This is a genomic window from Candidatus Palauibacter sp., from assembly GCF_965213655.1.
In the GTDB taxonomy this organism is placed as follows: domain Bacteria; phylum Gemmatimonadota; class Gemmatimonadetes; order Palauibacterales; family Palauibacteraceae; genus Palauibacter.
The window spans coordinates 2,163,635-2,394,320 of the sequence record NZ_CBDBZT010000003.1; the positions used below are offsets into that span (position 1 = coordinate 2,163,635).

The window sequence follows — 230,686 nt, forward strand, 5'->3', positions numbered from 1 at the left end:
GGGCCGCCGATCCGGATCCTCGGGGTCGTCCGGGAACCGCAGCACCCAGAGCCAACCCTCAGGCGACACGTCCAGATTCGCCACCAGGGGCTCGAACTCCGACTCGTCGGAATCGTCCGGCGGAGGCGGAGGCGGATCGCCAAGTTCGATCGTACGGATGGTGTCGCCCGCAAACGCCACCTCATGGAAGCGGTATGCCGCCCTGTTCGCCACCCAGACCGTTTCCCCGCGGCTAAACCCCCAGACCCGCCTCGGAATCGAGACCTTGACGATGCCGCCTACCGAGATCGTACCTCCGCTCTCTCGTCTGCTCTGCATCGTGCGGGTACTGCTGCGGCTGTCAAGCAGCACTGAATCCCGGGGCAGGACAGGGTTCGGGTGCTCGGGGTATACGGGAAGTCGCACGCCGTAGGTGAAACCACGGGAAATGGTCTCTTCGCCGGACTGCTCGACGTCCATGACGCGTACTTGCTGATAGACGAATCCCTGGTCGTCGGCGGCAACGATCCTGCTCCATGGCCTCCCTCCTCTGAGGGGAAAACCTCCAATGCGGCTGAGCTCGTTCCCAAGAGAATCGAAGCTCAACTGTTGAAGACCATCGCCGATCCAGACCCGGTTCGGCGGCTGGAAGACGAGCGCCTGGCCTAGGGACTCCCAATAACGCACTTCGCCGGGCCCCTCGCCTCCGCGGGCGATTCTTCGCAGAAAGCGGCCGCCCCGGTCGAAAACCCGTACCTCCTTCGAACCAACATCCAGGACGTAGATGTTGCCCCTCTCATCCACGGCGACATCGTGCACATCCCCGAAGACTTCAGGCCCGGTCCCGTCCACCTGACCGAGCCGGAGTTCCTCGACGAGGCGCCATTCGTCGGGTCCTCCACCCCGCCGGGGGAGCGGGTTCCTCACGATGATGCGGCCACTCTCCAGCGTGTCGACCGATGCTTCCTGGGGGAGAGGTGACGCGCCGGCGCCGTATGCAGGCACGGCGCCGGCGCCGAGGGCGAGGCCGACGACCCAAGAGCCGACCACCGCCCGGAAGATCCGCATGAGGCTCAGGTTCGACACCGCCCTGATGCCTATCCGGAGCCGCTACCGCCGGAGACGCCGCCCTGTTCGGAGACCGGCTTGCCGATGAGTTCGAGGCCGAGATCGCGTCCCTTCACGACGGCCGGGACACCTTCCTCCATCCAGCGCGGGGCCGGGGCGTCGATCAGGTAGTAGTCGAAGAACTGCTGCATGCGGATCGCCCAGTCCTCCTGGTTCGCCTGCCGCCCGAGGCCGTGGCCCTCGCCGTTGTAGTTCAGCATGAAGACCGGCAGTTCCAGGCGGCGCATGGCGACGAACATCTCGATCCCCTGGTACCACGGCACGGCGCCGTCCTCGTCGTTGTGCAGCATGAGGAGCGGCGTCCGGATCTTGTCCGCGAAGAAGACGGGCGAGTTGTGGATGTAGCGGTCGCGCTCATCCCACAGCGTGCCGCCGATGCGGCTCTGCGTGCGCTCGTACTGGAACATGCGGCTCATCCCACTCTGCCAGCGGATGCCCCCGTAGGCGCTCGTCATGTTCGACACCGGGGCGCCGGCCTCCGCGGCCGCGAAGATGTTCGTCTTCGTGATCATGTAGGCGATCTGGTAGCCGCCCCACGAGTGGCCCTGCACGCCGACCCGGTCCGGGTCGATGAAGCCCTGCGCGATGAGCGCCTGCACGCCGGGCACCACCGCGTCGAGCGCGCTCTCTCCCGGATAGCCGATCTCGTACGGGATGTCGGGCACGAACACGACATAGCCGCGGCTCGCGTAGAAGGAGAAGCGGACCGAAGCCCGGTTCGGCAGCGGCGGCTGGTAGCTGTGCAGCCCGTCGGACATGCGCTCGTAGAAATAGACCATGAGCGGATACTGCTGTGACGGGTCGAAGCCGTCCGGCTTGATCAGGATGCCGTCGAGCGGGGTGCGGTCGTTCGACATCCAGTGGACGAGTTCGGCGCTCCCCCAGCGATACTCCGCCTGCTGCGGGTTGGCGTCGCTCACCTTGCGCGCGCTCTCGAAGTCCGAATCCCCCACCCACAGGTCGGGGAATTCGACAAACGTCTGGCGCGTCCACACGTAGCGATCGGCGTCCTCGGCCTTGGCCGGCGAGCCATACCGCACGTCACCCATGATCAGTGCCTCGAGATCTCCGGCCTCGTCCGTCCGCCCGCGCGAGAAGCCCGACGCCTTCGTCTCCATGTCGAACACGGAGAAGAGGACCTCGCCCTCCTCCAGGCCCTCGCCCGCGCCGCCGCCCCCGCCGAACCCGAAGCCGAAGAAGTTGCCGCCTCCGCCCTCGGAGACGCGCTGCACCCGATACCTGAGATCGGCTTCCCTCCCCTCGGTGAGCCGGAGCGCGGGCTCCTCGCCGCTCGGGTCGAGGCGCCACACGTCGTTCCGGTCGTACACGAGCATGGCGGCGTCGCCCTCGACCCACGTCGCGCCTCCGTAGGGGGGCGGACCCTGCGGGTGATCGTCGAGTTCGTTGTAAAAGGCGACCGGCAGGTGGCCCGTGAGGCTGCGCGCGGCTGCGGAACCGTCCATCGGCGCCGCCTTCCAGTTGCGGTTCGTCTCGTCCCACCAGTAGGCGTACGCACCCTCCGGCGAGAGGCTCGCGCCGCCGAAGCCGCGCACGGCCTCCACGATGATGCGCCGCTCCCCGGTCAGGGCATCCACCGCGTAGGCATCCTCGTAGCGGCCGTCCCACGAGACCTTCTGGCGGTGCGGCATGTCGCTCGTTGCGAGGACGTAGTCGCTCATGCCGGTCTCGGCCCGTGACACGTCGGGGACGCTCGCCGTGCCCAGCTGCACGACGGCGTCCCGGCCCTCGTGCGCGACGGCCAGGTACGACCGGTTGCGTTCGCGGTTCGCCTGCACGAGCTGCATCGGCTGCAGGTAGGGGTCGCGCCAGTTCCAGACATCGAGCGTCACGCGGTCGGCGTCGAGGATCTCCTCGTCGGGCTCGGGCTCGGGACGCGGCGCGGTGCCGAAGTAGAGGCGATCCCCGTCTTCGCTGAACGAGACCGACCCGTTCTCACTGATCCACCAGCCGGCGGGCACGCCGGCCGTCTCGTGGTCCGCCACCTTCTCGGCGGCGCCGCCGTCGGAGCGGTAGAGGGCGAAGGACGGCTGGTCCACCTCCCACTCGTCCACGTTGCTGAGGAAGGCGAGGCGCTCGCCCGACTCGTCGAAGGCTACCTGCTCGTAGTGGCCCTCGCCCGCGAGCACCTCCACGCTCTCGTCGCTGGCCGGGTCCACGAGGTAGATCCCGTCCCCGCCTTCGTCGTCCGTCGAGGTCACGTACGCGAGCCCGTTCCCGGCGTCGGCGACCGTGTAGGAAACAACATCGGCGTACGTGTGCTCCGCGCCGCTGTCGAGATTCAGGAGCACGAGCGGCGTGCCGTCGTCCTTCTCATGCCGCTTCTCGTACTCCGCCGATCGCTCCTCTTCTTCCTCCTCTTCGCCTTCCTCTTCTTCCCCGGCGGCCTCCTCGGTCTCCTCCTCAGTCTCCTCTTCGCTTTCCTCTTCGTCTTCCTCGGGATTGTCGGAGAGGAGATACGCGACGAAAGCGCCCCCGTCCGGCGGGACCCGGAAGGAATCGATGGGGCCGACGCGCCGGACTCCGCCGTCATCTCCGGCGACGTCCGCGAAGGCCTCGGCCAGATTCACGACGGCGAGCGAGTCGCCGGGAAGGGCGTCGCCCCGCTCCCCCTCCAGCCGAAGCGAGTCGACCACCGCCTTCACCGGCGGCACGCGGAAGGCGAGGTGTCGCGAGTCCCGGGTGAAGGAGGGCGAGCGACCTCGGAACCGGCGCTCCGCGGAGCCGTCGCTGCGCGTGATCACGAGCGTGGGGTCGCCATCCCATGGCGTAAGGACGTAGGCGAGCCAAGCGCCGTCCGCCGAGATCGTGCGGCCGCCGAGGGAGTTCCAGCGGTACGTGTCCTCGTGATCGAGCGCGGGTTTGACTTCCTGCGCGGCCAGTTGCGGGGCCAGCGCGACGGGCGCGAGGAGGAGGGCAACCGCGGCCGTAAACCAGCGCCGGCGGACGGACGGACGGGGCGAAGCAGAGACCGGAGACATCCGACTCTCCTGTTTCGGGAGGTTCATGAGCATCAACGCTTGAAGTAGACGGGTTCGGTCGGCAGCGCGTCGACATCGACGATCCTGCCGGCGGCCATGACGACCGACTGTTTCCGGATGTTCGTGATGTCGGCGAGCGGGTCGGCGTCGAGCACGAGGAGGTCGGCGAGCTTGCCGACTTCGATCGTGCCGAATTCGTCGAGCGCGCCGGCCGCGATGGCGCCGTTGCGGGTGCCGGCGACGATCGCCTCGCCCGGCGTCATCCCCAGTTCGACGAGACCCTCGATGGCGAGGATCGTCCCGATGCCGGGTTCCTGCCAGATGGGCTTGGGCGCGCGTCCGTATTCCGGCGCCACGCCCGCATAGTTGTCCGTGCCGAGGGAGGTAATGCACCCGCCGTCGACGAGCTTCTGCGCGTTCAGGCGGCGCATCTCCATCCCGTATCCCAACGCCCGCTGCTCGCGGCGAATCTGATAGCTCGTCTTCTCGCGCTCGACGGGACGCCGCAGCCGGCCCCACTCGCGCGCCTGCGCGCCCTCCGCTTCGCGGGCCAGTCGTTCCTCGGCCGCCGCCCGGTTCGCCAGGTGGTTCTCCCATGCGGGGCCGGTGAACGTGTTCACCAGCATCGAGCACACGATGCCGCGGTCCACGATCTGCTGCACGAGAGCGTCCGACATCTCGCGGTTCGCGAGCACTTCCGGGTGCTGGATGAGGTCGATTCCCGCCTCCACCGAGAGCCGCAGTCCTTCGGGATTCGTGGAATGGGTCTCCGCGATCAGGCCGCGCGCGTGCGTCTCCTCGACGATCACCCGCTGGGCCTCCGGCGAGAAGCCGATCAGGGTGGGGAACGACCAGTGACTCGTCCCTCCGTACTTCAGGAAGTCCACACCCTTGTCGAGGTACTCGCGGATCCTCGTCCGCAGTTCCTCGGGATACAGGTCCATCAGATCCTCGCCCGCGCCCTGGGCGATGTGGTCGGAGAACTGTTCCTCGTAGAGCGAGAGATCGTCCTCCGGAATGAGGGCGAAGGTGATCGAATAGGGTCCGCCCCAGCCCACGATGTTGCCGGCGACCTGGAGCCGTGGCCCGATCGCCTTGCCCGAGGCGATGGCGTCGCGCACCTGCTGGAGTTCCGGGAGCGCGCCGTAGCTGTCGCGGAGGTGGGTGACGCCGAACTTGAGGTGCATCTGCGCGGCTTCGAGCGTGAGTTCGGGCCCCATCAACCGGTAGAAGACGGAACTCTCCTTCCGGTCCTTGTTCCCTCCGCCGTAGAGGGAGATGTGGACGTTCGTGTCCACGAAGCCGGGGGTCACGAACTTGCCGGCGCCATCGATCACGTTCGCGCCCGCTGGAACCTCGACCTCCGAGCGCAACCCGGCGGCGGTGATGCGGTCGCCCTCCACGACGACTGTGGCATCGGCGAGAGGGGGGCCGCCGTTCCCGTCGATAAGGGTCGCGCCGACGATGGCGGTCGTCTGGCCCAGCAGCGTCCCGCCGCTCGGGACGAGGATGACGAGGGTGGCCAGCGCGGCGGAGACGGAGAGAGCGCGGCGGGCTGCGCGGAACATGCGGGACCTCCTCGTTTCAGCGGGGCGTGCGTCGGTTGAGACTAACAGCTTGCTCGGCTCGCGAGTAGCCGCCCGCCGCAACGGAGACGCCGTCGGTTGGCAGGGCGGGACAGTCCGCGTTAGGCTGTCGCATCCTGCCCCATCCTGAACTCCGATAGGGGAATGACACGGAATCGGCGGGCAAGACGACGAAGGGTGACTACAGGCGAGAGATAATGGCGACGATCACAACCAGGTTCCCCGTCCGACACGTCGAGCGTTCGCGGCTCGACTCCGTCGACTTCGACAACCTTCCGTTCGGCTCGATCTGGTCGGACCACATGTTCGTGGCCGACAACATCGACGGCGAGTGGAGCGGCCCGGAGATCCGGCCCTACGGCCCGATCCCGATGTATCCGAGTTCCAAGGGGCTCCAGTACGCCGTCTCGATGTTCGAGGGGTTCAAGGCGCATATGACCCCCGAGGGCGACCTCGTGGTCTTTCGGCCGGACATGAACCAGAAGCGGTTCAACCGCACGGCGACCCGGTTCGTGATGCCGGAACTCCCGAAGGATCTGTTCTTCGACGCGATGCGGGAATTGCTCGAAGTCGACCGCGGCTGGCTTCCGACCGCCGAACAGGGCGCGCTCTACATCCGCCCCAGCTACTTCAGCACGGACCCGACGCTCAGCGTCGTGTCGGGGCGCTCGTTCCGCTATGTCCTCATGACGACGCCCGTCGGTCTTTATTTCACGGGGGCGCAGACGGTGAGTCTCGTGACGACGCGGAAGTTCGTACGGGCGTTCCCCGGAGGGACCGGCGGTCACAAGCCGGCCGCGAACTACGGACCCACCATGCTGGCCGCCCAGGAAGCGCAGAGGCAAGGATACGACAACGTGATCTGGCTCGACGGGCACGAAGGCCGGTACGTCGAGGAATGCGGCGTGATGAACATGTGGTTCGTCATCGATGGCACCGCGATCACGCCGCCGCTGGAAGGCACGATCCTTCCCGGAGTCACGCGCGCCTCGCTGATTCGGTTGTGCGCGGATTTCGGGATCCCGTGCGAGGAACGTCGCATCTCCGTCGATGAACTCCTGGAGGCGCACGCCGCCGGGACGTTCGAGGAGGCCTTCGGCTCCGGGACGGCCGCCACGGTCCAGCCTATCGACCGCCTCGGCCTCGAGGGGACGGATGTCGTGCTGCCGCAGCGCCCCGACTCTCTTGCGTCACGGCTCAAGGCGGAACTCCACGGGATACAGACGGGACGGGTAGAAGATCGCCACGGGTGGCTGTGGCGGCCCTAGCGGAGGGGACGTAGGCGTGTCGTCAGATCCCCCGTTCAAGACCACGCTGTCGATCAAACCGGCTGCGCGCACGGACTTCATCGACGTGCAGGCGAAGCTGGCCGAGGAGTTCGGATCCGAATTCGGCCGGTATCCGAAGGCCCTCTACATCTCCCATCACACGACGGCGGGATACCTGGATCAGCGGCTCGCTCAGCGCCTCGAACACGACGCGGAGAAGGTGCGGGAGTACATCAAGGTCTTCCACGAAGTGTTTCCGCCCAACGCCGGCTACGAGCACGATGAACTCGAGCTGCGAACGGAGCTGTCGGACGAACAGAAGGCCACGGAGCCGGAGAACGCGGACTCGCACCTGACGTTCATCAGCGCCGGACTCCAGAGCGCAACCTCGTACGACAACGACGCAGGGCGGCCGGTCTGGTTCGTCGATCTCGACGGCGTGCACAGGGGCGGCACCCGCGATCGGCGGACGACGGTCGTGGGCTACGGGTCGGAGGAAGTCGTGGCCCACGCCCGTCTGAGCGCCGAAGCATCTCCGCGGTCGATCGATGCCCTCGACCTCCGGGAGCCCGGCTCCGGCTTCGTCGACCGCCTGGAGAACCTGGTCGAGGAACACGGGGTTTCGTACGGACGGCTCGATGTTTCCCTGGCACCCGAGGAGACGGACGCCAGCCTGACGGTAAACGAGTACGAGCCGCTGCTGATGAAGAACGATCTGCGCGGGGCGCTTCTGAGCCCCCTGCGGTTCATGGCCGATCAGAGCAGGCAGGTCTTGAGAACGCCGCTGTCGCTACCGGGGAAGGCGCTCCGGCTACCCGGGAAGGCGCTGCGCCTGTCGGGGAAGGCGATTCACGTCGCCAGGATGGGAACGACCGTGCTGCGAACCTCTCCCGGACCGGTGCTCGACACGGCCACGGTTGAGGCGGTCCACATCCTCAATTGGGCGCTCGAGCGGATGGGAGTGGACGAATCCGTCATCGCGCGGGTGCTGAACCGGGCGCTGGCGCTTCCGGTCGGCCGTTTCCAGGGCCTCCGGCGGGAGGTCAGCCTCCCCGTAATCCACCGCGACGGCGAGGGTAAAGGCGAGATCCCCTGGGGGACGTACCAGAGCCCGATCCTGATCCAGTGGCGGGCACCGAAGGGAGCGACGCGCGAACTGGACGTGAAGCTGGTCCGCTTCGCCTAGATGAGGGAGCGGCCCTGGGAACCATCCACCGCGATGCAGGCGCCCGTAATCAGGCTTGCCCGCTCCGACGCCAGGAACGTAACGACGTCCGCCACCTCGTCGGCGCGCCCGAAGCGCCCCAGCGGCAGGTTGGCCTCCACGAATTCCCGCATCCCCTCGGGATCGGCCTTCACCCGCTTGTCCCAGCTCCCGCCGGGGAACTGGATGGAGCCGGGCGCAACGCAGTTCACGCGAATGGCGTCCTTGGCCAGTTCCAGCGCCATGATCCCGGCAGCCGAGATCAGCGCCGTCTTCGTCGTGTTGTAGATCGAGAGCCCCGGGCCGCCCTTTTCGCGCCCGAAGACGGAAGACACGAACACGATCGACCCGCCGCCCGCCGCCCGCATGTGGGGGATCGCGAGCCGGCTGGCCCTGAACCCCGACAGGACGTTGAGTTGGAGGATGTCCAGCCAGTCTTCGTCGCTCGTCTCCTCGAACTTCCCCCGCCGGTTGCCGCCGACGTTGTTCACGAGCACGTCCAGCGCGCCGTAGCGGCCGACTGCCGCCTCCACGAGCTGAGTGGCTCCGTCCTCCTCGGCGATATCGCAGGCCACCGTGAGGACATCCGCGACACCGTCCGCCCGCAGCGACTCGGCCGCCGCCTCGAGCGGATCACGATTGCGTGCACACAGCGCCAGCCGTGCGCCCTCCGCCCCCAGCGCCCGCGCGACATAGAGGCCGATCCCCCGGCTCCCGCCGGTGACGACCGCGACCTTGCCCTTCAGTTTCAGATCCATGCGCCGGACGCTATCCGCCGTCTCGTCCCCCCGCCAGCCGGTCGATGGGTCCACGGCCTCTTCTCACGGCATCGCCAGGGCGACCATCCGGCGGCTATTGGCGGGAGCCTAAGGCTCGGCCCTTCGCTCCCACGGGTCGAGCGTGACGAGTTCAGGGAATAACGCAAAATCGCGATCTCGCGTGAGAAGAGCTTCCACGCCGTGGGCCAGGCATAGCGCGGCAATTCGGGCATCGTGGACGAGTGGGCCGCGGATGCGCTCGCGTGTGATCAAACGCTCAAGCAGGTCGAGGAAACCGTCCGTCTCTCCCAGCAAGTGGTTGGAGGGGGACTCGGTCCAGGCGCGAATCTGGACCCAGGCTTCGTCGGGCCGTGACGCCGCGTCGTGCCAGATGCGCCGGTTCGTCACGACGCTGAAGAATTCGTAGCAGCAAGGCCAAGGGATGCCCCAATCTCGATCGCCCTCGGTCAAACCCCTGAGCATTTCGCGCGCCGACTCGTGGAGGGACGATTCTCGACGATGCGCGTACACCAGGATGTTGGTGTCTACGGCAATCACCGCGTTCCCGGATGTTTGTAGATCCGTCGCGGCTCGTAGATCATCTCGGATAGGTCCTGCCACGTGTAGGCTACCAGGGGATCTTCGTCGCCGGGGTCTCCCTGACTGCAGTCCGGCATCCGATACCTGGAAGTGGTCCGACGCGCCGAGAGTACCCGCCTCAGACCCTCTTCGACGACGGACCGAAGTGAACGCTGGTTATCCCTGGCGTACCGTTTGGCCCGAACGAGAAGCTCGCCGTGAATGTCGATGGTCGTCTTCATGACCCATACTACCCATACTGTATCGTATGGGCAAGCAATACGCCTATCGAAACGGTTCGGCGTGCGTCCCTGTTGTCTGATCAGCGGACGAACATCACTGGCCGGGTGGGGAGGGCGTCGACATCGATGACCTTCCCCTCCTTCATCACCATCGATTGCCTGCGGATGTTGTGGATGTCCTCGAGCGGGTTCGCATCGAGGAGGACGAGGTCCGCGAACTTGCCGACCTCGATCGTTCCGAAATCGTCGAGGCCGCGGGCGGCGAGGGCGCCATTGCGGGTTCCGGCCACGATGGCCTCCGACGGAGTCATCCCGAGTTCGACGAGGCCTTCGATCGCCATCAGCGTGCCGATGCCCGGTTCCTGCCAGATCGGCTTCGGTTCGCGCAGGAACTGGATGTCGGCGGCGGGGAAGTTATCCGTGCCAAGCGTGACGATGCAGCCCGCGTCGATGAGGCTCTTCGCATTCTCGCGGCGCATGGCGTCCCCATGGCCCAGAGCATTGCGCTCCCGGCGCAGCTCGAACGACGTCTTCTCCCGCTCAACGGGCCGGCGCAGCCGCCCCCACTCGGCTGAGTTCCCGGGGTCGGCCAGACGCGCCTCGGCGGCTGCGACGTCCGCGAGGTGCTGCTCCCACGCGTCGCCCGTGATCGTGTTCACAAGCATCGAGCAGATCACGCCGCGCTCGCGGATCTGCGTCAGCAACTCCTCGGAATACGGACGGCCGGCCAGGAGTTCCGGGTGCTGGATGAGGTCGATGCCCGCTTCGACGGCGAGTCGGAGGCTCTCCGGGTTGGTGGCGTGCGTTTCGGCGACGAGCCCGCGTCTGTGGGTCTCCTCCACGATCACGCGTTGAGCCTCGGGAGAGAAGCCGATCATCGTGGGGTAGGACCAGTGGCTGCTGCCCCCGTACTTCACGAAGTCGACGCCCTTGTCGAGGTAGTCGTTGATCGCGACGCGGAGCTCCTCCGGGTACATGTCCATGAGGTCCTCGCCGGCGCCCTGCGCGAGGTGGTCGGAGAACTGCTCCTCCCACAGCGACAGATCCGAGTCGGCGATCAGGGAGAAGGTGACGGAGAAAGCGCCGCCCCAGCCGACGATGTTGCCGGCGACCTGCATCCGGGGACCCACTTCTCGCCCGTCGGCGATCGCATCGCGCACCTCGATGAGTTGCGGGAGCTGGCCGTAGCTGTCGCGCAGGTGCGTCACGCCGTGCTTCAGGTGCATCTGCGCGGCCTCGAGGGCGATCTCCGCCCCGCGCTCCCAGTAGAAGACGGCATTCTCCTTCCGGTGCTTCCCGAAGCCGGCGCCGTAGAGGCTCGTGTGGACGTTCGTATCCACGAAGCCGGGGGTGAGGAACTTCCCCGCCCCGTCGATGACCCGCGCCCCATCGGGCACGGCCGTGCCGTCCCGAAGCCCCAGGGCCACGATCCGGGAGCCATCGACAACCACGGTGGCGTCCGTCATCGGATCGCCTCCGTTCCCATCGATGACCGTGGCGCCGACGATGGCGATCGTCTCCTGGCCGGCCGCGGGAGCGGCGAGCGGCGAGGCAAGGGCGAAACCAACGACCAGTGTAACGGCGAATCGACGAGTCATTCCGGCACCTCCGCATCTCGGTTTCGGCACAATCGGTGCTCCTGCCGCGACCCGTCAATCGCCGCCCGAGCACGTTCAAGGGATCTCCGGAATGCAGCACCCGTATAAATCCCGTATAAAAAGATGCTCGTGCCGAACTTGTCCCGAAATAGAGATCCCGGGGCGTGCGCGGAGCGTGTTCCCGGTTGCAGGTTCATGGAGGATCGCAATCAAGCACGAGGTGCCCTATGAAATATGCCCTGCCCCTGCTGCTCGTCCCATCGCTCACGCTCGGGTTCGCCGCGGGCGGACCGGAATCCCCGCCGCCCGCGCCGGCGGCGATGGACACCTATCCCAAGAATCGCGCGATCGATGCTCTCAACTACGCGTTCGACCTGACGCTCAGCGACAACACGGACGCCATCGTGGGCGAGGCGACGATCGATCTCCGCTTCCTCGAGGCGGGAATCGAAGGAGTCCGCTTCGACCTCATCGCGGAGCAGGCTGACGGCACGGGCATGCGCGTACATGGCGTGGCGGGCGCCGAGGGGCCGTTGGACTTCACACATGCGGACGACGCGCTGATCGTCTCCCTGGCCCGTCCCACGGAGGCGGGCGAGCGCCGGCAGGTCGTGGTCCGTTACGAGGGGGTGCCGGCCACCGGTCTCATCATCGGACCCAATAAGCATGGCGACCGGACCTTCTTCAGCGACAACTGGCCCAACAAGGCCAGGAACTGGCTGCCGACGGTCGATCACCCGTACGACAAGGCCACGAACGAACTCATCGTCACGGCGCCGGCCCACTACCAGGTCATCTCCAACGGGTTGCTCATCGAGGAGACCGACCTCCTGGACGGCACGCGCCGCTCGCACTGGAAGCAGTCGGTCCCGATCGCGACCTGGCTGTACGCGCTCGGGGCGGCCCGCTTCGCCGTGCAAACGGTGGACTACTACAACGGGGTGCCGATCCAGACCTGGGTCTACGCGCAGGATCGCGACGCCGGCTTCCATGACTTCGCGGTGCCGACGAAGCAGGCGATGGAGTTCTACGGCGACATGGTCGGTCCCTACTCCTACGAGAAGCTGGCGAACGTGCAGTCGAACAGCGTCGGGGGCGGAATGGAGGCCGCGACCGCGATCTTCTACGGCGACGAGTCGGTCACGGGCGAACGGGATGTGCGCTGGCGAAACGTGATCATCCACGAGGTGGCGCATCAGTGGTTCGGGAACGCCGTCACCGAATACGACTGGGATGACGTCTGGTTGAGTGAAGGCTTCGCGACCTACTTCACGCTCCTCTTCATCGAACATCAATACGGGCGCGACGAGTTCATCGAGCGATTGAAGGTGAGCCGCGACCGGATCCGCGACTTCATGGCTGAGAACCCGGACTACCGGATCGTGCACGACAATATCTCCGACATGAGTCGGGTGACGAGCGGTCCGGGCACGTACCAGAAGGGCTCCTGGGTGCTGCACATGCTGCGCGGGGTCGTCGGCGAGGACGCATTCTGGGCCGGGATCCAGGCGTACTACCGGGAGTTCCAGGACCGGAACGCGACCACGGCGGATTTCCGGCGGGCGATGGAGGAGGCGTCAGGCCTCGACCTGCGGGCGTTCTTCGACCAGTGGCTTTACGGCGGCGGATGGCTGGAGTACGAGGGCGGCTGGAGCTACGATGCGGCGGCCGGTGCGGTCCACATCGACATCCGGCAGACGCAGGACGAACGCTACACGTTCCGCATGCCGGTGGAGGTCGCGATCCACCTTCCCCCGGATGGCCCGCTCGAGGGCGGAGTGCACGGGGCGACCCGGCCACCCCGAATCGAAGTCATCGAGGTCGACGGGCGACAGGGCCGGTTCACGATCCCCGTTCCGGCGGAGCCGCTCGATGTCGTCTTTGACCCGAACACGCGACTCCTGATGGATGTGGCCTTCGATCGTCGGTAGGTGCGGGGCTTTCGCCACAGCCGCTGGACGCGGGGCGTGGACTAGCCGGCCGCGGGCGCGCCGCCGGACGCTTGCACGGAGTCCGGCGCATGGGCCAGCTTTGACGCCGCATTGACTCGCTCCTGGAGGGGACGCTCCACTTGGGCATAGATCGACGGGAGTTCCTGAAGAGCGCGACGGCCGGAGCGGCTGCCGCCGGGCTGTCGCTCGGCGGCTCATCCCCGCTCATCGGCGCACCGCCGCCTCCACGCTCGACTCCGGTGCGACGGCCCGACGGCCAGCCCCCCGACATCGTCGTGATCGGGGCCGGGAGCTTCGGTATCTGGACCGCGCTCAACCTCGTTCGGCTCGGAGCCACCGTGACCGTGCTCGACGCCTACGGTCCAGGCAACTCGCGCTCCACCTCCGGCGGGGAAACGCGCGGCGTTCGGTCCTCCTACGGCGGACGCCCCGAGGGCTTCGTCTGGAATCGCTGGGCGAACGAGGCCATCCGTCGCTGGATTCAGTGGGATGAAGAGGGACAGGAACTTCTTCTGCCGCGCGTCTTCTACCAGACCGGCGATCTCATCCTGCGCGAGGAGATGGTCCCCTATGTCGAAGACACGATGGACCAGTGGGACCGGCTCGGCGTCGACTACGAGTTGCTCGACGTGGACGAGATCAACTACCGCTGGCCCTGGATCCGGACGGAGGAGGGGGTCTCCCTCGGGCTCCACGAACCCAACGCGGGCGTCGTGCGGGCGCGGCGGGCGATCGAGTCCGTGGCCAAGCGCTTCGAGATGGAGGGCGGCGAGATCCGGATCGCGCGCGCGGCGCTCGGAGGGGCGGACGGTCGCCGGCTGAACGACGTGACCCTCGGCGGCGACGAGTCGCTGGCGGCCTCGACGTTCGTGTTCGCCGTCGGGCCCTGGATCGGGAAGACGTTCCCGGAACTGTTCGGGGACCGCGTCCGCATCCCGGTCGGCAACGTGTTCTACTTCGCGGTGCCGGATCAGCGCTTCATGTTCCCCAACATGCCGAGCTACGGCGTGCCGGGGTGTACGGGGTGGCCCGCGCTCGGGCCGGACCACCGCGGCTTCCGGGTGCGGGTGGGCGGCCAGGCCGGCGACGACCCGGACACGAGCGACCGCTGGGTGCCTCCCGAGGCGCACGAGCGGCCGCGCCAGATCCTCGAGCGCTACTTCCCGGACATGGTCGGCGCGGCGATCAACGAGACGCGCGCCTGCCACTACTGCTTCGGTCCCAGCCGCAACTTCCTCGTCGACCGGCACCCGGACTTCGACAACGTGTGGCTCGCGGGACTGGGTACGGCCGAATCCTTCAAGCAGGGACCCGTGCTCGGCGAGTACATCGCGAAGCGCGTCCTGGAAATCGAGAACGACCCGGAACTGGCCGAACAGTTCAAGCTTTCGCTCGAAACGCCGGAAGGCGGGGAGCGCGTGCGGGAGCTCGACCCGGATTCGGAGGACCTCGGCGGTTGAAGATGCGACCACCCCTCGTGACGGCCGCGCTGTTGACGGTCGCCGTCGCGGGCGGCGGGTGCTACGGCCCCCTCCGGCTCACCCCCTCCGACCACGCCACGGTCCTCGCCGAACAGCAACTCGAGGCCGAGCATCCGGCAGCCCCGGGGCCGTACGAGGTACGGCGGCTCTACTACGGGAGCGGGACGGACAGGCGCCGGCCCGAGTACCGGGACTCCGTGTCGCTCGTGACGGAGACCGTGGATGCCTCGAAGCTCGTGTCGCTCGGCGCGACGGCGAAGGAACGGAACGGCTACTGGGGCTTCACGCCGAAGGAGTTCCCGATCAACGGCCGCGCCTGGTATCCCGAGGGCGAGCCCAGGGATGGTCGCCCGTTCCCGCTGGTCCTCATCGTCCACGGGAACCACGACATGAAGGACTTCTCCGACCCCGGGTACGGCTATCTCGGCGAGTTGCTCGCCAGCCGGGGCTACGTGTTCGCCTCCGTCGACATGAACTTCATCAACGGCGGCATCCGCAACGAGAACGACGGGCGGGGGTGGTTCCTCCTCAAACACATCGACGCCTTCAAGGAATTCGCGGCGGACGAAGACACCCCCTTCTTCGGGAAGATCGACTTCGACCGCATCGCCCTCATCGGGCACTCGCGCGGCGGTGAAGCGGTGGGACACGCGGCGGCCTTCAACCGGCTGTCGCGATACCCGGACGACGCCTCGCTCGAGTTCGACTTCAACCACGGGATCCGCGGCATCATCGCGATCGCCCCGGTCGACGGCCAGTACTTGCCCACGGGTCGGCTCGCGCCGGTCGAGAACGTGAATTACATGGTGTTCCACGGCTCGCACGACGGGGACGTCACGAGCTTTCACGGACTCCGACTGTACAACCGGCTCGAGTTCAGCGACGGCGGGGACTACTTCAAGACCGCCATCTACATGTACCGGGCGAATCACGGGCAGTGGAACACGGTGTGGGGGAACAAGGACAACGGCCCGCGCAGCGCCCGGAGGCTCGACCTGCGAGGACTCATCGACGGCGAAGCGCAACGGGAGTTCGCGGAGATCTACATCTCGGCCTTCCTCGAGACGGTGCTGCGCGACGATCCGAACTACATGCCGATGTTCCGGGATCACCGCGCGATCGGCGGCTGGCTGCCCGAGACGATGTACATCACGCAGTTCGAATCGAGCAGCTTCCGGCCGCTGGCCACGTTCGAGGAGGATATCGACGTCACGACCGGGACGGCGCACCGCGTGACGCTCCGGGGCGATTCTCTGGGCGTGTGGCGCGAGGAACTGCTCGATCTCCGGTCGCGGAACCGTCCCACGACATCCAGTTCACAGGAGAACAACGCGCTCCGCCTGGGATGGAACAACCGCGTCGCCGGCGACGAAGGGACCGTCGGGGCGCCCGCGAGTTACACCCTGTCGCTTCCCGTCGGGCTTGGGTCCGAGTGGGGGCTCGGGGGGACTTCTCGGCTGGATCTCCAGCTCGGGGCCGTGGAGGGCCGGCCGGCGCCGCGACGCCCCGAGGGCGAGGACGAGAACCAGGAGCCTTCCCGCGCCGGAGGAGATGACGACGAGACCGCGCGAGGAGGGACCGCGCGTGGCGAGGGCGACCGGGATGATGAGGAAGAACCAGTGGATCTGTCGGTCGTACTCACCGATGTGGACGGCGAGTCGGCGAGCGTGCGGCTGTCGGACTACGGGCCCATCCGCCGACCCCTCGAGACCGCGGTGCGGCGCCGCAACGACGCCGAGTCCTTCGACAACCAGTGGGAGTTGGTGCTCCAGTCGTTTTCGATCCCGCTCGCGGATCTGGTCGAGGCCAACCCCGACTTCGATCCGGCCCGGCCCCGGGAGATCCGTCTCCTCTTCGACCGGGCGGAGGCCGGGACCGTCGTTGTAGACGACATCGGCTTTTCCGTAGGGCGGTCCGACCGTTGAACGGAGCCGACGCCCGATCGGCCGGCTCCGTCACCCGCGAACTCGGCCAGCGCGAGCATGAGGGCAAACCCGTGCATGCGCTGGTGGCGGCGCGGGTGATTGGCGCGGGTCGGGAGGAGCTGTGGGACGCCCTCACGAACGCGGCCCGGATCCCGAAGTGGTTCCTGCCGATTTCCGGCGACCTGCGCGCCGGGGGCAGCTACCAACTGGAGGGAAATGCGGGCGGCGAGATCATCGCGTGTGAAGCGCCGGGGCGCTTCGCCCTGACGTGGCGCATGCACGGAGACGTCAGCTGGGTGACGGTGACGCTTCTGGAACTGCGGGAGGGCTACACGGAGGTGCGCCTCGAACACCTCGCGCAGTTCCCGGCGGATTTCTGGGAGGAGTTCGGGCCGGGCGCGGTCGGTATCGGCTGGGACATGGCACTGTTCGGCCTCGACGAGCATTTCTCCCCGGCCCCGGCGGTCGTCCCGGAGACGGCGGAGGCGTGGATCACCTCGGAGAAAGGGAAGGACTTCACTCGCCGGAGCAGCGCTGCGTGGTGTGAAGCCTCCATCGCCCTCGGCACCGACGCCGCAGCGGCGCGCGCTGCTGCAGATCGGGTGACCGCCTTCTACACGGGCGAAGACGCGACCTGATCGGAGCCGACTGTCAGCCCGTGAACTCCAGGCGCTGGAGACGGGGGGCGATTCGGCGAACCACGAGCCAGGGCGTCATGGCGTTCGCGATAACCAGCACCGCGATGGTCGCGGCGGTGCTGGCGTACGCGGCGCGCAGGGGGAGGGGGAGCAGCGCGATCAGGATCCCGGAGATCACCATCGCCGCGAACACGCCGGCGCTGAAGCCGCCCTTGGCGGGTGGCTCGGAGAAGGGGAGGCGCGGCGCCAGCAGCAGTCTCAGCTGAATCATCAGGTTGGAGACCAGCCCCAGAACTCCGGCGTGCGCGACCGCGTGCAGCACATCCCCGAAGGACCACACGAAGATCCCGCCGAGGATCGCCAGGTACGGGATAAGTACGAACAGCGCGATACAGTGACCCGCACCGGTGACGAGTCTCGCGCGGTCCACCGGGAAAGCGAAGAAGATCCAGCCGGCACGAAAGGAATCGCTGCGGAAGAGGCTCTCCAGCAACATTTGCGGCCCGCCGATCGCCACGAAGTGGATCATCCAGAGGCCACCGGCTCCGAACCCCAACTCGACGAACGGGTCGGGCAGCGACCCTTCGCGCAGTGACAGATAGACATAGAGCAGCGTCATCGGAACGATGCTCAACACGGTCAGCCGGAAGTTCCTGTCGTGTCTGAAGTTGCCCTTCATCAACGTAGTCACTGCCCGCAACTCCACGGGGAATCGGCGCCTCGCGGAGCGCCTTGATGAGACCTTGCTGCGGTCGGGCTCGGAGGCGGTGAGCAGGGCACCCATCCGCTCGGCGTAGGAGAGCGACAGCCGCTGGCCCACAATGTAGAAGAGACCGACGGTACTCCCGGCCGCGGTCAGGACGGCGAGCACTCCCGTCACGCTCCACTCCCCGTGGACCAGCGGCAGGACGCTGGCAAACCAGGCGGCGGGAAGAGCATACAGGGCGGGAGAGGTGCCGACCTCCACCGCTACCAGCCAATCCTCCAATTCGCCCAGCAGCAGCGGCGCGGCGACGACGCTCGTCACGAGCAACACCTGCATGTACGAGAGGATGCGGTCGAATCGGGCCGGCCGAACGGCGCGGAGGAGTCCTGCGTAGACGGACACGATGGCGAGGGTTGTCCAGGCAACGGTGGCGGCCACGATCACGGGGAACAGCACGCCGGCCAAGAGGCCGTACCTGACCATGAAGAATATCCACGTGGGTCCCGCGACGAGGGCGCCGATGATTCCCGAGTAGAGGAGGACGTTCGTGAGCTTGACGAGAAAATACGTGCGCGATGAGATGGGTTGATGGGCGAGAACATCGTAGTCGGTCGGTGAAATGACGACGGATCGAAACTCGATGAGAATGACCATCGCCACTACGAGTCCTACCATGCTCAACGACCACACGGCGGACAGAAAGAGATCCGGGAGCACCAGGGCCACGCCAAGCGCGTAGAGGCCGAAAAAGCCATACAAGAGTGCCCCCAGCCACGGCCTGGAGGCCGCCGCGGACGACCCCATCTGCATGGCCGAGGCGGATCGGAAGTCCGTCTTCAGCGTCACGCGCGTGAGCACCCGCCACTGGGCGTAATCCGCCCCGAGCCCCTCGACGAGGCGTGCCGCAAGCTTCACGCCGGACCCTTGGCGGAGTCCCGGGTGCCGGCAGCCGGGACGGAGCCCTCGAGTGCTCGAAGGAGGTCTCGGGTGACGTCTCCGGCATCCCTCACACCTGTGAGCCGGGCGAACGCCTCCTCGAGGCTCTTTGCGCCTGCCTCGGCGGCGATGCGGCCCGGATCGCCCTCGATGATCTTTCGGCCATCGTTGACGATCACGATGCGCGTGCAGACTCGCTCCACGACTTCAAGGATGTGCGAGCAGAAGAGGATCGTCCGTCCCTTTGCGGCAAGTTCGCGCAGGAGTTGCTTGACGACGAGCGCGGCGTTCGCGTCGATCCCGCTCAGGGGCTCATCGAGGAACAGCACCTCCGGGTTGCCCAGCAACGCGGCGCTGATCAGGACCTTCTGCCGCATCCCCTTCGAGTGTCCGACCAGACGCCGGTCCCGCGCATCGAGAACGTCGAAGAGATCCAGAAACTCGTTGATCTTCCGATCCGCGCGCTCTCCATCGATACCCCTCAGGTTCGCCACCATTGTCAGGTATTCGCCGGCGGTCAGCGTCTCGTACAACGCACCGGCCTCCGGGACGTAGCCGAGCCGGCGCTTGACCTCCAACGGGTCCTGCTCGACATCGAAGCCGGCCACCGACGCGGAACCGCTCGTCGGCTTGATCATGCACGTGAGGATCTTCACGGTCGTCGTCTTGCCGGCTCCGTTGGGCCCCAGCAAGCCCAGGATCTCCCCGGGTTCGACGCGAAGATCGAGATCCTCGACCGCCTTCGTCTTCCCGAAGTGTCGCGTCAGACCGCGGGTCTCGATCAACGTCAGCGGAAGCTGAGGCCGAAACGGTGCGCGTTTCCGTCCACGTCGAAGGCCTGGAAGGCGTACTCGATGGTTAGCGCGTCGCCCGTGAACGCGAGACCGAATGTAAACGGGCTTCTCCGGTCCTCCACCACGCGCTGAAGTCCGGCGCGGAGGCGGAACGTGTAGCCCTGGACGGGCCAGTAGGAGATCTCGACACCGCCGGCCGGGATGATCTCGCCGTCCCGACGCCGGGCGACCTGGCTGGTGAGGAACATGTCCAGTTCCCCGACCTCGAAGCCTTCCGTCGAAATGCCCATGACGAACTGCGTCGGGATCCTGAGCCCTCGCCCCCTGAGTTCCAGGTCCGATCCCAGGTTGCGAGCGGCGACGCTGACCATGGTGGGGCCGAACTCTCGCGCCACGCCCACGTCCACCAGGGTCGTACGCTCCGTCCGGCCGACGAACTGATATTCCAGGTATTTCGCGACAACGCCCACCTCCACGGAGGCGAAGAGTTCCCGCGCATGGCCGAGCGAAGCCACGAACTCCGTAATGGGCGGACCCTCCGCCGTGACGGCCGGCCACTGAATGTCCGGCATCCGGGGGAGTCCTTCGGTGGTGTAGCGGAGGTACTGGAGGCCGACGGCGAAGTCCCCGAGTCCCACCGACCCCGTGCCGGCGAGCGTCGCGAGAGTCCCCTCGGACCCGTAGCGCTGGAGGCCCGCCGCCATACCATTCGCACGACCAATCAGGGCGGGCGCGTAGAAGATCAACTCCGCCCCGCCGCCAAGGAGGTAGGGCGCGTTCCCGAAAGCCGCCGCCTCGAGGCCGGCGGGAGCTTCGAGTACGAGACCGGCGTATCCTGCACGGCGGGACTGGGCTTCCGCCGCACTCGCGCCGACGGTCAGCCACAGGGCCGCGACCGCGGCCCCTGGCAGAGGGCGACTCAGTCCCACAGGCGCTCCGTCTCGATGAACTCCCGGAATCCGTCCGGATCGTCGGCGGCCCGTTCGATGCGGGTGACGCCGCGCTCGATGTCTTCCAGACTGTTCGCGATCGAAATCCGCAGAAAGTGCTGGCCTTCGGAGCCGATGCGGCAGAAGGAGGCCCGGTCCATCGTGGCCACGCCGTACCGATAGAGCAGGAACATCTGGAGCATCCCCGACGGCGTCGTCCGGGCACGGGATTCCGCGGGCATGGCGTCGTGCGCCTCGAACACCCCCAGAAGCTCGCACATGCCGGACACGTTCGGGAAGACGTAGAACGCCCCCTTCGGCAACTCGCAACTCAGACCCTCGATCGCGTTGAGCGCAGGCACGATGAAATCCCGCCTCCGTTCGAACTCGCCCACCATGTGCGCCACGACGCCGGCCGTGGCCGGATCCTCGTACGCTGCCCGTCCCCCTTCCTGCAGGAACGGCGGCACACATGACATGATGTTGATGTTCAGCTGCTTGAAGACATCGGCCTCTTCTTCCGTCGGCAGGACCGCCCAGCCCAGGCGCCACCCCGTCATGGCGAATCCTTTCGAATGGCCGCTCGCGATCACCGTCCTCTCCACCATTCCCTCGTGCGACGCGATGCTGCGGTGTTCAAGACCGTCGAAGAGAATGTGCTCGTAGATCTCGTCGGAGTAGATCCGGACGTCCGGGTGGCAGCGTTCGCGGATGACCGCCGCGATGCCCGCGAGATCTTCCGCCGAGAGCACGCCGCCGGTCGGATTCGACGGCGAGCAGAGGATGATAAGCCGGGTGCGCTCGGTGAGGAGTGCTCCGAGATCGTCCGCCGTGAACGCGAAGCCCTTCTCTTCGGATAGGTGCAAAGGCACGGGACGCGCCCCGACGAAGGTGGCCCACGACTCGTAGATGGGGAACCCGGGACTCGGGTAAACGACCTCGTCACCGCGGTCCACGTACGTCTGGAAGGTGTAGCCGATCGGCGGCTTGGCCCCGGGCGTGACGACGACCTGATCCGCCCCCACGGAAATCACGCGCGTGGCCGAAACATGGCGCGCGATCGCCTCCCGGAAGGACGGGAGTCCCGCCGCGTCGCAATACCCCGAGTTCCCGGCCTCGAGTTCGGATACGGCGACCCGGTTGAGGTGGGGCGCGCTGCGGAAGTCCGGCGCCCCGATGTTGAAACGGATGACGTCCATCCCACGGTCGAGACACACCTGGATGTCGTCGTTGACCTTGAAGGCGTTCTCGGTCCCCAGATCGGCGAGGCGCTGCGCCAGGACGGTCATACGACCGCCGCTCGGGGCGCCCTGAATCGCCGCGCCGCCCCGCTGTTCAAGGTAGGAATCCCCACGGTGGACCGTCCCGAAAGTGGGTTGCCGAGTAGCTGTCAACCATATACCATATATCCATGGATAGAGTCAAGACGACGGTGTATTTGAGAGCGACCGACTACGGCAAGCTGAAGTCGATCGCGGCCGCCGAGAACCGCTCCGCAGCCGAACTGATCCGGGAAGCGGTGGGCGAATACACCACCCGTAAGGTACAGGCCCGGTTGCCCCGCAGCATTGGCATGGGCGACAGCGGCATGCCGGATCTGGCCGAGCGCTACGAGGAGTACATGCACGGGTTCGGGGAGGATGAACCTGCCGGTAGCGCCCCGGAAGCCGAGAAGGAACCGGACGAACGGAAGGGAAACCCACCGTGATCGTCGCGGACACCAGCGCAATTCTGGCATTGCTCGACCGTGGGGCACAGGATCACGCCGCGATCCGCGATGCCTACGAGAAGAGACCGGGCGAGTGGGTCCTTCCGTGGGCCATCCTCCCGGAACTTGATTATCTGGTAGCCGCCAGACTGGGCACGGCCGTAGCGACGGCGCTGCGAGAGGACCTCGCCGGCGGCAGATTCATGATCGAGTGGGGGAGCCTCGCAGATCTGCGGCGGGCCGAGGAGTTGAACGCGATCTACCGTTCTCTGCGGTTGGGGTTGGTGGATGGCGTCGTCATGGCCGTGGCCGAGCGGCTCCACGCACGAGCGATTGCGACCGTCGATCTGCGCGATTTTGGAGTCGTATCCCTGGACGGGCAGCCGAAACTCTGGCCGAGGGATCTCTAGCAGTCCGTGGGAAAACCCGGGAGGGAGGATCCATGAATCGAGTCATCCTGAAGGGCCGGATCGCGAGCGCCGGGCTCTGGGCGCTGTTGTTGCTTCCTCTGCTTCCCGTTCCCGCTGAAGGGCAGGAGGCGCGACGGCGCTGGGAGCGGATGAACCAGATGCGGCGCGAGAAGTTCGATGTCGTGTTGCCCGAGGTCATGCGCGAGAACGGGATCGACATGTGGATTACGATGCGGAGGGAGGGGCTCGACGATCCGCTCACCCCCGACTTCGGCCCCGGGTACGTGAATCCCATCGGCTACTACATCTTCACCGACCGCGGCGGCGACCGGATCGAGCGCGCCGCCCTGGGAATCAGCGGCTACCTGCTGGCCGGGAACGGCGCCTACGACATCGTCACCGGCAACTTCGATCTTCGGGAGTTCGTCGCCGAGCGGGATCCGGAACGGATCGGCCTCAACATGGGGTCGAACATCGGCGCGGCCGACGGACTGTCCCATACCGGCTACCAGCACCTCGCCGAGACACTGGGCGAACCGTGGGCGTCGCGTTTCGTCTCCGCGGAGAAGCTCGTGTCCGACTTCAGGGCGCGCCGCGTCGCATCGGAGATCGCGGGCTTCGCCGAGGCTGGCGAGATCTCGAGGACACTCGCGGAGCGGGCGCTCTCGAACGAAGTCATCACCCCCAGCGTCACCACCCTCAAGGACGTGGCCTGGTGGCTCATGGACCGGCTGCTCGAGCGCGGGCTCGGTTCCTCCTTCGGCTTCCCGTCCATCTACATCACGGGGCCCGACGGCATCGAGGCGAGTTCCAGCGACCGGATCATCCAGGGCGGCGACGTCATGATGATCGACTGGGGGGTCTGCCACCTGAACTTCTGCACGGACATGAAGCGCGTCGCCTACGTGATGCGGCCGGGGGAAACGGAGGCGATGCCCGGGGTGCAGAACGCGTTCAACCGGGCGATCGAAGCGCGGGAAGTGTCGCGCCGCGCGATCCGGCCCGGCATCACGGCGCGCGAGAACATGGACCGGATCGGCGCTGCGCTCACGGCGGCGGGCTTCAATCCCATCCCCTTCAACCAGCCCACGGATGGGCCGCAGACGGACGTCACGTGGGAGGGACACCACTCGGTCGGAAACCTCGGACACGGCATCGGCCCCTCGATCGCGACGTGGAACCCGCGCCGCCTCACCTTCGAGGTCGTGCCGACGAATCTCCTTGCGATCGAACTGTTCGCGTACACCGCGATTCCCGAGTGGGGGGGTGCGAAGTTGCGCGTACCGCTGGAGGATGATGCGGTGGTGACCGAGCGGGGGGCGGAGTGGCTCTATCCCGCCAACAGCCGCCTGCTGCTGATCAAGTCCGATCCCGCCGCAAGCCGGACGGTCTCCTGAGAGAGGGCGCAGCCCCGTAACCCGGCCCATGGTCACCCTGCGCGAGCTCCTCGCAACGGCCAGCCGCACCTTCGCGGTCGGTATCGAGATCCTGCCGCGGCCGCTGCGGCAGGAGATCACCGTCGCGTACCTGCTGCTCCGCGTTTCCGACTATCTGGAGGACAGCCGCGAACTCGCGCCTGAGGCGAAGATCGCCCTGCTCGAAGAGTGGCGGCGGGTACTCGGCGGCGAGGCCGCGAGCGAGGGACTGATCCGTCGGCTGGGAGAGGCGGAGGAAGACACCCCCGACGCAGCCGTGGCTCGGCATTGCGAGACCGTCCTCGAGGGGCTGGGTCGGCTCGACCCGGCGGCTCGCGCGATCATCGTCCGGCGGGTGCGGGAATCGACGGCCGGGATGGCCCGCTGGACAAGACGCGGATCCGTGTTCGAGACCGAGGGGGACCTGGACGACTACATGCACGAGGTGGCCGGGCGCGTCGGCCTCCTTCTCACGGAGCTTTTTTCGCTGCGGCTGTCCGGGGTCGGGGAGGATCGAGACCGCATGATGGCGCTGGGGCGGGAGTTCGGCCTCGCGCTACAGACCGTGAACGTGATACGCGGACTGCACGAAGACCGGGACCGCGGTTGGGTGTACGTACCGGCGGCGTTCCTCCCCGACCCCGGCATGCGTGCGCGCGATCTGTTCGAGCCGGCGAACCGTGACGCGGCCATGGCGGTGCTCGACAGGCTCGTGGAAAAGGCCGACCGGCACCTGGGCGCGGCGCGCGACTACTTGCGCATGGTCCCGCGGCGGCACCACCGGGTACGCCTCTTCTGCCTGCTCCCGCTCCTGTTCGCCGTGCGCACGCTGGCGATCAGTCGGACCAACCCCGAAGTACTGGACCGCGAAACGAAGATGACCCGCCGCGAGGTCCTCGCGATCACGCGCCGGGCGAAGCTGTTCGGTTTCTCCAACGGCTGGATCGCGCGCTACTGCCGTCGTCTCGCCGAGCGGGGCACCTAGCGGCCTGGTCAGGCCCGCGCCAACCGGCGGCGCTCCCTCCATCCATCGAGGTTGTACTGCGTCATCACGAGCGCCGGCACCACGAGCATGAGCAGGACAGTGGCGATGAGGACGCCGAAGCCGACGGAAGTCGCGAGCGGCACGAGATGCTGGGCGTATGTGCTCGTCTCGAAGACCAGCGGGGCCACGCCCAGGAATGTCGTAATCGACGTAAGCATGATCGCCCGGAATCTCTCCTTGGCCCCGCTGATGATCGCATCCGCGGGCCCGAGGCCGGAGTCCCTGAGGTCGTTGATGAACCGGATCATCATGAGCGAGTCGTTCACGACCACGCCGAATACACCGACCAGTCCATACAGCGACCACAGTCCCCAACTGAGACCGAGCAGCGTATGGCCGGCCAGCGCGCCGATCGCGCCCAGCGGGACGGCGGCCATGATGATGAGGGGCTGCGTGTACGAGCCGAACGGGATCGCCATCAGGCTGTACATGATGAGGAGAGCGAGAATGAGTGAACGGCCCAGTACGGCGATCGCGTGATCCTGCTCCTTTCTCTGACCGCCGTAGGCGTAGCCGAGATCCGGGTTCTCGCCCGTCAGTCGTGCGAGAACCTCGTTCTCCAGCTGGGCGTTCACCTGCTGGCCCGTGGCGACGCGCGGGTCCACGTCCGCGGTGATCGTGACGGCGCGACGTCCGTCGACCCGGTGAATGGCGGCTGACGAGCGGGAGAATCCGGCGGACGCGATCTGGCCCAGGGGCACTTCCCCGCCCGGCGTGCGAACGGTGTAGTTCTCGACGTCGGTCGCGGAGTTGCGCTCTTCCTCGGGCAGCCGAACCCACACGCGCATGTCTTCGCGACCCCGAGGTACTCTGAGCGCTTCCGCCCCGAAAAAGGCCGACCGCACCTGCGTCGCAAAACCGTCGAGTGTCAGGTTCAGGGAACGGCCCTCCGGCTTCAACTCCAATTGAAGTTCCCGGAACCCCTCATCGAGGTTGCTCCGGACGTCGAGGGTCCCCTCCATGGCAGTCAGTTCAGCCGCGAATTCGCCCGCAATGGCCTCCAGGCGATCCGGGTCCGGGTGTGACAGTTCATAGTGCACGGGCAGCCCGAGACCCAGAAGGCTCGATGAGATGGAGAGGGATTTCGCTTCGGCGGGGATCCCGGCCTCTTCCCGCCACACACGCTCGAATGTGGAAGCGGCGAGACCCCGGCTGTTCCAGTCGTGAAGCTTGAACTGCACCGTGCCGAGGTGGCCGCGCGCCGCCTCCACCGCATCTCCGCCGAGAGGATCGTACAGCGCCGCGAACTCTCCCACGGTGACGGCCACATCGAACTCCAGCGGACCCTCGCTTTCGTCGCCGTCCTCCGAAATACGGGCCACTGCCCGGTGTCCCGCAGCTTCGATTTCCGCGACGATGCGGGCCGTGCGTTCGGCGGGGGTACCCGTCTGCATCTCCAGGTTCGCCGACACGACGTCGCCCTCGATCGGGGTGATGAACTGGTTGGGCACGATGCCCGACGCGACCACGCCGAGCGAGAGCACGAGCAGTCCGACCGCCGAGACGAGGATGATGGAGGGCCGGTCCGTCGCAAGGCGGAGTCCGCGGTCGAGGGGCCCGTCCGCGAGGCGCTTCATGATCCGGTCCACCGCCCGCTGAGCCCGGTGCAGCATCCGCTGGACGGCGCCGGGTCTCCGCTCGCCGGGAGCCGCCAGATGGGACAGGTGGTTCGGGAGAACGAGCAGCGATTCCAGCAGCGAGACCACGAGCACCGCGATCACCACAAGTGGGATCCCGCGGCCGAGTTCTCCTTGCGGGCCGGGCGCATTCAGCAGCACGGCGAAGGCCGTGATCGTCGTGAGAACCGAGAATATGACGGGGGTGCTGACGCGGCGCGTGCCGCGAATGGCTGCCGCGAGCCCCCTGTGTCCCCGCTCTCTCTCGGCGAAGATGCTCTCTCCCACGACGATCGCATCGTCCACGACGATGCCCAGCGCCAGCACGAGCGCCATCAGCGAGAACATGTTGATCGAGATGCCCAGGAATCCCATCACGAGGAACGTGCCCATGAACGAGACCGCCAGACCCACGGCCACCCACATGGCCAGCCGGATTTCCAGGAAGAGCGCCAGCGCCAGGAAGACGAGCGCGAATCCGATCAGGGCATTCTTCGTCATGAGGCCGAGTCGCCCGCCGACATCCTCCGAATCATCCTTCCACAGCGCGACCGAGACGCCTGCGGGCAGGGTCGGCGCTACTTCGGCATCGAGATACCGCTTTAGGGCCTCGGCAATGTCCAGCACTTGCTCGTCGGAGGTCCTGAACACGTCGACCCGGATCGCGGTCTGACCGTTGTAGCGCAGGCTCAGATCGGTGTCCGCGAATCCGTCCCGTACCGTCGCGATCTCGCCTAGCCGAACCGACGTTCCGTCCGGGCGGCTGAGGAGGATGATCTCCTCGAAATCCGCCTGCTCGTAGTTCTGCCCCAGCGTGCGAACGAGGATGTCCTCGCCACTGGTGGATACCCTGCCGGCGGACAGTTCGAGTGAACTCTGCCGCACCGCGAAGGCGATGTCGTCCAGCGTCAGGCCGAGGGCGCGAAGCCGTCTCAGCGGCACCTCGATCGAGATCTCGTACGGACGGGCGCCGCTGACCTCGGCCAGCGACACGTCGGGAAGAGCGGAGATCCCTTCCTCGATGCCGTATGCCAGTTCCTTGAGCGTGCGCTCCGGCGCATCGCCGTACACGAGGAGACGAATGACGCTCTGCCGGCTCGTGATTTCCCGTATCTCGGGCCGCTCGGCGGCGGCCGGAAAGGTCGAAATGCGGTCGACCTCGGCCTTCAGTTCGTTGAGGGCGCGGTTGACGTCCGTGCCCGAAGTGAACTCCGCAATCACCGAGGCGAGCCCCTCGGAGGCGGTGGCTTCCACCCGGCTCAGACCGTCGACCGCCCGGATCTGCTCCTCGATCCGGCGGACGATGGACTCCTCGACCTCCTCCGGAGCCGCGCCCGGATAGGGGACGACAATCTGGACGCGGTCCAGGGAGAAATCGGGCAGGACTTCCTGGACGAGGTTCCGGGCCGAGGCCAGCCCGGCGAGGACGAGAAACAGCATGACCACGTTCGCGGCGATACCGTTCTTCGCCATGAAGCCGATGGGGCCCCGGATGCTCCGTCGGTCGAAGTGACCGTCGTCACTCACACGGTGCTCGTCCGTGATGTGTTCCACCTCCCTCGTGCGGCTTTACCTGAGCCTATCGCACCGGACGCTGCACGAGGGGTCGGCCGATGGAAGTCACCACTTGCTGGACCGTTCGTCGTGAGCGTGGTCGGGCAGCCGGTAACTCAAACCTGCGGCATCATAGGCAGACGCCTCAAGCAGTGTTCCAAAATTCTGGGCCCCTTCCCGCCCGAGCGCCGCCCTCAGCCTCTGAATGCGCTGGTCGATCCTGTACGCGAGCAAGGGAAACGGGCTGTGACGATTCCTGGGGAAGTTGAGCTGGTCGGAGAGAGAGTTGCCCACCAGGGCACGTGAGATCGGGTAGATGACTTTGTTCACCAGATTCCGGCGCTCCGTGGGGTCAGTGATGTTCGCGACGAGGGGGGCGGAGTTGATCAATGCGTTCGTCATGACGATCGCGTCTTCCGTAGGAGGGGGCTCACATATGGAGCCGATCCGGTACATGTGAAGCGCGTGCGCCTCGTCGGTGAAAAGGATGGTCTCGGGGATGCCCATGAGATAGCCGGCGTAGCGCCAGACGTCGTGGAAACTGGCCCGCTCCTCGGTGCTGTACCTGGCTCCCAGCGATTCCGAGTGTTTGACGGTGCGCGCCGCGAAGCACGCGACCGCATAGCCCAGGTGCGCGGCGCTGAGCGGCACGCCCCACGCGTCGTGCTCCCATTCTTCGGTCTGTCCGAGCAGCCGCCGAATCTGCGCGTGCACGAACCGGATCCGAACCGACAGCTTCCAGCCCTCGCCATACCGCTCGAGCCCGCCGGGAAGGAAAATTTCCATCTGATGGCGGTTGTTCTGCTTCAGGCGCCAGACGCCGTTGTCGAATATGCGCCCGGTCTGCACGAAGGACTTGCTTATCAGCGTCGAGAAGCCGTCGATCAGCACGCCTGTGACGAAAGCCGAAAGGACGAGGACGGAGTTTCTTTGGAAGGCGCGGATGCCCGGCCGAAAAGCACCGCGATCGAGCCAGTCCGGGTCGGGCTGCGGCGCGTCAATGAAGAAGTCGCGTAGCGATTGGGGCGCCTTCCGCAGACAGTCGTGATCCTCTTCCATCCCCGCGTGAATGAACTTGTGGACCTGACCCTGAGACAGGTGCGCCAGGTCCTCCACCACGGCGTCCATGACAGGATCGCCGATGCGGGTATGCGCGACGTAGTTGTCCGCAACGTGCCGGTCAATCGCACGCGCTTTGGCATACCCGTCGACATATGCGGAAAGGGGGCGCTCGAGGCTGTGCAGACCTCTGCGGCCCACCTCCTTCCGAGGCTCGAGGCTAGGGATGATGCGCCTCCTGGTCATCTGATCTGAACTCGGCTGGCTTCGCGGCGCGCGGTACGCGACCTGAGATACGCGCCGGTATGCTAGCATTTTGTGGAATCCAATGGAACAAGAAGTTCCCGGGCCAGAGTACTCGACGACGAATCGTCACAGCCCTGTTGGACGCTGCGGCTACCGGAAGCTGAGGTTGGTTTGGTCGCGGCCCCCGACCATGATGAAGGCGACATTGCCGATGTCGTCGATGTCCTCGTCGGGCCGGCCGTCGATCGCGATGATATCGGCGAACAGACCCGGCGCGATCGTGCCCACCTCATCCTCGATCCCTACGATTTCCGCGTTCAGACCGGTGGCTGCGGTGAGCACCTCGAGCGGCGAGAACCCGGCCGCCACCAGGTTCTCCATCTCGAGCGGCATGTACCCGTGCATGCTGTCGGTGCCGATCCCGACCTTGACCCCCTTCTCCTTGGACTGGCTGAGCTGCCCCAGGCGGGCGACCCGCCGCTGCGCCCGACCTTCGTTTCGTGACAGTTCCTGCTCGTGCACCTCCCGCCCGCGCGCCAGCCAGTCGCGGATGTTCGCGGCCTTGTTGTCGAGGAAGCCCCACTCGTTGAAGACGCTCTGGAAACCGATGGTGTAAGTGTTCACGAACCCCACATCGCGACTCACCATGAGGTCCATGAGGTCCTCGTTGAGGTTCCCCCCGTGCTGGATCGAGTTGACGCCGGCCTCCACCGCCAGGCGGATCGACTCACCGTTCGCGTGCGCGGTGGCCTCGATCCCCAGCCGGTGAAGCTCGTTCACGGCCGCGTCGATTTCTTCCTTCGTGTAGTTGCTCTCACCCGGCGCGTACGGCGTGCCGTTGTTGGGGTCCACGCGCGCGCGGTCGGTGATCGTGAGCTTCATGTGGTGCGCACCCATCTCGTAGTTCTGGCGGACAAACGTGCGCATCTCCCACGGTCCGTTCGTCGTGCGGTATTCCGCCGGGCCATGACCCGCCGTGGTCGAGATGAAGTTGCCGCTCGGATAGATGCGGGGCCCGGGAATGATCCCTTCGTCGACGGCCTGCGCCGCCTGGATATCGTTGTAGTGGACCTCGCCGACGACATAGACGCTTGTGACGCCCGACATGAGCTGGACCCGGATGTTTCGGACGATACGCGCCATCTGCATTGCGTCGTGCTGCTCCATCCCCTCGAGTTGGCCGCGAAGCGTGCGGATGTCGGGACGGATCGAGAGGTGCGCGTGCGCGTCGACGATGCCCGGCATCACCGTGCGGCCGCTAAGATCGACAACCCGGGCGCCGTCCGGAATCGCCACGGTCGCCGCGTCACCCACGGCTTCGATGCGCTCGCCGCGGACGATGACCACCTGGTTTTCTCGGGCCGGCGCCCCCGTGCCGTCGATGAGGCGACCGGCCCGGATCGCCGTCACTTCCTGAGCCGCGACGGGCAGAGAGGCAGGGACGGCAGGGGCGAGAATTGCGGCCAGCAGTGCAGTCCGGAGGGGTATGGCTGTCGCTCGCATCGGACGCTCCTCGAATCGGCGGGTGGACGGAACCTGCGCAACTTGGCGCCGCTTTCCGGGCGCGGCCAGACAGCCGTACGTTGCCGCCGACCGATGACACCCAACCCCACTCACCGCCGCCGGAGCCCCCTTGAGGCCTGATAGTCGCGCTCGCCGTTGCGGGCTGCTCCTCCTCTTCTTCCTGTCGGGGGTCAGCGGGCTGATCTATCAGATCGCGTGGGTGCGGCAGTCCGTCTTCACGTTCGGCGTCAGCGTCTACGCCTACAGCACGGTCATCGGGGCCTACATGATCGGGCTCGCGCTGGGGAGCTACGTGATGGGCAAGCGGATCGACGCCCACGCGCAGCCCCTGCGCACCTACGCCTGGCTGGAAGTGGGCATTGCCGCGCTGGCCGCGCTGTCGCCTTTCCTGCTGGGCGCGCTTCACGGCGTGTACCCGGGGTTCAGCAACGCCCTCCCGGCCGGCGGGTTCTGGCTCACGCTGAGCCGGCTCGTCTTCTCGCTGGCCGTGCTCACGCCGGCGACGTTCCTGATCGGAGCCACGCTGCCGGTCATGAGCCGAGTGTACGCGACGCACAGCGGGCGCGTCGGAAGCGACGTGGGGCGGCTCTACCTCGTGAACACGGCCGGCGCGGCGGTGGGCTGCGTCCTCACGGGACTCGTGTTCCTTCGCTACCTGGGCGCGCGGGAGACGATCTTCCTCGGCGCGGCCATCAATCTGCTCGTCGCGGCGGGGGCTCTCGCGATCATCCGGCTCGCGCACGCCCCGAGGACAGCCGGTGCGGCGGGCGAGGCCGGGAACGTCGCGGCGGACTCAGCCGCTGCGGCCGACGCCGCGATCCCCGAAGCAGCCACCGGACCCGCGTCGGGCGCGCTTCCGATCTCGGCCGGGGCGCTGCGCTACGTCGCGATCGCATACGGCATTTCCGGCTTCATCGCGCTCGGCTACGAGGTGGTGTGGGCGCGGATTTTCTACATCCACTCCTCGCACGCCTCCTACTCGTTCTCGCTCATGCTGACGATTTTCCTCGCCGGGCTCGCGCTCGGAGGCGCCGGGGCGAGCTGGGTCCTGCGGCGGAGACGAGCGACGTTGAGGCACTTCGGGGCGATCCAACTCGCGATCGGACTGCTGGCCGTCCTCATCCTGCACATGTTCGCGCGACTTCCCGCGCTCCATCTCCAGGACTGGTTCGGAGGCTATACAGTCTCCTACGAGTTCCTCATCGCCTTCGTCACGCTCTTTCCTCCCACCGTCCTCCTCGGGGCGCTGTTCCCCGTCGTCGGGAGCCTGTACACGCGCGAGCGGGCACAGGTCGTGGGACTTCGCATCGGCCGCGTGAATGCTCTCAACACGCTGGGAGCCATCGTGGGCTCCCTCGGCGCGGGGTTCGTGCTCGTACCTCTCCTCGGACTGCGCAACACGGGGGTGGCGCTGGCGGTGCTGAACCTCGCGCTCGGAGCCGTGGCGCTGCGCTTCGATCGCGGGGGACGGCGGGCGCTGCGATTCGCGCCGGCGGGCGCCGTCGCGGCCACGATTCTGGCCATCGCGATCCTTCCCACCGGCTTCTACCTCGGCTCGTACTACACGGAAACCGACCGGCTCATCTTCTACAAGGAGGGCGTGGAGACCACCGTCGCCGTGCTCGAGATCCCGGAGGACAACTACAAGATCTCCTTCGTCAACGGCCGGGACGAGGTGCCGACAGACCGCGCGAGCATGTCGGCCTTCCGGCTGCTCGGACATCTCCCTCCACTGATGCGGCCCGGCGCCCGCAACGCGCTCGTCCTGAGCTTCGGAAACGGGATCGCCACCGGGACCATGAACACGCACGGCATCCCCGTGATCGACGCCGTGGATCTGTCCCCCGAGATGATCGAGGCGGCGGCGGTCTATCACGAGGAGAACTACGAGGTTCTCGAGAGTGACCGGCTTCGGCTGCATGTGGAGGACGGGCGGAACTTCCTCCTCCGGGCGGAAGAGCCGTACGACATCATCTCGGTGGACGCGACGCACCCCGCGAACGCGAGTTCCTGGGCGCTGTTCACGAGCGAGTTCTATCAGTTGATCGAGAGCCGGCTGGCCGAGGACGGCGTCTTCATGCAGTGGATCCCGATCCACGGCGTCCGCGAAGATGACTATCGCGACATCCTGAGGACCGTCTGGGACGTGTTCCCCAACATGGTGCTGTGGACGACCGGATCGACCCACAGTTACGTCGTCGCCACGCGGGAACCGATGTCCTCCGCCGTGATGCAGTCCGTGTTCACGCGGGCGGCCGCCAACCCGATCGTCACCCGGGACCTCGGACCGCCGGAGACCATCGCCGGCTACATGGCGATGGCCGAAACGGACCTGACGGACTACATCGGACGCGGCCCCGTCATCACGGACAACGACGCGTTCTTCATGCCGGCTCGTTAGTTCGAGATGCGACGATGGTTGTTCGCCGATAGACTGAGACCATGCGCCGGCTCGCCAACTCCCTGCTCCTGATCGCGCTCGTCCTGCCGTACGCGCGCGCCCCGCTTTGCGAGGCGGGATCGCACGAGCACCCCGAGCACCAACACGCAGGGATGGTCGCTGCTTTCGCCGACGCACCGGGCGACGGATCGGACGCTCCTGGCGACTGCCACTCGCTGATGGGCTGCACCGTCGTGCTGCAGACTTCGCTCGCCGCGGCCGGACCGGGCTTCCGCGCCTTCTCGCAAGCGTGGCATCCCGCGCTTCAGGGCAGCGCGGCCCTGATTCTGTCGCGCGCCTCTCCGGATCCGCCCCCTCCGAGAACCGTCTGAGCGGACCGTAGCCGCACAGTCACACCGACCGCGTCACCATGCCGTGCCGCGGCCGGGTGCCACCGTTCAGACGAGGGGCATCACATGCCATCCGTACGTTTCATCCGGCGTCCCCCGGGGATCCTGGGGCTCGTCGCGTTCGCCGTAGCCTTCGCAGCCGCCTGCGGGTCGGCGCAGCGCAACGGCGTCTACCGCCTGGCCGCACCCTACAACTTCGCGTTCTACGACACGCACGAAGAGGCGGCGCGATCGTTCTACGCCGCGCATTTCACACATTTCGCCGCCTACGAGATCCTGATGAGCCCCGGGGAGAACACGCCGCGACGGATGTCCGAGTTCGAGGCGCAGGTGCGGGCGTACATCGCCGATCCGCCGAAGTTCGAGCCGCCGGCGGAGATCATCGCGCCGCACTGGACGCGGCTCGCGTTCGAGACCGCCCAGTCGATGGACTGGACGCACATGCTGCACTCGCAGCTCTACGACATCCTCACGGACGACCGAATCACCGATAGGCGAGCGGCCGGAGAGCGGGCCATCGCCTACTACCTGTCCGAGGCGGAGGCGGCGTTCTCCACACGCGGCTACGGACACCGTTTCATGGAAGGCGGGGGGGAGTGGGCCGGCAACTTCCACACTGCGTATCCCGACATCAACGGGATCCTGTGGGCCTACCACTGGCACCACGCGGCGGTGTACGAGGCGTTGATGGAGACCGATCCGGAGCGTCGGCGCGTGGAGCTCGACCGAGTCATTGACGTCTTCACCGACTCCGTGCTCGTGGAGCTTCCGCACGTCATGCCGCTGACGGGGGAGGTCGCGCCACGGTTTTCGCGCATGTTCCCGGCCGCCGCGCACATCTTCGACAACCTCCACATGATGCACGACGTGGTGAACGACATCATGGCCGAGCCCTCGTATTCCCCGTCGGCGAAGGCGGCGGAGATCGAGCGATTGCGCGGGCAGATGACCTACGCGGGCCAGGACACGGTCGAAGCGCCGGGGATGCCGATGGGGGGGGACCACCGCATGAGCGACCGCGGGATGCGAGTGCCTACGCAACTGCCGACGGGCGAGTGGCTGCCGCAGGGGCATCCCGAAGCCCGGATGGCGCCCATGGGCGAGTTCATGCGCCCACTGCCCCCGCCCGAATCGAAGCGGCCGGCAGACGTCCCTGAGGGAGGTGTCCGGTGAGGGCCGTCGCGAGGGGTGTCGTGCAGGCCCTCGTACGGGGCGTACCGGGGATGATCGTGCTGGGACTGGGAGCCGCCGCCGCTCCCGCACCGGTCGTCGCGCAGGAGGACTTTCGCGCCGCCGAACTCGACCGTCCGACGCGTGTCGAGGATGCGTACCCGATCAAGTTCCGGGAATGGGAGTTTCAGAGTGGTCTCCGCGGGTCTCTCGGCGAGGGCGACCGCGGCCTGCTCGGCCTGCTCGAGTTCAAGACCGGGTTATTTCGCAACGGACAGATGGGGGTCGAGATCGAGGGCGGCGTCGAACGCCCGTCCGGGGACGGGACCGGCGGCGGGGTCGAGTCCGCCTCCGCTCACCTCCTGTACGGCTTGGCGCGCGAGACGGTCTCGCTTCCGGGCCTGGCCGTTCGCCTCGACGCGAGCACGCCGGGCGCGGGCGCCATCGGCCACGACGACTGGCAGTTCGGCGCGACGGGGATCGCGACGCGCTCTCTGGGCCGACTCCGCGTGCACGGAAACGGCGGCTACCGGCTCGCCGGCGAGGCCGACGGCGGTGACTACTTCCGCTTCGGACTCGGCGCGGACTACCCCCTGGGATTGTTCAGCCGCGCGATCCTGGCCGACCTCTACTTGGAGGCTCCGGTTTCCGCGGGTCGAGCGAGAGTCTGGGCCGAGATCGGCACCCGCCTCCAGGTCAGCAACTGGAGCGTCCTCGACCTCGGCCTCGCCACGAGGATCGACGAATGGGACGAGGGGAACGCCAACATCGAGATCGTGGTCGGCGTGTCGCGCGCGTTCGGGATCCCGGGGCTCACGCGAGTCCCACCCTACCCGAACCCCACAATCCCGTGAGGAAGGTGGTCCAGATCAGACGCTACGGTCCGGCTGTTTGGCCAGGGCCCTCAGTAGGACACGCCGGTCGCTCGGCACAGCCAGCGCTGGAAGGGCGCGGCCGTGCGGCACAGGGCGGTGAACCTGTCGAGGAAGTCATCCGTCATCAGGTCGTCTTCGCTCAGTTGCACGACCGCGATGAAGTCCTTGCGCCGCAGGTCCTCGATCAGCGGATGGTCCACGCTGAAGCCCTGCGGGGCCCGGACGAGGGAATCGCCCGAGAGTTCGAAGGCCCTGCGAAAAGCCGCGCCGCGCGACGCCCGCTTCCAGGCCCGCGGGTCCTCGTCGATGGACTCGCGGATCTGCCGGAGGGCCGGCCCGCCGGGGCGCCATGAGCCGCAACCCATGAAGCAACGTCCCGGCTGGATGTGCAGGTAGAAGCCGGGAGCATGCGCGTCCCTGCCCGCCTCGTGCCGGAACTGGATGCCGGTGGCGGTCTTGTACGGGGACTTGTCCCTGGAGAAGCGGGTGTCGCGGTAGATTCGGAAGAGCGAGCCGCCATTCGCCCTCGGGTCGGCGACGAAGTGGGGGCTGATGCCCTCGAGGGGCGCGGAGAAATCGGTGATGAAACGGAGCGCCGGCTCTTTGACGTCCGCCTCGTATCGTGACTTGTTGGCGAGAAACCACTCGCGGTTGTTGTTGTCGGCCAGGTCGCTCAGGAAGCTGAAGGTGCCGGGCGTGAAGTAGGCTGCGGTCATGGCAGGGTGGCTTGTCGGCTGGGGCTATGGGTTATGGTGAGCGGGGCCGATAGCTATGGTGTCGGTTCGAAGGAATCAAGCCCGAAACCTGCCATTGACGAGACAGCGACCCGCCATGACGCACACCGAACTCAGCCTTACCGTCGACGCTCCGATCGGAGTCGTTTTTTCGACCGTCGCCGATGTCTCCAACTTTTCCGAGGCAGTGCCTCACATCGAGCACGTGGAGTTCCTGTCGGAGACAAGAACGGGTGTGGGCGCCCGCTTCCGGGAGACCCGGCTCATGGGGAGCAGGAGGGCGACCTCGGAGTTGGAGGTGACCGAATACGTGCAGGATGAGCGTGTTCGCTTCCTGGCCGACCAGGGCGGCACCATCTGGGATACGATATTCACCGTCGGGCCCGGCCCGGATGGAAGGGGGACGCAGCTGGTCATGGTGATGGAGGCGAGGCCCTACAAGCTTGGCGCGAAGCTCGTCACGCCGCTCATGAAGCGAGTGGTGGCCAAAGCGATCGCAGCGGATCTCGACGCCGTGAAGGCGTACGCCGAGGCGGCCGGATAGCCGACCTTCACCGTCACGATTCTCACCCCGAAGGCGTTCGCAGGGCAGCTATGCTTGCCGATTTGACCCCCTTCGCGCGACGGATCCAACCAGGAACGGTCCAAATCGCTGCCGTGCTGCTGGCGACCATCGCGGTCTCGGCAACGCCGGGGGTCGCGGGGACCCAGGAAGTGATCGAACTCCCGGGCGAGGACCGCTGGCTGGAGGCCGACTTCGAGGAGGTCTACCGGGTGGGGTCCGCGCTTGGCGATGCTTGGGAAGAGTTCGGTGCGATCGGCCGGGTGGGGTTCGACGACGCCGGGAACCTCCACGTGCTCGATCGCCTGGCTGCGCGGGTCGTCGTCGTGAACCCGAACGGAGACTTCGTTCGCGAATTCGGTCGCAGAGGCGAAGGGCCGGGTGAATTCCAATCGCCCATGGACATGGTGGTCATGTCCGATGGCAGGGTCGTAATCGCGGACAGGGGACATCGCGCGTACCACCTCTTCACTGCCACTGGGGACTTCGAACGCATGGTACGCATGGGCCGCATGGCGCAAGTTCGGGAAATGTACTCCGAGGCCGGTGGAGAATCCGTCGTCAGGGGTGCGAAGATGCTGGGCTTTTCGTTTCAAATCGCGGGCGAGTCGACAATCGGCCCCTCCGCCGACCCACGTTCGATCGAACGAGTCTTCCTCACCGGGGACGAGGCGACGGTGGAAACCGCGGTCGACGTATGGGGCCCCGCCTGGACCAGGCCGACCGAACGCCTGATTGCCGGGGGGCCGCAGAAAATGATGATCCGGGGCCCCCGGAGAGGGTTTGAACCGGAGCTGATCGCGGGTGTGCTCCCCGGCGGACGCATCGCATTCTCTGACTCTTCCGCATACGCGATCAAGCTCGCGGAACGGGATGGCCGGATCAATGCGACACTTACGCGGCCCTTCTTACCTGAGCCCGTTACGGAACGCGTGATGCAGGCGGAGAAGAACCGCAGGTTGAGGGACCTGGAAGATCGTCCGGAAAGTCCGGTCTCCCGGCCCGGAGGCGCAATGACGATATCCGGGACCGGTGACGGGGCCCGAGCGCGCGAGCGAATCGAGACGCTGGAGTTCGCCGAAGAGGTTCCCATCGTGCGAGACCTGCGCACGAGTTGGGGCGGCCGGATCTGGGTCCTGCGCCGCGGCGACGAACCGGTCAGCGACGGCCCCATCGACATCCTTGCCGCGGATGGCCGCTACCTCGACGGGCTCATCGAGCGCGTCGTCCCCGACGCCCGCAAGGCCGTCCGGTGGAACTCGCCCTTCTACGGCATCGAGGACCGGGGCTGGTTCCTCTCGTTCCATTGTTTCACCAGGTACATCAAGGTGACCTTCCTGAACGGCGGGTCGCTGCATCCCCTGCCGCCGGTTGACTCCCGGCACGAGCACGTGCGTTACTTCCACATCCACGAGGACGACGAAGTGGACGAAGATCTCCTGGCGGGCTGGCTGAAACAGGCATCGGCTATGCCCGGAGAGGACCTTTTCTGATGATTGAATGGCTTGGCATCGGGCACCTCTTCGAGCTTTCGGGAACGGAAGCGATCGCGGGTTTCCTCACCCCGCTGGCGATCTGCGCTGCTTTCTTCGTGGTCCAGCTCATCCTGCCGGGGAAGCGGGTCCCCGGGTACGTCATCGATGCGGAGACCGGCGAGCCCCGCAGTTACCGGCTGAACGGGCTCCTGGTATTCGTGCTCGCGGAGATCGTGTGGGCGCTCGAGCTGACCGGGATGCCGCGGGACTGGTTCTACCGGTCCACCGTCTACCAGGTCGCCGGCGGAACCGTCCTCTGCCTCGTCTTCGCCCTCCTCGCCGTCTTCGCCGCGGCGCGCGGCAAGGTGGAACGTCCGCTCGCCGCCCTCTGGGAAGGACGGGTCCTTGAGCTGTCGTTCTTCAGGGACCGCTTCGACGTGAAGATGTTTCTGTACGTCGTCGGCGGGACGATGCTGTCACTGAACGCCCTCTCCGGAGCCGCGTACCACCACGGGCTGTTCGGCGCGGACTCGAACCCCGGCGTCTTCCTGTATGCCGGATTCCTCACCTTCTACGTCTTCGACTACTTCGTCTTCGAGCGCGTCCAGCTCTACACCTACGACGTGATCCACGAACGTCTCGGCTTCAAGATGATCTGGGGCGGCATCATGGTGTATGGGTGGCTCTACATCCTGCCGCTGTGGGGCATGGCCGTGTACCCGGATCCCGGCTTCCCGACGCCGTGGAGGGACGTCTGGCTGATCGGCGCACCCGCGCTGTTCCTGGTCGGGTGGGGCATCACGCGCGGCGCCAACATGCAGAAGTACACCTTCAAGCGCTGGCCCGAGCGCAAGTTCCTCGGCCTCATCGAACCCGAGTTCATCGAGGCCGGCGACCGCAAGATCCTGTGCAGCGGCCTGTGGGGCGTCGCCCGCCACTTCAACTACCTGGGCGAGGGATTCTTCTCCCTCTCGATCGCCCTCGTGTTCGGCTACTTGGAGCTGTCCCGCTTTCACGGACGGTTAGTTTCTGTGGTTGATCGTCTCGGGCTCTTCTCCTTTCGGCCTCTCTCAGGCGCTCGGGAGAGGACGTCCGTGCGCGCCGCCGGTGCGCCTCAGGCCGCATGGTTCCTCTCGTAGTCTGCCGGCGACTCGTAGCCGAGTGCGGAGTGCAGCCGCCGGGTGTTGTAGAAGCCCTCGATGAAGCCGAAGACCTCCCGTCGCGCCTCGTCCGCCGTGCGGAAGGAGCGCTTCCAGATCAGCTCGCACTCGAGCGTCGCGAAGAACGACTCGCACATGGCGTTGTCGTACGCATCGCCCGCCGAGCCCATGGACTGGGCGATGCCCGACTCGCGACAGCGCTCCCCGAAGGCGAGCGAGGTGTACTGCGAGCCCCTGTCGGAGTGATGGACGATGCGCCCCCGGGGACGACGGCGCGCGAGGGCCATCGACAGCGCGGCCTCGACGAGTTCGGTCCGCATGTGCGTCGCCATGGCCCAGCCGACGACGCGACGGCTCCAGACGTCGAGCACAACGGCCAGGTACAGCCAGCCCGCCCAAGTGGGCACATACGTGATGTCGGCCACCCACAGCTCGTCGGGCCCGGAGGCCGAGAAGTCCCGCCTCACCAGGTCCGGCGCGGGCCGGGCCTCGGTGTCCCTCTTCGTCGTCGCCGTCTTGAAGCGCCGCCTGGTCGCGCCCTCGATCCCCAAGCCCCTCATCAGCCGCCCCACGCGCTTCTGGCCCACCCGCTCGCCCTCGGCCCTGAGCGTCGCGTGGATCCGCGGACGGCCGTACGTCTCGCCGCTCCCGGTCCAGATCGCCCCGATCCGCGCCTCGAGTTGCGCGTCCCGCCGCGCGCGGTCCGAGGCAGGACGCTTGAGCCAGTCGTAGTAGCCGCTGGGGGAGAGACCCAGCACCCGGCACATGGCCCGAAGCGGAAACTCGGCCCGGTGCGCCTTCATGAACGCGTACCCCCGCCGGGGATCGATCCGCTCTCCTGCGCGGGGCACCGCCGCGCAGCGGTGGTCAGGCCGCGGCTTTTTTTAGGATGTCCCGCTCCATCCTGAGCCGCTTGTTCTCACGCTCCAGGCGCCGCAGTTCGTTGCGCGCCTCCGTCGTCAGCCCGTCGCTACGGAACCCCTCGTCCACGTCCGCCCGCCGGACCCAGTTCCGGATCGTCTGCTCCGACGGATCGAACTCCCGGGCGAGTGACGCGGCGCTACGCCCGCTCCTCGCCAGTTCCACCAGCCGCTCCCTGTACTCGGACGGATACCGCCCCTGCCGGCCCGCCATAGGACACCTCCTTGCTTGACCCCAATGGATAGGTGTCCGTCAAAGCGGGGCAACTCCAACTTCACCAACCTGTGGGCCTGGACCTACTTCATCTTCATCGTCGGCCTGTTCATCTCACGCCAACGCCTGGATGACCAGTTCTGCGCCGAGAAATACGGCCCCGAGAAGTGGGCCGAGTATCAGACACGCGTGAAGTACCGGATCATTCCCGGCATCTATTGATGCCTGGGCGAACGGCGAGTCACCTGCGAGGAGGCAGTGAAAGGGATGACATCAACACCCGACTGGTCGCGGAGACGGTTTCTGGAGAGCGGATCGGCGGCCGCCGCGGTCGCCGCCGTTTGGGGATGCGCGCCGGACGAAGGGACGCGGGTGGACGAGGATAGGACGTCGGCACCGCTCACCGGGCCTCGCCGTTCGCTCTTGGAGCCGGGGCCGATGCTCCCGCCCGTCCCGGCGATCCTGCTCACCGTCAACGGCCGACCCGGCGACCCCGACGAGATCTCGGTGCTGTGGACGTTCGTCGTGAGCGGCGACCCGCCCCAGATCGGGGTGAGCGCGGCCTTCGAGCATCAGGCGAGGGAACTCCTGGAGATGCACGACGAGTTCGTGCTGAACGTCCCGCTCGCGTCGATGGTCGAGGCATTCGACACCGTCGACATGAACTCCGGGCGTGTCGCCGACAAGTTCGAACTGTCGGGTCTGACGCGCGGTACGGCGACCGTCGTCGATTCGCCCACGGTGGAGGAGTCTCCCATCCACTTGCGAGTGTCGGATGATCGACTCGATCGAGATGCCGCCCGAGCGGAAGCTCTTCTTCGCGGAGGTCGTGGCGACGACCGTCATCGAGGGCGCGGTCGACGCCGCCGGTCGCCTGATCGTGCCCGATGTGGACTTCTTCGGGATGACCGCCGGGAGCGGCGAGCACTACACGATGGGTCGCCGGGTCGGCAACATCGGAATGACGGTCGGCCGGACCGACATCAAGTACTAACGTCGGCAACCGCCCACAGACCGCCCCGGTAATCGGCGTTCCTCAGTTACCGTCCCTCTCCCACTCTTCGCTCAGAAGTCCGTAGTACACGTCATCGACCCGCTCATCCCGCAACGTCCGGTGACTGCGCAGCACCCCCTCGCGGGTCATGCCCAGCTTCTCCATCACCCTCAGAGACTGCGTGTTCCGCCCATCGGCGTATGCGTACACCTTCGCGAGCCCGCGCTCGCGGAACGCCCAGTCGACGACGGCACGGGCCGCTTCCAGGACCAGGCCTCTGCCCCAGTGCTTCCTCGCGAGCGAGTAGCCCAAGGCTCCGGTCGCATATTCGGCATCGATCTCGATTCCGATGCCGCCGACGACCCTCCCGTTCAGGACCATCGCCCACATCGGCCACATGTCTCGTGACGTGAGGATCCGGTCCTCCACGAACTCCACCGCGTGTTCCTTCACGTAGGGCATCGGCGCCGTCAGGTATCTGCCCCACTCAGGATCGCGGGCGAACTCGAAGATGTCGTCCACGTCTTCCCGGAGGTGCGGCCGGAGCAGCATCCGCTCCGTTCTGATCTCGAACTCTCGTGTCTCCATCTTGCGGCCCCAAGGTCATCTCATTCACGAAACGATGGGTGGCTAAGACCCTTCAGTACCCGAGCAGTTCCGGCAGGAACAGCACCAAGCCCGGCAGGAACGCGATGGCGGCCGTTAGCACAAGCATCAGCGTCAGATAGGGCCACAGCGGGCGGGCGACCTCCGCCGGCTCAACCCCTCCCACGGAGCAGGCCACCAGCAGGCTCACGCCGACGGGCGGCAGGAACACGGAAATCCCCTGGGTCGCGACGATGACGGCACCGTAGTGGATGGGATCGATCCCGAGTTGCGTCGCCAACGGCAGAAGGATCGGCGTCAGCAGCACGACCGCGGGCACTCCTTCGAGGATGGCGCCGAGCAGGAGGAAGATGAGAATCGTGAGGGCCATGAATCCGGCCTGGCCGCCTCCGATCCCCACCACCGATGATGCCAGCGCCTGCGGTACCTGCAGGACGGCCAGCACCCAGCCCAATAGGTTCGCGGCGCCGACCACGAACAGCACCATCCCCGACACCATCGCGGTCCGGACGATCTTGCTCCACAGATCCGCGAGGGTGAGGGACCGGTACACGAACCCCGCCAGGAGCAGGGCGTAGAAGACGGCGACGGCGGCCGCCTCCGTGGGGGTGAAGAGGCCGAATCGGATGCCGCCCAGGATGACCACGATCATGAACAGCGGGAGCACGGCGTCGATCGCCGCGCGGCGGAGTTCGGCGGCGGATGCGCGCTCCGCAGCCGGCCACCCTTCCCTGCGCGCCTGCCACCCGATCTGCGTCATCAGCCCCGCAGCGATGAGGAGCGCTGGCACGATCGAGGCGACGAACAGGGCACCGATCGAGACGTTGCCGATGACGCCGTACACGACCATCACGATGGCCGGCGGAATGAGGATCCCCATTCCGCACGCGGCCGAGACGATCGCGGTGGCGCGCGCCCGGCCGTACCCGTGCTCGGTCAGCTGAGGCACCATGATGCCCCCGACGGCGGCCGCGTCCGCGGAGGTGGAGCCCGACACGCCCGAGAAGAAGATCTCGGTCACGATGACCACCTGCCCGAGCCCGCCGGGGAGGTGTCCGACGAGCGCGCGCGCCAGCGTCACGAGGCGTCGGCTGATCCCTCCCACGTCCATGAGGAAGCCGGCCAGGATGAAGAGGGGGACGGCGAGCATGGGGAACGAATCCATCCCCGCGACGATCTGCTGCGGAATGACGACGAGCGGGAGATCCGCCACCAGGATGGCGATCACGGCCGCGATCGCGAGAGCGAAGCCGATCGGCACGGCGGCCAGCACCAGGAGGCCGAAGACGCCGAGGAGGAGGCCGCCCATCAGCTGGCCTCCCCGACCGAGCGCCCCGCCGACGCCGTGTCCTGCAGCTGGTCCGAAGCGGCGGTCGCCGGTCCGGCCAGCAGGTGGAGCACCATCAGTGCGCCGGACACCGGCGCCGCGGCATATACGAGCGCGACGGGCAGGTTCAGTGCGGCGGAGCGCTCTCCCATGGTCAGGTCCATGAGGGCGATCCCCGTGCCGATGAGGAGGAGCGCGAACAGCAGCACGACCGCCCCGGCGGACGTCTCCACGACCCGCTTCGCGCGAGGGGCCAACCGCTCAGTGAGCTGATCGAACCGGAAGTGGGCCCGATGCGCCACGGCCAGCGAGGCTCCGAGCAGCGACATCCAGATGAAGCAGAAGCGCGACACCTCCTCGCTCCAGGGATTCGGGTAGGCGAAGAGGTAGCGCATCAACACCTGGAGGAGGACGACGTCGCACACCGCGATCACGAGGACGCCCACGGCGTACGTCTCGAGCGCGATCAGCACCCGGTTGAGCGTCCGCAGCCGCTGCTTCATCCGCTCACTCTCGGCCCGCTACCGGCCGCCGGAAGCCGCGCGCTCAGCGCCCGCTACCAACCTCGAGATCAGTGCGCCCCCGTCCGGCAATCGATCGGCCAGTTGGTCCCAGATCCGAGGTCTTACGGCCGGCGCGAACGGCGCCAGGTTGGGGCGCGAGACCTCCACGCCGGCCGCGCGCATATCCTCCAGCGCGTCCGCCTCCATCCGGCGCGCGACTTCGCTCTGGTACGCGAGCGCCTCAGCCGCTGACCGGTCGACGGTCGCTCGGATCTCGGCCGGGAGCCCCCGATAGAACGGCTCGTTCACGAGAAGCGTGATCGGGTTGTAGGTGAGCGAGGTGAAGCTGTAGAACTTCGCCACCTCGTGGAGCCGGCTGCTCACGAACCCGATCGCGTTCGCCTCCCCGCCGTCGATTACGCCCTGCTGGAGCGCGGAGTAGACCTCGCCGTAGTTCATCGGCGTCGCCTGAACGCCCAGCGCGGAATAGGCCGCGAGGTACGTCGCGTTCTGAAGGACCCGGAGCTTGAGGCCGGCGAGATCTTCGGGCGTCTCGACGGGCCGGCGCTTGTTGTAGACGTGGCGGAACCCGTAGTCGAGGAAGCCCAGCGAGCGGACGCCCGTGCGCTCGAGCAGGAGGTCGCGCCACCAGTCGCCGATGGGGCCGTTCATCACCGAGAGCCCGTGGTCCCGGGTCTCGAACAAAAACGGGAGATCGAACACCTGCGTTTCCGGCACCCATCCCGAGAGCACGGGGGTGCCCGTGATGGCCATGTGCACCGCGCCGACCTGGATCTGCTCGAAGGCGACGCGCTCGCCCCCGAGTTGTCCTGACGGATAGATGACGACCCGGAACCGTCCGTCGGTGCGCTCCAGCATGAGATCCCGGAAGCGCTCCGCCATGAGGTGGAACTCGGAGCCGGTAGAGAGCACGTGGGAGAAGCGAACCTCCCAGGCGGCCGAGTCGGGGGGCGGGACGGAATCGGCCGACCCGGGCCCGCGGCAGGCAGCCGGCAGGATCGTCGCGACCACCACTATGCAAGACCGGATCCAGACGCGCGCCGCGCCCGCGTTCACGAACCGTCGACCCTTGGCGCAACGCACTTCCGCCCCACTCTCACTCCTCGGTCAGTGGCCACGCGGACGTCCACCATGGCAGTGTGGTAGTCGGGAACCACATACACGAACGAAGCGACGCCGGCGGCAGGCTCATGCCGCGTCTGGACCCACGTCGCCGTTCCCACAGGCTTGGTGGTCTGGAACACCAGGCCTTCTCTCGCATGGGGCTCGGTCGGAGTCACGTAGCGCGGATCCCACCCTGCCACCCACCGTCGCTCACCCTCCGCACTGAACAACGGGAATGCCTCCGCAACCGGGAGGGCCATCGCAAAGCCGCCCGCCCTCTCGATGTGGACTCGCCGCTCCACCCGTCAGGCGCCCCAGATCGTTTGGCCGCCGTCGATGAACAGGGACGCGCCCGTCACGAGGCTCGCCTCGTCGTGCGACGCCAGGTATACGACGGCCCCCACCACGTCGTCCGGCGCACCGATCTTGCCGAGCGGGATGCGGGCGAGGCGCCCCTGGCGGAATTCGGCCTGAGCGATATCGGCGCGGTTCAGGTCCGTCTCGATCAGACCCGGCGCGATGGCGTTCACCCGGACGCCGTGGGGTGCAAGCTCGAGCGCCATCTGCTTCGTGAGCATCTCCACCCCCGCCTTCGACACGCAGTAGTGGGTGAGGTTCGGCGCGGCCACCGCCTGCCCGGCGGATGACACGTTGACGATCGCGCCCCCCGTCCCGGCCTCGACCATGCGGCGCCCCACCGCCTGCCCGACCAGGAAGTAGCCCTTCAGGTTCACGCTCTGAATGTCGTCCCACTCCTCTTCGTCGATCTCCAGGAAGGGCGTTCGCTTCAGGATCCCCGCGTTGTTCACCAGGATGTCGAGGCCACCCAGGAAGTCGCACGCCTCGGCGACGAAGCGCTCGACGTCGGACCGGCAGTCCGTGGAGCCCTGCACGGCGACCGCGCGGCGTCCGATCTCTTCGATCTCACGGACGGCGCTTTCGGCATCCTCACGACTGCGCCGGTAGTTGACCGCCACGTCCGCACCCTCGCGCGCCAATCCCAGGGCGATGCCCCGGCCGATGCTCCGAGAGCCGCCGGTGACCAGAGCACGCTTGCCTCTTAGACGCATGGAGAACTCAGGGTTCGAGGGCGAGTGGGGCGCCGAACCCACATAGTCCGGGCGCTCACGGGGATTCGCAACGCACTCGGTCCCATCTACCTTTACCTGATCCCAACCCTCCCGCGGAGAGATCCATGAGACCCCTGGCTCGATTCTCACTGGCGTGTTCGCTGGCACTTCTCTCCACACAACCGGCGGCCGCCCAGTCGTTTCCCTCCGATGACCCGGTCATCCGGGCGATCTGGGAGGAGGGGGTCGAGCGCTCGCAGGTCTACGCACTCGGCCAGGTGATGATGGACTCGATCGGGCCGCGCCTCACCGGCTCGCCCGCCATGGCCGGCGCGAACGACTGGGCGCTGGCGAAGTACGCGGAGTGGGGCATCGAGGCGTACAAGGAGCAGTACGGCACCTGGCGCGGGTGGGAGCGCGGGATCACTCACATCGATCTCGTCTCACCGCGAGTCAGGTCGCTGGAGGGCATGGCTGCCGCATGGAGTCCCGCCACGGATGGCCCCGTCGAAGCGGAGGTCGTGATTCTGGCGGACGGGGGCAGCCCCGAAGCATTCCAGGCGTGGCTGCCGGAGGTGCAAGACAAGTTCGTCCTCATCTCGCGACCGGAGGCGAGTTGCCGGCCGCGGGAGAACCTCGAGCAATTCTCTCGGCCCGAGACGCTGGCGCGCATGTCCGAGGAACGCGAGCGCGTGATCGCGGCGTGGCGCGAACGCGAGGAGAACACGGGGGTCGGCCGCCGCGCGCTGCCGGAAGCGCTGGACGCCGCCGGGGCCGCCGGAGTCATCCGTTCGCAGTGGTCGGAAGGCTGGGGGGTGAACAAGATCTTCGGCACCGGGAACGAGCGGGCCCCGTTGCTCGACCTGAGCTGCGAGGCGTACGGGCTCCTCTACCGGTTGGCCGAGAACGGCCAGGGACCGGTGCTTCGCGTCGACGCCCAGGCCCGCTTCCTCGGCGAAGTGCCCGTCTCCAACGCCTTCGCCGTGATCCCCGGCAGCGCCGACCCCGAGGAGTACGTGATCCTCGGAGGCCACTACGACTCCTGGGACGGCTCCGACGGCGCGCTCGACAACGGCACTGGCGCGGTCGCGATCATGGAAGCGATGCGCATCCTGAAGTATGCCGTCCCGAACCCCCGCCGCACGATCATCGGCGCCCTCTGGAACGGCGAGGAACAGGGCCTGAACGGCTCACGCGCCTTCGTCGAGGACCACCCCGAGATCCTCGAGCGCACCCACACCGTGTTCAACATCGATCACGGGAACGGACCGGTCACCTTCATCCCCATGCAGGGCTTCGCCGCGGCGGGCGGACGCTTCGGCGACTGGCTCGCGCAGATCCCGAGCGAACTCGCGGACCTCGTCACCCTCGAGATCCCCGGGATGCCCGAATCCGGCGGGACGGACCATGCATCCTTCCTGTGCGCCGGCGTCCCGGCGTTCAGCTTCCACGTGGGCGCCGGCCGCAGCGCCATGAACATCGCCGACAACCGCTGGGACACGAGCACCTACACCTGGCACACCAACCGGGACTCCTTCGACAAGATCATCTACGAGGACCTGCGCGACGACGCTCTGATGACCGCGCTGTTCGCCTACCTGGCCTCCGAGGACCCGGAGCCGATGCCCCGCGACCAGCGCGCCATGCCCGACGGTTCGCAGTGGCCCGACTGCCGCCCCCCGGCACGCAGTTCTGGCTCCCCCTGACCCTCCGCCCCACGCCACGACGACATACTAAATCTTGTTGAATTAGTACATCGTTAATAGGTTGCGTACTCCTTGGAGGGGGGTGGCACGAGACCCCGATACTAATTTGACACGAATTGGTACGTTGTTAGTACCTGGAGCGTAATCTTGGTCAAGATCCCCGTATCCGGGCCGACCCTCCGGGATCTGTTGCACGACCGGGATCTCGTGTCCGAGCTCCGACGCATTCTCACGTCGGGGGCCGGGCCCGAGGTGAACGGCCGCTACTATCATTGGGACAAGCTGCGGCATCTGGATCCCCCAGACGGTCTCACCACCCGCGAATGGTGGCTCGCGCTCAAGTTCGCCCGGGCCTCACTCGCCAAGCCGATCGCCCTCTTGGACAAGACCGGCGCACCGTTCACGTTTTCGATGACGGATACCGTGTTCCAAGCCATCCACCGGATCGACCGGGACGCGAGCGGAAAGATCGAGATCAGCGAGCAGGTCACGAGCCCAGCAACGCGAGACCGGTACATCATCAGTTCCCTGATGCTGGAGGCCATCACTTCCAGTCAGCTCGAGGGCGCGGTCACAACGATCGAGAGGGCCAAGGACTTGATCAGGACCGGCCGAAAGCCGTCCGATCAGAGTGAGCAGATGGTCCTCAACAACTACTTGGCAATGCGCAGCGTGCGGCAGTTCACGCACGAACGGCTGACGCCCGAGAGAATTCTCGAACTCCAGAAAATCGTTACCGCCGACACACTCGACGACCCGGACGCGGCCGGCCGGTTGCGGCGACGGGAGGACGATGTCGTTGTGAGCGACTTCGATGGCGAGATTCTCCACCGCCCGCCGGACGCCTCCGAGCTGGAGGAACGCCTCGATCGGATGTGCGCGTTCGCCAACGGGAAGGATGGGGACGCCTTCGTTCACCCGGTGGTTCGCGCCGTCCTTCTTCACTTCTGGGTCGGGTACGATCACCCGTTCGTCGATGGCAACGGTCGTACGGCCAGGGCACTCTTCTACTGGTCCATGCTGTCGCAGGGTTACTGGCTTTGCGAGTACATCTCGATTTCGACGCGTCTCCGCTCGCAACCGGCCAAATACGCTCGATCCTACCTGCATACCGAGACCGACGAGAACGACCTGACCTATTTCCTGCTCCACCAGCTAGGCATCATCCGACGGGCGATTGACGAACTGCATGTCCACCTCGACGGGAAGATGGAAGAGGTCCGGCGCGTCGAGGCCCTCCTGCGACAGGCGGTGGTTCTCAACCAGCGACAGCTTGCGCTCCTGAGCCACTCTCTGAAGCACCCCAACAGCCGCTACTCGATCCGGTCTCACCGGAACAGTCACAACGTGGTCTACCAGACCGCTCGCTCAGATCTGCTGGACCTTGCCGAGCGAGGGCTCCTGAACAGACGGAAGGTGGGCCGGACGTTCTACTTCTATCCGAAGCCGGACCTTGCTGACCGTCTGAAGCGCCTCGAGGCTTGATCCCCTTCGGATGGGCACCCCGTCAGCGGACGGGTCTCGCCTCCGCATCGAGGTTCAGGGACCAGTTGTTCCACTTGCGATCCGGCGAGGCGCCCAGGGATCGGTAGAATCCCTCGGCCGCGCGGTTCCCGTCCATGACGGTCCAGATCAGTTCGGCCGCACCAACGGATCTGGCGTGTGAAACCACGGCCGCCATCAGAGCCTTACCCGCTCCCGTGCTGCGTGCCGCCTCTTCAACAAACAGCTCCTTGAGCACGACCTTGGGCCGAAGCGTGTAGGTCCAGGGAATCGTATAGACGACAGCCATCCCGACGAGATCATCGTCCTGCTCGGCCACAAACGCCGTGAACAGACGCGCATCGCCGAATCCATGCTCGAGCACGCTCTCCCGTGTCACCGCGAAGTCGTCGATATACTCCTCGAACCGCGCGAGCCCCCGCATCAACTCCAGCAACCGATCCACATCTTCCCGTTCAGCTGGCCTGACACGCATAGGATGGACTCCCGTCGTCGAGGAACGTGTTGAAGTAAGTCGACCGCCCACAACTCGATCGCCCGGCAGATCCGCCTCAGCGAGCGGGCGAAGCCCCCGCGAGCACATTGACAATCCCACCCGGCACTTGAGCCAAGAAAGGAACGCCTGGGAGAATTTGGCCAGCGAAGGGGCGGCAGCCCCGAAGCGCGCGACATTCTCGCGGGCACCAGTCCTTCTGAAGAAAGAAATGCGCCCGGGAGAATTTGGCCAGCGAAGGGAGGCGAAGCCTCACGAGCGCACCGAGAATTCTGCCGGGCGCCGGTTGACTTCCGAAGGAAGGAAACATGCGCCCGGGAGAATTCGAATCCCCAACCTCCTGATCCGTAGTCAGGTGCTCTATCCAGTTGAGCTACGGGCGCTCGGTATGTCCTGCGTGCGGAATCGGGGAGACCCCGCGGTGCTGCATGCCCAGGAGAGGATTCGAACCTCCACGTCCGTAAAAGGACACTAGCCCCTCAAGCTAGCGCGTCTGCCAGTTCCGCCACCTGGGCCGGTGATGCTCGGGGGGGGAGTCGAACCCCCACGGGAGTTAAATCCCACAGGATCCTGAATCCTGCGCGTCTGCCAGTTCCGCCACCCGAGCCTGCGCCCCTGAACCCTCGGGTCCGGGGAGTCGCCCCCCACGAACCGGTGCTGCTGGCCCGGCCGGGACGAGTGCGCCCGACAGGATTCGAACCTGTGACCTCTTGCTCCGGAGGCAAGCGCTCTATCCAGGCTGAGCTACGGGCGCAGACACGAAACGCGCCGCCGGAAGAGGCGACGCGCCGTGGACGCAATCTAACCGGCCCGGCCCCCAACGTCCACCTGCCGTCGGGGGCCGACCGCGATGCGGTTCAGGGCGATCCGGACGAGGTGGCGGCCGCGTCGTCGATCGCGCCGATGACGAGGTCGAGCAGGCCGTCGATCGCGCCGCCGGGGATCCAGCGGGCCACCACGACGAGATCGTTCACCGGGTCGCAGTAGATCATGTTCGTGCCGTTCCCGAGGTGGGCCCAAGCCTCCTCGGGCGCGCTCGGATAGCGCTTCTCTCCCTCGTCGTCCGCGACGTTGAGCATGAAGTTCATGAAGCCGTAGGAGCCGTTGGCCGGGCCGGGTGTCGTCGCGAAATCGAACCACTCCTCCGAGAGGAGCTGCCTGTCCCCCCACTTCCCGCGCTGCAGCGTGAAGAGGCCGAAGCGCGCCTGGTCACGGGCGCTGATGAACATGCCGCCGCCCCAGTGGCCGCCGCCGCTCACCGACTGCACGCGGCGCCCGTCGATCGTGACCCACGAGTTCTCGTAGCCGTTCCAGCGCCAGGTCGGGGAGGCGCCGATCGGCCCCATCACCCGTTCGTGCAGAACCTCGGGCAGCGGACGTCGCAGGACGCTCATCGCGGCGAGCGCGAGGAGGTTCACACGCGTGTCGTTGTACTCGTACACGGTCCCCGACGGGTGGCGGTCGCGCGTCATCCAGGTGGAGGGGTCGCCGCTCGGACGGTCGGCCCAGTCCGGCTTGCCCCACAGGGTGCCCTCCCAGTCGGATGTCTGCCGCAGGAGGTCGTCCCACGTGATCGTGCGGTTGTGCTCGGACTCGAACAGAGTCGTCGGGTCGGGCTTCCCGAAGCCGATGCGGTCCACGCCGGGTTCCCCATCGCCCGAGGGCACGTCGATCGGGGCCATGTACTCGCGCACGGTGTCATCGAGCGAGCCGATGAGTCCGTCGTCCCAGGCGAGTCCCACCGACGTCGAGAGGAAGGACTTGGTCACGCTGTACGTCATGTCGACGCGCTTCGTGTCCCCCCACTCCGCAACGATGTAGCCGTGGCGCACGATCATCCCGGCCGGCCCGCCCCGCACGTTGAAGGGGCCGATCCCCTCCCCGAGCGGTTCGCGCCCGAAGCTCCGGCTGTGCTGGAACTCCCGGTCGCGGGCCTGGCTCGTCTCGTGCTCGAGCGCATACTCGATGGCCGCCTGGATACCCTCGGCGGTCATCCCCACCTGCTCCGGAGTGCGCGTCTCCCAACCGTTCCCGCGCGCGGGCAGGTACTGCGCGGCCACCGCCGCCGGAACCAGCATCGTCGCGCAAACCGCAAGAACTCCCGCCCACAGCGCACCATGGCGTGCGCGAATCATGCCCTGCATGAGAACCTCCCGATTCGGATCGATCACCGGAGGCATCGTAACGACTGACACCGCGCCGGTACACGGGCCCTGGACGCGGGCGGACTGTCGACTACCGCAGGGAAAAGCACCGACTACCGCGGGGAGACGCGATTGGCCGGACACCTGCGGACGCGCGAGACTAGTCGACACCTTTCGGGGCCCCGTTGGCCTTGGCCCACGCAGCTGGACTACGCCGAGGGGCGGCGCCCCCCGATCCAGCGCCGTACCCAGCGGATCGAGACGCTCGAACCGACGGCCAGCACGCTCGCCAGCAGGTCGAAGCCGATGTCGAACCAGTCGAACGTGCGGCTGGGCACAAGGAACTGGATGCACTCGTCCACCACGCCGACCAGCGTCGTCCCCGCGATGGCCAGCACGGCGGGGACGGGGACGCGCCTCCCCTGGCCTTTCCGTTCGACCAGGGCCTCATGCACGATGAGCGCCAGAACCGCGTACTCGATGAGGTGAGAACGCTCGGCCGCGCTGATCCCGCGGGCGAACCCGAGGACGGCGATGGCCGCGACTCCCAGCCCGAAGCCGACTTCCACGCCGCGCGAACGTCCCCTCAGCCCCTGGACCAGGATCATCGCCCCGATCAGGAGCATGCCGCCGCTGAACATGGAGGCGGTGTACTCGAGCAGGCCGCTCTCGCGCAGCGCGTCGGCAAGCGTCCGGGCCAGATCGGCCGTCGAATAGATCGCCACGACCACTGCCAGCGCCCAGATCCAAAGGCGCCGTTCCCGATCAGACGAGAAGTCCGGCACTCGATTCTCCATCGCGACGCGTGTTTAGGGACACCCCGTGAACCATCGCCCAACGAGTCCTATGATTAGGAAGTGACGACTTTCGTGTCGCCGAGACGCTGAACTGTGGGGGACGTTTCCATGAAGATAACCACGATTCGAGCAACCGTCGCCGTGGCCCTGGTCGCTGCGGTATCGATTCCTGTTGTCTTCGCTCAGGATGGTGGGGGGGTGCCGCGCACGTCCGACGGGCGGCCGGATTTGCAGGGGAACTGGACCAATGGGACGATCACCCCCATCGAGCGGCCCCAGGGGTTCGAGGCCGTGCTCACGCCCGAGCAGGTGGCCGAGATCGAGGGCGGCAGGCAGGAGTGCATCGAGGCCCACTCGCAGCTCAGCGATCCCGACCGCGGGGCGCCCTCAGCCGGCGGCGTCAGCCTCGGGTGCGACTTCGTGCTGGACGCGGCGGCCGGGGGCACCGGTGGCTACAACGTCTTCTACCTCGACCGCGGCGACCAGGTGGCGGTCGTGAACGGCGAGCCGCGCAGTTCCCTCCTCACGGTGCCCGCCGACGGCCGCATTCCCGCGCGCACGGCGGAGGCGCAGCAGCGGCTGGGCCAACTCATGGCCGCCCGCGGCCGGCATGGCGAGTACGACAACCCCGAGAACCGCCCGCTCTCCGAGCGCTGCATCGTCTCGTTCGGGTCCAACGCCGGCCCGCCGATGCTCCCCAACTACTTCTACAACAACAACTACACCATCGTGCAGACGCCGTCCCACGTCGTGATCATGACGGAGATGGTGCACGACACCCGCATCATCCCCATCGGCGTCTCCCCCGACGCCGGAGAGACCGACGAAACCGGCGCCCCGGCCGCATTCCCGGAGGCGATCCAGCCCTGGTTCGGCGATTCGCGCGGATGGTGGGAGGACGACACCCTCGTCATCGAGACGACGAAGCTCAATCCGGAGCAGCTCACGGCCTACCGCGAGTTCTTCGGCGCCTCGCCGAACATGAAGATCACGGAGCGGCTCACGCGCGCGGACGCGAACACGATCACCTACGAATTCCTGATCGACGATCCCGACACGTGGGAGAGCCCATGGGGCGGCGAGGTTCCGTTCGTGAAGATGGAAGACCTCCTCTACGAGTACGCCTGCCACGAGGCGAACTACGCCCTCGAGAACGTGCTGCGCGGGGCTCGGGCGCAGGAGCGTGAAGAGAACCGCTGAGGCGGGTACGTCGGTGGAGGGAATGCGCCGTCAGGGAGTCGAACCCCGAACCTACTGATTAAGAGTCAGTTGCTCTGCCAATTGAGCTAACGGCGCACACAGCCTCGAAGGCTGCGAAGTGGAGCCGAGGGGATTCGAACCCCTGACCTCTGCAATGCCATTGCAGCGCTCTCCCAGCTGAGCTACGGCCCCATGTTTCCGCGGACGGGCTGTCACCGTTCCCGCCCGGTCCTGCATACCCCCAAGGGGAATCGAACCCCTATCTCCACCTTGAAAGAGTGGTGTCCTAGCCGTTGGACGATGGGGGCTCGTGCCGCTGTCGTCCCCTGTCTGCCACGCGCCCGCCAGGACTCGAACCTGGGACCCCCGGCTTAGAAGGCCGGTGCTCTGATCCAACTGAGCTACGGGCGCCCGTAAGAGCTCGCGGCGGGATTTGAACCCGCGACCTCATCCTTACCAAGGATGCGCTCTACCCCTGAGCTACGCGAGCGACAGGGGCGGAGGGACTCGAACCCCCAACCGCCGGTTTTGGAGACCGGTGCTCTACCAATTGAGCTACGCCCCTCTGCCGCTTCCCGCGAACCGGCCGATGGCGGCCCGTGGCAAATGGCTGGGGGCGGAGTCGAACCGCCGACACCGGCGTTTTCAGCGCCGTGCTCTACCGCCTGAGCTACCCAGCCTTGCAGCCCCTGGCAAAAGCCCTGGTGCTGACTCCGGGGGTGGGATTCGAACCCACGACCTAGTGGTTAACAGCCACCCGCTCTGGCCACTGAGCTACCCCGGACCGTACCCCTCTCCAGCGGAAAGGGTCGAAGAGCAAAACGCCTCGCCCCGCAGCTTTGCGAGGCGAGGCGAGCAATAGCGGGGGCAGGATTCGAACCTGCGACCTTCGGGTTATGAGCCCGACGAGCTACCAGACTGCTCCACCCCGCAGCGCGACCCGCAGGATACAAAGGGACGGGAAAAGTGTCAACCTTGAAACCGGCCTCCGGGAGCATGTCGGGGAGGCTATACGGTAGCCGATCCTCCGCCCCATCCGCGCGGGTCCGGCCCTCCCGTCAATCGGCCGGTATCCGGGTCGATCCCGACCGCGTGGAGTTGCGCGACGAACGCGTCGTTGGCGACGTCGAGACCCCGCCCTTCGAGTTCGTCCTTGAGGTGGTGATAGAGCTGCGGCTCCATCTCCAGGAGGTGATCCTCCCAGTGCCAGCGCGGGACGGAGACGGCCTCGAGGGCCGACATGCCGAAGTCGACCGTATTGCTGATCGTGTGCTGGACGGCGCCCAGGATGCGCGTGCCGCCCGCCGCTCCCGTGACCAGGATCGGCTGGCCCTCGCGGAGCACGATCGCGGGCGAGATCCCCGTGATGCGCGCCTTGCCGGGTTCGATGCTGTTCGGCCGTCCTGCGACAGGATTGAACTGGAACATGCAGTTGTTCCACGTGAAGCCGAGCCCCTCGGTGACGACCCCCGAGGCGGACCCGAGCGTGTGCGTAAGCGCCACGCAGTTCCCCTCTCGGTCAGCCGTTGAGAGATGCGTCGTGTCCGGGCCCTCCGGCGGCTCTTCCACCACGTCGGGCGGGAGCTCGCGGCGGTCGATGAACCCTCGCAGTTCGGCGGCGCGGTCCTTCGACACGAGGAGGTCCGTCGGGTCGTCGATGAACTTCGGATCGCCGTGGTACCGGCGCCGGTCGATGAAGGAGAGGATCTGGGCGCGGCCGAGGAGTTCGACGTGGTCGGCCTGCCCGTGTTCGAGCGAGGGAACATCGTATCCCTCGAGAAGGTTCAGGATCTCGATGACCTGGGCGCCGCTCCCCGGCAGGGCGTTCGAGAACACCTCGTGCCCGCGGTACGTGCCGTGCACCGGGTCGTAGACATCGGGCGTGTACGCCTCGAGGTCGGCCATCGTGATGAGCCCGCCGTTGGCCTCGAAATCCGCCGCGATCCGCTCGGCGATCTCGCCCCGGTAGACGACGTCGGCGCCGCCCTCGGCGATAAGCTCGAGCGTGCGGCCGTAGTCGGGCTGCACGAGTCGTTCACCGGCCCGCCACGGGACCCCGTTGTTGAGGAAGATGCGGGCGGAGGCGTCGGTTGTCCGGACCTTGGTGAAGAACGGCACCACGCCCGAGGACGACTCGGTCCGAGTCGTGAAGCCGCGCGCCAGGGCGCCGGGGATCTCGAACCCGTCGTACGCGAGCCGGATCGCCGGCTCCACGAGTTCGGCCCACGGCCGGGTCCCGAACCGACTCCATGCCTCCCACAGGCCGGCGATCGTGCCGGGCGTGACGACCGCCTTGTAGCCGATCTGGTTGATGTCGCCGCGCACCTTCCAGCGGTCCGCGTGTCCGTAGATCCGCCCCTCGAGGGCGCTGCGGTAGATGTCGGGCGTGGCCCGGCTCCCCGCGCGCCCGTGGAAATCGATGGACGTGGCGCGTCGGGTGCTCGCGTCGTACACGACCATGCAGCCGAATCCGCCCACGCCCGCGGAGAACGGCGTCGTGATGAACTGTGCGAACGCCGTCGCGATGGCCGCGTCGATCGCGTTCCCGCCGCGCCTGAGGGCCCCGACCCCGGCCTCCACCGCAATCGGTCCGCGCGCGACGACGATCCCGCCGCCCGCGTCCCCGTCCCCCGCCTCCGAGGCTCCCGCGGCAGTCCCCTCACCACTCGGACCGCACGCGCCGAGCGAGCCCGAGGCGACGGCGCCCATCCCGGCCGCCGCCGTCGCGATGAAGGCTCTTCGTGACTGAACATCCGCAGGTCGGAGGTCGGTTCCTTCAGTCTTCACGTCACGACTCCTTGATGGCGGCGTCCGGTGGCGGCGTTTTGCCGCGGGCTGTTAAGGTTCGCCCCTCAGCCTGGCGCACAACGCGCGGCACGCGGCCACACCGATTACGGTCGAATCTCGATTGAAGATATACACGAAGGGCGGGGACGGAGGGGAGACCACACTCCTCGGCGGCGCGCGTGTTCCGAAGGACGACGTGCGGGTCGCGGCGTACGGCACCGTCGATGAACTCAACGCCGTCATCGGGACGGCGCTCGCCCTCGACCCGGAGGGCGCGACGCTCGGTGAGTCCAGGGCGGAGCTCGGGGCGGTCCAGGAGGACCTGTTCACGATCGGCGCCCGCCTCGCCGCCTCCAATCCCGACCGTTTGCTGCGGAAGGGCACGATTCCGGCGCTCTCCGCCGACCGGATTCAGGCGCTCGAAGCGTGGATCGACGCGCTGGACGCCGAGCTTCCAGTGCTCGATGCCTTCGTCATGCCCGGCGGATCGACCCTCGCCGCGCAGTTGCACGTCGCGCGCACCGTCTGTCGGCGGGCCGAGCGGGGCGTCACCGCTCTCCTCGAGGAGCAGCCGGACCTCGCCGACATCGTCGTCCCCTACATCAACCGTCTCTCCGACCTGCTGTTCACCCTCGCCCGGGCCGCGAACCGGCGGGCGGGCCGCGAGGACACCCTCTGGCTGCCGCAGAGGCAGCGGGACGACGGGGTCTGACGGAGGCGGCATGGAGAACCTGACGCGTACCCCGTTTCGACTCACGCCGCCGGGCGCGGACATCCGCGGCGACTACTGGGCGAGCGCTTCTCCCACCGGCGACGCGGCGCTCGTCGTCTGCCACGGCTTCAAGGGGTTCAAGGACTGGGGATTCTTCCCCTGGCTCTGCGAACAACTCGCGGAGCGGACCGGGATCCCTGTCGTTTCGTTCAACTTCGACGGCTCCGGTGTACGCGACTCGGATTTCGACGACCTGAGGGCCTTCAGCCGCAACACCTTCTCCCGCGAACTGTGGGACCTCGAGGCCATCCTCGATGGACTCGCGGCGGGCCGACTCGAAGACCTCGATGTCGCACCCGTCACGCGCTTCGGTCTCCTCGGCCACAGCCGGGGCGGCGCCACCTGCATCCTCAAGGCAGGCCTCCGGTCCCAGGTCCGGGGGCTCGTCACGTGGGCCTCGATCTCCTCCGTCACGCGCTACGAGAGCTTCGCCGAGCAGTGGGACGCAGGGGAAACCGTCATCATCCCCAACGCGCGCACGAAGCAGGACATGCCGCTGGAGCGGAACGTGCTCGACGACATGCGGGCCAACCGGGAGCGCCTCGACGTGCTCGCCAGCGCCGCGAGCCTGCGGATTCCGGTCGCCGTGGTGCACGGGACGGCCGACGAATCGGTACCCTTCAGCGACGCGTGGCGGATCGCCGACGCGGTGGGAGACCTCGCGCGGCTCGTCGGGGTAGAGGGGGCGACGCACACATTCCAGGCGGGACACCCGTTCCAGGGGACGACGCCGGAACTCGAAGAGGCGATCGACGCCTCGGTCGAATTGTTCACGCGCGCGCTCGGTTAAGAGAGGCCAGGGGATGGGACGAATGATCCGAAACCGACCGGCCGGGAGGCGAGGCTCGGGGCTCGGGGCGGCGATGGCGGTGGCCCTGGCCGCCGGACTCGCGACGGGTGGATGCCGTTTCGAACGGCTGGACGCCAACGGCGCACCGGTGCCGGACGAGGGGCCCGATCTGGCCGAGCAGGTCGCCTCCCTGCTCGACCGGCAGGCGTCGTCGTGGAACGCGGGCGATCTCGAGGGCTTCATGAGCGCCTACTCCCCATCTTCGACGACCACTTATATCGGATCGACGGGACTCATCGAAGGCTACGACGGGATCCGCGAGCGCTATGCACCGGGGTTCGCGGAGGGTGCGGAGCGGGACAGTCTCCGTTTCGAGGCGCTGCGGGTGCGGGAAGTGGATGAGCGGGTCGGGGTCGCGACGGCGCGCTACGTCCTCGAGCGCGAGGGGGCGGTCACATCGACGGGGCCGTTCACGCTCGTTCTGCTGAACGTGGAGGGGGGCTGGCTCATCGTCCACGACCAGTCGGCCGAAGACGGCGGGGGCTGACCGCCATGCGAAGCTTCGACTACGTCATCGTGGGGGGCGGGCTGGCGGCGGTCTCGGCGGTGGACGGCATCCGGGAGATCGACGGCGAGGGCTCGATCGGCATGTTCGCGGACGAAGCGGATCCTCCCTATCACCGGCCTCCCCTGTCGAAGGAGTTTCTGCAGGCGGAGGGCGCGCCGCGCGACCTGCTGCACGTGAAGCCCGCCCGCTGGTTCGAGGACCAGGCGGACGGCCTCACGTTGTTCACGGACGCGCCTGTGAAGCGTCTGGACGCGCGCGCCATGACCGTCCACACGGGCGCCGGCGACGCGGTCGGTGGCCGCCGCATTCTGATCGCGACGGGCGGGCGGGCGAGGCGGCTCGAGGTGCCGGGCAGCCACCTCGCGGGCGTGACGACGCTCCGCACCGCCGCCGACTCGGAGCAGCTGCGGGAGATGGCCCGCGGGGCGTCGCGCGTCGCGCTCGTCGGCGCCGGCTTCATCGGGATGGAGTTGGCCTCGTCACTGTCGAAGTTCGATATCGACGCCGTCGTCATCGAGGCCGAGCCGCGCGTGTGGGCGCGCGTCTTCCCGGAGACGATCGCAAGCTTCCTCCGCCGCTACTTCGAGGAGCGCGGCGTGCGCTTCATGATGGGGTCCGGCGTGACGGCCTTCGAGGGCGAGGGACGCCTCGCGAGGGTCGCGCTCGACAGCGGCGAGGAAGTCCCCGCCGACCTCGCGATCGTGGGGGTGGGGATGGCGCCCAACGATGAGATCGGCGCCGAAGCCGGCCTCGCGGTCCAGGACGGCATCGTCGTGGATGGGTTCGCGGAGACGACGGCCGCCCACATCTACGCCGCGGGCGACGTGGCGCGCTTCCCGGATCCGATGGGGGGCGGACTATCGCGCCTCGAGCACTGGGACCACGCCCGCGCCCACGGGCGCCACGCGGGCCGCAACATGGCCGGCGCGAGGGAGTCGTTCGACCACCTCTCCTACTTCTTCACGCACGTGTTCGACCTCAGCATCAACGTGTTCGGGGAGACGGCGGACGTCGACCGTACGATCGTCTCGGGCGAACTGGGATCCGGCCGCTCGATCGTCTACTGCGTGACGGACAACCGCCTCAGCGGCACCATCCTCATCAACGCCACCACGGCGCTGGAGGATTGCCGAGCGCTGGTGCGCGCGCGCCCCACGGTCGAGGATCTATTGAAGGAGTTCGAGAAGCCGGGCGTGCGCCCCGGCGAGTTGGTCGGATAGAAGACTTGTGACGGACACGGTCGAAAGGTGACGGATACAATGGAATCGAAGGATACGAGGGATCCGATGGACGGCATGGGCTCGGCGGATGACGCGCCGCCAGCGGACGAGACCCCGTCGGCCGACCAGGCGTCCGGGGAGACGCCCGAGATCGAGGAGAAGGTGCGGACCGCGCTCCGCAGCGTGACCGACCCCGAACTCGGCATCAACATCGTGGATCTCGGGCTTGTCTACGACGTCGAGGTCGAGGAGGGCGAGGCGAAGGTCACGATGACGCTGACGAGTCCCGGCTGCCCGGCGGGCGGCCAGATTCTCGGCGGCGCCAAGGACGCGGCGGAGACGGTGGACGGCGTGGACGAGGCGGTCGTGAGTCTGGTGTGGAAGCCGTTCTGGACGCCCGAGCGGATCGACCCGGCGGTGCGGGCGATGATGGGCTTCTGACGGTGTCCGGACTCTGATGGTCTCCCGGTTCTGACGATGCTTCTTCGGCTGTTTCTGCTGTTCACGATCGTCCCCGTCGTGGAACTCGCGCTTCTCATTCGTATCGGCGGCCTGCTGGGACTCGGCCCCACGCTGCTCCTCGTCGTCGGGACGGGCGCGGCGGGTGCGTGGCTCGCCCGGCGCGAAGGGCTGCGGGCCTGGCTCGCCGTCCGAGACGAACTTCAGGGGGGCGGGCTTCCGGGCGAGTCGCTTGTCCACGCCCTGCTGATTCTCGCCGCGGGGGTCGTCCTCATCACGCCCGGCGTCCTCACCGACATCGCCGGCATCCTGCTCCTGATCCCGCCTGTGAGGCGCCGCCTGCTGGCCCGCGTCCGGGGCTGGCTTGGCAGGCAGGTCGAGGGCGGCGCGATCCGCGTCGTGGGCGGCCCCGGCGTCCGCTTCACCGGCATACACGGTGACTTCGGGACGCGACCGGGCGCGCGCCGGCCGACACGCACCGGCCAACAGCCGTCCGGACGGGAGATCGTCATCGAGGAGGAAGAGCCGAAGACCGACTGACGTCCCGGAGTCGATCCCCGAGACACAGCGGAGGTACAGCATGAAGCATGACGACATTGAACTGGGGCGGGTACTTACACGGCGGGAAGCTCTCGCGGCCCTCGGAGTGGGTGGTGGGGCGCTGGCCGCCGGTCGGTGGGTTCTTGGGCCGGGTCCGGAGGAGGCTCTGGCCGCCGAGACGGCCGGCATCGCCCGTGCGCTGCCGGCCTGCGTGGCGAAGCCCGAACAGACCGAAGGGCCCTTCTTCGTCGACGCGGGGCTCGAACGGTCGGACATCCGATCCGATCCGTCGACCGGAGTGGTGAGCGAGGGGATCCCGCTGACACTCAGGTTCAACCTCTCCCAGATCTCGCAGGGCAACTGCTCGGCGCTCCCCGGCGCGCTGGTCGACGTGTGGCAGTGCGACGCCGACGGCGTGTACTCGGGGGTCGACGACGACGGAGCCCCCGCGTCGGCAAAGGCAAGGCAGTTCCTGCGGGGTTACCAGCACACGAGCGACGACGGGGTGGCCCGGTTCACGACGATCTATCCGGGCTGGTACCGCGCACGGGCCGTCCACGTCCACTTCAAGGTGCGCACCGAGGTCGCCGGACAGCCGTACGAGTTCACCTCGCAGCTCTACTTCGACGAGGCGCTCACCGACAGGGTGCACGCACAGACGCCGTACGCGGCGCGGGGGCAGCGCACGAGGATGAACGCCGACGACCGCATCTTCCGTGACGGTGGCGAGAGCCTCATGGCTCAGGTGAGCGAGGCCGAGGACGGATACGCCGCCACCTTCGAACTGGGCCTCGATCTCTCCGATGCAGATACCGGCCGACCCGACGGTGGAGCCGGGCGACGCGGGGGGCCTCGGCGGACGTAACGGGCTGAAGGACATTGGTCCGGAACGCGCGCCGCCGCGCCGGCGCCGGCAACCCGGGCAGCAGGCGCTTGCAACGCGGGGCGCCGGGGTCAACCTTTTGGGGCATGAACAGCATGAAGCGCACCGCGAGCGCATTCGGAGCGGCCGCCGGCTTCGCGGTCGCCCTCAGCGTCTTCGTCGCGGGTGAGGCGCGCGGCGCCGGTTCGACCGACCTCCCTCGGCTGGCGACGCCGGGGGCGGGCGCCTGTCTCCTCACGCCCGAAGTGGTCCGCCTGTCGGGCACGCAGAGCGCGCCCGGGAGCCGAGGGTCGATGACCCTCACGCAACCCGGCTCGCCGTTCGAGATCACCGTTGACGACGGCGGTTTCCAGACCTTCGACATCGAGATCCAGGTGGATCAGATGCGCAGGCGGCGGGGCGCGATCTACGTGGTGTGGGCCGCGAAGCCCGAACTCGACGAGTGGATGCAACTCGGCACGCTTTCCGAGGAGAACCGGCTCGAGGCGCGCGTCGCCTGGAACCAGTTCCTCGTGTTCGTGAGCGAGGAGGCCTCGGCGGACGTCGAACGCTGGCAGGGGCCGATCATGCTCACCGGCCTCTCCCCCTCCGGCCGGCTGCACACGATGGCCGGCCACGGCCCGTTCGAGGGCATGAACTGCCAACTCTACTTCTGAGCCTGCGCAGGCGGCGGTCGGAGACAGTGCAGGCTGCTCTGGCGGCCGTCTCCGTGCTGGGGATGCTGGGCGGCGCACCGGCATCGGGGCAGCAGCACGCGGGCCACATGATGGCGACGGACAGCATGGGGGCCGTGTGGCGCATGCCGCCGCAGCCGATCCCGATGCCCATGATGCTGCCGGGCCTGATGGGCACCGTCCCCGGAGTGACCCCGTTCCTGCCCGACCCGGGCCACGACCCGTCGATGCTCCCGGAGGCGGTCTTCCGCGAGGTCGTGGAGATGGCCGACGGCGACACGCTCCGCCTCGAGGCCGGGTTCGTCAGGCGCACGATCGGGATGCGCACCTTCACGATGTACGGCTTCAACGGACAGTATCCGGGGCCCCTCATCCGCGTCCCCCAGGGCGCGGAGATCGTCGTCCTCTTTACCAACAGCATCGACCTTCCGACGGCCGTCCACTGGCACGGCGTGAGGCTTGAAAACGAGTTCGACGGCGTCCCCGGCGTCACCCAGGACCCGGTCGAGCCGGGCGAGTCGTTCATGTACCGGGTCCATTTCCGGGACGCCGGCCTCTACTGGTACCACCCGCACCACCGAGAGGACATCCAGCAGGACCTGGGGCTGTACGGGAACATGCTCGTCGACGCGCCCGCGGCGGATTACTACGGCCCCGCGAACGGCGAGGACTTCCTCATGCTCGACGACCTGCTCGTCGACGAAGGGGGACTCTTCCCGTGGGGACGAGAAGCCGCCGTGCAGACGCTCATGGGCCGCTTCGGGAACCAGTTGCTCGTGAACGGCGAGCCGCGCTGGGAGGCGACGATCCGCCGCGGCGAGGTCCGCCGGCTCTATCTCACGAACGTCGCGAACACGCGCACCTTCAACCTCGTCCTGGAGGGCGCGGAGATGAAGCTGGTGGGCGCGGACGTGAGCAAGTTCGAGCGCGAGACCGTCGTCTCCAACGTCGTCCTTGCCCCGGCCCAGCGCTACATCGTCGACGCCCGCTTCGAGGAACCGGGCACGTACGCACTCCTCAACCCGATCCAGGCCATCGACCACTTCAACGGCCGCTTCTATCCGCAGACCGACACGCTCGGGGTCGTCACCGTCCTCGACGAACCGGTGGCGGAAGACCACGGCGCTGCGTTCGCCACCCTGCGCGAGCACGCGGACGTCATCGACGACATCGACCGCTATCGCGCCGAGTTCGGGCGGCCGGTGGACCACGAACTCGAACTCACGGTCCGGGTGGGCGATCTCCACAGCGACATCGTCGCGGTGATGGCGATCGACACCCTCTACTTCCCGCCGGTCGAGTGGACCGACGCGATGCCGATGATGAACTTCCTCGCGACCTCGGAGAACCTGACCTGGATCCTGCGCGACACGCAGTCGGGGAAGGAGAACCGGGACATCGACTGGCGGTTCACGGTGGGGGACGTCCGGAAGATCCGGATCCACAACCAGCGGCGTTCGTTCCACCCCATGCAGCACCCCATCCACATCCACGGCCAGCGTTTCCTCGTGCTCTCGAAGGATGGGGTTCCGTCGGACAATCTCGCGTGGAAGGACACGGTCGTGATCCCGGTCGGATCGACGTTCGACATCCTGCTCGAGGCCTCCAACTCTGGCCGATGGATGGCGCACTGCCATATTGCGGAGCACTTGGAGGCCGGCATGTCCATGGTGTTCACGGTGGACCCCGGCTAGCCGCGGAGCAGGAACCCCGGCGCCCCGATCGAAAACGGAGGAAAGAATGAAGTTCAGCAACCGGACGATGTGTGCGGCGGCGGCCGTGACCGTGCTCGGAGTCGTCTTCGCCGCCCCGGCGGCGGTCGACGCGCAGGCGATCGATGTCGTGGAGCGCGGCAGCCGGAACATGGAAGTGCTCGGACACGTCCCGCTCGGCCCGCGGCTCAGCATCGCGGACATGGACATCGAGCAGGAGATGCACCGGCCCTACGCCTACGTGGGGCGCATGCAGTACGGGCCGGTCGGCCCCAAGGGGCTCGACATCGTCTCGATCGCCGACCCCTTGAATCCCGAGGTCATCTACGAGTGGCGGATCGAGGACCAGGACCTCCACCTGCGCACCGGCGGCATGGACGTGAAGCACTTCAAGTGGGGGGACCGCTACTACGTCGTGCAGTCGCTCCAGTTCGGGCAGGGCGGCCCGGATTCCGACATGGGGGCGGTCGTCCTCGACGTGACCGGACTGCCGGACGCCTCGACGGTGCGTGAGGTGGCCCGCATCAAGGAGCCCGATCTCCCGGGCGGGTTCCACAACATCTTCATCTACAAGCACTCGAACATGAACGTGTATCTCGTGGCCACGGTCTCCGGCCCGTACGCGGCGGTGTACGACCTCGGCGCGCTCGTTGACGGGCGCGGCGACGCGATGGTGGCGCAGATCCCCGTCCCGGATCAGGGGATGGCGGGGAACCGGCGGCGGGGATACCACGATTTCTATCTCGGCTATCACCCGGAAACGGGGACGGACCGCTTCTACGGCGGCGGCACCGGCGGCTACTACATCTACGACGTGACGGATCTCGACAACCCGGAGCTTCTCACGCAGATCGTCGGGGTGTCCGGGATTCGGAGCGGCCACACCTTCACGCCCACGCCGGACGGCAACTTCGCGATCGCCGAGACGGAATATCAGTACGCGCCGCTCAGGATCTTCGACCTCAGGCCGGGGCTGAACGGCGAGGTGGCGGCCATCAACCGTCCGATCGCCGCGTGGACGGCGAACTGGAAAAACCTCGTCCACAACCACGAAGTGCGGTGGCCGCTCGTGTTCGTGTCCGGCTACCTGGACGGGCTCGTCGTATTCAACATGATGGACCCGGAAAACCCGATGACGGTGGGCCACTACGACACCTATCTCGGGCCGCCGAACCCCGACCGGACCCCCGTCTTTAACGGGACGTTCGGGGTCGACATCCGGAACGAGGACGGCCTCATCGTCGTGAGCGACATGACGACCGGTCTGTGGACCTTCAAGATGGAGGGCTTCCAGGGCTGGAACGGCGACCACTGGGGCGTGCCGAACATCTCGAGCGCCCAGGACTGGGACAATGGTCCCGCCGGCGCGGCCGGGCGCATTGCGACGGATCAGCAGGGCGACTGACGCCGGCAGCATGAGCACCCGGCCACGGCTCCTCGTGGTCGGGAGCCCCTCTCTGGACCTCCTGCACTTCGGCGGCCGCTCCGCGCGGTCCGCCGGGGGCGCGGGACTCTACACGGCGCTCGCGGCGCAGCGGGTAGGGGCACGGGTGACGGTCGTGGCGCCGCGGCCGGATCCAATGCCGCCGGAACTCGAACCGGCCGACCGCCTCCTCGACTGGCGGGGGCCGCCCGTTCCGCCCTCCGCCCTCCCTCACTTCGAGATCGAGTACTTCCCCGATGGGAGGACCGTCTATCGGCAGGCGGTGCGCGGGTCCGAGGGCGACATCCGCTACGACGACATCCCCGACGCGGGGCCGGACGCCTTCGCCTTCGTCGTCCCCCTCCTCGATCCCGAGCTGCAGCTGGGGTTTGCCCGGCGGCTCTCCGAGGCGGGAGTCCGCGTGGGGTGCGGCACCTACGCGCCGGGCATCCGCGCGCACCGGGACGTTGTCACCCAGGTGATGGAGGCGTCCGACTACTTCTTCTGTAACGAGGAGGAGGCCCGGCTGCTGTGGGGGTCGGTCGACCGGGTGCGCGTGCCGGCCGGACGCGTGGTCTTCGTGACCAGGGGCGCAAAGGGGGCCCGCGTCGTTCTGGGCGACCACTCGATCGGTGTCCCGGCCCCCGAGGTCGACGAAGTGGATCCGACGGGCGCGGGCGACACCTTCTGCGGGACGGCGCTGGCCCGACTTGCGGCCGGAGACCACCCCGCCATCGCGGCGCGCGTCGCGGCTGTATGCGCGGCTCAGACGGTGACCGGCATCGGTCCGACGCCCCTGCTTTCGGACGACCCTCCGCCGCCGGCCCCGCGGGACGATCGGGTCCGCCTCGATGACGATCGCATTCGGCGGGTGGCCGGCGTCATCGCGTCGGCCCCCGAGGCGGCGGCTTTCGACTTCACCGGCCCGGACTTCCCCGAACCCGGCGATCCGGCGGCCCTCGATTTCTTCTTCGCTGGTACGGTACAGCAGTTCGGTTTCTGGCATGAGCGCGCGGGCCGCTACGAGGAACCCATGATCGCCTCTCTGGGGGGTCGGGCCCTCAAGGGGAGCGACTACCTGTGGGCCGCCTATCGGCGCTGGGCCCGCCACGCCCCGGAGGAACTCTCGCCTGCGGGGCAGGCCACCCTCGACGATGCCGGTTTCGATCATCGCCTCCGGGACGACGGCGGGCACAACCCGCTCCCGGCCGGCCCGCTCCACCCCGCGTGCGCCCGGGGATACGGCCGCGACATGCTCGGCCTCGGGATGACTCCGGCGTCGGTCGTGGCGGAAGCCAACGCCGCGGAACGGCCCCGGGCCCGTTTTCTTGCGCGCCTCGATGCGGTCGGCGGCTACAAGGAGGACCCGTGGCGGAAGAAGTCCTCCCTCCTGGCGGCAATCCTCAGCCAGCGTCCGGAAGGCTTCCTGCGGCTGGGGGAGACGGAGGACGTTCCGCCGATCGTCGATTACCACTGCCAGCGCAGTTGCCTCCGGCTCGGCGTCGTCTCGGCGACCGACGAGACGCTGGCCGCGAAGCTCGCGAAGCGGGAGGTTGTGAGCGCGGATGAGGAGGAGGCCGTGCGCGCCGCATGCTACGAGGCGGTCGGGGAGATTCGGCGGCTGAGCGGGCGTTCGATGGGGGCCGTGGACTGGTTCTTCTTTCAGAACCGGACGCGGTGCCCGGAGATGACGGTGCCCGACTGCCAGGCGTGCCCCGCCGACCCGGCGTGCGCGCATCGCACGCACCTCTTCCAGCCGGTATTCCGCACGGCAGCGTACTGAGGCGGGACACGACCGACGACGAGTTTGCGGATCACCGGCCGCGGAGGACCGATCACAGAAAACGGGAGATTGCCATGAGAAAGTTCGGAGCAATGTTGCTTCTCGCCGCGGTGGTTCTCGCCACCCCCTCGCATGCCACCGCGCAGGATGATGCCGAGGCGGGGGCGGTCGCCGCCGTGCAGGCCCTATTCGACGCCATGGCGGCCCGCGACGGCGACGCGATCCGCAATCTGCTGACCGAGGGCGCCAACTTCGTGGCCACCGCGGAGACCGCAGACGGCGTTCAGGTCCGCGAGAGCACCGGCCAGGAGTTCGCCGCATCCATCGGCCAGCCCGGACCCGCCCTGCTCGAGCGGCTATGGGATCCGCACGTGATGATCGAGGGTCCAATCGCCGTCGTGTGGACCCCGTACGACTTTCACGTGGACGGCCAGTTCAGTCACTGCGGCATCGATGCGGTCAGTCTCGTCCACTCAGCCGACGGCTGGAAGATCTCGAGCATCGCCTACACCCGCGAAACCGAGGGCTGCGAGCCGAGCCCGCTCGGCCCCCCGGGCGGCTGAGCGCCCCGGGGGGACGGCGGTCATGGCAGGCTACTAGACGTCTATGACTACTTCGATATCCTTCGCGAAGATGCTCCGGATCGTCGCGATCCCCGATCCCGCCAGGATCACGGTCAGCAGACCGGCGACCAGGAGCAGGTTGAACTCATAGCCCCCCTGCCCCGGGCCCACGACGTAGAACCCGTTCGACAGGTGCACGAGGAAGATTCCGTTCACCATGTGTACGGCGAGAAGCAGGGCAAGAGGGGTAACGGACCAGCCGATGATGAGACAGGCGCCGCCGACGGTTTCGAGGACCGCGATACCGCTGGCGACGATGACAGGTAGTGGGATTCCGAACGACTCGAGCAGAGCTGCGAGTTCATCTATTCCTCCGGCCAGCTTGGGCCAGCCGTGCATGACGAAAATGAGTCCAAGCATGATCCGGAGGATGGCCAGGCCGAGGCCGGGGTTTCTGCCACCGAGCATCGTGCCTCCTCTGTTGGGGGAGCCTCGGATCGCCGGACGTTTCCGGCTCCCCGCGGCGAACCCATGTACAGAGGTTACGCCGTGACCATGAGTGCAGTTCCGTACATGACCAGCAGGCCGAGGAGGAGACCCGTGGCGTTGAGGGGGGTGAACAGGCCCTCCGGCCAGCTCTTTCGGATCAGCCGCGTGACCTCGACGATCACCTGGAGGATGGCCCCGGCGCCGAGCGCGAGGAAGAAGGTCGCCAGCGTCGGCGAGTAGGAGAAACCGCCCGCCCACGCCCCCAGGATGGTCGGGAGTCCGGCGATCCCGCCCATGAAGGCGAAATGCCGGAGCGGCGGCCGTTTGCTCGCTACCGGCGCGACGATGGCCAGTCCTTCCGTCGTGTTATGGAGCGCAAAGCCGATCACGAGGAAGCTCCCGAGCGCGATCTCGCCGAGGGAAAAGGCCGCCCCGATCGCGAGCCCCTCTCCAAGGTTGTGGAGCCCGATGCTGATCGCGATCAGGTAGGCCACCGTGAGTCCCGGACTCGTCCCGCCCTCACGACCGTCACCGCTCCCCGCGCGGTCCCTGCCGCGGCCGAGGTTCCCCAGGGCTCTGAGACCGACGACGGCCCCGATGACACCTACGGCGATGAGTCCCGCCGCCTGGAACCCCTCCGGCACGAGCGCCGACGCCTCGAGCGTGTCCTCGAACGCGTCGACGACGAGGAAGGCCAGCAGCCCCACGGTGAGGCTGAGATAGAAGTGGATCCACTTGCGGTCGATCCGCCGCAGGAACGGATACCACAGCAGACCCACGAGGACGGGGATCACGCCCGCGTAGAGGCCAAGCAGGCCGAACGTCGTCAGGTACAGGGCGTTGGGCCGCGGGGACAGCGTCGCGACCGCCACCTCGTGGTCGAAGGTGAGTCCGGTGGAGGTCACGAGCCGGATGACGTGGAGTTCCCCTTCCACCCAGGGATAGTCCAGCTCGAGCGTGGCCCGGGCGAGCCTCGGAAGCGTCGGATCCCCGTCCATCTCGAACTGCCAGAAGGCGTCGTCTACGATCACCTGGGCGATGGTGGCCGCCTCGGGTCCTCCGTTCACGACGTGCACGCGCATGACGCCGCTCTCCGGGAAGCTCACCCGCTCGATCGTGAGGTCCTCGACGGGCGGGAACGCGTCCCGGAAGGGGGCCGTGGGATCGGCGCCGAAGAAGAAGGCGACCAGCCCCGCCAGGAGTGCGAGCGGGAAGAGGCCCAGGATCCAGCGCGCCGGACCGCCCCGAGGCGGAGCGGTGTCGGACCGTTCGTCAGACATGACCGCGCACGGGCACGCCATCGTCGGCGGCGAGCCGCTCGACCGCCTCGAAGAAGCCCATCCATCCCAGTTCGGCGAACTCGCTCTGGTGCGCGTGGAACATGTGCATGCCGGGGTTTTCGAGCCGGAACTCGAGGACATGCCGCTCGCCCTGGCACATCATGATCGTGTCGGTGAGTTCGTACTGGTCCGGCCGCGTCCCGGTGCGGAACACCTTGAACATGCCGGCGTGCAGGTGGAACGAGTTGATGAGGTCGAACTCGGTCGTGTTCACGAGATAGATGCGACACAGATCGTCGACGCCCACGTGGACGGGGTGATGCTGGTAGTAGAACGCAGACGTGTTGACCGCGTACACCTCGTTGTCTCCGTCCAGATTGCTGTCGAAGGCGTTCATCACCATGACCATCTCGCGCGCCGGCTCCCGGCCCTCGGGCGGATCGACGATGAACGTCCCGTACAGTCCCTTATGGATGTGCCGCTTGAGCGGCATCGTGTGGCAGTGGTAGAGGTGGAGCCCGAACGGCTTCGCCTCGAACTCGTAGGTGAAACGCTGCCCCGGGTCGACGATGGGCTCGAACCCGTCCATCTCCGGCGGGTGTGTGCCGTGGAAGTGGATGGTGTGGGGATGCGAGCCCGCGTTGATGAAGTCGACCTGGAGGATATCGCCCTCGGTGCAGCGCAGCGTCGGACCCGGCACCTGACCGTTGTAGGTCCAGGCCGGGAAGAAGACGCCGGGCGCGATCTCGATGTCGCGGTCGAGGGCCACGATCTCCCAGCGCCGCGCAACGTGCCCATCGTCGCGCTTCGTCACTTCGCCGTAGTCGAAGTCGGTGAGGAAGGCTGCGGGATCGAACATACCGTCGGGCGCGGGCATGCCGACGATCCCCATCGCCTCCTGGTGCGCGGCGTGCGAGTTCCCGACGGCGGCAACTTTCGGCTCGCGCGGCATCGCGCCGCTCGCCGCCAGGGCCGCGCGGGCACCACCCCGGGAGGCCAAGTCCAGTACCGTCGCACCCGACACCCCGGCGACTCCTGCGGCACCCAGCTTCAGCCAGTCGCGCCGACTCAACTTCTCGGGCTTCACTCGTCCTCCGGATTTCCCGCGAATACCGGACCGGGCCGCAGCCCGGCGCCGATTTTTAGTCTAGGCTAAAAATTATCTTCGGAAGATGGGCGGAAGACCGGCCGCCGTCAACCGGCGCGGGGTCGCGGCGGCGCGGGCTGGTCGCTTGTGGGGTCAGTCCGTCGCAGGGACGATACGGGCGCGGGCAGCTTCTCGAGCCCTGTCGAGTGCGGCGCGGGCTTCGGCCTTGGCCCGGGCGACGCGCGCGAACTTGCCGGGCCGGACGCGGTCCACGCGGGCGATGGCTCTGGCGGCGGCGCGGTCGAGACGCACGAGGTCCCGTTCCTGGCGCGCGCGTTCGATGCGCCGCAGGCCGGCCTCCCGCGTCCGCTGAATGCGCGACAGCGCCCGGTCCAGACGCCGGTTCACGCGGTCCGCCGAGTCCCGGTAGAACTTCGCCGCGAATTCGCGGGGCGAGGACGTGCGCGCGTAGAGGACGTTGGCCAGTCGAAGGAAGCTGAAGATCCGGATGTAGAACCATCCGATGTCGAACTCCCACCAGTGCGCCTTGAACTTCGCCGAGCGCGGGTCCGCGTGATGGTTGTTGTGGAGTTCCTCGCCGAGGATCCAGATCCCCCAGGGATAGAGATTGTGGCTGTCGTCGCGGGTGCCGAAGGTCCGGTAGCCGAGCGCGTGTCCGAGACCGTTGATGATGTTCCCCATGAGCGGCATCCAGAACACCATGCACGTCCAGACGATGAGCCCCGGGATGAGCCCGAACAGGAACAGGTCGAGGACCAGCATGACCCGGATCCCCAGGCTGCGCCGCTTCGTGTAGATGTTGCGCTCCACCCAGTCGCCGGGCGTGCCCTTCCCGTACTTCTCGAGCAGCGTGCGGTCTTTCGAAGCTTTCTGATAGAAGAAGAGCCCGCCGAAGGCGATGTTCGCGAGACCCTCGAGGGTGGGCGAATGGGGATCGCCCTCTCGGTCCGCGTAGGCGTGATGCTTCCGGTGGATCGCGACCCACTCCTTCGTCACGATCCCGGTCGTGAGCCAGCACCAGAAACGCATCGCGTGCTCGACCACCGGGTGGAAGACGACCCCGCCGTGCGTGGCCGAGCGGTGCAGGTAGAGGGTGTTGACCATGTTCGTGAGGTGGCCTGCGACGAGGATCCACACGAGAGCGATCCACCACGGTTCTCCCAGGATCGCGAAACCTGGCATACGTTTTTCTCCGGAATTCGGGGTCCGAGCTGACTACCCGGTCCGCGACACCCCAACCAGGCCGACATCTCATCTAACTGCGTTTCGCCGTACCGGTTCAACCTAACCCGGGAGCACGTCGATCGCCCAGCGGGCGTGCTCGCGTACGAGAGGCGAGGAGTCCGCCCTCAGCCGTTCGAGGATCGGGCGCACGCCGGATTCCCCCGAGTTTCCAAGGCCGACCGCCAGATTCCGGAGCAGCCCATCGCGCCCGGGGCGACTGAACGCCGTCCCCCGGTAGCGGGCCCGGAACTCGTCCGGCGCCAGGGCCGCGAGCTCTTCGGCCCACGCAACCATGTCCTCGGGCGGCATCGGCTGCCCGGGACGCGCCGCGAACGGAGGCCGGTCCGGTCCGGGGGCATCGGAGTTCCAGGGACACACCTCCTGACAGATGTCGCATCCGAAGACGCGATTCCCGATCGCGGGGCGCAACTCCTCGGGGATGGCCCCCCGCAGTTCGATCGTGAGATAGGAGATGCAGAGCCGGGCATCGAGTAGGCGGCCGTCCAGAATCGCCTCGGTCGGGCACGCGTCGATGCAGCGCCGGCAGGTCCCGCATCGATCGTGGACGAAGGGGGGATCAGGTTCGATATCGAGGTCCGTGAGAAGTTCCCCGAGCATGAAGTAGGACCCCAAGTCGGGGTGGAGGAGCATCGTGTTTTTTCCGATCCAGCCCAGGCCCGCGCGCTGCGCGTGGTCGCGCTCGAGCACCGGGCCGTAGTCCACGTAGCGCTTCGTGCGGGCGCCGGGAGCCAAGGCCTCGATCGCGGCGGAGAGCGCGTCGAGGCGCTCCTCGAATACGTCGTGGTAGTCGCGGCCCAACGCGTAGCGTGCGACGACCGGCAGCCGGCGGCCGCGAGAGGCGTCCGTGCGGTCGGCGGCCCGCCGGCCCGGCGCCGTCGTGCGGGGGGGTGTCGATCCGTACAGCAGGCTGACGACGATGAGCGTCCGGCAGCCGGGGAGGGCTTCCCGCGGGTCGAGGCGGCGGCGGACGGAATCCTCGCGCGCCATGTAGCCCATTTCGCCGTGGTAGCCGTTCGCGAGCCAGGCCTCGTAGGCCTCCGCGTGCGTCGGCGGCGCCGCCGGAGCGAACCCCACCTGATCGAATCCGGCCGTCCGGGCGGCCGCCCGAATCTCCCGTTTCACCCGAACTTCCCGGCGCTCACGCACAGATCGGCGACCGGGCATTCGGCGCAGCGCGGCTTCCGGGCCTGGCAAACCGTGCGGCCGTGGAGGATCGAGCGCCACGCGAAGGAGTGCCACTCCTCGCACGGCAGCACCCGCATGAGATCCTTCTCCACCTTCGGGGGATCGACCTCGTTCGTGAGGCCGAAGCGGTGCGTGACCCGCTTCACGTGCGTGTCGACAACCACACCCTCGTGACGCCCGAACGCGTTGGAGAGCACGACGTTCGCGGTCTTCCGGGCGACGCCGGGGAGCGTGAGCAGATCCTCCATCGTCCCCGGAACCTCTCCGTCGTACGCGTCGACAAGACGCCGGCCGAGTCCCTTCAGGTGGCGCGCCTTGTTGTTGAAGAACCCGGTCGGCCGCACCGCCTCCTGGAGCTCCTCCAGCGGCGCGTCGGCGTACGCGCCGGCGTCGGGATAGGCCGGGAACAGCGTGCGCGTCACCTGGTTGACGCGTTCGTCCGTGCACTGCGCCGAGAGCACCGTCGCCACGATCAGCTGGAGCGGCGTCTCCCAGTCAAGCGAGACGGTGAGGTCCGGATACAGGGCGGCCAATCGCGGCGAAAGCGCCGCCGCCAGTTCGGAGCGGGCCTTCCAGGAACGAGGCCGCCGCATGGCGTCAGGCGCTCTTCGCGGGGAACGGCCCGAGATCTTCGCCGGACGCAGCCTCCGGGGCCGGCCTCCCCTCCAGCGCCACGAGACCCAGCCGCTGCAGCCGCCGTACGCGCACGCCGACCTCCCGCGGGTCGAGAACGCCGACGACGAACCCGTTCTCGATCACCAGCAGGCTCGATACCTGGATCCGGATCCGGAACAGGGCTTCCGCCAGAGACTCGTCGGGGCGGGCTGAGGGGAACTCCTCCGCCGGTCGCGTGACCGCCGATACGGGCGTGGTCGCGCGAGCCTTCTCCGGCACTGCGGAGACGGCCTGCGCTTCGACGACCCCAATCAGGCTGCCGTCGCGCTCCACCGGATACGCCTCCTCCCGTCCGCGCAGGAAGTAGTCGGATATGGCCCGGTCCACCGGCAGCCCCGCCTCGATCATGCGCGGTCGCGGATCCATGACCGCCGCAACCGGGATGCGACGCAGCAGGGTGCGGAGTTCGAAGTGCCGCTGGCTCGATGAAGCCGCGTTCACGACGAACCAGCCGATGAAGCCGGCCCACACGCCTGAGATGAACTGCCCGCGGCTCAGGTTGAAGAGTCCGAGGGCGATGAGCGCCCCGCCGAACAGCCGGCCGCCGAACGTGGCCCAGCGCGTGGCCCGGACGAGATCCCCGGTGACCGCCCACACGATCGAGCGGAAGATCCGGCCGCCGTCGAGCGGAAAGCCGGGGATCATGTTGAAGATTGCGAGCACGAAGTTGAGGAGCGCCAGGAACCCCAGCACCGTGACCGCCGGCGCCGGGGCGCCCCAGGCTTCCGCCGCCAGCCGCGCGCCGTGGAACGCCCCGGCCAGTGCGACGCTCGCGAGGGGACCCGCCGCGGTGAGCAGGAACTCGTCCAGCGGGCGCCGCGCCTCGTCGCGTGCCTGCGCGATGCCCCCGAAGATGAAGAGGGTGATGTGCTCGACCTCCACTCCGCGCGCCCGGCCGGCAAGCGCATGGCCGAGTTCGTGCAGCAGCACCGAGAGGAAGAAGAGGAGCGCCGCCGCCGTCCCCATCACGAGGTACGTGGACGAGGGATAGAAGGGCAGCGCCCGCGGGAACTCGCGCGTGGTGAAGGTCCAGATCACGAGCGCGGCGATCGGGAACCACGAATAGTCGATCCGGATGGGGAACCCGAACCAGCGTCCGATCCGAAAGCTGCCGAAGAGCGGCATTATCTGTCCTCGGCGGGCATGGGGTACGCGCGGCGGGAAAGTTCCGCGGGCCGGTAGTTCTTCCCGCGCCCGAAGCGCCACCATGGAAGGCGGCGGCGGATGATGAGGCACAGACGGCCCCCAGCCAGGTTCGGTACCTCCACGAACGCGCGGTTCGCGTACGGTGGGGCCTCCACGGCGTAGCGCCGCCCGCGCCAATGGAAGACCGCTTCATCCGCGCGTTCCGGGATCAGCGACTCGACGAACAACTCCGATTCCAGCCTCACCACGCCGTCCGGGCCGGACGGCACCGCCCTGCAGAAGTCCGGATCGAAAGGCTTCCCGGCGAGCCGGCGCAGATTCTGCTCGTGCGCCCAGTCCACCTCATCCAGACCCGCCTCGCCGGCGGCGGATTCCCGATGGTGGAGCAGTTCGTGCAGGATCGTCTCCCACAGCTCGCCCTCCCAGTCGAAATCGAGGTCCTCTTCGGCGAGGGCCCGGAAGGAGCCGTGATAGAGGACGAGTTCCGATCGGACGTCGCCGTCCCCGCCGGCGCCGCTCGGCCACGCTTCCGTGAGGCATTCGCCCATCGTGTACACCCAGTCGAAGTCGGGATGGGCCGCGGCGTCCGGCTCGATCGTCAGCCCGTCGACCCCCTCGCGCACCTCGGCGGGGATATCGTGCCACATGCGGCGGGCCGCGGTCTCGAAGCGCGGGAAGTTCATGGTGTCATCGAACGATCGCGGCCCCGGTTCGCCGGCGCGCCCCCGCAGTCCCGGCCCGACAAGGACATGGGTGCGCGCGGTCAGGCGTCGTCCGCGGCTGCCGCCGAGCCCGCGGCGTTCGCGGCCAGCCAGCGGTTGAGGCCCAGGAAGACGGTGATCGCGATCGCCCACTGGATGAGCACCGTCCCGGCGTTGAACTCCGAGAAGAGCGTGAACGACGCAGCGAGATCGTTCGGGTCGATGGCCTCCCACAACCACCAGACCGTAATCACGACCGCCTGCACGGCGACGAGTCGAATTACGACGTTCCACCACTTTCCTACCACGAGATCGCTGCCCTCGCTGTTGATGAACCTCGTGCGGAAGCGGTCGACGCCGTGGCGCATGACCATGATCGAGAAGAAGAGGCCGCTCAACATGAGCCCGACGCCCCAGACCCAGTCCTGGTTGCGGAAAACCTCGATCCAGATCGCCGACGGGAGCCCGAGCACGAGGCCGAGGCCGCCGATCGTCAGCACCGCCTTGCGCCGCTCGATCCCGGCGTCGGTGAGTACCCGCGTGGGCAGTTCGATCATCGCGATGAGGCTGCTCCAGGCCGCGAACACGAGCGCGAGGAAGAAGAGGACCATGAACACGGATCCGCCCGGCATGAGCCCGAACAACTGCGGGATCCAGATGAAGGTCAGCCCCTCGTTCCCCGCCCCCACGATCTGGTCGGCCGCGTTGGGCAGAATCGCGAAGACCGTGCACAGGACCATGATGCCCGCCAGCAACGACACGGAGTTGTTCCCGAAGCCGAGCATGAAGGCGTTGAGTGTCGTGTCTTCCCGCTTCCTCATGTAGACCGCGTAGGCCATGATCAGCCCCCAGCCCGCGCCCGTGTCCCACGCGTTCTGCGTGAGGGCCTCGAGCCAGATGGTGGGATTGCCCAGCGCGGCCCAGTCGGGCGTGAACAGGAACGCGAGACCCGCGCTCGCTCCCGGCAGCGTGACGGCCCGGATCGCGAGCGCCAGGACGAGCAGGAGAAGGCTGGGGATCAGGAAACGGGCGGCCCGCTCGATCCCGCGCACCCCGCGCAGAACGACGAACACACCAAGCCCGATCGCGATGGCGTGCGTAAGGACGGGCCACGGCGATCCGATGAAGCCGTCCCAGAACTGCTGGGGGCCCACGCAACCCGTCGCGGCGGGGTCGCAGACGGCGGTGGGGACGGTCCCCGTCACCGAGGCGAACAGATACCGGATCGTCCAGCCCATCACCACCGTGTAGTAAAACAGGATCGCGGTCGAGACGAAGGCGATCCAGGTGCCCATCCAGGCACTGCTCTTTCCGCCCAGCTTCGTGAACGCCCCGATCGGCCCCGACCGCGCCTTCTTGCCGGCGGCGAACTCGGTGAGGATCAGGGGCACGGACCAGAGGAGGAGGAAGACGACCCACGCGACGAGGAAGGAACCGCCCCCGTTGGAGGCCGCGATGCGCGGGAAGCGCCAGATGTTGCCGGTTCCGACGGCCATCCCGAGCATGGCCAGCATCATCGCGGCCCGGGAACTGAAGACGGGATTCGTCATGCGTCGCCTCTCTCCACTGACTCTGTTTCCTCTTCGTCTTCCTCTTCGTCACGTGCCGGGAGCCGCTGGAGCCAGCTCTCCAGTGTCTCGTTGAAGGCGCCGGGGCGCGAGATGTGCGAGCAGTGTCCCGTGCCGTAAATCGGGACGTACTCGGCGTCGGGCAGCAGTTCCGTGATTTCACGCGCCCAGGCCACGGGACAATACTCGTCGCGTGGTCCCTTCACCACGAGCGCGGGCACCGCGATATCCGCCAGCTCCGCTCGCAGGTCGACCCGCCTCAGGCGTGAGACGCGCCGGTCGGAGACGGTCGGGGGTACGGTTCGTGGTCCGGTGAAGAGCGCATACTCGATCAGGGCATCTCGACCCGGCGAGTCGTCGAAGATCCAGACGCCGAGTCGGCTCCAGGCTCGGGCCAGGCCCCGGGAGACTTCCGTCGGGAGATAGCGGGTCGTCAGCATGGCGAGAGGGATGAGCGCGGCGCGGTTGAACCCGACGTGGCGGTAGGAGACGCGGGCCAGCGGGTTGCAGAGGACGATCCCGCGCAGGCGCTCCGGAAACCGGGTCGCGAAGCGTATCGTGATCGCGCTCCCGAGGCTCGTCCCGATGAGCACGAAGCGCTCGAGGCCGCGCGCCTCGACCAGTTCGGCCACATCGTCGGCCAGGCGGTCGAAGTCGTCCGCCGCCGTGAACCCGCGTCGCAGATCCGCGCACACGACGCGATGGCGCCGAGCGAAGCTCGGCAGCTGATAGCGGAACGTCTCCTTCGGCCCGTCCGCGCCGGGGACCCAGACGAGCGCGTCCCCCGCCCCGGCGTCGACGTACTCGACCCTCTCGCCGTCGGAGTACTCCACCACGCCGCCGGGCAGCGCCTCGCCGGAGCCGCCGCGGACGGGCGGCCGCACCAGCGCCCGGTTGCGCCGCGTCATGGCGAGCCACCAGGCGGCGCCCGCGAGTCCGACCAACCCCCCGAGAGCGAACCTGCCGGGCAGGCCGGGCCAGCGCGGCCCGCTCATGGCCTTCCGCTCACTGTGGTCCGCTCACTGCCAGCGCTCGACGCGCGTCAGCAGCGTCTCGGGGGTCAGCCCTTCCACGCCGAACTGTGGTGCGAGCTGCGCGGCATCCTCGCGCCGGCCGGCCGAGAGGACCTCGAGCAGGAACTTGCCCGCCGCGACGGTGCGGTGCCAATCGGCCCCGAAACGCTTGTTCAGGCGATCGATGATAATGGAGCTGAGCATCCAGCCCCGCAGGCGCCGCGCGGCCTGGAAGCCCCGGCGATGATCCGTGAGGTAGGTGCCCGGGTGGTGCGCGAACCCGGTCGCTTCACTCAGCAGTTCGGCGTATCGATCGGCCTGCTCGCCGGGCCGCTCCGCCCGAGCCAGTTCCACCTCCCAGAGGAGCCGCGCGGCATCCCGGCGCAGCCGGTAGAGCCTGAGGAAACCCGCGAGCTGCCGATAGTCCTCCAGCACGGCGCCCTCGAGTCTCGTCACGGATTCGATCCAGCCGCGATCCAGCGTCAGCGAGTCGAATACCAGACCGAAGGACTCGCCGATCGAATCGTCTCCCAGCACCCGCTCCTCCCACGAGAGCGCGGTGGATGCGTGCGTGTAGTGGAGCGCGTGGCCGGTTTCGTGGAGCAGCCGCCGCGCGTCGATCCAGCCGCCGAGCGGACACACGACGAGCCGCACGTCTCCGGGCACGTCGATGACCGCCGTGAACGACCGTTCGTCCTTGAGTGGTCGCCGGTCGATGTCGACGCGCACGGACCGATCGAACACCCGACCCAGCCCCATCACTTCCATGGCGCGGCGAACATGCGCGGCGAACGGCTCGATCTCGAAGTGCCGCCCGAGCCAGCGCATCCCCATCAGCCACCGCGCGTCGGCTCGCGAGGGCGCCCCCCCGCTCGCGTCGAGGCGACGGTCCGTCTCCGCCGCGAACATCTGCCGATAGCGGGCTTCCGTTCCCTGCAGGATCGCGGTGGCGTCGCGCTCCAGGCGGGCCAGATCCAGGCCGGCCAGCCGCTCCCGCGACTCGGCGTACGCGCCCAGACCGAGCTGAACGACCGCCTCGCGCCCCCGGTGTACGACATCGAGCCGAAGCGCCGCGGCCTCTTCGATCCGGCGGTGTCGGGCCGCCTCCCAGCCCAGCCGCTCGCCCCGGTCCTCCGCGCGCACGATCCAGTCCGGGACGCGTCTCAGCGGGATCTCCTGCTCGGCCAGTGCCACGATCGCGCCCGCTTCCCACGACCGCAGTTCGTCATCGAGCGGGGCGAGTACGGCGTCGATCTGCTGGCCCGCGACCCAGTTGAAGAGCGTCTTCAGGCGGCGGCGCTTATCTCCGTACGCCTCGGAGAGGTCGCGCTGGATGGCTTGGAGGACTCCGGGACTGAGGAGAAGTCGATGTTGCCGGTACAGCGACGCGAGCGACGACCGCTCGTCCTTTCCGCTGCGCAGCCGATAGTAGGCGTGCGCCAGGGCACCCTGCAGGCGCTGGGCCCGCTCACGGATTTCGTCGACGCGGAACGGCATGCGTCGTCGCGCCGGCTAGGAGTCGGGGCCGGCGCCGCCGATCGCGGCGCTCAGCCACGCCGCGACGCCCGACAGCGGCACGCGCGTCTGCTCCAGAGAGTCGCGGTCGCGCACCGTGCACGTCTCGTCCTCGAGCGTCTGCCCGTCGATCGTCAGACAGAACGGCGTCCCCGTCTCGTCCTGCCTCCGGTACCGTTTTCCGATCGATCCGGTGATGTCGTGGAGAACGTTGAAGGGCCCGCGCAGTTCATCGGCCAGCTTCTCCGAAATCTCCGGCATCCCGTCCTTCTTCACGAGCGGGAAGACCGCCGCCTGGAAGGGAGCCAGCGCCGGCTTGAGCCGCAGCACGACGCGCTGCTGTCCGCCGACTTCCTCCTCGTCGTAGGCATCCGCCAGCACGACGAGCAGAGTACGGCTGAGGCCGGCCGACGTCTCGATCACGTACGGCACGTACTTGCGGTTCGCCGGCTGGTCGAAGTACTCGAGCTTCTTCCCCGAGTGCTCCTGGTGGCGCCCCAGGTCGTAGTCCGTCCGGTTGTGGATCCCCTCGAACTCCTGCCATCCGAACGGGAACCGGTACTGGATGTCCGAGGCGTCCTTGCAGTAGTGCGCGAGTTCATCGGGCCCGTGCCGGTGGAAGCGCAGCCGCTCCGGCCGGATACCCAGCGTCTCGACCCACGCCATCCGCCTCTCCTTCCACGACTCGAACCACTCGTCCTCCGACCCCGGCGCCACGAAGAACTGCATCTCCATCTGCTCGAACTCACGCGTGCGGAAGATGAAGTTCCCCGGCGTGATCTCGTTCCGGAACGCCTTCCCCACCTGCGCGATCCCGAACGGGACCTTCTGGCGCACCGACTCCTGTACGTTGCGGAAGTTGACGAAGATTCCCTGTGCGGTCTCCGGACGGAGATAGACGGTCGCCGCGTCGTCCTCCACGACCCCCATGAACGTCTTGAACATGAGGTTGAACTGGCGCGGGTCCGTCCACTGGCCGGTGGTTCCGCACACCGCGCACTGCTGGGCCTCGGGCTGGCCCGCCTCAAGCTGCGGCAGGTCGTCCGCACGGAAGCGGCGGTGGCAGCTTCGGCACTCGACGAGCGGGTCGGTGAAGGCGCCCACGTGCCCGCTCGCGACCCACACCTCGGGGTTCATGAGGATCCCCGCGTCGAGGCCCACGATGTTCGGGTAGCGGTAGACCATCTCCCGCCACCAGAGTTGCTGGATGCGGTTCTTGAGTTCGATGCCGAGCGGACCGTAATCGTAGACGGACCCCACCCCTCCGTAGATCTCGGAGGACTGGAAGATGAACCCGCGCCGCTTGGCGAGGGACACGAGCTTGTCCATCAGGCCGGACGGATGGCCCGAATCGGCGTTGGAATCCGTATGCGTTTCGTCGGTCATGGATTATCGGTGGTGGCCGCTCGAGACGGGAGCGGCGGCGGAATCGGCTGGATTGACCGGAACCTCGAGAATCACGAACGGCGCGGCCCCGGATGCGAGCCGCAACGATAGCCGTGGCCGGCGGGCCGTGGCAAAACCTGCCGATCTCTGCCGGCCGCAATTGCTGGCGGTTCAATGCGCGGGGGACGAGATTCACGCCTCCGTGGCCATGGTACGTATCCCGACGGGGCGAGAGGAACGGCGGAACAGATGATCGGCACCAGAATGCAGGCGGCGCTAAACGAGCAGATCACGCAGGAGCTGTATGCGAGCCAGGTGTATCTGTCCATGTGCGCACACTTCGAGAACGAGGGCCTCCCGGGTTTCGCGCACTGGATGCGCGCCCAGGCCGAGGAGGAGCGGGAGCACGCGCTCCGCATCTTCGACTTCGTGCACGACCGTGAGGGACAGGTTTCCCTGGGGACGATCGATGCCCCGCCCTCCGAGTTCGGCACGCCGCGGGAAGTGTTCGAGGAGGCGCTGTCGCACGAGCGGAAGGTCTCCGGGATGATCGGCAATCTCTATCGCCTCGCGATGGACGAAGCGGACTATCCGGCCCAGGTCATGCTGCAGTGGTTCGTCAACGAACAGGTCGAGGAGGAGAAAACGATCTCCGACATCGTCGACCGGCTGCGGCTGGGGGGCAATGACAAGTCCGCCCTGCTCATGCTCGAGACGGAGCTGGGCCAGAGGACGGGCGACCCGGAGGCGGACGCCGCGACGTAACCCCGACGTGGCGACAATCCTCGCCCGGGGACGACAGCGGCTCAGCGTTTGCCGGTGGTCTCCGTCAGCATGCGGGCCGGTCCCCGGAGCACCTGCCCCGGCTTGGCCCCCGTCACCGAGCCGTCGAGGATCACCGGGACCCCGTTCACGATCACGTGGTGGATCCCGACCGAGTAGCGGTGCGGGTCCACGTAGTCGGCGCGGTCGATGATGCGGTCGGCGTCGAAGATTGTGATGTCCGCCATCATGCCGTTCGCGATCCGCCCCCGTTCGGACTGGCCGATCTCGTCGGCCGACATCGAGGTCATCTTCCGGATCGCTTCCTCCAGCGTGAGCACGCCCATCTCGCGCACGTAGCGGCCGAGGATGCGCGGGAACGTGCCGTAGCTGCGCGGATGCGGGAACCCGAGGCCGTAGCCGACCGGATCCCCGTCCGTCTCGAACATCGCCTGCGGGTGCTGCATGATGCGGATGACGTCCGCCTCGTCCATGAAGTGGTAGATGGCGCTGAACCCGCCCGCCAGCTGGAGTTCGATCGCGAGCTGGACGCCGGTGGCATCGTTGTTCGGCAACCCCCGGTCCGCGGCGAGGTCCGACATCCGCTTCCCGTTGTATTCGGGGAAGGCGCGAAGGGTGCGGAACTGGATCCGTGAGAGGTCCCCGCCCGTCCAGTCGCGGCGCATCCACTCTTCGGTCTCCCGCTCCACGCGCGGCCGGATCTCGGGGTCGTTCACCCGCACCCGGAACGAGTCGACCCCGCCGGCCAGCACCCATTGCGGGAAGAGCACGCTGGACCCGGTACTTCCGGCCATGTAGGGGTAGAGGTCGACCTTCACGTCAATCCCCTCGGCCCGCGCGGAATCCACGAGCGCGAGCGACTCGACGGTCTTGCCCCAGTTGTCGACCCCCATCGCCTTGAAGTGGTTGATGTGGACGGGGAGTCCGCCCTCGGCGCCGACGCGGATCGCCTCGCGCACGGCGGGGAGGAGCCCCCGCGCTTCGTCGCGCATATGCGTGTAGTAGATGCCGCCGTACTCCGCCGCGACCTTCGCCAGTTCGATGACCTCCTCGGTTTCGGCGTAGTTGGCCGGGACGTAGAGGAGTCCGGTCGAGAAGCCGAGCGCGCCGTCCTCCATCGTCTCGCGCACGAGGTCGCGCATTTCGTCGAGTTCCTCGGCGGTGGGGGCGCGGTCCTCCATGCCGATCACCCGCTCGCGGGTCCATGTGTGGCCGGCGAAAAAGCCGATGTTGGGCGCGATCTCGAGGTTATCGATGTACTCGCGTAGCGGGTACGGCTGGTCGCCGCTGTGGAGAGAGGGCAGGATGGTCGTGATTCCCTGGCGGATGAAGTTCTCGGCCAGCGGCCGTCGGTGAACCTGGTTCTGCACGTGGTTGTGGTGGTCGATGAACCCCGGCGAGACGATGAGGCCGGAGGCGTCGATCTCCTCGGTCCCCTGCCCCGACAGCCCGCCGTCGCGCGCGACCTCGACCACGCGGCCGTCGCGGATCCCCACGTCTGCGGAGAAGCGGTCGGTCCCCGTTCCGTCCACGACGGTCCCGCCCACAATCACGAGATCGAATGGGCCGTCTGCGGCACGGAGCGCCGGGGACTCGTCCGCCGACTCCGGAACCCCGCCACAGGCGGCGAGTGCGATTCCGGCGGCAACCGGCAGCGCCCGCAGCGTTGTGAGCCGGCGCATCATCGCCCGCTGGTGCTCGTCTGCGCGCGGGCCGTCTCCCACACGGGGACACCGTCGCGCTTGTAGACGATCCCGTCCTTGATCACGTCCGTCACGTATCCGAGCACGTTGATGTCGAAGAGGGGGTTGCCGTCGACCACGATGATGTCGGCGAGCTTGCCGGGTTCGATCGTCCCCGTCTCCCGGAGTCCGAGCACCTCGGCCGAGACCTTCGTCGCCGCCGAGATCGCCTCGATCTCGGTCATCCCCATGTCGACGAGCGCCGACACCTCACGCCATGCCGACTCCGCGTGGAAGTTGAGGGGCGAGCCGGTGTCCGTCCCCATCGCCATCAACGCGTCCGCTTCGATGAATTGGCGCGCAGCGCGCTCGCTGTTTCGGATCTGGCGCGGGGTGCTGCGAAAATAGGACTTCCTCCAGAAATCGTCCTTCGTATAGGAACTCAGCACCTGCTCCCGGATCGGCTCGGGGAAGCTGTTGATGATGTCCGGATCCCACAGGCGCTCCGGAAATTCGAGCGTGGCGGGGTAGACCCAGATCCGGTGCGCGATCGTCTGCACGACCGGGATCCCCTCCATCGCGATGTGGTCGACGAGTTCCTGCGAGTAGGCGGGGACGCTGCCGCCCGAACCGGCATGCTGGAGCACGTCGCAGCCGCCGCGGATCGCCCCCCACACGACCTCCTCCTCATAGACATGACAGTGGATGGGGACGCCCGCCGGGCCCGCGACGGCCTTGATCGCCCGCATGTCCTCCTCCGTCGTCCCGATCCACGTCTTGATCACGTCGACCCCGGCGTCGATGAGCTCGCGCGTCCGCTCGGCCGCCTCCTCGGGCGAGCGGTGAAGGACGCGGAGTTCGTCCGGGAGGAAGTTCCACGCGTAGCGCGTGACCCAGGGGCCGCTGACCAGGAGTCGGGGACCCGGCACTTCGTTGCGGTTGACCCGGTCGCGGAAGGCGAGACTCGACATCGGCGCCGCGAGGTCGACGCCCGCAGTAACGCCGGCCATGAGGAGCTGCTTTGCCGATGTCTCGTACACGAGGTCGTCGTTCCCCGCGAACCACGGGAACCAGTCCGAGTACTCACCGTGGCCGAGGATCATGATGTGGACGTGCGCGTCGACCATCCCCGGCATCATCGTCTTGCCCCGGGTGTCGATGACCTCGGCGCCCGGCGGGATGTCGATCTCGGCCGCGGGCCCCACGGCGACGATCCGGTTCCCCTCGATGACGACGGCCGCGTGGTGGATGGGATTCGCCTCGTAGCCGTCCAGCAGCTGGCCTCCGACGAGCGCGATCGTCCGGTCCTGGGCCGTGGCGGGCGGGACCGCGCTGAGCGCGGCGAAGGCCGCGAGCGCGAGAACCCCGGCCAAACGGGGGAGTCTGCGGGCGGAAGTCATCTGTCCTCCTCTGCCTGCGCGGGCTGGGTCGATGGGCCCGTCAAACGTGCGGCGCGCGGAGGCGGGGCGGCAATGGCCGCCGGGACGCGTCCGGAACGTCCCGGAGCCCGATGAGGCTCCGTTGACCGATCGCGCCATCCTGAGTTTCGGAAGCGCCGGCGTCACGCGTTCGCGCAGTGTAACGCCGAGACCCTACGTTGGATCGACGATCACGGAGGTTTTGGACATGACCCGTATCGATCACGCCAGACGGCTCGGAGGGCGAGCCGTTACCTCTCCGGATCCCGCGGAGACACGCCCGTGACCGGGGAGATGATCGCAATCATCACGGCGGCCGTCGCCTTGGCCGCGCTACTCGTTCCCGGCCAGCGCGGCATGCGGAGCGACATCAAGAAGCTGCTGACGACAACCAGTCGGACCGAGGGGCGGCTGGAGGGAGTCGAGCAACGCCTCGGCACCGTCGAGCAACGCCTCGGCACCGTCGAGGAGCGCCTCGGCACCGTCGAGGGCGAGGTTGCCGCGGTGCGGACGGAAGTGGCGCGAGTGGAGACTCGGCTCACGATGTGCATCGGGAAGCTCGAGGCCGAACTCAAGGAGCGTCTCGCCCGGCTCGAAGGCTACTTCGAAGCCATGGGAGCCGGGGGCCGCGCGACCCGGAAGCGACCCGCCAAATAATCGGAGCGGCTAGACTCCGCGGTAGGTTGGGTCGCGCTTCTGGGCGAAGGCCTCCAGGCCCTCGCGCCAGTCCTCGGAGTCCATGCAGGTGAAGAGCGCCTCGGCCTCGAGCCGCAGCGCCTCCTCGGCGTCGACCGATTCCGCCTGATCGAGGAGCCGCTTGGCAAGGCGCATCGAGATCGGGGCGTTTCGGGCCAGTCGCCCGGCCAAGTCGAGGGCGGCCGGGAGAACCTCCTTGGCGGGGAGCACCTGGTTCGCCAGTCCCCACGCGCCGGCCTCCTGCGGGGTGAAGTAGCGCCCCAGCAGGATCAACTCTGCCGCGCGCGCGTGCCCGACGCGCCGCCTGAGCGTGTAGGCCGTGCCGCCTCCGATGAACGTCCCGAGCGCGACCTCCGGCATACGGAGCTTCGCCTCCTCCGCCACGACGACGAAATCGCACGACAGCGCGAGTTCGCAGCCCGCCCCGATCGCGTGTCCGTTCACGGCCGCGACCACCGGCTGCGGCAGAGTCTGGAGGGCGCGAAACACGCGCTGGCTCGTCTCGATGTAGGCGCGGCGCCGTCGCATCGAACCCGCGGGCGCGGCCCGCACTCCGCGGTACACCCGCTCGCCGGTCTCAATGTAGGCGCGCCCCCCGTCCCGGCTCGGCACCTCGTCGCGGTGCGCCTTGAGGTCGGCCCCGGAGCAGAACCCTCGTCCCGTGCCCGTGACGATCACGACGCGCGTCTCGAAGTCTGCACCGATGCGCTCGAGTTCGGCTTCCAGCGCCTCGTACATGGGGAGGCTGACGGCGTTGAGACGGTGGGGACGGTTGAGGCGGAGGATCCGGACGGGACCCTCCGCCTCGACCAGAAGCGGAACCTCGGCGGCGGCGTTCAGCTTCCCGCGTCGTCCGTCGTGGTGACGGGTTTCGCGGGCTTCACGTGCATCTCGAGCCAGCGGTCGGTCTCCCACAACACGTGCAGGACGGACTCACGCGCCGCGTAGCCGTGGCTCTCGGCGGGCAGGAAGACGAGCCGGGCCGTCGCCCCGAGCCCCTTGAGGGCCGCGTAGAAGCGCCGCGACTGGATGGGGAAGGTGCCCGAGTTGTTGTCGTCCTCGCCGTGGATGATGAGGATCGGCTCGTTCACCTTGTCGGCGTGCATGAACGGCGACATGTACAGATAGAGGTCCGGGTCCTCCCAGAAGAGCCGCTGCTCGCGCTGGAAGCCGAACGGCGTCAGCGTCCGGTTGTAGGCGCCGCTGCGCGCCACGCCCGCCCGGAAGATGTCGGAGTGCGCGAGCAGATTGCCGGTCATGAAGGCGCCGTAGGAGTGTCCGCCCACGCCCACCCGTTCCGGGTCAACGACGCCGCGCCGCACGCCCTCGTCGACCGCGGCCTGGGCGTTCGCCACCAGCTGTTCGCGGAAGGTGTCGTTGGGCTCCGCGTCACCCTCGCCGATGACCGGCATCGACGCGTTGTCCAGCACCGCATAGCCCCGGGTCACGTACGGCACGGCGCCGCCGTACGGGATCCGCGTGAACTGGTACGGCGAGTCCCGGCGCTGGCCGGCGGCCGCGGCGCTCTTGAACTCGGTCGGATACGCCCACACGAAGGTCGGGAGCGGGCCGTCGCGCTCCTGGTCGTAGTCCGCCGGCAGGTAGAGCGTGGCCGAGAGCGGGATGCCGTCCCCGCGCTCGTACTGGATCGCCTCCTTGCGGACCCCCGCGAACTGCGGGTACGGGTGCGGGAACTCGGTCACCGCGCTGATCGTCCCCCGATCGAGGTCGCGCAGGAAGTAGTTCGGCGGCTCATCCACCGACTCCCGCCTCGTCATCAGCCGCCCGTCCTCGAGCAGCGTGACCACGCCCTCGTAATACGGCGCCTCGGAGCGGAACAACTCCACTTCCTCTCCCGTCTCGAGGTTCCGCTTCCTGAGGAAGGGACGGTTGCCCTCGGGCGAAGCGCCCTGGCCGGCCAGATAGAGCGAAGCCCCGCTATCGGCGGTCATCAGGACGCCCTGGCCGCGCGCGTTCGTCGCGAACATCGGGAAGCCGGGGTCGTTGTACCGGTCCTCGGTCTGGAGATCGAAGATCAGCTCCATCTCTCCGGGGGCGTCCGGATCGATGCGATAGGTGCGCTGCTGGCGAGTCGAGAACCAGTTCTCGCTTACGAGGGCATAGCCTTCCTCCGCCCACATCACGCCGCCGTAGCGCAGCGGGAGCGCGGCAAGTTCCATCGGCTGGCCGGCGAAGGGCGCCGCGTGCGAGAACACCTTGTCGCGGATGTCGGCCTCGGCGAGGGCGTCGCCGCCGTCCTGTGCCTCCGTCCAGTACAGCGTCGCGTCCGCGTCGGCGCGCCACGAGATCGACCGCACGCCGGTGGGGACGGACCCGAACGAGGTGGGGACGCCGTCCTGCAGCGGCAGTTCCGCGACCTGGTGCACCACGTTCCCCTGCGCGTCCCACACCTCGATCGTCCTAGGGAAGCGGGAGGCCGGCACCTGGTACGAGTAGGGTCGGTGAGTCGTCTGGACGAGCAGGTGCTGGCCGTCCGGAGACGGCGTGGCGCCCGAGAAGATCGACGGTTCGCCAACCATGGACGCCGACCCGTCGAGACCGATGCGGGTCAACTGCGCCGTCGAGTAGTACTCGTAGAGCGCTTCATCGTGCTGGTCCTGCAGCAGATCCTGGTACGTGCGGGCGGGGGCCGCCTCGCCCGAGGTCTCCTCGATCATGGGCGCCGTCGGCACCATCGGCTCGGCGGGCGCCGGGCCCCGGCCGGGCGGAACCGCCATGGCGTAGAGGAAGTCTCCTTCCGGCGACCAGTTGAAGGGGGCTCCGAAGCCCACGTTCACCATGTCGAGGTCGGACAGGCGCCGCGCCGCGGCGGAACCGACATCCAGCACCCAGAGCTGCACGGCGGAGTCGGTGTCGTGCGTGAACGCCACCGTACTCCCGTTCGGCGACCAGCGCGTGTTCCGGATGCGCGGGTTCTCGGGGAGGCCCGTCACGGCCCGCTGCTCGCCTTCCAGCGTTCGGAGCGCGAGACCGTTCGAGGGGCGGGAGCGGCTGGGGCCGTTCGTGCGCGGATTGATGCGCAGTCCGGCGATCCGCAGTTCAGGCGCGGCGACCTCGCCGATCGACGGCAGACTGGGCCGCATCGTGAGCAGCATGACGGATTCGTCGGGGCTCAGGCTAATGCCCGGCGTGACCGGGGCATCGACCAGCGCGGCGAGTTCGTCGGCCGGCGTCTGGTAGCCGTCGGCCCCCTCCTGCGCAACGAGGCCCTGCGGGGCCACGGGAAGCAGGAAGACGAGCAACAGGGAAAGGAGGAAGAGTCGTGGGAATCGGACGCTGTCGGAATCGGCACGCATGGCACTGGCTCCAGCTGGTGACCGGGGTCGTGTAACCGGGGTGTTAGACCACCTTGGCATAGTCCGAACCGCCCTTGACGCACGCAAGACGCGCGGGGGACCCCCGGGCTGCACCGGACCAGCCTCTCCGATGGGGGTCGCTGTCGCGCTGGCCGCGCTTTCGATAGCGTTTCCGGGTCGGCACGCGGGAACCGCGTCGCGGGCGTGTACAGGTCACAAGGGAGATACGGAATGATGGACGGACGTAAACTCCGGCTCTACGCGGCGGGCTCGCTGCTGGCGGCCGGGCTCGTCGGCTGCGCGCCGGAAGGCGACGCCCCGGACGCCGCGGAGACCGCCGAGGTGGGGATGGACGAAACCGCGCAGGTGGCGCTCGGGCCCGTGGATGGGCACGACCTGCCTCCCGCGGACCTCGAGCGCGTGGTGGCCGGCGGATCCGCGCCCGACTTCACCGCCCTCTCGAGCACCGGCGAGCCAGTCACGCTTTCCGACTACCGCGGGGAGAAGGACGTCATCCTCTTCTTCTACCGCGGCCACTGGTGACCGTACTGCGCAAAGCAGCTCGGAGAGCTGCGAGACTTCATGACCCCCGAACAGCGCGAACGGACCCAGCTCCTGGCGATCGCCCCGGACAGCCCCGAAGACATCGGGCTCATGGCTGAGCGCGTGCTGGAGGACTACGACTATGCGCTCGACTTCCCGCTCCTGTCCGACGACGGTTCCGCCATCACGAACCGCTACGGACTCCTGAACGAGGGCGACGGGCGGGGACGCCAGATCCCGCACCCGACGACCTACGTCATCGACATGGAAGGGACGGTGCGCTGGAGCTTCACCGAGGTGGATTACACCATCCGCCCCGAGCACGCCGACATCCTCGCCGCGCTCGACGCCCTGGACCCGTAGCAGGGCGTCGAGCGCCGGCGAGCTACTCCGAGGAGTCGCCCACGAATCGGCAGCGGCCCATCCGGCAGCGGACGCCGGTCAGCTCCTGGCTCAGCCGCTTGAGCTGGGCGCGCGCCTCGGCGTCGTAAGCCTGGGCGTTGGCCTGGGCGGGCCTGAGGCCGCTGAAATACTGCCCGCTCTCGAAGTCGTCGGAGTCGACTACCTGCATCGTCGCGTCGGCCCCCTCGGCGATGGTGGCGCGCGGGGTCGCGCCCAGCCGCCGCACCATGCCGGTCGGCATGTAGGTCGCCGGATGGAGTGAACCGACCACGATACCGGTCCCGTCCAATTCCTCGGCAAGGTCGTGGGTGAACATGATCTGGGCGAGCTTGCTCTGTGCGTAGGCGCGGCGCCCGCTGAAGTTGTTCTCGATCATCACGTCGTCGAAGTCGATCGGCGTCTGCGCGCCCGACGACACGTTCACGATGCGCGCCGGCGTGCTGGACAGGAGGCGCGGCATGAGCATGTGGGTGAGGAGAAAGGTGGAGAGGTAGTTCACCTGGAAGCGGTATTCGTGCCCGTCCTCGGTGACCCATCGCTCGTCCGGGGCCGAGCCGAACCCCGCATTGTTGATGAGGAGGTCCAGGCGCTCGTAGTCGGCCAGCAGCGTCTCGGCGAACTCGCGCACCTGAGCGAAGGAGGCGAAATCCGCGCGGTAGAAGCGCGCGCTCCCCGGGCCCGCGGCGTTGATCGCCTCCACTACTTCAGCCCCGCGTTCCTCGTTGCGTCCGTGCACGATGACGTGATCGCCGCGCGCACCCAGCCGCAGTGCGAGCTCCCTGCCGAGTCCGGAGGTAGCCCCGGTGACGAGGGCGATCTCCTGTCCGGGAGCCGGCGCAGCGGTCGCCTGTGCTTGCACTTCGGTGGCGAAGGTCGGCCACGCGGACAGGAGGACGGCAGCGGCCAGCGTCTTCTTGAGTGTCGTGCTGTTCATGGTGCCAAGTCTCGCGTTCTCGAGTGATTCGGTCAGGGGACGAGTTCCTCCTGGACCAGGCGCGCGATCCACAGGCCGGAATGGAGGTCGGAGGTGAAGATCCGGCCCTTGAAGAGCTGCGCGCCCCAGGTCATCGACCAGTTCGGGACGGCGGCCTCCGGCGATGAGGTCTTGATCGCGCCGATCTCACGGCCCTGGCGGTAGAGGTCGCCGCGCAGTTCGCCCGAGATGTCCAGCACCCGCAGCCCCGCCTGGTAGTAGCCGACGTAAAGCCGGTCGCGGTCGTCGCTCCACAGGTTGTGGGCGCCGGCCTCTGGCACGGTGTAGTGGGCGACCTTCACCGGTTCGTCCATGTCGGTCATGTCGAGCACCTCGACGAAGCCCCGCGCCTCGATGGGGCCCAGGGCGTTCGCATCCCAGTCCGACGGGTAGATCTCCGCCGCGACGAACAGATACTTCCCGTGTCGCCAGGCGACGTGCGTGTTCCCCTGCCCCGAGACCCAGCGTGAGACGAGCTTCGGATCGCGCGCCGTGCCGCCGTGCGTCCCGGCCCCCGCGTCCAGGATGTAGATGCCCTCATTCCAGAACGAGGCGTACGCGTAGCCGTCCTGCACGATGACGTCGTGCAGGCTGCGGACAGGCTCGTCGTGCACCCAGCGGTTGATCTCGCGCGGGTTGGCGGGATCGGCGATGTCGATGATCACGAGTTCGCTCGTCCCGTTGTGGCAGGCGTAGACGAGATCCTCATCCCCCAGGATCCAGACGTTGTGCACGCCCCCCGTCACCGTGTCCGTGTACTCGGAGAGGATGGTGGGATGGGCGGGAGTCGAGAGGTCGAGGAAGACGATCCCGTTCCGCCGGCTCGACGCGCCTTCGCGGGTGACGATCCCGAGACGATTGTTGGGATGGATCTTCACATCGTTGATCCGGCGGGCGTCGAGCTGGATCGAGTCCGTTAGGACGGGACTCGTCGGGTCCGTCACATCCCACACCTTCATCCAGTCGTGGAAGAAGGTGCCGAGATAGGCGTAGTCGCGCCCGTCGACGCCCTCGAAGACCCACGTGTCTCCGGCGCGGTGCGTGGAGGTGATCCCGCTTCCGACGAGTTCGAGGCGCGCGGTGTGGCGGCGGGGGCTCACGCGTACCGTGACGGTCCGGGCGATCGACGGGCCCGCGATGGCCGTCACGTGGTAGGTGCCGGGGTCCTCCGCGACGAAGAGCCCGCGTCCGTCGACGGGTTCGACGCTCGCCCCGCTCGGCGTGACGCTCCACAACGGCGCCAAGGGGATGTCCTCGCCGGCCCCGGCGCGGCCGAGCAGCCGAAACACCGCGACATCTCCCGTCGAAAGCGAGCTCACATCCCCGGCCGCCACCAGCTCGTAGTCCTCAGCCGGGTTGGGCTGTACCGTGACTTCGACCTCCGTCGCGGCGGCTCCGGCGGAGACCGTCACCACCGTCTGCCCCGGCCCGTGGCCGAGGACGCGCCCGGCTCCATCCACCGTCGCGACGCCGGGATCGGCGGAGGCGAACGCGAACTCGATGTCTTCCACGGCCCCGCCCAACTCCGTGTAGGCGACGACATGAAGGGCGGCAGTCGCTCCCGCGTAGAGGGGGCCGACGACGCGGGCCTCGATGCGCTCCGCCTCCAACCGGGGGACACTGATCGTGACCCAGCTTGGCTGCCCCCGGAACATCGCCGCCACGCGGGACTCGCCCGGCCGCACCGCCGTCACCAGGCCTTCGGGCGTCACCGTCACGCCGTCGTCGGCCGCGAACCAGCGTACCTCCGAGGCGGCGCCTTCGTCCGCTGTTCCCCGGATCTCCGCGGTGAGCTGGAAGGACGCCCCGACCTCGAGTTCGAGTTCGGCCGGGGAGGCGACCGCGTGCGCCTGCTCCTGGGCGGTCAGGGCCGCCGGGACCGCGACTGCGGCGCCCAAAGCAAAGGTTGAAGCGAGAAGGGCGGAGCGGAGCGACATCGTGATCCTCCGTGTGCGGATGCAAATGGACCGGGCTCGCAAGCTCGGGTCGACGGACGCGAGCGGCAACAACCCGCGTGGTTGACCGGGCATGGACGGGGTGGGAGCTTCGGCCCCCATGGAGACGCTCGACGCCGGATACGCGGCCGGGAGACCCTCCTTCTCGGAGGAGGAAGCGGCGCGGCTCGTCCTGACTCGCTGGGGCGTGGACGGGAGGGCCCGCGAGTTCGCCAGCGAGCGGGACCGGGTGTTCGAGATCTCCAAGCGGGACTTCGACGGGGTAGCGGACGGGGGCCCGGACGGTTCCGGGGTCCGTGGATACCTGAAGGTCTCGAACCTGCTGGAAGACCGCGCGGTCCTCGAGGAGGAAGCGGCCATGCTGGCGGCTCTCTCCGAGTCCCAGGCCTGCTTCACGCTTCCGCATTGGCGCAGCACTTCCGAGGAGGCGGCCTCCGCGGACGCGTCGTCGGGAGGCCGCCTCGTCGAATGCACGATCGGCGGACGTGCCCACTTCGCCCGGTTCCTGGAGCCGGTTCCGGGGATTCCGCTGGACCGCTTCCGGCCGCACGGACCCGAACTCCGCCGACAGATCGGACGCCTCACGGGGATCTTCGATCGTTCCTCGTCGAGGGTGCCGGGCGCCGACCGCCCGATGATCTGGGACCTTCGTGGCGCCGCCTCCCTCATCACGGAGAACCTGGCCGCGATCCACGGGGCGGCGCGGCGCGAAGTCCTCGTCCGAGTCCTCGAGCGGTACGCCGCGGTCGTGCAGCCGCGGGCCGGCGCGTTGCGCGAGAGCCTGATCTACAACGACGCGAACCCGGCCAACATCCATGTCGACCCCGGGCGCATGAAGGACGGAGCGCCGCACCTGGTGGGCGTCGTGGACTTCGGGGACGTGATTCGGTCGTGGACGGTGGCGAACCTCGCCGTGGCCTGTGCATACGCCGGGTTCGGGACGCGCGACCCGGTAGCCGCCTTCTGCGACGTGGCGCGGGGATACCTCGCCGAACACGAGGTCACGGAAGCCGAAGCGGATGTCCTGTATGAACTGGCACGCCTGCGCCTCGCGCTCAGCGTGACGGTGTCGTCGGTTCGCGGCGCCCAGGAGCCGGACAACGAATACCTGCTCGTCAGCCAGACGCCCGCATGGGACGTGCTGGAGCGCCTGGAGGCGACGCCCCCGAACCTGGGGCGCTACCGGCTGCGGGACGCGTGTGGCCACCCGCCCTGTCCTGCGACGAACCGCGTCATCTCCGTTCTGGAGCGCGCCGCCCCGAACGCCGCGCCCGTGCTCGATCCGGACCCTCGTTCCACTCCGCTGGTCATGCTGGATTTGAGCGTAGAGTCGGGGGACGACGGCGGGACCTTCGATCCCACGGATCACGCGAAGTTCTCGCAGCGTCTGTTCGATCGGATGCGGGACGCCGGGGCGGAGATCGGCGTCGGCCGCTACGACGAGGTGCGGTGGTGGTACACGGGCGAGGCCTTCCGCGCGCCGGGGAACGAGATGGACGAGTGGCGCAGCGTGCACCTCGGGGTCGACCTGTTCGCGGAGCCGGGGACGCCGGTTCTCGCTCCCATCGAAGGCCGCGTGGTGTCCGTGCGCGACAACGCCGAGCGGCTCGACTACGGTCCGACGGTCATCCTCGAGCACAAAACGGAAGATGCCGAAGGGTCGGTGCGATTCCGCACGCTGTACGGCCATCTGTCGGCGGAATCGCTCACCGCCGTGGCGCCGGGCGACACCATCGAAGCGGGACGCACGATCGGCTGGATCGGCGCCCCGCCTGGCAACGGCGACTGGGCGCCCCACCTGCACTTCCAGATCTTCATCGATCCGCTCGACTACGACGGGACGTTCCCCGGCGTGGCCGCCCCGAGCGCGCGCGATGTCTGGACGGCGGTGAGCCCCGACCCCGACCACCTGCTTCGGCTCCCGTGCGAGGCCACAGCTCCGCGCCCCCGCACCCATGCTTCGCTTGTCGAGGAGCGGAACCGGCGGCTGGGGCCCTCGCTGAGCCTCTCCTACCGGCGGCCGCTCCACATCGTCCGGGGCCGGGGCGCCTGGCTGTACGACATCGACGGCCAGCCCTACCTCGACTGCGTGAACAACGTGGCGCACGTCGGACACTCGCACCCGCGCGTGAACGAGGCGGCGCGCCGGCAGATGGCCTCGCTCAACACGAATACGCGCTACCTGCACGAGACGATTCTCCAGTACACGGAGCGGCTGACGGCCCTCTTCCCGGCCCCGCTCGACGTGTGCTTCCTCGTCTGCTCGGGTACCGAGGCCAACGAACTCGCCCTGCGCATGGCCCGGACGCACACCGGCAAAGTGGGGGCCGTCGTCCTCGACGGGGCGTATCACGGCAACTCCAGTTCGGTCGTCAACCTGAGCCCGTACAAGTTCAACGGTCCGGGCGGGAAGGGGCTTCGCCCCTGGGTGCGGATGGCGCCCATGCCGGACACGTTCCGGGGTCTCCACTGCGGGCCGGACGCGGAGGTCGCACCCCTGTATGCGGCGTACGTGGGCGCGGCGGCGCGGGCGCTGGAGACGGAGCCCACCTGGTTCGGGGACCGGCCACCCGGCGCGGCCGCCTTCTTCCACGAATCGATCCTCAGTTGCGGCGGCCAGATCCCGCTCCCGGCGGGGTACCTCACGGCTTCCTACGCGGCGGCCCGAGAACACGGCGCCGTGTGCGTGGCGGACGAGGTTCAGGTCGGCTTCGGCCGCGCGGGATCTCACTTCTGGGCCTTCGAGGAGCACGGCGTCGTCCCCGACATCGTGACGCTCGGCAAGCCGATCGGGAACGGGCACCCCCTCGCCGCGGTGGTCACAACGCGCGAAGTCGCCGAGTCTTTCGCCAACGGGATGGAGTATTTCAACACCTACGGCGGGAACCCGGTCTCCTGCGCCATCGGCCTCGCCGTCCTCGACGTGATCGAGGAGGAGGGTCTACAGGAGAACGCGGCGAGCGTCGGAAAGCGCCTACTGGAGGGTCTCGAAGACCTCCGCGACCGTCACGGCCGGGTGGGGGACGCCCGCGGCCGCGGCTTGTTCACGGGCATCGAGTTCGTGCGGGAGGGAGACGATATCGAACCGGCCGCCAACCTCGCCGATGCGGCCGTCCAGCGCATGCGCGACAAGGGAATCCTCCTGAGCACGGACGGTCCCGACCACAACGTGATCAAGATGAAGCCCCCGCTCGTCTTCTCCGAAGCCGACGCGGATCTCCTCATCTCGGGCCTGAATGAGGTCCTCTCCGAGACCGCTTTCCTGCGCTGAGGGGGACGCATTCGCTTCACGAAGTCCGGGGCGGCCCTACCGGCCGCCGTCGGTGGCGGCGGTGCGCTCGTCGTCGTGGGTGCCCCAGCGCTCGAACCACTTCCTGAGGATGAGCTGCGTGCGCAGGAAGTTGGACGGCAGGCGCGACGTACCGTGCCACTCGCCCTCGAACTGGACCATCGCCGTCGGCTTGTTCTGCGCCTTGAGCGCCTGGTAGAACTGCTCGGTCTGGGACATCGGCGTGCGCAGGTCGAGGACGCCCGTCATCAGCATGGTCGGCGTCGTGACGTTGCCCACGTACGAGATCGGCGAGCGACGGATGTGCTCGCTCGGGTCCACCCACGGGAACTCCCGGAAGTCGGCATACCAGCGCAGGTAGTTGCCATCGACCTCGTTGGGGAAGTTGAACCAGTTCACCACGGGACAGTTCGCCGACGCGGCCCGGAAGCGGTCCGTGTGCCCCACGACCCACGACGTCAGCACCCCCCCGCCCGAGCACCCGTAGACGAACATGTTGCTGTCGTCCACGTAGCCGCGGGAGATGACCTCGTCCACGCTCGACATGAGATCGTCGAAGTCGTGGTTCGGATAGTCGTACTGGATCGCGTTCCCGAACTCCGTCCCGTAGCCGGAGCTTCCGCGCGGGTTGGTGTAGAGGACGACGTATCCGTTCGCCGCGTGCTCCTGCCACGAGAAGTTGAACCCGCCGTTGTACATCCCGTGCGGGCCGCCGTGAATCACGAGAATGAGCGGATACTGGTTGGAAGCGTCGAAGTCCGGGGGCTTGATGACCCAGCCGTGGATCGCGAGGCCGTCATGGGACGACTCGCTCCAGACCTGCTCGACTTCACCCAGCGTCACGCCCGCCAGCACGTCGGCGTTCACCTCCGTGAGCCGGGTGCGTTCGTCGGGTCGATCGACCGGGAAGACGTGGATGTCACCGGGTTCGTGCGCGTCGCCCCACATGCCGACGGCCATGCCGCCATCGCTCACGTCATTGAGGCCGAACATCTGCGGGCCCTCGCTCATCGCTCGCACTTCGCCGTCTACCGAGGCGTAGTGGATGTTGCGATAGCCGTCCGCCGTGGCGTCGAAGTAGACGCCGTCTCCGTTCGGGGCCCAGTGCAGCGCCCCGGGACTGCGGTCCATTTCCGCGGTGAGGGCGCGCGAGTTCGACCCATCCGCGTTCATCACATAGACGGCCGACTCGATATAGTCGAACGTCGTGGTGTCGTGTCCCACATAGGCGATCATGCTCCCGTCGGGCGACGGGACGGGCCGATTGTCCGGTCCCTTGCGGGTCGTGATCTGGCTCATTGAGCCGGACTCTGCGTCGAGCCGATAGATCTCCGTTTCCTGCCAGCGGTATATGGCGTCTTCGATGATGAGACTGCTGAAGAGGAGTGACTGTCCGTCGGGCTCCCAGACCGGGACCCCGTAGTTGTAGTCACCCTCGGTGAGCTGGCGCGGCGTCCCGCCTTCGGCCGGGACGACGAAGATGTGCTGGTACTTGTCGCCCAGGAATCCGACGCGGTCCTGTCGATAGACGAGGCGCTCGATGATGCGCGGGCCCGGCGTCCACGTCGCCCCCTCCGGTTTCGGGAGCGAGAGGGACCAGTGGCGTGACGTGGGCTGCTCCGCCCCCACGCGCATCGTGAACGAGAAGCGGGTTCCGTCGGGCGACCAAACCAGGTTCGAGGGGCTGTCGGTGAGCCGCGTCACCTGCGAGACGGCGCCCTCGGCGTCCATCCAGCGCACGAAGATCTGCGTATTTCCCTCGTCGTCGGGCGCGAGGAAGGCGAGCCGGCTGCCATCGGGCGACCAGCGCGGCGAGGACCCGTCCACGAGGTGGCGCGGACGACTGCCGTCCGAGTTCACGATCCAGATCGAGGACTCCCACGCGTCGTTCATCTTGTCGACCCAGAGACTCTCATAGACCACCGAGCCGCCGTCCGGCGAGATCTGCGGATCCTGGACCCGCTCCCAGTCGAGCCAGGACTCGAGCGCGAGAGCGCCGTCGGCCTGCTGGGCAGCCAGCGTCGAGCCGGAGACGCCGAGGCCGCAGAGGGCCGGGAGAGCTGTGAGAGCGAAGAGATGACGGAAGAGGGCGCGGCACGTAGCGGGGGCGCGCGTGTCCATGGGTACCTCCTGGTCTGATGGGCGCCGGGGCCTCTTGAAACATGGTATGCGCCACGCCGCGTGCATAGACCGCGCGGCATTGCGCGGCGTATGTTGCCTCAGTGAACGATCGCGGTTGCCGCGCGGGACGCGGCGGCCCACAAGCCGGGAGGTTTCCGTGACGACTCGCACGCCCACCGACGCGACCCGCCTGCCCGACCGTCGCAGATTCCTCAAGCGTGCCGCCGCGGGGGCGGCCCTCGCGGCCACGCCGGCCTGGACCTTCGCCCGCTCGAAGCCCGCCCTCGGCCTCGAGGACCTGTCGGCGCGGCGAGACCTCACGGGTACGGAGGACGAATCTTTCTGGGAGATGGTGAAGGGCCAGTTCCCGCTTCGTCCCGGCCTCATTCTCGTGAACGCGGCAAACCTCTGTCCGTCGCCCTGGCCGGTGCAGGAGACGGTGTTCGGCTACACGCGGGACATCGATCAGGACGCCTCGTTCCACAACCGGGCCAAGTTCAACGCGCTCGCCACGAAATCGGTGGAATCGCTGGCCGAACTGCTCGGCGCCTCACCCCAGGAGATCGTGATCACCCGCAACACCTCGGAGAGCAACAACGCGGTGATCAACGGACTCGTGCTGGGCGCGGGGGACGAGGTCGTGCTCTGGGATCAGAACCACCCCACGAACAACGTGGCCTGGGACGTCCGGGCCGACCGCTTCGGCTACAAGGTGATCCGCGTGGCCACGCCCCCGGCGCCGAAGGCTGAGGATGAGTTGATCGACGCCTTCGTGAACGCCTTCACGGACCGCACCCGCGTGCTGGCCGTGACGCAGATCTCGAACATCTCGGGCGTCGAACTTCCGGCGCGCCGCCTGTGCGAGATCGCGCATGAGCGCGGCATCTACGTCCACATGGACGGGGCCCAGAGCTTCGGCGCGGTGGCGGTCGACCTGCACGACATGGGCTGCGATTCATACACGGGCAGCGCCCACAAGTGGTTCTGCGGGCCGAAGGAAGCCGGTGTCCTCTACGTACGGGCGGACCGGGTCGCCGAACTGTGGCCCAGCGTCGTGGGGGTGGGCTGGGACGGCGCGATCGCCGGGGGCGGGGCCGACAAGTTCGGCACTTTCGGGCAGCGGGACGACGCCGCGGTGGCGGGCGTGGGGAAGACCGTCGAGTTCCACCAGGCGATCGGCGCGGCGGCGATCGAGGCCCGCATGCGCGCTCTCGCGGCCGGGCTCAAGGCGTCGATCCGCGAGCGGATCCCCGAGGTGAAGTTCCACACTTCGGACGTGCCGGGCCTCGGCGGCGGCGTCGTCATCGCGGAGCTGGGGGTCGACGATCACACGGAGATCTACAACCGGATCTACGAGGAACACGGCGTCGCGGGCGCGCTCCGCACGGCGCAGTTCCCCGGCATCCGGCTCTGCCCGCACATGTACAACACGATGGCCGAGATGGAGCAGGTCGCCGATGCCCTCGCCGCATCAGCCTAGGACGCGGCGCTTCCGGGGCTAGAGTTCGCCGCGGTTCTTCGCCCAGCGCGCGTAGTGGCAGGCGCGGGCGGTGAGGGCCATGTAGGTGAGTGACGGGTTCTGGCAGGCGGAGGAGGGCATCGCCGCGCCGTCGATCACGAACAGGTTCGGCGCGTCCCACGCCTGGTTGTAGCCGTTTAGGACGGAGGTCGCCGGATCCCGTCCCATGCGGGCCGTCCCCATCTCGTGGATCGTGAGGCCGGGCGCCGTGAGATCCGTGAGCAACTCGATGTCCACGCCGCCGCCGGCTTCCAGCATTTCCGCGGCGCGGTCGGCGCTGTCCCGCATCATCAAGCGTTCGTTGTCGCTCCACTCGCAGTGGATGCGAAGCGCCGGGATCCCCCACGCATCGACCCCCTCCGGGTCCAATTCGATGTAGTTCTCCTCGCGCGGGAGGCACTCGCCGAAGGCGCCGAGTTCGAACTCCCACACGCCGGGTTCGGTGAGCTGGCGCTTGTACTCCGCCCCGAACCCGGGCATGTCGAGGCCGCGGCTCCAGCCCTGTCGGGTGGACCAGCCCTGATAGCCGTAGCCGCGGATGAAGTCCGGGGACGGTTCCGTCACGTTCCGGAAGCGCGGGATGTAGATCCCGTTCGGGCGCTCGCCCGTGTAGCCGTGATTCTCCCAGCCCGGAAACTTCGCCTTCGCCCCGGTGCTCATGGTGTGGTCCATGAGATAGCGGCCCAGGACACCGCTCGAATTCGCCAGCCCGTCGGGGAAATCGGCGGACTTCGAGTGGAGGAGGATCCGCGTCGACTCGAGCGCCGAGGCTCCGAGCATCACGATCTCCCCGAAGAACTCCAGGTCCTCGCCGGTCTGACGGTCGATGACGCGCACGCCCGTGACGCGCCCGCGGGCGGGATCCCAGATCACGCTGTGCACGACGCTGTCCGGGCGTAGCGTCATTCTCCCGGTAGCCTCGGCGGCCGGGAGCGTGGCGTTCAGCGAGCTGAAGTAGCTTCTCGTGCGGCAGCCGCGGTGGCAGGGACCACAGTAGTGGCAGGCGCTCCGCCCCTTGTGGTCGCGTGTGAGGACGGCCGTGCGTCCGATCGTCATCATTCGCGTATCGCCGAAGTCGCGCGCGATCGCCTCCTTCACCGCGTTCTCGACGCAGGTCATCTGCATGGGAGGCAGGAGGACGCCGTCGGGCAGCTGCGGCAGGCCCTCGGGACGGCCGCTGATGCCGACGAACTCTTCGACGTGCGCGTACCACGGGGCGAGGTCCGAGTAGCGGATCGGCCAGTCGACGCCAATCCCGTCGCTCGCGTTGGCCTCGAAGTCGAGGTCGCTGAGGCGGTACGACTGACGCGCCCACATGATCGAACGGCCGCCGACCTGGCGGCCACGGATCCAGAGGAACGGCTTCTCGTCGGGGGTCGTGTACGGGTTCTCGATGTCGTTGACGAAGAACTTCCGGCCCATCTCATCGCAGGCGTAGCACTCGCGCTGGACGGGCTGCTCGGCCGCGAGCGCCTTGCGGTCGTTCCAGCCGCGATACGGCATGCGGTACGGGGGCACGTGTTCCACGTAATCCCGCTCGGGGACGATCATGGGGCCAGCCTCGAGGACGAGCGTCCGCAAGCCCAGTTCCGTAAGTTCCTTCGCGGCCCAGCCGCCCGTGATGCCCGAGCCGACGACGATCGCGTCCCAGACTTCCTGTCGGCGGCCGACCGCCGGGGCGCGGCTCACTGCTGACCCCCGGTACGGCTCTGCTGCCGGCTCTGTTGCTGGTTCTGCTCGCCGGGGCGGCCCTCTCCGGTGCCGTACTGGTCGAGGATGACGCAACCCTCGAAGGCTCCGGGGATGATCCGGTATCCGAGCGTCCGCAGACCGACCTGAGACGTGAAGTAGCCCGCGAGCGTGAAGCGCTTCATGTCGTAGAAGAAGGTCCGACGCTCGTCTTGAGCGGGGTCTTGGCGGAGCCGGTCGAGCTCCTCGTCCATCCGCGCCACGAGTTCCGCCTGCTGAGCCGGGGTGCAGTCGGCGAAGTCGGCGCCGTGGGCGGCCCGGGCTGTGGGGTCCACGGCGTCCAGGCCGACGAGGAAACGGTCGCGGTCCGACGCGTCCAGCCAACCGGTCAGGAGTGCATCGACGAATGCGGTAACGCCCGCCTCGCTCGCGCCGGGCGTGTCGGTCCGGGGGATGATGGTCTCGGCGAGCGCCGTCACCGTCCGCGCCTGCGCGGGCGTGAGCGTCGCGGGCGGCGCGCCGCCGACCGGGCCCGTGACCGCGCGTATGCGCTGCCCCAGCGCCAGGGCCTGCGCCACCGCGCCCCCCGGCACCAGGAGCGGCGCGCCCGCGGCCGCACCGATGATCTCGAGAGCCCTGCGCCGTCTCACAGTCGGTCCTCCTCGCCGGCATCGACGCGCGCGCGGACGGCAGGATGCCGCCTCGCTCCGCCATAATAGGCCGAGGCACGCCCGGCGCGAAGACCGCCCCCCGGACGACGGATCGACGGCGGCCGGGGAGCGCGGCATATTGCGGCATGGACAGACCGATGAAGCGACGAAGATTCGTGCGTAATTCACTCGGAGCCGGCCTCTTGCTGACGAGCGCGGGTCGCGCGGCCGCCGCCGGGATCCGGACGCTACCGGAGGCCTGGGGACTCCAGCTCTACACCGTGCGGTCGCTGATGGCGCGCGATGTCGAGCGCACCATCGCCGCCGTCGCCCGCATCGGCTACGGCGAGGTGGAGTTCGCCGGCTACTTCGGCCGCTCGCCCGCTCAGATCCGCGCCACGCTCGAAGCGGAAGGTCTCACGGCCCCTGCGGTGCACCTGTCGCTCCAGGAGTTGCGGTCGAGCTTCGAGGGGGCCGTCGATGCCGCCGCCCAGATCGGGCACCGATACCTCGTCCTGCCCTACCTGGCGGGTCCCGAGCGGCCTGGAGCCGACGGCGCCACGGGAACGGCTCTGGTCGACGGATACCGCCGCCTCGCCGACGAACTCAACGGACTCGGGGCGCGGTGCCGCGATGCCGGACTTCTCTTCGCCTACCACAACCACGATTTCGAACTGGAAGAGGTGAACGGGCTCCGCCTCCTCGACGTGATGATCGAGAACACGGACCCGGAACTGGTCCGCTACGAGATCGACCTCTTCTGGATCGTGCACGGTGGCGGCGACCCGTTCGACTACTTCGAGCGCTACCCGGGGCGCTTCGACCTCTGCCACGTGAAGGATCGCACCGCCGATGGCGAGATGGTGGACGTGGGCGCGGGCGTCATCGACTTCGAGGCGATCTTCGCGCAGTCGGCCCAGGCGGGGCTCATCCACTACTTCGTCGAGCACGACACGCCCGGGGATCCGATGGCGTCGGTCCGGATCAGCTACGAACACCTCGCGTCACTGGATGCCTGAGCCCCCCGCCCCCCCCGACGGGACGCCCGTCAGCCGCCGTGACGCCCTGCGCGCGACGGGCGCCGCCTCGCTCGGTCTCCTGGTCGGAGGCGCGGGAAGGCCGGCGTCGGCTCTCGGCCGGGCCCCCGGCGAAGCCGCCACCCCGGGACAGGCGGCCGGCATCACCCAGTCCGTCGCGCGCTGGTGTTTCGAGGACATCCCGCTCGTCCCCTTCTGCCGGGGCGTGGCCGACATGGGTCTCACGGCGATGGACCTGCTCCTGGTCGAGGAATGGCCGGTCGCGCACGACCACGGCCTCACCGTCTCTTGCGGCGACGTCGCGGCGGGCACGATCGAGGACGGCCTCAACGAACCGAGCAACCATCGAGGCATCATCGAGGCCTTCGAGCGCCACATCCCCCACGCGGCCCAGGTCGAAGTGCCCAACGTCATCTGTTTCTTCGGCAACCGCCGCGGGATGGAGGACGCCGTCGGGATCGAGAACTCGATCCGCTGCCTGCGGGAGTGCGCCCCGATCGCCGAATCCGAGGACGTGACGATCCTCGTCGAGGTTCTGAACTCGAAGCCCGGCGGACACGTCGACTACATCGGCGACCACATGGACTACGCGCTCGAGATCATCCGCGCCGTCGACTCGCCCCGCGTGAAGATCCTCTACGACATCTACCACATGCAGATCATGGAGGGGGACATCATCCGCACGCTCACGGATGCGAGCCCCTGGATCGGCCACTACCACACCGGCGGGGTCCCGGGACGGGCCGAGATCGACGGGACGCAGGAACTCAACTATCCCGCGATCGTGCGCGCCATCGGGGACACCGGTTTCGAGGGCTTCATGGCGCACGAGTTCATCCCGCGGAGCGGCGAACCCCTGCGCTCGCTGCGCGAAGCCGTGGAGTTGTGCGCCGTCTGATTCGAACCGTCAGGGACGGCGACTCCCGGCGCTCCGCGCCGGCCTCCGAGCCAGCGCCGACTGCTTCTTTCCCAGCCACAGCGAGATCATCAGCCACAGTCCGGCCAGCGGGACCATGGTCAGCGCCAGCGCGGAGCTTCCCAGCCCGAGCGCGCGCAATCCCGCGAAGGACCACACGCCGATCTGGTCGCCCGCCCGGTAGACGAACAGGTCGTTGAAGTTCTTGGCCTTGTACTTGTCCCGACGCGGAAGGACGGTGTAGAGCACCTCCCTCGTCGGCACCGCGAGCGCAAAGTTCCCGGCCCTCCGCAACACCTGGAACACCACGAACACCGCGAAGACCGGCGCCGCCCCGAGCGCCAGGAAACCGAGGACGCTGAGCACGGGCAGGATCCCGAGCGCGAGGCGCACGCCGAGCCACTTCAGAATGCGGCCCGTAAGAAAGAGTTGAGTCATGAGGGTGAGCAGGTTCACCGCAAGGTCGATGAGCGCGAAGACCGAGGTCCGCTCCGCGCCCGTCTCGAACGTCCGCGAGACGATCTCCGCCTGGATGTTGTAGAGGAAGGTGGAGCCGATCGTGAACAGCAGCATGAAGGCGCCGATCCCGAGCAGGTAGGGCGAGGCCAGGACCCGCCGAATCCCCTCCAGCGGCGAGCCCCCGATCACCTCCTCCGCATCCCTTCCACCGCCTGCACCATCCGAGCCGTCGCCGGCAACGTCACCCGCGTCAACCGCAGCCCGGGGGGTCGTGCAGCGCGAATCCAGCGCCTTGAGGCAGACGACCGCGCCCTCGAGCAGCAGCACCGAGAACAGAAGGAGCGTCGCGGGCGACAGGAACCCCACCAGCAAGGCCGTGATCGAGGAGCCGACGATCCCGCCCACGGTTCCACCCACGCCAATGAGGCCGAAGAGTCGCCGGCTCTGGCGCTCGCGGAAGATGTCGGTCATGAACGACCAGAAGACGGAGACCACGAACAGGTTGAAGACGCTGATCCAGACGAAGAAGGTCCGGCCGATCCACACCGAAGCGGCGCCGTCGGTCACGACCTGCAGCAGCACGAAGTAGACGAGCAGGTTCAGCATGAAGAAGCGGTACGTGAGCGTCACGAACCTCCTGCGGGTCCACCGGGACACGACCGCGGCGAAGATGGGGTGGACGAGGAGCATGGCGGTCAGCGTGCCGGTGAAGAGCCACGGGATGTTCTCGACTCCGCCCGCCACGGCCATCTCCTCGCGGATGGGCCGGATCACGTAGTACGAGGAGAGAATGAAGAAGAAGTAGAGGGCCGACAGGAGTACGAGCCGGGCCTCTTCCGGACGGGCGCCCGTCAGCCACGCCGCGAGCGTGCGCGGCTCGCTCTCCGGGGGTGGGGTCATGCGGGGGAAGCTCCGGGGTGGCGCTTCATTGTGCCTCTGCTTGCCGGTCGATGGAGAAAAGGATTCTCTTCAGAGGATCTCGGAACCTAACGGTGGGAGCGAACGTGGCCAGCTTGCCGGAAGTTGTCGTCAGCTTCGGAAGGCGGATTCTCAACATGAGGCGGGGCGAGTTCAGCCTCGCGGTGTTGTCCGCGCTCTTCTTCTTCCTCGTACTCTGCGGCTACTTCTTCCTCCGTCCCGTGCGGGAGGCGATGGGGGTCGCCCGTGGGATGGGCGACCTGCGCTGGCTCTTCGCCGTCACATCGGTGGCGTCGCTCGGCGCCGTCCTTGCCTTCGGGGGCGTCGTCGCGCGCACGAACCGCCGGCGCTTCATCCCCGTGGCCTATCTCTTCGTCATTACCTGCCTGATCGGTTTCGCGACGCTCCTCATCCTGGACGCGCGCGCGGGCGGCGGCCTCATCGGCACCGACGCGGAGACCGGCCTCTCGCGCGGCATCGGGTACACGTTCTACGTGTGGCTGAGCGTCATCAACCTGGTCTCGACCAGCGTGTTCTGGGCCTTCATGGTCGACGTGTTCGACGTCGATCAGGGGAAGAGGTTGTTCCCCTTCATCGGGATCGGAGGCACGCTCGGGGCGCTCGCCGGGGGCGGCGGCGCGAGCCTGATCAGCGGCCTCACCGACAGCCCCTACCTGCCCGCGGGCCTCATGCTCATCGGGGCCGGCTGCTTCGCGCTCGCGATCGGCGTCATGCTGATCCTCGACGGCACGGCGGGCCGCTCGAAGCTGTCCCGGCTCGAGACGGCTACTGCAGCGGGAGCGGAAAGCGGCGGCGGGAGCGCACCGGGCGCCAGGATCGGTGGCGCATTCTGGGACGGCGCGCGGGCCGTGGCCACATCGCCCTACCTGCTCGGCGTCGGCCTATGGGTCGTGTTCATGGCCGTGTCGAACACGCTGATCTACTTCACGCAGGCCAACGTGATCCTCGAGGCGACGGACACGTTCAGCCAGCGGGTGGGAAGCTTCGCCAACTTCGACTTCCTGGCGCAGGCCGCCACCCTGTTCACGCAGGTCTTCGTCACGACGCACGTGATCCGGAAGCTCGGCGTCGGGTGGACGCTCGCCATCCTGCCGGTCGTGACGGTGCTCGGGTTCGTCGTGCTCGCCGTGTGGCCGATCTATGGCGTGATGATGATCTTCCAGGCCGTCCACCGGGCGACGCGGTACGCGATTTCGCGGCCCTCGCGCGAAACGCTGTTCTCGGTCGTGCCGCCCGCGGAGAAGTACAAGGCGAAGCCGATCGTCGACGTCTTCCTGTACCGGGGCGGTGACCTCGCCGGCGCCGGAATCGACAGCATGTTCGCGATGCTCGGCCTGACGCTAGCCTGGGTGGCGATGTCCACGGCGCCGCTGGCCGGGATGTGGATCGTACTCTCCGTGGCGCTCGGACGGGCCCAGGCGCGACGCGTGGATTCCTGAGCCGCCCGACGGTGCCGATGCTGCCCGACGATCTCTTCGGGCCCGGGTCGCCGCTGCGGGTCATCGGCCACCGGGGGGCGGCGGCGTTCGCGCCCGAGAACACGCTCCCTTCCTTCGAGCACGCGGTGCGCGTGGGGGCCGACGCGGTGGAACTCGACCTGCACCGGAGCGCCGACGGCCACCTCATGGTCATCCACGACCCCGGCCTCGACCGCACCACCGACGGGACGGGGCAGGTGGAGGAGATGACGCTGGACGAACTGCGCCCCTTCGACGCCGGCTACCACTTCACGACCGATAACGGGAAGACCTTCCCGTTCCGGGGAAAGCGTGTCGGCATCCCCACCCTCGAGGAGGTGCTCGAGGCGCTGGGGGACCTCCCGGTGGTTGCGGAGATCAAATCTGCGGCCGCGGGGCACGAGCTGGGGGCGTGGCTGCAGAGGAGCCGGAACCGCAGGGATCGGGAGCGGATTCTGGTGGGCGGCTTCGAGCGCAGGGAAGTGGAACCCGCGAGCCGGCACGCCCGTTGGCGCTGCGCCTATCAGGACGAACTCCGCACGTACGTCGTCCTCGGCAAGTTCGGCCTTGGAGGCCGGGTCGCGCCGGCCAACTGCGATGCCGCCATGCTGCCCGAACGGCAGGGCGCGCTGCGCATCGTCACACCGCGGTTCGTGCGGCGCGCCCACGCCGACGGCATGGGCGTCTTCGTGTGGACCGTAAACCACCCGGACGACATGCGGCGCCTCCTCGACTGGGGCGTCGACGGGCTCGTGAGCGACGCCCCCGGGCGGGCGCGGCGGATCCTCGACGAGAGGGAAGTGGGGGGAGATGCCGCAGCCTGAGACGCGGCTGCGCACGATCCTCCACGTCGACATGGACGCGTTCTATGCCGCCGTCGAGATGCGCGAGGATCCCTCGCTGCGCGGGAAGCCGGTCATCATCGGATCCGCCCCGCACAAAGGCCGGGGCCGGGGCGTCGTCTCGACCGCGAACTACGAGGCCCGGCGTTACGGCATCCATTCCGCGATGCCAATCTCGCAGGCTTGGCGCCGCTGTCCCGAGGGCGCCTACGTGCGCCCGCGGATCGGCTTCTACGCGGAGATCTCCGGGCGAATCTTCGACATCTTCCGCTCGTTCACCGACCAGGTGGAGACGCTGTCGCTGGACGAGGCGTTCCTCGACGTGACGGCCAGCCGGCGGCTGTTCGGCACCGGGCCCGAGATCGCCGCGCGGATCCGGCAGCGGATCGCCGAGGAGGAGCGGCTCACGGCATCGGTCGGCGTAGCCTCCAACAAGTACGTGGCGAAGGTGGCGAGCGACCTGAAGAAGCCGGACGCGCTCGTCGTGGTGCCGCCGGGGACCGAACGCGAGTTCCTGGCGCCGCTCTCGGTAGCGCGACTCTGGGGCGCGGGGCCGAAGGTGCAGGCCCGCCTGGCCCAACTCGGCCTGAAGACGATCGGGGATCTGGCGCGCAACAAGCCCGAGTTCCTCGAGGCGTCCCTGGGCCGGAAGCTGGGGCGACGGCTGCACGAACTCGCAAACGGGGTCGACGTACGGCGGGTCGACCCGCGGCCGGGGCGAAAGTCGCTCGGCAAGGAAGTGACTTTCCCGCGGGACGTCGAGGATCGCGCCCGCGTCGAGCGGACCCTGCTCGCCCTGTGCGAGGGAGTGGCGCGGTCGCTCCGAAAGAAGGGGATCGCCGGGCGCACGGTGCAGCTTAAGCTGCGCTGGGACGGCTTCGAGACGCACACGCGCCAGCGCACGCTCGAACGGCCGGCGGACATGACGGAAGCGATCTGGCCCGTCGCCCGGGAGCTGTTCCGGAAGGCGGACGATCCCCGCCGGCTCGTGCGGCTCATTGGCGTAAGCCTCTCGGGCTTCGATCATCCGGAGGGCGAGCAATTGAGACTGCTCGACGACGATGACCCGGCCTCCGGCGACGCGGTCCACCGGGAGCTGGCGAAGACGATGGACACGGTAGCGGACCGGTTCGGCCGCGACGCTCTGAAACGGGCCGCCCTTCTCGATTCCAACGTGCGAGGCACGTAGCGAGGCACATGACCATGCAGGTATTCCCGATTCCGCCCGCCTCCGGGCGCGGCATCATCTGGTTCTTCGTCATCATGATGGTGGTCCTCGGCGCCGTGACGCTGATGATGGGCTGGGCGGCCTGGTCCACCCGCAACAGCCGCGCCGAGGTCTCGCCCGCGGGGCTGAAGCTGGTGGGAGACCTCTGGGGCCGGACGATCCCTCTCGACCGTCTCGAACTCCACGAGTCGCGCGTGGTCGATCTCCGTGGCGAACCCGATCTCGTTCCGCGCCGGCGCACGATGGGGACGGCGCTCGGCGGTTACTCCGCCGGATGGTTCCGGCTGCGGAGCGGGGAAAAGGCCCTCCTGTACCTCACGGACCGGCGGCGGGTGGTGTACATTCCCACGCTCGACGGATACTCGCTCCTCCTGAGCCAGAGTGAACCCCGCCGCTTCCTGGACGCCCTGCACGACGCGACGGGCGGCACGGCCGGAAACGCCGACGAAGCCACCGAAGGAGAGTGACCACGGATGCTCCCGACACGCGCTGAGGCGCTCGCGATCGTCCACGAATACACCGAGAGTCCCGGGCTCCGGCGCCACATGCTGGCGGTGGAGGCCAGCATGCGGGCCTACGCGAACAAATTCGGCGAGGACGAAAACCGTTGGGGCGTGGCAGGACTGCTCCACGACTTCGACTACGAGCGCTGGCCCAACCACGACCGCGCGCCCGACTCGGAACATCCCTCCACCGGGGTCGCCATCCTGCGCCAGAAGGGTGTGGACGAGGACATCCTCGAGACGATCATGGCCCACGCCGATTACACGGACGTGGAGGCCACGACGCTGATGTCGAAGACGCTCCGGGCCGTGGACGAACTCACCGGTTTCATCACCGCCTGCGCCCTCGTGCGGCCGACGCGACTCACCGGCATGAAGACGAGGTCGGTGAGAAAGAAGATGAAGGACAAGGCGTTCGCCGCAGCCGTGAGCCGCGACGAAATGCTCGAGAACTGCGCCGAACTGGGCGAGGACATGGGCGAGCACATCGCCTTCGTGATCGCCGCGATGCAGGTTGCTGCGGAAGACCTCGGCCTTAACGGCCCCGCCCCCGGCTGAACGCCGTGGAACGCGCCGCCCGCTTTGGAGGTGACCGAGCATGACCACGACGACGATAATCATGATGATCGTCATCCTCGGCTTCGTCTGGGGAGGACTCGCCGTCCTCGCGTCGATCGCCTGGCGCAAGGAAGGCGCCAAGGGAGGAGAGGGCTAACCCCCCGTGACGACCGAGAGCACCCTGCGGCGGGTGTCGGGCCGGCCGGGGACCCGGGCTCTTCTCGCGCCGCTCGCGGTGTTGGCGTTTGCTTCCTGCTTCCTCCCCCGCCCGATGCGGCCGCCCGAAGCCACGCCGGAGCCCGTAACGGGTGCGGTCGTTCGCGACTCGGCAGCAGTGGGCGCCGCGGGCCGGGACTCGATCGCGGAGGCACAGAGAGAGGCTGCAAGGCAGGACTCGATTGCGAGGGCGCAACAAGAGACCGCACGGCAGGACTCGCTCGCGAGGGCGCAGAGAGAGGCCGCACGGCAGGATTCGCTCGCGAGGGCGCTACAAGAGGCCGCACGACAGGATTCGATCGCGAGGGCCGAGCAAGCCGCAGCCGCGCGGCGAGACTCGCTGGAAGCGGCTCGGCGCGATTCGCTGGTCGCCGCCGCCCGACGCGACTCATTGGCCAGCATCGAGGTCGCTCGCGCTGCGGACCGAGCGGAGTTGGCGGAACTCCGCGAATCGGGTCCCGCCTACGTGCCCTCCGAGGAGGCGGCTCGTCTCGTGTGGGACACCGATGCCGAGGCCGCGCTGGCGACGACCCTGCTTCCGGTGATCCGCGCCGAGGGACTCGACGCGGACATCGCGGCCTCCATCTGGCTCCTCGTGCGCGCCGACGGGAGGGTCGAAGCCACGGCGATCCAGACCACCTCCGGCGACCAGGCCTTCGATCAGGCGGCCGTGCGGGCGGCCCGCCAGTTTCTCTTTGCGCCCGCGCTCCGCGACCGGCGCGCGGTGCCCGTCTGGGTCCTGCGCGAAGTCTCACTTCTCATGCGGTAGCCTGCGGGCCCCTCACCCCGCCGCTTCACCCCGCCGCGGGGGGCTGCGATCCGCCGTCCGACTGAATAGCTTGCGCGCCCGATGCCACGCCGCGACGACATCTCTTCGATTCTTCTCATAGGCTCCGGACCGATCGTGATCGGCCAGGCCTGCGAGTTCGACTACTCCGGGACGCAGGCCTGCCGCGCGCTCCGCGAGGAGGGATATCGAGTCATCCTCGTGAACTCGAATCCCGCCACGATCATGACGGACCCGGACATCGCCGACGCGACCTACATAGAGCCGCTGACGGCCGACTGGGTCGAGCGGGTGATCGAGGCCGAGAAGCCCGACGCGCTCATTCCCACGATGGGCGGCCAGACGGCGCTCAACGTCGCCCTCGAACTGGCGGAACGCGGGGTGCTCGACGAACACGGGGTGGAGCTGATCGGCGCCGACGTCCGCGCGATCCAGCTCGCCGAGGACCGGGAACAGTTCGCCGAAGCCATGGAGCGGATCGGGCTCGCCCTGCCTCCCGGCGGCTTCGCCCGCTCCCTCGACGAGGCGCTCGAACTGGTCGAGGAGACGGGATTCCCCGCCATCATCCGTCCCTCCTTCACCCTCGGCGGCACCGGCGGCAGCACCGCCTACAACCGCGAGGAGTTCGAGGATCTCGTCCGCGCCGGCATCCGCTCGTCACCGATCGGAGAGGTGCTCATCGACAAGAGCATCATCGGCTGGAAGGAGTTCGAACTCGAGGTGATGCGGGACCAGGCGGACAACGTCGTCATCGTCTGCTCGATCGAGAACTTCGACGCCATGGGCGTCCACACGGGCGATTCGATCACCGTCGCGCCGGCGCTCACGCTTTCGGACCGCGAGTACCAGGCAATGCGGGACGCGGCCATCGCCTGCATCCGGGAGATCGGCGTGGACGCGGGCGGCTGCAACATCCAGTTCGCCGTGCATCCGACGACGGGGGAGATGCTCGTCATCGAGATGAACCCCCGGGTGTCCCGGAGTTCGGCGCTCGCGTCCAAGGCGACGGGCTTCCCGATCGCCCGCATCGGCGCCAAGCTCGCCGTCGGTTATCGCCTCGACGAGATCCCGAACGCGATCACGCAGGTGACGCCCTCCTGCTTCGAGCCGGTGCTCGACTACATGGTCGTGAAGATCCCGCGTTTCGCGTTCGAGAAGTTCCCCAAGGCGGACGCCACGCTCGGCGTGCAGATGAAGGCCGTGGGCGAGGTGATGGCGATCGGCCGCACGTTCCAGCAGGCCTGGCTCAAGGGCTTCCGCGCGCTCGAGAACGGGCGGACGGGGTGGCTGCCTTCCCCGGACCCGGATGAGGACCGGCTCGAGGACGACGAGGTCGACACGGTACGGGCCGCGATCCGCACCGCGACGCCGGAGCGCCCCTTCCAGCTTTATCGCGCCTTCCAGGCGGGCCTCTCCGTTGCCGAGATCAATCGGATCACCGGAATCGATTCCTGGTTCCTTTCACAACTCGAGGAACTCGTGCGCGAGGGCGAGGCATGCGCGGCAGGTGCGGAGGTCACGCCCGAGGACATCGAACGGTTGAAGCGAATCGGCTTCGGCGACGCGGAGATGGCACAGTTGCGCGGGACAACCGAGGCTGCGGTGCGCGAGCTGCGCCAGGCCGCGGGGCTCCGGCCCGTCTACAAGACCGTCGACACGTGCGCGGGCGAATTCCCCGCCGCCACGCCGTACCTCTACTCGACGTACGAGGACGAGAACGAATCCGAGCGCTCGGACCGGCGCAAGATCATCATCCTCGGCAGCGGCCCGAACCGCATCGGACAGGGCATCGAGTTCGACTACTGCTGCGTTTCGGCCTCGCTCGCGCTGCGCGAGGAAGGGTTCGAGACGATCATGATCAACTCGAATCCCGAAACCGTCTCCACCGACTTCGACATCTCGAACAAGCTCTACTTCGAGCCGCTGACGGTGGAGGACGTACTCGCGATCGTGGAACAGGAGAAGCCGGAGGGCGTCATCGTCCAGTTCGGGGGACAGACGCCGCTGACGATCGCGCGCAAGCTGGAGCAACTCGGTGTCCCCATCCTGGGGACGAGCGTCGAGTCGATCGACCGCACCGAGGACCGCCGCCGGTTCGACAAACTCTGCCGCGAACTGGGCGTTCCCATGCCTCCGGGCGGCACGGCGACGAGCATCGAGGAGGCGCTGGAGATCGCGGAGGAGATCGGCTATCCCGTTCTCGTCCGGCCCAGCTACGTGCTCGGCGGGCGCGCCATGGAGATCGTGTACGATCCGATCTCGCTACGGGAGTACTTCGCGCGCGCGGTGCAGGCCTCTCCCGAACATCCCGTCCTCCTCGACCGATTCCTGGAGGACGCCTTCGAGGCGGACGTGGATGCGGTGTGCGACGGTGAGACGGTCGTGATCGGCGGGATCATGCAGCACATAGAGGACGCCGGCGTGCACTCCGGCGACTCGGCCTGCGTCCTGCCGCCCTATCTCCTGCGCGACATCGACATGGAGGCCATGCGCCGCTTCACGCGGGACTTCGCGCTCGCGCTCGACGTCCGGGGCCTCATCAACGTGCAGTTCGCCGTGCACGAGAAGACGGTCTACGTGCTCGAGGTGAACCCGCGCGCGAGCCGGACGGTGCCCTTCGTGAGCAAGGCGACGGGGGTCCCGCTGGCCCGGGTGGCCGCGCGCGTCCTTGCCGGGGTGAAACTCGCCGACCTGGGCCTCGGCGACGAACTCGTCCCGCACCAGGTCTCGGTGAAGGAGGCGGTGCTCCCCTTCGACAAGATCCCGGATGCGGACACCGTGCTCGGGCCGGAGATGCGGTCCACGGGCGAGGTCATGGGATACGCAGACAGCTTCGGGCTCGCGTTCGCGAAGTCGCAGATCTCCGCCTACCAGGCGCTGCCGACGGAGGGGGCCGTCGCGATCACCGTGCACGATCAGGACAAGCCGAACATGGTGCCGATCGCGCGGCGCTTCCATGAACTGGGCTTCTCGATCTTCGCCACCGAGGGGACGGCGAAATACCTGCGCGGGCGGGGAGTCCCCTGCGAGCGCATCCTCAAGGTGCACGAAGGGCGACCGAACCTCCTCGACCGCATCGTCTCGGGCGAGGTCCAGTTGCTCCTGAACACGCCGCTCGGAAAGCACGCACAGCACGACGACTACATGATCCGCCGTGCGGCCGTCGTCCGGCGGGTGCCCTACACGACAACCCTTTCCGCAGCCTCGGCCGCCGCGGACGCGATCATCGCCCTCCGCCACCGCCGCCACACGGTCCAGAGCCTCCAGACGCGGGACGTGGTGGAGGTGGAAGAGGACAGGCTCACGAGGACCGCCGGCACCGTCTGACCTTCCCGCGGGAACGTCCCCTCCACAGGTCCACCTCAATCCGTTGCATGTTTATGCATATTCTTGTATATATTCTCGCTCGCCGTGAGTGACGTCCTGGCGCGGGCCTCACTCCGTGAACGGTGCACGCAACTGCCACCTCGGGATCGAGCATGACGAAGAAGAGCGTGAAGCGGGTCGCCCTCGCCTATTCCGGCGGCCTCGATACATCGGTGATGGTCACCTGGTTGAAGGAGAATTACGACTGCGAGGTCGTCGCGGTCGTCGTGGACGTCGGCCAGAAGGAGGACTTCGAGGCGGCTCGCGAGAAGGCGATGGCCACGGGCGCGATCGCCTGTCGAGTCATCGATTTCCGCGAGGAGTTTCTGACCGAGTGTGCCTTCCCCGCACTGAAGGCGGGGGCCGTGTACGAAGGCCGCTACCTGCTCGGCACCTCTCTGGCTCGGCCCGTGATCGCGGCGGCTCAGGTCGAGGTCGCGCGCGAGTACAACTGCGACGCGGTCGCGCACGGGTGCACCGGCAAGGGCAACGACCAGGTCCGCTTCGAACTCACCTACCAGGCGCTCGCTCCGGAGCTGACCGTGATCGCCCCGTGGCGCGAGTGGGAGATCACTTCGAGAGAAGACGCCTTCGCCTATGCCGCGGAGCGCGACATTCCCGTGCCGGGCAGCCCCCGGAAGCTCTACAGCATCGACCGGAATCTGTGGCACACGTCGTTCGAGGGCGGGATCCTCGAGGACACGACCGCGGCGACGCCGGATGAGTTGCGGGAGTTGACGGTCGATCCGGCCGAAGCGCCGGACGCGCCCGAAGACGTCGTCATCTCGTTCGAGTGCGGCGTCCCGGTGGCGCTCAACGGTGAAGCGCTCAATCCGGTGGCGCTCATTCAGGCTCTGAACGAGAAGGCCGGGGCCCACGGGGTGGGGCGCGTCGATCTCGTCGAGAACCGGCTCGTCGGCATGAAGAGCCGCGGCGTCTACGAGACGCCGGCGGGGACCGTGCTGCTCGCCGCGCTGGCCGATCTCGAGTCGATCTCGCTCGACCGGGACACGGCGGGCTTCAAGCGGGGGATCGCCGACCGGTACGCGGAACTCGTCTACCAGGGTCTCTGGTTCTCGCCGCTGCGCGCGGCCTTCGACGCTTTCCTCGATGAGGCGCACGCGACCTCGACCGGGGACGTGACCGTTCGGTTGTTCAAGGGCTCCGCGCTGCCGGTGGCGCGAACGTCACCCTTCTCGCTGTACCGGGAGGATCTCGCCACGTTCGAGGAAGATTCGGTCTACGACCAGGCCGACGCCGGCGGGTTCGTCCGCCTGTGGGGCCTTCCCTCGAGCCTGGCCGCGCGAGTGCGGACGGCGGCGCGCGTGGATGGCACCGCCGCCGACTTCGCGTCCAACGGCGCGGATGCGGCGCAGATTGGCACCGCGGGGGGCACGGAGTTGGGACTGGCGGTTCCGTCGGGCGCGCCCAGGCGAGCCGGCCGGCCGCTGGTGTCCGCCCGAGGCTGACAACCCGTGACGGACGAACCCGAAGGGGGAGCGCCGGGCGACGCCCTTTGGGGGGGGCGCTTCGCGGTCCCCGTGCATCCGGCGATCCTCGAGTTCACGAACTCGCTGCCCTTCGATCGGAGGCTGGTCCGGCACGACCTCCTCGCGAGCCTCGCGCACGCCCGCATGTTGCGCGAGACGTCGATCCTGCCGAGGGCTGACAGCGACCTGATCCTGTCCGGCCTGTCGGAGGTCCTGGGCGAAGTGGAGGCGGGCGGACTGGAGGTCGAAGGGCCGGACGAGGACGTGCACACGTGGATCGAACGCACGCTCGTCGAACGCGTGGGGGAAGCCGGAAAACGGCTCCACACCGCCAGGAGCCGGAACGACCAGACCGCGATCGCGCTGCGGCTCTACGTGCGCGAGCGCCTCGAGGACGTCCTTTACGGGGTCGCGGGGCTGCAACGGGTGCTCACGGGGCAGGCGGCCTCGCTTCGGGAGACCTTCCTGCCGGGCTACACGCACCTGCAGCGGGGACAGCCGGTGAGCCTCGCACACCACCTTCTGGCCCACGTGGCCTCGCTGGCCGCGGACGCCGAACGGCTCCGGGCCGCGCACCGGCTGGCGGGCGTGTCGCCGCTCGGCTCGGGCGCGCTCGCCGGCACCTCGTTCCCGATCGATCCCGCGCGCAGCGCCGCCCTGCTCGGACTCGACCGCACCTTCTCCAACAGCATGCACATCGTCGGCGACCGCGACTACGTGCTCGACGCGGCGTACGCGTGCGCGCTGCTCGGCGTACACCTGTCCCGCTGGGCGGACGAAGTCGTGCTCTGGTCGACGCGGGAGTTCGGGTTCATCGAACTAGACGACTCCGTCTCGCAGGGCAGCAGCATCATGCCGCAGAAGAAGAACCCGGAGGCGGCCGAGATCCTGCGCGGAAAGTCGGCGCGGGCGATCGGCAACGTGACGTCGCTGCTCGCACTGATGAAGGGTCTCCCGCTCACCTTCAACAGCGACTTTCAGGAGGACAAGGAGCGCCTCTTCGACTCGCTCGACACGGCGGACTGGTCGCTCGCGGCGGCGATCGCGATCGCGCGGGGCGTGAACTACCGGACGGACGTCATGGAGGCGGCGCTCGCCGGCGGGATGCTGACCGCGACCGAACTCGCCGACCACCTCGTCCGCCGAGGCGTCCCCTTCCGCACCGCGCACCACCAGGTGGGCGAGGCTGTGAGCCTGGCCGAGGAAGCCGGCGTGGAGCTATGGGAACTCGACCTCGAAGCCCTTCGGGCCTGCTGTCCGTCGGCGGGAGACGACGTGCACGACGTGTTGCGGCCGGACGCCGCCGTCGCCGCACACGATTCGCCCGGCGGGCCGGCGCCGGTCCGCGTGCTGGAGCAACTGCAGGCCGTCGACCGCGAGGTGATCGAGCTGGAGGCGTGGCTGGACGGCCGCTCGGACCCGCCGATCCGGCGTGCCCACCTCGAGGAGCGGCTGCTGGACGCGGAGATCGCATGACGCCGGCACGCCGCAGAGCGCGCGAGCGGGCGATCCTGCAGATCATCGACCGCCGGCCGATCCGGACCCAGACCGAACTCGTGGCCGCGCTCGCGCGACGGGGCGTCGCGACGACCCAGGCCACGCTGTCGCGGGACATCCGGCGCCTCGGCGTCGTGAAGCGGCCCGGCGCGGGCGGCCCCCGGTATCACCGCCCCGAGCCGGAGACCACGCCGCCGAACCCCCGCCGGGTGCTGGCCGTGACGCTGAGCGAGTTCGCGCTGGAGGTCGGCCCGGGCGACGCGCTGCTCGCGGTCCGGACGCTGAGCGGCTGCGCCAACGCCGTCGCGATCGCCGTCGATGAGTCGGAGCTGGAGGGCGTCGTCGCGACGGTCGCGGGAGACGACACGATCCTCATCCTGTGCCGCGACGCGGAGACGCGGTCCCGGCTCGCTGCCGACCTGCGTTCGCTGGCCGGTCTCTGAGCCGCCCTACACTTCCCGGGGACCCTCAGACATCTCGGTTCGTGGCCGGATCCGCGCGGCGCGCAGTTTCGACAGGGGAACGGGAGGGCCACCCCACGCGACCCCGCGCACCACGGCGAGAACCGTGGAACGCAACAGCGTGTACGCCACGATTACGATGCCGGGCGGAAGGAGGAGGCCGGTCCACCAGGGGTGGGCGTCGTCCCTCAGTACGGTGGTCGCCGGCAACCAGCCGATGAGGAGGCAGGCGGCGAAGATGGCCGCGGGCGCGATCTCGCCGGTCGCCCACAGCAGCGGCGCCAGGACGAGGGGGGCGACGGCAAGCCACAGCAGCCCGGCGCTGGAGACCAGCGCCTCCGAGAGACGGTAGTTCCGCGCGGCGAAGAGGTTCTTTTCGGTCCCGCGAATGAAACCGCCGAGGGAATCGTACCAGGGGCACGAGATCACCTTTTCGCCGTTGAGGAAGTCCGACCGCAGCCCCGAGATCTTCACGAGTTGACCCAGCCTGAGATCCTCGTCGGGCCGCAGCGCGACGCTTCGGTGTCCTCCGATGGCGCGGTAGGCGTCGGCGCGCATGATCGTATAGGCGCCGACGCCCATGCAGGCCGAACTCCGGGGGTCGCGGACTTTCCAGAGACGCTGCGTGGCGGAGACGCAGAGGCGGAGGGCCATCATGGAGGCCCGAAGCATGCGGCCGCTGACCACGATTCCCGGGCCGGCGCTCAGATGGTCGAGGCACTCGCGCATGAGGTGCCGCACGCCGAGCGCGACGGCGTCCGGCGCGAAGCGGATGTCGCCATCGGTGAAGAGCAGAAGCTCCCCCGCCGCCGCGTCCGCACCCCGCTGGGTGGCGTGGTTCTTGCCGAACCAGCCGTCCGGCAGCTCCTCCACGTCGATCACCGAGAGCCGCTGGTCCTCCGTCGCCAATCGCGCGGCGATCTCCCCGGTGCGGTCCTCGGAGCGGTCGTTCACGAACAGGACCTCGAAGTCCGGGTAGCGGAGGGCAAGCAGCGACCGGAGCGCCTCCTCGACCGACGGTTCCTCGTTCCTGGCCGCCACGATCACGGAGAGGGGCGGAGGCGGAGGCTCGTCCGCGCGAGGCGGCGCGATTCTGTCGAGTCTGCGGACCTTGAGTTCGCTGTAGGTGACGGTCCCCGCGATGCCCGTCCACACGACCAGCGTGAGGACCGCGAGCGCGAGGAATAGCGTCACCGTCTATCGCCGTCCGGCGAGGGGCCGACCCGGCAGGCGGGGGAGAGCAGGCGCTACCGGGTGCCGCTCGTGATCGGCTGGCCGGGATAGACGCCGGGCACGATCTCCCCCTCCCGGACCACGGCCGTCCCCTCGACGAGGAGATACATGACCCCTTCCGAGGGCGCCGCCGGGTCCGCGTACGTCGAGTGGTCGATGATCGTCTCCGGGTCGAACACGACGATGTCCGCGTCGGCGCCGGCCTGCACCCTTCCCTTCCGCGCCATCACGGGCGCGAAGCCCTCCACCCGTTGCGCCGGCAGGATCGTCATCTTGGCGAGCGCGTCCATGAGGCTCAGCGCCCCACGCTCACGCACGTAGTGCCCGAGCACCCGCGAATAGGTGCCGGCGCCGCGCGGATGGATGGCGGCGTACAGATACGGGATCCCGTCGCTCGCCACGATCACGTCGGGCTGCGCGATGATCCACTCGTTCGTCTCCTCGTTCCTCCCGTGGATCACGACCCAGCCGCCCTGCTCCCGGTAGCGGCGGAAGCTCTCCGCGTTGAGCCGTTCGGGGGTCCCGGACCACTGCAGGCGGCTGTATTCCTCGTCGGAGAGCCCCTCCCACGCATCGAACAGGGCCGATTCGATGCGAGTCGAGCCCGCCGTATAAGGGTAGGACTCGGTCGTGATGTCGATCCCGCGCTCGCGCGCCCCGCGGATCATCTCCAGCGTCGTGCGCGCCATCTCGTCCGCGCTCGAGTTCATGTGGACGATGTGGAGCGAGGCCCCCGTGGCGAGCGCGTTCGCGATCACCTCCTGGAAGGCCCCCAGCGTCCCGCCCGAGTTCTCGCCCCGGATGTGGACATAGGCCGGGGCCCCCTGCGCGGCCGCGAGTTGGAAGGCCCGGTAGATCTCCGTCCGCGAGGCACCCGGCGTGTACGTGATGCCGAACCCGATCCCGAGTCCGCCTTCCGCCAGACCCGACGCCATGAGCCCGTTCAGTTCAAGAATCTGCTCATCGTCCAATTCACTGTACACGGCTTCCGACTCGAACGGGCTGGGCTCCCCCGGCGGCGTCATCGTCGAGTGCCCCGCGTCCACACCCGTGACGAGCTTGACGCGCGCCCCCGGATGGCTCACGGTCGCCCCGAAGTGGATGGGGGCCGTCCCCTCGCGCGAGGCGACCCATTCGGCCACCGGGTACACGCCGATCTCCATCTCGAGCGCCGTCGTCACGCCGTCTAGCGCCTGGAGCTTCGCGCTCACCGTATCCTGTCCGTGCGCGTGCAGATCGATGAAGCCGGGCGCGACCACGAGGCCGGTCGCATCGATCGTGTCCCGTCCCTCGACGCCTCCCTCCGACACCGCCGTGATCCGTCCGTCGGCGACCGCGACATCGCGCACGGCGTCGAGTCGCGTCTCCGGATCCATGACCCGGCCCCCGAGGATGACGAGGTCCGCGACGCCCTCCGCTCCGGCGGCTGTGTCCCCGCTCTCCGGGGAAGCGCAGGCCGCGATCGCGAGGATCATCAGCCACGCGGTTCCGAGCGTCGAGGCCCGCGGCTCGAACGCCGTTCGTCGGCCACGGCCGATGCCGCTCTCGATCGTCATGCGACCACCTTTCCCGGATTCATGAGGCCCTTCGGGTCGAGCGCCTCCTTGATCGAACGCATGGCGTCGACCGCCGCCCCGTGCTGCGCCCGCATGTAGGGGATCTTTCCGTAGCCGACCCCGTGCTCGCCGGTGCACGTGCCTCCGACCGAGATCGCCTGCTCGATCATGCGCGTATTCACCCGCTTCGCGCGGGCCATCTCCTCCTCATCGTCCGGATCGATGATGAAGAGGACGTGGAAGTTACCGTCTCCCGCGTGGGCAACGATCGGCGCCAGGAGGCCCTCCGCGTCGATGTCCTCGCGGGTCTTCAGGAGACACTCGGCGAGCGAGGAGATCGGGACGCAGACATCCGTCGCCCACCCCCGGGCTCCCGGACGGAGGGCGAGCGAGGCGTAGTAGGCCTCGTGCCGGGCCGCCCACAGCCGCGACCGTTCCTCGGCGCGCGTGGCCCACTCGAAGTCCGTCCCGCCGAGTTCCTTCGCGATCAAGCCCACTTCGGTCGACTGCTCCTCGACGCCGGCGGCCGTCCCGTGGAACTCGAAGAAGAGCGTGGGACGCACCGCGTAGTCGAAGTCCGAGTACCGGTTCACCGCGTCCATCTGCACCTCGTCGAGGAGTTCGGCCCGCGCGACCGGCACCCCGCTCTGAATCGTGTAGATCACGGCGTCGACGGCATCGGCCAGCGTCGGGAAGGAGCACACCGCCGAGGCGACCGCCTCCGGGATCCCGCTCAGGCGGAGCAGGACCTCCGTGATGATGCCGATCGTGCCCTCGGAGCCGAGGAAGAGCCGCGTGAGGTCGTAGCCGGCCGAGGATTTTCTCGCACGCCCGCCCGTCCGGATCACCGTGCCGTCCGGGAGTACGACGGTGAGGCCGAGCACGTTCTCGCGCATCGTGCCGTAGCGGACCGTGGTCGTCCCGGAGGCCCCGGTTGCGGCCATCCCGCCCAGGCTCGCGTCGGCGCCCGGGTCGATGGGGAAGAAGAGGCCCGTCCCCTTCAGGTGCTGCTCCAGCGCCATGCGCGTCATCCCCGCCTCGACGCGACAGTCCATGTCCTCGGGGTTGAGTTCGATGAGGCGCGTGAGGCCGCTCGTCGCGATCGTCACCCCCCCGCGCAGCGCGGCGACATGCCCCTCGAGCGAGGTCCCGGCCCCGAACCCGATCATGGGGACGCCGTATCGGTGGCAAGCCCCCACGACCGCCGACACCTCGGCCGTCGACTCCGGGAAGACCACCGCGTCCGGCGGTTCGTTGGCGTGGAACGACTCGCCCTCGCCGTGCTGCTGGCGCATCGCCTCGGCCGTCGTGAACCGGTCGCCCAACGCCTGTTCGAGTTCGTTCTCGAGCACCGCCGGGAGCGGGGTCCGTCTTGTCTGCGTGATCGTACTCATGCCGGACGTTGCCGCCGCCCCCCGCCGTTCGTCAAACGCGCTCCGCCGCGGGCAGTCCCGGGCCCGGTCTCTTGACCCGCGTCTGCGGCGCTCGGACTTTGCGCGCATGGACATGCGTGGAGTGATGCTCTTTCTGCATCTGATCGGGTTGGCGCTGTGGTTCGGCGTCACCTTTTCGCTCGCGATCCTCGGCGTCCGGGCCAACAAGACGGGCGACCGAAACGTGATCGCGTTCATCTATCGCGCCGGCCACAGGCTGCTCAGGGGCCCCGGACTGATCGGCATGGTGCTGACCACCGTGGCCGGGTTCGGCCTCGCCGGCCTGGGCGGCTACGGGGTCTTCCGGCTCACGCCGCATTGGCAGTTTCAGATGCAGGTGCTGGGGCTCATCGCTTTCGCCCTCGCGGTCGCGATCCAGATCCCCAACTCGGGTCGCCTCGCGCGCGCCGCCGAGGCTTCGGCCAACGCGGACGAGGACAGCGCGGCGTACCTTCGATTCCGCAAGAAGAACGCGATCGTGGCTTCGATCAACGGGGTACTGATCGTGATCGTGACGCTGCTGGGCACCATCCGCCCCATGTAGCGTCAGTCGGCTGGCGGCCCCTGGCCGGCGAGGCGTGCGAAGTGGTCTGCTCGCCGGTACGCCTCCCGGGCCCGGTCGGTCGCACCCCGTAACTCTTCCGTCAGGCCTTGGACGTAGTGCGCCAGGAAATAGACGGAGGGGATCGACCGCGATGATGGCTCGGGCCACTCCTCGCGCCGGAGCAGGTCGTCGACCAGGAACACCTCCTCCAGCAGCCGCCCGGTACGTGCAGCGTCGTTCCAGGCGGGCCATACGGAACCCGCAAATGATTCGCCCAGATGGACGAGCGTCTCCGACGCCTGCAGCGGGCCGTCCACGAGCTTGAAGGCGAGCCCATGCCGCACGAGGTGGGACTGCAGTTGCCATTTGTTCCAGACCTGGGCAGCCGTCGCGGCGAAGTAGACCGGCCGATCTCCCAGCGACTTCCGCGCGATCTGGAACACCCGGATGTCCGCGGGCGGAACCACATCACCTCCGCGCACCGTCCCCGCTATCCGGTCCGAAAGCTCATAGGTCGAGTCCTCCGGGACGGACAGTACCTGCGAGAGGCCATCGATCCCCGTATCGGATGGCGGGATCGCCGAGCGGGTCGGCGGCGTCACGGCCATGTCCGCGTACAGACCCGCCGCCGTCGCCGGATCGAACGAGCGCTGGCACACGATCGTGGTGGGAGAATCCTCCGCGGACTCCCCCGGTTCGCACGGCGCCGTCAGCTGGCGCAGCTGTCGGTGATACCAGTCCGTCCCGAGATACGACTGCACAATGACCGTGACGTCGCGCCTGATCCCCTCGACCTCCTGCACGTACCAGAGCGGGAAGGTGTCGTTGTCGCCGTAGGTGAAGAGCACGGCGTACGGTTCGACGGACTGCAGCATGTTGTAGGCCCAGTTGCGGGCCAGCCGGTCGTTGCTCCGGTCGGCCTGGCCGAAGTTGAAGAAGAAGGGGATGAGGCCGAGCGCGAGGAGCGCCGCCGCCTTGCGGTGCCGGGGGCCGAACCCGGCCGGCAACCGGCCCGGATCGCGCGCCGCGGTCCACCGTCCCCACAGCGAGACGAGCCCCAGCCCGGCGTAGATCCCCCATAACTGGAAGCCGATGATGAAGAAGTAGTCGCGTTCGCGGACCTCGTGGGCCGCGAGGCTCGGCGCCTCCTCCCAGTAGAGCGAGTAGCCGTAGCGGAAGTTGAGGTAGTAGACGAGCAGCAGCGTGACCGTGAAGAAAAGCGTCCCCGCGTAGACGAACGTCTTCCGGTCGCTCCGCAGGTGGGTCCACAGGCCGACGAGCGCGAGGAAGAGGAAGAGGATGCTCGCCGCGAGGCGGGCGCCCGGCGGCAGCGACCGCGCCCACTGCCAGTCGAAGTACTGCCAGTAGTTCGCCATCTGCGCCGAGAGCGGGGCCTGCCGCTGCGTGGTCGGCGGCGGGGCGTACTGGTCGCGGATCAGCGAGAGGGCGAGCGGCTCGCACGCCACGGCGAGCTTGCTCTGTCCGTAGCGGTCGTCGATCCGCCGCGGCGTGACGGCCGAGACGAGCGACGGACACTCGGGGTCGGCCTCGTCGATGATCGGGTTCTGCGCCGAGCGGATGGGGACGAAAAGGAACTGCAGGGAGTAGCCCACGGCGAGCAGCACCGCGCCGAGCCCCAAGACGCGCGGGTTCAGTACGGCCCGCCAGCGGTGCAGCAGCACGAACGCGGCCAGCGCCAGCGCCGGCAGCATCGACATGGTGTGGTTCGCCCACCCGAGGCCGAGGACGAGCGCGATCAACACGAGCAGCCGGTTCCCGCGCACCGTATCCGCCTCGTCCAGCCAGACCATCGCCAGGTAGCTCAGGAGGGCCACGACGAAGAGCGAGAGCGGATAGACCTTCTCGTTGAGGTTCGACTGAGTCCAGACCGTGAAGGCCGTGGCCCCGATCCACACGGCCGTGATCGCGGCCACGAGCACCTCGTGTCGGTTCTCGCGGAAGCGCGCGACGATGCGGACGACGGCCAGGAACCAGAAGAAGCTCGCGCCGGCGGAGAGCGTGGCGCCGAGCGCGTTGATCCGCAGCGCGACGGGGAGGCCCGTGAATCCCAGTAACAAATCCCACACCCGGCCGACGATGACGAAGAGCGGGTTCCCCGGCGGGTGCGGCAGTCCGAGGATGTGCGCCGTCGTCACGTATTCCGACGCGTCCCAGAAGCCGGTCGTCGGAGCCAGGGTCAGGAGATAGAGAGCCCAGACGGCGAGCGCCGTCAGCAGCGCCCAGACCCGCAACGTCAGCGGGCCGACCTTCTCTTGCTCGACCCCGTTCATCTACCGGCGGCGGCGACGAGCAGCGTCGCGGTGACGCGCCCGGTCACTGCTGCGGCACGCCGAGGCCGGCGAGGAACCCGAAGTGGTCCGCGCGCTGATAGGCCTGCTCGGCGGCTTCCACGTCTCCCAGGTGCTCTTCCGTCATGCCCTGCAGGTAGTACGCGAGGTAGTACTGGGCCGGGATGCTCGACTGCGTGGACGGCTCGGGCCACTCCTCCCACTCCAGGACGCCCTCGAACCGGAACACGTCCCACAGCAGCTCGCTCGTGCGCGCCCGGTCGTTCCACGTCGGCGAGACCGTGTTCGGCATGTACTCGCGCAGGCTCACGATGTCTTCCGTCGCCTCCAGCGGCGCGTCCACGAGCTTGAAGGCGAGCCCATGCCGGACGAGGTGCGGCTGCAGCCCCCATTTCCCGTACACCGGCGGAGCGGTCGCCGCGAAGTAGACCGGCCGGTCCCCGAGCGATTGCTGAATGATGTGGAACACGAGGACGTCGGGATAGAGAATCGAGTCCCCGCCGCGCACCCTCGCCGTCACGTCGTTCGAGACGCGAAAGGCGGTGTCCCGGGCGACAGCGATACCCGGCCCGAGATTGTCGATCTGCGCGTCGTTCAGGGCGATGATCGAGCGCGTCGGCGCAAGCGCCGGCTCGTCGACATACGGACTCGCCGCGTTCGCCGTATCGAAGGCGCGCTGGCATACGATGGTCGTGGGGGAATCGGCCGCGGACACCCCCGGCTCGCAGGGCGTCGTCAGCGACCGCAGCTGCTTCGGATACCAGTTCGTGCCGAGATAGGAGTGGACGATGACGGTCACGTCGCGCCGAATCCCCTCCACCTCCTGCAGGTACCAGAGCGGGAAGGTGTCGTTGTCTCCGTTCGTGAACAGCACCGCGTAGGGCTCGACCGACTGCAGGATGTTGTACGCCCAGTCGCGGGCCGCGCTGTCCTCGGTCCGGTCCGCGCGCGCGAAGTTGAAGAAGAAGGGGACGAGCGCGACGGCGAGGATCGGCGCCGCCTTGCGGTGCCGCGCGCTGAATCCGGCCGGGAGGTCCTCCGGCAGACTGGTCCTGCCCCGGGGCACCGCACTCGTCGACCGGGCGGGGACCGTCCAGTTGCCCCATAGCGAAACGAGTCCCAGTCCGGCGTAGATCCCCCATAACTGGAAGCCGATGATGTAGAAGTAGTCCCGCTCCCTGACCTCGTGCTCGAGGATGTTCGGCACCTCCTCCAGGTAGAGGGAGTAGCCGTGCTTGAAGTTGAGGTAATAGACGAGAAGCAGGGTGACGGTGAAGAAGAGGGTTCCGGCGTAGACGAAGGTCTTGCGGTCGCTCTTCAGGTGGGTCCAGAGACCGAGGAGCGCGAGAAAGAGAAAGAGCATGCTCGCGGCCACGCGCGGACCCGCGGGGAGGGATCGCGCCCACTGCCAGTCGAAGTACTGCCAGTAGTTGGCCAGCTGGCGGTGGAGCGGAGCTTGGCGCTGCGTGACCGGGCCGGGACCGTACTGATCGCGAATCAGCGACATGGCCAGAGGCTCGCAGGCGACCGACAGCTTGTTCCCCCCGAAGCGGTCGCTCACGCGTTTCGGGGTGATGGCCGAGACAAGCGTCGGGCACTCCGGGTCCGCCTCGTCGATGATCGGGTTCTGCGCCGAGCGAATGGGGACGAAGAGGAGCTGCACCGAGTAGCCGACCGCGAACAGGGCGACGCCCAGTCCCAGGACGCGAGGGTTGAGGGCGGCGCGCCAGCGGTGGAGGAGGACGAAGAGCGCGAGCGCCGGGCCCGGCAGCAGCGACATCGTGTGGTTCGACCAGCCGAGCCCGAGCAGGAGCGCGATCAGCACGAGCAGCCGGTTCCCGCGCGCCGTGTCCGCCTCGTCCACCCAGACCATCGTCAGGTAGCTCACCAGTGAGACGATGAAGAGCGACAGCGTGTAGACCTTCTCGTTCAGATTCGACTGGGTCCACACGGTGAAGGCGGTGGCCCCGATCCACACCGCGACCATTGCGGCCACGAGGACCTCGTGCCGGTTCTGGCGGAAGTGCGCGACCATGCGCGCCACGGCGAGGAACGAGAAGAAGCTCGCCCCGGCGGAGAGCGTGGCGCTCAGCACGTTGATGCGGAGCGCGACGGGCAGTCCCGTGAACCCGAGCAGCAGATCCCAGAATCGGCCCACGAGTACGAAGAGGGGATTCCCGGGCGGGTGCGGGAGCCCGAGGATGTGCGCCGTCGTCACGTACTCGGACGTGTCCCAGAAACCGGTCGTCGGCGCGATCGTCAGCAGATAGAGGGACCAGACGGCGAGGGCCGTCACCAACCCCCACAGACGCAGCGTCAGCGGACCGATCTTCTCGCGCTCGATGCCGTTCATCACGCCGCTGCTACGCCGCTCCGTTCACGAAGTTCGCGTGGGGAGATGCCGCGACGAGTCGGGAACGGCCGCGGCGGTTCTATGTGCGCGCCGAAACTAGCCTTCGGTCGCGGTGCGAGCGAGCGTCGGCCAGGTCCGTCAGGGATCGGATCGGTCGAGCGGCCAGAGCTGTACGCGCTCTATGTCGAGCTCGTCGGATACGCGGCCCAGGACGTAGTCTTCGCCGATCTCGAAGAGGCGCACATCCGCGGGAAGCTCCATGAGGCCGAGTACCCGGCCCTCGGAGTCGAAGACCGTCCACGCGGGAACCGGCTCGCCGGGCAACTGGTACTCCTCCACCCAGAGATAGTCCCTGGAGTCGGTCATGACCCGACCGAACGCGGGGAATGCCTCCAGCAGCGGCATATCGCTGAGGAGGGCCAGCGCCTCAGCCCGCTCCTGCTCCGTGTCGTCCGCGTAGCGCTGGGCAAGATGGTGATCGAGGTCGGCCCGGGTCGGACTGCGAACGTCATGCTCACGGCGAACGATCCTCGCGAGGGCGCCGTCCGTCGCATAGGCCCGGATCTCATAGAAGTCGTTGGCTCCGAGGAGGATCAAATCGCCCCAGATGCCGGCGAGGGCGGAGTGGGCGAAGGGCTGCGGATACACACGCATCCCCCGGTCGTCGTCTATGATGTACCGCTCCGACTCCGGATACGCTCCGAGCGCCGTCTGCACGCTACCCTCCGGCGCGGCGATGGCGTATTCGAGCTCTCTTCGAACCATTCCCGTCCCCAGCGTACCGCCCATGAACGTGGCCATGGTACTCAGAAACATCCTTCCGTTTGGCTGCACCCCGATGAGGCGGTAGTAGGCCTCCTCCGGCACGATGGTGCGGCCAGGCTCGCCCTGCGCGTCGAAGATCGTCAACCTCCTCGCAAACGGATCGGAGGCTGCGATGGAATCGCCGGGCCAGTACTCGACGCTCCAGGGAGCGGCGAAATCGCCGAACTCCCCCGGCCCCTCGCCCCGCCCTCCCCATGACTCCAGGTGCGTGCCGGACTCGTCGAACACGCGCAGTTCGCCGGACCCTCCGTTGGCGACGACGATTCTGCCGTCCGGCAGCTTCCTGGCATCCATGACCTGGTACAACTCGTACGCCGGGTCTCCCTCGAAGGCGCCGATCGAAAGCGTGGGCGTCTCGGCGATGCGCCAGCCGAGGCGAGTCTCCGGCGCGGGTCTCTCGTTCTCGACAATCATCACGCCCCCGCTGTCGCGGATGACGGATTGGAGGCCCGGGCGCCCCTCTTCGGCGCCGGCGCACCCGGTGGCCACGACCAGGATGAACACGCCTCTCAGAGCGGTGATCCTCAGAATGTACCTCCGTTTACGAGCAGGCCGTCAGGAGCCGGCCCGGTCGAGCGGCCACAGTTGGACGTACTCAATCTGAAATTCGTCGTACGCGGCGCCGAGAATGTAGTCGGCGCCGATTTCGAACACTCGCAGGCCGGGCGGAGTCTCCAGGAAACCGAGGACTCGGCCCTCGGGGTCGAACACGGTCCAGACCCGGCCTGTTTCGCCGGGCTCACGGTACTCCTCGACCCAGAGATACTCCAGCCCGTCCACGCGGATGGTGTTGAACGCCGGGAACGCCTCCGTGAGAGCCATGTCGGCCACCGCGCCCAACGCGGCGGAGCGTTCCTCGCCGGACAGGCTCTCGTATCGCCGGGCGTGGTATGCGTCGAGGTCCGCGCGGGTGGGGCGCCGAGCGTCGTGATCGCGTCGCACGATCCGCGTCAGCCTGCCGTCCGTGGCGTAGGCGCGGATGTCATAGCGGTCGTTGGCGCCGATCACGACCAGGCCTCCCCACACGGCGTAGACGGGGGAGCGGCTGAAGGGATGCGGCCGGACGGACATGTTCTCCGCATTGGCGGACCATTCCGCGCCCGGATGCGTGCCCAGCGTGGAATGTGCGCTGCCATCCGCCTCGACGAGGCCGTACTCGAGCTCTATGCGAGCCACTCCATCCGGGAACTCACCATCGGGAGGGCGAAAACTCGAGACAGTCCCGACAAACAGCTTCCCGTCGGGCAGGACTCCGATCAAACGCCAGTAGGGATCGGGCAACGAAGACGTGCGGCCGTGTTCTCCGTTGGCGTCGAAGACCGAGAACCGCCTGGCGAAGGTGTCCGATGCCGAGATGGAGTCGCCCGGCCAGCGCCCGACTCCGGACGGACCGCCGCGGCCAAATTCCCCCGGCCCCTCTCCCTCGCCGCCCCAGGTGCCCAGGTGGGTGCCGGTTTCGTCGAACGTCCGAAGTTCGGCGGAACCCGCGTTCGCGACCACGATCCTTCCATCCGGGAGCCGGGTCGCATCCGAAACCCGGAACAGTTCGTACGCGGGGTCGCCTTCGACGGCGCCGATCGAGAGCGTGGGCTCCGGGCCAATCCGCCAGCCGAGCCGCGTGTCCGCTGCCGGCCTCTCGTTTTCGACGATCGTCACGCCCGCGCTGTCCCGCGCGACCGATTGAAGGCCCGCGGACGCGCCCTGTGCACTGCCGTGTGCAGCGAGAGAGGCCGTCGTCGCGAATAACCCGCCGAGAACGACGTTCCGCATGCTTACCTCCGCTTGCTCAACGGCCCTCGCGGGCCGCGACCAGCTCCGGGGGGAGAGCGTAGAGGGACACATACTCGATGTCGAGTTCGTCGGTTTCCGTCGCGATCAGGTTCTGCCGGCCAATGCGGGTCAGGTTGGCGCTCGGAGGGAGGGCGAGGCGGCCCAGGAGGCGCCCGGCTCCGTCGAACGCGAGCCACCGCTCCCCGTCGGGGTCGCCGGGGCGAGGCATCTCCTGTACCCACACGCTCCCCTCAGGGCCGGGACGAAGTCCGGACACGGTTCCGAACTGCTCGGCGGCGGGGGTCGCGTCGAAGCGGCGCAGGGCCGATTGCCGCTGCTCCTCCGGCACCCGGCGGCTCATGGCCTCGCGGGCCGCGGCCACATGCGCCGCCGTGACGGTGCGATCGCGTCCGGTCCAGCGAATCAACCGGGTCAGCCGCCCGGCTGGATCCAGGATGCGGACCTCGTACGCATCTCCCAGCGTGAGCGCGATGCCGTCCTGCAGGGCGCGGGCTCCGGCCAGCCCCTCGAAGTGCCGATCGACGAAGACGGTCTCGCCGCCGATTTCTACAGGCCCGAGGTTCCAGCCGGGGACGTTGAACACCGTATCCCGGAAGGCTCCGGTCGCGTCGTAGCGCATCCCGGAGAGCGGCGACCATGTGAACTCGTCGGAGCGGGTCATGCGGAGGCTCGTGACGAGTATGGTTCCGTCCCGGAAGCGCCCGCCGGCGATCGGAGTCGGCGGTATCGGGCGCAGGGGGCTGACCGAGAGGAAGCCCCCACCCGCGGTCCAGTAGGCGAGCCGTCGATTTCGCCAGTCATAGATGACGAGGGAGTCCGCCCCGGCCTTCCACACCCTCTGTGGAAGCCCGAACTCCCGCGGCCCCTGGCCCAGAGACCCGAACACATCCCGAATCTCGCCGTCCGGGGCGAAGAGACGGATGAGCGGCTCGACCTGGCTCACGACGGCCACGGACCCGTCGTCCAGTTCGAGTGCGTCGACGACCCGGAACATCTGATACTCGGGCGGTCCGTCCTGCCGGCCCAACCGCAGGCGGGGCTCCGCCGGCAGCACTAATTCAGGAATCTCGCCGTGATTCTCGACGATCTCGATGCCCGCGCTGTCCCGCACGGAGAAGTCCTGAGAGCGGTCACCGGGGGAGGCGTCGCACCCAATGCACAGGACGGCCGCCGCCAGGGATCCTGCCGCACGGAAGCTGTCCATCGATACCTCCCATGGTCACGTCGGCTTCATGAGCCGGAGCGGTCGAGGGACCAGGATTCGACGTATTCGATGTCGAGCGCGTCTCGCCGGGTGCCGAGGATGTAGTCCTCGCCGATCTCCGTGACGGCGAAGCTCCCTGGCACCTCGACGAGGCCGAGGACGCGGCCCTCGGGGTCGAACACGGTCCACAGCCGCGGCGTTTCCCCGGGCAGGTGGAATTCTTCGACCCAGAGGTGGTCCAGGCGGTCGACGACGACGCGATTGAAGGCGGGGAAGGCTTCGACGAGCGGCATGTCGGCGACGGCGTCCACCGCATCCGGCTGGTCGGGGTTCTGCCGAGCCACATAGTCGCGCAGATCGGCCCGGGTCGGCGCGCGGGCCTCGTGCGCGCGACGGACGATCCTCGCGAGCGACCCGTCCGGCCGGTAGGCGCGGATTTCGTAGCGGTCGTTGGTGCTCACCACGACAAGATCCCTCCACACGAACGCGAACGCTTGGCGCGCGAACGGATAGGCGCGGGCACGCGTCCGCTCGGCCGTATTGACGACGTACAGTTCCGATCCGGGAAATACGCCCAAATCCCGGTGTACGCTCCCGTCCGCCTCCAGAATCCCGTACTCGAGGTCCGGACGCGTGAGCTCGGAGGTGCCCGGGGTGCCGCCCGAGTACGTCGTCAGCGTTTGGGCCAGGACCCTGCCGTCCGCGAGCGGGCCGACCACCGACGCGTAGCCGCTCTGCGACTGCAGCCTGAGGGTGCGACCGAACGTTCCACGCACGGAGAAGATGGAGATCCGGCGCTGGAACGGCTCCCTGGCCATCAGCGAATCGCCCGGCCACAGCACCAGCTCCGTCGGAGCCATGAAACCGAATTCGCCCGGACCATCGCCCCGGCCTCCCCACGACTCGAGATGGACGCCGTTGGAGTCGAAGATGCGGAGTTCGCCGGAGCCTGTATTGGGGACGGCGATTCGCCCGTCTGAAAGCCGCGTCGCGTCGCCGACGCCGAACAGTTCGTACGCGGGATCGCCTTCCGGCGTCCCGATCGTCACGGCCGGCGCCGCTCCAATCTGCCACCCCAACCGTGAATCGAGCGGAGGCCGCCCGTTCTCGACGATCATGACCCCGGCGCTGTCCCGGACGACGCTTCGCGGCCCGTCACCGCCGTCACCACCCGCGCACGCCACAGGGAGGAAACCGACGAGGGCGAGTGCGGGCGTGGCCCTCGCAGTCCGCATCATTCGCATAGAGACGCCGCCGCGGCCGCCGTGATCCATGGCTTTCTCTCCCGTGGATTCATTTCTGCTTGTGCCGAACCGGGGACACAGTCAGCGCCGGCTTGGTTGCCCGGTGGCCGAGCAGGCCTGCGACGCGGACGCTTCGCTACGGCTCCACCCTTACTGGAACCCAAGAGCCCCGAAAGCCGAAACGGCCTCGGGGCTCTTACCTCAGCGTCTTGCTGCACCCGAAGGCTATCTGCAGTAGAGGACGACCTGAGGAATCAGGTTCGGAGTATCGTCAAATCTCACCCCGGACACAAATTGCGTGTTGCCGCGCGATCATCGAGCTGCTCGCAGTTCGTACACGGTCCCTCCTATGGGATCCGGGTGAAGCGGACGCGTGCCGCTCGCCAGACGTCGAGTGAGTCGCGTGTCGTGCCGTAGAGGGCCGTCTCGGTGACCCAGGGAGATCCGAGGTGGGTGACACGGACGCGGCGCGGCCATCGGTATCGCGCCACCAGCGTGCCCTCGCGGTAGACATCGGCTTCACGCATCTGCTGTCCGTCGACCCCCGTCTTCTCCACCCACATCCGGCCTGCGCGATCGAAGAAGAGTTCTTCGAGGACCGGCTTGCGGTCGGGGATCCCCCACGGGTGTTCCCGCAGGTCGAACCTCTCCTTCTCCTGGTCGATCCGGGCCTGCGCGCGGCGCCGCTCATCCGGGCTCAACTTCGGTCCCTGCAGCGGCGCCTGGACCAACGACGTGCTCCCGTCGGGATGGTGCAGCGTGACCGTGTACGCGGAGCTGACCGCTGTGGCCCACCAGCCTCCGGGCCCGTGCCCGTGAATCCATCGCGGACCGAGGGGCTGGTAGAGGTAGAATGAGGCGGCCTGATCTCCAATCCTGATGTCGACCGGGCTGAAGCCGGTGGCCTGCTCCTCGTCCGTCGCCATCGGGACCGTATCCACGGCCGTCCCCGGACCCAGGTGAAAGCGTGTGAACCGGGTGTCGCCGGCCGCCATCCCTAGATCCACGAGCCGACCCTCCGCGTCGAAGGTCACCGGAGCGATCAGGTTGAAGGACGCGTTCACGCTCCTGAGGCCGCGTACATACTCCGCGTCCTCGTCCTCGAGTCTGAACGCGCTGTAGCGGACACTCTCCCGAACCCAAAGGAGGCCGTCGGGCCCGAACGTCATGCAGCAGGGATTCGTCATCTCGCCGGGACCCTCCCCCTGGCCGCCGAAGCTGAAGGCGAAACGGCCGTCCGGCTCGAACACCCGCACCTCGTGGGTCTGATAGTCCGCGACGATCAACCGCCCGCGGTCGTCTTCCACCACGGAGCCGATAATCGTGAACAGGTAGGGATCCTCCCCCTCGACCTCGCCGATCTCAAGGTCGATCGACCCCTCCCAGACCGGGACTTCCCCGGGCGGGGGGGGACCGCCATCCGCACACGCGGCGACCCCCAAGAGCAGCGCGATCCCGGCTGGGATTGTGGGTTTCATGAGCCGGAGCGGTCGAGGGACCAGGACTCCACGTATTCGATGTCGAGTTCGTCTTGTCGCGTGCCGAGGATGTAGTCCTCACCGATCTCCTGGACGGCGAAGCTTCCCGGCATCTCGACCAGGCCGAGGGTGCGGCCCTCCGGGTCGAACACGGTCCACAACCGGTGCGTTTCCCCGGGCAACCGGTACTCCTCGATCCAGAGGTGGGCCAGGCGGTCGACGAGCACGCGGGCGAAGGCGGGGAATGCCTCCACTAATGGCATGTCGGCGACCGCGTCCGGCGCTTCGGGCCGGTCGGGGTTCTGCCCGGCCACGTAGTCGCGCAGGTCGGCCCAGGTCGGTGCGCGGGCTTCGTGGTCGCGACGGACGATCCTCGCCAGCGCCCCGTCCGGCCGATAGGCGCGGATCTCGTAGCGGTCGTTGGCGCTGATCACGACCAGATCTCCCCACACGAGGGGATACGCACTGCGACTGAACGGATAGCGGCGGAGGAGCGGCCCGTTGGCCGTGTTGACGACGTAGAGTTCCGATCCCGGGTACGCGCCCAGATCCCGATGTACGCTTCCGTCCGCCTCCAGAATCCCGTACTCGAGCTCCGGGCGCGTCAGCTCGGAGGCACCCGGCGAGCCACCCGAGTATGTCCAGAGTGTGGCGGCGAAGACTCTCCCGTCCGGTAGCGGTCCGACAACGCTCGCGTAGCCACCCTCCGGCCTGAGGGCGCGACCGAATGCTCCATCCGCGGAGAAGATGGAGACCCGCCCGCTGAACGCGTCCCTAGCCATCAGCGAATCGCCCGGCCACGCCTCCAGCCCCCCTGGTGCCATCGGGCCGAACTCCCCGGGGCCGTCGCCCTGCCCGCCCCACGATGCGAGATGGATGCCCTCCGGGTCGTAGACCCGCAGCTCTCCGGTACCTGCGTTGGCGACCACGATCCGTCCATCGGAGAGCCGCGTCGCGTCGCCCGCCCGGAAGAGTTCGTACGCAGGGTCCCCCTCGGTCGTCCCGATGGTCGCGGTCGGCGTGGGCCCGACCCGCCATCCCAGCCGCGAATCGAGCGCGGGTCGGCCGTTGTCGACGATCGTGACGCCGGCGCTGTCGCGCACCGTGCTTCGCAGGCCTCCGGCGCCAGCGCCTCCTCCGCCGCCCGGTCCGCCCGAGCACGCTGCCAAGAAAACGCCACAGAGGACGCCGACGAGGACCGGCGGAAGGACCCGGGAATCTGCATCGTGCGGGGTCTTCGGATGGTCATAGCTTAACCAGGGGATAGAGACGCACGTGCTGGATGTCCTGCGCGTCGCGCCATACGCCGAGGATGTAGTCGTCGCCGATTTCCAGACCTGGCGCGAAGTCCGGGATGAACCCTCGTTCCAACCCCGGCGGCACCGAGACGCTACCCAACCACGCGCCGTCGGCGGCGAAGACCTCGAAGGGGCCGACGTCTATCCCGGCACCGAAGAACGGCTCCACCCAGAGATTCCCCGTCGCGTCCAGGCGGATGGAGCGCAGGATGGGCAGCGTAGGGGCCCTGGGATCCTCTCTCCGGCCCCGGGCCATCTCCTCCGCCTGTTCGCGCGAGACGCCGCCGTACAGGACGTTCGTCTCGATATATTCCTCGATCTCGGCATCGATGTGGGCGGTCGTGACGGGGGGCGGCGCGATGTCGCGATGCAGGATCCGCGTGGTCCTGCCGTCTTCGAGGCTGAACAACCGTATGTGGTACGCCTCTGTATCGACGGCCGCGAGCGTCCCGGGAGCGACGGCGAACCGAGGCCCCTTTCCAAAGTCGTAACCGATGTGCGCGACGCTCTCGCGAGCGCGCCGTATGACACCCTCTTGACCGGGAAAATCCGACACCACCTCGATCGTCCCGTCCGAGAGATCGAGGGTGGCGATCCTGATCCCCGGCCATCTCACGACGCCTCCCTCGGGCATGTCACGGCCGTCCGTGAAGTTCATGACCAGCCGGCGGCCCGAGACTCCCACGGCCGATCGTGGCCGAGACTCGCGCCAGGGCGGCTCCACCTGGAGCGTGCGGACGAGTTCGCCTTCAGCGTCGAAGATCTGTACGCGCTGCAGCCGGATGTCGTACGTAACGAGGGAGTCGCCCGCGAGCGAACCGAGGAAGGAGAGAAACTGGTGTTCGCCAGGCCCTTCGCCCGCTCCGGCCGCACGCCACACGAAGGTCCCGTTGCGATCGTAGCGGCGGAGTTCGCCGGAGCCCCCGTCCGCGAGGACGATGTCGCCCGATCTGAGGCGTACTGCCCCTATGACATCGTCGAGCAGGTAGTCGGGATCTCCGATGGCGGTCCCGATCTCGAGCAACAGCTCTTCCCCCACGGTCCAGCCTTCGTCCGGCCCCCACAGCGGCTCGACAGCGGTGGCGACCGCCACGCCTGCGGAATCCGAGTGCAGCGTGCCCGTCGGCGCCGCCGCCGAATCACAGGCCTGCAGAACGAAAACGACCAGGAGTGGAAGGAGACAACCGCGGCAACCGTGACCCATGACTCTCCCCGTGGCAGGTTCAGTCGTACCGAACCGGGGACACGATCAGCGGCGGCTTGGTTGCGCGGCGATCAGTTCATACACGGCGACGCTTTCGATGTCCAAATCGTCCCTGAGCACGCCGAGGACGAGCCCTCCGGTCACGTCGAGGATGCGGAACCTGGGCGGAGTCTCGACCCTGCCCAACCACTCCCCATCCGAGGAAATGACGGTGTACGGCGACGCGCCCTCCTGGAAGCCGCCCGGCCGATACGAGGGAAGCCAGACGCGTCCTTCCGCGTCGGCGAACGGGGAACCGAAGAGCGGCATGGGCCGGCCGATGCTCGCGCGGTAGGTGGCCATGTCCTCCTCCATGATCTCCTCGAACCGGGCCTCGGGAACACTGCGGTACGAAGCGCGCGTCCTCCTTCGTACGGCGGTCTCGACTGACTTCACCAGTTCCTCGGTCAGTGGGGCGGATTCCGCCTGCCAGCGTACGATCTGCGTGACGGTGCCGTCCGGCAGTCGCCAGGTCACCTCGGGCCGGTCCGACCTCGTGTAGACGAATTCCGCGTTGGCGACCAGGATCTGACCGATCGCCTCGATCGGATCCCACCACTCGAGTTCCGGCGGGATGCGGGGCACGAAGTCGTACGACGCGACCGTGTCGAGCGCAGCGGTCTCCATGTCGAAGCGGGCCATGTGTCCAAGGCGCCATTCGCCTTCGAATCCGGTCCGGAAGCTCGGAGCGGTGAGCAGCACCGAAGTCGTCAGTAGCAACTCGCCGGATGAGCCGATGCCCGCCACAGCGAGGCCGATGGACCGATGCAAGTCCGCGGCGCGCGCGATGGAACCGGCGGCGAACAGCGTCACGCGGCCCAGGCGCCGATCGGCCACCAGGATGCTGTCCTGTCCCGGCGCGAACAGTGCGTCCACGAAGCCGACCTCGCCCGGTCCCTCTCCCCGTCTGGCCAGCACTTCGTGTGCCGTGCCATCCGGGTTCAGGACGACCAGTTCGCTGCTCCACTCGTCCGAGAGGACGGCGCCGCCATCCGGGAAGAGACGGCCGAAGTTGATCTGCTCGAATTCGTAGTCGCCGGGGTTCACCCCGTGCCGATACAGCGGTTCCGGCGCAAGGACAAAGGGGGCCTCGACCTCCGGCTCTCCCGCATACTCGACGATCCGCACGCTCGCGCTGTCTCGGACCTGAACCTGGGCTTCGCCGGTGAGTCCGGGGTCTCCCCCGCAGGCAGCGAGGGCCAACGCCAACATCAGTATGCGGCCTGTCACCGCACCGCCGGAGTTTTCGTCGCCAGCTCGTACACGGCGACGCTTTCGACGTCAAAATCGTCCCTGAGCACGCCGAGGACGAGTCCTCCGGCCACATCGAGGATGCGGAACCTGGGCGGAGTCTCGACCCTGCCCAGCCACTCCCCATCCGAGGAAATGACGGTGTACGGCGACGCCTCTTCCGGGTAGGCCGGTCGGTAGGAGGGCAGCCATACGTTTCCGGCGTCGTCGGCGAAGGGAGAACCGAAGCGCGGTATCGGTTGGCCGATCGTGGCGCGATACCGGGACATGTCTTCCTGGACTATCTCCTCGAGCCGGGCCTCGGATGCTCCGTAGTGCCTCCGGCCGAGCATCCGGTTGTAGGCCTCCCCGCCCTCCAGGAGTTCCTCGGTCAGCAGGGTGGGCTCGGGCCGCCAACGCACGATCCGGGTTACCTTGCCGTCCGGCATACGCCAGGTGATTTCGGGCCTGTCGGACCTCGTGTAGACGAACCGCCCGGCAGCGACCGTGACCTCACCCACGGGGCGGATGATCGGCCTCGGCTGCCCCGATCTCTCTCGGTGGAAATGGTCGTACGACGCGACCGTGTCGAGGGCGCCGGTTTCGATGTCGAACAGGGTCATGTGCCCGGCGAGCCATTCCTCCTCGATGTCGAGCCATGAGCGGTAGGCGAATCGGTTCATGAGCAGCAGCTCACCGGATGAACCGATCCCCGCCACACCGACGTGCGGTACCCGAGGGAGGCTCACGATGCGCGCGACCGAATCGCCGACGAAGAGCGTGAGGCGAGACAGGCGATCGTCGGGCACGAGGACGCTGTCCTGGCCCAGGACGAACACCGAGTAGGGGGAGATGACTTCGCCCGGCCCCTCTCCAGTCCTGGCAAGCACCTCATACGTCGTCCCGTCCGGACTCAAGACGGCCACTTCGCTGTACCAGGCAACGACAGCGCTTCCATCCGGGAAGAGTCGTCCGGCGTCGACGAACTGGAAGTCGTAGTCGCCGGGGTTCGCCCCGTGCCGGTACAGCGGTTCCGCTGCGAGAGCGAAGGGCGGCTCGACCTCCGGCACTTTCACGTACTCGACGATCCGCACCCCGACGCTGTCTCGGACCTGAACCTGGGCCTCGCCGGTGAGTCCGGGATCTCCCCCGCAGGCAGCGAGCGCCGCCGCGGGAATCAGCATGCCGCTCGGCGTCAGTACGCGGCTCCTCACCGGGCGAAGGGCAGGTCCGCGATGTCGTACCAGTCGAGCGCCCGGTCCGGAATCCCGTCGCCATCGTCAGGCCCGACCTGACGGTCGACCAGCACGACCAGCGTCGAACCCAGGAGGTCGAAGGCCCTCAGCCGGTCCCTGACCCGCACCGACCCCAGGTATTCGGCATTCTCGTACACGTCCAGCCAGGACCATTCGTGCTGGTCGCGCTGGGTGGCGATCCAGTAACGGTTGGCGTCGTCGAACAACTGCTCGCCCGCGGACAGATAGTAGTTCTTCGGGGTGGCGCGATAACTCTCAAGCTGCTCCTCGACGCCCTGGGAGATGGGGAAACCCCGCTGCCTGTTGAAGCCCCTGAGCATGTCCTCGAGCCGTGCCACGTCCCGCTCGTCCGGAAGCTCCGGGACATACATCGGGGCGCGGAACACCGTGGCGGGACCGGTGTCGCCGACGAAGATCAAGTGCCCTTCGCAGGCCACGAACGCCCAGCCCCCCGCTGCGTCGGGAATGCCATGGATGACCTGCCCGCACTCGATGTCCCACGGACCGGGGGGCGAGCCTTCCTCCCGCACGACTTCACCGGAGGCGAGATCCACCTCGTACCGGGTCATCAGCGATCCAGACATCCGGCCGAGCATCACCATGTAGTCCAGCGACACGCCTGAAGCCGAAGTGCCGAACGATGGGAAGGGCTGGAACACCTTCGGCAGCATCACCTCCGACACATAGGCGCCCGATGGACCGAACACCGTGAAGCGGCCCAGGTCGGAATCCACCACGCCGACGGTTCCCGCCTCTCCGCGAGTGAGATACGTGGGTTCGCCAAACTCGCCGGGGCCTTCGCCCTCGCGCCCGAAGGCTCCCACGACGGCGCCTTCGCCGTTCACGCAGCGGACCTGACCCTCGTAGGAATCGATGACGCAGGCGGTACGCTCGTCCGCTAGGAGCGCGACCTCGTTGCTCTCGCTTAGAGGCACGGGTGCCGTGCCGATGAGATCGGGCACGAAGAGGCCCGGGCCCACGGCGTCGCCCGGCCCGCACGCGGCGGCGAAGGCCAGAAGTGGAATGTGGAGACGACCTCGGCGCGCGTGACGCATGACTCTCTCCCCCGGATCGGTTCAGCTTTACCGGACCGGGGACACAATCAGCAGCAGCTTTGGTTGCGTGTCAGTCGGGCTGGCCGTGGATCCATGCGGTCCAGGCCTCGACATCCGTGCCGAAGTCTTCGCCGCTTATGGCTCGGAGGAAGGCGATGGCCGGCGCCCGCGTCCCGCGGTGCTCGGCCCCCGCGTAGGCAAGCAGGAGAGCCGGTCGTTCCCGCGCCAGCCGCCGGCCGAACTCGGGTGTGATGCCCGTCGAGACGAGGACCCGGAGCGTCGTGCCGAACTGCCGCGGGCTCGTCCCGCCGAAGAGCGACAGCAGAGATTCTTCCGCCGGAGTCCAGTCCACCGGGCGCAGCGAGTCGTCGGATGCGGTCAGCCCCCGAAGCACACCGCCGGCCATTCCGGCGACTCGGTCCACCGGATCCGTCAGGGAAAGGACGAGCGCGTGCCACGACGCGTCGCGATCCACGAAATTGCTGAGCACGACCGTGGCAACCTCGCGCGTGTGCCAGGAGACGTCCCTCGCCAGGAGTTCGTGGGCGAGGCGATAGTCGCGTCTCTGGTCCGCGCGGTCGAGCAGACCCCAGACCTGATCGAGGGCTTCGGCGTCGATCCCGAGCCACTCGGCAACCTCATCAGTGCGATCGGCATCACCCCGGGCGTAAAGGACCTGGACCGCCGTACTCAGCAGCTGGGGGTTCTCCTCCGCGATCGTCTTCAGACTCTCAAGAGTCCGCGGCAAGACGAGGGTCTCGCTGCCAATCGTGCGAGGGCGGACGTGTGTGTCGTCTTCCACGCCGACCACGATCGTGTAGACGTCGTCGGAACCAACGGTCCGGTATGGCGTGGCGGCCGCGTCGGCGAATCCGAGGTCGCGCTCCATGACGGCCGCACAGGCGTGGAACGGCTGGCCGGGAGCCAGTTCCTGGATGGCGTCGAAGAGTTCGCGCGCATCCCACTGCTGCAACCCGACAAACTCGATCGGGCCGTCGGGCCCCTCGATAACCTGGCCGACGATCGGCATCGCCGTCGCCGCGAGCATCGCGACCACGCCGGGCACCACGTGGTGGAGTTTCATGGGACTCCCACCCTTCCAGGAGTCTCCGTCTCAACTACCCCGTATCAGGACGGTGACTCCTGTTGCTTCGTCTCAACCGGCCCTCGTGGCACCGTATCGGGCGCTGGGGTGCGCAGCAACTCTACGGCGGCGGCCGCTCCATCGACTCCCGGCGAAACGAGACCGGCCCCGTTGTCAGGACGTGGGTTGTCGCGACAATGACCAGAGTTGGACGTATTCGACGCCCAACTCGTCGTATACCCAACCCAGGATGTAGTCCTCACCGATCTCGAAGATGCGGAGACCGGGCGGGGTTTCCACCAGGCCCTGGACGCGTCCCTCCGGGTCGAAGACTGTCCACACAGCCGTCTCGTAGTCCCGTATCCAGAGATAGCCGGCGCGATCCGACAGAATCTCCCCGAAGGCAGGCCAGGCCTCCACGAGAGGCATGTCCCGCACTGCATTCAGGTTGCTGATTCGATCCTCATCCGGCAGGTCGGCGTAGCGCCGGGCGTAGTACTCGTCCAGATCAGCCTGGGTTGGGCTCTCGAGGTCGCCATCGCGACGGACCACTCTGACCAGTGACCCATCGGCGGCGAATGCCTTGATCTCGTAGCTGTCCTGCACGCCGATCGCGACGAGATCCCCCCACACGGCCCCCACGGTGCCGCGGCCGAAGGGGTGAGGCCTGCCACCCTCGAGGCTGCCGTCGGCCGCGAAGATCGCGTAGAACTCGCTTCCCGGGAATTCGCCGAGTGAAGCGAGCAGCGTGCCGTCCGCGTCCAGTATTCCCCATTCCGTGTTCGAGCGAACAAGGGCCGAGGACCCTGTCATGTCTCGGTTGAGGCCGCCCCCGCTGCCGCTCGTGAAGACCTTCCCATCGGGGAGCACGTCGACGACGTTGAGCATGCTGGCGTCGAGGGACACGTCACGACCGTGGTTCCCGTCCGCATCGAACAACGACAGACGCGTTCCCCAGGGATTCACGGCGGCGATCGAGTCGCCGGGCCAGATGGCTACAGCGCTCGGGCTGTAGCTTACGAATTCCCCCGGGCCCTCTCCCCGGCCTCCCCCCGTCGCAGCGTGTGAGCCGTCCGCGTTGAAGACCCTGAGTTCGTTGCTGCCCGAGTTGGCGATCACGATCCGGCCGTCCGCGAGGCGGGTGGCATCGGTGACCTGGAACAACTGGTCGGCTTCGCCGCTGTCGACGGCACCGATCGAGAGGGACGGCTGCGTGCCGAACTCCCACGGCAGCCGCGAGTCCGGCGCGGGCGCGGCGTTCAGCACGATGCTGACGCCGGCGCTGTCCTCGACCACCACCCGAGGCCCGTTGGCAGCGTTTCCGGTCCCGTCCCCGCACCCCACACTACACAGCGCCAGCACGAGAATCCTGGTTGTCGGGCCCCGCGAGGGGGTTGGCCGACTCATCCCCCCCGCCTTCCACTGCACGATACCGGAAACGCCGTGCCGACGAGGCCGACAGGCGCCTCCTCCGCTGCCGCGTCTCATCCAGGGCGGCGGAACGCCGTGTCCTGCGCGGGGGGGCTCAACAACTCGAGCAGGAAGTCGACGGCGTCTTCGGATTCGGTGCGGCCGAGCCAGTAGATGCCGCGTTCCCGCACTTCCTCGTCCGGCTCGTTGCGGATCAGCTCCATCAGGGCGGCCGGGACCGAGGCGTCAGACTCCGCCCGCTGATAGATCGCGTAGATCGCCTGCCGCTTCAGAAAGGCTTCCGTGAGTTCCCCGTACAGGTTCCGGAGGTATGCCACCGTCACTGTCGGATGCGCCGCCCACGCAGTGAAGGCTTCGCTGCGCACGTCGGTGGACTCCTCGGGATCGAAGGCGACCGAGCGCGCCCAGGCGGCGGTCTCCATGTCCTCCTTCGCCCTCACCTTGATCGCCACCTGGGAGAGCAGATACTCCTTGAGGTCATCGGACTCGATCCGTTCGTAGATCGGGATGAAGGCTGCGGCCTCCACCTGATCGCGAAGGCGCAGTGCGTACATGGCCGATTGACGAACCCGGTCGCTATTGCTTCGGTCGAGGGCCGCGCTCACGAGGGCGTTCTGAATCCCGGTGGCTCCCGCCGCGTACCGGCTCCTGCGAAGCCCATCGATCGCATCCCCCTGCAGAGCGCCGTCATCCGAATCCTGGAGCGTGGACCGGAGCCGCGTGAACGCCCCGTACGAGTCGAAACGCCACAACTCCTGGAGGGCGGCTCTGCGGACGGATCGTTCGGAATGGTCCTGGCTGACGCGGAGGAGCACCACCTCGGCTTCGTCGGTTCCCTGCCTTCCGACGAGTCCGACCGCCTCCCCGTGAAGCCGCATCGAGCACGCGTCCTCGCGCGACAGCACGTCTCGAAGCACCTGCATGCGGTTGACCTCGTCGTACCGCATCACCGCTTCGAGCGCCGCCAGTTGCACGGACACGTCCTCGCACGCTTCCTGCTGCTGTCCCTGGGGGCGGGCGGCCTCCTGGTATTCCGCACCCTGCCAATCGTACGTTGCAGCCTGCCGCCAATACGCCTCGAGGTCCTCCTGCCCTTCAGCAGCTTGCCGCACGAACTCCTGCACCTGATCGGTCGAAGTCGCCTGTCCCCGCAACGCGGCGGCAAGCTCGTCCACCCGCGCATGAGCGTCGGCCACCGTCGCGCCGGCCTGCGTGTCGACCTCCGCGAACATCGTGTCCGCCCGCGCATAGAGTTCCGAGATCATCGAGTCGGCCCTCGCCTCGACCTGGGCCGATTCGACCCACACCGAGTCCCCGTACGCCTCCAGATCGGCGACCCGCACCGGGAGCGACATCGTTCTGCCCGCGACCTCCATCGGCATCACGCGAAAGCCAGTCCTCGTCGGAGACGGGTCCAGGGTCGCCTCTGCGTCCCGAAGCACCTGCTCCAGAGCGCCGGCGTCACCGCTGGATGCCAATCGGCTCTGGATCTCCAGGTGGAGGTTTCTGACATCGGCGTAGAGGCGCCCGTGCCGCTGCGCCTCCTCATGCCCGACCATGACGGTTTCGAGGAGGATCCGGGCCTCCTCCAGGTCGCCCTGCCGGTAACGCATGAACGCCTCCCAGTAATAGGCATCGGGCACATATCGACCGGACATCGTGCTAGCGCGGATCGCGGCAAACAGCTCCGCGGCTCGCTCGAAGTCCTCGGCGTTAATGGCGCGGCGAGCCTCGAGGAACAGGGTTCCCGCCTCCCGGGAGGTCCGAGGGGGGGCAACGGCTTCCCGCTCCTGTGCCGAGAGCGCTCCGACGCCAAGGAACGAGAGGGATCCGGTCGGGGTGGCGGCGTCCATCGCCGTCAGACCGAACAGGGCCAGTCCGACGGCCGTGAAGTTTCTCTTGCGGCTGTTCATTTTATGCCTCCGTAGTCAACTCTCGCGATCATCTGCGGATACTCCTTGTCCGGGCCCGTTGCGGCACCGGATGCCATCACGTCCCGATGGCGGAACGAAGCCGCAACAACGTGCCCTGCTGGTCCAGACCTTCACGGGCCAGTTCCCGCTCGAAAGCCGGGGCGTCCGGCCCCAGGCGCGCGATCTGAACGAGAATCAGTTCAAGGTCCCGCAGTAGCGCGCGTTCCCGCTCGCCATCCCCGATCGGCGCTGCGAGAAGGGAACGCGTTTCGACGAGCACTTCACGTGCCCAACTGGCCAGATCCTGCTGGGATTCGTCGCTTCCGATGTCCGTGCGGAAGGCGACGAGGAGCATGGCGGCCCGGTCGAGGTGCTCCGCCATCTCGTAGTCGGCGGCCGCGCCGCGCGACGGCTCGGGGCCCTCGGGCTGCGCGGATGCCAGGCCGACGGCCTCGCGCGTCGGCGGGTCAGCTGCGGGCCGGGCCGGCGTCGGGGCCGGATCGGCTGCCGCCGGGGGCGTGGCCGACGCAAACTGGCGACTCGTCTCCAGGGGCTCTTCGACAACCGCGAGCGCCAGTGCCTCCTCGGCGGCAGTCGCCGCGAGGGGCCCGGAGTCGGTCGCCGCGACCGACGCAGGCGTCGCCGGCCGGGCCGCCGCCGTCGCTGCGACCATTTCCGGCTCAGCGGGCACCGGCAGCTGCGAGCCACCGTCGAGCGCCACGGCCAGCGCGACCGAAGCGGCGGCGGCTCCCGTCAGCCAGGCAGCTGTCCGGCCGGGCCGCCGGCCGAGCGTCCGGGCCACGACAAGCCGGAGCGGACCACGGCTCGCTCCGCGCGCGGCGGCAACTTCCCGCTGCCCCGCGGCCCACCCGGCCTCGATTCGCTCCCACATCGCCTCTCGCGGCGCGGGCGGCGGGTCGTTGTAGCCCAGCACATCGAACGGGTGTTCCAAGGCGGCGCCGACGCCGGCCGCGGCGTCCGTCACGTCCGCGGACTCCGGCGAGTCGGGCACCGGCGCCGCGCCAAGCCGCGCCTCGACCCCGGCCCACATCGCCTCGGCCGGAGCCTCCGGCGGGTCGTGGTAGTCGGCCGCCTCCCGGCGGAGAAACCGGGCGAAGCGGCTCGCGTCGTCCGTGCGATCCTTCAGCATGCCCATTCTCCCGCGAAATCCGCGAGCTTCTCCCGCAGGCGGCTGCGGGCCCGGAAGAGTTGCGACTTGGATGTCCCGGCCTTGATCCCGAGCATCGTCCCGATCTCCTCGTGCGTGTAGCCCTCGAGATCGTGCAGCAGAAAGACCGTTCGATAGCCCGTGGGAAGTTCATCGATCGCGCTGCGCAGCCGCGCCTTGACGTCAGGCTCGAGGCCGTGCGACCCGCTGCTCCCGCGAAGGTCGTCGTGCAGCACGGTCTCACGGCTGCGAAAACGCTTCACCTTGCGGAGCCCGTTCAGCGACACCGTGGTCGCGATCGACCCCAGCCACGTGCCGAACGCGGCCTCGCCGCGAAACGTGTCGATCTTGGTGAACGCCCGCACGAACGTCTCCTGCGTGAAGTCCTGGGCGAGATGGTCCTCGCCCGCGAACCGGTAGCATATCCGGAACACACGATCGACGTGCGCGTCGTACAAGGCCCGCGCTGCGCCCTCGTCGCCGTCCTTGAGCCGCTGAATGAGTTGCGGTTCCGTCACCGTGCCGGGTTCTCCGGGTCCACGTCGGTTCTTCCGCTTCCAGAACGGTGACACAGCCAACGGAGGATTAGTTGCGCGGGAATCGGCCAAGCCGCCGGAGGGGAGATCGGCGGGAGGGGCCGGAGAACGACCGGCCCGCGGCGTGCGTGAGCCGGGGCCGGTCGTTCCGGGGCGGGCTTCCGGGGTCAGGCGACGGCTACGGCCGCCCCCTGAATCACCTCGGCGATGTGGTCCAGCGCCCATTCGAGGCTCGCCTTCTCGATCGTGAGCGGAGGCGCGAAGCGAATCACCTGCTCGTGCGTCTCCTTCGCGAGGATCCCGCGGGCCTGCAGTTCCTCGCAGAACGGCCGCGCCGACCCGGACTCGTCCCGGATCACCACGCCGATGAACAGGCCGCGGCCCCGCACGTGATCGACATGCGGTGAGTCGATCGATTCCAGTTGCCGCTTGAACCAGGAGCCGAGTTCGTTCGACCGCGCGGCGAGATCTTCATCCCGTATCACGTCCAGCGCCGCCATGCCGACCGCCGCGCCGAGCGGATTCCCGCCGAACGTCGAGCCGTGGTCTCCCGGATGGAAGACATCCATGATCGCGGAGTTGGCGAGGATCCCCGACACCGGGAACACGCCCCCTCCGAGCGCCTTGCCGACGATCATGATGTCGCCGCGGTCCGCCTCCCAGTCGGCGCAGAACAGCTTGCCCGTCCGCCCGAGACCCGTCTGAATCTCGTCGTTGATCATGAGGACGTTGTTCGCCCGGCAGATCTCGAGCGACCTGGCGTAGTACCCGTCCGGCGGCACAACGACCCCCGCCTCGCCCTGAATGGGCTCGACAAGGAAGCCGACCGTGTTCGGCGTGATCGCCGCCTCGAGCGCGTCCGCGTCACCGTAGGGAATCGGCACGAAGCCCGGCGTGAAGGGACCGAACCCGACCGTCGAGCCGGGGTCCGAGGAAAAGCCGACGATCGTCGTCGTGCGGCCGTGGAAGTTGTCCTCGCACACGATGATCTCGGCCTGGTCCTCGGCCACGCCCTTCACGGTGTAGCCCCACTTGCGGGCCGCCTTGATCGCCGTCTCCACGCCCTCGGCGCCCGTGTTCATCGGCAGCGCTCGCTCGAAGCCCGTCATCTCGCACAGCTGCTGGAGGAAGGGGCCCATGCGGTCGTTGTGGAAGGCGCGCGAGGTCAGCGTCAGCTTCTCCGCCTGTGCGCGCAGCGCCTCGATGATGCGGGGATGGCGGTGTCCCTGGTTCACGGCGGAATAGGCGCTCAGCATGTCGAGATACTTACTGCCCTCGACGTCCCACACCCACTCGCCTTCGCCGCTTTCGAGCACGACGGGAAGCGGGTGGTAGTTGTGGGCGCTCCACTGATCGACCTGAGAGATGTAATCGCTGGTGTTCATCGCTTCCTCATTGGGCTGCCGAGCGGACTCGGCCATCGGTTGGTACGGGTTTCAGCCGGGTTGAACCGGACCTGAGAGAGTAGACGAAACCCCCACGCCCGACAAGGTGATCCGGGCCCATGTCCCGGTCGGTCCCCGTCCCCGCCGCGGGCTGCTACCTTGGGCGCATGAGCGACGCCTCCATCATTCCCGACTTTGCCGAATTCTCCCGCCTCGCCGAGCCCGGGCGGATGGTGCCCGTGGCGATCGAGATCCCGTTCGACCTCGACACGCCGGTCACGGCGTTCTCGAAGCTTCGGCGCGGCGCCTTCTCCTTTCTTCTGGAGTCGGTCGAAGGGGGGGAGCGCTGGGCACGCTTCAGCTTTCTGGGCTCCGAGCCCCGCGAAGTCTGGCGCCTCGACGGCTCGGAGATCCGGCTCTGGACGCCCGCGGGGGGCTGGGGCGAGCCCGAAACCACGAGCGATCCGTTCGGCGCGTTCGAGGCCTGGATCACTCGCCACGAGCCGGTGGAGTTTGCCGGCCTGCCGAGGTTCTGGGGCGGGGCCGTCGGGTTCTTCGGCTACGACACGGTACGCTGGATCGAGCGCTTGCCCGCGGCGCCGCCGGATGACCTCGGCGTGCCCGACGCCTGCTTCATGTCGACGGAGCACATGCTCATCATCGACAACCTCTATTCGCGTGCCTTCGCCGTGACGGCCGTGGCGGTCACGGCCGACGATGACCCGGCCCAACTGTACAGGGGCGCCCTGGACCGGCTTGCCGACTGGATCCGCGGCCTGGAGCGACCGCACGGGCTGGGGCCGCTCGGCGGCGGTGGGGGGCGTACCGCGGAAGTTGTCGGAAACCGCTCACAGGACGACTACGAGGCCGCCGTCGATCGCATCCGCGAATACATCGTAGCAGGCGATGCGTACCAGGTCGTGGTCTCGCAGCGCGCCGGCGCCAGCTTCGGGGGCGACTCGCTCGAACTCTATCGGGCGCTCCGCCGCAGCAACCCGTCACCCTATCTGTTCTTCATCGAACTGGATGGCATGCGCCTCATCGGGTCGTCCCCGGAGACGCTGGTCCGGGTCGAAGATCGGATCGTGACCGTACGCCCGATCGCCGGGACGCGGCCGCGCGGCGTGACCCCGGGGGAGGACGAACAGCACGCTCTCGACCTGCTTGCCGACGAGAAGGAGCGGGCGGAGCACCTCATGCTGGTGGATCTGGGCCGTAACGATGTGGGCCGGGTCGCCCGCCCCGGCTCCGTCGAGGTGTCGCGCTTCATGGAGATCGAGCGCTACAGCCACGTCATGCACCTCGTGAGCGAGGTGTCCGGTGCGCTGAGGGACGGGGTCGACGCCGTGGACGCGTTCCAGGCCTGCTTCCCCGCCGGCACCCTCACCGGCGCCCCGAAGGTGCGGGCCATGGAAATCGTCGATGAACTCGAACCGACGCGTCGAGGACCCTACGGCGGGGCGGCGGGCTACGTGGGCTACGGCGCGACGAACCTCGACATGGCCATCGTGATCCGGACGCTGCTCTCCGTCGGGGACCGCGTGTACGCGCAGGCGGGGGCCGGCATCGTCCACGACTCCGAACCGGCGCGCGAGTGGGAAGAGACGCGGCACAAGGCGCGCGTACTCCTGGAGGCGCTGGAGCGAGTCTAGCGGGCCCGCACCCCCGGGCCCCCGAACGGTCACATACGGGCGAGCCGCTCCTCGCGGGCCACTATCGGATCGATCTGGTCCGCGTACTCCTTCGCGTAGGCGAGGGCTTCCTCCAGGGCCTCCGTCCGCGTCCCGGCGAAGCGCTGGCCCACGGCGGCGCTCATCGCCCGGGCCGGCCCCGCTGCCGCCGCGACCTCCCAGACCTCCGGCCCTCCGCGCAACGCGGCCCGCCTGCCAGCCCGGGTCTCCCGGAACTCGATCTGCGGGAATCGCTCCGCGGCCAGCCACTCCAGGAGGATCCTCCTCAGTCCCTGCGAGGGTGTCCACTGCTGCTCGAGAAACACGCGTTCGAGTTCCAACTCGACCTCGCGTGAGAGGCGCGTGCACAGAGGACGGGGTAAAGGCATGTATACAAGGTATACCAACCTCCAACATCATGCCAATCTGACGGGAACCGGCGACTTGCCGCGAATCACGATGTAACCCTTTCCCCGTTCGCGGCGTCTACGGGTGGATCGCGGGGGCGGCCACTACTCACAAAACGCGGAGCGAGGCGGCGCCCTCCGGCCGCACGAAGGGAGACGAGGCGACCATGAATGTTCACAGAATTCCACTTCGGATCGGCGCCCTGCTGGCGCTGTGGCTCACGATCGCGGGGCCGGACTCGTCTCACGCCCAATCGGAGACGGGCACCGTGCAGGGGAACGTGTTCGATGCGACGGCCAGCGTCGGAGTTGCCGGCGCCCAGGTCTTCGTGGCGCGGACGGCGATCGGCACACTGACCGATGCGGAGGGCCGCTATTCCCTCTCGGGCGTGCCGCCCGGTGAGCAGGCCATCACGGTTCGGTTGATCGGCTACAGGGAGACCAGCAAGACCGTCACGGTCACGGCGGGCGAGACGGTCACCCTGGACTTCACCGTCGAGCAGACGGCGCTGCGGATACAGGATCTCTCCGTCTCGGCGGAGCGCGCAGCTGCGGCCGGCGAGACACCCCGGGTCGAGCAGCCCTTCACGGTAGAGCGGCTCAGAGCCGGGGCGGGAAGGTTCGCTGCCGTATCCGCGATGCAGGGGCATCCCGGCTACAACACGGAGTCGTACGCCCCTATCGAGGAGAACGACTTCCGGCTCGTGAGCGCGTCGCCGCTCTCTACGTTTTCGATCGACGTCGACCGCGCGTCCTACGCCAACGTCCGGCGTTTCATCCAGGCGGGAGAGCGTCCGCCCGTCGACGCGGTCCGCATCGAGGAGATGATCAACTACTTCCCCTACGAATGGGACAGTGGGTCCGGAGGCCACCCCTTCGCGGTCGAGACAGAAGTGTGGGATGCACCTTGGAAGCCTGAGCACCGGCTGGTCCGCGTCGGCCTCAGGGCGCCTTCGGTGGAGACGGCTCACCTGCCACCCGGTAACCTCGTCTTCCTGCTCGACGTGTCGGGGTCCATGAACTGGCCAGACAAGCTGCCCCTGCTGAAGAAGGCGTTCGCTCTCCTTGTCGACCAACTGAGGCCGCAGGACCGAGTTGCGATTGTCGTCTACGCGGGAGCCGCGGGTCTCGTCCTCCCCTCGACGCCCGGCAACCGGCGCGGGAAGATCCTCGAGGCGGTGGAGCGGCTCGAGGCCGGGGGTAGCACGGCGGGCGGCGCGGGGATCGCCCTCGCCTACGACGTGGCGCGGAAGCACTTCATCGAGGGCGGGAACAACCGCGTGATTCTGGCGACGGACGGCGACTTCAACGTGGGCGCTTCCAGCGACGGCGAGATGGTGCGCCTCATCGAGAAGGAACGCGACAGCGGGATCTTTCTCACGGTCCTCGGCTTCGGCACCGGGAATCTGAAGGACTCGAAGATGGAGCAGATCGCGGACCGCGGGAACGGCAACTTCCACTATGTGGATGGGCTCCTCGAAGCCCGAAAGGTACTCGTGGAGGAGATGGGCGGCACGCTGTTCACGGTTGCGAAGGACGTGAAGCTGCAGGTGGAGTTCAACCCCGCGCGCGTCACCGCATACCGGCTGATCGGCTACGAGAACCGCCTGCTCGCCGACGAGGACTTCAACGACGACACGAAGGACGCGGGCGAACTCGGGGCCGGCCACACCGTGACCGCGCTCTACGAGGTCGTGCCCGCCGGTCTCCCGGTGCCCCGAAGCGTGGATCCGTTGCGCTATCAGCCGACCGCCGACCCACAGCCCCCGACCGCAGCGCCTCCCAGCGCCTTCGAGGACGAACTGCTTTACGTGAAGGTCCGGTACAAGGACCCCGGCGGCTCCGAGAGCAAGCTCCTGGCACATGCGGTCCCGGACCGCGCCCGGTCGCCCTCGGGGAGCTTTCGCTTCGCCGCGGCCGTGGCGGGGTTCGGCATGCTGCTGAGGGATTCGCCGCATGCGGGCAGCTACACGCTGGACGAGGTCATCTCTCTGGCGGAACGAGGCCGGGGCGACGATTCCCGGGGATATCGGGGAGAGTTCATCCGTCTGGTGGAGACCGTGCGGGACCTGGATCTGCTCGGCAGCGCAGCGGAGGAGGGCGACCAGCGTTAACGTGGCGCCTCATCCCCGGCCCGCCGCGACGACGAGTGCGGTCGCGGCGGCCTGCACCGGGAGGAGCCGCCCTCGTTGAAGCTCAATCGACACATCTCCGGCCAGATCGAACGGCCGGCGGACAAGCAACGCTACGTCCGCCGGCTGTTCGCCGGCGTGGCCGGCCGCTACGACCTCACCAACGATGTGATGTCGCTGGGTCTCCACCGCCGCTGGAAGCGCCGACTCCTCGCGCTGGCCGACCTCCGCACGCACCATCGCGTCCTCGACCTCGCGGCCGGCACGGGAGACCTCGCGCGGGGAGCGCTACGCCGCGCAGCGGGAGCGTCGAACGAGATCCGGGTCTTCGCGGCGGATCTCACGCCGGAGATGATGCGGGCGGGGCGCGCGCGACCTGGACCCGACCTCGCCGGCTGGATCGGGGCCGACGCGCTGCGGCTACCCTTTCCGGATGGCGCCTTCGACCGCGTCATCATCGGGTACGGCCTGAGGAACTTCGCGGACCTCGATGCCGCGCTGGCCGAGACCCTCCGCTGCCTGCACCCGGGCGGACGGCTGATCTCGCTCGACTTCGGCCACCCTCCCATCCAGGCGCTGCAACGGGCCTACCTTGCGTACCTCGATGCTTCGACCCGCCTCGTCGGCTGGGCGCTTCACCGCGATCCGGAATCCTACGTCTACATCCCCGAATCGCTAAGGAGATTTCCCGATCAGCGGGAGATGGTCCGCAGGATGGAAGCCGTCGGGTTCGCGGAATGCGGCTACGAAGACCTGATGCTGGGCGCGATGGCCATCAACTACGGAGACCGCCGCTAGCAGACGATTCGCGGCCGGAGGTTCGGGCTGGCAGCCCGAGCTAGATGTTCGGGCTGGATTCCGTCTTCCAGACGGTGAACTGGCGCTGGCCGGTTTCGCTTTCCTCGAGGCGAACTTTCAACGCATCGCCATCGGCGAGTCGCATTTGGTCGCGCATCTCCAGGGGAATCGTGATACGACCGCCGCTTCCTACAGTGATGTCGCGGTAGTACATGACGCGGAAGATCGCCATCTAGCCTCCCCATAGAGGGTTGGTCGGCAAAGTGAGGGGAACCCTTAATATGGGGATTCGCCGGCCCTTGCGGTAGGCCGGGGTCGGCAGGCGCTGGGGGCAATCGAGGGGAGCCCGTTGCGTGGCGACGGATGCCGGCACCCCGTATCATCGGGGCAGTGAATACACCTGCCATTCGCCTCCAGGGCGTCACGAAGCGCTTCGACAGGAAGACGGCGATCCGCGATCTCGACCTCGAGATCCCGCACGGCTCGATCTACGGGCTCATCGGCCCGAACGGCGCCGGAAAGACCACGACGCTCCGCATCATCCTCGACGTCATCGGGCCCGATGCCGGTTCGGTCGAGGTCTTCGGTTCCCCCAACGTCGAATCCATGCGCACACGCATCGGGTATCTGCCGGAGGAACGCGGCCTGTACCAGAAGATGACGGCGGCCGACCACCTCGCCTTCTTCGGCCAGCTCAAGGGGCTGCGTCGCAAGGAGGCGCTCGCGCGGGCTCGGGCGGGGCTGGATGCGGTAGGTCTCGGAGAGCGCGCGGACGACAAGGTGGAGACCTTCTCCAAGGGGATGGCCCAGAAGGCCCAGTTCCTGGGAGTCATCCTGCACGAGCCCGACCTGCTGGTGCTCGACGAACCCTTCAGCGGCCTCGATCCTCTCAACGTCGAACTCTTCAAGCAGATGCTGCGGGAACGCCAGCAGGCCGGAGCCACGATCCTGCTCTCGACGCACCTCATCGAGGACGCGGAGCGCCTGTGCGAGCGGGTGTGCATGATCGCCGGGGCGACGAAGGTCCTCGACGGGCGCGTGCGCGATATCAAGGCGGCGGCGGGGCGGCGCGACATCGCGCTCTCCTTCGAGGGGAACCCCCGGTTCCTCGATGCGCCGGACCTCGTCGAGGACATCTCGGCGCACGGCACCTACGTGGAGGTCCGCATGCTGCAGGGCGCCGACCCCCAGACGCTCCTGCGGCGGGCGGTGGAGAGCGGCGCGCTGATTTCGCGTTTCGAGCTGATCGAGCCGTCGCTGCGCCAGATCTTCATCGAGAAGGCCACGGAGGCCGGGCTCTCGCACGAGGACGAGAGTGACGATGACGAGGCGGCGGCATGAATCCGTTCACGCCGAGGGTCGCGACCGTGGTCCGCCGCGAGTTCATGATGCGCGTCAAGTCCAAGTGGTTTCTCATCTCCACGCTGGGCCTCCCCGTTCTGATCGTCGGGCTCGGCGCGCTCTCCGCTTTCCTCGCGGTGAGGGGGGCGACGGATGTAGGCCAGGAGCGCAGACTTATAGGGGTCGCCGACCCCGCCGGGCTGATCGGTGATCTCCTCGTTGAAGAGTTCGTTGCCGACTCGCTCGACGCCGTGCGCGCCGCGGACATGGAGGAGTTCTCGGTCGACGAGGCGCGGTCGCGGCTCTCCGCTTCCTCGTACGATCTGCTGCTGATGATCCCGCGGAGCGCAGGCCGGCGCTCTGCGGAGATGCCGGGAGAGACACCGGACGCAGACGAAGGGGAGGATGACCGGACGACGCTGCTCGCGCGGGCCAGCGTTCCGTCCGTGATCGAGGGTTCGGTCCGGGGGGCACTCCAGAGGGCATCGGTGCGGGCGCGCCTGCGCTCCATCGGCGTGCAGAGCATCGACCCGGGCGCGCTGCTCCGGCGCACCTCCTTCGATGTCGTGAACGTCACGGAATCCGGGGAGGCCCGATCCCAGGACATCTACCGGATGCTGAGCTTCGCCATCGCGTTCTTTTTCTACTTCATCCTGCTCATCTACGGGCAGATGATCGTGCGGGCGATCCTTGAGGAGAAGCAGTCGGACATCGTCGAGATCATGGTCTCCTCCCTCCGCCCGTGGGAACTGATGCTGGGGAAGATCGTCGGTGTCGGGGCGGTCGGCGTTGCGCAGATGGCCGTCTGGGCGCTGATCTTCGCGCTCGCGGCCGTCTACGGCCTCACGGCCGGAGCATCCACGCTGGCCGAGGCGGGGATCGATATTGCGAACATCCCGATCCCGTGGGGCACGCTCGTGCTGATGCTCTGCTTCCTCGTTTTCGGCTATCTGCTCTACGCGGGGATGTTCGCGGGCGCGGGCGCGACGATCAGCAACGAGCACGATGCCCAGCAGGCCATACTCCCGGTCATGATGCTGATCATCCTTCCCTTCATCGCGACCCAGGGCGTGATCCAGAGTCCGAACGCGGGCTGGGGCGTCATTCTCTCCCTCGTGCCCTTCTTCAGTCCGCTGGTGATGCCGGCGCGACTCTTCGCCACTTCCGTCCCCGTGTGGCAGTGGCTCGTGTCGCTGATCCTGCTGGGCGTCTTCGTCCTCGGGGCGGCGTGGGTGGCGGGCCGCATCTTCCGGGTGGGGATTCTGATGAAGGGCCAGCGCGCCAACCTGCCGCAGGTGCTGCGGTGGATACGCCACGGTTAGCAGTCCGTGACAGAAGCGCGCGGCGAACCTCTTTCGCCCTCCTCTTCGCCCTCGGCGGCGGGGTATGCGCGGGAGCGTGCGGGACCGATGCGGAGACCTTTGTGCTCGGAGCCACGACCTCCACCTACGACTCGGGTCTACTCGAACACCTGATCGCCCGCTTCAACGAAGACCACCCCGAACTCCGCGTGCGCACGGTGATCGCCGGAAGCGGCGAAGCGCTGGAACTCGGTCGCTCGGGAGACGTGGATCTCCTGCTCGTGCACGCGCCCGGGGCCGAGGCCCGCTTCGTTGCGGCGGGTCACGCGCCACGGCGGAGTCCCGTCCTCTTCAACGGGTACGTGATCGCCGGCCCGCCTGCCGATCCGGCGCGGATCCGTGGATCCGCGTCCCCGTCCGCGGCGTTCGAGACCCTCGCGCGCGGAGAGCACGGCTTCGTCTCTCGCGGCGACAGTTCGGGGACGCACTACCGCGAGATCGCCTTTTGGCGCGAAGCGGACGTATTCGCCGACGGGGCATGGTACATCGAGTCCGGGCAGGGACAGGCCACCACACTGCACGTGGCCAGCGAGCGCCGCGCCTACGTCCTCACCGACGCCGCGACCCTCGCGATGCTGTCGGCGGTGCTCGACCTGGACGCGCTCGTCGAGGGCCACCTTTCCCTGCGTAACGTGTACTCGCTGCTGGAACCGCGCGCTGCACTCCGGCCGGCGCGCGCCGCGGTCTTCGCGGACTGGCTCCGCTCCGGAAAAGGACGCCGCGCCATCGCGGAGTTCCGGGTGCGCGGGGGCCCCGACGCCCTCTTCGCCCCGTGGCCTCCCGACGACGCGGCACCCTCCGGGGAGGCGTCGACGCTTGAAGGAGACTCCCTGACCGATGCAGATTCGGCTCGTGGATCCGCTGCTCGAGGCTCTCCGGCTCATCACGTCGGGTGACCTGTACGTCTGGAACGTCATCCTCCGCTCTCTGCAGATCAGCGGATCGGCGCTCCTGCTGGCCATGGTCATCGGACTCCCCATCGGGATCGCGGTCGGGCTGACGCGATTCCGGCTCCGTCTGCCCGTGGTCGCGGTCATCAACGCGGGTCTCGCGTTCCCGCCCGTCGTGGTCGGCCTCGGGGTCTTCCTCCTGCTGTCGCGGGCGGGCCCGCTCGGCGACCTGCAACTGCTCTACACGCCGGCCGCGATGATCGGCGCCCAGGCGATCCTCGCGGGCCCGTACATCGCCGCCGTGAGCCTCGCCGCGGTGGAGAACATCCCTCCGGACATCGCGCTCCAGGCGCGGGCGCTGGGCGCGAGCCGGCGACAGGCGATCCTCCTTCAGTTAAGGGAGGTGCGGACATCGCTCGTGGCGGCGGTGGCGGCTGGGTTCGGCGCGATCATCAGCGAGGTGGGGGCCGTGATGATGGTGGGCGGCAACATCCTCGGAGAAACCCGCGTGATGACGACGGCGATCGTGCTGGAAACGCGGCGCGGAAACTTCGATGTCGCGATCGCCATGGGAATCGTCCTCATGCTCATCGCGCTCTGCGTGAACGCGCTGCTCCTGTTGCTCGGCCGGCGTTCGATCCGCCGGGGCCTGGTCGCGTGAACACCGCCTCCGCACCGCTCCTCGGCACCGGACTGCGCCGCATCTACGGCGGGAAGACCGCGGTGGAGGTGGACCGGATCGAACTGCGTACGGGTGAACTGCTCGCCGTCTTCGGGCCGAACGGCGCCGGCAAGTCGACCCTGCTGCGCCTGCTCGCCATGCTCGAGAAGCCCGACGCCGGCGAGGTCACGTTCCGCGGCCGTTCCGGGCGGGCGAGCGAGCGAGCGCTCCGGGCCGCGTCCGCCGTCGTGTTTCAGCGCCCCCACTTCTGGAGCGACTCCGTCGAGTACAACGTCGGGCTGGGTCTGGCCCTGCGCGGTGTGGCCCGTTCGGAATCCCGGGGCCGCTGCCGCGCGGTGTGCGAGCAGTTGGCCATCCCGCACCTGCTGGCGGCGCCCGTGTCGGAACTGTCCGGAGGGGAGGCCCAGCGCGTTGCACTGGCGCGAGCACTGGTTCTCGACCCCGAGATCCTTTTCCTCGACGAGCCCACGGCGAATCTGGACACGGATTCGCGGCTCGACCTCCGGCATGACCTGGAGCGCGTCGCCCGGGAGCGCGCGACGAGCATATTCCTCATCACGCACGACCGCGGCGAAGCCTTCCACCTCGCCGACCGCGTCGCCGTGATCCGGGGCGGAAAGCTGGTCCAGACCGGGACCCCGAAGGAGATTTACGAGAATCCCGCGGATGTCTACACGGCGCGGGTCACCGGAGCGGAGTTCACGATCTCGGGCACCGTGACGCGGGCGCACGAGCGCATGGTCACGGTCGACATCGGGGGCGCCTCGCTGGTCGCGCTGGGCGAGGCGGCGGCGGGCACGGCGGTGAAGATCGCCTACCGGCCGGAAGATCTCGTACTCGGCCCCCCGGACGTTCCCCCGGCGGATCTGAGTACGCGCAACCTCCTCGTGGCGACGGTGGAGGAGCGGCGCGACATGGGCGGGCTCGTGCGGCTGCGCCTCCGCGGACCCGTCGAACTCGTGGCCCTCGTGACCCTCGACGCCGCGGAAGAACTGCGCGTCGATCCCGGGGTGCGCGTGGCGGTGCGGGCCAAGGCCACGGCCCTGCACGCCTTCCCGGCGGGCCCCTCCTAGCCGGGGCCGGGACACGCTGGCAGGCGGTGGCCGCTAGGGCGACCGCCTCCGGATCCCCGGCCCCGTCCAGATCACGATGGCCCCGCACCGTCCCACGGACCCGCCGAACTCGGCCGGCAATTCGCTCGCGCCCCGATAGACTTCGATCCCGGCGATCTCCCAGGGCGTGACGAAGTTGTCGATCGAGTCGTTGAAGCCTCCGCCGTCGCGGATCACGCGGACGCCGTCCAGGTAGACGTTGGTGCTCACGCACCCGTATTCGGCGCTGCCGCTCAGGCTGGGGGCGCCCCTCGTCATTCGGATGACGCAGTTGTTGTTTCCGCTACCCTGACACTCCGTGCGAAGCCCGGGGATCCTCCCCAGGTAGTGCGTGACCCGGATCGCACCCACATCCTCGATGTCTTCCCGCGTGAGGAACACGCCGGCGCCGACCGCCTCGCCCAATTCACGCCGGTCATAGAAGCCCTGCAGCTCCAGTCGCTTCTCGCGCACCGCCGTGACGACGAGCGGTGCGAGTTCTATCGGATCCGCGCTGAGTTCGAAGTCCACCTGCATGGTTCGATCGCTCGGGAGTTGCACCAGCTGGCTTACGGGCTCGAAGGTGAGGTGATCGACCGTCACCTGGTACACGCCGGGCGTCAGATCCTCGAACATGAAGCGGCCGCTGCCGTCCGTCATCCGCTCTCGATCCTGCTGCACGAGCGTATCCGCGAGGGTGATGTTCGCCGCTTCGACCGGGCGGCCGGAACTGCGGTCGCGGACGCGACCCACGATCCGTCCGGGGAGGGTCAGAAGGGAGGCCAGCGCGCCTTCCTCCACGGCCACGAGAATGTCCCACCCGGCGGGGGGCCCGGGTGCGATACTCACCTGGACGGGTTCCGTGCGGAAGGTAGGGAAGGCGGCGCTCACGGTGAGGCCCGTGTGCGGGGGCAGGCCGCAGAGCACGTATACTCCGTCGCTGCCCGAATCCACGGAAACGGTCCGCCCCCCCTCCGCGTCGCTCCATGTCGCCGACACCGTGGCACCCGGAATGACCAGGCCCTGGAGCGTGTCGCGTACGATGCCGGCCAAACCGGTCATCGACGGATCCGTCCCCGACGGGCAGGTGACGAAGTTCGGGGCCGGGTTCGGGCGGGGGACCTGGGCTTCGAGCCGGGACTCGACCGCCGTCAGGAGCATGGCGATCGCGAACGCCCGGCACACGGCCAGCCTCCGCGCCGATACCGCTAAACGACCGTCTCCGCGTCTTTGCATGCTGCGGTCTCCGCCACTGCGTCGTGCACATGCGTCGCATCGCCCGGCAGCCCTGGCAGCACGGGCTGCCAGCTCCCGTACAATTGAACGTAACTGAATCGGGGATTGCGGGGGACTCCCGGATCTTGCCAATCTTCCGGGGGGTTTCTTCCGCCGTGGAGTCTCATCGTGCGAAACAGGCAGGCGCCGCACCTGGCCGGCGTCGTTTGCGTCCTTCTGGGCATGTCCGGGTGTCTGAATCTCGGGATCGGCGTCTCCCCCACGGTCGGGAACATGCTCACGTCCGTGGTCAGCGAGGGATCCGCCCTGTCCGAGTTCGCGAGGGCCGCCGGGGGGCCCGGATCCATGCGCGTCTCGGGCCAGATCGTGGGCCGGCTGCGCTGCGATTACCTGTCCTCCGACCTGCGCGAGGTGGACGGAGGACTGGAGTTGGCCGTCACGATCGTGTCGGGCCGGCAGGGCTGCAACAGCCTGACGCCTACTACCATGTCCTACGTGGCGAACATCTACAACGTGGAGCCCGGATCCTGGTCGATTCTCGTCGAGCACCGCTATGAAGGAGTGAGCGGCGTGCCCGGCGAGCGCCTCTACGACGTCATCACCGTCGACTAGCCGGCAGTAATCGTCTGCCAGCCGCAGTCGGGGCCGTCACTCCAGGGGCTTGCCCCGTCCGCGGAGGTCGAGCAATTCCGCGTCGCTCATCCCGGCCAGAGCTCGCGTCGCCTCGGCCACGCTGCGGCTCTCGTGCGGCACCCAGCGCGGCGGCTCGAAGGGATCCTCGAGACAGACGAAATAGATGCGGGCCGCCCGAGCCGTATTCGGCTGCCCACCCGAGACATAGGCCTCCCAGCGCACCATGCCCTCGTCGAGAAACGTGCGGGAGAGCGCCCGCTTCGGGTCCACCGCCATGCCGCTCACACCTTCACCGACCGCGCGAGAAGCTCCCGGAGCCCGGCCTCGTTCATCTCGGCCACGGCCTGTTTCGGCACCTTCGAGATGCCCGGCGGAGCCTGGTTGTAGCGCTGGGGAACGGTGATATCGTCCCGGTTGCGGAACATCACGAGCAGCCGGGGTGACTGCTGCGTGGTCCCCGAGAAGATCGAGAACTCGGCCTCCCAGGTGGCGCCCGATTCGCTCGTGAACCGGGTGCGGGCGCTGTCGGCGGCCCCATCCATCCGGAAGATCAGTTTCTTCAGAAGTGACATGTGCGAGACACTAGAACAGTGGGGCGCGACTCGCCACCCTGCGGGCTTCCGGTGCGCGCGCGAAGCTGCGACGTTGAATGGACTCCAGCCCGTCCGGGGTCTCGGCCCCGCTGTCGGCCACCCAAGGAGAGAGCCATGTCGGTCCACTTTCGCTGGCCGCGTTCGTCGGCTGCGCGCCGCTTGTACTCCGCCACGATCCTGCTGCTTCTCGGCGGACTCCTGCTTCCGTCCGCGGCAGTCGGTCAGGACGCGGGCGTCATCGATGCCTTCGCGAGGCAGATCGCCTCGGATGTCGAAACGGACGGCGTCGGCGGGATCACGGCGGCCGTCTTCAAGGGAGACCAGGTCCTCTGGGCGCAGGGGTTCGGCTGGGCCGATCCCGCGAACCGAGTGCCCGCGGGCGTACGCACGATTTATCGCACGGGATCCATCTCGAAGTCGATCACGGCGATCCTCATGGCCGACCTCGTGGAGGAGGGGACGGTCGCACTCGACGACGCCGTGGTGGACCACCTGCCCGAGGCCGCCGGCTTCGGGGACCCGCCGGCCGGCATGGAGCCGGTCACGCTCCGGCAGCTCGCAAGCCACACGGCCGGCCTCATCCGCGAGCCCGAACTCGAGGGCGCGGCGGCGGGGCCCATCGAGGACTGGGGCTACAAGATCCTCGCCTCGATCCCCCACACGCGGTTCTATACGATGCCGGGGACGCAGTACCAGTACTCGAACATCGGATACGGCGTGCTCGGGTACGCATTGCAGCGGGCCGCCGGGACCTCGTTCATGGACCTCGTCGAGGACCGCCTGTTCGCACCGCTCGGCATGCGCTCCTCCACCTTCATCGTCGGCCCCAACCTGTGGCGGCGCGTCGCGGTCGGCTTCTCGAACGGAGCCGATGGCGCCGTGGACGCCGACTTCCCGGCGCTGGAGCATGAGGGCCGCGGCTACAAGGTGCCGAACGGTGGCGTCTACGCGACGGTCGGAGATCTCGCCACCTTCGCGGCCGCGGTCATGGGCATGACGGAGTACGAACTCCTCGATCCGGCCACCCGGCGGGAGGTGATGACGGTTCAAACCCCTGAGGATCCGGATTCCGGGTACGGGCTGGGGTTCTCGATCCGCACCGTCGCACTCGAAAGCGGCGCCGTGCGCTTCGTCGGCCACGGCGGTTCTGTCGCCGGGTACAACATGTACCTCGTGTTCGAACCCGAAAGCGGATACGGCGTGGTCCTCGGCCGCAACTACAATCGCGGCGCCACGAATCTGGGCGAGGTGGGGAACGGCCTCCTGCAGGCACTGCTCGAAGCCGGGCGGTTGAGTTCGTGACCTCGCCACGCGTCCGCCGCATCGCACCGCTGCTCGCGTTGGCGGCGTTCACCCTCGCTCCAGGCCCGGTGGCGGCACAGGACGACGAAGAAGAGCGGGTCCTGCGCATCTGCCGCCAGCTCGGGAACGCGGAACTGGAAGTCGGCATCGAGGGCATCATCCGGGACGACGAAAGCCGGACGCCGCTCCCGGGTGCAAGCGTTCTGATGCGCTACGAGGCCGAACGCGGGTTGCCGACTCCCGACGACGTACGGGTCGAAGCGGACGAGCGCGGGCGATACCAGGCCTGCGGTCTCGAAGCGTTCCGCGAGATCCGCGTGCGCCCGAACTATCGCTCGCGCCGGGGCAAGGAGCGCAAGATCGAACTCGATCGCTCGCAGTTCGTCGATCTCGAAGTCGACATGGGGGACGCGGGCTTCGTCGTATTCTCGGTGGTATCCGCTCACGACAGGCGGCCCGTGGTGGGCGCGGCGGTCGACCTCTCGCCGCTCCCGCTCTCCGGTGTCACGGATTCTCTCGGACGGGTGGCGTTCCGCTCCATACCACCGCTTACCTACGGATTACGCGTCACGCACTTTGGCTTCACCCCCCTGGAGAGCGAGGTCAACGTCCTCACGGACGAGAGCGCCGAATTCCGCGTGGAACTCAACACGCAGGCGGTCGCGGTGGCACCGATCGAGGTGCGGGTTACGGGGCGTGACGCCTGGCTGGTGACCAATGGGTTCTACGAGCGACGCGGATCCATCGACGAAGGCTACTTCGCCACCTATCCCGAGATCGACGAGTTCACCCACCTCGGGCAGGTGTTTCAGTTCAAGCGCGAGCTCTCCATCAAGTACCGGCGCAGGCAGCTCATCCTCCTCAACGGCCGGCCGGCGAGTCGCCTCGGGCTCAACGCCCGGAATCTGAGCGAACTGAAGTTCGACACCGTTCGGGGAATCGAGGCGTACAGGTGCAGCGAAGCACCGCCGGAGATCATGAACCAGTTGCCGAACACGATGCTCCTGACCGACTGCAATCTGGTTGCGATCTGGACCTACTGACGCGCTCGAATCATCCCCGCCGCCTGACGACCTCTTGACCTCGGATACCCGCCCCGACAGGGAGGCTGCGGCCCCACTGTATCGCCGCGCGTGGCGTGCCGTCGTCGACGTCGTGTGGGGGACGCAGGAGGACTTCACCTCGGGGAGCCTGAACCGAGGCGTCCTGCTTCTCGCCATCCCGATGGTGCTCGAGATGGCGGGCGAGTCGCTCTTCTTCCTCGTGGACATGGCCGTCGTGAGCCGGCTCGGGGCCGGCGCCCTGGCCGCGATCGCGCTCACGGAAGCGATGCTGGCCGTCATCTACTCGGTCGCGATGGGGCTCGCGATGTCCACGACGGCGATGGTCGCGCGACGAACGGGTGAGAAGGACGAGCGCGGGGCCGCGACTGCAGCCGTGCAGGCCATCGTGCTGAGCTTTGGCATCGCCGCGGTCCTCGGCTTGATCGGCGCGATTCTGGCCCCGCGGCTGCTCCAAGCCATGGGCGGATCCCCCGAAGTCGTCGCGGCGGGCACCACTTACGCCCGCATCCAGCTGGGCGGGATGGTCGTGATCATCCTCCTCTTCGTGAACAACGCGATCTACCGGGGAGTGGGGGACCCTTCCATGGCGATGCGTTCGGTATGGCTGGCGAACGGGATCAACATCGTGCTCGATCCGGTGCTCGTGTTCGGCCTTTGGATCTTCCCCGAACTCGGACTCCCGGGCGCCGCCGTGGCCACGACGACCGGACGCGCGATCGGGGCCCTGTACCAGTTGTGGCACCTGTCGCGCGGCGAGCGCATCCGGGTGCGGCGTGGGGACCTCCGGGTCCGTTGGTCCGTGATCGAGCGGCTCGCGCGCGTGTCGGTGGGCGGCGTGGGGCAGATGCTCGTGACCCAGGTCAGCTACATCGCCTCGATCCGCATCCTGTCCGAGTTCGGGACGATCGCCCTCGCCGGGTACACGATGGCGATCCGCGTGGTCATCTTCATCATCCTCCCCGCCTGGGGTCTCGCGAACGCCGCCGCCACGCTCGTGGGCCAGAATCTCGGCGCGGAGAGGCCCGATCGCGCCGAGAGGGCCGTCTACCTCACCGGGCTCTGGAACATGGTCTTCATGGCCGTGGTGACGGTCGTCTTCGTGGCCTTCCCGGAGCCGATTCTGGCGCCGTTCGCCCCGGATCCGGAGACGCTCGATGTGGGCGTGCGCGCCCTCCGGATCATCAGCTACGGGTACATCTTCTACGCCTGGGGCATGGTGACGATGCAGGCCTTCAACGGCGCAGGCGACACGGCAACGCCGACCTGGATCAACATCTGGGTCTTCTGGTTCTTCCAGCTTCCACTCGCGGCGCTGCTCGCGTTCAGCGTCGGGTGGGGCGAGGCGGGCGTGTTCTGGTCTTTCGCGGTCGCCTACTCGCTATCGGCCGTCGTCGGCCTGGCGATCTTCCGCCGCGGCCGCTGGAAGCAGAAGGTCGTCTGATCCGGATCTAGCTGCCGCACCTTCTGACGCGGCGGTGCCTCGGTTCCAGCGTCAACTGGACCCGGACCTGCCCGCCCTCGGCCAGGTCGACGCTCCGCTCGGCCCCCTCGAATCCGATGCACGAGGCGCGGACCCGGTAGGACCCCGGTGGCAGGCCCTGGAGCCGAAACCCCGCAGAGCCGTTGGCCACCGCGCGCAAGTCCGTGTCAACCAGCTCGATCGTGACCTGGCGCAAGGGCCGCCCCGTGCCCCCGTGGATCACCACGCCAGTGATCGATCCCGGAAGAGTGACCGGGACGCCTAGCGTCACGGCGTCGCCCGCCACCGCCTGAACCAGAATCGCCTGGCCCGTGTGCGGACCGTAGGCGGCCGCCAGTTCCACCTCCGCTGCGACCGGGAGATCGCAGAGACGGTACCGTCCCAGCGAGTCTGTCCGGACGACCGTCTCCACGCGCTCGAGTCCCTGGCCGACCGGGTACGATGCGATCACGTGCGCGGCCGGCAGCCTCACGCCGGTGATGTCATCCTCCACGAACCCTTCCAACGCAGCTTCGCCCTCGTGCCCAGCCGGCTCGCACAGCGTCACATCGATCGTTGGTATCTCCGCTGTAGCGGCCGTCCAGTTCGACCACAGGACGATCACGCCGCAGGTCATGGTGGCCGGGTTCCAGGCCCAAAGGGGCATCTTCGCACCCGGCTGATAGAGTTCGGCCGCACCTAGGTCGTGTACGGAGAGTTCGTCGAGGAGTGGTGGCGGGGGGCCGCTCGCAGACCTGTACGTACCCGCCGGGTTGATGGAGCGCGCTCTGCTCGTCCCCCACCCGGAGGCTGTTCCGATCGGCCTCCGGTCGAGGTACACCGGCACGTCGGGGCAACGGGGACAGCGGTGCGCGGTTTTGGAGCCTCGACATGAAGTCCGCCAAGCGGACGAAACCGGTCCTGTTGGCCTCGATCCATTCGGGCTCGAAGTACGTTCCCCAGCCTTCCTCCATGCGATCGTAGAAGCCGGACTCGGCGAGGCGGGGGGGACGCCCTTCCACGCCGACTTCCAGCGGTTCCAGCGGGATCGCGTCGGGCTGCAGGCGGACGTCCAGCCGCGGTGGCGCCCGGGGTCCGATCTCCAGGGGAGTACTGAGAACCTCATAGCCGAGTCGCCGCACGCCGAGCGCATAGGCGCCCGGCGAGACGCCAGCAAAGGCGAAGACACCGTCGGGTCCCGTGATCGTTTCGCGAACCGAACCGGACGCGTCGGCCAGACGGACCGTGGCGCCCTCGATCGGCTCTCCCGTCTCGTCGTCGATGACCGTCCCGGCGACCTGCACCGACTCCTGAGCGGCTAACTCCTGAGGCACGAAACCGCTCGCCGTCCATACCGCCGCCCACGCGGCCAGAATCGACGTCCGTACGCTCACAACGGCTCTCGGGGACCTCGTCATGGTCCTCTCAACTCAGGAGCATTGTCTTGCTAGACCGAACACCCTGTCGGTCGCGCTAGTGGCGTTCGGCGGAGCTTGAGAACAACCGGCTCGCTTCCTCCCTCGGCCAACTTCACCTCCAGCACGGGACTCGTATACCCCGGGCAGGATGCCCGTATCCGGTAGGACCCCGGTGGAAGGTCCGCGAGAGAGAATCTGCCCTCCCGGCTCGTCACCGCGCGGTAATCGGTGTCTACCAACGTGATTCGCGCACCTTCGATCGGTTCCGAGGTCGCCTCGGTAATGACGATTCCGGTGATGGAAACCCGGAGACGTCACCGGCACCGTCAGCCTCGCATCTTCGCCGCTCGCAGCCGCGACAGCGACCACGCTCTGTCTGCCCGCGTGCGGACCATATGCCGCCGTCATCTCTATTGCCGTGCCTTCCGGCAGATCGCACACACGATACCGGCCGAGCGAATCGGTCCGAACCTCGATCCGCCGATGATCCGGTTCTCCAGAAGCCATGTACGACGCGAACACCGTCGCGGCCGGCAGCCTGACTTCGGTGACTTCGTCCTCCACGACACCATCAAGCACCACCTCGCCCGGAAGGCCGTCGGGTTCGCACAACTTCACCTCGATCTTCGGGATCTCCGCCAGGTGCGCCGTCCAATCGGACCAGAGGATGATGGCGCCGCACCTCGCCGTGCTGTCGTTCCAGGCGAAGAACGGGAGCTTGCTGTGAGGCGTGTAGAACTCGGCCGCACCGAGGTCCGAAACGGACAGTTCGCCCAACAGCGCGGGAACGGCGGGCTTCTTCGCGTTCGGATCGTGGCGGGGCGGCCGGCGCCAAGAGCGGGGATCGCCCAGTGACCGGGCCCTGCTCGTGCCCAGTCCGGCGGAATAGCCGATTTGGACGCGCTCGTAGAAGACGGGCACCGTGGGACAACGGGACTGAGGGGCGCGGAGCTGCAGCGTGGACAGGAACTGGCCCAGACGGTCATAGCCCGCCTTGTTGGCCTCCAGCCAGGCAGGTTCGAAGTACGTTCCCCAACCCTCGTCCATCCGGTCGTAGAAGCCGGACTCCACGAGGCGGGGCGCGCGTCCCGCCACATCGACGTCCAGTGGCTCCAGCGGGATCGCGTCCGGCTGCAGGCGTACATCCAGCCGGGGCGGGGCCAGGGGGCCGATATCCACCGGAGCACTGAGGACTTCGTATCCGAGATGCCGCACGGCGAGTGTGTATTCGCCTGACACAACGCGAGAGAAGGCGAACGTGCCGTCAAGTCCCGTGATCGTTTCCCGAGCCGACCCTGACGCGTCGGCGAGCCGCACAGTCGCGCCTTCGATCGGCTCTCCCGTCCCGTCGTCAACGACGGTCCCAGCGACCTCCACCGCCTCCTGAGCCGCCGTTTTCTCCGGCAGCAGGCCGAATGTCGCGGCAAGGACGCCGGCGACCAGGGATGCCCGGATCAAGATGGTCGAGAGTCCCTGCTCTCCCCGCTCTCCAATCGCCGTCATGCGCATATCCTCGAGGTTCGAAGTGCCGGAGCTTCGACTTCGGGAAGACACGTTGCCTTTTCCTGCCGGTAGACGTTTCGGTTCGCCTCCGCGTCACATTTCGCGCCCGGCGCATATCAACGAATGCCGCTCGCCGGACGGGACGCGCTCGACGTCCCCGGGGATCGGGTCGCGCGGGTCTGGAAGCCCTAGTTGCCGGTCTCCAGTGGGGCGTCCGGGGCCATCTGCAGCACGCGCACGATCGGGTAGCCCAGGTCGTGGGTCTCCGCGTAAGCCATGAGGCCGTCCGGCCCGAACGCGTCAGGGATCCGCAACCCTCCCGGCTGTATCGTGCCCAGGTAGCGGGCGTCGGGCGTCACGACGTCGATGGACCCGTCTTCGCCCGGCAGCCCCGTCCGCTCGACCCAGAGGCGGCCTTCGACATCCAGGGCGAGATCATCGATCGCGGGAATCTCTTCGGCGAACGTCATCTCCTCGATCGTCGTGCGGCGGGCTGCGGTCATCTGCGCCTGGAAATCGCTGGGGAGGGAGACACTGCCGCCGAGCGCCGAGCTGACCGACACTCGCTGCCCGAGCTTTGCCAGCCGACGCTCCCGCTCCGCATCGCGGATCGCGCTGGTGACCCTGATCGGGTCCACTGGGCGCTCCAGGGCGTCCTCGACGGTTCCGGTGGTGTCCACGAGCTTGATTCGGTATGCGACCGAGTCGACGACAGCCAATCGTCCGTCCGGCAGCGGGACGAAGGAAAGTGATGGATCGAACGCCCGAACGGGGCTCATGGTAAACTGAAAGCTGCCGCCCTCGGTGCTGGCGCCGTCTCCGGTCGGGGGCGGCGGATCCCATGCGGTGTACCGAACCTCGCGGCTTCCGTCCGGCCCGTAGCGGATGATCGGACGCTCCGACTCCCCGCCGACGGGGCCCGTACTGATGGACATTCCGCCACCCGCGCTACCCGTCATGCGAGTCTCGATATCGGTCAGGATACTCCCATCCGGGAGCCAGGCACGTACGAAGTTCGGCATCCCCCGCTGCGGGTCGAAGGGTGCCGACTCCAGGTACTCGCCCTCCTGAGTGAAGAACTGGATCCCGCGCCGCGAGCTATCGAAGAGGGCGAGGCGGCCATCGGCGAGGACGGCCATCGATCCCGGTTCCGTCAACTCGCCGGGCCCCTCCCCCTGCCGGGAGATGGTCCTGAGGTACGCGCCCGTGCGGTCGAACACGACGACGTGGGCCGCCTGCCGGTCCAGAACGAACAGATCGCCGGACTCGTTGAAGGCCAGGTCGGTCACAGCACCGAAGACCTCCCAGTCCTCTCCATCCAGAGCACCGACGGTCCAGAGAGCCTCGTGCGCGGGAGCGATCGGAAAGTCGGGACTGTCCATGGACGCCGATCCGCCGCCAGGCATCCCGCCTTCGCCACCGCCTCCGCACGCGGCCAGGAGGCAGAAGGCTGCAACAGACAGCGATCGCCTTGGATCGAAGCGAGTCATGAACTTCCTCCTCTGGTTGTGCCGTCTCCGATCCCCTTGAAACCGTCGGTCCACAGGAGGTTGTCCGGCGTAATCCGCCGCTGGTTCAGCCGCCGTCTTTCGTGGTGATGATGATCACGCCGCCCTCGGCCCGCTCGCCGTAGGCCTCGGTGGCCTGTTCTCCCTTGAGGATCTCGACGTTCTCGATGTCGAGCCTGTCGGGGTGGATGTCGTCCAGCGTGAAGTCGTCGGACTGGATCAAGCCGTCGATGATGATGAGTGGATAATCCGTGCTGACGACATGATCGCTACCATCTTCGCGGACGATTCCACTCACGATGAACGACGAGCTTCCCTCCCCGTCATCGACGGCATTCGGTTCCTCCCCCTGAGAGAGCCGGTAGAGAGGATTGCTGGAGATCGGCTCTTTCCCTTCGAGCGCGGAATCGGTTTCAGCGGCGCCGGCCTTCGTCGTGATTTCGACTACGCCGTTTCTGGCTCGCTCGCCGTAGAGCTCGACAGCCTGCGGTCCCTTCACGACCTCGACATGGTCGATGTCGAGGGCCCCCAAGTCCGACATCGACGCACCCTCGGACTGGATTACGCCATCGATGACGATTAGAGGCGTTTCCCCGGAGTCGTCGATAACGATCACCGGGGTGCCCCCGTCGGATGCGGCAGCCTCAGGGTCCGCGGGCTCCTGCCCATTGTCCAGGACCTCGAACCGGACCCACTGGGAGACCCAGACATCGGTCAGCTCGTCGCGGTTCTTCGCGGGCTCGAAGCGCATCGTCTCGACGACGTCCGCGGCGGCGAGGTCCAGCGCGTCGATGCCGCTGCTCTCCTTCACTTGGTGATTCCGCACGACGCCCGATTCGTCGATGTACAGCCACATCTCGACTCGGCCGCCCACTCCCGCTTCCTTGAGATCCTGCGGGTAGGCTTCCTTCAGCGCGCCCATCACATCCGGGCCGTTCTGCAGGACAGGGGGCCTGTCATACGCTATGAACGCGGGGGGGTCTGGGTGGGAGCGAGCCTCCTCTGTCGGCATCGGCGCGGGCTCCTGCCCATTGTCCAGGACCCCGAACGTGACCCACTGGGAGACCCAGACATCGGTCGGCTGGTCACGGTTCGACGCAGGCTCGAAGCGCATCGTCTTCGCGACCTCCGTCGCGGCGAGGTCCAGCACGTCGGTGCCGCTGCTCGTCTTCACCTCCATGTTCTGCACGTCGCCCGACTCGTCCACGTACAGCCACAGCTCGACTCGGCCGCCGATGCCTGCGTCTCTGAGCTCTACCGAGTAGGCGTTCTGCATCGCCGCCGTCACCTCCGGGAGGTTCTGCAGGACAGGGGGCCTGTCATACGCTATGAACGCGGGCCGGTCTGCACGCGAGCGAGCCTCCTCGCTCGGCATCGGCGCGGGCTCCCATTCGATGGCATCCGCGGGCGGAGTCACCGTCGCGGCGGGCGGCCCCGGCGCGTTCAGGGAGTTCTCGGGCCCGGGGCAGCCCAGGACAAAGAGCACCGCGAGCATGGCCACGCCTGACGCGCCGAGCGTTCGGATCACGCGCATGCGGGCTTGGGGCGCGGTCATGCGGCGCAGGCGTCGTTCCACGGCCGGCTTGCGTTCGGCGAAGGCTGCGGCGGCGAGCAGCGGGCCGGAGACGCGGCTCCCCACGGTGATGAGGGCGTCCGCATAGTCACGCGGCGACTCCCCCCGCTTGAGCACGCGACGGTCGCAGTCGAACTCGATCGCGAGCCGCAGCCGGGACACCTGCCACCACATGAGCAGGTTCCAGGGCATCAGCACGAGCGCGCAGACCGCCGCGGCGAAGAGCCGGTGGTCGCCGGCGCGCTGATGCTCCCGCTCGTGCAGGAAGACGAGACGCAGCAGCCGGCCCTCGAGTTCGGGGATCCACTTCGGCATCACGACGACCGAGCGCCGGATACCCACCACGGCCGGTCCCCGCTCGTCCGAAATCATGACCGGCGATCCCGTAATCCGGCCCGGCGTCCACGTCCGCATCTCCGAGCGCAGCCGGCCGTAGACCCGCCCGAGATACCCGACCATGGCGGCGACCAGGAGCAACCAGCCCCACCCCAGTACCGCGCTCACAGCGGCCGCATCGAAACCTCCGCCGGCCGCTGCGGCCTCCGCGGGCAGGGCCGGCGCCGCGGCGACGGCCGTCAGGTCGCTCAACCCAACCATCGGTTCGGCGGACGACCCCCCGAAGCCGGGAAGAAGGCCGGGAGCGAAGAAGGCCACGACAGGCACCGCAACGGACCCGACGACCGCCGTGAACCACCCCCAGCGCACGGGCTTGCGAAAGTGCCCCAGCGCCCGCTCGGAGGCGAACGCAGCCAAGGCCAGGAGTCCCGAAATCAACAGACAGTATCCGATCCAGGCGATGACCATGTTTCTACTCCTTCGAGCTGAGACGTTCGTCCACCATGCCGCGCAGGTTCTCGAGGTCCTCCTTCGAGAGCGCGCGGTCGGAGACGAGGTGCGTGAGCAGCAGTTCGGGCGAACCCTGGAACATTTTCTGAACCAGGCGCCGCACCGCGCTCGCGCCGGCGCATTCGCGCCCGACGAGCGTGTGATAGCGGTAGGCCTTCCCCTCCTGGGTGTGCCCCACGTACCCCTTCTCCTCCAGCGTCCGGAGGATCGTGAGCACAGTGGTGTAGGCCAGTTCGTCGCCGAGGCGTTCCTGCACCTCCGCCACGGTCGAGGCCCCCCTCTCCCAGAGCACGGCCATGAGGTCGAGTTCCCGCGTCGTGAACTTGATCTCCACGAGACCGGTCCTTTCGTCCCGAGCCATTAGCGTCGCCACCCGCAGGCGTCGGCCGTCGTCGAAGCGCCGGCAGGCCGAGCGGGCGTCGTTCCCCAGTGAGCGTAAGCGCGACCGGGGGCCGCCGTCAACTAGGTACATAGTAGTAACGTCCGGGGACATCCGAACGGGACACGGGCGGGAGGAGCCGGGTTAGCGGCCCGTGGTTACTAGGCGTGCAGCCAGTTGTTCGCGAAGCGCACGAACCAGGACGCGCCGGCGGACCGGAGGAAGCCGCAAGCCTCGCGTTGATCGCCGGGTCGGTTGGGTGGGGAGTATGTGCCGGCCAGCACCTTCAGCTTTTCGGCGCTCAGCCTGTCCACCACGGCTGTGTGATCTGCGGCCTCGATGAGACCGGCGATGGCGTTTCGGCGATCGCGGGGTCCCAGCGCCGCCGCACGGAACCAGGTCACCAGGTAGAGGTCGTTCTCCCCGCTCCTTCGGGACAGTCCTCAAGAAGCTCGAGGCACGACTCCACTTCGGGCGCGTTGTCATCTGTCACCGCCAGGAGGCCCGCGAGTGCCCGGGCCTGTGCCCCGAACGGATGTTGAGCCACATGCCCGGGACCTCGGAGCAACTGCTCCATGTACCTCCGGCAAAGAGTGTAGTCCCCCTTGAAGAACGCGCACTGCGCCTGATTCAGGAGGGCGTAGGCCCGGGCTTCGGGCGGACTCTCAAGCGCCTCATCGATCTCGCGGCAGCGGTCAAGCTCATCGAGTGCCCGATCGAAGTCCCCGAGTTCCATCAGGACCGCGCCAAGGTTGTTGAGGTTCGCGGACACATGCCGGTTCTCGTCACGCGTCTCCGAAGCTTCCAGCAACTGCAGGGCGTCATGGAGACGAGCACCTCGCATGGCCACCCAGAACTCGGCGGCCGCCGCCGCTCTCCGCCCTTCGTAGCCGAGGCGCCCGAGTCTGTAGCGGTAGGTCTCGAGGGCGAGACGCGCCTCGTCGAGTCCACTTCGACGTCCGACATGATGGAAGAGGAGTCGAAATGCGTCACACCAGACGCCCGCGTAAGGTGCGTCCTCGCGGCCGACCTCGTGGAGATGGGTGCGAATCGTGTGCAAGCCCGGGTTCAGGCTGCGTCGGCGCGCCGTCTCGGTTGCCTCGATAACGGCCAGCTGCGCGGTCAGCGCTCGCTCGAGCGCCGGGTCGGTCGTGTGCCCGCGCGCCTCCTCCAGGTTCTTCCGGTGCAGGCCGGCCGTGAGACGATCGCCCGACGCCACCGCCGCCCGTGCCAACTCAAGTCTGACGCGGCTCAAATCGTTTCCGGTGTCCGCGACAGCGGCGATCTGGTGCAGTACACCAATGGCTCGACGAAATCGTCCCCGCTGAGACTCCGCCTCGGAGAGGAGAAAGCCGGAGCGCAGGCGCTCGGCTCCGGCAGTGGCATGTTCGAACGCCAGCGCCGCCGCCTGACCGGCCACCGGCGACCGACCTTCCCGCAGGGCCTCCTTCGCCACCTCGCACGCCAGGTCAAGAGCACGCGACGACTCTCCGGCGGCCCCGAACTCGGAGGCCGCCGCGGCGCGCGCGCCGAGACCCGCCTTCTCGAGGGATCGAGCCGCGGCCAGATGTACCTTCGTTCTCTCGTCGGGCCGCAGGTGCCACGCGAGCACGTCACCAGCCAGCGGGCGGCTCAGCGTCCAGTGGTCGGTCTCGGAGCGTAACCACCCTTTGGCTCGGAGACCTTCGAGGGCATTCCCGCTCGACTGCCCATCCACGATCAACTCGGCGTGGGTGCGCGCCGCGCGCGTGAGCAGCCCCAATGTGGCCGCCAGACGTCCTTCCTGAACGGAGAGGGTCTCCAGCTGTCCGTCCACGAGGGACCGGACCTCGGCGGACCGCTCATAGGCCAGCCGTGCGCCCGATTCCCGGCCGCTGATTCCCGTGGGGCTGAACCTGTGGCGGATCCACACCCTGACGATCGCCCGAGCCAGACCCGGGTTGCCGCCGGAGAGCCTTGCACCCTCGGCGGCCTGCCGAGGACTGCAGCCGCTCTCCGTTGCCTGAAGTGACGCCGCACACTCGTCGGTCGCGAGCGGATCGAAGGTGACCACGAAGTCCACCAGGCCCGCGGCTTCGGCCTGACGAGCCGCCTCCGGGTCCGAGAAGCCCACCACCATGGCGCCCGAGAGATCCGAGCCCCGCATGACCTCATCCACCTTGGCCCAGTCCCGAACACCAGCCCTGATGACGATGAGCCGGGTCTTTCGAGGGTGCCGGCCCAACTCGGTGGCCAGATTCTCTCGCTCCCCCGCGCGATCAGAGGGTAGCCACTGCACCACCCCTCCATCGCTGTACACGAGTCCGGCAAAGCTCCGAACCACCCCTTCCCGCCCCAGACCGCGCTCACCGGCCATGGCCAGCCGCACCGGCAGGGGCCCCGACGAACGGAGAGCGACGCTCAGTTCTCGGAATTCTCTCCCCCGCCCCGATGTCTGCGGTTCCTGGCGTTCGCGGACGACAAGGGGTGCGGCGTCAAGCTGGTTCCGAACCCATGTCGCCATTTCCATCAGCTTCGCGGCGTTGGCGACCCAACCGTGTTTCTGGAGGGTGCGGTAGTAGGCAAGGGCGGAAGCGTAGTCCCCCTTCATGCACAGTGCGCGCATGAGAGTGCAGTGCGCCTGTTCGTCGAACTCGTTCTGCCTCACGAGCCGAATCGCGGCCAGGCACGTCTGGTCCCAGTCACCTCTCTCCTCGGCGGCCTGTTGCGCATTCTTGAGTGCCATGGCAATCAGAACGCGACAACGCTCCCGCTCGCCATCGAGCCAGCGCTCGAACTCGTCGGCGCCCAGGTTCAGCAGGTCAGGGGCGAATTCTCCGCGGTACAGGTCGATCACGGTCTCGTGATCCCGGGTCTGGAACGCTTGTTCGAGAGCGTCGAGTTCGTACATCACCCGTCGCGGTACGAGCCGGACCGTGTGCGCGTCCACCATGATCACCGGCCCCATGGACGATCGGATGTCGTAGAGCGCCTGGCTGAGCGAGTGTCGCGCCTTCCGGTCTCGGCCATCCCAGAGCAGATGGGCGAGCTTCCCCCGCATGTGTACGGTCCGAGGGTGCGCCACGAGGTAGAGCAGAAGGCCCGTATGCTTCCGGGACCGCAACGGAACCCATCGAGTTTACATCCTACTGTGAACGTTGATGTTACGAGACTCAAGCACCGTGTTCCCGCTTTTCGATTCCCGCCAATCGACCTAGGTCAGACTCGAGCTCGCGGGCGGCTCTCCAAAGCCTTCCTGAGTTGTCCGGCGTCGGCCTGCTGGTAGCAGCGGAGGACCGTCTGGGCCTCCTTCCAGCCACCGAGCTCGCAGAGCACCTTGAGCGGAAGGGCCATGAGGTCGGAAGCGAACTTCCGCCTCAGCGAGTGCCAAGCTCTCCCGCGCTTGGGTTCCAGCTCTGCGAGTCTTTGGGCTCTGTTCCACCAATTCCGGACCAGCGATCGGCCCGCACACTCTGAGTTGTCCTTGAGGGCGGGCAACACCGGAGAGTGCTCGGTTTCGGGACCCCCTCGTTTCGCGGCATCCTTCAACACCGCTGCCGCCTCGTCGGTCATCGGCGTGACGTGCTCGTGGCCGGTCTTCTCGTGCGCCGCACGCCACCGCAGCTCACGGCCCTCGAAGTCGATATCGGTCCACCGAAGGTTGCGGATTGCTCCGATTCTGTGTCCCGTCTCATGTGCGAGCACGAGCGCGACGTGGAACCGCCAGTCGACCTGCCGCGACACCCCGAGCATCGCCTGGTACTCCTCCTCGGAGAGGACGACCCGGGTGGGGTTCTTCTCCCTGGGCTTCCTGAGACCCTTCAGCGGGTTCCTTTCGAGAAGGAGTCTCCCCTCCTCGTCTCGGGACTTCGCCGCCCAGTTGAGGACCGCGATAAGGAACTGCAGGTCGAACTCGATGGTCCGGTTGGATACGGGTTTGCCGCTAGGCCCGACGCGGCCCAACCTTCGTGCCCGGATGAACCGGTCCCAGTCCCTCTGCGACAGGGTGGCCGGGTCGCGGTCATTCCCGAAGAACCCGAGGAACATCCTCATCGCGGTCCGGTCGTATTGCCGCGATTTGTCCGCTTTGGCGGGCGTCACTTCCTCACCGTAGATGTCAAAAAGCTTTTTCAGGGTGAGCGGCTCGGGCTCGACTTCGGCCTTGCCGTCGGGCTCCGGCCCCTCGAACCCGGCGGCGGCCTCGTCGGCCTGCCGCTTGGCGCGCGACCAGTCGCGGTGCTTCAGCGACCGGGTGAGCCTGCGCCCTTCTTCGCGCCACTCGATCTGGAGGATGCCGGTCTTCGGGTCGGGGAACACCCGGACCCGGTTCCGGCCCCATTCGCCGGCGCTGTAGGAGCGCCGGCTTCGTTTCGTGCGTGCCATCATTCCATTCCTTTCCGGATGATGGACTGCACGATCTGCACGTTTGAACGCTCGCGAGGGCCGGGTTCTTCCGCAAGTGGCGCTTCGGCGGGAGCCTTTCGGGGCAGGTGCCTTCGGGCGATCCTGGGCGCGTTGGGCCTCCCGGCGTTGGGGATCTTCCCATCGCGCACCAGGCGTCCGAGGTGGGTGGCGGTGTAGCCGCTTTCACGGGCGGCCTCGACCAGCGAGAACGTGGTTTCGTCGCGCTCGACGAGGGTGGCTTCGAGATCGTCGGCGCAGCGTTCGATCGCGGTGGCCGGGGTCTCGCCGCCGTATCGGCGGAGGGACTTGGCCTGCTTGCGCCAGTCGGCGGGCAGGGCCTCGACGGTCGGCGGGTCCTTCGTGCGGCGCTTCATTCCCAGTCTCCTTCGGCATCCCTGCGGAGCGCGTCGGCGAGGTCGTGATCCCCAGCTCCCCGCCGGACGGACCGTTCGGCAAGATCGACGCGGCTGCCGAGATCGGCGAGCCCGGAGGCGCGGCCGACGGCGTAGATGGCCGCCGCGACGGTCAAGAGTGCGGACGCCGCGTGCAGGCCGACCGGGACCCCGTGGCGTGCGAGGATGGGCGCCCAGTGGGGGCTCAGGTATTCGAGGCGGGCTCCACCGAGCAGCAGGACGGAACCGGCGAGCGCGGCGGTGAGTCCCGCGCTGATCTTCCAGGGTTGCATGGGCGAGTTCTCCCTTCCGGTCAGAGTTCGACTGAGGCGGGATCGCGGTCGGCGGGACCCTTGAGCCATGAGCCGCCGTCGCGCCCGCCGAGGCCGAGCTTTTGAAGCATGCCCGCGGCGGCCGGTCCGCTGGCGTGCATGGCGAACCCGGCGGCGGCCTTCGCCTTGACGGTCTCCTGGCTGTAGTTGTCGGACGCGACCTCGATGTTGACGCGGCCTGTGCGCCCGTCGGCGTCCTCGTACTCGATCTGCGCGTCGGGGTGGAGGACGCGGCCCTCGTCGTCGACGGGGAGTCCGAGTTCGCTTGCCGTTCGGTGCCGCTCGGCGTCGGCCGCCCGCTTGCCGTTCCTCTTCCGCTCCGACTCGCTCGCCCGGGCGACGGCGGCCTTGAGTTCGGCGTCGAGCCGGACGCGGCGCACCTTGGCGCCCCGGCGGCGCAGGCGTTCGCGTTCCCTGGCGCAGGCGCGGTAGACGGCGGTGTCGTGGCGGACCTGCGCGGACCGGATCTTGGGGATTTCGATCCGCTGCCCCCGGTCCATTCCCCGCTCGGCCGCGTGCTCCCGGGCCTTGGTGACGCCCAGGGGAGTGAGGGTCAGGACCTTGAACGGGTTGCCGTTCGGTCCCGTGGCGGTGGTTTCCGCGACGAGTCCGTCGTCGATCCAGCCGTTGACGGCCCGCCGCGTGGTGTAGGGGTGCCCGCCGAAGCGGACCTCGGCGAGGTCGCGGTAGGAGACCGCGCCGAAGACGCCGATGTCGGTGAGCCCGCGCGCGCAGCGTTCGGGGAAGGGGATGGTGGACCCGCGCGCCCGATCCGCGGCGTATTCTCGGCGGTGGCCTTTCCGCATGCCTTGGCGATTGCGGCTGGGTGGCGCGGCGGGGCGCGGGTCCGGTTCGACCGTGCGGTCGAACATTCCTCTCCCTCTCATCGATCCCTCAGCGGCTCGGCCCGGCGCTGCGTCCGGGCGCGGGCATCTGCGGCACGGGGACGACGATTCTCTGCGGTCCCTGCGCGGGCGTGCGGACCGCCGCGACGGCGACGGGATCGCGTGCCGCGATGCGCTCGCGGTGCCGCACGAGCACGAAGTCGGAGATCTTCTGCGCATCCGCGGCGGCACGCCGGATCTCGCGCGGGTCCTCCTCAAGCGCCTGGATCCAGCCCTCGACGTAGGCCGCGCCCCGGCTCGGGTCGTGTCCGACGCCGACGCGCTCGCCGGTCATCATGGCGCTGATCTCGGCCCGGAGTTCCTCCCGGGCGTACTGGGGCGAGCCGAACCCGCCGTTGATCCCCTCGATGAGGGTCTCGCGGTTCATCCGGTCCTCGTGGCCGGTGCTGTGGCCGAGCTCGTGGAGCGCGGTCTGGTAGTAGTGGTTCGCGGAGGGGAACTGGCCGCGCTCGGGCAGCACGATCTCGTCGCGCTTCATGTGGTAGTAGGCGCGGTCGCCCTGGACGTGGCGGACGGGCACTCCAGCGTCGTCCATGACCCGCTCGGCCTCCTGATGGACCTTCCAGAGCGGTTCGGGCGGAGCGTTCGAGCGCTCGGGCAGCCCGTCGGCCTGCTCGGCGTTGAACACGGTGTACTGCCGGACGTAGGGCGTCTTGAGCTTCTCGTAGCGGTAGATGCGCTTGCCCTCGGCGTCCCTCCTGGGCCGCCCGCGCTCGTCGGTCACGGCGATCCGCTTCTTGTCCTGGAAGGAGAGGATGCGGGTGCCGCGCTCGCCCTTCCTGACCTGTCCGCCCCGGTTCTGGATCTGGCGGTAGGTGCCCCAGCGCACGTCGCCGTAACCGTGCTCCTGCTGCATGGCGGCGAGGTGCAGGCTGTTCCCGCCCCGGTAGGAGCGGTCGGTGTCCACATTCCTTGGCATGACGCGCTCGCCCGGCTGCCACGGCTTCTGCCAGGGCGCGGTGCCTTTCCTGATCTGCTCGATGATCGCGTCGGCGAACTTGCGGTGGTATTCGTCGTGCTTCATCCGTCCACCTCCTCGCCGCCGTCCCCGTGCGGGTCGTCCCATGCGGCCGCGATCTCCTCCTCGGTCCCCACGTCCTCGGGGAAGAGGCCGTACTCCCCGGCCAGTTCGGCCTCGACTTCGAGCGTCTCGCCGCCGTCGCGCGCGAGTTCACGGTCGAAGTCCTCGAACGTCTCGATGGGGATGGTTCCTCCGTTCCAGCTCATGCCTTCACCTCCTTCGGGTGTGGGTCTGTTCTTCTTCGCGGGCCGCTTCGGCCCCGCCCCAGACGGGCTTCGTGATCCAGTGGCCGGCGGCCGCGTCGTAGCCCTTGACTTCGAGCGCGTCCTCGACGAACCGCCGGCCCTCTCGGCGGGCCACGTGCAGCACGAGCGAGATGCCGTCGACGACGCCCCGGCAGGTGACCTCCCAGGGAAGCGCGTCCCCGGCCTGCATGGCGCAGCTCGCGAGCCGCGACAGCGCGGAGCGCGCGTTGTTGGCGTGGATGGTGGTGAGTGAGCCGCCGTGCCCGGTGTTGAGCGCCTGCAAGAGATCTGCGGCCTCGCCGCCCCGGACCTCGCCGACGACGATGTGGTCGGGCCGGTGGCGTAGCGCGTGGCGCACCAGGTCCCGGATCTCGACGGGCGTCTCCGAGAGCGTGGCCCCGGCCTCGAACCGGAGGCAGTTGGCCCGGTCGATCCTGAGTTCGAACGTGTCCTCGATGGCGACGATCCGTTCGCCCAAGGGCAGCAGTCCGATCAGCGCGTTCAGGAGCGTGGTCTTGCCCGAGCCCGTGCCGCCGGAGACCAGGATGTTCCGGCGGGACGCAAGCGTGCTCCGGGCGGCTTCGAGGATGTCCTCGGGCAGCGATCCGAGGCGCACCAGGTCCTCCGCCGAGAACGCGCGGCCCCCGAAGCGCCGTATGGTGATGGCGACCTCGGGAGATGCGGGCGGGGTGCAGATCGCGACCCGCGATCCGTCTTCGAGCCGGGCGTCCAGGATCGGCCGCGCGGCGGGATCGAGCCCGAGCGGCCGGGCGATGTGGATGGCCGCGCGGTGGAGCCAGGCGGACGTGAGGTCCGGTGCTGGGTGGGGTTCCAGTTTCCCAGCCCGCTCGACCCAGACGTTCGCGGGTCCGTTGATCATGATCTCCGAGACCTCCGGGTCCCCGAGCAACTTCTCGAGGCCCGGAAGGAACGGAGTGAGGTGGCCGACGCCGCTGGCGCGCTTCATATCCGCCCCTCCTCGCGCTGCCGCCAGTAGCCTTGGGTCCTGGGCAGGTAGTGGGGCTTCAGGTAGACGCGCCGTGCCGGGAGCGACTTGACCCCGTCGTAGGGGAGGCAGATCGCCTGGTAGTTGGCGAGCAGCCCGAACTGGCGCGGGTCGAACACCGGCTCCCTCTGTTGCCGGAACGACTTGGTCGCGCCGATCTGGCCGTCGCCGCCTCCGGCGCGTCCCGAGAGCAGCGAGAACTCGGGCTTGTTCGTGGTCTCGGTGAACGTGTAGGACGCCTGCGTCTTCTTGACGGAGCCGCACATGTCGGACGCGATCTTGGCCGACGCCTCGTCGGAGAGCGAGAGGAAGATCCGGGTGCGGAGCGTCTGCACGAGCGTGCGCCACGCCTCGCCCGAGGGGAGCACGGAGCGGAGCGAGGAGATCGACTGCGTGGCGACGATCGGGATGCAGCGGCACTGCCGCGTGAGCGCGAACGCCTTCTCGTCGCCGGAAGGGTCGTCCTGCCCCACGGTGGCGAACGCCTGGTACTCGTCGCAGATGAACACGGCCGGCCGCATGTAGCGGTCGGGCCGTCGGGCGGCGTCGGCCGGCCTTCGGAGCAGCGCCTGCATCCAGGCGTTCTTGAGGAAGACGCCGATGGCGCGTGCGAGCGCCGGGTTCGCCCCGGCGGGCATGTTGAGCGCGAGCACCTTGCCGCCATCGATCAGGTCGGCGAGCGGCGGCAGCCTCCGGCGGAGCCCCGGCATGGCCGGGACGTCCGGAACCTCCTCTTCCTCCTCGGTGCGCGAAGCCGGATCATCATCCTTCGGCGGCGGCGGGCAGAACACGCCGGCGACCTCGGGCTGATCGAACAGCGAGAGGAAGACGCTGATGCCCTCGACGATCGAAGTGCGGAGCTTGGCGTCGAGCGCCATCCAGTCCTTCCGATACCACCGCTCGACGGCGTCCACCTGCTCGGCGTACTCGCGTCCCGCGCCGCTCCCCACCGGCTCGGTGGCGTACTCGACCTTCAGCTCCTCGAGCAGCGCTCCGCGTTCCGCGTCGAGCCGGCACGCCACGGTTTCGGCGCCCGGCGCCATGTCCCAGCCCCAACCCTGGAGCGCCTTCTTGTGGGCGTGGAGGTCCTTGGCGGCGATGACGGCCCGCGTGGGGCACCGCCCAAGAGCCTCCGCCTTCGCCTCCCCGATCTTGCTGGCGAACAGCTTCGCGTCCACCGTGCAGCGGTACACGTCCCGGAGCGTGACCCAGCCCCCGGGCAGGAGCCGGTGCAGTTCGACGATCCAGCGGACGAGGTTCGTGTACGCCTGCTGCCAGAAGGGTTCGCGCGACTTGCCGAAGAGCTGGTTGATGAGCGACGCCACGCCGTAGGCCATCGAGTAGGAGTCGAGCAGCGGATCGTCGAGCGGGTTCCACTGGATCGACCCGCCGAGCCCGATCTCGAGGTAGTCGTCCTCCCGGCCCGCCTCGCCGAGGATGCGCCGGACCTGGTGGCAGAAGTCCCCCTTGACCTCCAGCACGAGCGCGCCCGCCCGGCGGTCGGCATCGCCGGCCTGCCAGCGGAGCAGCTGCCGGGCGAACGGGTACATGCAGGCGGTGGTCTTGCCGGTGCCGACGGCCCCGACGACGAGGATGCCCGTGTAGAGTCCCTTCTCGGGGACGACGAGCCAGGAGGGCCGGTCGCTCTCGGCGGGAACGGTCGGGTGGTGCAACTCGCCGACGACGAGCGACGGCGCGTCGTCCTCCGATGACGTGGGCCAGGCCGGAAGCCTGCCCCGGTTGCGGCGGCGCGTGAGCGGCTGAAGCCAGACCCGCGAGACGGAAAGCATGATGCTGCCGGCCAGCAGCACGGCCACGCCGGGCGCGAGGTAATACCATGCGCGGATCGCCGTATGGATGCCCGGATCGTTGTGGGCGATCAGGTCCAGATACGGGTTGCCGCCGATGGGCGGGAACGGCGCGAGGATCGCGCGCACTGCGGCGACCGTCAGGGCGGCCCCGATGAGGACGAGCGTCCACGGCCTCATCGGCCGGATACCCTTCCCGGAGGGATTGTTGGCACGCTGGCGACCCCGGGAGGGCGGGGGCGGGCGGTGCGCAAGCACACCCGGCCCCGAACCCGTACCGAGCCCTCGGCGAGGGGGGTCGCTAGCGTCACGGCCTGTGACGCCCGTGCGGCACGGGCCGGACAGGCCGTCCCGGCGCAAGACGTTGCCGCGCCGCCGGGTGCGCGCCGGCCAAGGTGCGCACCGCGGAGGCGCCGAAGTGCGCATCGGACCCCCATGTCGTTTGCGCGTTCAGGTACGGCCGCAGGTCGAGGGACGCTCATCGGTAGCGGGCCCCCTGGAGCCGCACCGTCTGCCAGACGATGCCGCGGTCGATCGAGCCGCGCCCGCCCTGCCGCCGCGCCTGGCTTTCGAGCGCTATGCTCCGCTTCAGCGCGGCCTGGAGACCGCCGAACTCCTCGAGGATGTGGACCGCGCCCTGGAGGATCGCCCGTTCGATCCGGGCAAGCTCCTCCCGGATCTCCGGGTCGGGTTTGCGATGGCCGCTCGGCTCGGCCCACCCACGCGTCACGCGCCGCGCACGTTCGAGTTCGCGCGTGGTGCGGGCGACGGTCACGATCTCCGACGACAGGCCCCGGCTGCGGATCGCGCGCCACAGTCGGGCGTGCGCCTTGCCCCAGGAGCGGAGCGCGGTCGCGGTGTCGTGGCCGGGCTCGGCGTAGACGAACAGGGCGCGGGCCGAGTCGGGCGCGACGGGCAACTTCAGCGGAAAGTGGCGCCGGGTCGTGCCGGCGGCTCCGCGGTACACCTTGACGGGCAGCAGGTCGCGGTCTATGCCGATCGCCTCGAACGCGGCGACCTTCTCCTGCTCGGTCGGGAGCCACGGCAGATCTGAGTGCTCGATCACGTAGTCGAGCGAGAGCAGACGCCGGAGCAGCACTTCGGGTGACGCCGTGCGGCGGTGGCGGATGTGCTCTGCGCCGAGCGCGCGGTAGAGACCCCGCGCGTAGATCCGGCACACCCGCCCGATCCCCCGGATGCCGGGCACGGTCTCCTCGGCCGCCAGCCCCTGCCGGATCAGCGCGAGTACGAGCCGGCGCGCCCGTTCGTGGTGCGTGTCCAGGAACCGCGTCGCCTGCGCCCGGGTGAACACGCCGCTGTGCAGGCACACCAGCGCGATCCACTCGGCCTTGCGGCCCGTCCAGCCGAACGCTTCGAGCGCCTTCTCGCGGCCTCTCAGATGCGCGATCACGGCGAATCTCCCGTCACGAGCGCGCGGTCGGCCCGCATGTACGTGACGAGGAGTCCCATCGGGTTGTGGACGACGAGCTCGGGAGGAATGGAATCCAGGAACTCGAAGCGAAGCGTCAGCGACCAGCGCTCGCGCCGGAGTTCCTGTTCACCGCGCAACTGCACCAAGTCGAAGTCCGCCGTCGCGCCGTACGGCGGCTCGGGCGCGGGATGGATGCGAAGCACGACCTGCTCGACCTCGAGCTCGGTCTCGGCTGTTCCCGCCGCCACGCTCGCGACATCCGCCCCATCCCTCTGGAACGCCGCGTTCGCGAGATCGGTCGACAGGAACCGGAGGCTGCGTGTCCAGTTCTCCTGCGCGGTCGCCCGGCGGCGCGAGTGGAAGTCGTGGACGAACCGGTTCAGGAAGTACTTGGTCGTCGGATCCAGCGGATCGGCCTGCGCGGTCGCGGCCTCGTAGGCCAGCGCCTCGGCGCGGCCCACCTCGTCGACGCGTACGACGATGGGCTTGGGCGGCTCGGTGCCCACGATCCTGAACAGGACCAGGACGCCGAGCACGATGCTCGCGGAGAGGAGGATCAGGATGCGTCGCAGCTTCCGGTTGGACTCGACCGCCTCGCCCCAGATCTCGGCGTACTCGCGGCCGGCATTCTTGTCTCGCTTCATCATCGGCTCCTTATGCGGGATCAGACGGGGGGCTTGGCGGGGGCGGCGGCCTTGCTGGCCCCCTGCATGACGAGGGCGACGAACCCGGACCCGGCGGAGCCGGAACCGGACACGAGCATCGAGGCGAGTTCGCCGACCTTGAGGCCGCAGACGACGAGCGGCATGAGGACGACGGCCCAGAGCCAGAGCTCGAACGGGTCCGCCGTGCCGGTGCCCATGAGCGCATCGGCGTAAGTCGTGATGTAGCCGAGCCCGACGCCCATGAAGACCCTGAGCACGGCCCCGGCGACGACGCCGTAGAGCGTGTAGACCATCATGGTCCGGAACCATCCCCAGAACAGGAACGAGAGCGGCTCGAACAAGAGGAACGCGATGAACACGGGACCGAGCAGGATCGCGATGGCGATGGCGACCTGCGCCCAGATCACCTGCGCGTAGGTCACGCAGAACAGCGCGAGCAGACAGAACACGAGCGAGGCGCCCATCACGAGCGTGACCAGCGAGGAGAAGATCACGGTCGCGCCCGCCGTCACGACCGAGAGCAGGTTGCCCGTGGACCACGCCGCGCTCAGGTGTGCCGAGTACGCCTGTACGAGCGCGGTCATCTCGGTGTAGCCCGCCGACACCACGTCGGACAGAAACAGGTTCTGGAGCCAGATCCCGCCTCCGGCGACCATGGCTGGGAAGGTGAGCCCCACGCCGGGTATCGGGACGATGTAGTAGTGGAGCAGCGTGCGGGGGATGGCGATCACGATCACGATCTTGACGAGATCCCAGGGCTGGAAGGTGCCGCTGAACGCGATCTTGAGGCCCGTCCAGGCGACCATGACGGCGGCGAGCCCGCCCCAGAGCTGAAGCCCGAGCGTGTGCACGTCGGAGGCGGCCCCGCCGACGACGGTTTCGAGCACCACGTCGAGGAAGCTCTTGAAGTCCTGGAGTTGGTTCTCCGGGATCTGCGTGGGGACGTTCGGGTCGATCGACTGCGGAGGCAGTTGCATGGCCGGCCCGCCCCTACCGGTAGAACGACGGGATGCGGAACAGGAGCCCGTCGCGGAGCGCGGACCGGTTCAGCAAGGCGGCATCCCGCATCGTCTCGGCGAGCGCGTTCGCCCGAGCGTGGTCGTCGTGCCAACGGCCAAGCCACTCAAGGCGGGCGAGTTCGGCCTGCCTCGCCCGGCTTGCCTCGGCGGCGGCCTGGTGCGCGAGCACCTGTCCCGCGGCCGCGTTGATCCGGCCCTGGCTCAGCGCGGCGGCGACCCGTGCCTGCTGGAGGGCGGTGTTCGAGATGTTTCGGTTCGAGGTGAGGTCCGCGAACGATCCCTGCGCGCTCTCGATGGTCCCGGCGAGCGCGGCCGCCGCGTCGAGTGCGGCGTAGTCGAGCACCCGCCGCCGGTCGGCCGCCTCGCGGGCACGGCGGTAGTCCTCCAGCGCGCGCGTCGCCGCTTGGGGCGGAAGGTTCCGGAAGAGGCCCAGGATGTCGGCCTCGTTCACCCGGTCGGCCGTGCCGTGCGCGGTGCGCCACAGTTCGGTGACCGAGCGGCCGCTTCCCATTGCCCGGACGGCGTCCACCGTGCGGCGGGCCTGTCCCGTGAAGTCGGATCGCCAACCGAGCCCATCGCGCACGAGGCCTACGGGGTCGGCGGCGAGGTCGGAGAACGGTTGCAGGAGCGCGTCGATCTCGCCGCGCGCGGCGCGCTCCATGTGGTCGAGCTGGTCTTGGAGTTCCGTGAGCTGGCGGGCCATCGACCGGATCTGGCTGACCTGGTGCGAGATCTGCGTGATCTGGTTCGCGATGATCGTGGCCCGCTGGAACCAGCTTCCGAAGTCGAACTGCGCGCTCGCGGGAACGGCGTTCGCGAGCGTCAGCACGGGGACGAGAAGTGCTGGGGCGAGGATGCGGTGCAGCATGGGGGAGTCCTTTCTTGTCAGCGGGGTGTGGTGCGGATGGGAGTTGGGATCAGGACATCGGAGGTGAGCCAGACGCGGAGCCGGTGGCCCGCGCGGACCGTGATCTCCGGCATCCGATTCAGATACCGGTCCAGCATCGAGGTGGCGCTGCCCCCGAGCCCTTGGCCGACGCCCGCCCGGAGTCCGTAGGGCGAGGCTCCGGCAAGCGTGAGCCCGCTCAGGACGCCGACGGCGCCGGCGGCGGCGAACGTCGAGAGGTAGCGCCGGTTCACCTGGTCCCGGAGTGCGCTCTCGCCCGCTTGGTTCAGTCCGGCGAACTCGAGATCGATCCAGCTTCCGTCGGGCAGCAGGAGCCGGTGGAACGCCACGGCGAGGCGGCTCTGATCCCGATTCTGGACGGCGCTCGCGGTGCCGACGACGCGGGCGCCGCGCGGGATCAGCACGCGTTGGCGGTCGGCCGAATACAGCGGCACCGACACCATGGCGAGCACCGGACCGGGGAACTCGCCGGAGAGTTGGGTGAGCAGCACCGCTTCGAGGAGCGAGCCTTCGGGGATCCTTTCCCAGCCCGCCGGGTCAAGCGGCCCGACCAAACGCCCAGGCTCGGATGGGCCGGACGCGGGAAGACCTGTCCGTGGCCTTGGGCCGCCCGCGCCGGGCGCGAACTCTCCGGTTGCCAGCCCGGCGGCCATCTCGGCTTCAAGCGCGGCCAACGACTGTCCGAGGGATGCGAGCGCGCCGTCGAGTGCCGCATCGGGAGACTCGGGTTCGGGCGAAGACGCCGCCCCTGCATCCGAAGCCCGGTTCGGATCCCGGTAGGACTGCGCGACCGGTCGCGACCGGAGCGAGCGCGTCCTGCGCTCGACCTCTTCGAGCCGGAGCGCCTCGCGTAGCTCGTACTCGGCCCGGCCGACGCCGGCCCGGGCATTGCCGGCATCCGCCTCCGTGTCTTGTCCGGCCGTCTCCCGCCCGGCGGCATCGGACTGCCGCCGCTCCCGGTCCGCATCGGCCGCCGCCTGCTGGCTCTGGCGGTCCGTCTCGGCACTGAAGCGTCCATCGAATGCGCGGCCCGCGCGGGCGTCCACGGCCCGCGCTTCCGCGGGGGCGACTCCCTCGGCCGTCTCGTCGGGACCCGACAGCGACGAGGAGAGGAACAGCCCGGCGACGAGCACGGTGATCAGGGCGATCCCCGCCTTCGTTACGATGCCGCCGGGCAGCGCTCCCTTGGGTTCCTTCACCCACTGCTTCCAGCGGCTCATCGGGAACCCTCCACGGGCTCGAACCGCCAGCGCAGCCGCTCCTCGCCGATCTGGAGCCACCCGTCGCCAAGGACGCGGCGCGCGATGTAGAGACCGTCCTCGGTCAGATCGAACGCGACCAGACTCGGCTCCCCGTCCCTGAGTTCGTAGAGCGCCGGGGATTCCTGCGCGCGCGAGCGGATGTAGGTGAAGAGCCCGTCGTGCCACATCGCCTCGATGAGGAACGGCCGCTCGGACGCGTCCCGGTCCAGCCGGTACTCGAACCGCAGCCGTTCGGGGTAGGAGGCGCGGAACGCTTCGATCTCCGCGGCCGCCTGCTCTCGCGTCTCGGCGATCGCGGCCTCGGCCTCCGCGCGCGCCAGGCCTGCGGCCTCGGCCGCCTGGGCCGCCATCTGCCGGTAGGCCGCAACCTCGCTCCGGGCCACGAACGCGGGTCCGCCCGCGCTGCCGGCCATCTCAGCCGCTTCTGCGCCCGCCTCTACGCGGACGACGAGGTGGGGCGGCTCCTCCCCGTGCTCGGAGACGAGGAACGAGTAGATACGCCCGGATTCGCAAACGAGCGCGACGTTCGTCGCCGCGTCCTCGGCCAAGGGCTTCAAGTAAGCGACGTTCGCCGCGCCGGTCAGGTGCCAGTACTCCGAATCGCCGGCCACGAAGTCGAGGATCCGCTCTTCGGCCGGAAGCACGATTACCGTCGTGTGGCGCACGCGCGCGCGCAGCCGGGGGATCCGCTCATCGCCCTCCTCCGGCACCGGCACGCGCAGGTAGGCGGCATCGGCGCCCGGTTGCTGCGCGCAGGCGTCGCCGGGCAGCGCCAGCAGGAGCAGCGTGAGCAGGACAACGCCGATCCCGAGCAGGATCGCTTCGGTTGGTGTCTTCATGGTGTCACATCCTCTCGGTTAGTGAGGTGGATTGGTTCGGCCCGCGAGCACTTCGAGCGCTCGGACCAGCCCGTGCCTCGCCACGGCCTCCGCGCGCCTCTCGGCGTCCAGGGGCGACGACGTGTAGAGCCAGTAGCTCTCCGGATCGACTTCGAGGCAGAGCACCGCCGCCTCGTCCGGTCGGCGGAGATAGAGTTCGCGCTTGGGCGTCAGCTCACGGATCCGGGCCACCTCCGACTCGTTCAGCCGGAATAGCGCACCGGCCTCGGCGGGCAGCTCGGGGTTGGCGAGGAACAGCTTGGTGGGGATCGATTCGAGGAGCGCCGACGCCCCGGGTGTCCCCGTCACGTCCACGGCGGACTGGGTGGCGAGCACGAGCGCGGCGTTCTTCTTCCGCCACGTCTTGGCCGCCTCGGCCAGGTAGTTCAGCACGGCGGGGTCCTGCATGTACCGCCACGCCTCGTCCACCACCATCAGCTTGAGCCGCGCGGTCTCGGCCGGGTCCTCGATCGCCAGGCGCATGCGCTCTAGGAGGTAGGCGAGCGCCGCCTCGCAGAGGTCCGCGTGCTCGGCCGCGCCCGCAAGGTCGATCACCTGCCAGTCGCGGAACTCGATATCGGTCGCGGCCGCCGGGGGGTTGTCGAAGAAGGCGCCCCATGCCCCGCCTTCCGTCCAGCGGCTCAGGGCGGGCCACATCGCGGACGGGAGCGAACCGGCCAGCACGCTCAGCGTGCGCCGCTCCGCCCCGAGCGCGTAAAGGTCCTCGATGCGTGCGCGGATCTCGCTCGTGTCCGATCCGTCGGCCTCGTACCCTCCGAGCTTCAGGAGCCGTAGTACCCAGCCGGTGAGGAACTGAAACGTTCTCGTGGTGGCGGGCAGCGCGAAGGGTGTGAGCCGGAGCGTCGGCTCCGCCTCGCCCGGTGCAAGTTCCAGATACCGGCCTCCGAGGAACCGGGTCAGCCAGCGGTACGAACCGCCCAAGTCCAGGATCAGGATGCGCGGGTCGTACTTGAGTGCCTCGACGAGCAGGAAATTCAGCGCAAAGCTCTTGCCCGAACCCGTCGCGCCCAGGATCAGCGTGTGGCCCACGTCGCCCGCGAACAGGTCGTAGCGGTATGCCGTCCGCCACGGCGTCTCGAAGACCGCCAGCGGCTCGCGGTCCAGATGCCGACTCTTCTTCTCTCCCCTCGGCGGCCCGAACACGGGCGCGAGGCAGGCGGCGAGCCCGGCCGACACGAACACCCTGCGCACTTGCCGGCGCTTCGGCTGGGCCGGGAGGCGCGCGAACCACGCGGGAAGCTGGCCATAGCCCTCCCGGATCACCTTCGCATCGTGCGCGGCGAACAGGCGGCGCACATCGCCGTCCAGCCGCTCGATCTCTTCGAGTTCGCCATGGATCGCCACGGTGAGCGACGCCTCTCCGTAGGCCACCCCGTCGGCTTCCAGTTCGACCAGCGCGTTCCCAAGCCGGTCGGACTCGGCGGCCGCGGCCGAATCGACCATCGCCGCCGCCGTGCCCTGCGCGTCCTGCGCGTGCGCCATCATCGAGTAGCGCCGCGAGAAGTAGTGGCGCTGCGCGCTCCGGATCCTTCTCCTCGCCGCTTCCACCGTCCACGGCCGCCATTCGAGCGAAACTGTCGTCACCGCATCGAGGCAGTAGAGGTCTTGGAGCAGATTCGCGTGCGCCTGCCCCGGCGGTGAGAGAAGCGAGTAGAGGATCACGGGCTCGCCGTCGAGTTTCAGGTGCGAACGCTCGGCCTCCAGCTCCGACAGCGCGAGCCGCCAGTTCATGCCGCTCCCCGTCGCACCGTCCCAGAACGTGCCGGGCTTGTTCGTCAACTCGGAAAGGAGGCCGGACGCCTCGTGCGCTCCGAGCAGTTCGATGGGCGTGTGTTCGGCCACGAGCGAGCGGCCTGCGTCGATCATCGCCCGGAACCGGTCCGCCGCCGCCTCGATCTCGGAAGCGAGATAGGTTGTTGCCGTCCTGCCGCCGCGCTTCCGAAGTCGCTTGAGCCGCGCCAATAATCCAGACCCGGCGCCCGCGCCGACCGGGCGGAGATCCGGATCGTGCGACCAGACCACGAAGGCGTCGAGCCGCTGGACGCGCCCGGCGAGGAACGCGTTTCGCTTGCGGCCCGAGACGGACGCGATGTCCGAGCCGCTCGTCTCTGGACCATCGTCCCGGCTGGGGCGCCGGAGCAGATGGAATTGGAGGCGCGTGCCGGGACCGAGGCCCGAGAGCAACCTCTGCCAGAGTCCCAGCACGCGGTCGATCTGTTCGGGTGTGCGGCCGTCCACCGCGGCGGGCCGGATCCGGCCCGCCGCCACAAGCTCGCCCGAACGGGTCAGACAGGTGCGGCCGTCTTCGAGCCAGCCCCAGTAGGGCAGCTCCTCGGCCAGCGAACCCGCAGCCTCATGGGCGCGGAGTTCGTCGGCGACCCTCACTTCGAGTCCGTCCGGATCATGAGGTGCCACGGCTGGTCCGCCCACTTGCCCGGATCGAACCGCGCCGGATGGCGCGCGGCCGCGCGGAGCACCGCCAGCATCGCCGGATCTTTCCGGCCAGCGAGCCAGCCCGCGCCATAGCAGCCCGCGAACACCGCGCCGCCCGCCACGAGCGAGGCCGTCGCGTTCCACACCGCGACCGCGAGCGTCGCGCCCAGCAGGAACAGCCGCCGCTCGACGCCCAACACCGTCAGCGGACGGTTCAGCGCCGCGTAGCCGGCCCAGCGCGTCAGACCCCTCATCAGAAGAGCCAGCCCAGGAAGTTCACCGCGCCCACCGCCATCCCGATCCCGAAGATGATCCCGGCCAGCGTGCGCTTGCTCCCGCCCTCACCGAACGCGAACATCAGCCCGCCCACCACGATCGCGATCAGAGACAGCCCACGCGCGATCGGTCCCGTGAACTGCGTCTGAAGCTCGGTCACCGCGTCCACCCACGGACTCGTGCCCTGCGCGTGGAGCGCGTCCGGCGTCAGCATGAGCAGCACGGCCCACACAGCTCCGCGCGTCGTCGTCAGCAACGTTCTCATCATCTCTTTCCTTTCTCTGAAGGGGGTCGGTGGACGGCGGCCTTACCGCCGCCCCGGTTCGGTTTTCGGATCCCGCGGACCATCCGATCCGCGCGTGTCCTCGTAGGTCTCCATGAAGGCCAGAACCCGGTCCACCGTCGCCAGCCTCGGCGAACGTCCCCGGCGCACGTCGCCCACGAACTTCCGGTCGCCGACCGCGCGTTCCCCGAATTCCGTTGGCGACAGCCCCGTCCTCCTCAGGAACGCCGTCATGTGCCGCTCGAACTCTTTCGTCAGGTTCCTCATCGCCCGCAAACCAAAGCAGCGTGTTGGCAACATGCGCAAGGTGGTGGGAAATAGCCTATTTCCCACGTCGTTCAGGGACAACGAGTTGCGGAATCGGGGTTACGGCACACCTCCGCCAGCGGGGCGGAAAACACCTCCGGTGGCCTGGAACCACTACGCTATCGTGGAATCAATCGACGCTATCCGCCCCGATGCCTCGAAGTCTTCGTGAGGGGGAGTCATGCGGGGGGTTGGCTCTGGTAAAACCCTAACGGTGGAAGGCGATCGTGTGCCGGATCGGGATGATCCGGTTGCATTGGCATCGGAAAGTGGGTAATTTCCCACTCATGGGACGACGAAAGAAGGACGCCGGTCAACTGGACCCGGTGCGCCGAAGGCTGCTCAGGATGGTGGCCGACAGCCGCACGAACCTGCGCACGGCCTCACAGGCGATCGAGCGAAACGACGCCTACCTGCACCAGTTCATCCACCGGGGTACGCCGAAGGTGCTGGCCGAGGACGACCGCGAGGCCTTGGCCAAGCATCTGGGGTGCAGTCCCGATCTTCTCAGGCACGACCGAAGGTTGACGCGCCGGACGCGTCCGAAGCCGGCGCCACCGAGTCCCCACGCGGCTCCGAGTGGCTACAGCGCCGTGCCGGAGATCAATGTCCGCGCGTCGGCGGGTCCGGGGGCGTGGAACGACGACCTCGAGGAGGAGACCGACACCTGGCTGTTCGCCGATCCGCTCATCCGCCACGAGTTCCGGGCCAGACCCGAGGATCTGCGGATGATCACCGTGGACGGGGACTCGATGGAGCCGGTGCTCTCAAGCGGCGACCGCATCCTCATCGACGTCAGCCTCAAGGTGCCCGTCCCGCCCGGCATCTTCGTCATCTGGGACGGCATGGGGCTCGTCGCCAAGCGGATCGAGCACATGCCCCACTCCGAGCCGCCCAAGGTCGTGCTCAAGTCCCTCAACCCCGACTACGAAAGCTACGAGTGTGCCGCCGAAGAGGTCCGCGTCGTCGGACGGGCGGTCTGGGCCTCCAGAAGGCTGTAGCAACCAGCAACCGTTCGCATCGGCACCCTGAAACGCATGATCCAGAAGCGCGGGAACGGACCTCGCACCACGCGGTCGCTCCGCGAAGGACATGCGCTATATTGACGGATTAGATTCCTTACTTGGAGACGGCAGCCATGAACAGCTTGCCCACGCAGACCAGCGGCATATCGGCAGTCTGCGATTCGCCCGGCGACGGGGCAACGGCTGGGCTGGCATGAGCGCTGCGCCGGTTGGCCGGAGAGGCCGTGCAGAGATCTGGAGCCTGCGGTTTCCGGCGGGGCACGGCAACTAACGGATGAGTCGCCGCGATCGGCTGGTTCGGATCATCCTCGGCGGGCGCTCCGACGCGAACATCCGCTTCGATGAACTGCGGGCGCTGATGCGGCATCTTGGATTCGAGGAGCGGATCCGCGGCAGCCACCACCTCTTCGACAAGGAAGGTGTAGTGGAGATCGTCAACCTTCAGAGCCGGGGTGGCCACGCCAAGCCCTACCAGGTGAGTCAGGTTCGGCGGTTGATTCTCAAGTACAAGCTGGGAGCGGACGACTAATGTACAAATACGAGATCATCCTCTACTGGAGCAACGAAGATCAGGCGTTCGTCGCCGAGGCACCTGAATTGCCCGGGTGCATGGCGCACGGAGATGATCAGGAGAGTGCGTTGAGGAACATCAAGGACGCGATGCGGTTCTGGATCGACCGGGCACGCGAATTGGGGCGGCCCGTCCCGGAGCCCAAGGGCGAGCGCCTGATGCTCGCCTGACTCGCCCCATGAAACCTCACCCTACTCCTCGGTCTCGTGGGCGACGCGCGTGGACCTCGACGTGGAGGCAACGCAACACTTCGGGGAGAAGGCGGCGGCGCGGAGGAGACGGAGCGGATCGAGGCCGCCAACCGCGACGGTCGAGGCCCACCTCGAATCGGACGCAGCCGCCGAACGGATCACGGAGCACCGCAGAGGCCAAGCCGATCCAGGCGGGGACCTCCTGAACCTTGGCGACCGGGCTGACGTGGGCCCGGCCGCTCTCCCCATGAGGAATAGGTGCCGATGCGCTGGCGCGACCAACGACCTAAGCTCACGACACCCCTATATCGAGATCGATGAGAACACCGCGTCGATCGTGTCGCCGGGGCTGACGCCCCGGCCTTCGTTGAGCGGTCAAGCTCACCTTCTCAGGCGGAGGGGGTGTCCGCCTCCCCGCCATTCCCGTGCAGTCCATGCTGATCCCGTAACGTGTCCTAAATCCCTTTCCCCAAGAATGTTACACCCGCCATACCGTCCCTTGACGTCCCGTGATGTTCCGGGTATTCTTGAACACGCTGTGGGACGTACCGTGGGACAACAGATGAGACGGTAACCAAGAGCAATGACCTCGAAGACACCGAAACCAGCGACCGGACTCACCGGCCTGTTCGTCCGCAACTTAGGCCACAGCGGGAAGGCCGGTCCGGACAAGTACGGGGACCAACACGGCCTGATCCTACGGGTGCTTCCTTCCGGGAGCAAGCAATGGATCTGGCGCGGCACCGTTGGCGGAAAGCGGGTGGATATGGGCTTGGGCGGATACCCTTATGTGACGCTCGCCGAGGCCCGCCAGAAGGCTTTCGAGTACCGCAAGTCGGCCCGCTCCGGCGAAGATCCGAGGCTGGCCAGACGGGCCTCGCCGAAGTTCAAGGAAGCAGCCGAGACGGTGATCGCCATCCACCGTGCGTCTTGGCGTCCCGGCGGGAAGAGCGAGGGTCAGTGGCGGGCGAGTCTTCGCGACTACGCGATGCCGCGGCTGGGCGGGAAGGGGATCGACGAGATCACGACGGCGGACGTGATGGAGGTCCTGCTCCCGATCTGGTCGAGCAAGCCGGAGACCGCGCGGAGAGTGCGCCAGCGAATCGGCGCGATCATGAAGTGGGCGGTGGCTCAGGGCTACCGGGAGAGCAATCCGGCCGGTGACGCTATCGCTTCGGCCCTCCCGCGCCACGGGAAGGGCCGTCAGCACTTCCGGGCACTTCCGCACGGGGACGTGGGCGCGGCGCTTGAGACGATCCACGCTTCGCGGGCATGGCCCGCGACCAAGCTCGCCTTCGAGTTTCTGGTCCTGACGGCGGCGCGGTCGGGCGAGGTCCGCCACGCCATTTGGAAGGAAATAGATGTCGGGACGGAGACTTGGACGGTCCCGGGCGACCGCATGAAGTCCGGGCGTACACACAGGGTGCCGCTGACTCCGAGGGCGATCGAGGTCCTTCGCGAGGCTCGCCGTCAGTCCGGAGGGGATGGACTTGTCTTCCCGTCTCCGACCAACCGGGTGCTCTCGGCCAGCACGCTCTCGAAGCTGCTCAGGGAGAACGGCGTTCTTGCCGTGCCCCATGGGTTTCGCACGTCGTTCAGAGTCTGGTGCGGCGACACCGGCGTGGCCAGGGAGGTTGCCGAGGCGGCCTTGGCCCACGTCGTGCGTGACAAGGTGGAGGCCGCATACGCCCGAGGAACCCTTTTCGCGCGTCGGCGGGAGGTGATGGAGCAGTGGGCTCGCTACCTTGCCAAGCCCGCAGGAGCGGACCCTGCCTGAACGCAAACCGGACAGGTACGGACAAGGGGGGTACGAAACAGCGTTCTTGGCAACGATCAAAGGCGTCCCGTCGCGAGACCGACGCTCAAATCGAACAGGCGTGCAGGCTCTTCCGTCCCCCGATTGAGGTCTACATCTGGTTGGACCCTGCTCTCGACATGGAGCATAGGAAACACGATTCGGTCCCCATCTGGCCCAACCCTTTCTGTGGCTGGGAAGCTGACTGCGATAGGCACTGGCTCGCGCTTATGGTCCCCACGCTTCGGAGGTTCGGGCTTCGCCTCTCCAAACTGGTCGGTCTTCGGGATCCCCCTTTGGTACTGCGCAAGAGAACGGCGCTGGCGGTCTGGCCAGAGGCAGCTATCTTCGACCGTGACCGGGCCGCCCGGGACCTTCTTCGAGAGGGCAGATCCACATGAGCATACCTTTCAGCGGAGTGGCAGCCGTAGTCGGCTTGGGACTGGCACTTGTGATCGCCGGGCCCCTGAACGCACAGGAAATTGGGGCACGCGGCGGGTCCAGCGTCACCATCGGCGCCAGGATCCAAGCTCAGTTCGAGGCATCGAGCGTCGACGACACGCCCTCATCGTTCTTCATCCGCCGTGCGTGGGTGACGATGGACGGGCGGCTGAACGATCTGGTGGCGGCACGCGCGCAGTACGATATCGACGGGTCGACGGTGCTAGAGGCCTACCTCGAACTTACGGCGAGCGAAGCGCTGCAGGTACAGCTGGGCCAGTTCAAGAAGGGGATTTCGGAGTTCTGGCTCGTGCCGAACGCTTGGCTCCCGATCATCGAGCGCGACGCTCGGGTCACCGGCGTCGATCACTGCCCCGGTGTGGGCAGCGTGTGCTCCTTTGGTCGTCTGACCGGCGCATTGGGGCTGGACAACTACGAGCCGGGCATCCTCGCGCAGGGTCGCTTCGGGGAGCGTTTCGGATACCGGTTCACACTCACCAACGGTGAGGGAATCGGCTACAGGGACGTGAACCGCGGCAAGTCCGCCTCCGGTCGCTTCTCGGTGTTCCCGGCCGCCGGCAGCCGAGTGTCGGCCTACTTGGCCCTGGATGAGACGCTGGATTCGCATGGCGAGACGATGGGCCTGCCGGCCTACGGGGCCGAGGTGGAGATCGGGACCTGGCTCGACGGTCCCCATCTCATGGTCAACGCCCTGCGGGGTCGCAATTGGAAGCTGGACGACGATGCGAAGTTCTCGGCCCTTCAGCTCATGGCTTTCTGGTATTTCCCCTTGGCGCCCGAGTCACACTTCGCGGCGGTCGAGCCGATGGTCCGGGTTAGCTGGGTCGACTCGGGTGCCGAAGATCCCGACAAGGTCACGGGTACGGTCGTGACCCCGGGCGTGATGGTCTACTTCGTGGGCCGGAACGGGATCTCCACCAACGTGGATTTCTACACGTCCGGCGATCATTCCGACTGGTCCCTGAAAGTCCAAGCGTTCGCCTTCTTCTGATCGCCGGTCAAGTTCGGCAGACCGGTGCCGCCGTGCTTTGAATCTATGTCTGTTTGTGATAGACTCCGATTGTTGATCGGATCGGTCGATGATCGAAACGGAGGTCTAGGCATGTCGGTCGTAAGCGACGGCCTCAATCAAATCGACCTAACCGAGGGAGTTGGTGACGTGCGGTCTTCCTCTCGATCCCCGGACTTTGAGGGCCCTCCGTCCGGTGGACTCCTGACGCGCCGCTCCGCGATCCGCGCCGGTCTCGCCGGCCTGCTCGGCGCGCCCTTCGCCGCATCGCTCAGCGCCTCCCTCGGCGCCTCCTCCCGACCGCTCGCTCCCGGCCTGCGCTGGAGCGGAAGGAGCCGCGCACAGCCTGACGACGAGATCCTCCTTGGCGTGTCCGCGGCCTTCTCCGGGCCCTCGCGGGGACTGGGCACCGAACTCTACCGCGGCGCCATGGCCTGCTTCGGCCAAGTGAACGAACAGGGCGGCGTCAACGGGCGGCGAATCACCCTCAAGCTCTACGACGACGGTTATCAGCCCGATCCGTGCGTGGAGAACACGCTCAAGCTGATGCTGGAGGACGAAGTCTTTCTGCTGTTCGGCTACGTCGGCACGCCGACCGTCACCCGCGTCCTGCCGCTGCTGAAGAAATTCCAGGACCAGCAGATGTACATCTTCTTCCCCTTCACGGGCGCCCAGCCGCAGCGGGAACCGCCGTACGGGGAGTTCGCCTTCAACCTGCGCGCTTCCTATGGCCAGGAGACGGCCGGTCTCGTCGACAACTTCGTCCGCATCGGGCGGCGGCGCATCGCCGTCTTTTACCAGGCCGACGCCTACGGGCGCAGCGGCTGGGCCGGCGTGAGGGCGGCGCTGGCACGGCACGGGGAGACGATTGCAGGCGAGGCCACCTACAGGCGAGGCACGCAGTTCACGAGCATCATGCGGCCGCAGGTCGAGATCCTGCAGGAGGCCGAGCCCGATGCGGTCATCTGCGTGGGGGCGTACGCCGCCTGCGCCGCCTTCGCCCGCGACGCGATGGATCTGGGTCTGCACGTGCCCATCGCGAACCTCTCCTTCGTGGGCAGCGAGAACCTGCTCTCCCTCCTCGTGGAGGCCAGCCGCGACGACCCGGCCCATTACACGCCGTGGCTCGTGAATTCGCAGGTCGTGCCCAGTTACGAGGACACGACGATTCCGTCCGTGCCCGAGTACCGGGACCTGATGGACCGCTACGATCCACAGGTGCCGGAAGAGCTGGTGGTGGAACCGTACGACCCGTTCCCGTACAGCTTCACGAGCCTCGAGGGATACCTGGATGCGAAGCTGCTGACGGAAATCCTGCGTCGGATTGACGGCACACCGGAGCGCGGCAAGCTGAACGACGCGGTGTTCTCGGTGCGGAACTACGATCTGGGGATCGGCGAAATGGTCTCGTTCGGGCCCGATCGACGACAGGGTCTCCAGAGCGTCTATCACACTGTCGTGGAGGACGGCCGCTTCGTCACCCTCAACGACTGGGAAGCCAAGTTCGGCCTGAACGCGACGAGCGACGGGGCCTCGTGAGCCAGCCGGAATCAAACGAGATCCGGATCAAGAAGCTCTTTCGGAGGACGCGCTTCGGCATCTTCGTCCTCTTCGGGGCGATCGTCTTCTCCACCTCCGCCCTTTCGATCCGCACGGTCTCCAGCCAGCTGTCGGAGGAGTACGAGAGCAACAGCGCGAACATCGCCAAGAACATCGCCGACTCCAGCGTCGACATCCTCCTCAACCGCAACCTCGCCACGCTGCAGTCGCTCATCGACCAGTTCGTCGAGATCCAGAGCATCCGGTACATCTACATTACGAGCGACACCGGGGAGATTCTGACCCATACGTTCGTGCCCGGCGTCCCCGAAGTGATCCGCGAGGGCGATCCGCACGCCACCGAGCCGATCGAGCGCAGCCTGCCTGGGATGGGCGATTTCGTCGAGGTCGGAAGCCCGATCCTGGCCGGCCAGGCCGGTACGGTGCATGTGGGGATGGATCTCGATCTGGTGCGGCTGAAGATCCAGCGGGCCACCGGGCAGCAGATATACCTCATCTGCATCATCCTCATCGTCGGCATCCTGGGCTCGATCTGGTTCGTGCGGCTCGCCGTCACGCCGCTGGAAGACCTGCTGTCCTATGTGGTGACGCTGGCGCGCCGTGACGAAGCCGCGACGACCGATGCGAAGGTGCTGGCGCGTGATGACGAGATCGGGGAGATGGCCCGCCTCATGCTGCACGCCGTGAAGGGCGAGACGGCGCCGGGAGCGGACTGAGGTGTCCTCATCCTCGGAGGGCTGGAAGGCGCCCCGAGTAGTGATCGCCTTCTTCTGCACCGTCCTGCAGGTCTGCTTCGGCACGGTGTACGCCTGGAGTTTCTTTCAGACGATTCTCGTCCGGCAGGCGGGCTGGACGTTCACCGAGGGATCGCTCGCCTTCTGCATCGCGATCTTCTCTCTCGGGACGGCAGCGGCCTGGGCCGGCCAGCTGCTGCCCAAGGTGGGGCCCCGGCGTCTCGCCCTCATCGGGAGCACCTTGTTCGCGGGTGGCTACGTCGTGGCGAGCGTCGCGCTGCGGCTTGATTCGATCCTGCTCTTCTACCTCGGCTACGGGTTCATCGGCGGGATGGGCATCGGACTGGGGTACGTGACGCCCGTCACCACGGCCGCGAAGTGGTTCCCGGACCGGAAGGGACTGGTCACGGGCATCGTCGTGATGGGTTTCGGCATCGGCGCGCTTCTCCTGAGCAAGGGTCTCGCGCCCCTGCTCGTCGTGCAGACGGAGGGGGACCTGCCGCAGACCTTCCTGTGGCTGGGGATCGTGTTCGCCTGCATCCTGATCCCGAGCAGCCTGGTCATCGACGACCCTCCCGCCGCCCAGGTCGCGCCGTGGAAGCAGCCCGCACAGGTGGCCCCGTACCTGAAATCCAGCCAGTTCGTCATCATCTGGATCGTCTTCTTCTTCAACATCGCCGCGGGCATCTCGGTCATCAGCTTCCAGTCCGAACTGCTACAGGAGGTGTGGGGGCTGGCCGATCCGAGCGTCGAACCAGCGGTGCTGGCGGAGTACGGCGCGACGCTCATCGCGGCAAGTTCCGTGTGCAACGGGCTGGGACGGATCCTGTGGGCGTGGCTCTCCGACCGCGTGGGGCGCGTGGCGGTGTTCCGGATGCTGCTCGCGAGCCAGATGGTCGTGTTCGGCGTCCTCATGACCGAGTCCAACCCGTGGGTGTTCTCGGCGCTCGTGTGCTACGTGCTGCTCTGCTTCGGCGGCGGGTTCGCGACCATGCCGTCGTTCATCCTCGAGGTGTACGGTCCCAGGAACATGTCGAAGGTCTACGGCGCGATCCTGACTGCGTGGGCCGCAGCCGGCATCTGCGGCCCGCTGTACGTCGGATACCTGAAGGACAGCTACCCCGACCGCGCGGTCATGTACTGTTTCCTGATCGGGATCCTGATGCTGGGCGCGGGCTACCTGTTCTCCTACCTGCTCGACGATGACCGCGTCCGCCTGGGCCGCCCGACGGTGCGGCAGACGCTGGAGCGCTACGGGATCCCCGTCCCCGACCGGTCCTGACGGGCACCGAAGCGAAATAACGCGAAAAGGGCCGCCTACGCCCCGACCAAGGCAACCCAAGAGCTACTCCAAAATGACCCATCACCCGGTAACCCGGTCGCGGATGCAAGTCGCACAGGTCGCGGCGAAAGCTATCTCAGCTACAACGGAACCTCGATGCCGAATCTTCGATCACAACGCTCTTTCCACACATTTCCGGAACTTGGATCAGCCCCGGAAGCCGGACCCTCACTGAGTCAAAATATGGTCTGCCCAGACCCCCAGAAGAGGGGATGAGCCCATCAAGCTCCCGGTGGGCGGTACGCGACGCCCCGCGCGACCGCCTCGTCAACGGTCTCCGGGTCGACCAGAACAGTCACGGCGACCGTAAGGGCCCCGGCTGCCGCGATGTTCAGCGATAATGACAGGGCTGCTGTCTCGTCCGGAAGGTCGGCGATCAAGTAGAGGTCGTCGTCGCCGAGAGCGTAGTAAAACCCCTCCAGCGTGCCACCGATGCTCTCCACGGTTTGGCGCAAGGCCTCACGCCTCCCAGTGCCTCCCTCGGCAATCAGACCTTTCAAGCCGGACGGCGTGTAGCTTGTCCGCAACATGTACTTTCCCACGTTCCCCTCCAATTCCTTGGCCCACAGTCGACGGTGAAGAAGCCTCTCTCGTAACGATCGCGAGTCGGCATCTCGCTAGACCCGAGCAGTTCACTTCCGAAGCCAGATTCGACCATACCGAACCCGCCGTCAAGACGGTCTTGCCATCGCCTCCGGCGACGAGGGAAAAGTTTCGTTAGCGTTTGCGCCCTGCCGACCAATTCAAAACGCTCTGAATTGCCGTTGACTCACGTCAATCCCGAGATGCGACCGCGTACGCCGCAAGATGGGGCCGATACGCCCCCCGAGGCTCGTCAACTCCGGCCGGGTGTGTCACATTTTCGGCCGCCATTGACAGTTGGTACTGGGTTGCCGTGGATCACCCCAAAACCACTCTTTCCGCGCCGATAGCGGTCACCCGCCGGTCCAAGCGCGAGGCCCCGTTAGGCCGACCAAGTCTCGTTGGAGACTTGCTGCGTCACATATCACCTACCAGAACTCCAAACTCACGGGCGACGGCTTCCGTCGCGTGAGATCCCGTGCGGATCGAGACCCCGACGAAGTGGCCATTTGGTGCTCAACCCGGTGGCACTGTGCCACCGATCCACCAACCAGCTCCACCGCGATCTCCCGGCCCCGGTAGCGGACTTGCCTGAGGCCGACGCCTTCCTCGACGCCGTGAGCGAAACGCTGGTGTGGCGACCACATCGGGACTTGGGGTTTCGGGCACCTTCAAGGTGCGACACCGCAGGGGAACGTGCGACAATCCGAGAACTGGCGAACCGGTCGAGGTCTCGCCGCGTGTTGAGTCGGCATTCGAGCCTTCGAGTTGCCTCAGCATTCGAGTGGACCAACGTTGCGGCGCATCCGGAACTGACAAAGCCCTTCGAGGCCGCTGCGTTGTAGGCCTTGGGACGGCGTTCCCGCCGGCTCGAACACCGTTAGGTAGTCAAGCAAGCAAGCAAGCCAGCCGACTCCGTGTTGAACACGGAGGGCTGGCCAAGGGGCGCTGCGCCCCCTCGAACCCCAGCATTCCGCACCGCCGGCGCAGCCGCAGTGCTGGCGGCTTACGTCGCCCCCGAAGACCCGTCGCGTCACACCGACCCGAACATGGTTCGGCCACACAAGGTGGCGGTCGACGTACCCCGTTCTTGGAGGGCACGACCAAGAAGGGCCGAGAATGCGCGTGGCGCCTGTCCGGTCAGGGCCGCTCGGTCAGCCGGCGTAGCTCCACCGTCTGAACGTCGAATGCGTCGCGGGTCAAGACGGCCACCATGTCGTCGTCCGCGGCCAGCACGATGATATCGAGTGCAGATGCGGCCACTCGCCCGACGAGTTCGCCATCCCGCGAGTACACGGTCCACCCGCTCCCGCCGCCCGGAGCCAAGCCATCGTAATCAGGCACCCACAGCGCCCCTCCAACCGCCCGAGGCCGTCCGTAGTAGGGGTAGAACCGAGGCAGGTCGTCCGGGGCGATGCCGTCCAGATCGGGAACGGAATCGCGGCCGCCGAAGGTAAGCGGCATCGGCTCGAGTGGCTTGTACGGATCCAGTTCCTCGACCGGATTCCCCGTGGCGTCGAATGCCCGGATCACCGGATCCGTGTTGTCCACGACATGGTATCTGTCGCCCACGACGACCACCCACACTTCACGGCGGTAGGGGTAGATGCTCATCGTCTCCGGGGAGGCGTAGTGCTCGGAGCCCAAGTGCGTCCCGAGGCTTTCAGCCAAGGGCCCGTCCGGATCATGCCTCCCCAGTTCAATGTTGAACCGGCGAATCATGGGTGCCTCCGCCCAACCGAAGGCCCACGCCGAGACGAGGATGGATCCATCGGGGAAGAACCCTTTGACATCCGCTGCGCTGTGGTTCCCCCAAGGCCGGATGGGCACCGTTCGCTCCAGCGCGCCGGAGCGGTCGCGAACGGTCACGCGCGAGAGGCGGTTATCGAACGTGTAGAGCTTGTCGCCGATGGCCTCAACGAGGTCCAAGCTCACATATTCGCCCGGGCCTTCTCCCTCGCCGCCCACCGTGTGGAGCAGCCGGCCGGTCGCCCGATCATGGTACCGCAGTGAGGATGTGCTCTTCTCGGCCAGGATGAGGACCTCGTGCATGAGCACCGCACCGATCACCTCGTGGAGTGCCTCGTCGGGGTCGTCGCCGATCGTGAGCAGGGCAGTGACCCGGGGCGATGTGCAGGAGGCCCAAGGTAGGTTGCCGATCTCCGGTTGGCACGTTCGGGCGCGGGAGAGTGCGGGCCTCGCAATCCGGCGAGCCGCATATCGGGCTTCACGGTCGACTCAGGGTCTTGGAGATGCCCGTGACTGGGCTGGGACCGTGGCCGCCAAGTCGGCGCGCGCCGCCGATTACGGTGCGATCGTCAACCCGCAAGATTCGCCCCCGCGGGCGAACGAAGGCGAGCCTCTTGCGCACGGTCTCCGCGCGGCGGCGCGGGATGCCTTTGGGGATCGAAGGGGTGCGCCCCTCGTCAGCCGCGATGTTGAACATCGCGTGTGCTGGCTGAGCCGCTTAGCCGCCCCAAGCGCGGCCAGACACCCGACACGCCGGGGGGAACCTGAAGCGAAGCTCTCAGGCCTGTACAGGACCAACGGCCGACCCCCTTCATGGCCGCGCTCGTCGGCTCAACGCCGCCATTCGCGCCCACCGGGAATTCCTCGGCTGAACAGCGCCTCAAGACCCTGCTCGAACGCCAAGGCGCCAACATCCGCCGCATCCTCTCTCCGGAGGGCTTCGGACGGCGTGTGACGCAGGAAGGCCCTGACCTGTCCGTTTACGGAGTTTCGCAGGATGGTCATGGGCCGATCGGTGCCGCCGTCCATTGTCACCGCGCCGCCGGGACCGGTGAGCGTGATGGATGCCAACTCACGAGCCCAAGAAGGTTCCAAGGGAAGTGCAAACGCGAAGGCGCCGTGCCCTTCGCCGTCGGCGATCTCCGGCATGTCGAAGCTCAGCGAGAACAGCACGCCACCATCGTCCGCTCCCCCCACGACTTCGTAGGCGCTCCCGGGTGCGGGGAGCGCCTCGGGAGCATCGACCACGAAGGCGGGCTCAAGTAAGGGTACGCTGTCCGCGTTCGCTCCGCCCCAGAGAAGTAGGGACCGGACGGGGCGAACGGTCTCTGCACTTGCGGCTGCCGCGGCACCCTCGACGGCCAGCCGGAAACGGAGCGCCCGGGAAAAATGGTAGTCGCTTATCCAAGGCGGGCGGCAATACGACATCAGGTCGGCCGTGCTTGGAGGGACCGGGTGACCGCTGCGGAAGTCGTACCCCCACACGCCGATTTCTCCACCCTCGTGGGGGTAGTTCACTGACCCCCCCACGCCACACGCGGCGTGTTCAAGCGACATGTTGTGCCCGAGTTCGTGCGCGATCGTGGTGGCGCGGGTCAGCGAAAAGCTCGTTCGGCCCGGCAGGAAGGCCACTCCAAAGAAGGTTGACTCTTCGTAGTCTGGAAGCATGCCCATATAGTAACCCGTCGCACCCTCCATGATGCGGATCGCCTGGGTCTCGTGCAGTAGCTCGAGTGGGTTGTTGTTCGAACTCGCGACGGGTTCGTGTGCCGTCACTCTCAGGTCGCCCACTGGCAGCAGTGTGCGCGTGGCCCAAAGCATCTCGTGACCCTCGGGGTCGGCCGCCATGGCCTCGACCGTGTTCACGATCGAGGAATCGGGCGCCTCGCTCCACAGGAACGGGATCAGCGTCAGATCCAGCTCCGGCATCGGCCTCACGTCCACCTCCATCCGGCCCGTTTCCGGGATCCTACGGGCGATCCCAAGCGCGGCGGGCACGGTGCCTTCGGGGTCGATTTCGATCACCATTTCCAGTCCCGGTCGAATGATCTCGCCCGGGATCTCCGCATTCGCCGACGCAGTCAGGTCGCCCTCGTCCACTCGTGTAGGGATGGCTAAGACTCGGGCCGGAATCTCCGCGACATGCGCCTTCGAGCCATTCAGGTAGAAGGTGGCGCGCACGGGCGGGATTCGCTGGGACGTTGCCCGCGCCGCGGTCACGAACACCCGCAGCAGCGCCGGTTCGCCGCCGACCAGCGGCACTCCGAGGGTTCGCGGTTCCACGGCCTGCGTCAGATAGGCAATCCCCTCCCGCTCACCTGCGGCACACAGAGGCACGTACCCGTCCGCGAGGCCTTCAAGCCAGGTCCGAAAACGGTTGTCCGGCGGCGCGCAGAGGTCCGTCTGGTTCATGAACACGGTCTCGATTCGAGCGAGCGCCGTCAGGTACGGCGGAAGGGGACCCGACAGCCCCGGGTTTTCGGACAGTTCCATGTGGACCAGCTGACCGAGTCGGCCCAATTCGCGTGGAACCGACCCCGCCAGCCGGTTTCCCCGTAGTTCCAGGGATTCCAAGCTGCGGAGTCTGCCGAGTGCAGGAAGGATCGGTCCGGATAGCTGATTCAACTCCGCCTCCAATCTGCGGAGAGTCCGGAGGTTGCCGAGAGCGGCCGGGATCGTGCCCGAGAGCTGGTTCCAGCCGAGGGACAGTCCGGCGAGACCGTGGAGCTTGCCGAGTTCGGGCGGGATGGCACCCGTCAATCCGTTGCCCCACAGGTTCAGGTCCTGCAAGCTGACCAAGTTCCCTAGTTGAGGCGGGATCGTGCCCGTCAGTTCGTTGCCTCCGAAATCCAGCATCCGCAGGTTGGCTAGATTTCCGAGTTGCCGAGGGATCGTGCCCGTCAGCCGGTTGTGACCCAAATCCATCTTCCGAAGATTCCTGAGGTTGCCAAGTTGAGGCGGGATCGAACCCGTAAGCGCGTTATGCGAGAGCCACAACGTTTCCAAGCTGGCAAGCGCGCCCAGATCAGAAGGGATTGCACCGATTAGATCGTTGGCCCACAAGCTCAAGATCCGCAAGTTGGCCAACTTTCCGAGTTCCTGAGGGATCGTGCCGGTCAGATTGTTAAACCGGAGGTCCAGGCTGTCAACGCGGCCCTCCGCATCGACGGAAACACCATACCACCGGTCAAGTGGAGCATCCGTCACCCAACCCGCACTGACCTTCCAGCGCGGTCCGCCGGTCAACTCATACAGAGCGGCGAGTATGTCTCGATCCGAGAGAGTCCCGCAGGCCCTCGCCGTGCCTTCATGCTCTGGAAGGGCCAACAGCCATGCCCGGAACGAGGCGTCGCGAGGAATGCACAATTCAGTTTCGGAGTAACGGAACTCTCGGAGCGAAAGCTGCGCCAGCCCCGTCGGCACTTGGCCCGCCAGCGCGTTGTCCTGGATCCGAAGCGTGGTCAGCGAAGTGAGTTGGGCAAGCGACGAGGGCAGTCTTCCCGCGAGCCCGTTCCCGGCGAGGTCCAGCGTTAGCACGCGGCCGAGAGAGTCGGTAACAACCCCATGCCGCTCGGCGAGCGCGCCTTCGCCAAGCCACCCCTCCGATCTGATCCAGTCGTCGCCGCCCGTCGCCTCGAAGAGCGCGTTCAGACTGGTCCTGTCCGACTCGTTGCAGAGCGGTCCGTAGCGCCGTTCTATACCCTTGATCCAAGTGACCCAGGCAGAAGCTCCCGGTGCGCAAACGCCGTCGGATTCGAAAGCCAGTACTTCCAGCTTGCCCAGCTCCAAGAAACTTCGGGGCAGGGGACCCGCCAGCCGGTTCGAGGACAGCCAGAGCGTGTGGAGTTCGGAGAGGGCGCCGAGCTCCCGAGGGATCAAGCCCGTGAGTTCGTTCGCGTATAGGTCCAGAACCTCCAGTCGCGAGAGCTTGCCGAGTTCGGAGGGGATCGAGCCGGTGAGCTGGTTTACTTCGAGTACCAGCCGCTCCAGCCTGGTTAGGCTGCCGAGTTCCGGGGGTATCGAACCCGTGAGCCTGTTTCGCGCTAGGTCCAGGCGCTCCAGTCTTGAGAGCCGTCCCAGTGCCGATGGAATCGAGCCGCTGAGCTCGTTTCGCGCTAGGTACAGCCCCACGAGATTACCGAGCCTGCCGAGTCCAAGCGGTATGGGGCCGGTAAGCTCGTTCCCGCTCAGAAAGAGGAACTCTATGTTGTTCAGTTCCCCGAGTGCTTCGGGAATGGAGCCCGTCAGCCGGTTGTAATCCAAGTCCAACCGCCAGAGGTTTTCGAGATTCCCGAGTTCGCTGGGGATCGAGCCTGTGAGTTGGTTGCCGTCGAGCCTCAGAACCTCCAGCTTCGAAAGTTCTCCGAGTTCGGACGGGATTGGACCCGCGATTCGGTTGCGCGGCAGACTCAGTTCCTTGAGGGCGGTTAGGTGGCTAATCTCCTCCGGTAATTCGGCCGCCGATGTTATTGGAGGCGAGGCTCAATTGCGACACCCGTCCGCGGGCATCGACTCCCAAGCCGTGCCACTCCGCCAAGGGGGCATCGGTGAGCCAGTTGTCCCTCCGAGACCAATTGGCCCCATCGGTCGCATCGTAGAAGCGCGTAAGCGCCGCCCGGTCCTGGTTGCCCACCGCGACATGCGAGGCGCCTCCGGCGTATCCCGTTTGCGCGGAGATCGTGGCGACACCGTCGGCGGTGCCGCGAACAAGACCCGTGGAATCCACCGTTGCCACCGCAGGGTGGCTCGACGACCAGTAGACCGTCGCTGGCGCGAGCACGCGTCCCAGTAGATCGCGGACCTCCGAAACGAGCCGGACCGAATCGCCCACCACGGCCAGCACTACGACGGCCGGCGTCACGTATATCGAGATGGGCTCGGGCGCCAGAACATCCAATTCCATATACCCTTTAGCAGATCCCGAGGCGGCTGAAATGACCGCCGCGCCCGGCTGAGCTGCCGTCACCAGCCCCAAGGTGTCCACCATCGCCACCGCCGAATCGCTGGAAGACCAGGAGAAGACGGCTCCGCGCACCGCGTGCCCGTTCCCGTCGAACCCCTCGGCCGCGAGCCTCACCGTGTCACCTGTGGTCAGGGATTGGGCGGACGGAGAGACGGACACCGTACCCACCACCCACCTCACGGTGATGGCGGACGTTACCGGAGCCGCCGTCCCCACTGACATCGACGCAGCGATGAACGCCTCACCGTTTCCGGCGGCGCGCACCAGCCCGGAGGAGTCGACGACTGCGACCGAGTCGGCGCTGCTTTCCCAGTCGATGATCGCATCGGTCAGCGGTTGTCCGTTCTGGTCGCGGACCTCCGCCGTCAGCTGCACGGTCGCGTCCAGCGCCGACAGCGTGGCCGACGCGGGCGACACCCCGATCGAGGCCGGTCGAGGAACCTCCAGGCGCGGCGGCGGAACGGGCTCGGTAGGGCTGTCACGACACGAGAGCAGAAGGGTCGGAACCAGCAGCACGAGCACCGCTGAAACCGACAGGATCGGTCGCCGGTCCGTTCTCCCGACGGACGATTGAGCGGCGTCTCGACCCGAGGTCGACGCGCCGGGACGCATGCCGAAGCCGGCAGCCACTCGCAACAATTGAGCCTTGGAAGAAGGATTGATCAGCAGCCAGTTGGTGTCGCGCAAGGCGACTCTCAGATACGTGCTTTTTGTCCAAGGCGCTAGGCTTCGGAGACGGGACAGTACTCCGTCGTTCGTGAGCGCGCCCACCGCATGGAACTCGCTGCGGCTCTCGGCGGCCAAGGTCCGCGAGAGGCAGCGTCCGCCAAGGTCGCACGGAATCCCGTCCAGGAATGGGAATGCAAAGCGGGGGTTACGGTGACTCCCTCCTCGATCGTTCGGTTGGCACGCGGTGCGACGGCTGAGGGATCGATCGGGTCTGGACAGGCTTGAGCCTCCTTCCAATCTTCACGGCTATTCGGAATTCGGGATCCACCGCCGTCAACAGCCGAATCGGAGGAAGGCTCATCCACGGAACGTGCCGACCGGCGATCGTGTGCTTGATTGCGCTGGGCTTGGTTTCGTGCACGGCCCGCGGGCCGCTGAGGTATTACCCTGACGCTCCGTCGGGACGCACGCCCGTGGAAGTACCGCCCGTCCTCAAGAACCCGACCGAGGTGGGAGCGGCGATCGTCCAAGCCTATCCGAGAGACCTCCTCGCCCGGGGCGAGGGGGGCCGAGTTGAGGTCTGGGTGCATGTTGACAGCGTCGGCAACGGCACGTCGGGGGCGGTGAAGACGCCCAGCGGACAGGATGCTCTGGACTGCGCCGCGATGCGGGTCGCCGACGGGATGGAGTACGACCCCGCGCTGGATCGGGGTCTTCCGACGGAGGCTTGGATCTCCGAGTGGGTCGAGTTCCGGCCGGAGGCTGCCGCCGGGACGGCAGTCGATCCCGGTGGCCGACCATGCGAACCGTGGGATGAACCACCTGCCCAGCTCAACCCCGACGACGTCGAGCGTTGGCTCGAGCGATCATATCCGCCTGAACTGCGAGCGCGGGGCGTGGGCGGCCTTGTGATCCTGCGGCTGCAGATCGGCGAGTTGGGTGAGGTCCTGGCCTACGAAGTCAGTGTTTCGAGCGGCCATGAAGCGCTGGACGCCGCCGCCGGCATCGTCGCCATGAACATGCGTTTCAGGCCCGCGAAGCGGCTGGGGCGTCCAATCAGCGTCTGGCTCGGGCAACCCGTCGTGTTCATGACGCAACAGACGCCGGTACCCGGTGGCGGTGTTTCGTCGCGGGACAGGCCCATGGGGGGCCGCATGAACGTGCGGATGACTCCAAGGGCGCCTACGCGGGAGAAGCCTGAATGTCGACTCCGACGAAGGATGCAACGCGCACCGGCATGCGGTTTGCCTTGCCGCCCCTCGCCCTCTTGGCCTGCGCCGAAGGCGGAGAAGGTCCGGCCATCGGCGCTGCGGGTACCCTCGACGGCCCCGACGTGATGGTGAACGCCGTCACCCAAGACGTCTTCACCGTGGGCTCGCCTGTCGGCGACGACTGGGACACCTTCGGCAGCGTGCGGGCCGTGAGATTCGACGGAGAGGCCAATCTGCACATCCTCGACAGTCAGTCCGCCCGCGTCCTTGTGGTCGGGCCGGACGGATCGCTGATCCGCACGGTGGGAGGGCAGGGTGAAGGCCCGGCGAGTTCAACTCCCCCAGAGGGTTGATCGTCGCCCGCGATGGCTCCTACACGGTGACGGGGCTCGCGCAGATCAATCTCCTGAACCCCGGAGGCGAATTCGTGCGGCGCGTCGCGATGGACCCGATGACGACGGGAGTGGTCAGGGCTGACTTGGCGCTGCCGGACGGCCGTTTGGTTACCCCAATGCTATTGCGCATCGGCGACGAGGAGGAGGTCGGGGAGGGACGCCCCATTTACGCTTTTCCGCTCGACGGAACGGCGGCCCAAATCCTCTACACCGCCTGGGAACTGCCGGGGGAGGATGAGGATCTCGTCGAGAGCGAGTCCTCGTCCGCCGGAATGGTGATGCGGATGTCGGCCGGCCGCGCATTCGAACCCCCGCTCGCCCTTGACATGCTGACCGATGGCCGTCTCGCGCTGGTCGACTCGATCGGCTACCGCATCAATCTGATCGCTCCCGATGGCCGCGTGACCGGAACGGTCGAGCGCCCGATTGCGCCCATTCCGGTCGACGACCGAATCATGGAGGCCGAACGCGAGCGGTATCGCGAGACCACGGCGTCACTCCTGGAGGTTGATGGGCGAGCCAATCTTTCATTTCCGGTTCAGTTTGAGCGGGAGGGTGCGGAGGAACTCGCCTTCGCCGACGAGGTGCCGGTAATCGCCGGCATCAAGGTGGACTGGGAGGATCGGATCTGGGTCGAGCGCCGGGGTCCGACGGGCGACAGCGACGGCCCCACCGACATCGTGACGCCCGATGGGGACTACATCGGCACCCTCCCGCCGGAGGGGATCCAAACGCCGGACGCGTTCGGCCCCGACGGCCTCATGGCCTACATCGAGGCGGACGAGCTTGACGTGCAGACCGTCCGCGTGATCAGGCTGGTGGCGCTCGAACCGGAAGGATAAGGGCGCGGGCGCGTAGGCCGGGGTCCGGGGAGGTCCGGGGATACCCCTGTCCCTCGACATAGTGTTGCCGGCTCGGTGAGGCGTTCGCCGTCGGAAGCGAGAAAACTGCTCGGCGGGGAGGCCCCCCGGTGAAGCTGGTGGCTGTGGTCCCGGCGGCGTTTCCCCGTCGCCGGTATACGTCCATCCGCGTCCGGCTCGCTCCCGCAGTTTCCATCCCGCAGAGGGGGACCTGTCGTGGGACTCCATAGAACATGAAATCGGTAGTCAATTGATGTGTATGCGTTTACGCAAACCCAAAAACGGAGGGGGTGGGACTCGAACCCACGAGACGTGTCGCCGGGGCTGACGCCCCGGCCTTCGTTGAGCGGGAGCGGATGGTCGTGCAGGGGATGGATCAAGGCAACATCGTGTCGCCGGGCAACAACCCCTCGACCACGGAGACCGAGACGTCACCTTGAGGCTCGTCCCCTCCGGCCGGGTGTCACTCTTTCGCCCGCCGCATGTGTCACTTTTCGGCCGCCATTCACACGGGAAACTCCACGCAGTCGTCTGAGAGCTGGCAGGTGAAGCTCGGGGCTCTGAGCCCCGCCAGCTATCCGCTCAGGCGCATATCCGCCGGACAGCAGCCAGAGTACTGATGACCCACGCCGACAACATCCGATGTGAAGTGCATGATTCCCCCTCGTGTGGAGGGCGCAGGCAAACCGGAAGTGGGCTCGATGCAGATCTTGTCCGCGCGCCACCCGGCCCTCCCCAACAAATTAGAGCAGGTCGCCGTCCGCTTCTGATGCGACGCGAGGTTCGAACCCCGAGCGTGACGCAATTCGTGTTCAGTCATCGCTTTGCGGCGGGAGGTGTTGTTGCAGGAAACACTCAATCCGGTCGAGTCGTTTGTCGAGTTTCTCGCCGGCCACGTGACCGCCGTCGTCGTACCTGCCAAGCTGAGCGGTCGCCTCTTCTTCGTCAATGTACGGAAACGAGTCGGCGAACTGCTTCGGACCCACCCAGATACTCAAGCCTCCGCCGCTAGCGTCAGCTCCCGGGCTCGCGTACATGAGGAATTGACGCCGGTCCGACGGCGGCGCGATTCTCACGGAATTCCGCTGCGGCTGCACGGGTAGACCTGCCCGCTCGGAAATCTCGACGAAGCGATCGAACTGCTCGCCCACACCCAAGTCAGCGGCTCGCGCACGAATCGCATCAACAGTCAACCGGTGCCTTGGACGGGGCGGCTTGGCGGGTTCGTCAGCCACCTCTCGAATCAGCAACTGTGGGCCGCCGTCCAGTTCAAACACTTCGAAGCTCACGATCTTGATCGGGACGCCGAAGCGTCCGAGAAACTCGCTCACACGTTCCAGTCCGGGATGGATTCCGGCGCCAACGAGCAGCAGGGCGATCTCCCGCTCTTCCCCTTCGTCGGCCAGGAGCTCCCGCACTCTTCGAGACAGCATCTTCACGTTCCCGAACTTACCGAGGCCACCTTCGAGCTTCCTAGAGAGGTCATCGGCATCGAGACGAGCGAGTGACGAGGCGTAGTAGAGCGCCTGTCCCAGTGCGCCCGAATCGATCATCCCGGGCTTTATCTCGATCAGGACCCAGCGGTCCTGCGAATCGATCGCCAACAGATCGAGCCGTCCATCATCGATCGATACTTGGCGGCCAACCAGCGTCAGTGCCTCCCCGATCAGCGTCGCGTCGTTCACGATCCAGTCTTCGAGGTGTCGCTCGAGTTGGATGTGGGAAGGCCCGGCCTTCTGCGGTTCCGGCTGCGGTGAGCCAGCCGCGTTACGCGTGTCCATCGTCCAGACCGCCAGTCTCGTCATCTTCGCTATCTCCAAGTCGCTCCCCTCGGAGGCTTGCAGTAGCGATCCATCCGCTTGCCCTCATGCCTGCGAAAAGATGTTTGGTGGCCATTCCGACGGCGTTGTTCAGACTCCAGCCGTATCCTGAGTCGACGATCTCTGATCTCCCTCTGAGCGGGGAACCTTGACCCTGTCTTCCAGTTCCACCAGCCCACGGCGGACGCATGACCGTTCCACGGCCAGATGTGTGCACTCTTGCATGGCCGCCAACACACGCGATGCGAGTCTGCACGCGTCGTGGCGTGCTCCTCCTGTGAGGTGAAAGGAAACGGCGGCGGCAACTCCCCGGCGCGCCGTCCACCGCCAAGCTCGTCCCCTCAGCGACGCCAAGGCCCCGGGCGGCGAGCGGCCTGCTTTATGCTTGACGTAATGCGGATGTCTTGGCTAGTGTGTAAAATCGGTGCGATTGCTTGGGGGAACGGAGAGCGTTGTGATCGTCAGTTTCTCGGGCAGGAAAACCGAAGCGTTCTACGGGGGTCGCCGAATCGCGGCGTTTTCTGGGTTCGCCCGGACCGCCTCGCGCAAGCTCGACCAGCTCGACGCAGCCACAAGCTTGGGCGATCTGGCGAGGCCCGGCAACCGCTTGGAGGCACTCAAGGGCCGACGCAAGGGGCAGTGGAGCATCCGGATCAACGATCAATGGCGGATCTGCTTCAAGTGGCCTCAGGGAAGTCCGGGCCCGACTGAAGTGGAAATCGTGGACTACCATTAGTTTCAAGGAGGGAAGTCGTGCGCGAACCCATCCATCCGGGCGAGACCCTGCGCGACGATCTTGACGCGCTAGGCATGAGCGCGGCGGAGCTCGCGCGAAGCATCGAGGTGCCGGTGAACCGCATCACCGAAATACTGAACGGTCGACGCTCGATTACCGGCGATACAGCCTTGCGTCTAGGACGATTCTTCGGCACCTCGGGGGAATTCTGGCTCAACCTTCAGAAGCTCTACGAACTCCGGCATGCGGAGAGGAAAAGCGGCCTCGCGATCGCCCGGCTGCCGACCCTAGATGCCGGCAGGGGCCTGCACGCGACGAGATGAGAGCACTCTAGAAGACCGCGACGGGGCGGCGCTGGAGTGGACAAGGGGGATCAACCAAATTCCCCACCGAGGCTATCCCGTTAGACCCCGTGCGCAAGTTCCTGCCGAGACTTGGGGCGTTACGGAGGACGCAAGCTCCGAAGGCCGATCCCCAACGACTCCTTCTCGGCCACCCCACCCCCGGTCAGCGTCGACTTCACGTTCTGAGGCCGTGGTAAACGCCGCCGCCGGTCTCTCCAAGGCCATCCACCCCGTCGCCCGCGACTGTCTCCCCGCCCGGATCGTCCACCTCGTGACCGCCCGACCCCGCGCCGTCCTCCCCCGGGTGACACTGTCGATGCCGATTGACACATCGACGGCGGGGCCGCGAAACGACGCCAGGCTGAAAAGGAGCCGGTGCCGCCGCAAGAGTACGGTTATCGAGAGCGTGACCACTTCGGTCTGACCCATGACGACCACGAGCATCGCACGTCCGTGACTTGGCTGGGAGAGACCCCTGCAGCGCCGAGAGACGCGGCGGGGGTGCGAGCGACGGTTCCGCCCACGGGCTCGAACCGCCGCGTTATCGAATTCGCAGAGCCCACACCGATATGTTCGCCGGGGTCCGGTCACCGCCAAGTGACGTGACCTTGAAGCTCGTGGGGGCTAGAGCCCCCTCCGGGCTCCAGCGAAGCAGCGCGCCGGAGCCCGCGCGTAAGCTCCAATCGTATTGGTGCGCCGACGCCGTCGAGGCGTGCGGGCGGAGCCAAGCCTCCTCTGGGAACCGCCGCCAAATGTCCGCGAAATCCCAGGACCAGAACCAGTTCACGCCGTGCAGATCCATCCACAGCGACATGTAGAAGTCGGCCAACAGCTCCTCGACTCGCTTCTCGGCAACCTCCTCCATAGAGGCGTAACCCACGTAGGGTGACTGCGTCAGGCGGCGCATCAGTGCCTGCTCGCCCCCAGTGTAATCGCCGCCGTACCGGTCCATCACGTGCCGCAGGAACATCGACGGCACATCGTATGCAGCTCTCGTGTTGCGACAAGGTCCGGCGTTGCCCTGCGATGGTCGCCCAAGCCACGAACACCGCTCCGGAGCCCCCGGCACCCGGCGAACATAGGAGTAGCCAGGATCCCAGCCGAAAAACCGAGCCATCCCGCCGACCCACTCCGAATACCAAGCTCGCCCGCGCTCGTAGGCGGCCCAACCACGGTTCGGGGTCGCCTCGTGTCCGAAGAGCCGGTAGGCGACGAGTTGCTCGGACAGCGTGGCTCCGCCCTCGAGCTCCCATGTCGCCTTGATACCGGCCTCGCTGAGGACGGAGGCACCGACTTGCACGATGTGTGTCACTTCGTGCGTCAGCAGGGATGGGTAGTAATCCAAGACCTCCTGCTTCGTCCGCGCACGGCCGTGCACGCCGTCGGGGTCGGGAACGACACCATAGAAGATCTCAGCTTCGTTGCTGGTCAAGTCGGTCGACGATAAGAAGTCCCCTCCCCAGACGAATCCGCCGACCCCCATTGCGTTGACATCCTTGGTCATGAGGACCAGAAAGCGCCCGTTGCCGTCGACATCGGGAAGCCTGCCGAAGTACTCGTCATGCACCGGCTTTGCATGCGACGCGTAGAACGCGTCAAGCGTGGCCAGCTCGGCGACCGTGAGCCCCCCGGGCGGATTCGCAAGGTCTTCCAGCCAGATCGCGTTGGCACCCCAAAGAACGGACTACGGCACGTACGGTCTCACGTTGGCGGCAATCGTCAAGACAGCCGCCAAACAACGTCACTGTGTCACCGGTGGAGTACGAACGCCCGTCCGCTGCGGTCGGCGACGCAATGGGGGTCCCCGGCCCCAGACTGCGGAGCAGCAGGTCACTCCTATCCATGAACTCGTTGTGCGCCGCCCAGTCACGACGCGAAGCCGAATGTTCTGGATCGGATCCGTTGTTACGGTAGGTCGCGGGCACTGTGCTCGGCACGAACCCGTCCGGAATCGGCCCTGCGAAGGCGACGCCTTCGCGGGCGGTGCCTTGGGCGTCTCCGTAGACGGAGGCGGCTGCGGAAACGCTGAGGTTCCTGAACACATCTAGGTCGCCGGGAATGCCGGAAACGGAGACCGGCGTTACGGACGAAGGCTCAGTGGCCGTCGACACCACGCCGATCAGCCACTCGCCGCCCGTCGTGTCCCCCGGCAGCAGCATGCATCCGTTTCCGGCGAACGTATAGCGGTACCAACCGGGGTCGAGGTCGATGTCCTCGCGACCCGCCGGCGTCACGCTCACGCCCAAGGTGTCGCTCAAGCCCAGGACAGTCACGCCAAGTTTGGCCTTCCGCGGCGGGAGGCAGTCGCCGCGCGGGACGCGGATGGTGAGCTGGGTGGCGCTCGCGGCGGTCACCGGGGCCGGGATACCGTCAAGGAGGACCAGATTGTTCGCGACGGAAGTTGAGAATCCCCTTCCGCGGATCGTCGCCTCTTCTCCCTCAAGCAAGACGGCGGGCTCCACCGTTCCGATCGCGACCCCATCCACGATGACCGAGAAGCTCTGGCTGACGCTCAGACCACCGGAGTCGGTGCCTGTGACGCTAACCGTGGTCTCGCCCCTCGCCACGGCCGTGACCGTAAGCCCGGCGCCGGCGACCTGCACGGAGGCGACGGCCTCGTCCGAACTCGTCGCGGAGTAAGCGAGCGGCTCGCCGTCGGGGTCCCGCACGTACCGTGTGAGCATCACGGTCTCCGAAGCGCCCGACGTCAGATCCAGCGTGGGGACCGCCGTGACCTCGGGCGCCCGGTTGGGCACCGTTACGGCGAAACTCTGCGTCGCCGTCAACCCTCCGGGGTCGACCGCCGTGACCGCAACGTCCGCGAGACCGGTCCCCGCGGCAAACAGCGTGAGTTCGCTGCCCGTGGCGATGGCGGTCACCACTTGACGGTTTGACGTGGACGGCGTGTACGTGAGTGCATTCCCGTCCGGATCGCGGAAGAACTCGTCCAGCGAAATGGTCGCGGACTCACCCGCCGGCATCTCGCGCGGTGGGATCGTCCCTTCCGCGACAGGTGCCCGGTTGGTGGCGGGGGCGGGCGTGGACGTGGGCAGCGCATCATCACAGGCAGTAACCGCTAGCGCGAGAACGGCTGCGAGGTAGCGCCGCACCCCATGCCGCAGTGGAGCCGAGGGCTCCGATGTATGTGTCTCTAACATCACCGGACCTCCGGTGGACGGTCTCAACTGGTCTTCTCCGGTCCGCGAAGGTACTCCACGGCAGCGAACAGCCGCTAGGCAAGACTTTGCGTTCACCGATGGAGACCGCCCGTCGACTCAGTCAGACGTAAACACCATGTCCGTGGAGTCGCACCCGGCGACCACGGTGGCGAGGGTGTCGGCTTCCGCCCGGTCTACGGTGAGCCCCCACGCGCGCTTGATCGTGACAACCCTCGCGGCAAACCAGCAGCGGTTGAACTCCGGCATCCATTCCGCAACATCCTTCGAACCCTTCTGGTGCCGATTGACGTCGGGGGCGGCCAGCGTCAGGTTTTCCAAGTCGTTGAAGAAGTGGTTCCGCCGATCGCGGCCCCAACCGCACGCGCCCGAATCGTGCGCCTCGCTGACCGCAACGATGTGTTCTCGGTCGGTTTCTCGGATCGAGGTGAAGTACCGGCCCGTGTAAGGGCCGTAGATCCGCCCGCCCATTGATTCGACGATCTCCTCCTCGATCCCGGAACGAAACGGCTCGTAGGTGCCCCGGTCGTACGGGGCGCAACGATTCTCCGGCGCAACGACGAGACCCGCCAACACGTCCTCGGGGGGGTGCAGCCCCGTGATGGCCGGTCGGCAGGCCCCGAGCAACATCACGAACAAGGCTGAGGTCACTCTCATCGGACGAGGCGGCTCAGGAACCCACTAGCGAGAATCTACCGTCTCCCACGAAGATTCCAATCATCAAATCGCCCTTCTGAAATAGGAGCGCCGTTGCGGTTGACTCGCCCAGCCGAAGCCAACCCGCTGCGGGCATTTGCGCGGCAAAGAAGGCGGAGATCTCAGGTGAACCAGCCGATGTTTTGTATGCTTCCCGCGGGTCAATGTGATTCGCCGTGTCGCCCGGCGTCCGTTCGATAAGCCGAGCTCCTTCCGGGAGCGGAACACCCAGCAGCCCGGCTTGCCCAGATGGCTTGAGCGGAATTGCGGCCACCGATCCCCCCGACGGCTCCGCCATTCCCAAGGCCAAGCTCGTGATCTCGCCCAGTTCCGCCGGGGGAGCGTTCACTACTTCGCAGATAGGTGTCTCGCGGAGTTCGTCTTGGTAGCTGGCACAGACGTTCATGGCATACCGAACGGGGTCGGCCACCTCGATGGCAGTGGAGTGCAGCGCATGAGCTGACCGCCATTCCTCGATGCTCGTGCAAGCTGTGTAGGCGGGGAACAGATCTTCATGCGCATCCAACATCGGGCTGACGGCAGCTGCGGCTGCGAATGCTCCGATGCAGGCAGAATCCGCTCCGGGACTCCCGCATCCAGCGAAAAGAAGGGCGATCGCGGTGGCCATGCCCGATGCCGTCAACCCCGACGCAGGGCGTCGCCCGATGTCTGCGGCCCGGAGTTTCAAGCTCGGCACGTCTCACCTCCTCCGCTTTTGCCTAGACCAGCGTCCTCCAGCCTGCCGTGGCTCCCGAGCCCTATCTCGTGGCCTCCCTTCCCGATCACCGCCCTGTCCCAAGGCCTGACAGCTTCCGCTGCCAACTTCGCTATCATCTAGCGGAAAAGCTGTGGCGCGGGCATCTGTTCGGCAACGACGGGCGCTAACTCAAGCTTCGGATTCGCCGCAGGTCCCGGAATGACAACCGATTTGACGACTTCAATGTTCGGCGGGTGCATCATGACACGTTGTCCTCACCGCGAAGGGGCGATGCGGCACCTCCATCACGGAGAACGAGACGAGGCGGTGCGCTTCGAGCAGGGGCCGCCCGTGTGATTCGAGCCGCGAGCCAACAAGAGGGATTGAGGGCTGGTAGCGGGCCGGGAGAGGGAAGCGATTCCCGCGAATTGAAGCGATTTCCCCGCTGTTTCTGGAAGACGGGAGCCGATACGGTCAAGAGGCAGAGCACGCAGATCGTGCAGCCCTGTAAGTAGTTAGATGATTCTCTGCCGTTATGCTAGGCCACTGTGATTCGCGACCGCAGCGGAATCTTCGCACCGCGCGCGTCCGAAGCCGCGACCTCGCCGAAGCAGCGCAGCGTGAGCATCATGCCTCTCCCCGCGGAGATTGATGTGGCACCGGAGGTATCGTCGCCAGGCGACTATCGTACAGGAGAGATATTTACATCGTATCAACACGTTGCACCATAAGGAGATGAGGGAATCATACGACTCTGATTCGGGTGTATTCCCCTCAAATTAGGGGGACAGAACGACTAGAGTTACGGAGATGTGTTGAGAACTTCGAGGATGGCTTCCTCGATTTCGTCGATCAGGTCCGGCCAGTCGAGCGGGGCGCTCTTGGTCACCGTAATGAAGTTCTCGACGATGAGAAGGGCTCGGACCCCGTCCACCGCAAACAGGCGCGAGGCCAGGGGGTCCGCGGTGGCGGATGCGGGGTCGAAGTAGCTCCGACTGCCTCCCCCGGGAACTTCGCGGTCCAGCACGAACTTCGCCGCATGTGGGTTCGGGGTTCCCTCAACGGTGATCTGGATGCTGGAATCTGTCATGGGGTCCGGAGTTGGCGGCCGTGGATTCGATCCGCTTGAGTATCGGCACGCCGGGCCCGCTCGCAAGGCCTCCTTGCCGGGACTTCGGCCCGCGGGCACGATGCGAGCGCGGACCCGCCGACCTGGATGATCCATGATCGCTCGCAAGCAACTCGGACTCGGCGCCATCCTTCCGGTGGCGACTCTGGCGACCCTCGCGGGGCCCACCGTGGCGGCGGCGCAATCGGATCCCGTGTCTCGGGGGCCGGATCGCGTGCTCGCCTTCCCGGCCCCGGTGGGAGAGGAGCGGCTCGACGTGGACCGCGGGACGCTGAGTGCCTGGCACCGCATCCGCAAACTCGCCACGACCGCCAGCCTGCTCCACGTGACCGCCCACCCGGACGATGAACACTCGGGCATGCTCTCGCTGGCCAGCCGGGGGTGGGGCGCGCGGACGGCGCTCCTCAGCCTCAACCGCGGCGAGGCCGGCGCGAACGCAATCGGCCCCGAACTCTTCGACGCCCTCGGCCTCATCCGGACGCGCGAACTCGTCCTTTCCGGGCGCTACTACGGGCTGGACGACCTCTACTTCACGACCGCGGTCGACTACGGCTACTCGAAGTCGGTGGACGAAGCCTTCCGCAGCTGGGACCGCGAAGCCGTACTCGAGGACATGGTCCGCGTCATACGCCTCAACCGCCCGCTCGTCGTCGTGAGCCGATTCCACGGGTCGCCCCGCGATGGGCACGGCCACCACCACGCGGCGGGGCTGTTGACGCCGGAAGCCGTTGCGGCCGCCGCGGACCCGACGCGCTTCCCGCGGCAGATCACCGAGGAAGGGCTCCGGCCCTGGAGAGTCCTCCGCACGTTTCGGGGCGGAGTTCGGGTCGGGGAGCCGTTCCATGTGGAGGTGGATGCCACCGGAGCAAGCCCGTGGCTGGGCGATACGTACCAGCGCTGGGCCAGCCGGGGTCTCGGCCTGCAGCGTTCTCAGACTGCCGGACGCGTGCGGTCGGGCGGCGGACGCTATTTCTACGAACGACTCGACGGAAGCAGCGGAGCGCCGGCGGTGGCGGCGGAAACCGCAGATTCATTCTTCGCGGGCCTCGACACGACGATTCGCGGGCTCCCCGCGCTCCTGGACGAGGCGGCCTCTCCCGAGGCGGATTCGCTGCTCGCCGAGGTGGACCGGCTCGTGGACGCCGTCATTGAGGCGTTCGACCCCCGTGACCCGGGGCTATCGGTCGCCGATCTGGCTCGCGGGCTCGGCCTTATCCGGGCGGCGATCGCCGCAACGCCGGATGCCCCCGACACCCGGTTCCACCTCTCGCTGAAGGAACGGCAGTTCGAGGAGGCCCTGCTGGCGGCGAGCGGGACCACCGTCGCCGCGGAACTCGCGGGCGGCGCGGGTAGCGGCGAGGCCGTCCTGGTGCCGGGCCAACCGGCTGCGGTCCTCCTCAGCGTCGAGCCGCCGGAGTCTGCGGAGAGCGCCGGGGTCGCGGCTTGGATCGAGAGCCGCAGCGGCGAGATCCTGACGCCGTCGAGCCGCGTCGCTCGTCGGCCGGATGGCTCGACGGAGGCGCTGGAGATCCGGGTGCCGGCCACGCCCGCCGCGCCGTACTTCGGACGCGCGGACGTGTCGGAGAACCACTACCAGGTATCCGACTCGGCGGACCTTCATCTCCCATGGCGTCGGCCGGCGCTGGCGGCGGGTGTCGAACTCGACATCGGAGGGCACGTTCTGGCGCACGCGGTTCCGGTGACGGCCCCCGTCTCACGCCTGCCTTACGGCTCCGTAACCCGGAGGGTGGAGACGCTGCCCGTCCTTTCCGTTTCCCTGGAACCGGGCGTGGGCATCGTGCCCGTCGGCGGTGGAGGGACCGACGGCGACCCGCCCGGGGAACCGGCCGACGCGCCGATGGAAGTGCGGGCACGGGTTACGGCGAATTCGGGGCCCGTGTCAGCTACCGTGCGTCTCGAGCTGCCGGACGGGTGGAGCACGACCCTCGGCAGTCCCGGCATCGTGGAACATGACTTCCGCAGTCCGGGCGAGGTCCTGGACGCTGCCTTCTTCCTCACGCCGCCCGACGGTTGGCGAGGCGAAGCGGAGATCACTGCCGTGGCCCGCGTGGAGGGCGTGGACTATCGCCGGGGATACCGGACAATCGAGCACCGGGACCTGGCGCTCGCGCGGCTGTGGCGACCCGCCCGCATGTCGGTTCGGTCCGTCTCCGTCACCCCCCTGAGCGGCGTCCGGATCGGCTACGTGATGGGGGTGGGAGACGAGGTCCCGGCCGGGATCGAGGCGCTGGGCGCCGCGGTCGAACTCCTGGACGAAACCGCCCTCGCGGGACTGGATCCGGCCAGCGGCACGGATTCCGGCGACGGGGCGCGGTTCCACGCGATCGTGGTGGGCACCCGCGCGTACGCCGTGCGCGAAGACCTCGTCGAGCACAACCAGAGGCTTCTGGAGTACGCCCGCCGCGGCGGCCACCTCGTCGTCCTCTACCAGACGCAGGAGTACGTGCCTTCGGCGATGGCGCCGTATCCCGCGTCCCTGCCCCGGGGGGCGGAGGAAGTGTCGGAGGAAGACGCGCCCGTCCGCCTGCTCCGGCCCGACCATCCCCTCATGGTCGCACCCAACCGCCTCACCGAGGCCGACTTCGACGGCTGGATCGAGCAGCGCGGTTCCAAGTTCTTCACAGAGTGGGACCCGGCGTACACGCCGCTGGTGGAAACGCACGACACGGGTCAGGCCCCGCAGGAGGGCGTCTGGCTCACGGCCCCGGTGGGCGAGGGACGCTACACGTATCTCGCGCTCGCGCTCCACCGGCAGCTGCCCTACGGCGTACCCGGTGCCTTCCGCATCCTCTCGAACGTCCTTTCATGGCGCTGACCTCTCTCGATTGGATCGTCGTCTGCGTGTACGGCGCGATCGTCCTCGCCATCGGCTTCGGCTTCGCGAAGCGGGCGGGGGGCAGCATGGAGGACTACTTCGTCGCCGGTCGCTCGCTCCCCTGGTGGCTGGCAGGCACGTCCATCGCGGCCACCTGGTTCGCGACCGACGCCCCGCTCGCGACGGCGGCTCTCGTGCGCCGGCAGGGCGTGTACGGCAACTGGCTGTGGTGGTACGAGGCGGCGGGGATCCTCATGCTCACCTTCTTCTACGCGCGCCTGTGGCGGCGGGCCGGCGTGCTGACCGACGCCGAGGTCATCGAGATCCGCTACGGGGGAGCCCCGGCGCGCGCCCTGCGCTGCTTCTCCGCCGTGTACCAGGGACTCCTCAAGAACGCCGTCGTCATGGGCTGGGTCATGCTCGCGATGGTGAAGTTCAGCCAGGTGCTGCTGGGGTGGGACCCCGCGCTGACCCTCGCCGTCTGCATCGGACTCGCGCTGGCCTACACCGTCGCATCGGGGCTGTGGGGCGTCGTCGTGACCGACCTCCTGCAGTTCGTGGCCGGCATGCTCGGGGCGATCACGCTCGCGGGGATCGTGCTGACCCGGTTCGGCGGTCCGGCGGCCATGGCGGACGCCATCCGCGCCACGCCCCAGGCACCTCCGGGCGCTCTCGATCTCGTGCCGACGCCCGCCACCGCGTCTTCGCTCGAGATCGTTTCCTTCCTGTGCCTGATCGGCATCCTCTGGCTGCGGAGCGGACAGGGCGACGGCTACGTGGCCCAGCGCCTGTTCGCGACGCGGGACGAACGGCAGGCCGTAAAGGCGTCGCTCTGGTTCGCCTTCGCGGGAACCGTGCTCCTCACCTGGCCGTGGATCGTGGTGGGGCTCGGGTCGCTCCTCGTCTTCCCGCCGGCGACCATGGACCCGGCGCTCGCCGCCGATCCGGAACTCGCCTACCCGATGATGATCCGCGAACTCATGCCGGCCGGCCTCAGGGGGCTGATGGTCGCCACCTTCCTCGCCGCTTTCATGAGCACGATGGACACGCACCTCTGCTGGGGCGCTTCGTACATGGTGAACGACGTCTACCGCCGCTTCTGGAGGAAGGACCGCTCGGAGCGGCACTACGTCGCGGCTTCCCGGATCATGGTCGTGCTGCTGGCCGTGCTGGCGGCGGGCGTCGCCTGGCAGATGGAGTCGATCCAGAGAGGCTGGATCTACATCATCGAACTCACGGCGGGCGTCGCGCTCGTGTGGCTGCTGCGCTGGTACTGGTGGCGCGTGAACGCCTGGGCGGAGATCGCCGCCATGGCCGGGTCGGTGCTCCTGGCCAACGGCCGGGTGCTGGTCGGCGCGCTCGGATCAGTGCTGCCCGCCTCGGTGGTCGGGGCCGCGGACGGTTTCTACGCACCGGAGATGGACCTCATCCGGGCGGTGATCATCCTCGTCGCATGCACCGCGATCTGGCTGGTCGTCGTGCTCGCGACGCGGCCCGAGGCGGACGACGTGCTGGACCGCTTCTACCGCCGCGTACACCCGGGCGGCTGGTGGCGCCATGTGGCCGAGCGCACCGGCGTACGCTCCTCCGACCCGCCCGCGAACCGCATGTGGCCGGGCTTCCTGCTCGGCGCGCTCTTCGTCTACGCGAGCCTCCTCGGAATCGGTTACATGCTCACGGGCCGGGCCGGCGTCGGCGTGCTCCTCATCGCCGTCTCCCTCGCTGCGGGGACCATCACGGTCCGCATCGCGCACGCCGACACCCCCCCATCGCCCTCGGGGACTTCGCCATGAACGACAACATCCGGATCGTCCTGGTCGGAGCCGGCAGCCGCGAGTTCGGCCCGGCGTCAATCCGCGACCTGCTTCTCAGCGATCCCCTCTGCGACCGGGACCTGAGCATCGTCCTCGTCGATATCGACCCGTCGGAACTGCCCCGCACCCGGGCGTACGCGGAGGCGGTCGCCGAGCGCCTGGGCCGCCGGGTCGCCGTGTCCGCGACCACGGAGCTGGAGGCGGCACTCCCCGGCGCCCGCGCCGTCGTCATGGCCATCGAAATCCGCCGCTACCACTACTGGGCCCAGGACTTCCACGTCCCCCGCACCTTCGGCTCCTCCCAGATCTACGGGGAGAACGGCGGGCCGGGCGGCCTCTTCCACGCCCTCCGCAACATGGGACCGGCGGTGGAGGTGGCGCGGGCGATGGAGGCCCATTGCCCCGACGCGTGGCTCATCAACTACACGAACCCGCTCACGAAGCTCTGCGAGGCCCAGAGCCGGCTCTCGTCGGTGCGCGTGGTGGGGCTCTGCCACGGGGTCTTCCACGGGATGGAACAGGTGGCGCGTCTACTGGAACTGCCGGTGGAGCGCCTCGAGGCCCGGGCGAGCGGCCTCAACCACTTCAGCTGGTTCGAGTCCGTCCGGGACCGTGAGACGGGCGAGGATCTCTACCCGAGACTCCGGCGCCGCGAGCGGGAGGCGCACTGGCTCCACGACTGGGATGAGATCGCGCTGAGCCGGATCCTGTTTCGGGTCTTCGGCCGCTATCCAAGCCCCGGGGCGAACCACATCGGCGAGTACCTGGGGTGGGCACGGGAATTCCTCGGCAGCAGCCTCCTGCAGTTCTTCTACGACCCGGTGCAGGGCGCGCCCTGGGAGACGGGGGAGACACCGACGTGGCTCTACAACCTCGGCGAGAACCCCACCGACGTGCCCGCTTTCCCCGAGTCCCCGCTCCCCCGCGTGCGGGACGACGGCGACGACCACGGCGGGGAGGGCGAGGTCGGAGCAGCCGGGACACTGACGCCGTCCGGCGAACTCGCGGTCCCGCTGCTCGAAGGCGTCCTGTGCGGGGTCGACACCTATCTCGACGCGGTGAACGTGCCGAACGAGGGATACGTGCCGGGCCTGCCCGACGGCGCCGTGGTGGAAATCCCCGCGCGCGCCGGCGGGAACGGGTTGCACCCTGCGGTCATGGAGCCGCTGCCCGAGGGGATCCTGGGATTGCTCAGGACCCAGACGTCGATCAACCGCCTGCTGGTCGACGCCTTCGCCGACGGCTCCCGCAGGACGCTGCTGCAGGCCCTGCTCCTCGACCCCACGACGGATTCCTACCGGGCCGCGGTCCACACGATCAACGAGATGTTCCGACTGCAGGGGGACGTGCTGCCCGACATGGAGTGGTAGCGTCCGGGTTGTCGGAGTCGACCCCTTCTACCAATTGTACGATGTCCACGCGCCGCAGTCGGTCGACGGGCACGCGAGTCGGACCCGGAACGGTGAGTCGTCGGACCGGGGCGCCCGGTGCTGTTCGACGCAGCGCACCATGCGGGCCTCGCACCGGGGGCAGTCCGGTTCGCCCCCGGGACCGGCGTGCTTGCGGTCGCGCCGCTCGAGCGTCTGACCTGCTTCGAAATCGAGAAGCGGCCCGTTCTCCGGGGCCGAGTGCGACGGATCATCCATGGCGAAACAGGATATTCGGGACGAGCCCGGATCGGCCAGCCCGGCTGCCGCTACCGCGGTAGCGGAGTCGGGGCTGCCTCTCGACGATCGCATCGAAGAATTGAGAGGCCAGTTCCCGATCCTCTCCCGCAAGACATACCTCAACTCCAACTCCCTCGGGGCACTCTCTCTCCGGTCCGTCGAGGAGCGCCGGCGCTTCGAGGAGCTGTGGCACGAGATGGGGGCCGGGGCCTGGTATGAAATCTGGGTCGCCAAGCTCGAAGAGGTCAGGACCTCCTTCGGTCAGACGATCGAGGCCGAGGCGGACACGGTCGCGCTCATGTCGAGCGTTTCGGCGGCCGTTTCCGTCATCTGGGGCGCCATCGCGGCCAGGGTTCGGGGCACCAGTCGCAACAAGGTCGTGCTTACCGAACTCGATTTCCCGACGGTCGGACATCACTTCCTGTCGCAGCGAGCGAACGGCCTCGAGGTGGAGATCGTGCCGAGTCCGGACGGGATCCACGTCCCCCTCGAATCGATTCGCGATGCCGTGGACGAGCGCACCGCGCTGCTCGCGACATCGCATGTCTTCTTTACGAGCGGCAACACGCAGGACGCGGCCGAACTCACGCGCATGGCGCACGAAGTCGGATCGTTCATTTTACTGGACGCATATCAGTCAAATGGACAACTCGCGATCGACTCGAACGCTCTGGATGTGGATTTCCTCGTCGGCGGCGCGTTGAAGTGGCTTTGCGGCGGACCCGGCATGGCCTATCTCCACGTGAACCCCAAGGTGCGACTCGATCCGGTCACGCTCTCCTGGTTCGGTGTTCAAAACCAGTTTCTTTTCGACATTCGCGATGCGACCCCTCGGGAAGACGCCAGGCGCTTTGAGCTGGGGACCCCGGCGGCGGGCGTCGCGTACACGGCGGCCGGGGGGTTGTCCATCGTTCTCGAGTACGGGATCGCGGCCATTCAACGTCGTAATCGGTTTTTGGCAAATGACTTGCGGGCTCGCTTGTCGGACCTCGGCTACCGGCTACACCAGGCTTCCGACCCGGCGGCGCGATCTGCCCTCGTCCTCGTCGAGCATGAGGACGCGGCGGCCGCGGTACGTCATTTGGGCGCGCGCGACGTGATTGTCGACCATCGAGGACCGCTGGTTCGCTTCTCCCCCCATTTCTACAACACGCTGGACGACAACGAACGCGCGGTGGCGGCGCTGTCCGAGACTTGACGACCCTGCTTTTGATGCAGCACGCCATACATGGCGCAGTAAAGTGAATTAGTAAAGGACATATCGCCGAGATGTGTCCAGCATTTGCCGATAGCTGAGAGGAAGGAAGCCGATGAACGATCTCGCGCGCGCAGTGGAAATGTTCGTGTCGATTAACCTCATCGCTTTGGGGGCGTCGTTCCTGCTCCGCCCGGGGGACTGGAAGGCGCTTCTCACCCACCTGCAATCGAAGGGTACGGCGGGCAGCTTGCCCCTCGCGCTCATTGGGCTGGGGGTCGGCTCCTTCGTCGTGGCGTTCCACAACATCTGGGACGGCGTGCCGATGATCGTCACGATCTACGGCTGGGCGGCACTTCTGAAGGGCACCTTCCAGGTGCTATACCCCGGGATCGCACTCAAGCGGATCGACACGGCGCTTCGGATGGGCGCCGGACTCTGGCGGACCGCCGGCACACTTGCTCTGGTCTTCGGGGTCCTCGTCCTCCGTTACGCCCTCCAGGGTTAGCCCAGTGTCGCCTCGGCGGACATCGCGACCGCACCCGTGTCGTCCAGGGCCCTCAAAGTCGTGCTCGCCGAGGACGGCGTCCCCTCGAGGGTGATCATCCGGTCCACGAACATGGGGCGACGAGCCCGAAAGGTCAGCGCGCGCAGCGGCCGCCCGGAGCGGCGGGTGGCGAGATCCGCGAGGAGCAGCGCCGTGAGCGGCCCGTGCACGACGAGATCGGGGTACAACTCGACACCGCGCGCGTAGTCCCGGTCGTAGTGGATGCGGTGCGCGTTGAAGGTGAGCGCGGAGAACCTGAACAGCATGGCGGCGTTCGGCGTCACGGACTCCGACCACTCCATCTCGTCCTCCGGGGCCGGAGCGTCCGGCAGCGCCAGCGGCTCGGTGGGCCGTTCGAGGAAAACCAGATCCTGTTCCTCGACGATCTCCCCGCCGTTGCCCGAGATCCGGTGTTCAACCGTGACCAGGACGAGGGGTCCGCTGCGTCCGGTCTTCGGCGTGACCGTCCGGATGGTCGAGCGGCGACGGAGCCCGTCCCCGATGCGCACGGTCCCTTCGAACCTCAGGCGTCCGCCCGCCCACATGCGGCGGGAGAACGGCAGCGCCGGCAGGAAATCACCGCGCTTCTGGTGACCGTCGACGTCGAGGTGGCTCCCCGGCGCCAGTTCGCGACAGTACATCCAGTGGAACAGGGGCGGGAGGGGGTCTCCATCGCCCAGCGCCCGCGGATCCCGGTCCAGCGTGGCCAGCATGCCGCGGGCGAGCGCCTCCGACGCCTGGTCGGTGACCTCCTCGGTGCGGCCGACCCATGCGGCCCATGCCTCCTGCGACATCAGAACGATTTCGGGAGACCCAGGACGTGGGTCGCCACGTGCGACAGGATCAGGTTCGTGGAGATGGGCGCGATCTGATACAGCCGGGTCTCGCGGAACTTGCGCTCGATGTCGTACTCGGTGGAGAAGGCGAAGCCCCCGTACGTCTGCATGCACATGTCCGCCGCGGCCCACGAGGCGTCCGACGCGAGATACTTGGCCATGTTCGCCTCGGCTCCGCACGGGGCCCCCTCATCGAACAGTGACGCGGCCCGTTCGACCATGAGCGCCGCGGCTTCCGTCTGCATGTGGGCTTCGGCGATGGGGAACTGGACCCCCTGGTTCTGCCCGATCGGGCGCCCGAACACCTCGCGTTCGTTCGCGTACGCAGTGGCATGCTCCACGAAAAAGCGCGCGTCCCCCACGCACTCGGCCGCGATGAGCACGCGCTCCGCGTTCAGCCCGTCGAGGATGTAGTGGAACCCCTTCCCCTCTTCGCCGATGAGGTTCGCCGCCGGCACGCGCAGTCCGTCGAAGAACACCTCGGTGGTGGAGTGGTTGATCATCGTCTCGATGGGGCGGATCGTGACGGCTCCCCCGACCTGGCCCCGGAGATCGACGAGGAAGACGGACATCCCTTCCGTCGGCTTCGCGCTCTCCTCGCGAGGCGTGGTGCGCGCCAGGAGGAGCATGAGGTCGGAGTGCTCGGAGCGGGAGATCCACGTCTTCTGCCCGTGGATCACGTAGTCGTCCCCGTCCCGCTCCGCCGTCGTCGAGATCCGGGTCGTGTCCGTGCCGCAGGTCGGTTCGCTCACCCCGAAGGCCTGCAGACGCAACTCTCCCGCGGCGATTCCGGGCAGGTATTGCCGCTTCTGCGCTTCGCTGCCGTGCCTCAGAAGAGTGCCCATGATGTACATCTGGGCGTGGCAGGCGGCCCCGTTGCACCCCGTGCGCTGGATCGTCTCCAGAATGACGCACGCCGCCTTGAGGTCGAGTCCGGCGCCCCCGTATTCCTCGGGGATGAGCGCGGCGAGATACCCCGCTTCGGTCAGCGCCTCGATGAACGCGGTCGGATAGGCGCTCTCGCGGTCCCGATCGCGCCAGTACTCGCCGGGGAAGCGTTCGCACAGGGTCCGGACGCCGTCCCGGATCGCCTCGTAGCCGTCTTCAGAGCCGGTGAACACGTCCGGTGCTCTCCATCCGTGGTTCAGTCATCCCGGAGGGTACAGGTTGCCGCAAGCCATCGCGATAGTCCCAGCGGATGGCTCCGGCCGGAGCGGGGCGTCATATTCCCCGCGACACGCGAATCCCCTCCACGGGTCGAGTAGAGTGGACGACACAGGTACCCAAACACATGGCAGCTCCGACTGGGGAGAGCAGGTGTTTCGAGCGCTCCCCAGCCTGGGCATCCGCCACGTCGCCACGGTGCCGGACGCGGGATTGGGGACCTTCCTCGAACTCTGCGCGGAAGACGCCGACGTCCGTCTCATCACGCTCACGACCGAGGAAGAAGGGATCGCTCTCGCCTGCGGGACATGGCTGGGCGGCGAACTGGCGGCCGTGGCCATACAGTCGAGCGGCGTCGGCAACATCGTGAACATGCTGGGGCTCCCGAACGTGTGCCGCATTCCATGCGTGCTTCTCGTATCCATGCGGGGGGAAGCCGAAGAGCGGAACCCCTGGCAGATCCCGGTCGGACGCGCGGTGCCCGATGTGTTGACGGCGCTCGGGGTGCGCGTTCTGCGCCCCGGGACGGCGGAGGAGGTGGCGGGCGCCTTCGTCGAGGCGGCGGACGAGGCGCGGGCCGCCGAGCGCCCGGCTGCGGTGCTCGTGAGCCAGCGCATCATCGGCACCAAGTCGTTCAGGGGCGCGAAGTGAAGCCGGGTTCGAAACTCGATCGTCGCGCCCTGGTGGCCGACGTCCTGCGCCACCGCGGCGATGCGGCCGTGATCGCGGGACTGGGCACGCCGGCGTGGGATTGCCACGCGGCCGGCGACTCGCCGCTCAACTTCTACTTCTGGGGCGCCATGGGGGGCGCGGCCATGCTGGGGCTGGGGGTCGCCCTCGCGCGGCCGGACCGACGGGTACTCGTAGTCACCGGCGACGCCGAACTGCTGATGGGCGTCGGGAGCCTCGCGACGATCGCCGCCGAAGCCCCCGCGAACCTCGCGATCCTCGTCCTCG

At 67.8% G+C, this 230,686-nt stretch carries 194 protein-coding genes, 13 tRNA genes and 4 pseudogenes (2 of these 211 cut by a window edge); 86 read left to right on the plus strand and 125 right to left on the minus strand.

Going from position 1 to position 230,686, the window contains the following annotated elements; genetic code table 11:
- The 3 genes in view from ACOOGH_RS11765 to ACOOGH_RS11775 are tightly spaced (at most 32 nt apart) and all read right to left on the minus strand, a layout consistent with a single transcriptional unit that may run on beyond the window.
- Positions 1–1,065 carry the 5' portion of a 6-bladed beta-propeller gene (locus ACOOGH_RS11765; RefSeq protein ID WP_420449092.1) on the minus strand. It extends 228 nt beyond the left edge of the window, so 1,065 of the gene's 1,293 nt are visible here — the first part of the coding sequence; it begins with the start codon at positions 1,063–1,065; its stop codon lies off the left edge, out of view.
- An 11-nt stretch (positions 1,066–1,076) separates the two neighbouring features.
- A complete protein-coding gene (locus ACOOGH_RS11770) occupies positions 1,077–4,106 on the minus strand; it encodes a prolyl oligopeptidase family serine peptidase (RefSeq protein WP_420449093.1) in 3,030 nt (1,009 codons plus the stop codon).
- Positions 4,107–4,138: 32 nt separating this feature from the next.
- On the minus strand, positions 4,139–5,674 hold the full coding sequence (locus ACOOGH_RS11775) for an amidohydrolase family protein (RefSeq protein ID WP_420449094.1): 1,536 nt from the start codon (positions 5,672–5,674) through the stop codon (positions 4,139–4,141).
- A gap of 215 nt (positions 5,675–5,889) precedes the next feature.
- Here ACOOGH_RS11775 and ACOOGH_RS11780 point away from each other — a divergent pair, with 215 nt between their 5' ends.
- A complete protein-coding gene (locus ACOOGH_RS11780) occupies positions 5,890–6,960 on the plus strand; it encodes a branched-chain amino acid aminotransferase (protein ID WP_420449095.1) in 1,071 nt (356 codons plus the stop codon).
- A gap of 16 nt (positions 6,961–6,976) precedes the next feature.
- Positions 6,977–8,146: a hypothetical protein gene (locus tag ACOOGH_RS11785; protein WP_420449096.1), complete on the plus strand. Its 1,170-nt coding sequence runs from the start codon at positions 6,977–6,979 to the stop codon at positions 8,144–8,146.
- On the opposite strand, the gene ACOOGH_RS11790 is transcribed toward ACOOGH_RS11785, so the two are convergent.
- From ACOOGH_RS11790 to ACOOGH_RS11805, 4 genes are all read right to left on the minus strand, one after another.
- On the minus strand, positions 8,143–8,922 hold the full coding sequence (locus tag ACOOGH_RS11790) for an SDR family NAD(P)-dependent oxidoreductase (RefSeq protein WP_420449097.1): 780 nt from the start codon (positions 8,920–8,922) through the stop codon (positions 8,143–8,145). The genes ACOOGH_RS11785 and ACOOGH_RS11790 overlap by 4 nt on opposite strands.
- Positions 8,923–9,030: 108 nt before the next feature.
- A complete protein-coding gene (locus ACOOGH_RS11795; protein ID WP_420449098.1) occupies positions 9,031–9,480 on the minus strand; it encodes a type II toxin-antitoxin system VapC family toxin in 450 nt (149 codons plus the stop codon).
- The gene (locus ACOOGH_RS11800) at positions 9,477–9,743 is read right to left on the minus strand and encodes a hypothetical protein (protein WP_420449099.1); all 267 of its coding nucleotides are present in this window, start codon (positions 9,741–9,743) and stop codon (positions 9,477–9,479) included. Before ACOOGH_RS11800 ends, ACOOGH_RS11795 begins: the two co-directional genes overlap by 4 nt.
- Before the next feature lie 80 nt (positions 9,744–9,823).
- Positions 9,824–11,341, minus strand: coding sequence for an amidohydrolase family protein (locus ACOOGH_RS11805; RefSeq protein WP_420449100.1), 1,518 nt, complete (start codon positions 11,339–11,341; stop codon positions 9,824–9,826).
- Positions 11,342–11,568: 227 nt separating this feature from the next.
- On the opposite strand from ACOOGH_RS11805, the gene ACOOGH_RS11810 reads away from it, so the two are divergent.
- The 4 genes from ACOOGH_RS11810 (at position 11,569) to ACOOGH_RS11825 (ending at position 17,337) form a co-directional block, all read left to right on the plus strand.
- Positions 11,569–13,272, plus strand: coding sequence for a M1 family metallopeptidase (locus ACOOGH_RS11810; protein ID WP_420449101.1), 1,704 nt, complete (start codon positions 11,569–11,571; stop codon positions 13,270–13,272).
- Positions 13,273–13,412: 140 nt separating this feature from the next.
- The gene (locus ACOOGH_RS11815; protein ID WP_420449102.1) at positions 13,413–14,753 is read left to right on the plus strand and encodes an NAD(P)/FAD-dependent oxidoreductase; all 1,341 of its coding nucleotides are present in this window, start codon (positions 13,413–13,415) and stop codon (positions 14,751–14,753) included.
- 2 nt (positions 14,754–14,755) lie between these two features.
- Entirely contained in the window at positions 14,756–16,699 is a 1,944-nt protein-coding gene (locus ACOOGH_RS11820; RefSeq protein ID WP_420449103.1) for an alpha/beta hydrolase family protein, read from the plus strand.
- On the plus strand, positions 16,696–17,337 hold the full coding sequence (locus ACOOGH_RS11825) for an SRPBCC domain-containing protein (protein WP_420449104.1): 642 nt from the start codon (positions 16,696–16,698) through the stop codon (positions 17,335–17,337). The genes ACOOGH_RS11820 and ACOOGH_RS11825 overlap by 4 nt, the downstream gene beginning before the upstream one ends.
- A 13-nt stretch (positions 17,338–17,350) precedes the next feature.
- On the opposite strand, the gene ACOOGH_RS11830 is transcribed toward ACOOGH_RS11825, so the two are convergent.
- From ACOOGH_RS11830 to ACOOGH_RS11845, 4 genes are read right to left on the minus strand one after another with little or no spacing between them, the layout of a single operon-like run.
- Entirely contained in the window at positions 17,351–18,958 is a 1,608-nt protein-coding gene (locus tag ACOOGH_RS11830; RefSeq protein WP_420449105.1) for a hypothetical protein, read from the minus strand.
- Complete coding sequence (locus tag ACOOGH_RS11835) at positions 18,955–19,764, minus strand: ABC transporter ATP-binding protein (RefSeq protein WP_420449106.1); 810 nt, start codon at positions 19,762–19,764, stop codon at positions 18,955–18,957. Before ACOOGH_RS11835 ends, ACOOGH_RS11830 begins: the two co-directional genes overlap by 4 nt.
- A 2-nt stretch (positions 19,765–19,766) precedes the next feature.
- Positions 19,767–20,702, minus strand: coding sequence for a hypothetical protein (locus ACOOGH_RS11840; RefSeq protein WP_420449107.1), 936 nt, complete (start codon positions 20,700–20,702; stop codon positions 19,767–19,769).
- Complete coding sequence (locus ACOOGH_RS11845; protein WP_420449108.1) at positions 20,693–21,991, minus strand: pyridoxal phosphate-dependent aminotransferase; 1,299 nt, start codon at positions 21,989–21,991, stop codon at positions 20,693–20,695. Before ACOOGH_RS11845 ends, ACOOGH_RS11840 begins: the two co-directional genes overlap by 10 nt.
- A 122-nt stretch (positions 21,992–22,113) precedes the next feature.
- Between ACOOGH_RS11845 and ACOOGH_RS11850 the strand changes: the two genes are divergently transcribed.
- The 4 genes from ACOOGH_RS11850 to ACOOGH_RS11865 are packed head-to-tail and all read left to right on the plus strand — an operon-like array spanning position 22,114 to position 25,220.
- Positions 22,114–22,410, plus strand: a complete 297-nt coding sequence (locus ACOOGH_RS11850) for a ribbon-helix-helix protein, CopG family (protein ID WP_420449109.1) — start codon at positions 22,114–22,116, stop codon at positions 22,408–22,410.
- Positions 22,407–22,820, plus strand: coding sequence for a type II toxin-antitoxin system VapC family toxin (locus ACOOGH_RS11855; protein WP_420449110.1), 414 nt, complete (start codon positions 22,407–22,409; stop codon positions 22,818–22,820). Before ACOOGH_RS11850 ends, ACOOGH_RS11855 begins: the two co-directional genes overlap by 4 nt.
- 32 nt (positions 22,821–22,852) lie before the next feature.
- On the plus strand, positions 22,853–24,217 hold the full coding sequence (locus tag ACOOGH_RS11860; RefSeq protein WP_420449111.1) for a M24 family metallopeptidase: 1,365 nt from the start codon (positions 22,853–22,855) through the stop codon (positions 24,215–24,217).
- A 28-nt stretch (positions 24,218–24,245) separates the two neighbouring features.
- Positions 24,246–25,220, plus strand: coding sequence for a squalene/phytoene synthase family protein (locus tag ACOOGH_RS11865; RefSeq protein WP_420449112.1), 975 nt, complete (start codon positions 24,246–24,248; stop codon positions 25,218–25,220).
- Positions 25,221–25,228: 8 nt separating this feature from the next.
- On the opposite strand, the gene ACOOGH_RS11870 is transcribed toward ACOOGH_RS11865, so the two are convergent.
- The 3 genes from ACOOGH_RS11870 to ACOOGH_RS11880 all read right to left on the minus strand — a co-directional run bounded on the left by ACOOGH_RS11870 (position 25,229) and on the right by ACOOGH_RS11880 (position 31,258).
- On the minus strand, positions 25,229–28,450 hold the full coding sequence (locus ACOOGH_RS11870; RefSeq protein WP_420449113.1) for an efflux RND transporter permease subunit: 3,222 nt from the start codon (positions 28,448–28,450) through the stop codon (positions 25,229–25,231).
- A gap of 66 nt (positions 28,451–28,516) precedes the next feature.
- Positions 28,517–29,755, minus strand: a complete 1,239-nt coding sequence (locus ACOOGH_RS11875; protein WP_420449114.1) for an oxygenase MpaB family protein — start codon at positions 29,753–29,755, stop codon at positions 28,517–28,519.
- Between the two features lie 150 nt (positions 29,756–29,905).
- Positions 29,906–31,258: an amidohydrolase family protein gene (locus ACOOGH_RS11880; RefSeq protein WP_420449115.1), complete on the minus strand. Its 1,353-nt coding sequence runs from the start codon at positions 31,256–31,258 to the stop codon at positions 29,906–29,908.
- Positions 31,259–31,388: 130 nt separating this feature from the next.
- Between ACOOGH_RS11880 and ACOOGH_RS11885 the strand changes: the two genes are divergently transcribed.
- The 4 genes from ACOOGH_RS11885 to ACOOGH_RS11900 all read left to right on the plus strand — a co-directional run bounded on the left by ACOOGH_RS11885 (position 31,389) and on the right by ACOOGH_RS11900 (position 36,093).
- Entirely contained in the window at positions 31,389–33,680 is a 2,292-nt protein-coding gene (locus ACOOGH_RS11885; RefSeq protein ID WP_420449116.1) for a fused MFS/spermidine synthase, read from the plus strand.
- Between the two features lie 41 nt (positions 33,681–33,721).
- The gene (locus ACOOGH_RS11890; RefSeq protein ID WP_420449117.1) at positions 33,722–34,051 is read left to right on the plus strand and encodes a hypothetical protein; all 330 of its coding nucleotides are present in this window, start codon (positions 33,722–33,724) and stop codon (positions 34,049–34,051) included.
- Between the two features lie 84 nt (positions 34,052–34,135).
- On the plus strand, positions 34,136–35,242 hold the full coding sequence (locus ACOOGH_RS11895) for a hypothetical protein (RefSeq protein WP_420449118.1): 1,107 nt from the start codon (positions 34,136–34,138) through the stop codon (positions 35,240–35,242).
- The gene (locus ACOOGH_RS11900; protein ID WP_420449119.1) at positions 35,239–36,093 is read left to right on the plus strand and encodes a hypothetical protein; all 855 of its coding nucleotides are present in this window, start codon (positions 35,239–35,241) and stop codon (positions 36,091–36,093) included. The genes ACOOGH_RS11895 and ACOOGH_RS11900 overlap by 4 nt, the downstream gene beginning before the upstream one ends.
- Positions 36,094–36,143: 50 nt before the next feature.
- Here ACOOGH_RS11900 and ACOOGH_RS11905 read toward each other — a convergent pair whose 3' ends face one another.
- Positions 36,144–36,830, minus strand: a complete 687-nt coding sequence (locus tag ACOOGH_RS11905) for a DUF2461 domain-containing protein (protein WP_420449120.1) — start codon at positions 36,828–36,830, stop codon at positions 36,144–36,146.
- Positions 36,831–36,945: 115 nt separating this feature from the next.
- Between ACOOGH_RS11905 and ACOOGH_RS11910 the strand changes: the two genes are divergently transcribed.
- From ACOOGH_RS11910 to ACOOGH_RS11920, 3 genes are all read left to right on the plus strand, one after another.
- Positions 36,946–37,392 carry an SRPBCC family protein gene (locus ACOOGH_RS11910; protein ID WP_420449121.1) on the plus strand — a complete coding sequence of 149 codons (447 nt, stop codon included), beginning with the start codon at positions 36,946–36,948 and terminating at the stop codon, positions 37,390–37,392.
- Positions 37,393–37,505: 113 nt separating this feature from the next.
- Positions 37,506–38,903, plus strand: a complete 1,398-nt coding sequence (locus ACOOGH_RS11915; protein ID WP_420449122.1) for a DUF1801 domain-containing protein — start codon at positions 37,506–37,508, stop codon at positions 38,901–38,903.
- The gene (locus tag ACOOGH_RS11920) at positions 38,903–40,024 is read left to right on the plus strand and encodes a DUF1295 domain-containing protein (protein WP_420449123.1); all 1,122 of its coding nucleotides are present in this window, start codon (positions 38,903–38,905) and stop codon (positions 40,022–40,024) included. Before ACOOGH_RS11915 ends, ACOOGH_RS11920 begins: the two co-directional genes overlap by 1 nt.
- Here ACOOGH_RS11920 and ACOOGH_RS11925 read toward each other — a convergent pair.
- Positions 40,000–41,179 (minus strand): annotated as a pseudogene (locus ACOOGH_RS11925) (IS3 family transposase). The gene ACOOGH_RS11920 and the pseudogene ACOOGH_RS11925 overlap by 25 nt on opposite strands.
- A gap of 24 nt (positions 41,180–41,203) precedes the next feature.
- Between ACOOGH_RS11925 and ACOOGH_RS11930 the strand changes: the two are divergent.
- The 3 genes and pseudogenes from ACOOGH_RS11930 to ACOOGH_RS11940 all read left to right on the plus strand — a co-directional run bounded on the left by ACOOGH_RS11930 (position 41,204) and on the right by ACOOGH_RS11940 (position 42,173).
- A complete protein-coding gene (locus ACOOGH_RS11930) occupies positions 41,204–41,401 on the plus strand; it encodes a hypothetical protein (protein WP_420450121.1) in 198 nt (65 codons plus the stop codon).
- A 216-nt stretch (positions 41,402–41,617) separates the two neighbouring features.
- Positions 41,618–41,935 (plus strand): annotated as a pseudogene (locus tag ACOOGH_RS11935) (flavin reductase family protein); the annotation flags it as partial.
- 19 nt (positions 41,936–41,954) lie between these two features.
- Entirely contained in the window at positions 41,955–42,173 is a 219-nt protein-coding gene (locus tag ACOOGH_RS11940) for a hypothetical protein (RefSeq protein WP_420450169.1), read from the plus strand.
- A gap of 42 nt (positions 42,174–42,215) precedes the next feature.
- On the opposite strand, the gene ACOOGH_RS11945 is transcribed toward ACOOGH_RS11940, so the two are convergent.
- From ACOOGH_RS11945 to ACOOGH_RS11965, 5 genes are all read right to left on the minus strand, one after another.
- A complete protein-coding gene (locus tag ACOOGH_RS11945) occupies positions 42,216–42,761 on the minus strand; it encodes a GNAT family N-acetyltransferase (protein ID WP_420449124.1) in 546 nt (181 codons plus the stop codon).
- A 52-nt stretch (positions 42,762–42,813) separates the two neighbouring features.
- Positions 42,814–44,088 (minus strand): TRAP transporter large permease, encoded by a 1,275-nt coding sequence (locus tag ACOOGH_RS11950; RefSeq protein WP_420449125.1) that lies wholly within the window; start codon positions 44,086–44,088, stop codon positions 42,814–42,816.
- The gene (locus ACOOGH_RS11955; protein ID WP_420449126.1) at positions 44,088–44,609 is read right to left on the minus strand and encodes a TRAP transporter small permease; all 522 of its coding nucleotides are present in this window, start codon (positions 44,607–44,609) and stop codon (positions 44,088–44,090) included. Before ACOOGH_RS11955 ends, ACOOGH_RS11950 begins: the two co-directional genes overlap by 1 nt.
- A gap of 18 nt (positions 44,610–44,627) precedes the next feature.
- Entirely contained in the window at positions 44,628–45,713 is a 1,086-nt protein-coding gene (locus tag ACOOGH_RS11960; RefSeq protein WP_420449127.1) for a TRAP transporter substrate-binding protein, read from the minus strand.
- Between the two features lie 326 nt (positions 45,714–46,039).
- Positions 46,040–46,804 carry an SDR family NAD(P)-dependent oxidoreductase gene (locus tag ACOOGH_RS11965; RefSeq protein WP_420449128.1) on the minus strand — a complete coding sequence of 255 codons (765 nt, stop codon included), beginning with the start codon at positions 46,802–46,804 and terminating at the stop codon, positions 46,040–46,042.
- 125 nt (positions 46,805–46,929) lie between these two features.
- Here ACOOGH_RS11965 and ACOOGH_RS11970 point away from each other — a divergent pair, with 125 nt between their 5' ends.
- Positions 46,930–48,510 (plus strand): M28 family peptidase, encoded by a 1,581-nt coding sequence (locus tag ACOOGH_RS11970; RefSeq protein ID WP_420449129.1) that lies wholly within the window; start codon positions 46,930–46,932, stop codon positions 48,508–48,510.
- Between the two features lie 147 nt (positions 48,511–48,657).
- Positions 48,658–49,995 carry a Fic family protein gene (locus ACOOGH_RS11975; protein ID WP_420449130.1) on the plus strand — a complete coding sequence of 446 codons (1,338 nt, stop codon included), beginning with the start codon at positions 48,658–48,660 and terminating at the stop codon, positions 49,993–49,995.
- 22 nt (positions 49,996–50,017) lie between these two features.
- Here ACOOGH_RS11975 and ACOOGH_RS11980 read toward each other — a convergent pair whose 3' ends face one another.
- The 7 genes from ACOOGH_RS11980 to ACOOGH_RS12010 form a co-directional block, all read right to left on the minus strand.
- Positions 50,018–50,488, minus strand: a complete 471-nt coding sequence (locus ACOOGH_RS11980; RefSeq protein ID WP_420449131.1) for a GNAT family N-acetyltransferase — start codon at positions 50,486–50,488, stop codon at positions 50,018–50,020.
- 327 nt (positions 50,489–50,815) lie between these two features.
- Positions 50,816–50,889, minus strand: a tRNA-Arg gene (locus ACOOGH_RS11985).
- A gap of 46 nt (positions 50,890–50,935) precedes the next feature.
- A tRNA-Leu gene (locus ACOOGH_RS11990) sits at positions 50,936–51,021 on the minus strand.
- A gap of 6 nt (positions 51,022–51,027) precedes the next feature.
- Positions 51,028–51,113, minus strand: a tRNA-Leu gene (locus ACOOGH_RS11995).
- Positions 51,114–51,185: 72 nt separating this feature from the next.
- Positions 51,186–51,260, minus strand: a tRNA-Arg gene (locus ACOOGH_RS12000).
- Between the two features lie 103 nt (positions 51,261–51,363).
- Positions 51,364–52,677, minus strand: coding sequence for a serine hydrolase domain-containing protein (locus ACOOGH_RS12005; protein WP_420449132.1), 1,314 nt, complete (start codon positions 52,675–52,677; stop codon positions 51,364–51,366).
- A 182-nt stretch (positions 52,678–52,859) separates the two neighbouring features.
- Positions 52,860–53,435 carry a VanZ family protein gene (locus tag ACOOGH_RS12010; protein ID WP_420449133.1) on the minus strand — a complete coding sequence of 192 codons (576 nt, stop codon included), beginning with the start codon at positions 53,433–53,435 and terminating at the stop codon, positions 52,860–52,862.
- Between the two features lie 120 nt (positions 53,436–53,555).
- Here ACOOGH_RS12010 and ACOOGH_RS12015 point away from each other — a divergent pair, with 120 nt between their 5' ends.
- Positions 53,556–54,647: a hypothetical protein gene (locus ACOOGH_RS12015; RefSeq protein WP_420449134.1), complete on the plus strand. Its 1,092-nt coding sequence runs from the start codon at positions 53,556–53,558 to the stop codon at positions 54,645–54,647.
- Between the two features lie 23 nt (positions 54,648–54,670).
- Here ACOOGH_RS12015 and ACOOGH_RS12020 read toward each other — a convergent pair.
- The 10 genes from ACOOGH_RS12020 to ggt form a co-directional block, all read right to left on the minus strand.
- Positions 54,671–54,743 (minus strand) — tRNA-Lys (locus ACOOGH_RS12020).
- Positions 54,744–54,766: 23 nt separating this feature from the next.
- Positions 54,767–54,839, minus strand: a tRNA-Ala gene (locus tag ACOOGH_RS12025).
- 44 nt (positions 54,840–54,883) lie between these two features.
- A tRNA-Glu gene (locus tag ACOOGH_RS12030) sits at positions 54,884–54,955 on the minus strand.
- 28 nt (positions 54,956–54,983) lie between these two features.
- A tRNA-Arg gene (locus ACOOGH_RS12035) sits at positions 54,984–55,058 on the minus strand.
- A 7-nt stretch (positions 55,059–55,065) separates the two neighbouring features.
- Positions 55,066–55,137 (minus strand) — tRNA-Thr (locus tag ACOOGH_RS12040).
- 2 nt (positions 55,138–55,139) lie between these two features.
- A tRNA-Trp gene (locus ACOOGH_RS12045) sits at positions 55,140–55,212 on the minus strand.
- Between the two features lie 42 nt (positions 55,213–55,254).
- Positions 55,255–55,327, minus strand: a tRNA-Phe gene (locus ACOOGH_RS12050).
- 31 nt (positions 55,328–55,358) lie between these two features.
- A tRNA-Asn gene (locus ACOOGH_RS12055) sits at positions 55,359–55,431 on the minus strand.
- Positions 55,432–55,506: 75 nt separating this feature from the next.
- Positions 55,507–55,580, minus strand: a tRNA-Met gene (locus tag ACOOGH_RS12060).
- Between the two features lie 75 nt (positions 55,581–55,655).
- Entirely contained in the window at positions 55,656–57,434 is a 1,779-nt protein-coding gene (gene ggt / locus ACOOGH_RS12065) for a gamma-glutamyltransferase (protein ID WP_420449135.1), read from the minus strand.
- A gap of 121 nt (positions 57,435–57,555) precedes the next feature.
- Between ggt and ACOOGH_RS12070 the strand changes: the two genes are divergently transcribed.
- The 12 genes from ACOOGH_RS12070 (at position 57,556) to ACOOGH_RS12125 (ending at position 68,821) form a co-directional block, all read left to right on the plus strand.
- On the plus strand, positions 57,556–58,146 hold the full coding sequence (locus ACOOGH_RS12070; RefSeq protein ID WP_420449136.1) for a cob(I)yrinic acid a,c-diamide adenosyltransferase: 591 nt from the start codon (positions 57,556–57,558) through the stop codon (positions 58,144–58,146).
- A 10-nt stretch (positions 58,147–58,156) separates the two neighbouring features.
- Positions 58,157–58,996 carry an alpha/beta hydrolase family protein gene (locus ACOOGH_RS12075; protein WP_420449137.1) on the plus strand — a complete coding sequence of 280 codons (840 nt, stop codon included), beginning with the start codon at positions 58,157–58,159 and terminating at the stop codon, positions 58,994–58,996.
- A gap of 22 nt (positions 58,997–59,018) precedes the next feature.
- Positions 59,019–59,543, plus strand: coding sequence for a YybH family protein (locus ACOOGH_RS12080; RefSeq protein WP_420449138.1), 525 nt, complete (start codon positions 59,019–59,021; stop codon positions 59,541–59,543).
- Positions 59,544–59,548: 5 nt separating this feature from the next.
- The gene (locus ACOOGH_RS12085) at positions 59,549–60,784 is read left to right on the plus strand and encodes an NAD(P)/FAD-dependent oxidoreductase (RefSeq protein WP_420449139.1); all 1,236 of its coding nucleotides are present in this window, start codon (positions 59,549–59,551) and stop codon (positions 60,782–60,784) included.
- A gap of 39 nt (positions 60,785–60,823) precedes the next feature.
- Positions 60,824–61,225: a metal-sulfur cluster assembly factor gene (locus ACOOGH_RS12090; RefSeq protein WP_420449140.1), complete on the plus strand. Its 402-nt coding sequence runs from the start codon at positions 60,824–60,826 to the stop codon at positions 61,223–61,225.
- 36 nt (positions 61,226–61,261) lie between these two features.
- Positions 61,262–61,783: an FxsA family protein gene (locus ACOOGH_RS12095; protein WP_420449141.1), complete on the plus strand. Its 522-nt coding sequence runs from the start codon at positions 61,262–61,264 to the stop codon at positions 61,781–61,783.
- Positions 61,784–61,823: 40 nt separating this feature from the next.
- The gene (locus tag ACOOGH_RS12100; RefSeq protein ID WP_420449142.1) at positions 61,824–62,648 is read left to right on the plus strand and encodes an intradiol ring-cleavage dioxygenase; all 825 of its coding nucleotides are present in this window, start codon (positions 61,824–61,826) and stop codon (positions 62,646–62,648) included.
- 113 nt (positions 62,649–62,761) lie between these two features.
- Entirely contained in the window at positions 62,762–63,322 is a 561-nt protein-coding gene (locus ACOOGH_RS12105; RefSeq protein ID WP_420449143.1) for a hypothetical protein, read from the plus strand.
- Between the two features lie 26 nt (positions 63,323–63,348).
- Complete coding sequence (locus tag ACOOGH_RS12110; RefSeq protein WP_420449144.1) at positions 63,349–65,034, plus strand: multicopper oxidase family protein; 1,686 nt, start codon at positions 63,349–63,351, stop codon at positions 65,032–65,034.
- 46 nt (positions 65,035–65,080) lie between these two features.
- Entirely contained in the window at positions 65,081–66,457 is a 1,377-nt protein-coding gene (locus ACOOGH_RS12115; RefSeq protein ID WP_420449145.1) for an LVIVD repeat-containing protein, read from the plus strand.
- A 10-nt stretch (positions 66,458–66,467) separates the two neighbouring features.
- Positions 66,468–68,258: a carbohydrate kinase family protein gene (locus ACOOGH_RS12120; protein WP_420449146.1), complete on the plus strand. Its 1,791-nt coding sequence runs from the start codon at positions 66,468–66,470 to the stop codon at positions 68,256–68,258.
- Between the two features lie 74 nt (positions 68,259–68,332).
- Positions 68,333–68,821, plus strand: coding sequence for a nuclear transport factor 2 family protein (locus tag ACOOGH_RS12125; RefSeq protein WP_420449147.1), 489 nt, complete (start codon positions 68,333–68,335; stop codon positions 68,819–68,821).
- 33 nt (positions 68,822–68,854) lie between these two features.
- Here ACOOGH_RS12125 and ACOOGH_RS12130 read toward each other — a convergent pair whose 3' ends face one another.
- From ACOOGH_RS12130 to ACOOGH_RS12185, 12 genes are all read right to left on the minus strand, one after another.
- Positions 68,855–69,289: a DoxX family protein gene (locus tag ACOOGH_RS12130; protein ID WP_420449148.1), complete on the minus strand. Its 435-nt coding sequence runs from the start codon at positions 69,287–69,289 to the stop codon at positions 68,855–68,857.
- Between the two features lie 74 nt (positions 69,290–69,363).
- On the minus strand, positions 69,364–70,590 hold the full coding sequence (locus tag ACOOGH_RS12135; RefSeq protein WP_420449149.1) for a ZIP family metal transporter: 1,227 nt from the start codon (positions 70,588–70,590) through the stop codon (positions 69,364–69,366).
- Positions 70,583–71,677: a multicopper oxidase domain-containing protein gene (locus tag ACOOGH_RS12140; RefSeq protein ID WP_420449150.1), complete on the minus strand. Its 1,095-nt coding sequence runs from the start codon at positions 71,675–71,677 to the stop codon at positions 70,583–70,585. The genes ACOOGH_RS12135 and ACOOGH_RS12140 overlap by 8 nt, the downstream gene beginning before the upstream one ends.
- A 153-nt stretch (positions 71,678–71,830) precedes the next feature.
- Positions 71,831–72,880, minus strand: coding sequence for an acyl-CoA desaturase (locus ACOOGH_RS12145; protein ID WP_420449151.1), 1,050 nt, complete (start codon positions 72,878–72,880; stop codon positions 71,831–71,833).
- A 102-nt stretch (positions 72,881–72,982) separates the two neighbouring features.
- A complete protein-coding gene (gene queG / locus ACOOGH_RS12150; RefSeq protein WP_420449152.1) occupies positions 72,983–74,065 on the minus strand; it encodes a tRNA epoxyqueuosine(34) reductase QueG in 1,083 nt (360 codons plus the stop codon).
- On the minus strand, positions 74,062–74,721 hold the full coding sequence (nth, locus tag ACOOGH_RS12155; RefSeq protein WP_420449153.1) for an endonuclease III: 660 nt from the start codon (positions 74,719–74,721) through the stop codon (positions 74,062–74,064). The genes queG and nth overlap by 4 nt, the downstream gene beginning before the upstream one ends.
- A 4-nt stretch (positions 74,722–74,725) precedes the next feature.
- Complete coding sequence (locus ACOOGH_RS12160; RefSeq protein ID WP_420449154.1) at positions 74,726–75,928, minus strand: site-2 protease family protein; 1,203 nt, start codon at positions 75,926–75,928, stop codon at positions 74,726–74,728.
- Complete coding sequence (locus ACOOGH_RS12165; protein WP_420449155.1) at positions 75,928–76,632, minus strand: hypothetical protein; 705 nt, start codon at positions 76,630–76,632, stop codon at positions 75,928–75,930. Before ACOOGH_RS12165 ends, ACOOGH_RS12160 begins: the two co-directional genes overlap by 1 nt.
- A gap of 80 nt (positions 76,633–76,712) precedes the next feature.
- Positions 76,713–78,200 carry a sodium-dependent transporter gene (locus ACOOGH_RS12170; RefSeq protein ID WP_420449156.1) on the minus strand — a complete coding sequence of 496 codons (1,488 nt, stop codon included), beginning with the start codon at positions 78,198–78,200 and terminating at the stop codon, positions 76,713–76,715.
- Positions 78,197–79,213, minus strand: a complete 1,017-nt coding sequence (locus ACOOGH_RS12175; protein ID WP_420449157.1) for an alpha/beta fold hydrolase — start codon at positions 79,211–79,213, stop codon at positions 78,197–78,199. Before ACOOGH_RS12175 ends, ACOOGH_RS12170 begins: the two co-directional genes overlap by 4 nt.
- Before the next feature lie 24 nt (positions 79,214–79,237).
- Complete coding sequence (locus ACOOGH_RS12180; protein ID WP_420449158.1) at positions 79,238–80,728, minus strand: hypothetical protein; 1,491 nt, start codon at positions 80,726–80,728, stop codon at positions 79,238–79,240.
- 15 nt (positions 80,729–80,743) lie between these two features.
- On the minus strand, positions 80,744–82,132 hold the full coding sequence (locus ACOOGH_RS12185; protein ID WP_420449159.1) for a glycine--tRNA ligase: 1,389 nt from the start codon (positions 82,130–82,132) through the stop codon (positions 80,744–80,746).
- A gap of 249 nt (positions 82,133–82,381) precedes the next feature.
- On the opposite strand from ACOOGH_RS12185, the gene ACOOGH_RS12190 reads away from it, so the two are divergent.
- Positions 82,382–82,897 (plus strand): ferritin, encoded by a 516-nt coding sequence (locus tag ACOOGH_RS12190; protein ID WP_420449160.1) that lies wholly within the window; start codon positions 82,382–82,384, stop codon positions 82,895–82,897.
- A 41-nt stretch (positions 82,898–82,938) separates the two neighbouring features.
- Here the strand turns inward: ACOOGH_RS12190 and ACOOGH_RS12195 are convergent, their stop codons facing one another.
- Both ACOOGH_RS12195 and ACOOGH_RS12200 read right to left on the minus strand, forming a co-directional pair.
- Positions 82,939–84,600: an N-acyl-D-amino-acid deacylase family protein gene (locus ACOOGH_RS12195; protein ID WP_420449161.1), complete on the minus strand. Its 1,662-nt coding sequence runs from the start codon at positions 84,598–84,600 to the stop codon at positions 82,939–82,941.
- Positions 84,597–85,997, minus strand: a complete 1,401-nt coding sequence (locus ACOOGH_RS12200) for an amidohydrolase family protein (protein WP_420449162.1) — start codon at positions 85,995–85,997, stop codon at positions 84,597–84,599. Before ACOOGH_RS12200 ends, ACOOGH_RS12195 begins: the two co-directional genes overlap by 4 nt.
- 300 nt (positions 85,998–86,297) lie before the next feature.
- Between ACOOGH_RS12200 and ACOOGH_RS12205 the strand changes: the two genes are divergently transcribed.
- Positions 86,298–86,672: a hypothetical protein gene (locus ACOOGH_RS12205; protein WP_420449163.1), complete on the plus strand. Its 375-nt coding sequence runs from the start codon at positions 86,298–86,300 to the stop codon at positions 86,670–86,672.
- 9 nt (positions 86,673–86,681) lie between these two features.
- On the opposite strand, the gene ACOOGH_RS12210 is transcribed toward ACOOGH_RS12205, so the two are convergent.
- Together ACOOGH_RS12210 and ACOOGH_RS12215 are read right to left on the minus strand one after the other, a co-directional pair.
- Entirely contained in the window at positions 86,682–87,626 is a 945-nt protein-coding gene (locus ACOOGH_RS12210; protein WP_420449164.1) for an enoyl-CoA hydratase/isomerase family protein, read from the minus strand.
- Positions 87,548–90,028, minus strand: coding sequence for a S9 family peptidase (locus tag ACOOGH_RS12215; protein WP_420449165.1), 2,481 nt, complete (start codon positions 90,026–90,028; stop codon positions 87,548–87,550). Before ACOOGH_RS12215 ends, ACOOGH_RS12210 begins: the two co-directional genes overlap by 79 nt.
- Positions 90,029–90,376: 348 nt before the next feature.
- Here ACOOGH_RS12215 and ACOOGH_RS12220 point away from each other — a divergent pair, with 348 nt between their 5' ends.
- Complete coding sequence (locus ACOOGH_RS12220) at positions 90,377–90,934, plus strand: peroxiredoxin family protein (RefSeq protein WP_420450122.1); 558 nt, start codon at positions 90,377–90,379, stop codon at positions 90,932–90,934.
- A 22-nt stretch (positions 90,935–90,956) separates the two neighbouring features.
- Here ACOOGH_RS12220 and ACOOGH_RS12225 read toward each other — a convergent pair whose 3' ends face one another.
- Positions 90,957–91,907 (minus strand): SDR family NAD(P)-dependent oxidoreductase, encoded by a 951-nt coding sequence (locus ACOOGH_RS12225; RefSeq protein ID WP_420449166.1) that lies wholly within the window; start codon positions 91,905–91,907, stop codon positions 90,957–90,959.
- 32 nt (positions 91,908–91,939) lie between these two features.
- Positions 91,940–93,883, minus strand: a complete 1,944-nt coding sequence (locus tag ACOOGH_RS12230; protein WP_420449167.1) for a hypothetical protein — start codon at positions 93,881–93,883, stop codon at positions 91,940–91,942.
- Positions 93,884–94,001: 118 nt separating this feature from the next.
- Between ACOOGH_RS12230 and ACOOGH_RS12235 the strand changes: the two genes are divergently transcribed.
- The gene (locus ACOOGH_RS12235) at positions 94,002–97,172 is read left to right on the plus strand and encodes an aminotransferase class III-fold pyridoxal phosphate-dependent enzyme (protein WP_420449168.1); all 3,171 of its coding nucleotides are present in this window, start codon (positions 94,002–94,004) and stop codon (positions 97,170–97,172) included.
- 36 nt (positions 97,173–97,208) lie between these two features.
- Here ACOOGH_RS12235 and ACOOGH_RS12240 read toward each other — a convergent pair whose 3' ends face one another.
- Positions 97,209–99,311, minus strand: a complete 2,103-nt coding sequence (locus tag ACOOGH_RS12240; RefSeq protein ID WP_420449169.1) for a S9 family peptidase — start codon at positions 99,309–99,311, stop codon at positions 97,209–97,211.
- 157 nt (positions 99,312–99,468) lie between these two features.
- Here ACOOGH_RS12240 and ACOOGH_RS12245 point away from each other — a divergent pair, with 157 nt between their 5' ends.
- On the plus strand, positions 99,469–100,791 hold the full coding sequence (locus ACOOGH_RS12245; protein WP_420449170.1) for an aminotransferase class V-fold PLP-dependent enzyme: 1,323 nt from the start codon (positions 99,469–99,471) through the stop codon (positions 100,789–100,791).
- A gap of 18 nt (positions 100,792–100,809) precedes the next feature.
- Here ACOOGH_RS12245 and ACOOGH_RS12250 read toward each other — a convergent pair whose 3' ends face one another.
- On the minus strand, positions 100,810–102,519 hold the full coding sequence (locus ACOOGH_RS12250) for a GMC oxidoreductase (RefSeq protein ID WP_420449171.1): 1,710 nt from the start codon (positions 102,517–102,519) through the stop codon (positions 100,810–100,812).
- Positions 102,516–103,169: a gluconate 2-dehydrogenase subunit 3 family protein gene (locus ACOOGH_RS12255; protein WP_420449172.1), complete on the minus strand. Its 654-nt coding sequence runs from the start codon at positions 103,167–103,169 to the stop codon at positions 102,516–102,518. The genes ACOOGH_RS12250 and ACOOGH_RS12255 overlap by 4 nt, the downstream gene beginning before the upstream one ends.
- A gap of 158 nt (positions 103,170–103,327) precedes the next feature.
- Here ACOOGH_RS12255 and ACOOGH_RS12260 point away from each other — a divergent pair, with 158 nt between their 5' ends.
- Entirely contained in the window at positions 103,328–104,188 is an 861-nt protein-coding gene (locus tag ACOOGH_RS12260; protein ID WP_420449173.1) for a sugar phosphate isomerase/epimerase family protein, read from the plus strand.
- Positions 104,181–105,104: a hydroxypyruvate isomerase family protein gene (locus tag ACOOGH_RS12265; RefSeq protein ID WP_420449174.1), complete on the plus strand. Its 924-nt coding sequence runs from the start codon at positions 104,181–104,183 to the stop codon at positions 105,102–105,104. The genes ACOOGH_RS12260 and ACOOGH_RS12265 overlap by 8 nt, the downstream gene beginning before the upstream one ends.
- A 9-nt stretch (positions 105,105–105,113) precedes the next feature.
- On the opposite strand, the gene ACOOGH_RS12270 is transcribed toward ACOOGH_RS12265, so the two are convergent.
- The gene (locus tag ACOOGH_RS12270; protein WP_420449175.1) at positions 105,114–106,481 is read right to left on the minus strand and encodes an NTP/NDP exchange transporter; all 1,368 of its coding nucleotides are present in this window, start codon (positions 106,479–106,481) and stop codon (positions 105,114–105,116) included.
- A gap of 104 nt (positions 106,482–106,585) precedes the next feature.
- Here ACOOGH_RS12270 and ACOOGH_RS12275 point away from each other — a divergent pair, with 104 nt between their 5' ends.
- The 11 genes from ACOOGH_RS12275 (at position 106,586) to ACOOGH_RS12325 (ending at position 118,907) form a co-directional block, all read left to right on the plus strand.
- Positions 106,586–107,959: an NTP/NDP exchange transporter gene (locus ACOOGH_RS12275; protein WP_420449176.1), complete on the plus strand. Its 1,374-nt coding sequence runs from the start codon at positions 106,586–106,588 to the stop codon at positions 107,957–107,959.
- A 17-nt stretch (positions 107,960–107,976) separates the two neighbouring features.
- Entirely contained in the window at positions 107,977–108,801 is an 825-nt protein-coding gene (locus ACOOGH_RS12280) for a glycerophosphodiester phosphodiesterase (RefSeq protein ID WP_420450123.1), read from the plus strand.
- Positions 108,788–110,008, plus strand: a complete 1,221-nt coding sequence (gene dinB / locus ACOOGH_RS12285) for a DNA polymerase IV (protein ID WP_420449177.1) — start codon at positions 108,788–108,790, stop codon at positions 110,006–110,008. The genes ACOOGH_RS12280 and dinB overlap by 14 nt, the downstream gene beginning before the upstream one ends.
- Positions 110,009–110,016: 8 nt before the next feature.
- The gene (locus ACOOGH_RS12290; RefSeq protein WP_420449178.1) at positions 110,017–110,514 is read left to right on the plus strand and encodes a PH domain-containing protein; all 498 of its coding nucleotides are present in this window, start codon (positions 110,017–110,019) and stop codon (positions 110,512–110,514) included.
- Between the two features lie 6 nt (positions 110,515–110,520).
- A complete protein-coding gene (locus tag ACOOGH_RS12295; RefSeq protein ID WP_420449179.1) occupies positions 110,521–111,108 on the plus strand; it encodes an HDIG domain-containing metalloprotein in 588 nt (195 codons plus the stop codon).
- Between the two features lie 40 nt (positions 111,109–111,148).
- Entirely contained in the window at positions 111,149–111,265 is a 117-nt protein-coding gene (locus tag ACOOGH_RS12300; RefSeq protein WP_420449180.1) for a methionine/alanine import family NSS transporter small subunit, read from the plus strand.
- Positions 111,266–111,271: 6 nt separating this feature from the next.
- On the plus strand, positions 111,272–112,093 hold the full coding sequence (locus ACOOGH_RS12305; RefSeq protein ID WP_420449181.1) for a TonB family protein: 822 nt from the start codon (positions 111,272–111,274) through the stop codon (positions 112,091–112,093).
- 81 nt (positions 112,094–112,174) lie between these two features.
- Positions 112,175–115,438 carry a carbamoyl-phosphate synthase large subunit gene (gene carB, locus ACOOGH_RS12310; RefSeq protein WP_420449182.1) on the plus strand — a complete coding sequence of 1,088 codons (3,264 nt, stop codon included), beginning with the start codon at positions 112,175–112,177 and terminating at the stop codon, positions 115,436–115,438.
- Between the two features lie 152 nt (positions 115,439–115,590).
- Positions 115,591–116,946 carry an argininosuccinate synthase gene (locus ACOOGH_RS12315; RefSeq protein ID WP_420449183.1) on the plus strand — a complete coding sequence of 452 codons (1,356 nt, stop codon included), beginning with the start codon at positions 115,591–115,593 and terminating at the stop codon, positions 116,944–116,946.
- Positions 116,947–116,952: 6 nt separating this feature from the next.
- Positions 116,953–118,443, plus strand: a complete 1,491-nt coding sequence (argH, locus tag ACOOGH_RS12320) for an argininosuccinate lyase (RefSeq protein WP_420449184.1) — start codon at positions 116,953–116,955, stop codon at positions 118,441–118,443.
- Positions 118,440–118,907, plus strand: coding sequence for an arginine repressor (locus ACOOGH_RS12325; RefSeq protein ID WP_420449185.1), 468 nt, complete (start codon positions 118,440–118,442; stop codon positions 118,905–118,907). The genes argH and ACOOGH_RS12325 overlap by 4 nt, the downstream gene beginning before the upstream one ends.
- A gap of 6 nt (positions 118,908–118,913) precedes the next feature.
- Here ACOOGH_RS12325 and ACOOGH_RS12330 read toward each other — a convergent pair whose 3' ends face one another.
- Genes ACOOGH_RS12330 through ACOOGH_RS12340 form a run of 3 tightly spaced genes read right to left on the minus strand, consistent with a single transcriptional unit; the run spans position 118,914 to position 123,108 of the window.
- A complete protein-coding gene (locus tag ACOOGH_RS12330) occupies positions 118,914–120,119 on the minus strand; it encodes a glycosyltransferase (protein ID WP_420449186.1) in 1,206 nt (401 codons plus the stop codon).
- Between the two features lie 53 nt (positions 120,120–120,172).
- A complete protein-coding gene (locus tag ACOOGH_RS12335; RefSeq protein ID WP_420449187.1) occupies positions 120,173–121,714 on the minus strand; it encodes an amidohydrolase family protein in 1,542 nt (513 codons plus the stop codon).
- Positions 121,711–123,108, minus strand: coding sequence for an FAD-linked oxidase C-terminal domain-containing protein (locus tag ACOOGH_RS12340; protein WP_420449188.1), 1,398 nt, complete (start codon positions 123,106–123,108; stop codon positions 121,711–121,713). The genes ACOOGH_RS12335 and ACOOGH_RS12340 overlap by 4 nt, the downstream gene beginning before the upstream one ends.
- Before the next feature lie 106 nt (positions 123,109–123,214).
- Here ACOOGH_RS12340 and ACOOGH_RS12345 point away from each other — a divergent pair, with 106 nt between their 5' ends.
- Positions 123,215–123,691, plus strand: a complete 477-nt coding sequence (locus ACOOGH_RS12345) for a DUF2269 family protein (protein ID WP_420449189.1) — start codon at positions 123,215–123,217, stop codon at positions 123,689–123,691.
- Positions 123,692–123,693: 2 nt separating this feature from the next.
- Here ACOOGH_RS12345 and ACOOGH_RS12350 read toward each other — a convergent pair whose 3' ends face one another.
- From ACOOGH_RS12350 to rocD, 18 genes are all read right to left on the minus strand, one after another.
- Positions 123,694–125,982 carry a DUF2723 domain-containing protein gene (locus tag ACOOGH_RS12350; RefSeq protein ID WP_420449190.1) on the minus strand — a complete coding sequence of 763 codons (2,289 nt, stop codon included), beginning with the start codon at positions 125,980–125,982 and terminating at the stop codon, positions 123,694–123,696.
- A gap of 43 nt (positions 125,983–126,025) precedes the next feature.
- Positions 126,026–128,353, minus strand: coding sequence for a DUF2723 domain-containing protein (locus ACOOGH_RS12355; protein ID WP_420450124.1), 2,328 nt, complete (start codon positions 128,351–128,353; stop codon positions 126,026–126,028).
- Between the two features lie 138 nt (positions 128,354–128,491).
- Complete coding sequence (locus ACOOGH_RS12360; RefSeq protein ID WP_420449191.1) at positions 128,492–129,682, minus strand: hypothetical protein; 1,191 nt, start codon at positions 129,680–129,682, stop codon at positions 128,492–128,494.
- Positions 129,683–129,733: 51 nt separating this feature from the next.
- Positions 129,734–130,948 (minus strand): hypothetical protein, encoded by a 1,215-nt coding sequence (locus tag ACOOGH_RS12365; protein WP_420449192.1) that lies wholly within the window; start codon positions 130,946–130,948, stop codon positions 129,734–129,736.
- A 16-nt stretch (positions 130,949–130,964) separates the two neighbouring features.
- A complete protein-coding gene (locus tag ACOOGH_RS12370; RefSeq protein WP_420449193.1) occupies positions 130,965–132,173 on the minus strand; it encodes a hypothetical protein in 1,209 nt (402 codons plus the stop codon).
- A gap of 26 nt (positions 132,174–132,199) precedes the next feature.
- The gene (locus tag ACOOGH_RS12375) at positions 132,200–133,447 is read right to left on the minus strand and encodes a hypothetical protein (RefSeq protein WP_420449194.1); all 1,248 of its coding nucleotides are present in this window, start codon (positions 133,445–133,447) and stop codon (positions 132,200–132,202) included.
- A gap of 317 nt (positions 133,448–133,764) precedes the next feature.
- Positions 133,765–134,895: a 6-bladed beta-propeller gene (locus ACOOGH_RS12380; protein WP_420449195.1), complete on the minus strand. Its 1,131-nt coding sequence runs from the start codon at positions 134,893–134,895 to the stop codon at positions 133,765–133,767.
- Positions 134,892–135,998, minus strand: a complete 1,107-nt coding sequence (locus ACOOGH_RS12385) for a hypothetical protein (RefSeq protein WP_420449196.1) — start codon at positions 135,996–135,998, stop codon at positions 134,892–134,894. The genes ACOOGH_RS12380 and ACOOGH_RS12385 overlap by 4 nt, the downstream gene beginning before the upstream one ends.
- Positions 135,999–136,140: 142 nt before the next feature.
- Complete coding sequence (locus ACOOGH_RS12390; protein ID WP_420449197.1) at positions 136,141–137,397, minus strand: hypothetical protein; 1,257 nt, start codon at positions 137,395–137,397, stop codon at positions 136,141–136,143.
- Between the two features lie 45 nt (positions 137,398–137,442).
- Positions 137,443–138,666, minus strand: a complete 1,224-nt coding sequence (locus ACOOGH_RS12395; RefSeq protein WP_420449198.1) for a hypothetical protein — start codon at positions 138,664–138,666, stop codon at positions 137,443–137,445.
- The gene (locus ACOOGH_RS12400; RefSeq protein WP_420449199.1) at positions 138,663–139,880 is read right to left on the minus strand and encodes a hypothetical protein; all 1,218 of its coding nucleotides are present in this window, start codon (positions 139,878–139,880) and stop codon (positions 138,663–138,665) included. Before ACOOGH_RS12400 ends, ACOOGH_RS12395 begins: the two co-directional genes overlap by 4 nt.
- Positions 139,877–140,977, minus strand: a complete 1,101-nt coding sequence (locus ACOOGH_RS12405) for a hypothetical protein (RefSeq protein ID WP_420449200.1) — start codon at positions 140,975–140,977, stop codon at positions 139,877–139,879. Before ACOOGH_RS12405 ends, ACOOGH_RS12400 begins: the two co-directional genes overlap by 4 nt.
- A 70-nt stretch (positions 140,978–141,047) precedes the next feature.
- Positions 141,048–142,061: a hypothetical protein gene (locus tag ACOOGH_RS12410; RefSeq protein ID WP_420449201.1), complete on the minus strand. Its 1,014-nt coding sequence runs from the start codon at positions 142,059–142,061 to the stop codon at positions 141,048–141,050.
- A gap of 174 nt (positions 142,062–142,235) precedes the next feature.
- Positions 142,236–143,468, minus strand: a complete 1,233-nt coding sequence (locus ACOOGH_RS12415; RefSeq protein WP_420449202.1) for a 6-bladed beta-propeller — start codon at positions 143,466–143,468, stop codon at positions 142,236–142,238.
- A gap of 77 nt (positions 143,469–143,545) precedes the next feature.
- A complete protein-coding gene (locus tag ACOOGH_RS12420; protein ID WP_420449203.1) occupies positions 143,546–145,405 on the minus strand; it encodes a tetratricopeptide repeat protein in 1,860 nt (619 codons plus the stop codon).
- A 76-nt stretch (positions 145,406–145,481) separates the two neighbouring features.
- Positions 145,482–146,555 carry a hypothetical protein gene (locus ACOOGH_RS12425; RefSeq protein WP_420449204.1) on the minus strand — a complete coding sequence of 358 codons (1,074 nt, stop codon included), beginning with the start codon at positions 146,553–146,555 and terminating at the stop codon, positions 145,482–145,484.
- The gene (locus ACOOGH_RS12430) at positions 146,549–147,091 is read right to left on the minus strand and encodes an RNA polymerase sigma factor (protein ID WP_420449205.1); all 543 of its coding nucleotides are present in this window, start codon (positions 147,089–147,091) and stop codon (positions 146,549–146,551) included. Before ACOOGH_RS12430 ends, ACOOGH_RS12425 begins: the two co-directional genes overlap by 7 nt.
- A gap of 185 nt (positions 147,092–147,276) precedes the next feature.
- The gene (gene rocD, locus ACOOGH_RS12435) at positions 147,277–148,494 is read right to left on the minus strand and encodes an ornithine--oxo-acid transaminase (protein ID WP_420449206.1); all 1,218 of its coding nucleotides are present in this window, start codon (positions 148,492–148,494) and stop codon (positions 147,277–147,279) included.
- A gap of 119 nt (positions 148,495–148,613) precedes the next feature.
- Between rocD and ACOOGH_RS12440 the strand changes: the two genes are divergently transcribed.
- Positions 148,614–150,146, plus strand: a complete 1,533-nt coding sequence (locus ACOOGH_RS12440; protein WP_420449207.1) for an anthranilate synthase component I family protein — start codon at positions 148,614–148,616, stop codon at positions 150,144–150,146.
- Between the two features lie 29 nt (positions 150,147–150,175).
- On the opposite strand, the gene ACOOGH_RS12445 is transcribed toward ACOOGH_RS12440, so the two are convergent.
- Positions 150,176–150,505 (minus strand): hypothetical protein, encoded by a 330-nt coding sequence (locus ACOOGH_RS12445; RefSeq protein WP_420449208.1) that lies wholly within the window; start codon positions 150,503–150,505, stop codon positions 150,176–150,178.
- Between the two features lie 233 nt (positions 150,506–150,738).
- Between ACOOGH_RS12445 and ACOOGH_RS12450 the strand changes: the two genes are divergently transcribed.
- Together ACOOGH_RS12450 and ACOOGH_RS12455 are read left to right on the plus strand one after the other, a co-directional pair.
- Positions 150,739–152,685, plus strand: coding sequence for a YfbK domain-containing protein (locus ACOOGH_RS12450; protein ID WP_420449209.1), 1,947 nt, complete (start codon positions 150,739–150,741; stop codon positions 152,683–152,685).
- A gap of 75 nt (positions 152,686–152,760) precedes the next feature.
- Positions 152,761–153,501, plus strand: a complete 741-nt coding sequence (locus ACOOGH_RS12455; RefSeq protein WP_420449210.1) for a ubiquinone/menaquinone biosynthesis methyltransferase — start codon at positions 152,761–152,763, stop codon at positions 153,499–153,501.
- Positions 153,502–153,541: 40 nt separating this feature from the next.
- Here the strand turns inward: ACOOGH_RS12455 and ACOOGH_RS12460 are convergent, their stop codons facing one another.
- Positions 153,542–153,733 (minus strand): AbrB/MazE/SpoVT family DNA-binding domain-containing protein, encoded by a 192-nt coding sequence (locus ACOOGH_RS12460; RefSeq protein WP_420449211.1) that lies wholly within the window; start codon positions 153,731–153,733, stop codon positions 153,542–153,544.
- 158 nt (positions 153,734–153,891) lie between these two features.
- Here ACOOGH_RS12460 and ACOOGH_RS12465 point away from each other — a divergent pair, with 158 nt between their 5' ends.
- The 5 genes from ACOOGH_RS12465 (at position 153,892) to ACOOGH_RS12485 (ending at position 158,848) form a co-directional block, all read left to right on the plus strand.
- Complete coding sequence (locus tag ACOOGH_RS12465; protein WP_420449212.1) at positions 153,892–154,842, plus strand: ABC transporter ATP-binding protein; 951 nt, start codon at positions 153,892–153,894, stop codon at positions 154,840–154,842.
- Positions 154,839–156,164: an ABC transporter permease gene (locus ACOOGH_RS12470; protein ID WP_420449213.1), complete on the plus strand. Its 1,326-nt coding sequence runs from the start codon at positions 154,839–154,841 to the stop codon at positions 156,162–156,164. The genes ACOOGH_RS12465 and ACOOGH_RS12470 overlap by 4 nt, the downstream gene beginning before the upstream one ends.
- Positions 156,165–156,265: 101 nt before the next feature.
- Positions 156,266–157,099 (plus strand): substrate-binding domain-containing protein, encoded by an 834-nt coding sequence (locus tag ACOOGH_RS12475; RefSeq protein ID WP_420449214.1) that lies wholly within the window; start codon positions 156,266–156,268, stop codon positions 157,097–157,099.
- Positions 157,041–157,754, plus strand: a complete 714-nt coding sequence (locus tag ACOOGH_RS12480; protein WP_420449215.1) for an ABC transporter permease — start codon at positions 157,041–157,043, stop codon at positions 157,752–157,754. The genes ACOOGH_RS12475 and ACOOGH_RS12480 overlap by 59 nt, the downstream gene beginning before the upstream one ends.
- On the plus strand, positions 157,751–158,848 hold the full coding sequence (locus tag ACOOGH_RS12485; RefSeq protein ID WP_420449216.1) for an ABC transporter ATP-binding protein: 1,098 nt from the start codon (positions 157,751–157,753) through the stop codon (positions 158,846–158,848). The genes ACOOGH_RS12480 and ACOOGH_RS12485 overlap by 4 nt, the downstream gene beginning before the upstream one ends.
- 33 nt (positions 158,849–158,881) lie before the next feature.
- Here ACOOGH_RS12485 and ACOOGH_RS12490 read toward each other — a convergent pair whose 3' ends face one another.
- On the minus strand, positions 158,882–160,102 hold the full coding sequence (locus ACOOGH_RS12490; RefSeq protein WP_420449217.1) for a carboxypeptidase regulatory-like domain-containing protein: 1,221 nt from the start codon (positions 160,100–160,102) through the stop codon (positions 158,882–158,884).
- A gap of 168 nt (positions 160,103–160,270) precedes the next feature.
- Here ACOOGH_RS12490 and ACOOGH_RS12495 point away from each other — a divergent pair, with 168 nt between their 5' ends.
- Positions 160,271–160,714: a hypothetical protein gene (locus tag ACOOGH_RS12495; protein WP_420449218.1), complete on the plus strand. Its 444-nt coding sequence runs from the start codon at positions 160,271–160,273 to the stop codon at positions 160,712–160,714.
- Positions 160,715–160,750: 36 nt separating this feature from the next.
- Here ACOOGH_RS12495 and ACOOGH_RS12500 read toward each other — a convergent pair whose 3' ends face one another.
- Both ACOOGH_RS12500 and ACOOGH_RS12505 read right to left on the minus strand, forming a co-directional pair.
- A complete protein-coding gene (locus ACOOGH_RS12500; RefSeq protein WP_420449219.1) occupies positions 160,751–161,020 on the minus strand; it encodes a hypothetical protein in 270 nt (89 codons plus the stop codon).
- Entirely contained in the window at positions 161,017–161,307 is a 291-nt protein-coding gene (locus ACOOGH_RS12505; protein WP_420449220.1) for a hypothetical protein, read from the minus strand. The genes ACOOGH_RS12500 and ACOOGH_RS12505 overlap by 4 nt, the downstream gene beginning before the upstream one ends.
- Positions 161,308–161,442: 135 nt before the next feature.
- On the opposite strand from ACOOGH_RS12505, the gene ACOOGH_RS12510 reads away from it, so the two are divergent.
- The 3 genes from ACOOGH_RS12510 to ACOOGH_RS12520 are packed head-to-tail and all read left to right on the plus strand — an operon-like array spanning position 161,443 to position 165,135.
- Positions 161,443–162,630, plus strand: coding sequence for a serine hydrolase domain-containing protein (locus tag ACOOGH_RS12510; RefSeq protein ID WP_420449221.1), 1,188 nt, complete (start codon positions 161,443–161,445; stop codon positions 162,628–162,630).
- Positions 162,627–163,673, plus strand: coding sequence for a carboxypeptidase regulatory-like domain-containing protein (locus tag ACOOGH_RS12515; RefSeq protein ID WP_420449222.1), 1,047 nt, complete (start codon positions 162,627–162,629; stop codon positions 163,671–163,673). The genes ACOOGH_RS12510 and ACOOGH_RS12515 overlap by 4 nt, the downstream gene beginning before the upstream one ends.
- A 34-nt stretch (positions 163,674–163,707) precedes the next feature.
- Positions 163,708–165,135 carry an MATE family efflux transporter gene (locus ACOOGH_RS12520; RefSeq protein WP_420449223.1) on the plus strand — a complete coding sequence of 476 codons (1,428 nt, stop codon included), beginning with the start codon at positions 163,708–163,710 and terminating at the stop codon, positions 165,133–165,135.
- A gap of 7 nt (positions 165,136–165,142) precedes the next feature.
- Here ACOOGH_RS12520 and ACOOGH_RS12525 read toward each other — a convergent pair whose 3' ends face one another.
- From ACOOGH_RS12525 to ACOOGH_RS12655, 27 genes and pseudogenes are all read right to left on the minus strand, one after another.
- Positions 165,143–165,820: a carboxypeptidase regulatory-like domain-containing protein gene (locus tag ACOOGH_RS12525; RefSeq protein WP_420449224.1), complete on the minus strand. Its 678-nt coding sequence runs from the start codon at positions 165,818–165,820 to the stop codon at positions 165,143–165,145.
- Between the two features lie 430 nt (positions 165,821–166,250).
- A pseudogene (locus ACOOGH_RS12530) lies at positions 166,251–166,571 on the minus strand (carboxypeptidase-like regulatory domain-containing protein); the annotation flags it as partial.
- Between the two features lie 29 nt (positions 166,572–166,600).
- Entirely contained in the window at positions 166,601–166,870 is a 270-nt protein-coding gene (locus ACOOGH_RS12535; protein ID WP_420450125.1) for a carboxypeptidase-like regulatory domain-containing protein, read from the minus strand.
- An 823-nt stretch (positions 166,871–167,693) separates the two neighbouring features.
- A pseudogene (locus tag ACOOGH_RS12540) lies at positions 167,694–168,080 on the minus strand (carboxypeptidase-like regulatory domain-containing protein); the annotation flags it as partial.
- Between the two features lie 182 nt (positions 168,081–168,262).
- Positions 168,263–169,456 (minus strand): 6-bladed beta-propeller, encoded by a 1,194-nt coding sequence (locus tag ACOOGH_RS12545; protein ID WP_420449225.1) that lies wholly within the window; start codon positions 169,454–169,456, stop codon positions 168,263–168,265.
- 193 nt (positions 169,457–169,649) lie between these two features.
- Entirely contained in the window at positions 169,650–171,959 is a 2,310-nt protein-coding gene (locus ACOOGH_RS12550; RefSeq protein WP_420449226.1) for a TonB family protein, read from the minus strand.
- 4 nt (positions 171,960–171,963) lie between these two features.
- A complete protein-coding gene (locus ACOOGH_RS12555; protein WP_420449227.1) occupies positions 171,964–172,362 on the minus strand; it encodes a BlaI/MecI/CopY family transcriptional regulator in 399 nt (132 codons plus the stop codon).
- Between the two features lie 179 nt (positions 172,363–172,541).
- Entirely contained in the window at positions 172,542–172,784 is a 243-nt protein-coding gene (locus tag ACOOGH_RS12560; protein ID WP_420449228.1) for a hypothetical protein, read from the minus strand.
- Positions 172,781–175,420, minus strand: a complete 2,640-nt coding sequence (locus tag ACOOGH_RS12565; protein WP_420449229.1) for a BTAD domain-containing putative transcriptional regulator — start codon at positions 175,418–175,420, stop codon at positions 172,781–172,783. The genes ACOOGH_RS12560 and ACOOGH_RS12565 overlap by 4 nt, the downstream gene beginning before the upstream one ends.
- A gap of 158 nt (positions 175,421–175,578) precedes the next feature.
- Positions 175,579–176,745 carry a tyrosine-type recombinase/integrase gene (locus tag ACOOGH_RS12570; RefSeq protein WP_420449230.1) on the minus strand — a complete coding sequence of 389 codons (1,167 nt, stop codon included), beginning with the start codon at positions 176,743–176,745 and terminating at the stop codon, positions 175,579–175,581.
- Positions 176,742–177,137: a hypothetical protein gene (locus tag ACOOGH_RS12575; RefSeq protein WP_420449231.1), complete on the minus strand. Its 396-nt coding sequence runs from the start codon at positions 177,135–177,137 to the stop codon at positions 176,742–176,744. The genes ACOOGH_RS12570 and ACOOGH_RS12575 overlap by 4 nt, the downstream gene beginning before the upstream one ends.
- Positions 177,134–177,448: a hypothetical protein gene (locus ACOOGH_RS12580; RefSeq protein WP_420449232.1), complete on the minus strand. Its 315-nt coding sequence runs from the start codon at positions 177,446–177,448 to the stop codon at positions 177,134–177,136. The genes ACOOGH_RS12575 and ACOOGH_RS12580 overlap by 4 nt, the downstream gene beginning before the upstream one ends.
- A 20-nt stretch (positions 177,449–177,468) precedes the next feature.
- Positions 177,469–178,374 carry a hypothetical protein gene (locus ACOOGH_RS12585; RefSeq protein WP_420449233.1) on the minus strand — a complete coding sequence of 302 codons (906 nt, stop codon included), beginning with the start codon at positions 178,372–178,374 and terminating at the stop codon, positions 177,469–177,471.
- Positions 178,375–178,381: 7 nt separating this feature from the next.
- Positions 178,382–179,416, minus strand: a complete 1,035-nt coding sequence (locus tag ACOOGH_RS12590) for an ArdC family protein (protein WP_420449234.1) — start codon at positions 179,414–179,416, stop codon at positions 178,382–178,384.
- Positions 179,413–179,619: a hypothetical protein gene (locus ACOOGH_RS12595; RefSeq protein ID WP_420449235.1), complete on the minus strand. Its 207-nt coding sequence runs from the start codon at positions 179,617–179,619 to the stop codon at positions 179,413–179,415. Before ACOOGH_RS12595 ends, ACOOGH_RS12590 begins: the two co-directional genes overlap by 4 nt.
- A gap of 4 nt (positions 179,620–179,623) precedes the next feature.
- Positions 179,624–180,625, minus strand: a complete 1,002-nt coding sequence (locus tag ACOOGH_RS12600) for a CpaF family protein (protein WP_420449236.1) — start codon at positions 180,623–180,625, stop codon at positions 179,624–179,626.
- Positions 180,622–182,652 (minus strand): type IV secretory system conjugative DNA transfer family protein, encoded by a 2,031-nt coding sequence (locus ACOOGH_RS12605; RefSeq protein ID WP_420449237.1) that lies wholly within the window; start codon positions 182,650–182,652, stop codon positions 180,622–180,624. Before ACOOGH_RS12605 ends, ACOOGH_RS12600 begins: the two co-directional genes overlap by 4 nt.
- A gap of 298 nt (positions 182,653–182,950) precedes the next feature.
- Positions 182,951–183,883 carry a hypothetical protein gene (locus ACOOGH_RS12610; protein ID WP_420449238.1) on the minus strand — a complete coding sequence of 311 codons (933 nt, stop codon included), beginning with the start codon at positions 183,881–183,883 and terminating at the stop codon, positions 182,951–182,953.
- Positions 183,880–184,551: a VirB8/TrbF family protein gene (locus ACOOGH_RS12615; protein ID WP_420449239.1), complete on the minus strand. Its 672-nt coding sequence runs from the start codon at positions 184,549–184,551 to the stop codon at positions 183,880–183,882. Before ACOOGH_RS12615 ends, ACOOGH_RS12610 begins: the two co-directional genes overlap by 4 nt.
- 17 nt (positions 184,552–184,568) lie before the next feature.
- Positions 184,569–185,546 (minus strand): type IV secretion system protein, encoded by a 978-nt coding sequence (locus ACOOGH_RS12620; RefSeq protein WP_420449240.1) that lies wholly within the window; start codon positions 185,544–185,546, stop codon positions 184,569–184,571.
- 13 nt (positions 185,547–185,559) lie between these two features.
- Positions 185,560–186,456 (minus strand): hypothetical protein, encoded by an 897-nt coding sequence (locus ACOOGH_RS12625; RefSeq protein ID WP_420449241.1) that lies wholly within the window; start codon positions 186,454–186,456, stop codon positions 185,560–185,562.
- 17 nt (positions 186,457–186,473) lie between these two features.
- On the minus strand, positions 186,474–187,715 hold the full coding sequence (locus tag ACOOGH_RS12630; protein WP_420449242.1) for a TrbI/VirB10 family protein: 1,242 nt from the start codon (positions 187,713–187,715) through the stop codon (positions 186,474–186,476).
- Positions 187,712–188,596: a TrbG/VirB9 family P-type conjugative transfer protein gene (locus ACOOGH_RS12635; protein ID WP_420449243.1), complete on the minus strand. Its 885-nt coding sequence runs from the start codon at positions 188,594–188,596 to the stop codon at positions 187,712–187,714. Before ACOOGH_RS12635 ends, ACOOGH_RS12630 begins: the two co-directional genes overlap by 4 nt.
- A gap of 18 nt (positions 188,597–188,614) precedes the next feature.
- Entirely contained in the window at positions 188,615–191,071 is a 2,457-nt protein-coding gene (locus ACOOGH_RS12640; protein WP_420449244.1) for a VirB4 family type IV secretion system protein, read from the minus strand.
- A complete protein-coding gene (locus ACOOGH_RS12645; protein WP_420449245.1) occupies positions 191,038–191,343 on the minus strand; it encodes a VirB3 family type IV secretion system protein in 306 nt (101 codons plus the stop codon). Before ACOOGH_RS12645 ends, ACOOGH_RS12640 begins: the two co-directional genes overlap by 34 nt.
- On the minus strand, positions 191,343–191,633 hold the full coding sequence (locus tag ACOOGH_RS12650; protein WP_420449246.1) for a TrbC/VirB2 family protein: 291 nt from the start codon (positions 191,631–191,633) through the stop codon (positions 191,343–191,345). The genes ACOOGH_RS12645 and ACOOGH_RS12650 overlap by 1 nt, the downstream gene beginning before the upstream one ends.
- 39 nt (positions 191,634–191,672) lie before the next feature.
- Positions 191,673–191,915, minus strand: a complete 243-nt coding sequence (locus ACOOGH_RS12655) for a hypothetical protein (protein ID WP_420449247.1) — start codon at positions 191,913–191,915, stop codon at positions 191,673–191,675.
- Between the two features lie 326 nt (positions 191,916–192,241).
- On the opposite strand from ACOOGH_RS12655, the gene ACOOGH_RS12660 reads away from it, so the two are divergent.
- From ACOOGH_RS12660 to ACOOGH_RS12695, 8 genes are all read left to right on the plus strand, one after another.
- Positions 192,242–192,955 carry a S24 family peptidase gene (locus ACOOGH_RS12660; protein WP_420449248.1) on the plus strand — a complete coding sequence of 238 codons (714 nt, stop codon included), beginning with the start codon at positions 192,242–192,244 and terminating at the stop codon, positions 192,953–192,955.
- Between the two features lie 298 nt (positions 192,956–193,253).
- Complete coding sequence (locus ACOOGH_RS12665; RefSeq protein WP_420449249.1) at positions 193,254–193,508, plus strand: type II toxin-antitoxin system HicA family toxin; 255 nt, start codon at positions 193,254–193,256, stop codon at positions 193,506–193,508.
- The gene (locus ACOOGH_RS12670; protein ID WP_420449250.1) at positions 193,508–193,720 is read left to right on the plus strand and encodes a type II toxin-antitoxin system HicB family antitoxin; all 213 of its coding nucleotides are present in this window, start codon (positions 193,508–193,510) and stop codon (positions 193,718–193,720) included. The genes ACOOGH_RS12665 and ACOOGH_RS12670 overlap by 1 nt, the downstream gene beginning before the upstream one ends.
- A 604-nt stretch (positions 193,721–194,324) precedes the next feature.
- Entirely contained in the window at positions 194,325–195,518 is a 1,194-nt protein-coding gene (locus ACOOGH_RS12675) for a tyrosine-type recombinase/integrase (RefSeq protein ID WP_420449251.1), read from the plus strand.
- A gap of 415 nt (positions 195,519–195,933) precedes the next feature.
- On the plus strand, positions 195,934–196,989 hold the full coding sequence (locus ACOOGH_RS12680) for a porin (RefSeq protein WP_420449252.1): 1,056 nt from the start codon (positions 195,934–195,936) through the stop codon (positions 196,987–196,989).
- Positions 196,990–197,100: 111 nt separating this feature from the next.
- Positions 197,101–198,546 (plus strand): ABC transporter substrate-binding protein, encoded by a 1,446-nt coding sequence (locus tag ACOOGH_RS12685; protein ID WP_420449253.1) that lies wholly within the window; start codon positions 197,101–197,103, stop codon positions 198,544–198,546.
- Entirely contained in the window at positions 198,543–199,283 is a 741-nt protein-coding gene (locus tag ACOOGH_RS12690) for a hypothetical protein (protein ID WP_420449254.1), read from the plus strand. The genes ACOOGH_RS12685 and ACOOGH_RS12690 overlap by 4 nt, the downstream gene beginning before the upstream one ends.
- 1 nt (position 199,284) lies before the next feature.
- Complete coding sequence (locus tag ACOOGH_RS12695) at positions 199,285–200,583, plus strand: OFA family MFS transporter (RefSeq protein ID WP_420449255.1); 1,299 nt, start codon at positions 199,285–199,287, stop codon at positions 200,581–200,583.
- A gap of 281 nt (positions 200,584–200,864) precedes the next feature.
- On the opposite strand, the gene ACOOGH_RS12700 is transcribed toward ACOOGH_RS12695, so the two are convergent.
- The 4 genes from ACOOGH_RS12700 to ACOOGH_RS12715 all read right to left on the minus strand — a co-directional run bounded on the left by ACOOGH_RS12700 (position 200,865) and on the right by ACOOGH_RS12715 (position 208,354).
- The gene (locus tag ACOOGH_RS12700) at positions 200,865–201,185 is read right to left on the minus strand and encodes a GYD domain-containing protein (RefSeq protein WP_420449256.1); all 321 of its coding nucleotides are present in this window, start codon (positions 201,183–201,185) and stop codon (positions 200,865–200,867) included.
- A gap of 1,180 nt (positions 201,186–202,365) precedes the next feature.
- Complete coding sequence (locus tag ACOOGH_RS12705) at positions 202,366–203,295, minus strand: hypothetical protein (RefSeq protein ID WP_420449257.1); 930 nt, start codon at positions 203,293–203,295, stop codon at positions 202,366–202,368.
- A gap of 510 nt (positions 203,296–203,805) precedes the next feature.
- The gene (locus ACOOGH_RS12710) at positions 203,806–207,444 is read right to left on the minus strand and encodes a M66 family metalloprotease (RefSeq protein WP_420450126.1); all 3,639 of its coding nucleotides are present in this window, start codon (positions 207,442–207,444) and stop codon (positions 203,806–203,808) included.
- Positions 207,410–208,354: an Ig-like domain-containing protein gene (locus tag ACOOGH_RS12715; RefSeq protein ID WP_420449258.1), complete on the minus strand. Its 945-nt coding sequence runs from the start codon at positions 208,352–208,354 to the stop codon at positions 207,410–207,412. Before ACOOGH_RS12715 ends, ACOOGH_RS12710 begins: the two co-directional genes overlap by 35 nt.
- A gap of 725 nt (positions 208,355–209,079) precedes the next feature.
- Between ACOOGH_RS12715 and ACOOGH_RS12720 the strand changes: the two genes are divergently transcribed.
- From ACOOGH_RS12720 to ACOOGH_RS12730, 3 genes are read left to right on the plus strand one after another with little or no spacing between them, the layout of a single operon-like run.
- The gene (locus tag ACOOGH_RS12720) at positions 209,080–209,943 is read left to right on the plus strand and encodes an energy transducer TonB (protein WP_420449259.1); all 864 of its coding nucleotides are present in this window, start codon (positions 209,080–209,082) and stop codon (positions 209,941–209,943) included.
- Positions 209,940–210,170 (plus strand): hypothetical protein, encoded by a 231-nt coding sequence (locus ACOOGH_RS12725; RefSeq protein WP_420449260.1) that lies wholly within the window; start codon positions 209,940–209,942, stop codon positions 210,168–210,170. The genes ACOOGH_RS12720 and ACOOGH_RS12725 overlap by 4 nt, the downstream gene beginning before the upstream one ends.
- Positions 210,167–211,054, plus strand: coding sequence for a hypothetical protein (locus ACOOGH_RS12730; RefSeq protein WP_420449261.1), 888 nt, complete (start codon positions 210,167–210,169; stop codon positions 211,052–211,054). Before ACOOGH_RS12725 ends, ACOOGH_RS12730 begins: the two co-directional genes overlap by 4 nt.
- 830 nt (positions 211,055–211,884) lie before the next feature.
- On the opposite strand, the gene ACOOGH_RS12735 is transcribed toward ACOOGH_RS12730, so the two are convergent.
- Entirely contained in the window at positions 211,885–212,877 is a 993-nt protein-coding gene (locus ACOOGH_RS12735) for an endonuclease NucS domain-containing protein (protein WP_420449262.1), read from the minus strand.
- A 469-nt stretch (positions 212,878–213,346) separates the two neighbouring features.
- On the opposite strand from ACOOGH_RS12735, the gene ACOOGH_RS12740 reads away from it, so the two are divergent.
- Together ACOOGH_RS12740 and ACOOGH_RS12745 are read left to right on the plus strand one after the other, a co-directional pair.
- Positions 213,347–213,628: a type II toxin-antitoxin system RelE/ParE family toxin gene (locus ACOOGH_RS12740; protein WP_420449263.1), complete on the plus strand. Its 282-nt coding sequence runs from the start codon at positions 213,347–213,349 to the stop codon at positions 213,626–213,628.
- 17 nt (positions 213,629–213,645) lie between these two features.
- A complete protein-coding gene (locus ACOOGH_RS12745; protein WP_420449264.1) occupies positions 213,646–213,951 on the plus strand; it encodes a HigA family addiction module antitoxin in 306 nt (101 codons plus the stop codon).
- A 562-nt stretch (positions 213,952–214,513) separates the two neighbouring features.
- On the opposite strand, the gene ACOOGH_RS12750 is transcribed toward ACOOGH_RS12745, so the two are convergent.
- The 5 genes from ACOOGH_RS12750 to ACOOGH_RS12770 all read right to left on the minus strand — a co-directional run bounded on the left by ACOOGH_RS12750 (position 214,514) and on the right by ACOOGH_RS12770 (position 219,631).
- Positions 214,514–215,539, minus strand: a complete 1,026-nt coding sequence (locus ACOOGH_RS12750) for a hypothetical protein (RefSeq protein ID WP_420449265.1) — start codon at positions 215,537–215,539, stop codon at positions 214,514–214,516.
- A 28-nt stretch (positions 215,540–215,567) separates the two neighbouring features.
- Positions 215,568–217,130 carry an IPT/TIG domain-containing protein gene (locus ACOOGH_RS12755; RefSeq protein ID WP_420449266.1) on the minus strand — a complete coding sequence of 521 codons (1,563 nt, stop codon included), beginning with the start codon at positions 217,128–217,130 and terminating at the stop codon, positions 215,568–215,570.
- Positions 217,131–217,247: 117 nt separating this feature from the next.
- Positions 217,248–217,799, minus strand: a complete 552-nt coding sequence (locus ACOOGH_RS12760; RefSeq protein WP_420449267.1) for a GmrSD restriction endonuclease domain-containing protein — start codon at positions 217,797–217,799, stop codon at positions 217,248–217,250.
- Positions 217,800–217,818: 19 nt separating this feature from the next.
- Positions 217,819–218,541, minus strand: a complete 723-nt coding sequence (locus ACOOGH_RS12765; protein WP_420449268.1) for a hypothetical protein — start codon at positions 218,539–218,541, stop codon at positions 217,819–217,821.
- Positions 218,542–219,343: 802 nt separating this feature from the next.
- Positions 219,344–219,631, minus strand: coding sequence for a NifU N-terminal domain-containing protein (locus ACOOGH_RS12770; RefSeq protein WP_420449269.1), 288 nt, complete (start codon positions 219,629–219,631; stop codon positions 219,344–219,346).
- Positions 219,632–219,764: 133 nt separating this feature from the next.
- Here ACOOGH_RS12770 and ACOOGH_RS12775 point away from each other — a divergent pair, with 133 nt between their 5' ends.
- The 5 genes from ACOOGH_RS12775 (at position 219,765) to ACOOGH_RS12795 (ending at position 227,690) form a co-directional block, all read left to right on the plus strand.
- Complete coding sequence (locus tag ACOOGH_RS12775) at positions 219,765–222,506, plus strand: PIG-L family deacetylase (RefSeq protein WP_420449270.1); 2,742 nt, start codon at positions 219,765–219,767, stop codon at positions 222,504–222,506.
- On the plus strand, positions 222,497–224,299 hold the full coding sequence (locus tag ACOOGH_RS12780) for a sodium:solute symporter family protein (RefSeq protein WP_420449271.1): 1,803 nt from the start codon (positions 222,497–222,499) through the stop codon (positions 224,297–224,299). The genes ACOOGH_RS12775 and ACOOGH_RS12780 overlap by 10 nt, the downstream gene beginning before the upstream one ends.
- Complete coding sequence (locus ACOOGH_RS12785) at positions 224,296–225,690, plus strand: alpha-galactosidase (protein WP_420449272.1); 1,395 nt, start codon at positions 224,296–224,298, stop codon at positions 225,688–225,690. Before ACOOGH_RS12780 ends, ACOOGH_RS12785 begins: the two co-directional genes overlap by 4 nt.
- Positions 225,691–225,964: 274 nt before the next feature.
- Positions 225,965–227,185: an aminotransferase class V-fold PLP-dependent enzyme gene (locus ACOOGH_RS12790; protein ID WP_420449273.1), complete on the plus strand. Its 1,221-nt coding sequence runs from the start codon at positions 225,965–225,967 to the stop codon at positions 227,183–227,185.
- 112 nt (positions 227,186–227,297) lie between these two features.
- Positions 227,298–227,690, plus strand: a complete 393-nt coding sequence (locus tag ACOOGH_RS12795; RefSeq protein ID WP_420449274.1) for a hypothetical protein — start codon at positions 227,298–227,300, stop codon at positions 227,688–227,690.
- On the opposite strand, the gene ACOOGH_RS12800 is transcribed toward ACOOGH_RS12795, so the two are convergent.
- Positions 227,687–228,523 carry an FAS1-like dehydratase domain-containing protein gene (locus tag ACOOGH_RS12800; RefSeq protein WP_420449275.1) on the minus strand — a complete coding sequence of 279 codons (837 nt, stop codon included), beginning with the start codon at positions 228,521–228,523 and terminating at the stop codon, positions 227,687–227,689. The genes ACOOGH_RS12795 and ACOOGH_RS12800 overlap by 4 nt on opposite strands.
- Positions 228,523–229,686: an acyl-CoA dehydrogenase family protein gene (locus ACOOGH_RS12805; RefSeq protein ID WP_420449276.1), complete on the minus strand. Its 1,164-nt coding sequence runs from the start codon at positions 229,684–229,686 to the stop codon at positions 228,523–228,525. Before ACOOGH_RS12805 ends, ACOOGH_RS12800 begins: the two co-directional genes overlap by 1 nt.
- Positions 229,687–229,882: 196 nt before the next feature.
- Between ACOOGH_RS12805 and ACOOGH_RS12810 the strand changes: the two genes are divergently transcribed.
- Both ACOOGH_RS12810 and ACOOGH_RS12815 read left to right on the plus strand, forming a co-directional pair.
- Complete coding sequence (locus ACOOGH_RS12810) at positions 229,883–230,380, plus strand: thiamine pyrophosphate-binding protein (protein WP_420449277.1); 498 nt, start codon at positions 229,883–229,885, stop codon at positions 230,378–230,380.
- Positions 230,377–230,686: the 5' portion of a thiamine pyrophosphate-dependent enzyme gene (locus ACOOGH_RS12815; RefSeq protein WP_420449278.1), read on the plus strand. The gene runs 293 nt beyond the window's last position; only the first 310 of its 603 coding nucleotides appear in the window; it begins with the start codon at positions 230,377–230,379; its stop codon lies beyond the right edge, outside the window. The genes ACOOGH_RS12810 and ACOOGH_RS12815 overlap by 4 nt, the downstream gene beginning before the upstream one ends.

Coding starts and splice junctions, on each gene's coding strand:
- ACOOGH_RS12525 (WP_420449224.1), bottom strand. CDS start 165,820: ATGCCCCTTTGGGCCTGGAACCCGGCCACCATGACCTGCGGCGTGATC.
- ACOOGH_RS12675 (WP_420449251.1), top strand. CDS start 194,325: ATGACCTCGAAGACACCGAAACCAGCGACCGGACTCACCGGCCTGTTC.
- ACOOGH_RS12355 (WP_420450124.1), bottom strand. CDS start 128,353: ATGAACGGCATCGAGCGCGAGAAGATCGGTCCGCTGACGCTGCGTCTG.
- ACOOGH_RS12135 (WP_420449149.1), bottom strand. CDS start 70,590: ATGTCTGACGAACGGTCCGACACCGCTCCGCCTCGGGGCGGTCCGGCG.
- ACOOGH_RS12190 (WP_420449160.1), top strand. CDS start 82,382: ATGATCGGCACCAGAATGCAGGCGGCGCTAAACGAGCAGATCACGCAG.
- ACOOGH_RS12165 (WP_420449155.1), bottom strand. CDS start 76,632: ATGAACTTCCCGCGCTTCGAGACCGCGGCCCGCCGCATGTGGCACGAT.
- ACOOGH_RS12555 (WP_420449227.1), bottom strand. CDS start 172,362: ATGGCTCGGGACGAAAGGACCGGTCTCGTGGAGATCAAGTTCACGACG.
- ACOOGH_RS12180 (WP_420449158.1), bottom strand. CDS start 80,728: ATGCCGTTCCGCGTCGACGAAATCCGTGAGCGGGCCCAGCGCCTGCAG.
- ACOOGH_RS12115 (WP_420449145.1), top strand. CDS start 65,081: ATGAAGTTCAGCAACCGGACGATGTGTGCGGCGGCGGCCGTGACCGTG.
- carB (WP_420449182.1), top strand. CDS start 112,175: ATGCCACGCCGCGACGACATCTCTTCGATTCTTCTCATAGGCTCCGGA.
- ACOOGH_RS12265 (WP_420449174.1), top strand. CDS start 104,181: ATGCCTGAGCCCCCCGCCCCCCCCGACGGGACGCCCGTCAGCCGCCGT.
- ACOOGH_RS12235 (WP_420449168.1), top strand. CDS start 94,002: ATGGAGACGCTCGACGCCGGATACGCGGCCGGGAGACCCTCCTTCTCG.
- ACOOGH_RS11780 (WP_420449095.1), top strand. CDS start 5,890: ATGGCGACGATCACAACCAGGTTCCCCGTCCGACACGTCGAGCGTTCG.
- ACOOGH_RS12685 (WP_420449253.1), top strand. CDS start 197,101: ATGTCGGTCGTAAGCGACGGCCTCAATCAAATCGACCTAACCGAGGGA.
- ACOOGH_RS12100 (WP_420449142.1), top strand. CDS start 61,824: ATGAAGCATGACGACATTGAACTGGGGCGGGTACTTACACGGCGGGAA.
- ACOOGH_RS12800 (WP_420449275.1), bottom strand. CDS start 228,523: ATGTCGCAGGAGGCATGGGCCGCATGGGTCGGCCGCACCGAGGAGGTC.
- ACOOGH_RS12585 (WP_420449233.1), bottom strand. CDS start 178,374: ATGAGAGGGAGAGGAATGTTCGACCGCACGGTCGAACCGGACCCGCGC.
- ACOOGH_RS11965 (WP_420449128.1), bottom strand. CDS start 46,804: ATGCGTCTAAGAGGCAAGCGTGCTCTGGTCACCGGCGGCTCTCGGAGC.
- ACOOGH_RS12145 (WP_420449151.1), bottom strand. CDS start 72,880: ATGCCAGGTTTCGCGATCCTGGGAGAACCGTGGTGGATCGCTCTCGTG.
- nth (WP_420449153.1), bottom strand. CDS start 74,721: ATGCGGCGGCCTCGTTCCTGGAAGGCCCGCTCCGAACTGGCGGCGGCG.
- ACOOGH_RS12240 (WP_420449169.1), bottom strand. CDS start 99,311: ATGGACACGCGCGCCCCCGCTACGTGCCGCGCCCTCTTCCGTCATCTC.
- ACOOGH_RS12390 (WP_420449197.1), bottom strand. CDS start 137,397: ATGGGTCACGGTTGCCGCGGTTGTCTCCTTCCACTCCTGGTCGTTTTC.
- ACOOGH_RS12215 (WP_420449165.1), bottom strand. CDS start 90,028: ATGCGTGCCGATTCCGACAGCGTCCGATTCCCACGACTCTTCCTCCTT.
- ACOOGH_RS12225 (WP_420449166.1), bottom strand. CDS start 91,907: ATGAACAGCACGACACTCAAGAAGACGCTGGCCGCTGCCGTCCTCCTG.
- ACOOGH_RS11880 (WP_420449115.1), bottom strand. CDS start 31,258: ATGCGAGCGACAGCCATACCCCTCCGGACTGCACTGCTGGCCGCAATT.
- ACOOGH_RS12270 (WP_420449175.1), bottom strand. CDS start 106,481: ATGACCCCACCCCCGGAGAGCGAGCCGCGCACGCTCGCGGCGTGGCTG.
- ACOOGH_RS11940 (WP_420450169.1), top strand. CDS start 41,955: ATGATCGACTCGATCGAGATGCCGCCCGAGCGGAAGCTCTTCTTCGCG.
- ACOOGH_RS12425 (WP_420449204.1), bottom strand. CDS start 146,555: ATGCTGAAGGATCGCACGGACGACGCGAGCCGCTTCGCCCGGTTTCTC.
- ACOOGH_RS11955 (WP_420449126.1), bottom strand. CDS start 44,609: ATGAAGCAGCGGCTGCGGACGCTCAACCGGGTGCTGATCGCGCTCGAG.
- ACOOGH_RS12175 (WP_420449157.1), bottom strand. CDS start 79,213: ATGAGCGGGCCGCGCTGGCCCGGCCTGCCCGGCAGGTTCGCTCTCGGG.
- ACOOGH_RS12755 (WP_420449266.1), bottom strand. CDS start 217,130: ATGTTAGAGACACATACATCGGAGCCCTCGGCTCCACTGCGGCATGGG.
- ACOOGH_RS12130 (WP_420449148.1), bottom strand. CDS start 69,289: ATGCTCGGTGGCAGAAACCCCGGCCTCGGCCTGGCCATCCTCCGGATC.
- ACOOGH_RS12080 (WP_420449138.1), top strand. CDS start 59,019: ATGATCCGAAACCGACCGGCCGGGAGGCGAGGCTCGGGGCTCGGGGCG.
- ACOOGH_RS12510 (WP_420449221.1), top strand. CDS start 161,443: ATGTCGGTCCACTTTCGCTGGCCGCGTTCGTCGGCTGCGCGCCGCTTG.
- ACOOGH_RS12290 (WP_420449178.1), top strand. CDS start 110,017: ATGACCATGCAGGTATTCCCGATTCCGCCCGCCTCCGGGCGCGGCATC.
- ACOOGH_RS11800 (WP_420449099.1), bottom strand. CDS start 9,743: ATGAAGACGACCATCGACATTCACGGCGAGCTTCTCGTTCGGGCCAAA.
- ACOOGH_RS12775 (WP_420449270.1), top strand. CDS start 219,765: ATGATCGCTCGCAAGCAACTCGGACTCGGCGCCATCCTTCCGGTGGCG.
- ACOOGH_RS11860 (WP_420449111.1), top strand. CDS start 22,853: ATGAATCGAGTCATCCTGAAGGGCCGGATCGCGAGCGCCGGGCTCTGG.
- ACOOGH_RS12570 (WP_420449230.1), bottom strand. CDS start 176,745: ATGATGGCACGCACGAAACGAAGCCGGCGCTCCTACAGCGCCGGCGAA.
- ACOOGH_RS11890 (WP_420449117.1), top strand. CDS start 33,722: ATGCGCCGGCTCGCCAACTCCCTGCTCCTGATCGCGCTCGTCCTGCCG.
- ACOOGH_RS12370 (WP_420449193.1), bottom strand. CDS start 132,173: ATGGACAGCTTCCGTGCGGCAGGATCCCTGGCGGCGGCCGTCCTGTGC.
- ACOOGH_RS11820 (WP_420449103.1), top strand. CDS start 14,756: ATGCGACCACCCCTCGTGACGGCCGCGCTGTTGACGGTCGCCGTCGCG.
- ACOOGH_RS12295 (WP_420449179.1), top strand. CDS start 110,521: ATGCTCCCGACACGCGCTGAGGCGCTCGCGATCGTCCACGAATACACC.
- ACOOGH_RS12230 (WP_420449167.1), bottom strand. CDS start 93,883: ATGTCGCTCCGCTCCGCCCTTCTCGCTTCAACCTTTGCTTTGGGCGCC.
- ACOOGH_RS11850 (WP_420449109.1), top strand. CDS start 22,114: ATGGATAGAGTCAAGACGACGGTGTATTTGAGAGCGACCGACTACGGC.
- ACOOGH_RS12160 (WP_420449154.1), bottom strand. CDS start 75,928: ATGCCGCTCTTCGGCAGCTTTCGGATCGGACGCTGGTTCGGGTTCCCC.
- dinB (WP_420449177.1), top strand. CDS start 108,788: ATGCCGCAGCCTGAGACGCGGCTGCGCACGATCCTCCACGTCGACATG.
- ACOOGH_RS12170 (WP_420449156.1), bottom strand. CDS start 78,200: ATGACGAATCCCGTCTTCAGTTCCCGGGCCGCGATGATGCTGGCCATG.
- ACOOGH_RS11980 (WP_420449131.1), bottom strand. CDS start 50,488: ATGCGTGTCAGGCCAGCTGAACGGGAAGATGTGGATCGGTTGCTGGAG.
- ACOOGH_RS12480 (WP_420449215.1), top strand. CDS start 157,041: ATGCAGATTCGGCTCGTGGATCCGCTGCTCGAGGCTCTCCGGCTCATC.
- ACOOGH_RS12645 (WP_420449245.1), bottom strand. CDS start 191,343: ATGAGGGGTCTGACGCGCTGGGCCGGCTACGCGGCGCTGAACCGTCCG.
- ACOOGH_RS11950 (WP_420449125.1), bottom strand. CDS start 44,088: ATGGGCGGCCTCCTCCTCGGCGTCTTCGGCCTCCTGGTGCTGGCCGCC.
- ACOOGH_RS12605 (WP_420449237.1), bottom strand. CDS start 182,652: ATGAGGCCGTGGACGCTCGTCCTCATCGGGGCCGCCCTGACGGTCGCC.
- ACOOGH_RS11775 (WP_420449094.1), bottom strand. CDS start 5,674: ATGTTCCGCGCAGCCCGCCGCGCTCTCTCCGTCTCCGCCGCGCTGGCC.
- ACOOGH_RS12365 (WP_420449192.1), bottom strand. CDS start 130,948: ATGCGGAACGTCGTTCTCGGCGGGTTATTCGCGACGACGGCCTCTCTC.
- ACOOGH_RS12790 (WP_420449273.1), top strand. CDS start 225,965: ATGGCGAAACAGGATATTCGGGACGAGCCCGGATCGGCCAGCCCGGCT.
- ACOOGH_RS12300 (WP_420449180.1), top strand. CDS start 111,149: ATGACCACGACGACGATAATCATGATGATCGTCATCCTCGGCTTCGTC.
- ACOOGH_RS12665 (WP_420449249.1), top strand. CDS start 193,254: ATGAGTCGCCGCGATCGGCTGGTTCGGATCATCCTCGGCGGGCGCTCC.
- ACOOGH_RS12345 (WP_420449189.1), top strand. CDS start 123,215: ATGGACATGCGTGGAGTGATGCTCTTTCTGCATCTGATCGGGTTGGCG.
- ACOOGH_RS12090 (WP_420449140.1), top strand. CDS start 60,824: ATGGAATCGAAGGATACGAGGGATCCGATGGACGGCATGGGCTCGGCG.
- ACOOGH_RS12545 (WP_420449225.1), bottom strand. CDS start 169,456: ATGGACAGTCCCGACTTTCCGATCGCTCCCGCGCACGAGGCTCTCTGG.
- ACOOGH_RS12125 (WP_420449147.1), top strand. CDS start 68,333: ATGAGAAAGTTCGGAGCAATGTTGCTTCTCGCCGCGGTGGTTCTCGCC.
- ACOOGH_RS12580 (WP_420449232.1), bottom strand. CDS start 177,448: ATGCAACCCTGGAAGATCAGCGCGGGACTCACCGCCGCGCTCGCCGGT.
- ACOOGH_RS12085 (WP_420449139.1), top strand. CDS start 59,549: ATGCGAAGCTTCGACTACGTCATCGTGGGGGGCGGGCTGGCGGCGGTC.
- ACOOGH_RS11790 (WP_420449097.1), bottom strand. CDS start 8,922: ATGGATCTGAAACTGAAGGGCAAGGTCGCGGTCGTCACCGGCGGGAGC.
- ACOOGH_RS11865 (WP_420449112.1), top strand. CDS start 24,246: ATGGTCACCCTGCGCGAGCTCCTCGCAACGGCCAGCCGCACCTTCGCG.
- ACOOGH_RS12410 (WP_420449201.1), bottom strand. CDS start 142,061: ATGAAACTCCACCACGTGGTGCCCGGCGTGGTCGCGATGCTCGCGGCG.
- ACOOGH_RS11895 (WP_420449118.1), top strand. CDS start 34,136: ATGCCATCCGTACGTTTCATCCGGCGTCCCCCGGGGATCCTGGGGCTC.
- ACOOGH_RS12420 (WP_420449203.1), bottom strand. CDS start 145,405: ATGAACAGCCGCAAGAGAAACTTCACGGCCGTCGGACTGGCCCTGTTC.
- ACOOGH_RS12470 (WP_420449213.1), top strand. CDS start 154,839: ATGAATCCGTTCACGCCGAGGGTCGCGACCGTGGTCCGCCGCGAGTTC.
- ACOOGH_RS12280 (WP_420450123.1), top strand. CDS start 107,977: ATGCTGCCCGACGATCTCTTCGGGCCCGGGTCGCCGCTGCGGGTCATC.
- ACOOGH_RS12735 (WP_420449262.1), bottom strand. CDS start 212,877: ATGACGAGACTGGCGGTCTGGACGATGGACACGCGTAACGCGGCTGGC.
- ACOOGH_RS12770 (WP_420449269.1), bottom strand. CDS start 219,631: ATGACAGATTCCAGCATCCAGATCACCGTTGAGGGAACCCCGAACCCA.
- ACOOGH_RS12620 (WP_420449240.1), bottom strand. CDS start 185,546: ATGCAACTGCCTCCGCAGTCGATCGACCCGAACGTCCCCACGCAGATC.
- ACOOGH_RS12600 (WP_420449236.1), bottom strand. CDS start 180,625: ATGAAGCGCGCCAGCGGCGTCGGCCACCTCACTCCGTTCCTTCCGGGC.
- ACOOGH_RS12325 (WP_420449185.1), top strand. CDS start 118,440: ATGACGCCGGCACGCCGCAGAGCGCGCGAGCGGGCGATCCTGCAGATC.
- ACOOGH_RS11875 (WP_420449114.1), bottom strand. CDS start 29,755: ATGACCAGGAGGCGCATCATCCCTAGCCTCGAGCCTCGGAAGGAGGTG.
- ACOOGH_RS11920 (WP_420449123.1), top strand. CDS start 38,903: ATGATTGAATGGCTTGGCATCGGGCACCTCTTCGAGCTTTCGGGAACG.
- ACOOGH_RS12105 (WP_420449143.1), top strand. CDS start 62,762: ATGAAGCGCACCGCGAGCGCATTCGGAGCGGCCGCCGGCTTCGCGGTC.
- ACOOGH_RS12350 (WP_420449190.1), bottom strand. CDS start 125,982: ATGAACGGGGTCGAGCAAGAGAAGGTCGGCCCGCTGACGTTGCGGGTC.
- ACOOGH_RS12405 (WP_420449200.1), bottom strand. CDS start 140,977: ATGCGTCACGCGCGCCGAGGTCGTCTCCACATTCCACTTCTGGCCTTC.
- ACOOGH_RS12380 (WP_420449195.1), bottom strand. CDS start 134,895: ATGAAACCCACAATCCCAGCCGGGATCGCGCTGCTCTTGGGGGTCGCC.
- ACOOGH_RS12440 (WP_420449207.1), top strand. CDS start 148,614: ATGTCCCGGTCGGTCCCCGTCCCCGCCGCGGGCTGCTACCTTGGGCGC.
- ACOOGH_RS12490 (WP_420449217.1), bottom strand. CDS start 160,102: ATGCAAAGACGCGGAGACGGTCGTTTAGCGGTATCGGCGCGGAGGCTG.
- ACOOGH_RS12630 (WP_420449242.1), bottom strand. CDS start 187,715: ATGAGCCGCTGGAAGCAGTGGGTGAAGGAACCCAAGGGAGCGCTGCCC.
- ACOOGH_RS12780 (WP_420449271.1), top strand. CDS start 222,497: ATGGCGCTGACCTCTCTCGATTGGATCGTCGTCTGCGTGTACGGCGCG.
- ACOOGH_RS12340 (WP_420449188.1), bottom strand. CDS start 123,108: ATGAGTACGATCACGCAGACAAGACGGACCCCGCTCCCGGCGGTGCTC.
- ACOOGH_RS11805 (WP_420449100.1), bottom strand. CDS start 11,341: ATGACTCGTCGATTCGCCGTTACACTGGTCGTTGGTTTCGCCCTTGCC.
- ACOOGH_RS12195 (WP_420449161.1), bottom strand. CDS start 84,600: ATGATGCGCCGGCTCACAACGCTGCGGGCGCTGCCGGTTGCCGCCGGA.
- ACOOGH_RS12315 (WP_420449183.1), top strand. CDS start 115,591: ATGACGAAGAAGAGCGTGAAGCGGGTCGCCCTCGCCTATTCCGGCGGC.
- ACOOGH_RS12785 (WP_420449272.1), top strand. CDS start 224,296: ATGAACGACAACATCCGGATCGTCCTGGTCGGAGCCGGCAGCCGCGAG.
- ACOOGH_RS12650 (WP_420449246.1), bottom strand. CDS start 191,633: ATGATGAGAACGTTGCTGACGACGACGCGCGGAGCTGTGTGGGCCGTG.
- ACOOGH_RS12655 (WP_420449247.1), bottom strand. CDS start 191,915: ATGAGGAACCTGACGAAAGAGTTCGAGCGGCACATGACGGCGTTCCTG.
- ACOOGH_RS12615 (WP_420449239.1), bottom strand. CDS start 184,551: ATGATGAAGCGAGACAAGAATGCCGGCCGCGAGTACGCCGAGATCTGG.
- ACOOGH_RS11970 (WP_420449129.1), top strand. CDS start 46,930: ATGAGACCCCTGGCTCGATTCTCACTGGCGTGTTCGCTGGCACTTCTC.
- ACOOGH_RS11945 (WP_420449124.1), bottom strand. CDS start 42,761: ATGGAGACACGAGAGTTCGAGATCAGAACGGAGCGGATGCTGCTCCGG.
- ACOOGH_RS12415 (WP_420449202.1), bottom strand. CDS start 143,468: ATGAGTCGGCCAACCCCCTCGCGGGGCCCGACAACCAGGATTCTCGTG.
- ACOOGH_RS12635 (WP_420449243.1), bottom strand. CDS start 188,596: ATGAAGACACCAACCGAAGCGATCCTGCTCGGGATCGGCGTTGTCCTG.
- ACOOGH_RS11910 (WP_420449121.1), top strand. CDS start 36,946: ATGACGCACACCGAACTCAGCCTTACCGTCGACGCTCCGATCGGAGTC.
- ACOOGH_RS12670 (WP_420449250.1), top strand. CDS start 193,508: ATGTACAAATACGAGATCATCCTCTACTGGAGCAACGAAGATCAGGCG.
- ACOOGH_RS12095 (WP_420449141.1), top strand. CDS start 61,262: ATGCTTCTTCGGCTGTTTCTGCTGTTCACGATCGTCCCCGTCGTGGAA.
- ACOOGH_RS12075 (WP_420449137.1), top strand. CDS start 58,157: ATGGAGAACCTGACGCGTACCCCGTTTCGACTCACGCCGCCGGGCGCG.
- ACOOGH_RS12550 (WP_420449226.1), bottom strand. CDS start 171,959: ATGGTCATCGCCTGGATCGGATACTGTCTGTTGATTTCGGGACTCCTG.
- ACOOGH_RS11845 (WP_420449108.1), bottom strand. CDS start 21,991: ATGACCGTCCTGGCGCAGCGCCTCGCCGATCTGGGGACCGAGAACGCC.
- ACOOGH_RS12200 (WP_420449162.1), bottom strand. CDS start 85,997: ATGACTTCCGCCCGCAGACTCCCCCGTTTGGCCGGGGTTCTCGCGCTC.
- ACOOGH_RS12795 (WP_420449274.1), top strand. CDS start 227,298: ATGAACGATCTCGCGCGCGCAGTGGAAATGTTCGTGTCGATTAACCTC.
- ACOOGH_RS12460 (WP_420449211.1), bottom strand. CDS start 153,733: ATGGCGATCTTCCGCGTCATGTACTACCGCGACATCACTGTAGGAAGC.
- ACOOGH_RS11770 (WP_420449093.1), bottom strand. CDS start 4,106: ATGTCTCCGGTCTCTGCTTCGCCCCGTCCGTCCGTCCGCCGGCGCTGG.
- ACOOGH_RS12120 (WP_420449146.1), top strand. CDS start 66,468: ATGAGCACCCGGCCACGGCTCCTCGTGGTCGGGAGCCCCTCTCTGGAC.
- ACOOGH_RS12595 (WP_420449235.1), bottom strand. CDS start 179,619: ATGAGCTGGAACGGAGGAACCATCCCCATCGAGACGTTCGAGGACTTC.
- ACOOGH_RS12375 (WP_420449194.1), bottom strand. CDS start 133,447: ATGGATCACGGCGGCCGCGGCGGCGTCTCTATGCGAATGATGCGGACT.
- ACOOGH_RS12575 (WP_420449231.1), bottom strand. CDS start 177,137: ATGAAGCGCCGCACGAAGGACCCGCCGACCGTCGAGGCCCTGCCCGCC.
- ACOOGH_RS11810 (WP_420449101.1), top strand. CDS start 11,569: ATGAAATATGCCCTGCCCCTGCTGCTCGTCCCATCGCTCACGCTCGGG.
- ACOOGH_RS12660 (WP_420449248.1), top strand. CDS start 192,242: ATGGGACGACGAAAGAAGGACGCCGGTCAACTGGACCCGGTGCGCCGA.
- ACOOGH_RS12185 (WP_420449159.1), bottom strand. CDS start 82,132: ATGACCGACGAAACGCATACGGATTCCAACGCCGATTCGGGCCATCCG.
- ACOOGH_RS12505 (WP_420449220.1), bottom strand. CDS start 161,307: ATGTCACTTCTGAAGAAACTGATCTTCCGGATGGATGGGGCCGCCGAC.
- ACOOGH_RS12260 (WP_420449173.1), top strand. CDS start 103,328: ATGAAGCGACGAAGATTCGTGCGTAATTCACTCGGAGCCGGCCTCTTG.
- ACOOGH_RS11930 (WP_420450121.1), top strand. CDS start 41,204: ATGGATAGGTGTCCGTCAAAGCGGGGCAACTCCAACTTCACCAACCTG.
- ACOOGH_RS12450 (WP_420449209.1), top strand. CDS start 150,739: ATGAATGTTCACAGAATTCCACTTCGGATCGGCGCCCTGCTGGCGCTG.
- ACOOGH_RS12625 (WP_420449241.1), bottom strand. CDS start 186,456: ATGCTGCACCGCATCCTCGCCCCAGCACTTCTCGTCCCCGTGCTGACG.
- rocD (WP_420449206.1), bottom strand. CDS start 148,494: ATGAACACCAGCGATTACATCTCTCAGGTCGATCAGTGGAGCGCCCAC.
- ACOOGH_RS12015 (WP_420449134.1), top strand. CDS start 53,556: ATGAAGATAACCACGATTCGAGCAACCGTCGCCGTGGCCCTGGTCGCT.
- ACOOGH_RS11905 (WP_420449120.1), bottom strand. CDS start 36,830: ATGACCGCAGCCTACTTCACGCCCGGCACCTTCAGCTTCCTGAGCGAC.
- ACOOGH_RS12680 (WP_420449252.1), top strand. CDS start 195,934: ATGAGCATACCTTTCAGCGGAGTGGCAGCCGTAGTCGGCTTGGGACTG.
- ACOOGH_RS12590 (WP_420449234.1), bottom strand. CDS start 179,416: ATGAAGCACGACGAATACCACCGCAAGTTCGCCGACGCGATCATCGAG.
- ACOOGH_RS12335 (WP_420449187.1), bottom strand. CDS start 121,714: ATGACGATCGAGAGCGGCATCGGCCGTGGCCGACGAACGGCGTTCGAG.
- ACOOGH_RS12565 (WP_420449229.1), bottom strand. CDS start 175,420: ATGCGGGGGAAGCTCGCCCATCTGCTCTGGGATGGCCGAGACCGGAAG.